This window comes from Hydrogenophaga sp. UC242_50 (assembly GCF_042697355.1).
Taxonomy (GTDB): domain Bacteria; phylum Pseudomonadota; class Gammaproteobacteria; order Burkholderiales; family Burkholderiaceae_C; genus Hydrogenophaga.
In genome coordinates this window covers 1753548-1977283 of record NZ_CP170553.1, presented here as the reverse complement: position 1 = coordinate 1977283, position 223736 = coordinate 1753548, and the positions used below count along the sequence as shown (strand labels likewise).

General features: G+C 68.7%; 183 protein-coding genes, 1 tRNA gene, 1 other RNA gene and 43 pseudogenes (2 of these 228 cut by a window edge). 77 read left to right on the top strand and 151 right to left on the bottom strand.

Translation table 11 applies throughout. The features are described 5' to 3' along the window. Nucleotides 1-605, bottom strand: the 5' portion of a protein-coding gene (locus tag ACFJGX_RS10135) for a nucleoside recognition domain-containing protein (RefSeq protein WP_382321576.1). Its footprint begins 649 nt before the window's first position; 605 of the gene's 1254 nt are visible here — the first part of the coding sequence; it begins with the start codon at nucleotides 603-605; the stop codon falls past the left edge of the window. Nucleotides 606-639: 34 nt separating this feature from the next. On the opposite strand from ACFJGX_RS10135, the gene ACFJGX_RS10130 reads away from it, so the two are divergent. Both ACFJGX_RS10130 and ACFJGX_RS10125 read left to right on the top strand, forming a co-directional pair. Next, entirely contained in the window at nucleotides 640-1170 is a 531-nt protein-coding gene (locus tag ACFJGX_RS10130) for a DsrE family protein (protein ID WP_382321579.1), read from the top strand. Nucleotides 1171-1277: 107 nt separating this feature from the next. Further along, on the top strand, nucleotides 1278-1598 hold the full coding sequence (locus ACFJGX_RS10125; protein WP_382328329.1) for a VOC family protein: 321 nt from the start codon (nucleotides 1278-1280) through the stop codon (nucleotides 1596-1598). Between the two features lie 180 nt (nucleotides 1599-1778). Here ACFJGX_RS10125 and ACFJGX_RS10120 read toward each other — a convergent pair whose 3' ends face one another. Genes ACFJGX_RS10120 through ACFJGX_RS10110 form a run of 3 tightly spaced genes read right to left on the bottom strand, consistent with a single transcriptional unit; the run spans nucleotide 1779 to nucleotide 3259 of the window. Next, the gene (locus tag ACFJGX_RS10120; protein ID WP_291121368.1) at nucleotides 1779-2255 is read right to left on the bottom strand and encodes a hypothetical protein; all 477 of its coding nucleotides are present in this window, start codon (nucleotides 2253-2255) and stop codon (nucleotides 1779-1781) included. 54 nt (nucleotides 2256-2309) lie between these two features. After that, complete coding sequence (locus tag ACFJGX_RS10115; RefSeq protein ID WP_382321585.1) at nucleotides 2310-2732, bottom strand: LysR substrate-binding domain-containing protein; 423 nt, start codon at nucleotides 2730-2732, stop codon at nucleotides 2310-2312. Continuing rightward, nucleotides 2711-3259, bottom strand: a complete 549-nt coding sequence (locus ACFJGX_RS10110) for a LysR family transcriptional regulator (RefSeq protein ID WP_382328327.1) — start codon at nucleotides 3257-3259, stop codon at nucleotides 2711-2713. Before ACFJGX_RS10110 ends, ACFJGX_RS10115 begins: the two co-directional genes overlap by 22 nt. A gap of 138 nt (nucleotides 3260-3397) precedes the next feature. On the opposite strand from ACFJGX_RS10110, the pseudogene ACFJGX_RS10105 reads away from it, so the two are divergent. Together ACFJGX_RS10105 and ACFJGX_RS10100 are read left to right on the top strand one after the other, a co-directional pair. Further along, nucleotides 3398-5384, top strand: a pseudogene (locus ACFJGX_RS10105) (acetoacetate--CoA ligase). 42 nt (nucleotides 5385-5426) lie between these two features. After that, complete coding sequence (locus tag ACFJGX_RS10100; RefSeq protein WP_382321589.1) at nucleotides 5427-6413, top strand: Bug family tripartite tricarboxylate transporter substrate binding protein; 987 nt, start codon at nucleotides 5427-5429, stop codon at nucleotides 6411-6413. A 12-nt stretch (nucleotides 6414-6425) separates the two neighbouring features. On the opposite strand, the pseudogene ACFJGX_RS10095 reads toward ACFJGX_RS10100, so the two are convergent. After that, nucleotides 6426-8034 (bottom strand): annotated as a pseudogene (locus ACFJGX_RS10095) (ABC transporter permease). Nucleotides 8035-8111: 77 nt separating this feature from the next. On the opposite strand from ACFJGX_RS10095, the gene ACFJGX_RS10090 reads away from it, so the two are divergent. From ACFJGX_RS10090 to ACFJGX_RS10070, 5 genes and pseudogenes are all read left to right on the top strand, one after another. Beyond that, entirely contained in the window at nucleotides 8112-9224 is a 1113-nt protein-coding gene (locus ACFJGX_RS10090) for an ABC transporter ATP-binding protein (protein ID WP_382321593.1), read from the top strand. 134 nt (nucleotides 9225-9358) lie between these two features. Continuing rightward, a complete protein-coding gene (locus ACFJGX_RS10085) occupies nucleotides 9359-9895 on the top strand; it encodes an extracellular solute-binding protein (RefSeq protein WP_382328325.1) in 537 nt (178 codons plus the stop codon). Continuing rightward, on the top strand, nucleotides 9873-10379 hold the full coding sequence (locus ACFJGX_RS10080) for an extracellular solute-binding protein (RefSeq protein WP_382328323.1): 507 nt from the start codon (nucleotides 9873-9875) through the stop codon (nucleotides 10377-10379). Before ACFJGX_RS10085 ends, ACFJGX_RS10080 begins: the two co-directional genes overlap by 23 nt. 206 nt (nucleotides 10380-10585) lie before the next feature. After that, nucleotides 10586-11110, top strand: a pseudogene (locus ACFJGX_RS10075) (ABC transporter permease); the annotation flags it as partial. A 535-nt stretch (nucleotides 11111-11645) separates the two neighbouring features. Continuing rightward, entirely contained in the window at nucleotides 11646-12035 is a 390-nt protein-coding gene (locus tag ACFJGX_RS10070; protein WP_382328663.1) for an ABC transporter permease subunit, read from the top strand. A 12-nt stretch (nucleotides 12036-12047) separates the two neighbouring features. On the opposite strand, the gene ACFJGX_RS10065 is transcribed toward ACFJGX_RS10070, so the two are convergent. From ACFJGX_RS10065 to ACFJGX_RS10055, 3 genes are all read right to left on the bottom strand, one after another. Beyond that, entirely contained in the window at nucleotides 12048-13472 is a 1425-nt protein-coding gene (locus tag ACFJGX_RS10065) for a PepSY-associated TM helix domain-containing protein (RefSeq protein ID WP_382328321.1), read from the bottom strand. 7 nt (nucleotides 13473-13479) lie between these two features. Continuing rightward, nucleotides 13480-13893 carry a copper chaperone PCu(A)C gene (locus ACFJGX_RS10060; protein ID WP_382328319.1) on the bottom strand — a complete coding sequence of 138 codons (414 nt, stop codon included), beginning with the start codon at nucleotides 13891-13893 and terminating at the stop codon, nucleotides 13480-13482. 199 nt (nucleotides 13894-14092) lie between these two features. Further along, nucleotides 14093-14491: a DUF2946 domain-containing protein gene (locus ACFJGX_RS10055; RefSeq protein WP_382321603.1), complete on the bottom strand. Its 399-nt coding sequence runs from the start codon at nucleotides 14489-14491 to the stop codon at nucleotides 14093-14095. Nucleotides 14492-14588: 97 nt separating this feature from the next. Between ACFJGX_RS10055 and ACFJGX_RS10050 the strand changes: the two genes are divergently transcribed. Then, nucleotides 14589-15233: a glutathione S-transferase gene (locus tag ACFJGX_RS10050; RefSeq protein ID WP_382321605.1), complete on the top strand. Its 645-nt coding sequence runs from the start codon at nucleotides 14589-14591 to the stop codon at nucleotides 15231-15233. A 568-nt stretch (nucleotides 15234-15801) separates the two neighbouring features. Here the strand turns inward: ACFJGX_RS10050 and ACFJGX_RS10045 are convergent. Both ACFJGX_RS10045 and ACFJGX_RS10040 read right to left on the bottom strand, forming a co-directional pair. Beyond that, nucleotides 15802-17817 carry a TonB-dependent receptor family protein gene (locus tag ACFJGX_RS10045; RefSeq protein WP_382328317.1) on the bottom strand — a complete coding sequence of 672 codons (2016 nt, stop codon included), beginning with the start codon at nucleotides 17815-17817 and terminating at the stop codon, nucleotides 15802-15804. Further along, nucleotides 17795-19936 (bottom strand): PQQ-dependent dehydrogenase, methanol/ethanol family, encoded by a 2142-nt coding sequence (locus ACFJGX_RS10040; protein ID WP_382321610.1) that lies wholly within the window; start codon nucleotides 19934-19936, stop codon nucleotides 17795-17797. The genes ACFJGX_RS10045 and ACFJGX_RS10040 overlap by 23 nt, the downstream gene beginning before the upstream one ends. Here ACFJGX_RS10040 and ACFJGX_RS10035 point away from each other — a divergent pair. Continuing rightward, a pseudogene (locus ACFJGX_RS10035) lies at nucleotides 19830-20777 on the top strand (GAF domain-containing protein); the annotation flags it as partial. The gene ACFJGX_RS10040 and the pseudogene ACFJGX_RS10035 sit on opposite strands and share 107 nt — an antisense overlap. Here ACFJGX_RS10035 and ACFJGX_RS10030 read toward each other — a convergent pair. After that, entirely contained in the window at nucleotides 20738-21007 is a 270-nt protein-coding gene (locus ACFJGX_RS10030) for a hypothetical protein (RefSeq protein ID WP_382321612.1), read from the bottom strand. The pseudogene ACFJGX_RS10035 and the gene ACFJGX_RS10030 overlap by 40 nt on opposite strands. Nucleotides 21008-21267: 260 nt before the next feature. Between ACFJGX_RS10030 and ACFJGX_RS10025 the strand changes: the two genes are divergently transcribed. Beyond that, complete coding sequence (locus ACFJGX_RS10025) at nucleotides 21268-21411, top strand: helix-turn-helix domain-containing protein (protein ID WP_382321614.1); 144 nt, start codon at nucleotides 21268-21270, stop codon at nucleotides 21409-21411. Here ACFJGX_RS10025 and ACFJGX_RS10020 read toward each other — a convergent pair. The 7 genes and pseudogenes from ACFJGX_RS10020 to ACFJGX_RS09990 all read right to left on the bottom strand — a co-directional run bounded on the left by ACFJGX_RS10020 (nucleotide 21408) and on the right by ACFJGX_RS09990 (nucleotide 26348). Further along, nucleotides 21408-21761 carry a VOC family protein gene (locus ACFJGX_RS10020; protein ID WP_382321616.1) on the bottom strand — a complete coding sequence of 118 codons (354 nt, stop codon included), beginning with the start codon at nucleotides 21759-21761 and terminating at the stop codon, nucleotides 21408-21410. The genes ACFJGX_RS10025 and ACFJGX_RS10020 overlap by 4 nt on opposite strands. A 14-nt stretch (nucleotides 21762-21775) precedes the next feature. After that, entirely contained in the window at nucleotides 21776-22294 is a 519-nt protein-coding gene (locus ACFJGX_RS10015) for a lysophospholipid acyltransferase family protein (RefSeq protein ID WP_382328315.1), read from the bottom strand. Nucleotides 22295-22510: 216 nt separating this feature from the next. Then, nucleotides 22511-23843, bottom strand: a pseudogene (locus tag ACFJGX_RS10010) (dihydroorotase). 4 nt (nucleotides 23844-23847) lie between these two features. Beyond that, a pseudogene (locus ACFJGX_RS10005) lies at nucleotides 23848-24808 on the bottom strand (aspartate carbamoyltransferase catalytic subunit). Nucleotides 24809-24810: 2 nt separating this feature from the next. Next, nucleotides 24811-25338 (bottom strand): bifunctional pyr operon transcriptional regulator/uracil phosphoribosyltransferase PyrR, encoded by a 528-nt coding sequence (gene pyrR, locus ACFJGX_RS10000; RefSeq protein WP_382154813.1) that lies wholly within the window; start codon nucleotides 25336-25338, stop codon nucleotides 24811-24813. Then, nucleotides 25335-25764: pseudogene (gene ruvX, locus ACFJGX_RS09995) on the bottom strand (Holliday junction resolvase RuvX). The gene pyrR and the pseudogene ruvX overlap by 4 nt, the downstream one beginning before the upstream one ends. Next, nucleotides 25761-26348, bottom strand: a complete 588-nt coding sequence (locus tag ACFJGX_RS09990; protein WP_291121624.1) for a YqgE/AlgH family protein — start codon at nucleotides 26346-26348, stop codon at nucleotides 25761-25763. The pseudogene ruvX and the gene ACFJGX_RS09990 overlap by 4 nt, the downstream one beginning before the upstream one ends. A gap of 65 nt (nucleotides 26349-26413) precedes the next feature. Here ACFJGX_RS09990 and ACFJGX_RS09985 point away from each other — a divergent pair. Then, a pseudogene (locus tag ACFJGX_RS09985) lies at nucleotides 26414-27912 on the top strand (cryptochrome/photolyase family protein). 3 nt (nucleotides 27913-27915) lie between these two features. On the opposite strand, the pseudogene ACFJGX_RS09980 reads toward ACFJGX_RS09985, so the two are convergent. The 6 genes and pseudogenes from ACFJGX_RS09980 to ACFJGX_RS09955 all read right to left on the bottom strand — a co-directional run bounded on the left by ACFJGX_RS09980 (nucleotide 27916) and on the right by ACFJGX_RS09955 (nucleotide 37877). Continuing rightward, nucleotides 27916-33922 (bottom strand): annotated as a pseudogene (locus ACFJGX_RS09980) (Hpt domain-containing protein). Between the two features lie 39 nt (nucleotides 33923-33961). Next, nucleotides 33962-36208 carry a methyl-accepting chemotaxis protein gene (locus tag ACFJGX_RS09975; protein WP_382321624.1) on the bottom strand — a complete coding sequence of 749 codons (2247 nt, stop codon included), beginning with the start codon at nucleotides 36206-36208 and terminating at the stop codon, nucleotides 33962-33964. A 64-nt stretch (nucleotides 36209-36272) separates the two neighbouring features. After that, nucleotides 36273-36812: a chemotaxis protein CheW gene (locus ACFJGX_RS09970; RefSeq protein ID WP_382154797.1), complete on the bottom strand. Its 540-nt coding sequence runs from the start codon at nucleotides 36810-36812 to the stop codon at nucleotides 36273-36275. Nucleotides 36813-36841: 29 nt separating this feature from the next. Further along, the gene (locus ACFJGX_RS09965) at nucleotides 36842-37207 is read right to left on the bottom strand and encodes a PleD family two-component system response regulator (RefSeq protein WP_291120771.1); all 366 of its coding nucleotides are present in this window, start codon (nucleotides 37205-37207) and stop codon (nucleotides 36842-36844) included. Continuing rightward, on the bottom strand, nucleotides 37207-37602 hold the full coding sequence (locus ACFJGX_RS09960) for a PleD family two-component system response regulator (RefSeq protein WP_291125525.1): 396 nt from the start codon (nucleotides 37600-37602) through the stop codon (nucleotides 37207-37209). The genes ACFJGX_RS09965 and ACFJGX_RS09960 overlap by 1 nt, the downstream gene beginning before the upstream one ends. 101 nt (nucleotides 37603-37703) lie before the next feature. Further along, complete coding sequence (locus ACFJGX_RS09955; protein ID WP_291120767.1) at nucleotides 37704-37877, bottom strand: rubredoxin; 174 nt, start codon at nucleotides 37875-37877, stop codon at nucleotides 37704-37706. A gap of 155 nt (nucleotides 37878-38032) precedes the next feature. Here ACFJGX_RS09955 and ACFJGX_RS09950 point away from each other — a divergent pair, with 155 nt between their 5' ends. Together ACFJGX_RS09950 and hemL are read left to right on the top strand one after the other, a co-directional pair. Further along, entirely contained in the window at nucleotides 38033-38974 is a 942-nt protein-coding gene (locus ACFJGX_RS09950; RefSeq protein ID WP_382321626.1) for a hydroxymethylpyrimidine/phosphomethylpyrimidine kinase, read from the top strand. 10 nt (nucleotides 38975-38984) lie between these two features. Further along, a pseudogene (gene hemL, locus ACFJGX_RS09945) lies at nucleotides 38985-40290 on the top strand (glutamate-1-semialdehyde 2,1-aminomutase). 13 nt (nucleotides 40291-40303) lie between these two features. Here hemL and ACFJGX_RS09940 read toward each other — a convergent pair. The 4 genes from ACFJGX_RS09940 to dusB all read right to left on the bottom strand — a co-directional run bounded on the left by ACFJGX_RS09940 (nucleotide 40304) and on the right by dusB (nucleotide 43822). Then, nucleotides 40304-40723, bottom strand: coding sequence for a hypothetical protein (locus tag ACFJGX_RS09940; protein ID WP_382321628.1), 420 nt, complete (start codon nucleotides 40721-40723; stop codon nucleotides 40304-40306). Nucleotides 40724-40927: 204 nt separating this feature from the next. After that, nucleotides 40928-42514 carry a bifunctional phosphoribosylaminoimidazolecarboxamide formyltransferase/IMP cyclohydrolase gene (gene purH, locus ACFJGX_RS09935; RefSeq protein WP_382328313.1) on the bottom strand — a complete coding sequence of 529 codons (1587 nt, stop codon included), beginning with the start codon at nucleotides 42512-42514 and terminating at the stop codon, nucleotides 40928-40930. 37 nt (nucleotides 42515-42551) lie between these two features. After that, nucleotides 42552-42788, bottom strand: coding sequence for a helix-turn-helix domain-containing protein (locus tag ACFJGX_RS09930; protein WP_291120759.1), 237 nt, complete (start codon nucleotides 42786-42788; stop codon nucleotides 42552-42554). After that, nucleotides 42785-43822 (bottom strand): tRNA dihydrouridine synthase DusB, encoded by a 1038-nt coding sequence (gene dusB / locus ACFJGX_RS09925; RefSeq protein ID WP_382321630.1) that lies wholly within the window; start codon nucleotides 43820-43822, stop codon nucleotides 42785-42787. Before dusB ends, ACFJGX_RS09930 begins: the two co-directional genes overlap by 4 nt. Before the next feature lie 178 nt (nucleotides 43823-44000). Here dusB and ACFJGX_RS09920 point away from each other — a divergent pair, with 178 nt between their 5' ends. After that, complete coding sequence (locus ACFJGX_RS09920; protein WP_382321632.1) at nucleotides 44001-44483, top strand: YqaA family protein; 483 nt, start codon at nucleotides 44001-44003, stop codon at nucleotides 44481-44483. Next, nucleotides 44480-45658: an MFS transporter gene (locus ACFJGX_RS09915; protein WP_382321635.1), complete on the top strand. Its 1179-nt coding sequence runs from the start codon at nucleotides 44480-44482 to the stop codon at nucleotides 45656-45658. Before ACFJGX_RS09920 ends, ACFJGX_RS09915 begins: the two co-directional genes overlap by 4 nt. Here the strand turns inward: ACFJGX_RS09915 and ACFJGX_RS09910 are convergent. After that, nucleotides 45631-46410: an RNA pseudouridine synthase gene (locus tag ACFJGX_RS09910; RefSeq protein WP_382321637.1), complete on the bottom strand. Its 780-nt coding sequence runs from the start codon at nucleotides 46408-46410 to the stop codon at nucleotides 45631-45633. The genes ACFJGX_RS09915 and ACFJGX_RS09910 overlap by 28 nt on opposite strands. Before the next feature lie 180 nt (nucleotides 46411-46590). On the opposite strand from ACFJGX_RS09910, the gene ACFJGX_RS09905 reads away from it, so the two are divergent. Further along, nucleotides 46591-46851 (top strand): hypothetical protein, encoded by a 261-nt coding sequence (locus tag ACFJGX_RS09905; RefSeq protein WP_382321640.1) that lies wholly within the window; start codon nucleotides 46591-46593, stop codon nucleotides 46849-46851. A gap of 31 nt (nucleotides 46852-46882) precedes the next feature. On the opposite strand, the gene ychF is transcribed toward ACFJGX_RS09905, so the two are convergent. Together ychF and ACFJGX_RS09895 are read right to left on the bottom strand one after the other, a co-directional pair. Beyond that, nucleotides 46883-47974: a redox-regulated ATPase YchF gene (gene ychF / locus ACFJGX_RS09900; protein WP_382154740.1), complete on the bottom strand. Its 1092-nt coding sequence runs from the start codon at nucleotides 47972-47974 to the stop codon at nucleotides 46883-46885. A 199-nt stretch (nucleotides 47975-48173) separates the two neighbouring features. Further along, nucleotides 48174-49049 (bottom strand): LysR family transcriptional regulator, encoded by an 876-nt coding sequence (locus ACFJGX_RS09895; protein ID WP_382328311.1) that lies wholly within the window; start codon nucleotides 49047-49049, stop codon nucleotides 48174-48176. A gap of 103 nt (nucleotides 49050-49152) precedes the next feature. Between ACFJGX_RS09895 and ACFJGX_RS09890 the strand changes: the two are divergent. Then, nucleotides 49153-50115, top strand: a pseudogene (locus ACFJGX_RS09890) (tripartite tricarboxylate transporter substrate binding protein BugE); the annotation flags it as partial. Between the two features lie 23 nt (nucleotides 50116-50138). Then, nucleotides 50139-51017: an N-formylglutamate amidohydrolase gene (locus ACFJGX_RS09885; protein WP_382321648.1), complete on the top strand. Its 879-nt coding sequence runs from the start codon at nucleotides 50139-50141 to the stop codon at nucleotides 51015-51017. A gap of 2 nt (nucleotides 51018-51019) precedes the next feature. Here the strand turns inward: ACFJGX_RS09885 and ACFJGX_RS09880 are convergent, their stop codons facing one another. Next, a complete protein-coding gene (locus ACFJGX_RS09880; protein ID WP_382321650.1) occupies nucleotides 51020-51895 on the bottom strand; it encodes an MOSC domain-containing protein in 876 nt (291 codons plus the stop codon). Between the two features lie 77 nt (nucleotides 51896-51972). On the opposite strand from ACFJGX_RS09880, the gene ACFJGX_RS09875 reads away from it, so the two are divergent. The 3 genes from ACFJGX_RS09875 to ACFJGX_RS09865 are packed head-to-tail and all read left to right on the top strand — an operon-like array spanning nucleotide 51973 to nucleotide 55705. Further along, nucleotides 51973-53142: an FAD-dependent monooxygenase gene (locus tag ACFJGX_RS09875; RefSeq protein WP_382321653.1), complete on the top strand. Its 1170-nt coding sequence runs from the start codon at nucleotides 51973-51975 to the stop codon at nucleotides 53140-53142. 41 nt (nucleotides 53143-53183) lie between these two features. Then, nucleotides 53184-53897 carry a DsbC family protein gene (locus ACFJGX_RS09870; protein ID WP_291120718.1) on the top strand — a complete coding sequence of 238 codons (714 nt, stop codon included), beginning with the start codon at nucleotides 53184-53186 and terminating at the stop codon, nucleotides 53895-53897. After that, nucleotides 53894-55705, top strand: a complete 1812-nt coding sequence (locus ACFJGX_RS09865) for a M61 family metallopeptidase (RefSeq protein WP_382328309.1) — start codon at nucleotides 53894-53896, stop codon at nucleotides 55703-55705. Before ACFJGX_RS09870 ends, ACFJGX_RS09865 begins: the two co-directional genes overlap by 4 nt. On the opposite strand, the gene paaK is transcribed toward ACFJGX_RS09865, so the two are convergent. The 3 genes and pseudogenes from paaK to ACFJGX_RS09850 form a co-directional block, all read right to left on the bottom strand. After that, nucleotides 55702-56997 carry a phenylacetate--CoA ligase PaaK gene (gene paaK / locus ACFJGX_RS09860; RefSeq protein ID WP_382328307.1) on the bottom strand — a complete coding sequence of 432 codons (1296 nt, stop codon included), beginning with the start codon at nucleotides 56995-56997 and terminating at the stop codon, nucleotides 55702-55704. The two genes, ACFJGX_RS09865 and paaK, sit on opposite strands and share 4 nt — an antisense overlap. Continuing rightward, nucleotides 56994-57434: a hydroxyphenylacetyl-CoA thioesterase PaaI gene (gene paaI, locus ACFJGX_RS09855; protein WP_382328305.1), complete on the bottom strand. Its 441-nt coding sequence runs from the start codon at nucleotides 57432-57434 to the stop codon at nucleotides 56994-56996. Before paaI ends, paaK begins: the two co-directional genes overlap by 4 nt. Nucleotides 57435-57436: 2 nt before the next feature. Then, nucleotides 57437-58236: pseudogene (locus tag ACFJGX_RS09850) on the bottom strand (enoyl-CoA hydratase-related protein). A 143-nt stretch (nucleotides 58237-58379) separates the two neighbouring features. Here ACFJGX_RS09850 and ACFJGX_RS09845 point away from each other — a divergent pair. The 12 genes and pseudogenes from ACFJGX_RS09845 (at nucleotide 58380) to mdoH (ending at nucleotide 69852) form a co-directional block, all read left to right on the top strand. Continuing rightward, nucleotides 58380-59168 (top strand): enoyl-CoA hydratase, encoded by a 789-nt coding sequence (locus ACFJGX_RS09845; protein ID WP_382328303.1) that lies wholly within the window; start codon nucleotides 58380-58382, stop codon nucleotides 59166-59168. Nucleotides 59169-59205: 37 nt separating this feature from the next. Further along, nucleotides 59206-59282, top strand: a tRNA-Met gene (locus ACFJGX_RS09840). 62 nt (nucleotides 59283-59344) lie between these two features. After that, nucleotides 59345-59905 carry a YaeQ family protein gene (locus tag ACFJGX_RS09835; protein ID WP_291120512.1) on the top strand — a complete coding sequence of 187 codons (561 nt, stop codon included), beginning with the start codon at nucleotides 59345-59347 and terminating at the stop codon, nucleotides 59903-59905. An 82-nt stretch (nucleotides 59906-59987) separates the two neighbouring features. After that, nucleotides 59988-60569 carry a class I SAM-dependent methyltransferase gene (locus tag ACFJGX_RS09830; protein ID WP_382328301.1) on the top strand — a complete coding sequence of 194 codons (582 nt, stop codon included), beginning with the start codon at nucleotides 59988-59990 and terminating at the stop codon, nucleotides 60567-60569. A 212-nt stretch (nucleotides 60570-60781) separates the two neighbouring features. Then, nucleotides 60782-61042, top strand: coding sequence for a hypothetical protein (locus ACFJGX_RS09825; protein WP_382321662.1), 261 nt, complete (start codon nucleotides 60782-60784; stop codon nucleotides 61040-61042). Nucleotides 61043-61133: 91 nt separating this feature from the next. Further along, nucleotides 61134-62559, top strand: a pseudogene (gene miaB / locus ACFJGX_RS09820) (tRNA (N6-isopentenyl adenosine(37)-C2)-methylthiotransferase MiaB). A gap of 10 nt (nucleotides 62560-62569) precedes the next feature. Beyond that, nucleotides 62570-63988 carry an ATP-binding protein gene (locus ACFJGX_RS09815; protein ID WP_382328299.1) on the top strand — a complete coding sequence of 473 codons (1419 nt, stop codon included), beginning with the start codon at nucleotides 62570-62572 and terminating at the stop codon, nucleotides 63986-63988. Further along, nucleotides 63978-64211, top strand: a complete 234-nt coding sequence (locus ACFJGX_RS09810) for a hypothetical protein (RefSeq protein WP_382328297.1) — start codon at nucleotides 63978-63980, stop codon at nucleotides 64209-64211. Before ACFJGX_RS09815 ends, ACFJGX_RS09810 begins: the two co-directional genes overlap by 11 nt. Continuing rightward, complete coding sequence (locus tag ACFJGX_RS09805; protein ID WP_382328295.1) at nucleotides 64195-64662, top strand: hypothetical protein; 468 nt, start codon at nucleotides 64195-64197, stop codon at nucleotides 64660-64662. Before ACFJGX_RS09810 ends, ACFJGX_RS09805 begins: the two co-directional genes overlap by 17 nt. Then, on the top strand, nucleotides 64659-66068 hold the full coding sequence (locus ACFJGX_RS09800; RefSeq protein ID WP_382154692.1) for a sigma 54-interacting transcriptional regulator: 1410 nt from the start codon (nucleotides 64659-64661) through the stop codon (nucleotides 66066-66068). The genes ACFJGX_RS09805 and ACFJGX_RS09800 overlap by 4 nt, the downstream gene beginning before the upstream one ends. Before the next feature lie 190 nt (nucleotides 66069-66258). After that, nucleotides 66259-67830 (top strand): glucan biosynthesis protein G, encoded by a 1572-nt coding sequence (locus tag ACFJGX_RS09795; RefSeq protein ID WP_382321668.1) that lies wholly within the window; start codon nucleotides 66259-66261, stop codon nucleotides 67828-67830. Nucleotides 67831-67880: 50 nt separating this feature from the next. Then, nucleotides 67881-69852, top strand: a pseudogene (gene mdoH / locus ACFJGX_RS09790) (glucans biosynthesis glucosyltransferase MdoH). A gap of 51 nt (nucleotides 69853-69903) precedes the next feature. Here the strand turns inward: mdoH and ACFJGX_RS09785 are convergent. The 7 genes and pseudogenes from ACFJGX_RS09785 to ACFJGX_RS09755 form a co-directional block, all read right to left on the bottom strand. Continuing rightward, nucleotides 69904-70862 (bottom strand): annotated as a pseudogene (locus tag ACFJGX_RS09785) (MBL fold metallo-hydrolase). Between the two features lie 439 nt (nucleotides 70863-71301). After that, nucleotides 71302-72211: pseudogene (locus ACFJGX_RS09780) on the bottom strand (EamA family transporter). Continuing rightward, the gene (locus ACFJGX_RS09775; protein ID WP_382328661.1) at nucleotides 72208-73206 is read right to left on the bottom strand and encodes an SDR family oxidoreductase; all 999 of its coding nucleotides are present in this window, start codon (nucleotides 73204-73206) and stop codon (nucleotides 72208-72210) included. Before ACFJGX_RS09775 ends, ACFJGX_RS09780 begins: the two are co-directional and overlap by 4 nt. Before the next feature lie 8 nt (nucleotides 73207-73214). Further along, nucleotides 73215-73778 carry a bile acid:sodium symporter family protein gene (locus tag ACFJGX_RS09770; RefSeq protein ID WP_382328659.1) on the bottom strand — a complete coding sequence of 188 codons (564 nt, stop codon included), beginning with the start codon at nucleotides 73776-73778 and terminating at the stop codon, nucleotides 73215-73217. Nucleotides 73779-73830: 52 nt separating this feature from the next. Further along, a pseudogene (locus ACFJGX_RS09765) lies at nucleotides 73831-74064 on the bottom strand (bile acid:sodium symporter family protein); the annotation flags it as partial. Between the two features lie 120 nt (nucleotides 74065-74184). Continuing rightward, the gene (locus tag ACFJGX_RS09760; protein ID WP_382328293.1) at nucleotides 74185-75867 is read right to left on the bottom strand and encodes an SDR family NAD(P)-dependent oxidoreductase; all 1683 of its coding nucleotides are present in this window, start codon (nucleotides 75865-75867) and stop codon (nucleotides 74185-74187) included. Nucleotides 75868-75949: 82 nt separating this feature from the next. Further along, nucleotides 75950-76321: pseudogene (locus tag ACFJGX_RS09755) on the bottom strand (SDR family NAD(P)-dependent oxidoreductase); the annotation flags it as partial. 82 nt (nucleotides 76322-76403) lie between these two features. Between ACFJGX_RS09755 and ACFJGX_RS09750 the strand changes: the two are divergent. Next, nucleotides 76404-77166 (top strand): annotated as a pseudogene (locus ACFJGX_RS09750) (IclR family transcriptional regulator). 4 nt (nucleotides 77167-77170) lie between these two features. On the opposite strand, the gene ACFJGX_RS09745 reads toward ACFJGX_RS09750, so the two are convergent. Both ACFJGX_RS09745 and ffh read right to left on the bottom strand, forming a co-directional pair. Beyond that, on the bottom strand, nucleotides 77171-77797 hold the full coding sequence (locus ACFJGX_RS09745; RefSeq protein ID WP_382321683.1) for a pyridoxamine 5'-phosphate oxidase family protein: 627 nt from the start codon (nucleotides 77795-77797) through the stop codon (nucleotides 77171-77173). 13 nt (nucleotides 77798-77810) lie between these two features. Next, the gene (gene ffh, locus ACFJGX_RS09740; protein ID WP_382321685.1) at nucleotides 77811-79181 is read right to left on the bottom strand and encodes a signal recognition particle protein; all 1371 of its coding nucleotides are present in this window, start codon (nucleotides 79179-79181) and stop codon (nucleotides 77811-77813) included. A 166-nt stretch (nucleotides 79182-79347) separates the two neighbouring features. On the opposite strand from ffh, the gene ACFJGX_RS09735 reads away from it, so the two are divergent. Further along, complete coding sequence (locus ACFJGX_RS09735; RefSeq protein WP_382154659.1) at nucleotides 79348-80148, top strand: inner membrane protein YpjD; 801 nt, start codon at nucleotides 79348-79350, stop codon at nucleotides 80146-80148. 10 nt (nucleotides 80149-80158) lie between these two features. Next, complete coding sequence (locus ACFJGX_RS09730) at nucleotides 80159-80407, top strand: PP0621 family protein (protein WP_382154656.1); 249 nt, start codon at nucleotides 80159-80161, stop codon at nucleotides 80405-80407. Between the two features lie 42 nt (nucleotides 80408-80449). Here ACFJGX_RS09730 and ACFJGX_RS09725 read toward each other — a convergent pair whose 3' ends face one another. Further along, on the bottom strand, nucleotides 80450-80884 hold the full coding sequence (locus ACFJGX_RS09725) for a hypothetical protein (RefSeq protein WP_382328291.1): 435 nt from the start codon (nucleotides 80882-80884) through the stop codon (nucleotides 80450-80452). Between the two features lie 37 nt (nucleotides 80885-80921). On the opposite strand from ACFJGX_RS09725, the gene ACFJGX_RS09720 reads away from it, so the two are divergent. The 6 genes and pseudogenes from ACFJGX_RS09720 (at nucleotide 80922) to ACFJGX_RS09695 (ending at nucleotide 89789) form a co-directional block, all read left to right on the top strand. Further along, entirely contained in the window at nucleotides 80922-82235 is a 1314-nt protein-coding gene (locus ACFJGX_RS09720) for a sensor histidine kinase (RefSeq protein WP_382328289.1), read from the top strand. Nucleotides 82236-82273: 38 nt separating this feature from the next. Next, nucleotides 82274-83755, top strand: coding sequence for a sigma-54-dependent transcriptional regulator (locus ACFJGX_RS09715; RefSeq protein WP_382328287.1), 1482 nt, complete (start codon nucleotides 82274-82276; stop codon nucleotides 83753-83755). Further along, nucleotides 83733-84359 (top strand): 1,6-anhydro-N-acetylmuramyl-L-alanine amidase AmpD, encoded by a 627-nt coding sequence (ampD, locus tag ACFJGX_RS09710; RefSeq protein WP_382321692.1) that lies wholly within the window; start codon nucleotides 83733-83735, stop codon nucleotides 84357-84359. The genes ACFJGX_RS09715 and ampD overlap by 23 nt, the downstream gene beginning before the upstream one ends. A gap of 448 nt (nucleotides 84360-84807) precedes the next feature. Beyond that, nucleotides 84808-87730: pseudogene (locus ACFJGX_RS09705) on the top strand (ribonucleoside-diphosphate reductase subunit alpha). Between the two features lie 141 nt (nucleotides 87731-87871). Continuing rightward, on the top strand, nucleotides 87872-89053 hold the full coding sequence (locus ACFJGX_RS09700; RefSeq protein ID WP_291119333.1) for a ribonucleotide-diphosphate reductase subunit beta: 1182 nt from the start codon (nucleotides 87872-87874) through the stop codon (nucleotides 89051-89053). A 226-nt stretch (nucleotides 89054-89279) separates the two neighbouring features. Further along, nucleotides 89280-89789 (top strand): histone H1-like DNA-binding protein, encoded by a 510-nt coding sequence (locus ACFJGX_RS09695; protein WP_382163865.1) that lies wholly within the window; start codon nucleotides 89280-89282, stop codon nucleotides 89787-89789. A 69-nt stretch (nucleotides 89790-89858) separates the two neighbouring features. Here the strand turns inward: ACFJGX_RS09695 and ACFJGX_RS09690 are convergent, their stop codons facing one another. The 7 genes from ACFJGX_RS09690 to ACFJGX_RS09660 form a co-directional block, all read right to left on the bottom strand. After that, the gene (locus ACFJGX_RS09690) at nucleotides 89859-90743 is read right to left on the bottom strand and encodes a carbohydrate kinase family protein (RefSeq protein ID WP_382328285.1); all 885 of its coding nucleotides are present in this window, start codon (nucleotides 90741-90743) and stop codon (nucleotides 89859-89861) included. Between the two features lie 15 nt (nucleotides 90744-90758). Continuing rightward, a complete protein-coding gene (locus ACFJGX_RS09685) occupies nucleotides 90759-91880 on the bottom strand; it encodes a DUF3426 domain-containing protein (RefSeq protein ID WP_382321697.1) in 1122 nt (373 codons plus the stop codon). 31 nt (nucleotides 91881-91911) lie between these two features. Then, complete coding sequence (gene prmA / locus ACFJGX_RS09680; protein WP_382321700.1) at nucleotides 91912-92841, bottom strand: 50S ribosomal protein L11 methyltransferase; 930 nt, start codon at nucleotides 92839-92841, stop codon at nucleotides 91912-91914. Next, nucleotides 92831-94180 (bottom strand): acetyl-CoA carboxylase biotin carboxylase subunit, encoded by a 1350-nt coding sequence (gene accC, locus ACFJGX_RS09675; protein ID WP_291119323.1) that lies wholly within the window; start codon nucleotides 94178-94180, stop codon nucleotides 92831-92833. The genes prmA and accC overlap by 11 nt, the downstream gene beginning before the upstream one ends. 19 nt (nucleotides 94181-94199) lie before the next feature. Further along, entirely contained in the window at nucleotides 94200-94664 is a 465-nt protein-coding gene (accB, locus tag ACFJGX_RS09670; RefSeq protein ID WP_382328283.1) for an acetyl-CoA carboxylase biotin carboxyl carrier protein, read from the bottom strand. A 229-nt stretch (nucleotides 94665-94893) separates the two neighbouring features. After that, the gene (locus ACFJGX_RS09665; RefSeq protein WP_382321702.1) at nucleotides 94894-95319 is read right to left on the bottom strand and encodes a TlpA family protein disulfide reductase; all 426 of its coding nucleotides are present in this window, start codon (nucleotides 95317-95319) and stop codon (nucleotides 94894-94896) included. 99 nt (nucleotides 95320-95418) lie between these two features. Beyond that, nucleotides 95419-96027: a hypothetical protein gene (locus ACFJGX_RS09660; protein WP_382321705.1), complete on the bottom strand. Its 609-nt coding sequence runs from the start codon at nucleotides 96025-96027 to the stop codon at nucleotides 95419-95421. Nucleotides 96028-96117: 90 nt separating this feature from the next. On the opposite strand from ACFJGX_RS09660, the gene mpl reads away from it, so the two are divergent. Further along, on the top strand, nucleotides 96118-97503 hold the full coding sequence (gene mpl / locus ACFJGX_RS09655; RefSeq protein WP_382321707.1) for a UDP-N-acetylmuramate:L-alanyl-gamma-D-glutamyl-meso-diaminopimelate ligase: 1386 nt from the start codon (nucleotides 96118-96120) through the stop codon (nucleotides 97501-97503). Here mpl and ACFJGX_RS09650 read toward each other — a convergent pair. From ACFJGX_RS09650 to rodA, 4 genes and pseudogenes are all read right to left on the bottom strand, one after another. Continuing rightward, nucleotides 97484-97828 (bottom strand): hypothetical protein, encoded by a 345-nt coding sequence (locus ACFJGX_RS09650; RefSeq protein WP_382328281.1) that lies wholly within the window; start codon nucleotides 97826-97828, stop codon nucleotides 97484-97486. The genes mpl and ACFJGX_RS09650 overlap by 20 nt on opposite strands. Before the next feature lie 82 nt (nucleotides 97829-97910). Then, the gene (locus tag ACFJGX_RS09645; RefSeq protein ID WP_382321710.1) at nucleotides 97911-99044 is read right to left on the bottom strand and encodes a 3-deoxy-7-phosphoheptulonate synthase; all 1134 of its coding nucleotides are present in this window, start codon (nucleotides 99042-99044) and stop codon (nucleotides 97911-97913) included. A 217-nt stretch (nucleotides 99045-99261) separates the two neighbouring features. Further along, nucleotides 99262-100722, bottom strand: coding sequence for a metalloprotease TldD (gene tldD / locus ACFJGX_RS09640; protein WP_291119303.1), 1461 nt, complete (start codon nucleotides 100720-100722; stop codon nucleotides 99262-99264). Nucleotides 100723-100782: 60 nt separating this feature from the next. Further along, nucleotides 100783-101941 (bottom strand): annotated as a pseudogene (gene rodA, locus ACFJGX_RS09635) (rod shape-determining protein RodA). A 25-nt stretch (nucleotides 101942-101966) separates the two neighbouring features. On the opposite strand from rodA, the gene ACFJGX_RS09630 reads away from it, so the two are divergent. The 9 genes and pseudogenes from ACFJGX_RS09630 (at nucleotide 101967) to ACFJGX_RS09590 (ending at nucleotide 110449) form a co-directional block, all read left to right on the top strand. Then, the gene (locus ACFJGX_RS09630) at nucleotides 101967-102578 is read left to right on the top strand and encodes a YqiA/YcfP family alpha/beta fold hydrolase (RefSeq protein ID WP_382321714.1); all 612 of its coding nucleotides are present in this window, start codon (nucleotides 101967-101969) and stop codon (nucleotides 102576-102578) included. A 24-nt stretch (nucleotides 102579-102602) separates the two neighbouring features. Further along, entirely contained in the window at nucleotides 102603-104678 is a 2076-nt protein-coding gene (locus ACFJGX_RS09625; protein ID WP_382328279.1) for a ribonuclease catalytic domain-containing protein, read from the top strand. A 34-nt stretch (nucleotides 104679-104712) separates the two neighbouring features. Further along, nucleotides 104713-105582, top strand: a complete 870-nt coding sequence (locus ACFJGX_RS09620; protein ID WP_382154605.1) for an energy transducer TonB — start codon at nucleotides 104713-104715, stop codon at nucleotides 105580-105582. Nucleotides 105583-105858: 276 nt separating this feature from the next. Next, nucleotides 105859-106614 carry a monofunctional biosynthetic peptidoglycan transglycosylase gene (gene mtgA, locus ACFJGX_RS09615; RefSeq protein ID WP_382321716.1) on the top strand — a complete coding sequence of 252 codons (756 nt, stop codon included), beginning with the start codon at nucleotides 105859-105861 and terminating at the stop codon, nucleotides 106612-106614. After that, complete coding sequence (locus tag ACFJGX_RS09610; protein WP_382321718.1) at nucleotides 106611-107228, top strand: lysophospholipid acyltransferase family protein; 618 nt, start codon at nucleotides 106611-106613, stop codon at nucleotides 107226-107228. Before mtgA ends, ACFJGX_RS09610 begins: the two co-directional genes overlap by 4 nt. A gap of 90 nt (nucleotides 107229-107318) precedes the next feature. After that, nucleotides 107319-108311: a phosphatidate cytidylyltransferase gene (locus ACFJGX_RS09605; RefSeq protein WP_382321721.1), complete on the top strand. Its 993-nt coding sequence runs from the start codon at nucleotides 107319-107321 to the stop codon at nucleotides 108309-108311. A gap of 11 nt (nucleotides 108312-108322) precedes the next feature. Then, nucleotides 108323-108871, top strand: a complete 549-nt coding sequence (gene ruvC / locus ACFJGX_RS09600; protein WP_291119282.1) for a crossover junction endodeoxyribonuclease RuvC — start codon at nucleotides 108323-108325, stop codon at nucleotides 108869-108871. Continuing rightward, nucleotides 108871-109659: pseudogene (locus tag ACFJGX_RS09595) on the top strand (cache domain-containing protein); the annotation flags it as partial. The gene ruvC and the pseudogene ACFJGX_RS09595, both read left to right, overlap by 1 nt. 277 nt (nucleotides 109660-109936) lie before the next feature. Continuing rightward, entirely contained in the window at nucleotides 109937-110449 is a 513-nt protein-coding gene (locus tag ACFJGX_RS09590) for a PAS domain-containing protein (protein ID WP_382321727.1), read from the top strand. A gap of 16 nt (nucleotides 110450-110465) precedes the next feature. Here the strand turns inward: ACFJGX_RS09590 and ACFJGX_RS09585 are convergent, their stop codons facing one another. The 26 genes and pseudogenes from ACFJGX_RS09585 to dapF form a co-directional block, all read right to left on the bottom strand. After that, nucleotides 110466-110642 (bottom strand): hypothetical protein, encoded by a 177-nt coding sequence (locus ACFJGX_RS09585; protein WP_291119276.1) that lies wholly within the window; start codon nucleotides 110640-110642, stop codon nucleotides 110466-110468. Nucleotides 110643-110663: 21 nt separating this feature from the next. After that, a complete protein-coding gene (lpxC, locus tag ACFJGX_RS09580; protein ID WP_382321729.1) occupies nucleotides 110664-111587 on the bottom strand; it encodes a UDP-3-O-acyl-N-acetylglucosamine deacetylase in 924 nt (307 codons plus the stop codon). 378 nt (nucleotides 111588-111965) lie between these two features. Continuing rightward, a pseudogene (gene ftsZ, locus ACFJGX_RS09575) lies at nucleotides 111966-113177 on the bottom strand (cell division protein FtsZ). Nucleotides 113178-113378: 201 nt separating this feature from the next. Next, nucleotides 113379-114608 carry a cell division protein FtsA gene (ftsA, locus tag ACFJGX_RS09570; RefSeq protein WP_291118114.1) on the bottom strand — a complete coding sequence of 410 codons (1230 nt, stop codon included), beginning with the start codon at nucleotides 114606-114608 and terminating at the stop codon, nucleotides 113379-113381. A 13-nt stretch (nucleotides 114609-114621) separates the two neighbouring features. Further along, nucleotides 114622-115416: a cell division protein FtsQ/DivIB gene (locus ACFJGX_RS09565; RefSeq protein ID WP_382321732.1), complete on the bottom strand. Its 795-nt coding sequence runs from the start codon at nucleotides 115414-115416 to the stop codon at nucleotides 114622-114624. Between the two features lie 16 nt (nucleotides 115417-115432). Beyond that, on the bottom strand, nucleotides 115433-116398 hold the full coding sequence (locus ACFJGX_RS09560) for a D-alanine--D-alanine ligase (RefSeq protein ID WP_382321735.1): 966 nt from the start codon (nucleotides 116396-116398) through the stop codon (nucleotides 115433-115435). Beyond that, nucleotides 116395-117804 (bottom strand): UDP-N-acetylmuramate--L-alanine ligase, encoded by a 1410-nt coding sequence (gene murC / locus ACFJGX_RS09555; protein ID WP_382154578.1) that lies wholly within the window; start codon nucleotides 117802-117804, stop codon nucleotides 116395-116397. The genes ACFJGX_RS09560 and murC overlap by 4 nt, the downstream gene beginning before the upstream one ends. Next, nucleotides 117801-118877, bottom strand: a complete 1077-nt coding sequence (murG, locus tag ACFJGX_RS09550; RefSeq protein ID WP_382321737.1) for an undecaprenyldiphospho-muramoylpentapeptide beta-N-acetylglucosaminyltransferase — start codon at nucleotides 118875-118877, stop codon at nucleotides 117801-117803. Before murG ends, murC begins: the two co-directional genes overlap by 4 nt. Then, nucleotides 118874-120139 (bottom strand): putative lipid II flippase FtsW, encoded by a 1266-nt coding sequence (gene ftsW, locus ACFJGX_RS09545; RefSeq protein ID WP_382325722.1) that lies wholly within the window; start codon nucleotides 120137-120139, stop codon nucleotides 118874-118876. The genes murG and ftsW overlap by 4 nt, the downstream gene beginning before the upstream one ends. Nucleotides 120140-120204: 65 nt before the next feature. After that, a pseudogene (murD, locus tag ACFJGX_RS09540) lies at nucleotides 120205-122006 on the bottom strand (UDP-N-acetylmuramoyl-L-alanine--D-glutamate ligase). Beyond that, nucleotides 122003-123181 (bottom strand): phospho-N-acetylmuramoyl-pentapeptide-transferase, encoded by a 1179-nt coding sequence (gene mraY / locus ACFJGX_RS09535; protein WP_382154568.1) that lies wholly within the window; start codon nucleotides 123179-123181, stop codon nucleotides 122003-122005. The pseudogene murD and the gene mraY overlap by 4 nt, the downstream one beginning before the upstream one ends. Then, on the bottom strand, nucleotides 123171-124589 hold the full coding sequence (gene murF / locus ACFJGX_RS09530) for a UDP-N-acetylmuramoyl-tripeptide--D-alanyl-D-alanine ligase (RefSeq protein ID WP_382321743.1): 1419 nt from the start codon (nucleotides 124587-124589) through the stop codon (nucleotides 123171-123173). Before murF ends, mraY begins: the two co-directional genes overlap by 11 nt. Next, a pseudogene (locus ACFJGX_RS09525) lies at nucleotides 124586-126131 on the bottom strand (UDP-N-acetylmuramoyl-L-alanyl-D-glutamate--2,6-diaminopimelate ligase). Before ACFJGX_RS09525 ends, murF begins: the two are co-directional and overlap by 4 nt. Beyond that, nucleotides 126131-127864 carry a peptidoglycan D,D-transpeptidase FtsI family protein gene (locus ACFJGX_RS09520; RefSeq protein WP_382328277.1) on the bottom strand — a complete coding sequence of 578 codons (1734 nt, stop codon included), beginning with the start codon at nucleotides 127862-127864 and terminating at the stop codon, nucleotides 126131-126133. The pseudogene ACFJGX_RS09525 and the gene ACFJGX_RS09520 overlap by 1 nt, the downstream one beginning before the upstream one ends. Before the next feature lie 2 nt (nucleotides 127865-127866). Then, complete coding sequence (gene ftsL / locus ACFJGX_RS09515) at nucleotides 127867-128172, bottom strand: cell division protein FtsL (RefSeq protein ID WP_291118087.1); 306 nt, start codon at nucleotides 128170-128172, stop codon at nucleotides 127867-127869. After that, complete coding sequence (gene rsmH / locus ACFJGX_RS09510) at nucleotides 128169-129095, bottom strand: 16S rRNA (cytosine(1402)-N(4))-methyltransferase RsmH (protein ID WP_382154556.1); 927 nt, start codon at nucleotides 129093-129095, stop codon at nucleotides 128169-128171. The genes ftsL and rsmH overlap by 4 nt, the downstream gene beginning before the upstream one ends. Before the next feature lie 5 nt (nucleotides 129096-129100). Next, nucleotides 129101-129517: a division/cell wall cluster transcriptional repressor MraZ gene (mraZ, locus tag ACFJGX_RS09505; RefSeq protein ID WP_382321746.1), complete on the bottom strand. Its 417-nt coding sequence runs from the start codon at nucleotides 129515-129517 to the stop codon at nucleotides 129101-129103. Between the two features lie 326 nt (nucleotides 129518-129843). After that, nucleotides 129844-131180: pseudogene (gene hslU / locus ACFJGX_RS09500) on the bottom strand (ATP-dependent protease ATPase subunit HslU). Beyond that, a pseudogene (hslV, locus tag ACFJGX_RS09495) lies at nucleotides 131180-131726 on the bottom strand (ATP-dependent protease subunit HslV). The pseudogenes hslU and hslV overlap by 1 nt, the downstream one beginning before the upstream one ends. A 91-nt stretch (nucleotides 131727-131817) precedes the next feature. After that, entirely contained in the window at nucleotides 131818-133704 is a 1887-nt protein-coding gene (locus ACFJGX_RS09490; RefSeq protein WP_382321752.1) for an STAS domain-containing protein, read from the bottom strand. Between the two features lie 56 nt (nucleotides 133705-133760). Further along, complete coding sequence (dksA, locus tag ACFJGX_RS09485) at nucleotides 133761-134921, bottom strand: RNA polymerase-binding protein DksA (RefSeq protein ID WP_382328275.1); 1161 nt, start codon at nucleotides 134919-134921, stop codon at nucleotides 133761-133763. Nucleotides 134922-135236: 315 nt separating this feature from the next. Next, nucleotides 135237-136328 (bottom strand): annotated as a pseudogene (locus ACFJGX_RS09480) (CobW family GTP-binding protein). A gap of 362 nt (nucleotides 136329-136690) precedes the next feature. Continuing rightward, the gene (locus tag ACFJGX_RS09475; protein ID WP_291117861.1) at nucleotides 136691-137137 is read right to left on the bottom strand and encodes a DsrE family protein; all 447 of its coding nucleotides are present in this window, start codon (nucleotides 137135-137137) and stop codon (nucleotides 136691-136693) included. A 94-nt stretch (nucleotides 137138-137231) separates the two neighbouring features. Beyond that, the gene (locus tag ACFJGX_RS09470) at nucleotides 137232-138260 is read right to left on the bottom strand and encodes a tyrosine recombinase XerC (protein ID WP_382321762.1); all 1029 of its coding nucleotides are present in this window, start codon (nucleotides 138258-138260) and stop codon (nucleotides 137232-137234) included. Between the two features lie 11 nt (nucleotides 138261-138271). After that, complete coding sequence (locus tag ACFJGX_RS09465; protein ID WP_382328274.1) at nucleotides 138272-138958, bottom strand: DUF484 family protein; 687 nt, start codon at nucleotides 138956-138958, stop codon at nucleotides 138272-138274. 24 nt (nucleotides 138959-138982) lie between these two features. Continuing rightward, nucleotides 138983-139858 (bottom strand): diaminopimelate epimerase, encoded by an 876-nt coding sequence (dapF, locus tag ACFJGX_RS09460; protein WP_382321765.1) that lies wholly within the window; start codon nucleotides 139856-139858, stop codon nucleotides 138983-138985. Nucleotides 139859-139928: 70 nt separating this feature from the next. On the opposite strand from dapF, the gene ACFJGX_RS09455 reads away from it, so the two are divergent. Together ACFJGX_RS09455 and ACFJGX_RS09450 are read left to right on the top strand one after the other, a co-directional pair. Beyond that, a complete protein-coding gene (locus ACFJGX_RS09455; protein ID WP_382328272.1) occupies nucleotides 139929-141650 on the top strand; it encodes an MBL fold metallo-hydrolase in 1722 nt (573 codons plus the stop codon). 17 nt (nucleotides 141651-141667) lie between these two features. After that, nucleotides 141668-142081 carry a low affinity iron permease family protein gene (locus ACFJGX_RS09450; RefSeq protein ID WP_382321768.1) on the top strand — a complete coding sequence of 138 codons (414 nt, stop codon included), beginning with the start codon at nucleotides 141668-141670 and terminating at the stop codon, nucleotides 142079-142081. A 12-nt stretch (nucleotides 142082-142093) separates the two neighbouring features. On the opposite strand, the gene ACFJGX_RS09445 is transcribed toward ACFJGX_RS09450, so the two are convergent. Further along, entirely contained in the window at nucleotides 142094-143230 is a 1137-nt protein-coding gene (locus ACFJGX_RS09445; RefSeq protein WP_382321771.1) for an ABC transporter substrate-binding protein, read from the bottom strand. Between the two features lie 39 nt (nucleotides 143231-143269). Then, nucleotides 143270-144322, bottom strand: coding sequence for a Rieske 2Fe-2S domain-containing protein (locus tag ACFJGX_RS09440; RefSeq protein WP_382321774.1), 1053 nt, complete (start codon nucleotides 144320-144322; stop codon nucleotides 143270-143272). A 119-nt stretch (nucleotides 144323-144441) separates the two neighbouring features. Here ACFJGX_RS09440 and ACFJGX_RS09435 point away from each other — a divergent pair, with 119 nt between their 5' ends. Beyond that, complete coding sequence (locus ACFJGX_RS09435; protein WP_382328270.1) at nucleotides 144442-145476, top strand: LysR family transcriptional regulator; 1035 nt, start codon at nucleotides 144442-144444, stop codon at nucleotides 145474-145476. On the opposite strand, the gene rnpB is transcribed toward ACFJGX_RS09435, so the two are convergent. From rnpB to ACFJGX_RS09420, 3 genes and pseudogenes are all read right to left on the bottom strand, one after another. Next, an RNA gene (gene rnpB, locus ACFJGX_RS09430) (RNase P RNA component class A) lies at nucleotides 145471-145820 on the bottom strand. The genes ACFJGX_RS09435 and rnpB overlap by 6 nt on opposite strands. Nucleotides 145821-145840: 20 nt before the next feature. Then, nucleotides 145841-147195: pseudogene (locus ACFJGX_RS09425) on the bottom strand (MATE family efflux transporter). Between the two features lie 32 nt (nucleotides 147196-147227). After that, on the bottom strand, nucleotides 147228-147818 hold the full coding sequence (locus ACFJGX_RS09420; RefSeq protein WP_382321782.1) for a DUF2239 family protein: 591 nt from the start codon (nucleotides 147816-147818) through the stop codon (nucleotides 147228-147230). 113 nt (nucleotides 147819-147931) lie between these two features. Here ACFJGX_RS09420 and ACFJGX_RS09415 point away from each other — a divergent pair. After that, nucleotides 147932-149755 (top strand): annotated as a pseudogene (locus ACFJGX_RS09415) (NAD(P)/FAD-dependent oxidoreductase); the annotation flags it as partial. A 14-nt stretch (nucleotides 149756-149769) separates the two neighbouring features. On the opposite strand, the gene ACFJGX_RS09410 reads toward ACFJGX_RS09415, so the two are convergent. Further along, complete coding sequence (locus tag ACFJGX_RS09410) at nucleotides 149770-151116, bottom strand: amidohydrolase (RefSeq protein ID WP_382328268.1); 1347 nt, start codon at nucleotides 151114-151116, stop codon at nucleotides 149770-149772. A gap of 98 nt (nucleotides 151117-151214) precedes the next feature. On the opposite strand from ACFJGX_RS09410, the gene ACFJGX_RS09405 reads away from it, so the two are divergent. Beyond that, entirely contained in the window at nucleotides 151215-152309 is a 1095-nt protein-coding gene (locus ACFJGX_RS09405) for a GlxA family transcriptional regulator (RefSeq protein ID WP_382321788.1), read from the top strand. A gap of 83 nt (nucleotides 152310-152392) precedes the next feature. Beyond that, nucleotides 152393-153076: a glycine zipper 2TM domain-containing protein gene (locus ACFJGX_RS09400; protein ID WP_291117898.1), complete on the top strand. Its 684-nt coding sequence runs from the start codon at nucleotides 152393-152395 to the stop codon at nucleotides 153074-153076. 59 nt (nucleotides 153077-153135) lie between these two features. Here the strand turns inward: ACFJGX_RS09400 and htpX are convergent, their stop codons facing one another. The 12 genes and pseudogenes from htpX to ACFJGX_RS09340 all read right to left on the bottom strand — a co-directional run bounded on the left by htpX (nucleotide 153136) and on the right by ACFJGX_RS09340 (nucleotide 164661). Further along, the gene (gene htpX / locus ACFJGX_RS09395; RefSeq protein ID WP_382321791.1) at nucleotides 153136-154014 is read right to left on the bottom strand and encodes a protease HtpX; all 879 of its coding nucleotides are present in this window, start codon (nucleotides 154012-154014) and stop codon (nucleotides 153136-153138) included. Nucleotides 154015-154112: 98 nt separating this feature from the next. After that, a complete protein-coding gene (locus tag ACFJGX_RS09390) occupies nucleotides 154113-154925 on the bottom strand; it encodes a glutamine synthetase family protein (RefSeq protein ID WP_382328657.1) in 813 nt (270 codons plus the stop codon). A gap of 14 nt (nucleotides 154926-154939) precedes the next feature. Continuing rightward, nucleotides 154940-155497, bottom strand: coding sequence for a hypothetical protein (locus ACFJGX_RS09385; RefSeq protein WP_382321794.1), 558 nt, complete (start codon nucleotides 155495-155497; stop codon nucleotides 154940-154942). Next, nucleotides 155494-156249, bottom strand: a complete 756-nt coding sequence (locus ACFJGX_RS09380; protein WP_382321796.1) for a DUF3025 domain-containing protein — start codon at nucleotides 156247-156249, stop codon at nucleotides 155494-155496. Before ACFJGX_RS09380 ends, ACFJGX_RS09385 begins: the two co-directional genes overlap by 4 nt. Nucleotides 156250-156254: 5 nt before the next feature. Beyond that, complete coding sequence (pyrC, locus tag ACFJGX_RS09375; RefSeq protein ID WP_382321799.1) at nucleotides 156255-157304, bottom strand: dihydroorotase; 1050 nt, start codon at nucleotides 157302-157304, stop codon at nucleotides 156255-156257. 30 nt (nucleotides 157305-157334) lie between these two features. Beyond that, nucleotides 157335-158207, bottom strand: coding sequence for an amino acid ABC transporter substrate-binding protein (locus ACFJGX_RS09370; protein ID WP_382328655.1), 873 nt, complete (start codon nucleotides 158205-158207; stop codon nucleotides 157335-157337). Nucleotides 158208-158342: 135 nt separating this feature from the next. Then, nucleotides 158343-159080 carry an amino acid ABC transporter ATP-binding protein gene (locus tag ACFJGX_RS09365; RefSeq protein ID WP_291117914.1) on the bottom strand — a complete coding sequence of 246 codons (738 nt, stop codon included), beginning with the start codon at nucleotides 159078-159080 and terminating at the stop codon, nucleotides 158343-158345. Nucleotides 159081-159104: 24 nt separating this feature from the next. Next, nucleotides 159105-159776 (bottom strand): amino acid ABC transporter permease, encoded by a 672-nt coding sequence (locus ACFJGX_RS09360; protein WP_382321802.1) that lies wholly within the window; start codon nucleotides 159774-159776, stop codon nucleotides 159105-159107. 1 nt (nucleotide 159777) lies between these two features. Beyond that, on the bottom strand, nucleotides 159778-160533 hold the full coding sequence (locus ACFJGX_RS09355) for an amino acid ABC transporter permease (protein WP_382328266.1): 756 nt from the start codon (nucleotides 160531-160533) through the stop codon (nucleotides 159778-159780). A 114-nt stretch (nucleotides 160534-160647) separates the two neighbouring features. After that, nucleotides 160648-161548: pseudogene (locus ACFJGX_RS09350) on the bottom strand (transporter substrate-binding domain-containing protein). A 279-nt stretch (nucleotides 161549-161827) separates the two neighbouring features. Beyond that, nucleotides 161828-162745 (bottom strand): LysR substrate-binding domain-containing protein, encoded by a 918-nt coding sequence (locus ACFJGX_RS09345; RefSeq protein ID WP_291117924.1) that lies wholly within the window; start codon nucleotides 162743-162745, stop codon nucleotides 161828-161830. Nucleotides 162746-162813: 68 nt separating this feature from the next. Next, entirely contained in the window at nucleotides 162814-164661 is a 1848-nt protein-coding gene (locus ACFJGX_RS09340) for an ABCB family ABC transporter ATP-binding protein/permease (protein WP_382328264.1), read from the bottom strand. A 37-nt stretch (nucleotides 164662-164698) separates the two neighbouring features. On the opposite strand from ACFJGX_RS09340, the gene ACFJGX_RS09335 reads away from it, so the two are divergent. Beyond that, the gene (locus ACFJGX_RS09335) at nucleotides 164699-165139 is read left to right on the top strand and encodes an acyl-CoA thioesterase (RefSeq protein WP_382154480.1); all 441 of its coding nucleotides are present in this window, start codon (nucleotides 164699-164701) and stop codon (nucleotides 165137-165139) included. A 7-nt stretch (nucleotides 165140-165146) separates the two neighbouring features. Here ACFJGX_RS09335 and ACFJGX_RS09330 read toward each other — a convergent pair whose 3' ends face one another. Together ACFJGX_RS09330 and ACFJGX_RS09325 are read right to left on the bottom strand one after the other, a co-directional pair. Beyond that, complete coding sequence (locus ACFJGX_RS09330) at nucleotides 165147-165590, bottom strand: type 1 glutamine amidotransferase (RefSeq protein WP_382321808.1); 444 nt, start codon at nucleotides 165588-165590, stop codon at nucleotides 165147-165149. Next, a complete protein-coding gene (locus tag ACFJGX_RS09325) occupies nucleotides 165484-165888 on the bottom strand; it encodes a hypothetical protein (RefSeq protein WP_382328262.1) in 405 nt (134 codons plus the stop codon). The genes ACFJGX_RS09330 and ACFJGX_RS09325 overlap by 107 nt, the downstream gene beginning before the upstream one ends. A 129-nt stretch (nucleotides 165889-166017) precedes the next feature. On the opposite strand from ACFJGX_RS09325, the gene ACFJGX_RS09320 reads away from it, so the two are divergent. Next, entirely contained in the window at nucleotides 166018-166527 is a 510-nt protein-coding gene (locus tag ACFJGX_RS09320) for a pyridoxamine 5'-phosphate oxidase family protein (protein ID WP_382321814.1), read from the top strand. A 10-nt stretch (nucleotides 166528-166537) separates the two neighbouring features. Here the strand turns inward: ACFJGX_RS09320 and ACFJGX_RS09315 are convergent, their stop codons facing one another. Genes ACFJGX_RS09315 through ACFJGX_RS09305 form a run of 3 tightly spaced genes read right to left on the bottom strand, consistent with a single transcriptional unit; the run spans nucleotide 166538 to nucleotide 169363 of the window. Further along, on the bottom strand, nucleotides 166538-167539 hold the full coding sequence (locus tag ACFJGX_RS09315; protein WP_382328260.1) for a Bug family tripartite tricarboxylate transporter substrate binding protein: 1002 nt from the start codon (nucleotides 167537-167539) through the stop codon (nucleotides 166538-166540). Nucleotides 167540-167568: 29 nt separating this feature from the next. After that, nucleotides 167569-168030: a tannase/feruloyl esterase family alpha/beta hydrolase gene (locus tag ACFJGX_RS09310; RefSeq protein WP_382328258.1), complete on the bottom strand. Its 462-nt coding sequence runs from the start codon at nucleotides 168028-168030 to the stop codon at nucleotides 167569-167571. Further along, the gene (locus ACFJGX_RS09305; RefSeq protein WP_382328256.1) at nucleotides 167969-169363 is read right to left on the bottom strand and encodes a tannase/feruloyl esterase family alpha/beta hydrolase; all 1395 of its coding nucleotides are present in this window, start codon (nucleotides 169361-169363) and stop codon (nucleotides 167969-167971) included. The genes ACFJGX_RS09310 and ACFJGX_RS09305 overlap by 62 nt, the downstream gene beginning before the upstream one ends. 220 nt (nucleotides 169364-169583) lie before the next feature. Here ACFJGX_RS09305 and ACFJGX_RS09300 point away from each other — a divergent pair, with 220 nt between their 5' ends. Beyond that, a complete protein-coding gene (locus tag ACFJGX_RS09300) occupies nucleotides 169584-170435 on the top strand; it encodes a helix-turn-helix domain-containing protein (protein WP_382321820.1) in 852 nt (283 codons plus the stop codon). Between the two features lie 29 nt (nucleotides 170436-170464). Here ACFJGX_RS09300 and ACFJGX_RS09295 read toward each other — a convergent pair whose 3' ends face one another. The 4 genes from ACFJGX_RS09295 to ACFJGX_RS09280 form a co-directional block, all read right to left on the bottom strand. Next, nucleotides 170465-171427: an alpha/beta hydrolase fold domain-containing protein gene (locus ACFJGX_RS09295; protein ID WP_382328254.1), complete on the bottom strand. Its 963-nt coding sequence runs from the start codon at nucleotides 171425-171427 to the stop codon at nucleotides 170465-170467. A gap of 71 nt (nucleotides 171428-171498) precedes the next feature. Then, nucleotides 171499-172290: a crotonase/enoyl-CoA hydratase family protein gene (locus ACFJGX_RS09290; protein WP_382328252.1), complete on the bottom strand. Its 792-nt coding sequence runs from the start codon at nucleotides 172288-172290 to the stop codon at nucleotides 171499-171501. Next, the gene (locus tag ACFJGX_RS09285) at nucleotides 172287-172661 is read right to left on the bottom strand and encodes a hypothetical protein (protein WP_382328250.1); all 375 of its coding nucleotides are present in this window, start codon (nucleotides 172659-172661) and stop codon (nucleotides 172287-172289) included. The genes ACFJGX_RS09290 and ACFJGX_RS09285 overlap by 4 nt, the downstream gene beginning before the upstream one ends. Next, complete coding sequence (locus ACFJGX_RS09280) at nucleotides 172658-174142, bottom strand: acyclic terpene utilization AtuA family protein (RefSeq protein ID WP_382321826.1); 1485 nt, start codon at nucleotides 174140-174142, stop codon at nucleotides 172658-172660. The genes ACFJGX_RS09285 and ACFJGX_RS09280 overlap by 4 nt, the downstream gene beginning before the upstream one ends. 299 nt (nucleotides 174143-174441) lie before the next feature. Here ACFJGX_RS09280 and ACFJGX_RS09275 point away from each other — a divergent pair, with 299 nt between their 5' ends. From ACFJGX_RS09275 to ACFJGX_RS09240, 8 genes and pseudogenes are all read left to right on the top strand, one after another. Continuing rightward, a complete protein-coding gene (locus ACFJGX_RS09275; RefSeq protein ID WP_291117951.1) occupies nucleotides 174442-175317 on the top strand; it encodes a branched-chain amino acid ABC transporter permease in 876 nt (291 codons plus the stop codon). Nucleotides 175318-175329: 12 nt separating this feature from the next. Beyond that, nucleotides 175330-176407 (top strand): annotated as a pseudogene (locus tag ACFJGX_RS09270) (branched-chain amino acid ABC transporter permease). Continuing rightward, entirely contained in the window at nucleotides 176404-177231 is an 828-nt protein-coding gene (locus tag ACFJGX_RS09265; RefSeq protein ID WP_382321829.1) for an ABC transporter ATP-binding protein, read from the top strand. Before ACFJGX_RS09270 ends, ACFJGX_RS09265 begins: the two are co-directional and overlap by 4 nt. Further along, on the top strand, nucleotides 177228-178016 hold the full coding sequence (locus ACFJGX_RS09260; protein ID WP_297401548.1) for an ABC transporter ATP-binding protein: 789 nt from the start codon (nucleotides 177228-177230) through the stop codon (nucleotides 178014-178016). The genes ACFJGX_RS09265 and ACFJGX_RS09260 overlap by 4 nt, the downstream gene beginning before the upstream one ends. A gap of 3 nt (nucleotides 178017-178019) precedes the next feature. Next, on the top strand, nucleotides 178020-179876 hold the full coding sequence (locus ACFJGX_RS09255; RefSeq protein ID WP_382321832.1) for an AMP-dependent synthetase/ligase: 1857 nt from the start codon (nucleotides 178020-178022) through the stop codon (nucleotides 179874-179876). A gap of 38 nt (nucleotides 179877-179914) precedes the next feature. Then, nucleotides 179915-181080 (top strand): annotated as a pseudogene (locus tag ACFJGX_RS09250) (ABC transporter substrate-binding protein). Between the two features lie 44 nt (nucleotides 181081-181124). Continuing rightward, entirely contained in the window at nucleotides 181125-182291 is a 1167-nt protein-coding gene (locus ACFJGX_RS09245) for an ABC transporter substrate-binding protein (protein ID WP_382154448.1), read from the top strand. Between the two features lie 108 nt (nucleotides 182292-182399). Next, nucleotides 182400-182813, top strand: coding sequence for a DUF2784 domain-containing protein (locus tag ACFJGX_RS09240; protein WP_382321838.1), 414 nt, complete (start codon nucleotides 182400-182402; stop codon nucleotides 182811-182813). A gap of 16 nt (nucleotides 182814-182829) precedes the next feature. Here the strand turns inward: ACFJGX_RS09240 and ACFJGX_RS09235 are convergent, their stop codons facing one another. The 8 genes and pseudogenes from ACFJGX_RS09235 to ACFJGX_RS09200 all read right to left on the bottom strand — a co-directional run bounded on the left by ACFJGX_RS09235 (nucleotide 182830) and on the right by ACFJGX_RS09200 (nucleotide 185681). After that, nucleotides 182830-183066: an EscU/YscU/HrcU family type III secretion system export apparatus switch protein gene (locus tag ACFJGX_RS09235; protein WP_382328248.1), complete on the bottom strand. Its 237-nt coding sequence runs from the start codon at nucleotides 183064-183066 to the stop codon at nucleotides 182830-182832. A 49-nt stretch (nucleotides 183067-183115) separates the two neighbouring features. Continuing rightward, nucleotides 183116-183202, bottom strand: a pseudogene (locus ACFJGX_RS09230) (hypothetical protein); the annotation flags it as partial. Nucleotides 183203-183251: 49 nt separating this feature from the next. Then, nucleotides 183252-183392 (bottom strand): annotated as a pseudogene (locus ACFJGX_RS09225) (hypothetical protein); the annotation flags it as partial. A gap of 247 nt (nucleotides 183393-183639) precedes the next feature. Continuing rightward, complete coding sequence (locus ACFJGX_RS09220; protein ID WP_382321843.1) at nucleotides 183640-183912, bottom strand: hypothetical protein; 273 nt, start codon at nucleotides 183910-183912, stop codon at nucleotides 183640-183642. Between the two features lie 33 nt (nucleotides 183913-183945). After that, nucleotides 183946-184092: a hypothetical protein gene (locus tag ACFJGX_RS09215; protein ID WP_382328653.1), complete on the bottom strand. Its 147-nt coding sequence runs from the start codon at nucleotides 184090-184092 to the stop codon at nucleotides 183946-183948. Nucleotides 184093-184174: 82 nt separating this feature from the next. Beyond that, nucleotides 184175-184936 carry a type III secretion system inner membrane ring lipoprotein SctJ gene (sctJ, locus tag ACFJGX_RS09210; RefSeq protein ID WP_382321849.1) on the bottom strand — a complete coding sequence of 254 codons (762 nt, stop codon included), beginning with the start codon at nucleotides 184934-184936 and terminating at the stop codon, nucleotides 184175-184177. A 5-nt stretch (nucleotides 184937-184941) separates the two neighbouring features. Next, the gene (locus ACFJGX_RS09205; protein ID WP_382321852.1) at nucleotides 184942-185376 is read right to left on the bottom strand and encodes a hypothetical protein; all 435 of its coding nucleotides are present in this window, start codon (nucleotides 185374-185376) and stop codon (nucleotides 184942-184944) included. After that, nucleotides 185373-185681 carry a hypothetical protein gene (locus ACFJGX_RS09200; RefSeq protein ID WP_382328246.1) on the bottom strand — a complete coding sequence of 103 codons (309 nt, stop codon included), beginning with the start codon at nucleotides 185679-185681 and terminating at the stop codon, nucleotides 185373-185375. The genes ACFJGX_RS09205 and ACFJGX_RS09200 overlap by 4 nt, the downstream gene beginning before the upstream one ends. 185 nt (nucleotides 185682-185866) lie before the next feature. Here ACFJGX_RS09200 and ACFJGX_RS09195 point away from each other — a divergent pair, with 185 nt between their 5' ends. Together ACFJGX_RS09195 and sctL are read left to right on the top strand one after the other, a co-directional pair. Continuing rightward, nucleotides 185867-186469, top strand: a complete 603-nt coding sequence (locus ACFJGX_RS09195; protein ID WP_382321857.1) for a SctK family type III secretion system sorting platform protein — start codon at nucleotides 185867-185869, stop codon at nucleotides 186467-186469. Then, complete coding sequence (sctL, locus tag ACFJGX_RS09190; protein WP_382321860.1) at nucleotides 186466-187080, top strand: type III secretion system stator protein SctL; 615 nt, start codon at nucleotides 186466-186468, stop codon at nucleotides 187078-187080. The genes ACFJGX_RS09195 and sctL overlap by 4 nt, the downstream gene beginning before the upstream one ends. 5 nt (nucleotides 187081-187085) lie before the next feature. On the opposite strand, the gene ACFJGX_RS09185 is transcribed toward sctL, so the two are convergent. The 15 genes and pseudogenes from ACFJGX_RS09185 to ACFJGX_RS09115 all read right to left on the bottom strand — a co-directional run bounded on the left by ACFJGX_RS09185 (nucleotide 187086) and on the right by ACFJGX_RS09115 (nucleotide 207670). Then, nucleotides 187086-188477: an efflux transporter outer membrane subunit gene (locus ACFJGX_RS09185; protein WP_382328651.1), complete on the bottom strand. Its 1392-nt coding sequence runs from the start codon at nucleotides 188475-188477 to the stop codon at nucleotides 187086-187088. Between the two features lie 16 nt (nucleotides 188478-188493). Next, a pseudogene (locus tag ACFJGX_RS09180) lies at nucleotides 188494-191626 on the bottom strand (efflux RND transporter permease subunit). Next, nucleotides 191623-194751, bottom strand: a complete 3129-nt coding sequence (locus tag ACFJGX_RS09175; protein WP_382321868.1) for an efflux RND transporter permease subunit — start codon at nucleotides 194749-194751, stop codon at nucleotides 191623-191625. Before ACFJGX_RS09175 ends, ACFJGX_RS09180 begins: the two are co-directional and overlap by 4 nt. Nucleotides 194752-194766: 15 nt before the next feature. Then, nucleotides 194767-196011, bottom strand: a complete 1245-nt coding sequence (locus ACFJGX_RS09170; RefSeq protein ID WP_382321870.1) for an efflux RND transporter periplasmic adaptor subunit — start codon at nucleotides 196009-196011, stop codon at nucleotides 194767-194769. A 232-nt stretch (nucleotides 196012-196243) separates the two neighbouring features. Continuing rightward, a pseudogene (locus ACFJGX_RS09165) lies at nucleotides 196244-196739 on the bottom strand (thioesterase family protein). Then, the gene (locus ACFJGX_RS09160; RefSeq protein ID WP_382321871.1) at nucleotides 196736-197902 is read right to left on the bottom strand and encodes an acyl-CoA dehydrogenase family protein; all 1167 of its coding nucleotides are present in this window, start codon (nucleotides 197900-197902) and stop codon (nucleotides 196736-196738) included. The pseudogene ACFJGX_RS09165 and the gene ACFJGX_RS09160 overlap by 4 nt, the downstream one beginning before the upstream one ends. Beyond that, nucleotides 197899-199816: pseudogene (locus tag ACFJGX_RS09155) on the bottom strand (acetyl/propionyl/methylcrotonyl-CoA carboxylase subunit alpha). Before ACFJGX_RS09155 ends, ACFJGX_RS09160 begins: the two are co-directional and overlap by 4 nt. Continuing rightward, nucleotides 199813-200613, bottom strand: a complete 801-nt coding sequence (locus ACFJGX_RS09150; protein ID WP_382154397.1) for an enoyl-CoA hydratase/isomerase family protein — start codon at nucleotides 200611-200613, stop codon at nucleotides 199813-199815. Before ACFJGX_RS09150 ends, ACFJGX_RS09155 begins: the two are co-directional and overlap by 4 nt. Continuing rightward, nucleotides 200610-201783 (bottom strand): annotated as a pseudogene (locus ACFJGX_RS09145) (acyl-CoA dehydrogenase family protein). Before ACFJGX_RS09145 ends, ACFJGX_RS09150 begins: the two are co-directional and overlap by 4 nt. 42 nt (nucleotides 201784-201825) lie before the next feature. After that, a pseudogene (locus ACFJGX_RS09140) lies at nucleotides 201826-203431 on the bottom strand (acyl-CoA carboxylase subunit beta). Then, entirely contained in the window at nucleotides 203424-204323 is a 900-nt protein-coding gene (locus ACFJGX_RS09135) for an SDR family oxidoreductase (protein WP_382321874.1), read from the bottom strand. Before ACFJGX_RS09135 ends, ACFJGX_RS09140 begins: the two are co-directional and overlap by 8 nt. After that, a complete protein-coding gene (locus tag ACFJGX_RS09130; RefSeq protein ID WP_291111238.1) occupies nucleotides 204320-205006 on the bottom strand; it encodes a TetR/AcrR family transcriptional regulator in 687 nt (228 codons plus the stop codon). Before ACFJGX_RS09130 ends, ACFJGX_RS09135 begins: the two co-directional genes overlap by 4 nt. A 66-nt stretch (nucleotides 205007-205072) precedes the next feature. Beyond that, nucleotides 205073-206233: a glycosyltransferase gene (locus ACFJGX_RS09125; protein ID WP_382321876.1), complete on the bottom strand. Its 1161-nt coding sequence runs from the start codon at nucleotides 206231-206233 to the stop codon at nucleotides 205073-205075. Between the two features lie 25 nt (nucleotides 206234-206258). Then, nucleotides 206259-206888: an esterase gene (gene ypfH / locus ACFJGX_RS09120; protein ID WP_382321877.1), complete on the bottom strand. Its 630-nt coding sequence runs from the start codon at nucleotides 206886-206888 to the stop codon at nucleotides 206259-206261. Continuing rightward, nucleotides 206885-207670 carry a dioxygenase gene (locus tag ACFJGX_RS09115; protein WP_382321878.1) on the bottom strand — a complete coding sequence of 262 codons (786 nt, stop codon included), beginning with the start codon at nucleotides 207668-207670 and terminating at the stop codon, nucleotides 206885-206887. The genes ypfH and ACFJGX_RS09115 overlap by 4 nt, the downstream gene beginning before the upstream one ends. A 99-nt stretch (nucleotides 207671-207769) precedes the next feature. Here ACFJGX_RS09115 and ACFJGX_RS09110 point away from each other — a divergent pair, with 99 nt between their 5' ends. Next, a complete protein-coding gene (locus ACFJGX_RS09110) occupies nucleotides 207770-208705 on the top strand; it encodes a LysR family transcriptional regulator (RefSeq protein WP_382321879.1) in 936 nt (311 codons plus the stop codon). Here ACFJGX_RS09110 and ACFJGX_RS09105 read toward each other — a convergent pair. After that, nucleotides 208702-209175, bottom strand: a complete 474-nt coding sequence (locus tag ACFJGX_RS09105; protein WP_382321880.1) for a MarR family winged helix-turn-helix transcriptional regulator — start codon at nucleotides 209173-209175, stop codon at nucleotides 208702-208704. The genes ACFJGX_RS09110 and ACFJGX_RS09105 overlap by 4 nt on opposite strands. Nucleotides 209176-209283: 108 nt before the next feature. On the opposite strand from ACFJGX_RS09105, the gene ACFJGX_RS09100 reads away from it, so the two are divergent. Then, nucleotides 209284-210264 (top strand): Bug family tripartite tricarboxylate transporter substrate binding protein, encoded by a 981-nt coding sequence (locus tag ACFJGX_RS09100; RefSeq protein ID WP_382321881.1) that lies wholly within the window; start codon nucleotides 209284-209286, stop codon nucleotides 210262-210264. Here the strand turns inward: ACFJGX_RS09100 and ACFJGX_RS09095 are convergent. The 9 genes and pseudogenes from ACFJGX_RS09095 to ACFJGX_RS09055 all read right to left on the bottom strand — a co-directional run bounded on the left by ACFJGX_RS09095 (nucleotide 210261) and on the right by ACFJGX_RS09055 (nucleotide 216518). Beyond that, a complete protein-coding gene (locus tag ACFJGX_RS09095) occupies nucleotides 210261-210650 on the bottom strand; it encodes a YciI family protein (protein ID WP_291111225.1) in 390 nt (129 codons plus the stop codon). The genes ACFJGX_RS09100 and ACFJGX_RS09095 overlap by 4 nt on opposite strands. Continuing rightward, nucleotides 210647-211036, bottom strand: coding sequence for a nuclear transport factor 2 family protein (locus ACFJGX_RS09090; protein WP_382154332.1), 390 nt, complete (start codon nucleotides 211034-211036; stop codon nucleotides 210647-210649). The genes ACFJGX_RS09095 and ACFJGX_RS09090 overlap by 4 nt, the downstream gene beginning before the upstream one ends. 14 nt (nucleotides 211037-211050) lie before the next feature. After that, complete coding sequence (locus tag ACFJGX_RS09085; RefSeq protein ID WP_382321882.1) at nucleotides 211051-211530, bottom strand: hypothetical protein; 480 nt, start codon at nucleotides 211528-211530, stop codon at nucleotides 211051-211053. Then, complete coding sequence (locus ACFJGX_RS09080; RefSeq protein WP_382328244.1) at nucleotides 211523-212329, bottom strand: NAD(P)-binding domain-containing protein; 807 nt, start codon at nucleotides 212327-212329, stop codon at nucleotides 211523-211525. Before ACFJGX_RS09080 ends, ACFJGX_RS09085 begins: the two co-directional genes overlap by 8 nt. 22 nt (nucleotides 212330-212351) lie before the next feature. After that, a pseudogene (locus tag ACFJGX_RS09075) lies at nucleotides 212352-212750 on the bottom strand (FAD-dependent oxidoreductase); the annotation flags it as partial. Nucleotides 212751-212852: 102 nt separating this feature from the next. Beyond that, complete coding sequence (locus tag ACFJGX_RS09070; RefSeq protein ID WP_382321884.1) at nucleotides 212853-213299, bottom strand: MaoC family dehydratase; 447 nt, start codon at nucleotides 213297-213299, stop codon at nucleotides 212853-212855. Continuing rightward, on the bottom strand, nucleotides 213292-214266 hold the full coding sequence (locus ACFJGX_RS09065) for a Bug family tripartite tricarboxylate transporter substrate binding protein (protein ID WP_382325727.1): 975 nt from the start codon (nucleotides 214264-214266) through the stop codon (nucleotides 213292-213294). The genes ACFJGX_RS09070 and ACFJGX_RS09065 overlap by 8 nt, the downstream gene beginning before the upstream one ends. Nucleotides 214267-214292: 26 nt before the next feature. Continuing rightward, nucleotides 214293-215288, bottom strand: coding sequence for an acryloyl-CoA reductase (locus ACFJGX_RS09060; protein ID WP_382328242.1), 996 nt, complete (start codon nucleotides 215286-215288; stop codon nucleotides 214293-214295). A 21-nt stretch (nucleotides 215289-215309) separates the two neighbouring features. Further along, nucleotides 215310-216518 (bottom strand): CaiB/BaiF CoA transferase family protein, encoded by a 1209-nt coding sequence (locus ACFJGX_RS09055; RefSeq protein ID WP_382321885.1) that lies wholly within the window; start codon nucleotides 216516-216518, stop codon nucleotides 215310-215312. A gap of 88 nt (nucleotides 216519-216606) precedes the next feature. Here ACFJGX_RS09055 and ACFJGX_RS09050 point away from each other — a divergent pair, with 88 nt between their 5' ends. Further along, nucleotides 216607-217527 carry a LysR substrate-binding domain-containing protein gene (locus ACFJGX_RS09050; protein ID WP_382154311.1) on the top strand — a complete coding sequence of 307 codons (921 nt, stop codon included), beginning with the start codon at nucleotides 216607-216609 and terminating at the stop codon, nucleotides 217525-217527. Here ACFJGX_RS09050 and ACFJGX_RS09045 read toward each other — a convergent pair. From ACFJGX_RS09045 to ACFJGX_RS09020, 6 genes are all read right to left on the bottom strand, one after another. Next, complete coding sequence (locus ACFJGX_RS09045) at nucleotides 217524-218798, bottom strand: RNA polymerase sigma factor (protein WP_382328240.1); 1275 nt, start codon at nucleotides 218796-218798, stop codon at nucleotides 217524-217526. The two genes, ACFJGX_RS09050 and ACFJGX_RS09045, sit on opposite strands and share 4 nt — an antisense overlap. Before the next feature lie 9 nt (nucleotides 218799-218807). Further along, nucleotides 218808-219218 carry a VOC family protein gene (locus ACFJGX_RS09040; RefSeq protein WP_382154305.1) on the bottom strand — a complete coding sequence of 137 codons (411 nt, stop codon included), beginning with the start codon at nucleotides 219216-219218 and terminating at the stop codon, nucleotides 218808-218810. 37 nt (nucleotides 219219-219255) lie between these two features. After that, entirely contained in the window at nucleotides 219256-219795 is a 540-nt protein-coding gene (locus ACFJGX_RS09035; protein ID WP_382328238.1) for an SRPBCC family protein, read from the bottom strand. A gap of 12 nt (nucleotides 219796-219807) precedes the next feature. Next, complete coding sequence (locus tag ACFJGX_RS09030) at nucleotides 219808-220239, bottom strand: YciI family protein (RefSeq protein ID WP_291111214.1); 432 nt, start codon at nucleotides 220237-220239, stop codon at nucleotides 219808-219810. Between the two features lie 22 nt (nucleotides 220240-220261). Beyond that, a complete protein-coding gene (locus ACFJGX_RS09025) occupies nucleotides 220262-220744 on the bottom strand; it encodes a VOC family protein (RefSeq protein ID WP_382154299.1) in 483 nt (160 codons plus the stop codon). A 108-nt stretch (nucleotides 220745-220852) separates the two neighbouring features. Continuing rightward, nucleotides 220853-221218 (bottom strand): YciI family protein, encoded by a 366-nt coding sequence (locus ACFJGX_RS09020; RefSeq protein WP_291111210.1) that lies wholly within the window; start codon nucleotides 221216-221218, stop codon nucleotides 220853-220855. 79 nt (nucleotides 221219-221297) lie between these two features. Here ACFJGX_RS09020 and ACFJGX_RS09015 point away from each other — a divergent pair, with 79 nt between their 5' ends. Beyond that, nucleotides 221298-221579, top strand: a complete 282-nt coding sequence (locus ACFJGX_RS09015; protein ID WP_382154296.1) for a cupin domain-containing protein — start codon at nucleotides 221298-221300, stop codon at nucleotides 221577-221579. A gap of 10 nt (nucleotides 221580-221589) precedes the next feature. Here the strand turns inward: ACFJGX_RS09015 and ACFJGX_RS09010 are convergent, their stop codons facing one another. From ACFJGX_RS09010 to ACFJGX_RS09000, 3 genes and pseudogenes are all read right to left on the bottom strand, one after another. Continuing rightward, nucleotides 221590-222558 (bottom strand): tripartite tricarboxylate transporter substrate-binding protein, encoded by a 969-nt coding sequence (locus ACFJGX_RS09010; RefSeq protein ID WP_382154293.1) that lies wholly within the window; start codon nucleotides 222556-222558, stop codon nucleotides 221590-221592. A gap of 45 nt (nucleotides 222559-222603) precedes the next feature. Then, nucleotides 222604-223324 (bottom strand): annotated as a pseudogene (locus ACFJGX_RS09005) (CaiB/BaiF CoA transferase family protein). A gap of 103 nt (nucleotides 223325-223427) precedes the next feature. Then, a pseudogene (locus tag ACFJGX_RS09000) lies at nucleotides 223428-223736 on the bottom strand (CoA transferase); its annotated part runs 129 nt beyond the window's last position; the annotation flags it as partial.

The following is a 223736-nucleotide window of genomic DNA, read 5'->3' as shown; positions in this document are numbered from 1 at the left end:
CACACGGCCACCGCCAGCACCCCCGCGAGCAGCGAGGTGAAGGTGACCAGCAGCGTGGGCAGAAAAATGTCCGCCGCGTTGAAGCCCGCGCCCAGGCCCTGCTTGAGCGCGACGCTCTGGCGGATGGCGATCACCGAAGTGGGGATCAGCGTGAGGCCCGCCGTGTTCATCACCACGAACATGATCTGCGCGTTGCTCGCCGTGCCGGGTGCTTCGGTGTTGAGCGTCTGCAGTTCGCGCATGGCTTTCAGGCCCAGCGGTGTGGCCGCGTTGTCCAGGCCCAGCAGGTTGGCCGAGATGTTCATGGTCATCGCGCCCTGCGCCGGGTGGCCTTGCGGCACGGCGGGAAAGAGGCGGCGCAGCAGCGGCCCGGCGAGGCGGGCGAGCAGCTCGATCATGCCGGCGCGCTCGCCCACGCGCATGAGCCCCAGCCACAGCGCCATCACACCGGCCAGGCCGAGCGAGATCTCGAAACCCGAGCGCGCGCCATCGAACATGGCCGTCAACAGCGCTTGTAAGATGCCCTGCTCACCCAGCAGCCAACGCGCGACGGCGGTGGCGAAAGCCACGATGAAGAAACCGACCCAGACCCAGTTCAGCGCCATGGAGAGCGATGGTAGCGCCCACGGAGACCTGTCCATGCAATCGATCAACCACCCCCGCCGTTCGTTCTTCTGCGCCCTCGGTCTGGCATGGGCCCTGTCGGCCCCCTCGGTGCAGGCCCAGGCCAGGTTCGTGCAGACGCCCTACAAGAACCCCAAGGCCCTGTTCGACATCTACCTCGACCACCCGGCCAAGCTGGGCGCCGCGCTGTACTGGCTGCGCTCGTTCGTGAACCCGCTCACCGAAGCGCCCTACAGCTTCTTCAACGAGGACATGAGCGTGATCGTGCTGCTGCACGGCACCGAACTCGTGGCGCTGGCGAAGAAGAACGAGGCGAAGTACGAAGAGGTGGTGCAGCGCATGCGCTACTACACCGAACTGGGCGTGAAGTTCAAGGTCTGCGGGCTGGCGCTGCAGGACTTCGGCTACACCGCGGCCGACATGCAGCCCTTCGTGGAGGTGACGCCCTCGGCCATCACCGAGCTGGTGCACTGGCAGAACCAGGGCTACGCGCTGGTCACACCCACGGTGGTGGACAAAAAGCTGTCGGTGGAGGAGATTCGCTGAACGGCGCACCCGCCGTTCGTCGCGCGGCGCCGGCCGATGTCGAAACGGCCGCGCCTGGCACGTCGTCAGGTGGCAAGCCCCCTTCATCCACCCTTCAGGAGATCCCCATGTCGACGCAACTCAGTGCCTACCTGTCCTACAACGGCAACTGCGCCGAGGCGATGCAGTTCTATGCCAAGCTGTTCAACGCCAAGCTCGAGGCCCTCATCACCTATGGCGAGATGCCCGGCGGCGAACCGGTGCCGCCCGAGAACGCCAAGCTCATCATGCACGCTTACCTGGTGCACCCGGACTTCGCCCTCATGGCCGGCGACGCGCCGCCCGGCGTGCCCTTCGCGGGCATCCAGGGCTGCATGATGCCATCACCTTCCCCACTGTGGCCGAGGCCGAGCGCGTCTTCAAGGCCCTGGCGGACGGCGGCAAGGTGACCATGCCGCTGTCCGAAACCTTCTGGGCCGACACCTTCGGCATGGTGACCGACCGTTTCGGCACGCCCTGGGGCATCAACGGCGGGCCGAGGGAAATGGCGAAGCCGTGACCGAGGCGGCACCCGGGCTGCAGGCCACCATCAAGTGGGGTGGCCGGTTCGCTGAACCGGCCAGAGCCGGTCAGAGCTGGCCTTCGCTCAGGGTGTCGAGCTGGAAGCGGCCACTGCGGTCCCACAGCCAGGTGTCGACGCTGCGCACGCGGCCCCAGCCCGGTGGGTTGGGGAACGGCGCGGCCTGCCGCACGAGGCGGTCGATCTCCGCCATCACCTCCGGCGCGTGGCTCGGTCCGCGCAACCAGCGCACCGCGTCCACGCCGCCGCTGCGGTCGATTTCGAGCTCCATCACCCCGATGGCGTACAGCATCGGCGGCAGCTTGCCCCGGTAGATGCGGTCCGGGTAGCGGCGGTAGATGTGGTTCGCCACCGCGAGCCGGTAGCTGGCGTCGGCCAGCGGCGGACGGCTGGAGCCCGAAGGCAGGACCGAGCAGCCCGCCGCGAGCAGGCCGGCCGCGCCGGCGGCAGCGGTGGCCAGCAGCCGGCGGCGCCCAGGCAACAAGGAAGGCGGTGAGGACAGGGTGAGGTCGGTGGTGTTCGGCATGGCGAGAGCATACGGCCCTGTGCAGGCCTGGCGCACAAGCAATCGCAACAGCTGTTACCGCCTGCCGGCCGCCGGTGGCGCCACCGGCGCGGCCACGAAGCCTTCCTGCAGCAGCAGCTGTGCGCGGATCGCGTCGATGAAAGCCGTCACGCGCGCGGGGCGGTGGCGGCCTGGCAACAAAGCCACGTGGATGCCCACGGGCGCGAGCGCCCACTGCGGCAGCACACGCACCAGCCGGCCGGCGGCGATGTCTTCACGGCACATCCAGGGGGCGGCCGATCCGATGCCCACGCCGTTGAGGATGGCCCGGTAACTCGCGGGCAGGCTCGGCGTGCGAAAGGGCGTGTTCAGCGTGACCATGCGCGCGGCGCCATCGCTGCGGCGCACGAGCTGCACCGTGCCCACCACGTGCGCGGCCAGCCCGATGAAGGGCAGCCGAGGCAGGCGCGCCAGCGTCACCGGGCCGATGCGCTCCACCAGCGCAGGCGTTGCGCCACCAGCACGCGCTCCATCGTGCCCAGCGTGCGGCAGACGATGTCCTGGTCGGGCACCTCGCCCACGAAAACGCAGCACTCCGCCCCCGTGGCCGAGAGGTCGGTGTAGCGCTCGGCCAGCGCCAGTTCCACGCGCAGCCGGGGGTGCTCCGCCATCAGGCCGGTGAGCGCGTCGGTCAGGAAACTGGCGCCGTAGCCCGCCGGACCAATCACGCGCAGGGTTCCCTCGGGCCGGCTCTGGCGGCCCTGCAGCCGGTCGGACAGACCGGCCCATCGCTCGCCCAGGTCGCGCGCCTCCAGCAGCAGCGTCTGGCCCTCGTCGGTCAGCGAGAAGGTGGAGGTGGTGCGGTTCACCAGCTTGCAGCCCAGCAGGGATTCGAGCTCCACCAGGCGCCGGCTCACCGTGGGCTGCGTGGTGCCCAGTTGCCGCGCCGCCTTGCTCAGCGAGCGCGCCTCGCTGATGTGCTGGAAGGTGTCGAGCAGTTCGAGTCGGTCGTAGGTCGTCTTCATACGTGATGTGTATAGCACTTACATCGTCCATGCGTCTAGCGATCGAAGCTCTCTTTGCGTACCGTGGCGGCTTCGAACAGGAGACAAGACGTGAGCACGCATTCCACGACGGCCCCCACCGCGGACGACGCCGCCGCCATCCACGACACACTGTGGACCCCGAGCGCGGACGACATCGGCGCCAGCCGCCTGGCGCGCTACGAGCGCTGGCTCGCCGAGCAGCACGGCCTGCGCTTCGACAGCTATGCGGCGCTGTGGCAATGGTCGGTGCAGCACCTGGACACCTTCTGGCGCAGCATCTGGGACCACTTCGAGGTGCTGGCCGACGGTTCACCCGAACCCGTGCTCGCGAGCCGCGAGATGCCCGGCGCGCGCTGGTTTCCGAACACGCGGCTGAACTACACGGAGCACGTCTTCCGGCAGGCCAGCGCCCAGCGCCCCGCGCTGGTGGTGCGCACCGAAGGCGAGGAAGCGCGCGAGGTGTCCTGGGCGGCGCTGCGCCAGATGACCGCGGCCTTCGCGGCCACCCTGCGGGATCACGGCGTGCAGCCGGGCGACCGCGTGGCGTCCTACCTGCCGAACCAGGCCGAGACCGTGGCGGCCTTCCTGGCCTGCGCCAGCCTGGGTGCCATCTGGTCGAGTTGCGCGCCCGACATGGGCCCCTCGGTGGTGTTCGACCGCCTGAGCCAGATCGAACCCAAGGTGCTGCTGGCCACCGACAGCTACCGCTACAACGGCAAGGTGCACGACCGCCACGACACCGTGGACCAGTTGCTCGAGCGCCTGCCCAGCGTGCGCACCGTGGTGCACCTGCCCGGCCCGCTGGCGAATGAACGCGCCGTGGCGTGGCGCGACCGCCTGGCATGGGACGGCGCGATGCAACAGCACGCACACGCCGAGCTGCGCTTCGAGCGCCTGCCCTTCGACCACCCGCTGTGGATCGTCTATTCCTCCGGCACCACCGGCCTGCCCAAGGCCATGGTGCACGGCCACGGCGGCGTGGTGCTCACCCACCTCAAGACGCTCGCGCTGCAGCACGACCTGCGCGAAGGCGACCGCATGCTGTTCCTCGGCGGCACCGGCTGGATCGTCTGGAACCTGCAGATCGGCGGCCTGCTCACCGGCGCCACCACCGTGCTCTACGACGGCAACCCCGCCTGGCCCGACGACGAGGCGCTCTGGCGCTTCATGGACCGGCACGGCGTCACGCTGTTCGGCTGTGGCGCGGCCTTCCTCATGAACTGCATGAAGCGCGGCCTGCGCCCACGCGACTTCGCCGCCCTGCCGGCGCTGCGCGCGATCAACTCGACCGGCTCGCCGCTGTCCATCGACGCCTACCACTGGGTCTACGGCGCGGTGAAAAGCGACCTCTGGCTGGCCTCGATCAGCGGTGGCACCGACATCGCCTCGGGCTTCGTGGCCTGCGCGCCGGGCCTGCCCGTGGTGGCGGGCGAGATCCAGTGCGCCGAGCTCGGCGTGGCGGCCCAGTCCTTCAACGAGGCGGGCCAGCCGGTGCAGGACGAGGTCGGCGAACTGGTGATCACGCAACCCATGCCCTCGATGCCGCTGTTCTTCTGGAACGACGCCGACGGCCAGCGCTACCGCGAGAGCTACTTCGACACCTTCCCCGGCGTCTGGCGCCATGGCGACTGGATCCGCTTCACGCCGCGCGGCACCGCCGTCATCTACGGCCGCTCCGACAGCACCATCAACCGCTTCGGCATCCGCATGGGCACGGCCGAGATCTACCGCGTCGTCGAGGAAATGCCGCAGGTGCGCGACAGCCTGGTGGTCGACCTCGAGTACCTGGGCCGACCGTCCTTTTTGCCGCTGTTCGTGGTGTTGCAGCGGGGCGTTGTGCTGGACGACGCGCTCAAGGCCGCCATCGCCGGGCAGATCCGCACCAAGGCCTCGGCGCGCCATGTGCCGAACGAGATCTACCTGGTGGACGAGATTCCGCGCACCCTCACCGGCAAGAAGATGGAAGTGCCGGTGCGCAAGCTGCTGCTGGGCACCCCGCTGGAGAAGGTGGCGCAGCCCCGACGCCATGGTCAACCCACGCAGCCTGGACTTCTTCGTGCGGCTCGCCCTCGAACTCAACACGCCGGGCACCGCGCCCGCCTGAGTGCCTTCGCTTTTTCCACTACCCACACAGGAGACAACCAGCATGATGCAACGCCGCCAACTCACCCGCCTGGCCCTCGCCCTGGGCGCCACTTTGAGCCTCGGCGCCGCGCCCGCGCTCGCCCAGCCGGCCTACCCGAGCAAGCCGCTCACCATCGTCGTGCCCTTCGTGCCCGGCGGCCCGGTGGACGTGATGGCGCGCACGCTCGGCGATGCCCTGGGCAAGTCGCTGAACGTGCCGGTGGTGATCGACAACCGCGCCGGCGCGGGCGGCAACATCGGCAGCCAGCACGTGGCCAAGGCCCCCGCCGACGGCTACACGCTGCTCATGGCCACGGGCAGCATCCTGAGCATCAACGAGGCGCTGTATCCCCGCCTCGGGTTCGAGCCCGGCAAGGACTTCGCCCCGGTCTCGCTGGTGGGCGACATGCCGCTGATCGTCACCGTCAACGCCTTGGTGCCGGTGAAGAACGTGGCCGAACTCGTGGCGCAGGCCAAGGCCAAACCCGACAGCCTGCTGCTGAGTTCGCCGGGCAACGGCACCACGCCGCACCTGGCCACCGAACTGCTCAAGCGCGAAGCCGGTGTGACCCTGGTCCACGTGCCCTACAAAGGCGGCGCCGAGTCGGCCACGGCCATCCTGTCCAACCAGGTCACTGGCGGCATCGAATCCCCGCCCGCCGTGCTGCCGCACATCCGCGCGGGCAAGATGCGCGCGCTCGCCATCGCCGGCCCGGAGCGCCTGGACAGCCTGCCCGACGTGCCGACCACCACCGAAGCGGGCCTGCCCGGCCTGCAGATCGTGAGCTGGTTCGGTCTGGTCGCACCGGCCGGCACGCCGGCCGCGGTGATCGACAAGCTCAACAAGGAAACACTCGCCGCGCTCAAGACCGACGAAGTGAGGGCCCGTTTCGAGCGCCTCTCGATCCGCCCGATGGGCAGCACGCCCGCCGCACTGGCCACGCTGGCGCAGCAGGACCGCGTGAAGTGGGGCCAGATCGTCAAGGCCTCGGGGGTGCGCCTCGACTGAGGCGCGCCGCTTTCACCTCGCCCGCAAGGTGCGGCTGAGCAGGATCACCGGCACCAGACCCACCAGCACCAGCGTGAGCGCCGGCAGCGCCGCCTCGCCCAGGCGTTCGTCGCGCGCGAGCTGGTAGGTCACCACCGCCAGGGTGTCGCTGTTGAAGGGCCGCAGCACCAGGGTGGCGGGCAGCTCCTTCATCACGTCCACGAACACCAGCAGCGCGGCCGCGGCGGTGGAGCGCTTGAGCAGCGGCCAGTGCACGCGCGCGGCCAGGCCCAGGCCGGTGGTGCCGAGCATGCGGGCCGAGTCGTCGAGGCTGGCCGGGATGCGGCGCGTAACCACTCTGCAGTGACTGCAGGGCCACGGCGGTGAAGCGCACGAGGTAGGCCCACACGATGCCAAGCGCGGTGGCGGTGACCCAATAGCCCACGCTGGCCTCGGGCCACAGGGACTGCACCCAGCCCACCGGCAGCAACAGGCCGACCACGATCACCGCGCCGGGCACGGCATAACCCAGGCTCACGAGCTGCACCACGCCGCGCGTGAGCTGGCCCGGCCGTGCGCGCAACGCGAACGCCAGCGCCAGCGCGATCGCGGTGGTCAGCGCGGCCGCCAGGCTGGCCAGCCACACGCTGCTGCGCGACCACTGCACGAAGGAGGTCCACGGCAGGTCGTCCCAGCCCCCGATGAGCGGGCGCAGCATGAACAGCACCGGCAGCACGAAGCCGAAGGCGATGGGCAGCACACAGACCAGCACGGCGCACACGGCGCGCCCGCCTTGCAGGCGCGTGGGCTGGGCCTCGGCGCTGCCGGCGCGCTGGCCGCGCAGCGTGGCGAAGCGCAGCCGGCGCTGGGCGCGGTGTTCGAGCCACAGGAGCAGGGCCACCAGCGCCAGCAGCATCGTGGCGAGCTGGGCGGCGGCCATGCGGTTGTCCATCGCGAGCCAGGCCTTGTAGACACCGGCCGTGAAGGTTTGGATGCCGAAGTAGCTGGCCACGCCGAAATCCGCCAGCGTTTCCATGAGCGCGAGCGCCACGCCCGCGGCCACGGCCGGGCGCGCCAGCGGCAGCGCCACTTCGCGGATGCGCCGCGCCAGCGGCGCGCCCAGCAGGCGCGCGGCTTCCATGAGCTGGGCCGCGCGCTCGGCCAGCGCGGTGCGCGCCAGCAGGTAGACGTAGGGGTAGAGCGAGAAGGTGAACACCCAGACCGCGCCCGGCGTGCTGCGCACCTCGGGCAGCAGGCGCCCGGACAGGCCGAAGGTCTCGCGCAGCCCCACCTGCAGGGGGCCGCTGAACTGCAGGAAGTCGGTGTAGGCATAGGCCACCACATAGGCCGGCATCGCCAGCGGCAGCAGCAGGGCCCATTCGAAGAAACGGCGGCCGGGGAAGTCGAACAGCGTGACCGCGCTGGCCGTGGCGATGCCCACCACCGCCACGCCGATCGCCACGCTCACGCACAACACCAGCGTGGTGAGCGCGTACTCCGGCAGCACGGTCTGCGCCATCTGCGAGAGCACGTCGCGCGCGGCGGCATCGAACTCGAACCAGGACGCCCCCAGCGACAGCACCGGCAGCGTGAGCAGCAGCGCAAGCAGGATCAACAGGGCGGGAGCCAACCAACGCAGCATGGGCAGGTTTCAGGTGAAAGGGCCATCGACCCGCGTCAACACAAATGAGAATTGTAGTTATCTAGAATAGACCGCCTATGTTCCTGAACGTCTCTCAACTCAGCGTGCGGTACGCGGGCCAGTCCCAAGCCGCGGTGGATGGTGTCTCGCTGGGGCTGCGCGCAGGCGACATCGGCGTGCTCATCGGCCCCTCGGGCTGCGGCAAGACCACCCTGCTGCGCGCGGTCGCCGGCCTGGAACGCGCCAGCGGCGGCGGCATCACGCTCGACGGCGAGACCGTGAGCGACAGCCAGCACCACATGCCGGCCGAGCAGCGCCGCATCGGCATGGTGTTCCAGGACTACGCCCTGTTCCCCCACCTCGACGTGGGCCGCAACATCGCCTTCGGCATCGACCGCCTGCCGCGCGCCGAGCGCGAGGCCCGCGTGGACGAGGTGCTGCGCCTGGTCGGCCTGGCCGGCATGCAGGCCCGCTTTCCGCACGAGCTCTCGGGCGGCCAACAGCAGCGCGTGGCCCTGGCCCGCGCACTGGCGCCGCGCCCGCGCCTGCTGCTGCTCGACGAACCCTTCTCCAACCTCGATGTGGACCTGCGCGAGCGCCTGGCCCATGAGGTGCGCGGCATCCTCAAGGCCGCCGGCGCCACCGCCCTCTTCGTCACGCACGACCAGCTGGAGGCGTTCGCCATCGGCGACGTGATCGGCGTGATGCATGAAGGCCACCTGCACCAGTGGGACGACGCCTACGCGCTCTACCACCGCCCGGCCACGCGCTTCGTGGCCGAGTTCATCGGCCACGGCGTGTTCGCCCCGGCGCAGATCCAGATGGTGGGTGACCAGGTCTCGGTGCAGACGCCGCTGGGCCCGCTGCACGACGTGGAGGAATGCCCCCTGCCCTCGGCCTACGAGGCCGGCCTGTGCGACGTGCTGCTGCGCGCCGACGACATCGTGCACGACGACGACGCGCCGGTGAAGGCGCAGATCCTGCGCAAGGCGTTTCGCGGCTCCGAATTCCTCTACACGCTGCGCCTGGCCAGCGGCGAGGTGCTGATGACGCACGTGCCCTCGCACCACAACCACGCGGTGGGCGAGTGGATCGGCATCCGCGCGGAGGTGGACCACGTGGTCACGTTCGAACGCGGCGGTGGCGCCAGCTCGCCGCCCGCACCGGGCTCGCGCCAGACCGCGGCCTGAGCGGCCCGGTTTTTTTTGCCCTTGAAACTTAAAAAAAACTTATCAAAGCAGTGAACTCTTGCGGTGCGGACACACTCCGTCACAGGTCCAAATCGGAATAAATCTTATTTGCAACCTGTCTGGAGTACTTTTTGATGAAACGCCTCGTCCTCACCGCCCTCGCTTTTGCCGGGCTGGCCGCCCCCCTCGCGCAGGCCCAGACCGCGCCGGCGGTGACGGTTTATTCCTCGCGCATCGAGCAGCTGATCAAGCCGCTGTTCGACCGCTACACCGCCGAGACGGGCGTGAAGATCAACCTGCTGACCGACCGCGGCGGCTCGATCGCCGAGCGCCTGGCCGCCGAAGGCGCGGGTTCGCCGGCCGACATCCTGCTCACGGTGGACATGGGCAACCTCTGGAGCGCGGCCGAGCGCGGCCTGCTGCGCAAGATCGATTCGCCCACGCTCAACAACAACGTGCCGCCCAACTTCCGCGACCCGGGCAACCAGTGGTGGGGCCTGTCGCGCCGCGAACGCACCATCTTCTTCAACCCCGAGAAGGTCAAGCCGGCGCAGCTCTCCACCTACGAAGACCTGGCCGACCCGAAGTGGAAGGGCAAGCTCTGCCTGCGCACCGGCAAGCAGACCTACACGCAATCGCTGGTGGCGCATGCTGATCGCCAAGCACGGTGAGGCCAGGACCGAGCAGATCGTGCGCGGCTGGGTGAGCAACCTCGCCACCGACGTGTTCACCAACGACGCCAGCCTGCTGCAGGCCATCGGCGCCGGCCAGTGCGAGGTGGGCATCGCCAACACCTACTACTACGGCCGCCTGGTCTCCAGCAACGCCGGCATCAAGGACAAGGTGCACCTGTTCTGGGCCAACCAGGGCGCCAACGAAGGCGGCGCCCACGTGAACCTCTCGGGCGGCGGCGTCACGCGCCACGCCAAGAACCCGGCCGGCGCGCAGAAGCTGCTGGAATGGCTGTCGTCCGAAGCGGCGCAGAACGGCTACACGCGCGGCACTTTCGAAAGCCCGGTGAACCCCAAGGTGGAGCCTGACGCGATCATCAAGGCCTGGGGCACCAGCTTCAAGCCCAGCCCGCTGAACGCGGCCGACATCGGCTCCAAGCAGGCCGACGCGATCCGCCTGCTGGACCGCGCAGGCTACCGTTGAGCGACACCCTCGCCGCGACACCGCTGGCGCCCCGCCAGCGGGTGGCGCGGCGCTGGCCGGGCTGGGCGCTGACCCTGCCCGTGGCCCTGCTCACGCTGATCCCGGTGCTCACCGTGCTCGGCGTGGCGCTCTCGCCGCAGCCCGAGGTGTGGGACCACCTGATCCAGTACGTGCTGCCCCGGGTCACGGCCAACACCGCGCTGCTCATGCTGCTGGTGTCCGTCGGCGTGTTGTGCGTCGGCGTGCCGCTGGCCTGGCTCACCGCGCTGTGCGCCTTCCCGGGCCAGCGCTTCTTCTCGTGGGCGCTCATGCTGCCGCTGGCGTTTCCGGCCTATGTGCTGGCCTTCGTGCAGATGGGCCTGTTCGAGTTCGCCGGCCCGGTGCAGAGCCAGCTGCGCGTGTGGTTCGGCAGCAGCGCCTGGTTCCCCGAAATCCGGGGCAGCCTGTGGGGCACGGTGATGGTGCTGACCATGGCCTTCTACCCCTATGTCTACCTGCTCGCGCGCAACGCCTTCATGACGCAGGGCCGCCGCGCGCTGGAGGCCGCGCGCACGCTCGGCCACAGCGCGCCGCGCGCGTTCTGGCGCGTCTCGGTGCCGATGGCGCGCCCCTGGATCGCGGGCGGCCTCGCGCTCGCCCTGATGGAAACCCTGGCCGACTTCGGCGCGGTCGCCGTCTTCAACTACGACACCTTCACCACCGCCCTGTACAAGGCCTGGTTCGACCTGCACAACCTCGACGCCGCGGCGCAGCTCGCCGCCCTGCTCGTGCTGGTGGTGCTGGTGCTCGCGGCGGCCGAGCAGCGCTCGCAACAGGGCCGCAGCTACCAGGTGGCCTCGCGCCACACCCCCCCGGTGGCGCTGCACGGCTGGCACCGCTGGGCCGCCTTCGCGGTCTGCGCGCTGGTGTTCACGACCTCGTTCGCCATCCCCATCGCGCAACTGGTGATGTGGTCGCTGAGCACCTGGCGCGAAGAGCTGGAGCCGCGCTACTGGGACTTCACGCTGAACACGGTGCGGCTCGCGCTGGGCACCGCGGCCATCGCCACGCTGCTGTCGCTCGCGCTGGCCTGGCTGCGGCGCCACCACCCCGACCGCGCCACCGGCTGGACGGTGCGGCTGGCGATCATCGGCTACGCGGTGCCGGGTGCCGTGCTCGCCGTGGGCGTCTTCATCCCCATCGCCTGGCTCGACAACCTGCTCATCGCCTGGCTGCAGCCCCTGGGCTTCGAAGGCTTCCAATTGCTCAAGGGCAGCGTTGCGCACCATGCTGCTCGCGCTCTCGGCGCGGTTCCTGGCCGTGGCCTACCACGCGATCGACAGCGCCATGCAGCGCATCACGCGCAGCCAGGAAGAGTCCGCGCGCACGCTGGGCCTGGGCACCTGGGCGATGCTGCGCCGGCTCTACCTGCCGCTGCTGCGCGGCGGCCTGCTCACGGCCTTCCTCATGGTGATGGTCGATGTCATGAAGGAAATGCCGATCACGCTGATGACGCGCAGCTTCGGCTGGGACACGCTGGCCGTGCGCATCTTCCAGCTCACGTCCGAATCGATGTGGGCCAACGCGGCAGTGCCGGCACTGGCGATCGTGGCCGTGGGCCTGCTGCCGGTGGTGCTGATCGTGCGGCAGACCGACCGCCGCGTCGGCGGCGGTTGATCCATCGATCGATCAGCCCAGCGCCGTCCGCAGCGCCGGCAGGCGCGAGACCACCAGCCAGTCGAGCAGCAGCACGCCGAGCAGCACCGCCCCGCTGAGCGGGAAGGCCAGCGCCAGCGCGCACATCACCAACGCCCCGCCCTTCCACAGCGACGGGTCGCGCGGCGCGGGTGGTGCCACCAGTCGCCAGCTGCCCTTGGGCCGGCGCTTCCACCACATCACGATGCCGCTCACGCACAGGAACACGATGGCCAGGCAGAACAGCACGTTGAGCAGGGCGTTCCACAGCCCCAGGTCGCCCTGGTGCAGCGCGATGCCCACCGCCATGGCCTTGGCCAGCAGCGGGTAGTCGGCATAGGCGGCCTCGGCCAGCACGCGGCCGGTGTAGCGGTCCACGTGCACCGTGCGATCCTGCGTCGGGCGGCCCAGGTCGCCGCTCATGGTGTCGGCCGACAGGGTGTACACGCCGGTGTCGCCTTGCGGCAGCTGGATGTGGTGCTGGCCCGTGAAGCCGAGCCGCTTCGCGAGCGCGGCCACGCTGTCCAGGTCCACCGGCTGGCCGGCGGGCACGCCCACCGCGCCGCCCGGCGAACCCGAGGCCGGCAGCGGCGTCTGCGCCAGGCCCCAGGGCACCTCGTGCGTGCCGCCGGCGTTGAGCGTGGCGTGCGTGGCGTCCGACAGCGGCACGGCGTCCCACTTGGCGGCGGGGAAACTGCCCCAGGGCTGCGCGAACTTCGCGCCCCACACGCCCGTCCAGGACAGCCCCGTGAGCAGGAACACCAGCAGCACCGTGCCGAGCCAGAAGCCCAGGCTGGCGTGCAGCGAACGCCACCACAGGCGCCCCTTCAGGCGCAGGTCGGGCAGCAGCACCTGGGCCCAGCGCGTGCCGCCGCGCGGCCACCAGAGGTAGAAGCCGGTGACGACCATCACGATCGCCAGGCCCGCCGCGATCTCGATCAGGCGGTCGCCCACGTCGCCCAGCAGCAGCGTGCCGTGGATCTTCTCGGCCCAGGCGAACCAGGTCTGGTCCTTGTCCACCAGCTGCAGCACCTGCGCGGTGTACGGGTCCACCGCCACCGCTTCGGTGGTGCCGTCGCGCGCGACGACGAACCAGCTCGCGCGGTCGGGCGCGGCCGGCGCGATGTACTCGCGCAGCGTGGCCTGCGAGCGCAGTTCGAGCACGGCCTTCGCCTGCGCGCTCACGGGCAGCGGCGCGTGGTCCATCGGGTTCACCGTCACCACCGGCCCGAGGCGGGTCTGGAAACCGGTGAAGAACACCATGACCAGCCCGGTGAGGGCCAGCATGAGCAGAAAGGGCACGACGTAGAGGCCGGCGTAGAAGTGCCAGCGCCAGGCCACGGCATGGAAACTGGAATGCGAGGACGGCTTCGTCCCCGCGTCCGCCAGCGCGGACGCGCGTTCAGCAACGGCTTTCATGGCCGCCTCAGTGCTTGTGCTTGCCGTGGTCTTCGGCCGCGGCGGCCGGTGCCGCACTGGTGCCACCGAGCGCGCGCGCCGTGGCCTTGACTTCCAGCGTGCTGCGCTGGCCGTCCTTGCCTTCGAGCACCAGCGTCACGGGCACCACGTCACCGGCCTTCACCTGGCCCTTGAGGTCCAGCAGCATCACGTGGTAACCACCAGGCTTGAGCTCGATGGCCTGGCCGGCGGGCAGCGCCAGGCCCTTGACCTCGCGCATGCGCATCACGTCCTTGTCCATGGCCATTTCGTGGATCTGGGCCACACCCGCGATGGGCGAGCGGGCTTCCACCACGCGGGTGTCGGCCTTGGCGGTGAGTTGCATGAAGGCGCCAGTGGATTTCTGTTGCGCGACGGTGGCGCGCACCCAGGCGTCTTTCACCTCGACGGGAGCGGTGGCGGGCGCTTGCGCCAGGCGCTGGCCGTCACGGCCAGCAGGGTGGAGATGAGCAGGGATTTCATCGTGGAGTCGTCCATCGAAAAGCATTGATCGGGTTCGCCCGGCCCGGGCCGCGGCGGGGCGGCGACAGGGGCTTGGGCGGAGAGGCGGTCCGCGCCTGGGCGCGGGCCGGTGGGGTGCGTCAGGCCGTGGGCGGGGCGCGCGACTGCGCGGCGGGCCAGGGTGGCGCGGGCAGGGCCGAGCGGAAGGGCTCGGGCGGGGGCTCGGCGCGGGGCGCGAGCACCAGGGTGGGCATGGACGATGCGGGCGGCAGGCCGACGGCGCCGTGCAAGTTGCACCAGGGGCAGTGGCGCGAGGCGTCGGCCATGGACTTGCCGACATCGGCCATGGCGGCGTTGTCGCCGTCGATGGCATCGGCCTGCACCCAGACCATGCCGCTGGCGCTGCAGACCTGCACCCAGCCGGGGCCGCCTTGCGCGGCGACCACCGCCTGCGCCACGGTGGGCGCGAGCGCGCCCAGCAGCATGGCGAGCATGGCCAGCCAGGCGGCGAATCGGTGGGTGGTGCGGGGGAAGCGCATGGCGGGGCAGTTTATCAGCCGGGCCCGTCAACTGCGGGACGCGTGGGCGGATGCCCCGGGGCTACGATGGTGCGCACAACCCCAACAGGAGACAGACATGCTCAAACTCTGCGGCTTTTCGGCCAGCAATTACTACAACAAGGTCAAGCTCGCGCTGCTCGAGAAGGGCGTGGCGTTCGAGGAGGAGCTGGCCTGGATCGGCGAGACGGACAAGGCCTGCAGTCCGCTGGGCAAGGTGCCGTACCTGAAGACGGACAAGGGGTCGCTGTCGGAGTCGACAGTGATTCTGGAGTACATCGAGGGCGCTTTTCCCGAGGTGCCGCTGTTTCCGCGCGATGCGTTCGAGGCGGCGAAGGTGCGGGAGTTGGTGCGGTATCTGGAGCTGCATCTGGAGCTGGTGGCGCGCAATCTGTATCCCGAGGCGTTCTTCGGCGGCAAGGTGAGCGATTCGGCGAAGGAGAAGATCGGCCAGCAGCTGGAGAAAAACGTGGCTGGGTTTTCGAAGCTGACGAAGTATTCGCCGTTCATCGCGGGTTCGCAGTTCACGTTGGCGGATTGCGCGGCGGCGGTGCACCTTCCGCTGGTGAGCAGCGCGACCAAGATCATCTACGGCCGCGATTTCCTGGCCGATACGCCGGCTCGGGAGTACCTGAAGCGGCTGGGTGAGCGGCCTGCTGTGCAGAAGGTGAATGCGGATCGCAAGGCGAACACCGAGTTGATGCTGGGGCGGTCCAAGGGCTGAGTCTTTTCTTCGCTCTGGCTGGGTGGGCGGGGCGGGTGGGTAAGGGGTGTTTGGGCTCCGGCCGCTCGCGGGTGGCTGCCCGGGTTCGCCTTCACCGCTTCGTCAACACCTTGGTTGGCACGCTCGCTCTGGGGCAACCGCGAATGGGGCCTGCGCCCAAACACCCCTTACCCACCCACCTACAAGCAAAGTCGGCGCGCGCCCCTTTGCATGCCAGCGTTTGTTCGCAGGACAGTGGCGGTGCCCGCAGGCGCAGGCCCCATTCACGGTTGCCCCAGAGCGTGCGTGCGAGGGTGGTGTTGACGAAGTGATCTGTGTGCGCCCGCGCAGACACCCGTGAGCGGCCGGAGGCCTGCGGGCACCGCCACTGGCCTGACGCGAGGTCCCCGCCGGAAACACCCCGAACGAAGAAGCTCAGGGAAACCGCCGCACCAACTCAAAGCCGACGTACAGGGACCGCCCACCCCCAGGCTCGAAGAACCGGTTGTTCCCCTCATTCACGATCACCGACCCCGCATAAGAACGGTCGCTCACGTTGTCGATGCGCACGAACTCCCGCCAGGTCCAGTCACCCCGGTTCTGCTCGAACCGCACCCCCAGGTTGAACACCGTGCTCGCGGACGTGAAATCCGTGTTGCGGTCGTTCACCGCCATGCGCCCCGTGTGCAACGCCTCCAGCGTGAACACACTGTTGGCCCACCCCGGCTCCCACGCCACCTGCAGATACGCCTGCTGCTTCGCCAAGCCCGGCAGGCGGTTGCCCGCCGCCACCGGCACATTCGGCACCGCGCACGGCGCTGCGCACACAGGTCAGGAAACCATCGCGGTAGGTCGCGTCCATCCACGTGTACGCCGGCGTCACGGTGAATTTCCCCCACTGCATCACCCCCGCCAACTCAAACCCCTGGCGGCGCGTGCGCCCCGCGTTCTGGAACGTGGACCGCCCCCCCGTGTTCGACAACACCACGATCTCGTCCTTCGTGCGCGTCTCGAACAGCGTGGCGCTCCAGCTGCCCCAAGCCTGGCGCCCCCGCAAACCCGTCTCGGCGCTCAGGCTGCGCGAGGCGTTCAACGAGGGGTTGAGCCCCGTCAGCCCCGAGGCGCGGTAGGCCACCTCGTTGAGCGTGGGCGTCTCGAAACCGCGCCCCACGCTCGCGAACGCCTGCAGCTGCGGCGTGATCTCCCGGCGGATGCCCAGCACCGGGCTGAAGCCGTCGTAGTCCGCCGCACCGCTGTCGTTCGGGTTGCCCGCCACGATGTAACGGTCGGCCGAGGTGAAGCGCACGCGCGAGTGCCGCAGCCCGGCCAGGAACGTGGTCGCCGGTGTGCGCCACTCGGCCTGCACATAAGGGTCGAAGGTGCTGGCGCGGTTGGTCTCGTCGCGCCGCAAGCGGCCCTGCACGCCCAGCGCGGCGCCGATGAAGTTCTCGTACCCCAGGCGGTCCTCGGTCTGCCGGTCCGAGGCGATGCCGGCGGCCACGGTGAGGCGGCCGCTGTCGTAGCTGCGGTCCAGGCGCCAGCGTGCGTTCCAGCCCCAGTAGTCGCGGTCCAGGTCGATCACGCCGCCCGCGCTGCCGGCCGGAATCTGCGCGCCGGTGGGAATGGCCTGGAACTGGCGCACGGCGCGCTGGCCGCCATAGCCCATGAGTTCGATGCGGTGGCCCTGCCCCAGCGCCTGTTCCCAGGCCAGCCCCACCTGCGTCTGCGAGACGCTCTTGCGCGTGTTGAACTGCGTGGCCGCCGCCGTGGTCTGGCCGGGGTCGGCGTCGAACTCGGCGCGCGTGAGGCCCAGCGGGTCCAGCGCCTGGCTGCTCTGGCGGTTGAGCACGAGCACCGTGCGCCCGCCGTCGTGCGCGCGGCTGAGCTTGAGGTTGCCCGTGCTGCGCGACGCGGCCGATTGCGGGCGCTCGCCGTCGGTGGCGAACTTGCCCGCGTCCAGGGTGTACGACCAGCCCGGCTGCTCGGCGCTGCCGGTCTGCCCGCTGAGCTGGGTGGAGAAGCGCCACAGCCCGTTGGAGCCGGCCGCCACGCCGGTGCGCCACTCGGTGGGGCGCTGGCCGTCCAGCGTGTAGAGCGCGATCACGCCACCGGCCGAGGCGCCGTACAGCGCCGAGAACGGACCGCGGATGACCTCGATGCGGTCGGCGCTGCCGATGGGGAAGTTCGCCGCCTGGCCCTGCCCGTCGGGCGCGCTGGCCGGAATGCCGTCCACGTACAGGCGCACGCCGCGCACACCGAAGGGCGCGCGCGCGCCGTAGCCGCGCATGGAGATCTGCAGGTCCTGCGCGTAGTTCTGCCGGTTGCGCACCACCAGGCCGGGCACGCGGCCCAGGCCTTCGGAGAGGTTGATCTGCAACTGGCCCGCGCGCAGTTCCTCGCCATCCACCACCTCGACCGAGCCCGGCGCCAGCCAGCGTTGCTGCCAGGCCGAGCCGCCGGTGATCACCACAGGCGCGAGCGCGCCGGCGGTGTCGCCGTCGCGCTCGCTGGTGGCGGTCTGGGCCCAGCCGGGCACCGCCAGCACCAGACCGGCGGCCGCCCCCAGGGCGCCAAAGGCGTGGCTAGTTCTTCGGCCGAATGGCATCGGCCGTGCCCTGGATGAACGCTTTGATTTTCTGGACATCGTCTTGACTGAGTTTTCCGGTGAAGTCCGGCATGCCGCGTGCCATGGCCGGACCGGCGAACACGAACTTGTCGAGATTCTCGATGAAGGCCGAATCCATGTAACCCAGGTTGGGGATGTTGCCGCCCCGGTCCACCCCCGGCACGCCGTGGCAGAACACGCAGTTGCTCACGTACAGCGCGGTGCCGGCCGGCACGTGGGCCGGGTCGTACTTCACGCCGGCCACGAGCTTGCCGAGCTGGTAGTTCACGAAGGCCGGCGGCTGCGCCTTGCCGCCCACGGCGAAGGTGTAGACCGTGCCCGGGCCCTGGCGGTCGGTGGCGCGCTGCGCCAGGCCATAGACCCCGCCCCAGCCCACCGCGATCGACACGTACTGCTTGCCATCCACCATGTAGGTCGAAGGCGCGGCGATCACGCCGGTGCCGGTGGGCGTTTCCCACAGCTTCTCGCCGCTGGTCGCGTTGTAGGCGATGAAGCGGCCGTCGGCCGTGCCCTGGAACACCAGGTTGCCGGCCGTGGTGAGCGTGCCGCCGTTCCAGGGCGAGATCTGCTCCTGCGTCCAGCGCGCCTTCTGCTGCACCGGGTCCCAGGCCACCAGGCGGCCAAAGGGTTTGCTCGAGGGCGGCTCCACGTTGGCGAAGGTGGCCAGGTTCCAGCCCATGTTGGCGTGCGGTTCACCGGGCCGGTCGGCGTTGAACTTCCAGTCCTTGTTGTCCATCAGCGTGAGCGGCACGCCCTGCACCGGCATGTAGACCAGGCCGGTGGCCGGGTTGTACGACATGGAGTGCCAGTTGCGCGCGCCGAACGCGCTGGGGATGATCTCGCGCGGCCGGTCGGCGGTGCGCGCGGCCGGGGTCTCGATCGGGCGGCCGTTCTTGTCGTAGCCGGTGGCCCAGTTCACGTCCACGAAGTTCTTGGCCGAGATGAACTTGCCGTTGGTGCGGTCGATCACGAAGAAGAAGCCGTTCTTGGGCGCGTGCAGGATCACCTTGCGCGGCTTGTTGTCGAGCTTGATGTCGGCCAGGATCATGGGCTGCGTGGACGTGAAGTCCCAGTTGTCGCCCGGGGTTTCCTGGTAGTGCCAGACGTACTTGCCGGTGTCGGGGTTGAGCGCGACGATGGACGCGAGGTAGAGGTTGTCGCCGCCGGCCGGGCTGCGCTTGCTGCGCGCCCAGGGCGAGCCGTTGCCGGTACCGATGTACATCAGGTTGAGCTCGGGGTCGAACGTCATGGTGTCCCAGGCCGTGCCGCCGCCACCGGCTTCCCACCACTTGCCGGCCGGGTCCCAGGTCTTGGCGGCCTTGGCCATGGACTCGTCCTCGAACGGCTTGCTCGGGTCGCCCGGCACGGTGAACCAGCGCCACTTCTGGTCACCGGTCTTGGCGTCGTAGGCGGTGATGTAGCCGCGCACGCCGTACTCCGCGCCGCCGTTGCCGATGATCACCTTGCCCTTGAAGACGCGCGGCGCGCCGGTGATGGTGTAGCTGAACTTGCGGTCGATGATGGTGTCCTTGGACCACACCTGTTCGCCAGTGGCCGCGTCGATCGCGATCAGCCGGCCGTCGTAGGCCGCCACGAAGACCTTGCCCTCGTGCAGCGCCACGCCGCGGTTGACCACGTCGCAGCAGCCCTTGTAGCCCGCCTCGCGCGAGACCTTGGGGTCGAAGGTCCACAGGCGCTTGCCGGTGCGCACGTCCACCGCGTGCACGATGCTCCAGGAGGCGGTGACGTACATGATGCCGTCGACCACCAGCGGCGTGGACTCCACCCCGCGCGAGGATTCGAGGTTGTAGGACCAGACCAGGCCCAGGTCCTTCACGTTGGCGGTGCTGATCTGGTTGAGCCTGGAGTGGCGCGTCTCGGCGTAATCCAGGCCGTAGCTGGGCCAGTCCGGCGTCTTGCTCGCGTTGGCCTTCATGAAGCTGGCGTTGACCTTGCCGACGGCGGCCCGGATGTGCTCCTGCGAGCCCTTGATGGGGGCCTGCGGCTGCGCGAGCGCGGCGCCGCAGAGCGTGGTGAGTGCGGTGAACAGGCAGGCGGCCGCGCGGCACCTGACCAAAGCAAGTGGTGACGGATTCATCGTGTCTCCTTGTGCTGCCTGCGGCGCGCAGGCCTGTTTGTGGGGCTGCCAGGGCCTGTCGTGCTCGGCCCAGCTTTGCCATCTTCTGCCTCTCCGGGAGCCGATTCATCTTCGGGATTTCCCTGAAGCCGATGTGTTCCGGCGTGGAACATCCGACGGGCGGCGGGCAGGGCTTACCCGCATGCCACCGCGCGCCGATGAACGGGATACTGATCGAGGAGACGCCCAGCAGGACAAGAACATGCCCCACCCCACGAACGGGCAGGCGAGCACGCCGCGCCAGCTCTTTTTCCAGACCACCGAACAGCGCACCGCGCTGGCGCGCCAGCGCTTCTTCGACGAAGGCACGCGCCCCTCCGGCCTGGTGGGCGAGGCGGTCATCCAGTCGTGGCTGCGCTGCGCCTCGGCGCACCAGCAGCCCACCGACCGCGTGAGCTTCGAGCAGGTCACGCGCAGCCGGGCCCACGCCAGCCTGAACCGCAACCGGCAGCTGCTGCAGGCCGGCAACCTCGAGCTCAACCACATGGAAGCCGCGCTGGCCGGCACCGACTGCCGCGTGCTGCTGACCGACGCGCAGGGCGTGATCATCCACGCCACCCAGCTGCCCGCGACCAACCAGCACCCGCTGCTCAAGACCGCCTCGCGCGTGGGCGTGAACCTCACCGAAGGCCAGGTCGGCACCAACGCGCCGGGCATCGTGGTGCGCACCGGCGAGGCCTGCACCGTCACCGGCGCCGAGCATTTCTTCCAGAGCCTGCAGAGCCTGCACTGCGCGGCCGCGCCGATCCGCGACATCCACGGTCAGCTCGCGGGCGTGCTGGACGTGTCGATCGAGGCCGGGCGCTTCCAGTTCGATGCCGCGTCGGTGGTGGGCATGTACGCCACCACGATCGAGAACCGCCTGCTGCAGTTGCAGTCGGTCGAGCACCTGGTGCTGCACTTCCAGGCCAGCCCCACGCTGCTGGGCACGCCGATGGAGGCCCTGGCCGGCATCGACGCTGGCGGGCGGGTGCTGTGGCTCAACGGCGCGGGCCGCCGGCTCACGGGCTGCCGCATGGAAGAGCGGCACACGGTGGACGAGGTGTTCGGCGTGCCGCTGGAGCGCCTGCTGGCCCTGCCGCGCCAGCACCAGGCGCAGACCCTGCGCCTGCCCAATGGCCTGGGCGTGTGGGTGACGGGCACGCTGACCGCGAGCAACGGCGCCGACTTCAAGCACGCGGTGGCCGTGTCACAGCCCGCGCCCGAAGTCACCGAAACGGCGCTCCCACCGGCTGCCATCGACACACCGGCCCTGCGCAGCACCGCCGGAAACCGACCACGCTCAGGCCACCTTGCTGGACCACAAGCAGCGCCTGATCGAGACCACGCTGGCCGCGTGCGGCGGCAACATCGCGAAAGCCGCGCGCGCGCTCGGCGTCTCGCGCGGCATGCTGTACCGGCGGCTGCAGAAGGCGCAGGCGCCGGACGCGGGTTAAGGCGTCGACCAGACGGCGAGTTCGTGCCCGTCCGGGTCGAGAAAGTGGAAACGGCGCCCACCGGGAAAGTCGAACACGGGCCTGGAGATCCGCCCGCCCGCGGCCTCGATGCGCTGCTGCGTCGCGGCCAGGTCGTCCGCGTACAGCACGATCAGGGCGCCGCCGGGGCGAACGGCTTCGCCGGTGGCGAAGCCCCCGGTCATGCGCCCGTCGTTGAACTCGCAGTAGCCCGGGCCGTAGTCCACGAAGGTCCAGCCGAACGCCGCGCCATAGAAGGCCTTGGCGCGCGCGATGTCGCCCACGTTGAACTCGATGTAGTCGATGCGCTGGTCGCGCCCTTCGGTGCCCATGGTGGGTCCTTTTTTCAGAGCGCGCGCAGGCGGTCGATGTCCGCGCGCAGGTCGTTGGCCCAGGCGCGGCGGTCGCGTCCCTGGTCGTGTTGCGGCTCGCCGTAGCGCACCACGGCCCGCAGGCCGTCGGCGTTGAGCGTGGCCCAGATCGAGCCGATCAGCGTGGTGTCGCCCACGAACACCGGCGCCGGGTGCGGCTCGCCGGTGTCGCGCTGCACGAAGCGCAAGGCAATGGGCAGCACGGGCGCGCGCGCCGCGATGGCGGCCTGCAGCAGGTTGGCGTGGAAGGGCAGCAGGGCCCGGCCGTCGCCCGTGGTGCCTTCGGGAAACACCGTGAGGATGTCACCCAGCTCCAGCCGCTCGGCCATGTGGTGCACCATGCGCATGGCCGCGCGCCGGTTGCCGCGTTCGAGGTAGAGCGTGCCCGCGCCGGTGATGAGCGAGCCCAGCAAGGGCCAGTGTTCGGCGTCGGCCTTGGAAACGAAGCGGCTCGGGCGCGCGGCGTTCATCACCAGGATGTCCAGCCACGACATGTGGTTGCGCGACCTGCAGCAGCGGACCGTGTTCGGGCGGCGTGCCCTCGACCACCAGCTCCACGCCCAGGATGAGCAGCATGCGGCGCGTCCACTCGCGCACCACGAGTTCGGTCTGCGACGGGGTCAGGCGGCCGAGCTCGGTGCGGATGGTCCACAGCGCACCCAGCACGTGCGCGGTGGCCCGCAGGCCACGCCAGAGCGCGCGAAAGGGTTTCACGCGGTGGCGGTCCGCTCGGTGTCGACCTGGTAGGCGAGCTGCCCACCCACCAGCGTGGCGTGCACGCGCACCGGCAGTTCGTGACCGCCGAAGGGCGTGTGCTTGCCCTGGCTGCGCAGCGCCTCGGGCCGCACGGTCCAGCCGCTGTCCGGGTTGAAGATGCAGAGGTCGGCCACGCCACCCACGGCGATGCGGCCCGCGCTGGCCTGCAGCGTGCCCAGGCTCGCGCCCAGCACCGCCTGCGGCCCGACGGTGAGCACGCCCAGCGCCTGCATCAGCCCCAGGCCTTCCTGCTGCGCCCAGGTGCAGGCCAGGCCCAGCAGCAACTCGACCGCCGTGGCGCCCGGCTCGGCCTCGGCGAACGGCAGGGTCTTGGCGTCGCTGTCCACCGGGTTGTGGTCGGACACCAGCGCGTCGATGGTGCCGTCGACCAGGCCCGCGCGCAGCGCGTCGCGGTCGCGCTGCTGGCGCACCGGGGGCTGCAGGCGCAGGCGGCTGTCGTAGTAACCGATGTCCACATCGGTAAGGTGCAAGTTGTGCACGCTGACGTCGCAGGTGACGGGCAGGCCCTCGGCCTTGGCCTGGCGCACCAGGGCCAGGCCGGCCGCGCTGCTGAGGCGGCACAGGTGCACGCGCGCGCCCGCGCCGCCGCCCTTGGCGCTGCGCATCAGCTCGAACAGCGTGTGCAATGCGATGGTTTCGGCGGCGGCAGGAATGCCCGCCAGGCCCAGGCGCGTGGCGCAGCGGGCCGCTGGCGGCCACGCCCTTGCCAAGCCAGAAATCCTGCGGACGCAACCAGACGGTGTAGCCGAAGGTGGCGGCGTACTGCAGCGCGCGTTGCAGCACCTGCACGTTGACGATGGGCACCTCGGCCTGGCCGAAGCCGATGCAGCCGGACTCGGTGAGCTCGGCCATTTCCGTGAGCACCTCGCCCTGCAGGCCGCGCGTGAGCGCACCCAGCGGGAACACGCGCGCCAGGTGCAGCTTCTCGGCGCGGAACTTGAGCATGTCCACCAGGCCGGGCTCGTCGAGCACCGGGTCGGTGTCGGGCGGGCAGACCAGCGAGGTCACCCCGCCGGCCACGGCGGCGGCCATCTCGCTCTCGAGCATGCCGGCGTGCTCCTGCCCGGGCTCGCGCAGGCGCACCGCGAGGTCCACCAGGCCGGGCGCGACCACGCAGCCGCTGGCGTCGAGCGTGCGGTTGGCGTGGAAGTCGGGCGCCACGTTGCCGATGGCGATGACGCGGCCGGCGGCGATCGCCACGTCGGCGATCTCGTCGCGGCCGCTGGCCGGGTCCATCACCCGGCCGTTCTGGATCAGGATCTTCATGTCGTTATGCCTCGTTCCCCGCGACGATGCCCATGACCGCCATGCGCACCGCGATACCGTAAGTGACCTGCGGCAGGATCACGCTCTGCGGTCCGTCCACCACGGCCGAATCGATCTCCACACCCCGGTTGATCGGGCCCGGGTGCATCACGATCGCGTCGTCCTTGGCCCAGCGCAGGCGCTCGGGCGTGAGGCCGAAGCTCTTGAAGTACTCCTGGCTCGAGGGCAGCAGGGCACCGCTCATGCGCTCGTTCTGCAGCCGCAGCGTGATCACCACGTCGCAGTCCTTGATGCCCTCCTCCAGCGTGTGGCACACGCGCACGCCCATCTGGGCGAGGTCGCTGGGCACCAGCGTGCGCGGGCCGACCACGCGCACGTCGGGGCAGCCCAGCGTGGTGAGCGCGTGGATGTCCGAACGCGCCACGCGCGAGTGCAGCACGTCGCCGACGACTGCCCACCGACAGCTTGGTGAAGTCCTTCTTGTAGTGGCGGATCGTGTACATGTCGAGCAGCCCCTGTGTGGGGTGCGCATGGCGCCCGTCGCCCGCGTTGACCACGTGCACGTGCGGCGCCACATGCTGCGAGATCAGGTAGGGCGCGCCCGACTCGCTGTGGCGCACGACGAAGATGTCGGCCGCCATGGCGCTGAGGTTGGCGATGGTGTCGAGCAGCGATTCGCCCTTGGCGGTGGAGCTGCGCGCGATGTCGAGGTTGATCACGTCGGCGGAGAGGCGCGTGGCCGCGATCTCGAAGGTGGTGCGCGTGCGCGTGCTGTTCTCGAAGAACAGGTTGAACACGCTCTTGCCGCGCAGCAGTGGCACCTTCTTCACCTCGCGGTTGCTCACGCTCGTGAAGTTGGCGGCGGTGTCCAGGATCTGCGTGAGGATGTCGCGCGACAGGCCCTCGGTGGAGAGCAGGTGAATCAGTTCACCGTTCTTGTTGAGCTGGGGGTTCTTGCGTTGCACGGTCAGGCTTCCTTGGTTTCCAGCACGAAGCTCAGGCGGCCGCTGTCGTCGCGCGCGAGCTCGAGCGAACGGCCCGCGGGCACGTCCAGGCGCGCGGCGCACAGGTTGGCCTCGATCGGCAGTTCGCGCCCGCCCCGGTCCACCAGCACCGCCAGGCGCACGCTGGCGGGGCGGCCGTAGTCGAAGAGTTCGTTGATCACGGCGCGCAGCGTGCGGCCGGTGTAGAGCACGTCGTCGATCAGCAGCACGTGCGCGCCGTTCACGTCGAACGGCAGTCGGGTTTGCGCGCTCGAAGCCAGGCCGCGCTGCGCGAAGTCGTCGCGGTGCATGCTCGACGAGATCACACCCGCGGGCCCGCTCAGGCCCAGGTCGGCCTGCAGGCGCTCGGCCAGCCAGGCGCCGCCGGAGGTGATGCCGGCCAGCACCACGGGCGCGGGCGACGAGGCCAGCAGCTGTTTCACCCCGCGCGCCAGCTCCGCGTAGAGCGCCTCGGCATCGGGCAGGTGGGAAGGTGACGACGACGACGTCAAGGCAGGCTCCTCAAAAACTGTTCCAGGATGATGCAGGCCGATGCGGCATCGGCGTCTTTGGCCCCGAGGCTGTGGGCCTCGGTGGTGCTGTAGCGCTCGTCCACCTCGAACACCGGCAGGCCATGGCGGCCGCGCAGCTGGCGCGCGAACTTGAGCGCGCGCGCGGTGTTCTCGTGCGCGGCGCCGTCGGGGTGGTAGGGCACGCCCACCACCAGGGCGTCGGGCTGCCACTCCTTCAGGCGCTGCGCGATCTGCGCGAAGCGCGCGTCGCCCTCGGCGGCGATGGTGGGCTGGGGGGTGGCGCTGCGCGTGAGGCGGTTGCCGGTTGCGCACGCCGGTGCGCTTGAGGCCGAAGTCGAACGCCAGGAACACCTGGCAATGCGCCGGGACTTCAATGGTCGTGGGCGCCGGTGCGTTCACGGTCATGCATGCCCCGCGTCGGGCGACAACATCCAGGGCTGCAGGCCCAGCAGGGCCATGGCACGCTCGTAGCGCTCGGCCACCGGCGCGTCGAAGATGAGGTTGGGGTCGGCCTCCACCGTGAGCCAGCTGTTCTCGGTGATTTCCGATTCGAGCTGGCCCTGCCCCCAGGAGGCGTAGCCCAGCGAGACGAACACCCGGCGCGGGCCGGCGCCCGAGGCCATGGCTTCGAGCACGTCCTTGGAGGTGGTCATCTCCAGGCCGCCGGGAATGGACAGGGTGGACGCGTAGACCGACTCGCCCTCGCCCGAGACCGCCTCGTGCAGCACGAAACCGCGCTCGGTCTGCACCGGGCCGCCCTGGAACACCGGCAGCTCGGCCAGGTCGTCACGCCCCATGGGCAGGTCGACCTTCTCGAACAGGCGGGGCAGCAGGATGTCGCTGGGCTTGTTGATCACCAGCCCCAGGGCGCCGCGCTCGCTGTGTTCGCACATGAACACCACGCTGCGGCCAAAAAGCTCGTCGCTGAGGCCGGGCATCGCAATCAGGAAATGATTGGTCAGGTTGATGGGGGCAAAATCAGCGGACATGGCGCGATTTTAAGCCGCCTACTCTGCTGGTCATTGCCCGGCAGGGGCAACCCCCGCCCTGGCCCATGAACAGCTACGACAAAGGTCTGATGTGGTTCCGCCGTGACCTGCGCGCCGAGGACAACGCGGCGCTGTACCACGCGCTCAAGGTCTGCCGCCAGGTGTGGTGCGTGTTCGTGTTCGACACCGAGATCCTGGACGACCTGATCGAACGCGGCCTGCGCGCCGACCGGCGCGTGGAGTTCATCCGCGAATCGCTGGTGGAGCTCGACGAACGGCTGCGCGCGCTGGGGCGGGCGCACCGCGTGGAAGGCGTGGGCCTGATCGTGCTGCACGCGCCGGCCCGGCAGGCGATTCCCGCGCTGGCGCAGAAGCTGGGCGTGCAGGCGGTGTTCGCCAACCACGACGACGAACCCGCCGCCCTGGCGCGCGACGCGCGCGTGTTCGGCGACCTCGCGCACGCCGGCATCCTGCTGCACAGCCACAAGGACCACGTGGTCTTCGAGCGGCGCGAGGTGCTCACGCAGGCGGGACAGGCCTTCGGCGTGTTCACGCCCTACAAGAACGCCTGGCTCAAGGCGCTCACGCCCTTTCACCTGAAGGCCTACCCGGTCGCCCGGTACGCGGGCACGCTGGCCGGCGTGCCGGCCGAGCACGCGGTGCCGGTCCCCAGCCTGTCGGACATCGGCTTCGAGCCCACCAACCTCGCGCAACTCGCCCTGCCCACGGGCACGAGCGGGGCGCAGGCGCTGTTCGAGGACTTCGTCGACCGCATCGACCGCTACACCGAGGCGCGCAATTTCCCCGCCGTGAAGGGGCCGAGCTACCTGAGCGCGCACCTGCGCTTTGGCACCATCTCGATCCGCCACCTCGCCTCGGTGGCCTACCAGATGCACCTGCAGGGCATCGCGGGCGCGAGCACCTGGCTGTCGGAACTGGTCTGGCGCGACTTCTACCACCAGGTGCTGGCGACTTTCCGCACGTGGTGGACAAGGCCTTCAAGCCCGAGTACGACGCCATCAAGTTCGAGCACGGCAAGCACGCCAAGGAGCAGTTCGCGGCCTGGTGCGAGGGCCGCACCGGCTACCCGCTGATCGACGCGGCCATGGCGCAGATCAACCAGACCGGCTACATGCACAACCGGCTGCGCATGGTGGTGGCCAGCTTCCTGGTGAAGGACTTGGGGCTGCACTGGCAATGGGGCGAACGTTACTTCGCCGACCACCTGATCGATTTCGACCTCGCGGCCAACAACGGCGGCTGGCAGTGGGCCAGCTCCAGCGGCTGCGATGCCCAGCCCTGGTTCCGCATCTTCAACCCGGTGACGCAGAGCGAGAAGTTCGACCCGCAGGGCAAGTTCATCCGGAAGTACCTGCCGCAGCTTGCCGGCCTGCCGGACGCGGCGATCCACGCGCCCTGGAAGGCCAACGAGATCGAGCTGGCGGCGGCCGGTCTGGTGCTGGGCGAGGGCTACCCGCAGCCGATCGTGGACCACGCGATGGCGCGCGAGCGCACGTTAGAGCGCTACGCCGTCGTCAAACAACCAGGCAAGACGCCCCGCTGAGCATCAGGCCTCGGCCGCCGCCTTCGCGTAGTGGCCGATCAGGGCCAGCAGCTCGTCTTCCGAGTAGGGCTTGCCGAGGTAGTGGTCCACCCCGAGTTCGCGCGCGTGCTCGCGGTGTTTCTCCGCGATGCGCGAGGTGATCATGATCACCGGCAGGTCGGACAGGCGCACGTCGCTGCGGATGTTGCGCACCAGGTCGAAGCCGTCCATGCGCGGCATCTCGATGTCGGACAGCACCACGGTCGGGCGCTCGGTCTGCAGCTTCTCCAGCGCCTGCAGGCCATCGGCCGCCAGCGTCACGCGGTAGCCCTCGCGCTGCAGCAGGCGCTGCGTCACGCGGCGCACGGTGATGGAGTCGTCCACCACCAGCACCAGCGGCACCGTGTTGACCTCCGCCGCGCTCTGCGCCAGCGCCTCGCCCAGGGACGTCGCCGCCTGCGGCGTCGTGCGCTGGTTCGCCACCCACTCGGCCACCTGGGCGCCGTACACCGTGGCCAGCGCCACCGGGTTGTAGATCAGCGCCACCGCGCCCGACGCCAGCACCGACATGCCCGCCAGACCCGGCAGCCGCGAGAGCTGCGCCCCCAGGTTCTTCACCACGACTTCCTGGTTGCCCAGCACTTCGTCCACGTGCATGGCCAGCGCGCTGCGCCGCGCTTCGGAAAATCACCACCGGTTGTGTGCGGCCATGCACCTCGGTCGAATGCGCCGAGGATTGCAGCAGCGCGCCAGCCCAGTAGAAGGGCACGTCCTCGCCCGCCACATTGAGGTGGCCGCTGGCGTAGGCCTTGGTGAGGTCGTCGTTGCCCAGGCGGCGCACCACCTCGACCAGGTTGGACGGCACGCCCACGGTGAGCCCGCCCGCGCGCAGCATCACCACCTGCGTCACCGCGGTCGTCAGCGGCAGCACCAGTTTGAAACTGGTGCCCTGCCCGGCCTGCGTGGCGGTCTCGATGCGGCCGCCCAGCGCCACCACGTCGTTGCGCACCACGTCCATGCCGATGCCACGACCGGCCAGTTCGGACACCTCGCGCGCCGTGCTGATGCCGGGCTCGAACACGAGCTGGGCGGCTTCCTCGTCGCTCAACTGGGTACCTGCCGGCACGATGCCTTGCGCCAGGCCCTTTTCGCGCAGCCGCGCGAGGTCGAGGCCGGCGCCGTCGTCGGTGAAGACCAGCGACACGTCGTTGAGCTCATGGCCCAGCACGATCTCGATCTGGCCTTCGGTCGGCTTGCCGGCCTGTTGGCGCCGCTCGGGGGCTTCGATGCCGTGGGCCACGCTGTTGCGCAGCAGGTGTTCGAAAGCGGCGGTCATGCGGTCGAGCACGCCGCGGTCCATTTCGATGTTGCCGCCGGTGATGTCCAGCCGCACCTGCTTGCCGGTTTCCTTGGAGGCCTGGCGCACCACGCGGTACAGGCGCTCGGAGATGCCTTCGAACTCCACCATGCGCGTGCGCAGCAGGTCGCGCTGCAGTTCGCGCGTCTGGCGCGCCTGGGCGACCAGGCTGTCTTCGGTGGCCTCCACCGCGCGCTGCAGGTTGCGCTGCACGGTCGCCACGTCGTTCACCGACTCGGCCATCATGCGGGTGAGTTCCTGCACACGGGTGAAGCGGTCGAACTCCAGCGGGTCGAACGACTGGTCGGCGTCGCGCGCCTGGGCCAGCCGCGACTGCATCTGGGTCTCGGCCTGCAGCTCGATGTCGCGCAGCTGGCCGCGCAGACGGTCCAGGTTGCCCGTGAGGTCCTTGAGCGAGCCGCGCAGGGTCACGAGTTCGGACTCCATGCGCGAGCGCGTGATCATCACCTCGCCGGTCTGGTTGACCAGGCGGTCCAGCAGCTCGGGGCGCACGCGCACGGCGGCACCCGCGCGGGCCTGCAGGATCGTGGGCGCCTGCGGCAGCGAGATGCCGCTCAGGCCCCCTTCCCCGCCGATGGCGGCGGTGGCGGCCACGGGCGGTGCGGCGGCCTCTGCCACCGGCTGGGCCGGCAAAGGTTCGGGCACCGGCGGCGCGATGTCGATGATCTGGGCGTCGGCGTTGCGCAACTGCTCGAAACGCGCGCTGATGGCGTCGAACGCGGTCTGCAGGGGTTCGAGGTCGGCGCCGCGCTGAAGGTCGGAGCCCAACCGCTCGGCGGTGGTTTCCATGCGGTGCGCCATCTCGCCCAGCCGCAAGGCGCCGGCCAGGCGCGCGCTGCCCTTGAGCGTGTGCAGGTTGCGCAGCACCTCGGCGCGCGCGCTGCTGTTGTCGGGACGCGCCACCCACTGGCGCAAGGCGCCGTCGAGCTGAGGAATGAGCTCCTGCGCCTCTTCCGCGAAGATCGGGAACAGGTCGACGTCCACGGTATCGGCCACGTCGATGTCGTCGTCGATGTCCTGCACCACCTCGTGCACGCGGCTCACGTCGGCGTGCGGCGCGGTGAAGGCGGTGGTGTGTTCGGCGCGGTCGGGCACCTCGAAACCGGTCAGCGCCAGCACCGGCGCGCCGTCGTCCTGGGGTGCCTGCACCTCGGCGGGCGCTGGCTCCTCGACGGCGGGCCCGGGCTCGGGCTGCGGGTCGTGCACCACGCGGTACAGCGCGTCCATCAGCTCGGCGTTGGGCTCCTTGAGGAAGCCGGCGGCGAACTGGTGCAACAGGCGGCGGATGTCGTCCGACGCCTCGACGAACAGCTGGGCCTGGCCGGCGCTGGCCGGGTGGCCCGAGCGCTGGTGCATGCCCACCGATTCGATCGCATGCTCCAGCGCGCGCGCGATGTCGGACAGGGACTGGAAGCCCACCGTGGCCGAACTGCCGGCCAGCGAATGCGCCAGCGCCTCGGCCTGCTCGGGCACCGGCTCGTGGCGCTCCAGGGCCCACTCGGTCAGCACGGTGTTGAGGCGGCGGGACCACTCGTCGGCCTCGTTGAGGTAGACGTTGTAGAGCTTGAGGCCGATGCGCAGCGAACCGATGACCTTGGTCTGTTCGTCGGGGATGGCCTCGGGCTCGGGTTCGGGCAGCGCGAAAGGTTCGACCGACTGCGCCACTTCCAGGGCCAGATGGTCGTCCGCGGGGGGTGCCTCGACGGGCTCGGGCAGCGGTGCCACCACCGCCTCGTCCACCATCTCGGGCACGCTCGCCGGCAGCGGTTCTTCCACGGGATCGACCACCTGGGCCAGTTCGGGGTCGGCCCATTCGGGCTCGGCCAGGACGGGCTCGGGTTCGACCGGCATTTCGGCCGGCTCGGCTTGCGCGGCGGAGGAGAACGCGGCGAGGCTGCCGAAATCGATGTCGGCCAGCAGCGGCTCGGCGTCCAGCGGCGGGGCCACCACCGGCGGCTCGGCGGCGGCGTCCACCGGCGGGAAATCCTGGGTGGGCGGTGCATCGGCAGGCGCCTCTGCGGTCGCCGCCGCGGCTGCGGCCGCCGCCACGGCATCGAGATCGAGGTCGAACGAGGGCTCGGCCAGGGCCTCCCCCACCGGGGCCGGTTTGGCCGCCTCCGGTGGCACGAACACGGTGGCTTCCACCAGAGGCGCCGGTGCGGACGTGGCCGCCTCCGGCGAGGCCAGCGGCAGGTACTGCCCCTGGTCGCGCAGCGCCTCGGCGCTGGCGCGGAAGGGCAGCGAGCGCCAGGGCACGGCACGGCGTGCCGAGATGTCGTCCACCCAGCGCCCGAACTCGGTCATGGCCTCGCCCGAGAGCGTGAGCAGGGGCGGGCTGGCGGGCCGCTGTTCGGCCAGCACCGTGTTGAGCAACTGCTCCATGGCCCAGGCCGCTTCGCCGAACTCGTCCAGGCCGACCATGCGCGAACTGCCCTTGAGCGTGTGGAACGCCCGGCGCAGCGTGGTCAGGTGCTCCAGATCGCTGGGCTGCACCTGCAGGTGCGACACGGCTTCCAGGCCGTTGGCCACGACTTCGCGGGCCTCTTCCAGGAAGATGTCGAGCAGGTCGTCTTCGTCGTTGTCCGCGTCGCTGGGCGCTTCGGGCTCGGGCGCCTGGGCCGCCGTGGAAGACGCCGACAGGCCCACCAGGGCCTGCGCACCGGCGGCGGCATCGTCACCGACCACCGCCTCGGCCGCTTCGCGCGCGGCCCGCGCCACACCCGACTGCTCGGCCAGCGAAGCCTGATCCGCCAGCGAGTCGAGCTGTTCGCTCAGATCGACCAGGCTCAGGCCACCCTGCACGCTGTCGACCACGCGCTGCACGCCATCGCTGATGGCCTGCGCCTCTTCCAGGGCGGGTTGGTGCGCAGCATCGGCCCCCACACTGCGGCCCATGAGGGGCAACAGCTCGCCCTTCTCTTCGTCGAACACGAAAAGCTTCTTGGCCAGCGCCGGCTGGTAGTTGAGCATGTCGACGAGGAAGCTCATCGCGCTCAGGTTGTTGCCCAGCTGCTGGAAGGTGCCGGCCTCGCGCGCCAGCGCCTCGTCCACCTCGGTGTCGAGGATCTGGTCCACCGCGTTGCGCATGCGGGCCACGGTGAGCACCGCCTGCTCCAGCCCCAGCACGGAGAGCACGCCGCGCATCTGCCCCAGTTGGGACACCGCCACGTGCAGACCGGCCTTCTCCTGCGGGTTGCGGAAGAACTGGTCGAGCGATTTTTCCGCCTCGCCCAGCGAGGCCTTGAGTTCGCCGACCACGCTGCCCATGGTCTGGCGGTCGCTCACGCGCCGGTACAGCTGCTCCATCCACACATCCAGCGGCTGCGCGGGCCGCCCGGCGAGCACGCCTTCCAGGCGTTCGGCGAGGGCTTGCGTGCGTTCGGTCAGCTCGGGTGCGCTGGGGTCGAAATCCTCGAAGGCCGCTTCCAGGTACAGCGTGGTGGTGGCGACTTCCATCGCCAGCTCGGGGCGCACGTTGCCGGCTTCCTGCACGGCCTGATCGGCCGCCTTCACCAGGGCCTGGGCCAGCACGGTGCTGGCCGGGTGCAGCTTGAGCAGCGAATCACCGATCAGGCTGAACTGGTCGGCCACCTGCCGGGCGCGGCTGTTGTCGCCGCCGGAGTACAGCGACCAGACTTCCTTGGCCGCGTGGATGCGCTTGCGCGCCTGGGCGAGCACCGCCGGGTCGTAGCGGCCCAGCGTGGCCTGGTGGTAGTCCACCGGCGGCAATTGGCCCAGGCCGAAGGCGTCGCGCACCGCCGCCAGGTGGGGCGTGGTGGTGGCGGAAACCGCCGTGGGCTGGGCACAGAAGAACAGCAGGTCGTGCAGTAGGGTCTCCGACACCTGGGCCTTGCCCTGGCTGAGGTTGACGAACTGCAGCAGGATGCGCGAGGTTGCGCGCTTGACGTAGACGTCGGGCGGCAGCAGGCGCTGCGCCACCGCCTCGAAATAACCGGCGGCCACGCGCCAGAACGTGCGCGAGCGCGCATCGGCGGCGCCGGCGGACAGGCCGGCACTGAGCTTGGCCAGTTGCTGCGCGGCGGCCACGCTCTGGGTCTTCACGACCAGCAGCACCAGGCGGTCGAACAGCGAGCGCACCGCCGCGCTGGATTCGAGCGCGGCGACGTCGACCGGCGCGCCGACCTCCTTGCCCCGGTGTTCGAAGGGCCACAGATCGGCCGGGTGCACGCGCTCGGCCGCGGCCAGCTCCTGCACCTCGCGGTACTGCGCGAACAGCGCCACCGGCTGGATCGGCTTGTTGTTGAGCACCGCTTCCAGGTACTCGATCAGCGCGAAGCTCGCGCGCTCGACCTTGCCCGCGGCCTCTTCGTTGCAGGTGTTCGGGCGCTGCACGAAACGCTGCACCGCGGCTTCCATCGCGCGCAGCACCTGGGCCGGCGAGGTCAGCCCCACCATCTCCAGTGCCCCCACGGCCTGGTGCAACTGCTGGCGCGCCAGCCGCAGCGAACCGGGGTCCACCGCCTCCAGGTCGTTGTTGCGCGACAGTTCGGTCTCGCGCACGAAGCGCCGGATGGCCTTGTTGGCGCCGTCGAGCGATTTGCGCAGTTCCTCGAAAACCCAGGCCAGGGGGCCGAGGTCGGCGACCGGCGCGTCCGCTGGCAGGCTGTCGGTGTCGATGGCGGAGTCGAGCATGTTCTTCCAGTGGGTTGACGCGGGCGCCGAGCGGGGTCGTCAGGCGATCTTGAATCGGGCCACGGATTGGCGCAGTTCCTCGGCCATGGCCGAGAGCTCGCGCACCTGGGCCGCCGTGGAGCGCGTGCCTTCGCCGGTCTGTTCGGTCACCGCGAAGATGTGCTGGATGTTGCCGGCCACCTCGTTGGCCGAATCCGCTTCGCGGGACGCGGCATCGGAAATCTGTTCAATCAGTTCGGCGAGGCGGCGCGACACACGGTCGATCTCCGACAGCGCGGTACCGGCGTTGTCCGACAGCTTGGCCCCTTCGACCACACCCTGCGTGGAACGCTCCATGGCGGCCACCGCGTCCTGCGTGTCGGTCTGAATCGCCTTCACCAGCGCCGAGATCTGGCGCGTGGCATCGGCGGAGCGTTCGGCCAGCCGCTGCACTTCTTCCGCCACCACCGAGAAGCCCCGGCCGGCTTCACCGGCCGACGCCGCCTGGATGGCGGCGTTGAGGGCCAGCACGTTCGTCTGTTCGGTAATGTCCGAGATCAGTTCGGTGATTTCACCGATCTCCTGCGACGACTCACCGAGCCGCTTGATGCGCTTGGAGGTTTCCTGGATCTGGTCGCGGATGGCGTTCATACCGCCAATGGCGTCCTGCACGGCCTGCAGGCCCGACTCGGCGGCTTGCAGCGACGCGCGGGCCACCGTGGCCGACTCCTGCGCCTGGCCCGACACCTGGTTGATGCGCTGCGCCATATCCAGCACCGACTGGCCGGTTTCGCGGATCTCGCGCAGCTGTTCGGTGGACGCGGCCAGCAGCTCGGTCGAGGTGCTTTCCACCGCCGACGTCGTCTGCGCCACGCGCGTGGCCGTGGCCTGCACGTTGCCCACCAGCGAGCGCAGTTCTTCCACCGTGTAGTTCACCGAGTCGGCGATGGCGCCGGTGATGTCTTCCGTGACGGTGGCTTCCTGCGTCAGATCGCCTTCGGCCACCGTCTGCAGTTCGTTCATCAGGCGAAGAATGGCCGCCTGGTTGGCGTCGTTGACGCGCTTGGCGTCCTGCTCCAGCGATTCGGCAGCAAGCCGCTGCGATTCCGCGACCGACTGGCGCTGGCGGCTGTCGAGCAGCTGCACATAGGCCAGGCCGCCCGCGCACAGCAGGGCAAACAGGGCCGAGAGGGCCAGGGCCGCCAACTGGCCGCCACCGAGGCCCGAGCGCGACGACAGGTCGCCCTGCAGCTTCTCCAGGCTCAGGCGCAAGGGCTCGCTGTCGGCAATGATGCCGGCCTGCGCTTCACGCGCCGAGACCAGGCCCTGCAGGTTGCCCAGAATCGCGCCGGCTTCGACGCGCGTGGCTTCGTACAGCTTGAGCAGGGCGTCCAGGCGCTCGCGCACCTGCGGGTCGCGCGCGGCGGCCAGGCGCAGTTCGTCGCTGCCGTTGAGCAGGCCTTCGGCGATTTCCTTGAAGGTGTTCAAGTCCTTGCCGAGCAGGAACACCGCTTCCGGGCTCACGCCCTCCATCGTCAGGAACTCGTTGGCCGACTTGCCGATGCGCTGGGTCAGCATCACCAGCTGGCCCGAGGCCGAAATCTCGGCGGCCGGCGCGTTCTGCTGCAGCTTCAGCGAGGACACGGTCTCGGCGATCTCCAGCAGGTCCGACGACTGCCGGTTGATGGTGCGCAAGGCGTTGCCCACCTGCGTCAGGATGTTCTGCTGCGCCAGCACCGCCGCCGCATTGCGCTCGGCCTGGTCCACCTTGGGCAGGATCTTGCCGAGGTCTTCCGAATATTCGGCGCCCAGCGCGTCGAGCGACATCTCGCTGTCGCCGCCCTGCAGGCCGCGCAGCGTGCGGGCCATCACGGTCGAGCTGTCGCGCACCTCGGGGAAGGCGGCAGGGCTTCCGATCAGGGCCTGCGACACGCTCTTGGCCAGGCGCTGCGACTGCATCAGGGCCTGGCCGCTGGCGGCCACCTGCTGACCCACCTTTTCGGTCTGGGTCAGGGCATACAGCGTCACGCCACCGAGAACGACCAGGCCGAGCGCCAGCAGGATGGCCAGCGTGCGCTGGTGCTGCTCGGCCGGTTTGCTGCCCAGCAGCGGCAGGGTCACCTGGCCGCTGGCGTCGGGGCTGTCCTCGTCCACCATCGGATTGCCGACGAGGCCTTCCGATGCAAGCGTCGGCGCCAGGCGGGCCGCCGCGAGTTCGGCGACCTCCTGGTCGGTGGCATTGGAAAGGTCGGGTTCGTCGCCGGCTTTTTTCTTGAAGAGACCCTGGAATCGATCAAGCATAGCCATGTAAAAACCTTCCAACTGAAAACAGAATGACGAATGGACCCCATGCGGTCCGCGGGTTCAACCTTCAGGCGGCGATCGCCAGAAACTCGGGCTCGGCCACCAGCATCTGCAGATCCAGCTCCTGCCAGGACTGACCCTGGGCATCGACCAGCGAGCGGGTGAAATACGAAGGCGCGCCCTCGGGATTGGCCCCGAGCGCGGTGAACATGGAGGGGTTGCGCAGACCGAGCAGGCGGTCGATCCAGATCACGGCATTGAAGCCGAGCGCGGTGTGCAGGCTGACCAGGCGCGACTCGGAGGTCACGCGTTCGCTGGTCGGGGAAGGCAGCGCCGAGGCCGCCGAGCCGACCAGGCGGGCCAGGTCGATCACGCCGTGCAGGCCGCCGCGCAGACTGGCGACCCCGGCGTACCAGGGCTTGGTGTAGGGCACGCGCTGCAGCGCGGACCAGGGGAAGATTTCACCGGACTGCACCAGAGGGAGCAGGTAACGCCGGTCGCCGGCTTCGACCGCCAACCAGGTGGCGGTGACGGCTTCGGTCTTGGCGGCCGTCAAACGCTGGGCCAATCGTTCCTGGAGTTCCTTGAGTGATTGACGTTTGGCCATGCTCGGTGCGGTTCAGGTCGGTGGTGCGGTCAACCCAGCGCGCGAATCTTCGACAGCAACTCTTCCGCGTCGACCGGTTTGGTCACGTAGTCGCGTGCGCCCTGGCGCATGCCCCAGACGCGGTCGGTCTCCAGATTTTTGCTCGTACACATGACGATGGGAATGCTCGAATACTGAGGGTCCCGCGTGATGGCACGCGTGAGTTGAAACCCATTCTGACCGGGCATCACCACGTCCATCAGGATCAGATCGGGCTTTTCCTCGCCAAGCCGACGGAAGGCCTCGTCCGCGTTCTCAGCGGTGCTCACGGTGTAGCCGTTTTTTCCCAGCAGATCGGACAGGACCATCAGCTCGGTTTTCGAGTCGTCCACCACGAGGATTTTCCGAATGGGCATCACACTGCTCCTGTCAGGTTGGCGCCGAACTGCTGCACGGCTTGCAGCAGCTGGTCTTTGGTAAAGGGTTTGGTGAGGTAGTCCTGCGAGCCGACCATGCGCCCACGCGCCTTGTCGAACACGCCGTCCTTGGACGACAGCATCACCACGGGGATGCCGGCGAAGCGGGCGTTGCGCTTGATGATGGCGCAGGTCTGGTAACCGTCGAGGCGCGGCATGAGGATGTCGCAGAACACCAGATCGGGCTGGTAGTCGTTGATCTTGGCCAGGGCGTCGAAGCCGTCGTCGGCCAGCAGGACTTCATGCCCGCCCTGCTTGAGGAAAATCTCGGCGCTGCGGCGGATGGTGTTGCTGTCGTCAACCACCAGGACTTTGAGGGCAGGCGTTGTGCTCACGTTTCACTAGCTCCAGAGGGTGGGACAGAACGAGGAAAGCGAGACCGGAGAAATACCCTACCGGGTTCGCCAGGAAACCATCAAGCGCGCAGACCCCGACCTCAGATCTGCACCATTTCAAAATCTTCTTTGCGGGCGCCGCACTCGGGACAGGTCCAGTTCATCGGCACTTCAGCCCAGGGAGTGCCGGCGGCCACGCCATGCTCGGGTGCACCTGCGGCTTCGTCGTAAATCCAGCCGCAGATCAGGCACATCCAAGTCTTGGTTTCGGTCATGGTTATAGGGGGCATTGTCTTAGAATGCAAGCATTGTATCGAGCGACATAAGCCGCTCCGCAAGCCAGTTGGACCGGCTGTCGATCACGTTTGGCGCCCTGCGCAACGCACCCACCCGGGTGACCGCGCCACAACCCTTCCCCCCCTCCGTACCCATGCCCGATACACCCGCAACTTCCGCGCCCGAAACGGTCGAGAAGCCCGGCGAGATTTCCCTGCCGTGCGTGCTGACCTTCAACGCCAGCGATCCCAGCGGCGCGGGCGGCCTGAGCGCGGACATCACCGCCATGTCGAGCGCGTCGACGCACGTGCTGCCCATCGTCACGGGCGCCTACATCCGCGACACCTCCGACATCCACGACCACTACGCCTTCGACGAAGAAGCGGTGGCCGACCAGGCGCGCTGCGCGCTGGAGGACATGCCGGTGCAGGCCTTCAAGGTCGGTTTCGTGGGCAGCCCGGAAAACCTGAGCGTGATCGCGGAGATCACGACCGACTACAGCGAGGTCCCGGTCATCACCTACATGCCCGACCTCTCCTGGTGGGACGAGATGGCGATCGACACCTACCTGGACGCCTGCGCCGAACTGCTGCTGCCGCAGACCACGGTGCTGGTGGGCAACCACAGCACCTTGTGCCGCTGGCTGCTGCCCGAATGGGAAGGCGATCGCCCGCCCACCGCCCGCGAGGTGGCCCGCGCGGCCGCCGTGCACGGCGTGCCCTACACCCTGGTGACCGGGTTCAACGCGGCCGACCAGTACCTGGAAAGCCACCTCGCCACGCCCGAGACGGTGCTGGCCACGGCGCGCTACGAGCGCTTCGAAGCCACCTTCACCGGTGCGGGCGACACCCTGTCGGCCGCGCTGTGCGCGCTCATCGCGGGCGGCAGCGACCTGCAGGCGGCCTGCGCCGAAGCCCTCACCTACCTCGACCAGTGCCTGGACGCGGGCTTCCAGCCCGGCATGGGCCACGCCGTGCCCGACCGCCTGTTCTGGGCCCACGACGACGAGGGCGAGGAAGAAGAAGCCCCCGCCGAAGGCACGCCCGACAGCACACTCGACGCCAACGATTTCCCGCTCGACACCACGAGACATTGACCTTCGCTCCATGACCACCGATCGCAACCAGCAACTGTTCGACCGCGCCAAGGCGCTGATCCCCGGCGGCGTGAACTCGCCCGTGCGCGCCTTCCGCGCGGTGGGCGGCACGCCCCGTTTCGTGCAACGCGCCCAGGGCGCCCACTTCTGGGACGCCAACGGCCAGCGCTACATCGACTACATCGGCTCCTGGGGTCCGATGATCCTGGGCCATCGCCCACCCGGCGGTGGTCGAGGCGGTGCAAAAGGCCGTGCTGGAGGGTTTCTCGTTCGGCGCGCCGACCGAGCGCGAGGTCGAGTTGGCCGAGGCCATCGTCGAACTGGTGCCCAGCATCGACATGGTGCGGCTGGTGAGCTCGGGCACCGAGGCCGGCATGAGCACCATCCGCCTGGCGCGCGGCGCGACCGGCCGCAAGAAGATCATCAAGTTCGAGGGCTGCTACCACGGCCATGCCGACGCCCTGCTGGTCAAGGCCGGCTCGGGCCTGCGCACCTTCGGCAACCCCACCAGCTCCGGCGTGCCGCCCGAGGTGGTGCAGCACACCCTCGTGCTCGAATACAACAACCTCGAACAACTCGAGGCCGCGTTCGCCGAGCACGGCCCTGAACTGGCCTGCCTCATCATCGAGCCGATCGCGGGCAACATGAACTTCGTGCGCGCCAGCGTGCCGTTCATGAAGCGCTGCCGCGAGCTGTGCACGCAGCACGGTGCCCTGCTCGCCTTCGACGAGGTCATGACCGGCTTCCGCGTGGCGCTGGGCGGCGCGCAAAGCGTGTACGCCCAACTCATCCCCGGCTTCGAGCCCGACATGACCGTGATGGGCAAGGTGATCGGCGGCGGCATGCCGCTGGCCGCCTTCGGCGCCAAGCGCGCGGTGATGGAACAGCTCGCCCCGCTGGGCGGCGTGTACCAGGCCGGCACGCTCTCGGGCAACCCGGTTGCCACGGCCTGCGGTCTGGCGACGCTCAAGGAAATTCGCCAGCCCGGTTTCTACGACAAACTCGCGGCCACCACGCGTTCGCTGGTTGATGGCCTCAAGGGCGCCGCCGCCGCCGAGGGCGTGGCACTGAGTGGCGACAGCGAGGGTGGCATGTTCGGCTTCTTCCTGTTCGACGAACTGCCGCAGAACTACGCCAAGGTGATGACCACCGACGGCCCGCGCTTCAACACCCTGTTCCACGGCCTGCTGGACCGCGGCGTCTACATCGCGCCGGCCCTGTACGAAGCCGGCTTCGTGAGCGCGGCGCACACGGCCCAGGACATCGAAGACACGGTGGCTGCGGCGCGCGAGGTGTTCAAGCAGCTGGCGCGCTGAGCGCGGGCTTCGGTCAGTACGCCCGAAAAAAACGGGCGTGCTCCCGGTGCATGTGCGAACGCAGCGTCAGCCAGTCCCGCAGCGCGGCCTGCGTCAGCGGCGACGGGTCCTGCGCGCACAGGTCGAAGGCGTCTCCGAGGCGCCTGAACTCGGCATCAAGATCGCGCTGCGGCGCCAGCGCATCCGGCATCGGGCCCATGGCGATGTCGGCATGGCCCCAGACCATGATCTCCGCAACAACGCGCCTTCGCTCCAGCATGAGGCGGCGGTGCATGGCCGAACGCCGGCGCGCACCGAAGCGGCGGAGCACGGGATTCGAGTCACCGGCTTGCACCATCGCCAGGATCACATCGAGCTGCTCGATCAGGTGAATCCAGGGCTCGGGCTGAAAACGCACGGTGGATGCTTCAGGCATCTTCTGCAGAGTGAGCATGCGGGTCTCCTGTTGTTGTTCTGGGTCGGCCGTCTGGATCGCGCCGGCCCAGAGAATAGAGAGCCGCCTTGAAAACAGCCATTTGATTGGCCGCATCCGAAGAATAGAAGTTAACTATTCAAGGTCGGGGACCCCGCAAGAAAAAGGGCCGCGGCAGGTTTCTGCGGCGGCCCGGAGGGCATTCAGGCGCGTGGCGCCGTTCGCTCAATGGCGGAAGTGGCGCACGCCGCTGTAGACCATGACGACACCGCGCTCGTCCGCCGCGTCGATCACTTCCTGATCGCGCATCGAACCACCCGGCTGGATCACGCAGCTCGCGCCCGCGTCCACCACCACGTCCAGGCCGTCGCGGAACGGGAAGAAGGCGTCGCTGCGCACCGCCGTGCCCTGCAGCGAGAGCTTGGCGTGGCCGGCCTTGATGCTGGCGATGCGCGCCGAGTCCAGGCGGCTCATCTGGCCCGCGCCCACGCCCATGGTCATGCCGTCCTTGCAGAACACGATGGCGTTGGACTTCACGAACTTCGCCACCTTCCAGGCGAACAGCAGGTCTTCGATCTGCTGTTCGGTCGGCTGCAGCTGGGTGACCACCTTGAGGTTGCTGCGTTGCAGCACGTGGTTGTCGGCGCTCTGGATCAGCAGGCCCGAGCCCACGCGCTTCACATCGCTGAGGTTCAGGCCCTTGTCCCACGCCGTGGCGCCGCCCGGGGGCAGCGCGATTTCGAGCACGCGCACATTGGCCTTGGCCTTGAAGACCTCCAGCGCCTCGGGCGTGTAGCCGGGCGCCATCAGCACCTCGACGAACTGCTTGCTGATTGCCTGCGCGCCCGCGCCATCGAGCACGCGGTTGAGCGCGATGATGCCGCCGAAGGCGCTGGTGGGGTCGGTCTGGAAAGCCTTGCCGTAGGCCTCCAGCGCGTCCTTGCCCACGGCCACGCCGCAGGGGTTGGCGTGCTTGACGATCACGCAGGCCGGCACCTCGAAGCTCTTGACACATTCCCAGGCCGCGTCGGCGTCGGCGATGTTGTTGTAGCTGAGTTCCTTGCCCTGCAGCTGCCTGGCCGTGACCAGCGAGCCCGGCGCGGGGTGCAGGTCGCGGTAGAAGGCGGCGCTCTGGTGCGGGTTCTCGCCGTAGCGCAGGTCCTGCAGCTTGACGAAGCGGCCGTTGCTCTGGGCCGGGTACTCGCTGCGGCGGGGCACGCTGGCGCCTTCCTCGAACTCGATGGACGAGAGGTAGTCGCTGATGGCCGCGTCGTAGTTGCTGATGCGGTTGAACGCGGCGACCGAGAGCGCGAAGCGCGTCTTGTCGCTGAGCTTGCCGCTGGCCTTGAGTTCGTCGATCACGGCCGGGTACTGGGCCGCGTCGGTCAGCACCGCCACGTCCTTCCAGTTCTTCGCGGCGCTGCGCACCATGGCGGGGCCGCCGATGTCGATGTTCTCGATCGCGTCTTCCAGCGTGCAACCGGCCTTGGCCACGGTGGACTCGAAGGGATAGAGGTTGACGATCAGCAGGTCGATGGTCTCGATGCCATGGGTCTTGAGCGCGGCCATGTGCTCGGGCAGGTCGCGGCGCGCCAGCAGGCCGCCGTGCACCTTGGGGTGCAGCGTCTTCACGCGGCCGTCGAGCATCTCGGGAAAGCCCGTCACCTCGGCCACCTCGGTCACCGGCAGGCCTTTCTCGGCCAGCAGCTTGGCGGTGCCGCCGGTGGAGATCAGGGCCACGCCGAGGCCGTGCAGGGCCTGGGCGAGTTCGACGATGCCGGTCTTGTCGGAGACGGAAATGAGTGCGCGCATGGAAGAGAGGGCTTGGGAGGTTGGGAAATCGGTGGGCTCAGTCGATGAGCTTGTGTTCGAGCAGCTTCTTGCGCAGCGTGTTGCGGTTCAGCCCCAGCCATTGCGCGGCGCGCGACTGGTTGTTCTGCGCCTGCTCCATCACCACTTCGAGCAAGGGTTTTTCCACCGCCTTGACCAGCATGTCGTGCAGGTTGGCGGGGTCGGTGCCGTTGAGGTCGCGGAAGAAGTCTTCCATGCTGGCACGCACACAGTCGTGCAATTTGTTCTGTTTCATGCGGCCAGTTTCCAGTTGTCGCTCGGGGTTGTTGTTGTGGTTTCGCCGGACGACCACTCGTCCAGGCTCTCGCTCACGCAGCGCAGCTGCGCCTCCACCGTAGTGACGGCGTTGACGCGCGAACGGAACAGGGCGGCCGCGCCGGGGGGCAGCGGCAGCGATTGCGCGTACCAGCCCAGGTGCTTGCGCGCGCTGCGCACACCGGTGGATTCGCCGTACAGGTCGTAGTGGTCGTGCAGGTGGTCGAGCAGCCAGACCCGCACGTCGGCCAGGTCGGGCGGCGGCAGGTGTTCGCCGGTGGCGAGGAAGTGGGCGATTTCACGGAAGATCCAGGGCCGGCCCTGGGCGGCGCGGCCGACCATGATGGCGTCGGCCCCGGTGCGGCGCAGCACCTCGCGCGCCTGCTCGGGGCTGTCGATGTCGCCGTTGCGCACCACCGGAATGCGCACGCGGCTCTTGATGTGGGCCACGGTGTCGTGCTCGGCCTGGCCCTTGTAGCCCTGCTCGCGCGTGCGGCCGTGCACGGTGAGCATCTGCACACCCGCGGCTTCGGCGGCCAGCGCGAGCGTGGGGGCGTTGCGCACGCTGGCGCACCAGCCGGTGCGCATCTTGAGGGTGACGGGCACGCCGTGCGGCTCGCAGGCGGCCACCACGGCCTGCACGATCTCAATGGCCAGCGCCTCGTCCTGCATCAGCGCCGAGCCGGCCCACTTGTTGCAGACCTTCTTGGCCGGGCAGCCCATGTTGATGTCGATGATCTGCGCGCCCCGGTCGATGTTGTAGCGCGCGGCGTCGGCCATCATCTGCGCGTCGGTGCCGGCGATCTGCACCGAGATCGGCGCGGCCTCGCCTTCGTGGTTGGCGCGGCGCGAGGTCTTGAGGCTGTCCTGCAGATCGGGGCGCGAGGTCACCATCTCGCTCACCGCATAGCCCGCGCCCAGGCGCTTGCACAGCTTGCGGAATGGCCGGTCCGTCACCCCCGCCATGGGCGCGACGAACAGGGCATTGGGCAGGGTGAAAGCCCCGAGTTGCATGGCGGTGGGAGAATCGGTGTCGAGCGGTGGAACTGCCGCGATCCCTGCTAACGCGGGGGGCGAAGGAACGCGATTGTATCTGCCTGTTTTTTCAGCAGGCGATATGTCGGCACCCTTTTTGCCCTCTCCCTCCGACTTCCCGATCGCCGGTCTCCCCCACCCCCGGATTTCGCCGCCCATGCCCGACTGGATCACCTACCTGATAGAGCAGCTGGCCCTGCCCGAATTCGGCCTGAGCACGGTCTTCGTGGTGTCCTTCATATCGGCCACCTTGCTGCCCCTGGGATCGGAGCCGGCGGTGTTCGGCCTGATCAAGATCAACCCGCATCTCTTCTGGCCCGCCATCCTGGTGCGCACCGCCGGCAACACGGCCGGCGGCGCCGTGAGCTGGCTCATGGGCCTGGGCACGCACAAGGTGGTGGACCGGGCGCGCGGCAACCACGTCGATCTGCGCGCGCTGCAATGGCTGGAGCGCTTCGGCCCCAAGGCCTGCCTCATGTCCTGGCTGCCGGTGGTGGGCGACCCGCTATGCGCCGTGGCAGGCTGGCTCAAATTTCCGTTCTGGCCCTGCCTGGCCTACATGGCCATCGGCAAGTTCGCCCGCTACCTCACCATGACGGCCGCGCTGTTGTGGTTCTTCCCTGGAACCCTGCATCCATGACCGTTGCCAGCAACCGCCTGCCACGCGCCCTCTGGGCCCTGATGGTGGGCAACTTCGTGATCGGCACCGGTGTGATGGTGGTGCCCGGCACGCTCAACGACATCAGCCACTCGCTGGGCGTGTCGATCCCGCAGGCCGGCCAGCTGATCACGGCCGCGGCCATCCTGATGGGCCTGGGCGCGCCGCTGTTCGCCAGCCTGGTCGCGGGCTGGGACCGGCGCCGCCTGCTCACGATCTCGCTGATCTGGTACGGCGTGCTGCTGCTGGCCTGCGCGCTGGCACCCAACTACGCCAGCCTGATGCCGCTGCGCGTGCTGGCCGTCATCGCGCCGGCCATCTTCACGCCGCAGGCGGCGGCCAGCGTGGGCCTCCTGGTCGGCCCGGCGATGCGCGGGCGCGCCATCACCTTCATCTTCCTGGGCTGGTCGCTGGCCTCGGTGCTGGGCATGCCGCTGTCGGCCTGGATCAGCAGCGAACTCAACTGGCGCTGGGCCTTCGGGCTGGTGGCGCTGACCTCGTTCCTCAGCGGCGCCTGGGTGTGGCGCGAGATGCCCGACGGCATCAAACCGGCCGCGCTGTCGCGCGAGGCCTGGGGCCGCACCCTGGGCTCGGCCCCGCTGATGACCGCCGTGGCCGTGACGCTGCTCTTCTCCTTCGGGCAGTTCACGCTGTTCTCCTACTTCGCCCCCTACTTCGCGCAGACCCTGGGCGCGGGCGGCGGACTGCTGTCGCTGATCTTCCTGTGGTTCGGCGTCTTCGGCCTGGCAGGCAATGTCGCGGTCACGCGCTCCATCGACCGCATCGGCGCGCCCCGGGCCGTGCTGATCACGCTGTGCGCCATCGTGCTGAGCCTGCTGCTCTGGCCGCTGGGCCGCTACGGCGTCTGGGCCCAGGCCTTCGTGCTCATCCCCTGGGCGCTGGGCTGCTTCTCGTGCAACTCGGCGCAGCAGGCGCGGCTGGTGCAGATCTCACCCGAGCTGGCCCCGGCCACCGTGGCGCTCAACACCTCGGCCCTGTATGGCGGGCAGGCCCTGGGCGCGGCGCTGGGCGGCGTGATGATCGCCCAGGGCCGCATGATGAACCTGCACCAGGTCGGCCTGGCCGTGATGCTGGTCGCGATGGCCGTGAGCCTGTGGGCCGCGTGGCTTCAGAAACGCTCGTGCGCGGCGAGGTAGCGCCACTGGCCTGAAGGCAGGCCGTCCAGGCCGATGCGGCCCAGGCGCTGGCGCCGCACCGAGGCCAGGCGCAGGCCGGCGCGCTCGGCCAGGTGCGCCACCTGCCCCGGCAGCGTGCCCTTGATCGCCAGCCGCAGGCGCCGCTCGCTCTGCCAGCTCGCGCGCGCCGTGGGCACGGCCCAGCCGTCGAAGAACAGCGCCTTGCCCAGCGACTGCAGCACCGCTTCGCGCCGCGCGTCGTCGTCGAGTTCGGCATCGTCCTGCACCTCCACGAGCCACTCGTGTTCCAGCGGCGAGGAGGCATCGGTGATCTTGCGCGCCACGCCCGGGTTCTGCGTGAACACCATCAGGCCGCTGGCAAGCACCTCCAGCGGCGAGACCGGCAGCAGCTTGTGGCCATGCGCCTTGAGCGGGCGCACGCCCGAGCGGTCGCCCTTGAAGCGCGCACCCGGGGCGAACCAGCGCGCGGCCAGCTCGTCGGGCAAAGGCGATTCGTCGGGCAGGGCCTGGCCCGAGGGCTTGTGCCAGACCAGCGTGACCGGCACCAGCGGTTCCAGCCGCGCCTTCGGATCGAGCTCCACGGCCTGCTCGTCGCGCACGCGCGCCATGGGCTCCTCGACCACGGTGCCGTCAACCCGCACCCAACCGCCAGCGATGTAGTGTTCGGCGTCGCGGCGCGAGCACGGCAGTTGGGCCGCGAGCCGTTTGGCCAGGCGCTGGGGTTCGGGACGGATCGGAGCGTGTTCGTTCATGCCGCCGACTCTACGCGCTGTTCGGGTGTGTCCAGGCGGGTGACCATTTCGGCATGCCACTTCCCCTTCATGCTTTGGCAGCACGTGCCACGCGGCCGATCGAGTGTTTCCCAGCGAACAGTCGAAGCGTGTCGTTCTGTCTTAAGGTGGGGGCTCTCTTTGTTTGACAAAGGATCTTCCATGTCCACTGAGTTCTATTCCTGGTTCACGATCGAGACCAACGGCAACCCCGCCCGGGAGGGCGTTTACGAGACCACGGCGCTGGGCATTCCCGGCGAGAGCCACAGCGTGCTCCAGCACGGTTTCCGGCACTGGGGCGACGGCAGTGGCTGGGGCGATCTGGGCGCCACGCCGGACGCCGCCCTGGCGATGAAGGACCACCGCCCGGTGTTCCCGTTCAACGTCCGCCACTGGCGGGGCAAGGCGCAGCCCGCGGACTGACGCCCGCTGGCTCAGCCAAGGCGGATCGAGTTCAGCTGCTGAACAGGAAGTTCATCACGTCGCCGTCCTTGACGACGTAGTCCTTGCCTTCGGCGCGCATCTTGCCCGCGTCCTTGGCGCCCTGCTCGCCCTTGTAGGCGATGTAGTCGTCGAAACCGATGGTCTGGGCGCGGATGTAGCCCTTCTCGAAATCGGTGTGGATCACGCCAGCGGCCTGCGGGCCGGTGTCGCCTACGTGGATGGTCCAGGCGCGCACCTCTTTCACGCCGGCCGTGAAGTAGGTCTGCAGGCCGAGCAGCTGGTAGGCCGCGCGGATCAGGCGGTTCAGGCCCGGCTCGTCCTGCCCGAGTTCCTTGAGGAATTCGAGCCGGTCGGCGTCGTCCATCTCGGAGAGTTCGGCCTCGATCTTGGCGCAGATGGCGACCACGGGCGCGTTCTGCTTCTGCGCGAATTCCTTGAGGCGGTCCAGCAGCGGGTTGTTTTCGAAGCCGTCTTCCGACACGTTGGCCACGAACATCGCGGGTTTGGCGGTGATCAGGAAAAACTGCTTGAGCTGCGCCTGCTCTTCCTTGCTGAAGTCGATGGTGCGCACCGGCTGGGTGTCGTTGAGCGCGGCCTGGCACTTCTCGAGGATGGCGACCTGCTTGATCGACTCCTTGTCGCCCGAGCGCGCGGTCTTGCTCACGCGGTGCAGGGCCTTTTCCACGGCGGCCAGATCGGCCAGGCAGAGCTCGGTCTGGATGACCTCGATGTCGGCGATCGGGTCGACCTTGTTGGCCACGTGGATGACGTTCGGGTCTTCGAAGCAGCGCACCACGTTGACGATGGCGTCGGTCTCGCGGATGTGCGCGAGGAACTTGTTGCCCAGGCCTTCACCGGTGCTCGCGCCCGCCACGAGGCCGGCGATGTCCACGAACTCCACGATGGCCGGCACGATGCGCTCGGGCTTGACGATCTCGGCGAGCTGCTGCAGGCGCGGATCGGGCACTTCCACCACACCGGTGTTGGGCTCGATGGTGCAGAAGGGGTAGTTCTCGGCCGCGATGCCGGCCTTGGTCAGCGCGTTGAAAAGGGTGGACTTGCCGACGTTGGGCAGGCCCACGATGCCGCATTGGAGGCTCATGGAAATTCCTTATGAATCAACCCCTGTGGCACTGTGTAGCGCCTGTCTGGCAGTGCTGCGAACCGAGGTGAGAGGTACCGGGTTCCGTGAGGACGTTGTCCTCGTCTTGCCAAGGGGAAACGGGTGTCGATTGTACTGATGGGTGAATCTCTCGCGCTGAAGCGTCCCGGACGCTCAGCCGCCCGCGCGCCGGGCCTGTTCACGGACCCAGAGCGAGAAAGCCTCCACCGCGCGGGAGCCGGCGGTCGCGCGCGGACGGCACAGGTAGTAGCCCCGCCCGGTGCTGGCGCTGCCGGGCACGGGGGTGACCAGGCGGCCGGTTGCGCAGTTCGGCCTGCACCATGCAGCGCTGGACCACCGCCACGCCCATGCCCGCGCGGGCCGCTTCGATCAGGTTCATGACCAGGTCGAAGCCCGTTCCCCGCCAGTGCGGCGGCAGTTGCCCGCCCACGGAATCGGCCCACAGGGCCCAGTTGTCGCGGTAGTTGCTGTGGTACAGCAGGGGCAGGTTCAGCAGCGCGTCCACGCCGTCGATGCCTTGCGCCAGCGCGGGCGCGCACACGGCCACGATCTCGCGGCCGATGAGGTACTGCGCCGCCACCTGGCGGGGCCAGTGCTTGCCGGCCCGCGCCTTGAGCGCCACCCACAGATCCACGTCCGCGCGGGTGAAGTCCTCGTCGTGGTGGTACTGGCGGAACTCGATGTCGATCTCGGGGTGGCGGTGCCGGAAATCCTCCAGGCGCGGCATCAGCCAGAGGTTGCCCAGGCTGGGCACCACGGACAGCCGCAGCCGCAGGGCTTCGGGCAGGGCCCTGACCTGGCCCGCCGCGGCCTCCAGCGCGGCCACGGGCCCTTCGACCTGGCGGCGCAAGTCGGCGCCGGCCGGGGTCAGGCGCACGCCGCTGGCCGCGCGGTCCAGCAGCTGGACCCCCAGGTGTTTCTCGAGCCGGGCCACCGCGCGGCTCACCGCCGCCTGGGTCACGCACAGCTCGTCGGCCGCGCGGTGGAAATTGCCATGGCGGGCCACGCCCAGGAAGGCGTGCAGCTCCACCAGAGAAGGGCTTCGGATGCGCATGCGGCTGATTACATCATGTCATCGCACACGGCGAAAATGTCGTTTGCCTGCCTTGGTCGGATTTCCTACCCTTCGGCTCCCATCCCCGAGGAGGAGACCTCACATGACCACCCGAACCCTGCTGCGCACCGCGCTGACCCTGACCACCGCGCTCGTTCTGGGCGCTGCCGCCCAGGCCCAGACCGCCTACCCCAACCGGCCGATCAAGCTGATCGTGCCTTTCGCCCCCGGCGGCTCGACCGACCTGGCCGCGCGCCTGGTGGCCGAATACGGCGGTCGCGAGCTCGGTCAGTCCATCGTGGTGGAGAACAAGGCGGGCGCCGGTGGCTCGACGGGCATGGAATTCGTCGCCCGCGCGCCGGCCGATGGCTACACCCTGGGCATGGCCGCCGTCAGCACGCACGGCAGCAACCCGGCGGTCTATGGCAACAAGCTGCGCTACAACCCGGTGAAGGACTTCGCGCCGATCACCAACGTGGCGACCACGCCCAGCGTCTTCGCGGTGCATCCCGCCACACCGGCCAAGGACATGAAGGAGTTCATCGCCCTGGCCCAGGCCAACCCGGGCAAGTACAGCTTCGCCTCGCCGGGCATTGGCTCCCTGGGCCACGCCAACATCGAGCACTTCATGGCCCTGTCCAAGATGAACCTGCTGCACGTGCCGTACAAGGGCGCCGGGCAGGCCATGACCGACGCCATGGCGGGCCAGGTGACCGCCATCACGGACAACCTGCCGTCGGCCCTGCCGAACATCCAGTCCGGCAAGCTGCGCGCGCTGGCGGTGCTGAGCGAGAAGCGCTCGCCCTCGCTGCCGGAGGTGCCCACCTACGGCGAACTCGGTTTCCCCCAGATGGGCGGTGGCGGCTGGTTCGGCGTGGTCGCGCCGGCGGGCACGCCGCCCGAGGTGGTGGCCAGGCTCAACGCTGCCATCCACAAAGGCATGAAGCACCCCGAGTTCATCAAGCAGATGGAAGCCTCGGGCTCCACGCTGATCCCCGGCACGCCCGAGGCGTTCGCCCAGCAGATCCAGCAGGCCATGGAGCGCTACGAGCGCGTCGCGAGATCGCCAAGATCTCGCTGGACTGAGCCATGCCGATCGACGCACCGCCGTTCACGCTGCACCGCCCTGTCGCCACGCCCGTGCCCCTGGTGTGCGACTCGCCGCACAGCGGCACCGACTACCCGGCGGACTACGACCACGCCGTGCCCCGGGCGCTGCTGCGGCGCGGCGAGGACACGCATGTGGAGGCGCTGTGGGCGGCGGTGCCCTCGGTGGGCGGCAGCCTGCTGGCGGCCCACTTTCCCCGCACCTACATGGACTGCAACCGCTCGGAGGACGACCTCGACCCGGACCTGCTCGACGGCCCGTGGCCGGCGCCGCTGAACCCGAGCGAGAAAACCCGCCTGGGTTTCGGCCTGGTGTGGCGCAACATCGATGCCAGCACGCCGATCTACCACCGTCGGCTCACCGTGGCGGAGGTGCAGGCGCGCATCGCCCGCTGCTACCGCCCGTACCACGCGGCCCTGTCGCGATGCATCGACGAGACCATGGACCGCTTCGGCGCGCTCTGGCACCTGAACCTGCATTCCATGCCCGACAACGCCTACGAGCGGCTCCAGATCCGCAGCACCCGCCCACTCGCGGACTTCGTGCTGGGCGACCGCGACGGCACCACCTGCGACCCGGCGTTTGTCGACCTGGTGGAGCGCGAGCTGCGCTCGCGCGGCTATTCGGTGGCCCGCAACGACCCGTACAAGGGCGTGCAGCTGATCGCTCGCATCGGCCAGCCCGCACAAGGGCGCCACAGCCTGCAGATCGAGATCCGCCGCCCGGTGTACATGGACGAGATCACCCGGGAGCGCAACGCCAGTTTCGCCACGGTGCAGCGCGACCTGGGCGAACTGGCGGCCACGCTGGCGCGCTACGCGAGCGAGCGGGCCAGCCCGCCACGATCAGCCCAGGGCTGAGTTCAGTCGAACTTCCAGTCGGCGCTCACGGGCTGGCCGATCCGCAGCACCTGCCCGTCGCCTTCGAGCACGATGGCATTCATGCCGAAGGTGATGGCGCCGTTGAGGCGCGGGTCCTGCCGGTAGACCTGCAGCGTGTCGTTCACCTCGGGGCTGGAGATGGCGGTGGCCGGGTCGATGTTGGGAATGGGACAGCGGCCGCAGGGCTTGACCGGCTCGATCAGCGCGGACGCGCCGTCCCCGGTGCCGATGCGCATCGCGCCCACGCGGTCTTCGTCGTGCGCTTCCACGCCGGCCAGCACGACGTTGGGCCGGAAACGCAGCATCTCCACCGGCCCGTGGCCGGCCGCGCCCAGGCGGGTGTTGAGTTCGTCCAGCGACGCGGTGCTGGTCACCAGCAGGCTGAAACCGTCGGCGAACTGCGTGACGGCCTCACGGCCCCCGGTCCACTTCAGGCTGCACACGCGCCGCACCTCGGGGTCGAAGCGCGCCAGGCGCAGGGGCTGACCGAGGAAATCGCTGAACCACTGCGCGGCCAGATCGCCCATGTCGTAGGCCTGCACCTCGTCGTCCCACACGCGCACCTGGAGCGGGCCTTCGGCCGCGTCCAGCGCCAGGTGCAGCGCGAGCATGCCGGGGGCGCGCAGCACCAGCTGGCCCATCTTGAAAGCGGTCTGGATGAGCGCCATGCGGGGCAGCTCGCGCTGGGTCACGAACTCGCCGTCCGCGTCCACCACCATCCAGGCGCGGTCGTACAGCAGGCCGGTGTCGGTCAGCTCGACCTCGGTCAGCGAAATGCCGGCGCAGGACTTGACCGGATAGACCCAGAGCTGGGCGATGGTGGCCTGCACGTCGGCGGCAATGGGTTCAGCACTCATGGTGGATGGTCAGGATGGGGGTACCGGGTATCGCCCGGGGGAAGGCCCGGATTGTGCCCTGCTCCTAGAATCCCCCCATGAACTCCCCTGCCCCCCGCACCGGCTCTACCCGGCGTTTCGACGTCGCCATCCGAGGGGCCGGCGTGGTGGGCCAGACCCTGGCCCTGCTGCTGGCCCGCGACCGCCTGCGCGTGGCTCTGGTCGGCGCGCCACGCGGCCCGCAGGACACCCCCGACGTGCGCGCCTACGCGATCAACGCGGCCTCGCGCGACGTGCTGCGCTCGGTGCGCGCCTGGCCCGAGGCCGATCCGCAGGACGACCGCGTGCCCCCCATCACCCCGGTGAGCGCCATGCAGGTGTGGGGCGACGACGGCGGCGAGCTGCAGTTCTCGGCCGACGACCAGGGCGCGGACGCGCTGACCTGGATCGTGGACGTGCCCGCGCTGGAGCAGCGCCTGTCCGACGCGATCGGCTTCCAGGGCGGCATCGAGCGCGTGAGCGAAGCGCCCAACGCCGCCCTGACGGTGGTGTGCGAGGGCAAGCGCAGCCAGACGCGCGCGGAACTGGGCCTGGAATTCGACGTGCGCCCCTACCCACACAAGGCGGTGGCCGCGCGGCTGCACTGCGACCAGCCGCACGGCGGCATCGCCCGGCAGTGGTTTTCCAACGGCGAGGTGATGGCCCTGCTGCCCCTGGGCGGCGCGTTCGGGAACTCCGTGGCGCTGGTGTGGTCTGTCCCTGCACAGCAGGCCGACGCCTGGCTGCAAGCCGACCCGACCACCTTCACCCAGGCCGTGCAGGCGCGCTGCGCCCAGGCCCTGGGCCACATGCACATGGAAAGCCCCGCCCAGGCCTGGCCCCTCGAACTCTCGCGCGCCCAACGCTGGATCGCCCGCACCGCCCAGGGCGGCGTGGCGCTGGCCGGCGACGCGGCGCACGCCATGCACCCGCTGGCGGGCCAGGGCCTGAACGTGGGTCTGGCCGACGCCGCCGAGCTGGCGCGCGTGCTGCAGCAGCGCGAATACTGGCGCGAGCTGGGCGACCTCAAGCTGCTGCGCCGCTACGAACGCGCGCGCGCCGCCGAAGTGGGCGCCATGGGCTGGGTCACCGACGGTCTGTTCGGCCTGTTCGCCCACGGCGACTCGCGCGTGCAGGCGCTGCGCAACTGGGGCCTCAACGGCTTCGACCGCAGCGGCCCGCTCAAGCGCTGGATCGCCCGCCAGGCCATGGGCCAGCCGCACTTCTGAAACCCTCTTTCGAATCCCGCACGCCCTCCAAGGCTCCCACGATGAAACTCTTCAAATCCCTCCTGATCGCGGCCTTGGCTGCCCTGTCGATGGCCGCCATCGCCCAGGAAGCCACCATCCGCAAGAACCTCGCCGAGCGCCTGCCCAACCTGCCGGCCATCGACGAGGTCAGCAAGACGCCCATGCCGGGCATCTACGAGGTGCGCGTCAACCAGAGCGAGCTGTTCTACACCGACGCCGAAGGCAACTACCTGATCCAGGGTTCGATGATCGACACCAAGGCCCGCGTGGACCTGACCGAGCAGCGCATGGACAAGCTCACCGCCATCGCCTTCAAGGACCTGCCGCTGAAAGACGCCTTCACCATCGTGCGCGGCAATGGCAAGCGCAAGCTGGCGGTGTTCGAGGACCCCAACTGCGGCTACTGCAAGCGCTTCGAGCGCGACCTGATGAAGATCGACAACGTGACGGTGCACGTGTTCCTGTACCCAATCCTGAGCGCCGACTCGGGCGAGAAGTCGCGCAACATCTGGTGCGCCAAGGACAAGGGCAAGACCTTCATCGACTGGATGGTGCGCGACGTGACCCCGCCCTCGGCGACTTGCGACGCGGCTGCCGTGGCGCGCAACTTCGAGTTCGGCAAGAAGGCCCGCATCACTGGCACCCCGACCATCATCTTCGCCAACGGCACGCGCGTGCCCGGCGCCATCGGTGCCGAGCAGATCGAGAAACAGCTCGCGGAAGCCAAGCCTTGAGCACCCGCGCCAGGGCGGCCAAGGCCGCGCGCAACGCGGGCGTGCGCTACACCGTCTCGGTGCTCAGCGCGCACGCCCACCTGTTCGCCGTGACGCTGCGCATCGAGCAGCCCGCGAAGAACCAGCGCGTGGCCCTGCCGGTGTGGATACCGGGCAGCTACCTGGTGCGCGAGTTCTCGCAGAACCTGCAACGACTGCGCGCCTGGCAGAACGGGCAACCCGTCGCCCTCAGGCAGCTCGACAAACACCGCTGGCAGGCCCAGGCCGAGGCCGGCGAGCCGCTGGAGCTGCGGTATGAGGTGTATGCCTTCGACGCCTCGGTGCGCACCGCCTTCCTCGACGCCTCGCGCGGTTTCTTCAACGCCACCAGCCTGTGCCTGCGCGTGCTCGGCCAGGAGGACACGCCGCACGCGCTCGAACTCGTGGGTGGCGAGGCCACCGCCGGCTGGCAGGTCGCCACCGGCCTGACGCCGCAGACCGTGGACGCCCAGGGCTTCGGCCACTACCTCGCCGAGGGTTACGACGAGCTCGCCGACTGCCCGGTGGAAATGGGCCGCTTCTGGAGCGCCAGCTTCACCGCCGGCGGCGTGGAGCACCGCTTCGTGGTGGCCGGCGCGGGCGAGTGGATGGATGGCGAGCGCCTGATCGAAGACACCCGCAAGATCTGCGAGACGCAGATCGCCTTCTGGCACGGCCAGCAGCCCCCGCCTTTCTCGCGCTACGTGTTCATGCTGTACGCCAGCGCCGACGGCTACGGCGGCCTGGAGCACCGCAACTCCACCGCGCTGATCTGCCAGCGCGCCGATCTGCCGCGCACGCCCGCGCCGGGCGAAAAACCCGCCGCCCTCAAGGCCACGGACGGCTACACCACGCTGCTGGGCCTGATCAGCCACGAGTACTTCCACACCTGGAACGTCAAGCGCCTGCGCCCGGCCGAGTTCGCGCGCTACGACTACGACAGCGAGAACCACACCGAGCTGCTCTGGTTCTTCGAAGGCTTCACCAGCTACTACGACGATCTCATGCTGCGCCGCGCCGGGCTGATCGACGACGCGACCTACCTGCAGCTGGTGGCCAAGACCCTCAACCAGGTGCAGCAGACGCCGGGCCGCCTGGTGCAGACCGTCGCCGAGGCCAGCTTCGACGCCTGGGTGAAGTACTACCGCATGAACGAGAACACGCCCAACGCGACGGTGAGCTACTACACCAAGGGCTCGCTGGTGGCGCTGTGCCTGGACCTCACGCTGCGCGCCGAAGGCCACGGTTCGCTCGACGCGGTGATGCGCGAACTCTGGCAGCGCTGCGAAGGCGGCCCGATGCGCGAGGCCGACGTGCTGCGCGCGCTCAAGCGCCTGGGCCAACGCAGCTACGAAGGTGAGATCGCGGCCTGGGTGCACAGCACCGACGAGCTGCCCCTGCCCTCGCTGCTGCAGGACCATGGCGTGAAGGTGGCGCACGACAAGGCGCCGCTGGCGCAGCAACTCGGCCTGCGCGTGAGCGAGACCGGGGGCAGCGTGGTGCTCAAGACCGTGCTGCGCGGCGGCGCGGCTGAGGCCGCCGGCATGGCCGCGAACGACGAGTGGCTGGGCGTGGAGTTCGCGCCCGCGCAGCGCGGCGGCGAGGCCGAGGCCTGGCGCCTCCACAAGCTCGACGAACTGCCGCCCCTGCGCGCGCGGCGCGCCAAGCTGACCGCGCTGGTCTCGCGCGACAAGCGCCTGCTGCGCCTGCCGCTGGACTGGCCCACCGAGTCCTTCACCGTGCGGCTGGCGGTGGGCGATGCGCCCAAGCTCGCCAGCTGGCTGAACTAGCGCCCTCGCTGATCCAGAACGCGCTTGGCCTTGCCCTGGCTGCGTTCGACACCGCCCTCGGGCTTCAACTGCACCATCACGCTGCTGCCCACGAACACCTTGATGTCGTGCTGCAGCAGGCGCGCGGCCCCCTGGGCCTCCTCGCTGTCCGGTGACAGGCCCGAGCGCGTCTCCACCACCACGGTGAGGTCGTCCATCGGCCCCTGGCGCGTGAGCACGCACTGGTAGTGCGCGCTGAGTTCGGCGCGCTTGAGGATGAGCTCCTCGATCTGCGTGGGAAACACGTTGACGCCGCGCACGATCATCATGTCGTCGCTGCGGCCGGTGATTTTCTCCATGCGGCGCATGGGGCGCGCCGTGCCGGGCAGCAGGCGCGTGAGGTCGCGCGTGCGGTAGCGGATGATGGGCAACGCCTCCTTGGTCAGGCTGGTGAACACCAGCTCGCCCAGCTCGCCGTCGGGCACCGGCTCGCCGGTGTCGGGGTCGATGATCTCGGGGTAGAAGTGGTCTTCCCAGATCGTCGGGCCGTCCTTGGTTTCCACGCACTCGTTCGCCACGCCGGGCCCCATCACCTCGGAGAGGCCGTAGATGTCCACCGCGTCGATGCCCATGCGCTGCTCGATCGCCAGCCGCATGTCGTTGGTCCAGGGTTCGGCGCCGAAGATGCCCAGGCGCAGGCTGCTCTCGCGCGGGTCCAAGCCCTGGCGTTCGAACTCGTCGGCGATCGCCAGCATGTAGCTCGGCGTGACCATGATGATGTCGGGCCGGAAGTCCTGGATCAGCTGCACCTGCCGCTCGGTCTGGCCGCCGCCGAAAGGCACCACCGTGAGCCCCAGCTTCTCGGCGCCGTAGTGCGCGCCCAGGCCGCCGGTGAACAGGCCGTAGCCATAGCTCACGTGCACCAGATCACCCGGGCGGGCGCCACTGGCGCGGATGCTGCGCGCCATCACCGTGGCCCAGGTGTCGATGTCCTTGAGCGTGTAGCCCACCACCGTCGGCTTGCCGGTGGTGCCGCTGCTGGCGTGGATGCGCGCGCACTGCTCGCGCGGCACCGCGAACATGCCGAAGGGGTAGCTGTCGCGCAGGTCCTTCTTGGTCGTGAAAGGGAACTTCGCCAGGTCGGCCAGGCTGCGGCAGTCGTCGGGGTGCACGCCGGCCGCATCGAACTTCGCGCGGTACACCGGCGAGTTCTGGTAGGCGTGGCGCAGCGTGGCCTGCAGGCGCTTGAGTTGCAGCGAACGCAGTTCGTCGATGCCGGCTTTTTCGATCGGTTCGAGGGGAAAGGTCTTCATGGCTGCTCGTCCTCGGGAAACACGGTGCCGGCGATCACCGCGCTCTTGCCGCGGAACATCGCAACCACTTCGCCGCGCTGGTTGCTCACCCGCATGTCGTAGATGCCGTGGCGGCCCGACAGCGTCTGTTCGATGCCTTCGCAGGTGAGCACGTCGCCCGCGTGCGCGGGCCGCAGGAACTCGATGCCGCAGCCCGCGGCCACAGCGTTCTTGTTGTGGCTGTTGCAGGCAAAGGCGAAGGTGGAATCGGCCAGCGTGAAGATGAAGCCGCCATGGCAGATCTGGTGGCCGTTGAGATGCAGCGGGCGCACGGCCATGCGCATCACGGCGCGACCGGGTTCGCAGGCCAGCAGCTCCATGCCCATGGTGTCCTTGCTCGCGGTGTCCACCGCGAACATCGTCTCGCCCACCTTGCGGGCCTTGTCTTCGGGGCTCATCCTCATTCGCCCTTGAACTGCGCCGGACGCTTTTCGCGGAACGCCATCACGCCTTCGATGTAGTCGTGCGTGCGGCCCAGGGCCGACTGGGTGTCGCGCTCCACGTCCAGCTGCTGGTCCAGCGTGCGCGTGCCGGCATCGCGCAGCAGGCCGCGCGCTGCGCACCAGGGCCTTGGTGGGCATGGTCGGCCAGGCGCGCGGCCAGGGCCAGTGCCGCGCCCACGCAGTCGTCGGACACGTCCCAGACCAGGCCCCATTCCTTGGCCTGCGTGGCCGGCAGCTTGTCGCCCGTCAGGGCCAAGGCCATGGCGCGCGCCAGGCCCAGGCGCTCGACCAGGAACCAACTGCCACCCGCGTCCGGTATCAAGCCGATCTTGCTGAAGGCCTGGATGAAGCTCGCGCCGGTGGCGGCGATGGCGATGTCGCAGGCCATCGCCAGCGAGGCGCCCGCACCCGCCGCGACGCCGTTGACGGCGGCGATGGTGGGCATGCGCAGCCCCTGCAGGCGGCGCGCCGTGGGGTTGAAGGCCTGCTCGATCACCGGGCCGGGGTCGGCGCGCTTCACCAGATCGGGGCCGGGCTCGAAATCGAATTCGGCCAGGTCGGCGCCGGCGCAGAAACCGCGCCCGGCGCCAGTGAGCACCAGCGCGCGCACCGCCGGGTTGGCCTCGGCCTGGTCCAGCGCGGCCCACAGCTCGCGGTGCATCTGGCGGGTGAAACTGTTCAGGGCTTCGGGGCGGTTGAGCGTGACCAGGGCCACGGCCCCGCGCTCTTCGTACACCACGGTGGCGTTGTTGCTCATGTCGGCGGTCTCCTGCTGTTGTCGTTGGGCGTTGGATCGCAATTTACCATTAACCAACCAATCGGTCGGCTAATGTTTTCCCGGAGGGCGGGCCCGATATAGTGGTGGGCTTTCAACCCGACGCCATTGCCCGAGGAGACACCATGACCGCCGCCACCCCACCCGAATGCATCACCGTGCGCACCGAAGGCCGCGTGGGCATCGTCACGCTCAACCGGCCCAAGCAGCTCAACGCGCTCAACAACCAGCTCATGGACGAGCTGGGCGCGGCGCTCAAGGCCTTCGACGCGGACGAGGGCATCGGCTGCATGGTCATCACCGGCAGCGAAAAGGCCTTCGCGGCCGGCGCCGACATCGGCGCCATCGCCACCTACACCTTCGCCGACGTCTACAACGGCGACTACATCACGCGCAACTGGGAAACCATCCGCGGCATCCGCAAGCCGGTGATCGCGGCCGTGAGCGGCTTCGCGCTGGGCGGCGGCTGCGAACTCGCCATGATGTGCGACTTCATCATCGCGGCCGACAACGCCAAGTTCGGCCAGCCCGAGATCAAGCTGGGCATCATCCCCGGCGCGGGTGGCACGCAGCGCCTGCCGCGCGCGGTGGGCAAGGCCAAGACCATGGACATGGTGCTCACCAGCCGCATGATGGACGCCGCCGAGGCCGAGCGCGCCGGCCTTGTCAGCCGCGTCGTGCCGCTGGACAAGCTGATGGACGAGGCCCTGGGCGCCGCGCTGGTGATCTGCGGCCTCTCGCTGCCCAGCGTGATGGCGGCCAAGGAAGCGGTGAACCGCTCGTTCGAAGGCACGCTGTCGGACGGCGTGATGTTCGAGCGCCGCCTGTTCCACGCGATGTTCGCCACCGAAGACCAGAAGGAAGGCATGGACGCCTTCGTCAACAAACGCAAGCCGGCTTTCCAGCACCGCTGAGCCGTCCAAAAAAACTGTCTATAATGCGCGCTTCGCTGGCGATATAGCTCAGTTGGTTAGAGCGCAGCATTCATAATGCTGATGTCGGTGGTTCAAGTCCACCTATCGCCACCAGCATCTCAAAAAGCGGGTTCCGGCAACGGGGCCCGCTTTTTTCATTTCCGGTCCGTCTCGTCATGGCAATCAAGTCCACCATCTTCAAGGCAAACCTGCAGATCGCCGACATCGACCACGGCTACTACGCCGACCACGCGCTCACCCTGGCCCGCCATCCCAGCGAGACCGACGAGCGCATGATGGTCCGGCTGGTGGCGATGGCGCTGCACGCGCACGAGCTGCAGGACACCTGCCGGGGCGACGGCACGCTGGCTTTCGGCGCCGGCCTCTCCGACCCGGACGACCCGGACGTCTCGTTGACCGATTTCACCGGCCGCAAGCGCCTGTGGATCGAGGTCGGCCAGCCGGAAGACAAGCCGCTGGCCAAGGCCTGCAGCAAGGCCGACGCGGTGGTCGTCTACGCATTCGGCAGCGCGGCCGACGTGTGGTGGCGCGGCATCGAGGGCAAACTCACGCGGCTCGACCGCCTGCAGGCCTGGCGCCTGCCGACCGAGGTGGCGCCCGCGCTGGCCCAGCTCGCCGAGCGCAGCATGCAGCTGCAGGCCACGGTGCAGGAAGGCGCGCTCACGCTCTCCAGCGAGCGCGGCAGCGTGCACATCGAGCCGGTGCGCTGGAAGTAGCCGGCCGGCCTTCGCGCCATGCGCTGCCCCGTTTGCGAAGGCCTTGAGGGCCGGGCGTTCCAGGTCGTCGGCGAGCGCGCCTATGGCCGTTGCGGGCGCTGCGAGGCCACCTTTCTGTTCCCCGAACACCGGCCCTCGCCCGAGGCCGAACGCGCCGAGTACGAACTGCACCGCAACACCGGCGACGACGCGGGCTACCGCGCCTTCCTGGCCCAGGTGCGCAGCACCGCTGCTGCAGCGCCTGGCGCCCGGGTGCAGCGGGCTCGACTACGGCTGCGGCCCCGGCCCGGTGCTGGCCGACCTGCTGCGCGAGGCCGGCCACACGGTGGCCCTGTACGACCCGTTCTTCCACCCCGACACGGGCGCACTGGCCACCCCCCACGACTTCATCACCTGCACCGAGGTGGCCGAGCACTTCCACGACCCCGCCGCCGAGTTCCGCCGCCTGGACGCGCTGCTGCGCCCGGGTGGCTGGCTGGCGCTGATGACGCGCTTCCAGACCGACGACGCGCGCTTCGCGCAGTGGCACTACCGCCGCGACCCGACCCACGTGGTGTTCTACCGCGAGGCCACGCTGCGCTGGCTGGCGCGCCACCATGGCTGGCACTGCGAAGTGCCTGGCGCCAACGTGGTTCTGATGCAGAAGCGCCCCGCCCCCGCGTGAGACAATCGCCCCTCCTCACAGCCTCTGGACACATACCATGAACCGCTGCCGACCCGCCCTCGTGCGCACCCTCGCCGGCCTGAGCACCGCGCTCGCCGCCACCCTCCTCCTGATTCCCGCCAGCGCCGCCCACGCGCAGGCCGTGCAACGCGAGTTCCCGGCCAAGGCGCTGCGCGGCACCATGGTGGTGGTGCAACCGCCACTGGTCGGCCATGGACGACCGCGCCACGCGCTTCGCACCGGGCGCGCGCATCCTCGACAGCACCAACAAGCTGGTGATGTCCTCCACCCTGGTCAACCAGGAACTGGTGGTGAACTACACCCTCGACCAGCGCGGTCAGGTCCACCAGGTGTGGCTGCTGACCGAGGCCGAAGCGAAGGTCAAGCGCCCGGGCTACGGCACGCAGCGCAACTTCGTCTTCGAGTCGCAACAGACCCTGCCCGCCGGCGCGCCGGCCCGCACCACGAACTGAGTCCCCCGGCGCCTGCCGCGGTCACCATGGCCGCGGCCCCGCCCATGGCGCGCGCCCGCGGCGCGACGCCCTTTCCCGAACGGAATTCCCCATGAGCAAAAAAGTCTTCATCAAAACCTTCGGCTGCCAGATGAACGAGTACGACTCGGACAAGATGGCCGACGTGCTGGGCGCCGCGCAAGGCTACGAGCCCACGCAGGACGTGGAAGAGGCCGACCTGATCCTCTTCAACACCTGCTCGGTGCGCGAGAAGGCGCAGGAGAAGGTGTTCAGCGACCTCGGCCGCGTCAAGCACCTCAAGGAAAAGGGCGTGCTGATCGGCGTGGGCGGCTGCGTGGCGCAGCCAGGAAGGCGCCGAGATCATCAAGCGCGCGCCCTATGTGGACGTGGTGTTCGGCCCGCAGACCCTGCACCGCCTGCCGGAACTGCTCAACCAGCGCGCGCGCCAGGCGCTGCCGCAGGTGGACATCAGCTTCCCCGAGATCGAGAAGTTCGACCACCTGCCGCCGGCCAAGGTCGAGGGCGCCTCGGCCTTCGTGTCCATCATGGAAGGCTGCTCCAAGTACTGCAGCTACTGTGTCGTGCCCTACACGCGCGGCGAAGAGGTCAGCCGCCCGTTCGACGACGTGCTGGTGGAGGTCGCGGGCCTGGCCGACCAGGGCGTGAAGGAAGTGACCCTGCTGGGCCAGAACGTGAACGCCTACCGCGGCGCGATGGGCGAGACCAGCGAGATCGCCGACTTCGCCCTGCTGCTGGAGTACGTGGCCGAGATCCCTGGCATCGAGCGCATCCGCTACACCACCAGCCACCCCAACGAGTTCACGCCGCGCCTGATCGAGGCCTACGGCAAGATCCCGCAGCTGGTGAACCACCTGCACCTGCCGGTGCAGCACGGCAGCGACCGCATCCTGATGGCGATGAAGCGTGGCTACACCGCCATGGAATACAAGAGCACCGTCCGCAAGCTGCGCGCGATCCGGCCCGAGTTGGCCATGAGCAGCGACTTCATCGTCGGCTTCCCCGGCGAGACCGAGGACGACTTCCAGAAGATGATGAAGCTCATCACCGACGTGGGTTTCGACACCAGCTTCAGCTTCATCTTCAGCCCGCGCCCCGGCACGCCGGCGGCCAACCTCACCGACGACACGCCGCACGAGGTCAAGCTCAAGCGGCTGCAGCACCTGCAGGCGGTCATCGAGGAGAACGTGCGCCGTATCAGCGCCAGCCGCGAAGGCACGGTGCAGCGCATCCTGGTGGAGGGCCGCTCGCGCCGCCCCGGCAAGAACGGCGAACTCGAGCTGATGGGCCGCACCGAGTGCAACCGCATCGTCAACTTCGACGGCGGCCCCCGGGCCGAGCGCCTGCTCGGCCAGATGCTCGACGTGCGCATCACCGAGGCGCGCCCGCATTCGCTGCGCGGCAGTCTGGAAATCACCCCCGCAGCGCTGCGCGCGACCCCCTCGATGAGGCAACACCTGCCGCCCGGCAAAGCCGGTTCCGCGGTGTTTCTGGATTGAGCACCCCTCGGTGAAACCGCTGCGCTTCTCCTTCCAGCAGCTGCTGCTGGTCGCCTTCCTGCTCATCGGGGCGCTGCTCGGCGTGGCGGCGGTGCGCGCGCTGTTCTCGCTCGAGACCCTGATGGCGCAGAGCCGCGAGAGCGCGGCGCAGGCAATCGCGCTGTCGACCGCCGCGCAGTCGCTCTCCGAGCGCAGCCTGACCATGGAGCGCGCGGCGCGCCAGTCGCTGGTGCTGCGCGACCGGCAGCTGCGCCAGCGCTTCGACGAAGCCGCCGGCAACGCGCGCGACATCCTGCGCCGGCTCGAGGACAACGAACTGCCGCCCGACTTCGCCACCAACTGGCGCGACCGGCTGGACGCGATCACCGTGCTGCTGGACGGCCCGCCCGAAACCGCGCTGGACCGCGAGCGCGAGGTGGCGCAGGCCTTTCGCGAGATCGACGGCCACAGCGCGTCCATCGCGCAGAAGGTGCAGTCCATCATCACCGGCCGCAACGAGGCCCTGCAGGCCCGCTTCGAGACCAGCCGACAGGAACTCACGCAGCAGGTGGTGGGCTCCATCGGCATCGCGGCCATCCTGGCGCTGGGCTTCGGCATCTGGCTCGCGCGGCCGTTCAAGCGGCTGGAGAAGGCCATCCAGGGCCTGGGCGAAAACCGGCTCGACGTGCCGATCGACATTCGCGGACCGTCCGACGTGCGCCGCGTGAGCCAGCAGCTCGAATGGCTGCGCCTGCGGCTGACCGAGCTCGATGCCGACAAGGCGCGTTTCCTGCGCCACATCTCGCACGAACTCAAGACGCCGCTGGCCTCGCTGCACGAAGGCGTGGCGGTGCTGGGCGACGGCGTGGCCGGCGCGCTCAACCCCAGCCAGGCCGAGGTGGTGAACATCCTGCAGCACAACACGCAGCTGCTGCAGCACCAGATCGAGGCGCTGCTGCGCTTCAACGCGGCGGCCTTCGAAGCCCGCCAGCTCAAGCGCGAGCGCACCGACCTGCTGGCACTGCTCGAGGACCAGGTGGACACCCAGCGCCTGCAGTGGCAGGCCCAGTCGCTGAACGTGCGCGTCGAGGGCGTGCCGACCACGATGCCACTGGACCGCGAGAAGATCGCCTCGGCGGTGGGCAACCTGCTGTCCAACGCGATCCGTTTCTCGCCGCCCGGTGCGCACATCCGCCTGGTGCTGCTGGACCTGCCGGGCCGCGCCTGCATCGACATCGTGGACCAGGGCCCGGGCGTGGCCGAGGCCGACCGCGACCGCATCTTCGAACCCTTCTACCGTGGCGAACGGCAACCGAGCGGCGCCGTGCGCGGCACCGGCATCGGCCTGTCCATCGTGCACGAGTACATTCTGGCCCACGGGGGCCGCATCACCCTGCTGCCCCAGCGCCAGGGTGCCCACTTCCGCATCGAACTGCCCCATGCCCATTAGCCCATCCCACCCCACCCACGCAGGGCGCCTCACCGGCCTGGTCGCCGCGCTGGCCCTGTCGCAGGCCGCCTGCGGCACGGCGCCGACCGCGCCCGAGACCGTCGGCAACGGCACGGTGACCATCCAGATGACCAACCCCACGGTCACCGTGGCGCACCGCGCCGCCCCTGGTGACGCCGGTGACGGCCCCACCCTCGCAACCCCCCATGGTGCTCAGCGGTGACACGACCCCGGTGCCCGACGTGGTCACGGCCCTGCTGAGCTACGCCGACCGCTTGCACGCGCTCAGCCCCGCCGACCTCGCCGCCGAGATCGTGGTGCAGGGCGACCCCGGCAACGTGGCGCTGCGCCAGATGCAGCTGGCCCTGGCGCTGACCCACCTGCGCCAGCCGGCCGACACCGCGCGCGCGCTCGGTCTGTTCCAACGCGTGATCGCCCACCCCGGCCCCGAGAGCCTGCCGCTCAAGCCGCTCGCCCGGCTGCTGGCGAACCGCCTGCTGGACCAGCGCAAGCTGGAGGAAACCACGGACCGCCAGGCCCAGCAGTTGCGCGACAGCCAGCGCCGCATCGACCAGCTCAACGAACGGCTGGAAGCCATGCGCGCCATCGAGCGCAGCCTCACCACGCGCCCACCGGCCGCCGCGCCCAACGGCGCGCGCCCCACCACGCCATGAACGCCAGCCCCGAGCGGCCTTCGGCGCCGCGCGCACGGCTGCTGGTTGTCGACGACGACGCCGACATGCTGCGCCTGCTGGCCATGCGCCTGGGCGCGGCGGGCTACCAGGTGACCTCGGTCGGCTCGGCCGAGGCCGCGCTCAGCCAGCTCGACATCGAACGGCCCCAGCTGGTGCTCTCCGACGTGCGCCTGCCCGGGCGCGACGGCCTGGCGCTGTTCGACGAGATCCGCGCGCGCCACCCCTCGCTGCCGGTGATCCTGCTGACCGCGCACGGCACCATCCCCGATGCGGTGGAGGCCACGGCGCGTGGCGTCTTCACCTACCTCACCAAGCCCTACGACGCCAAGGAACTGCTCGAGAAGATCGCGCAGGCCCTGGCCCTGGGCGCGCCCGCGCACCAGAACACCCACGTGGACGAGGCCTGGCGCAGCGAGATCGTGAGCCGCTCCAACCGCATGGCCGACCTGCTGGCCGAGGCGCGCATGGTCGCGCAGTCCGACGCCAGCGTGCTGCTGCGCGGCGACTCGGGCACCGGCAAGGAAATGCTGGCGCGCGCCATCCACAAGGCCAGCGCGCGCGCCAACCGCCCCTTCATCGCGGTGAACTGCGGCGCGATCCCCGAGGCCCTGCTCGAATCCGAGCTGTTCGGCCACATGAAAGGCGCGTTCACCGACGCCGTGGCCAACCACAAGGGCCTGTTCCAGGCGGCCGACGGCGGCACGCTGCTGCTCGACGAGATCGGGGACATGCCGCCGGCCCTGCAGGTCAAGCTGCTGCGCGTGCTGCAGGAGCGCGCGGTGCGCCCGCTGGGCTCGAGCCAGTCGCTGCCGGTGGACGTGCGCATCATCTCGGCCACCCACCGCGACCTGGAAGACGCGATGGCCGCCGGCCAGTTCCGCGAGGACCTGTACTACCGGCTCAACGTGGTCACGCTCACGCTGCCCACCCTGGCCGAGCGGCGCGAGGACATCGCCCTGCTGGCCAACCACTTCCTCGCCCGGCTCGCGGCCAAATACGGCAAGCGCAGCTCGGGTTTCGCGCCCGAGGCGCTCAAGGCGCTCACCCTGGCGGCCTGGCCCGGCAACGTGCGCCAGCTCTACAACGTGGTCGAGCAGGTCTGCGCCCTGTCGACCACGCCGCTGGTCTCGCTCGCGCTGGTGCAGCGCGCGCTGCGCACGCCGTCGATCGAGGTGCTCAGCTTCGCCGACGCCAAGCAGCGCTTCGAGCGCGAGTACCTGGTGGACCTGCTCAAGATGACCGACGGCAACGTGGCCGACGCGGCCCGCCTGGCGCAGCGCAACCGCACCGAGTTCTACCGCCTGCTGCAGAAACACGCCCTGACCCCGGGGCTGTTCAAAAGCGATGCGCCGGGCGCCGCCAGCGACGCTGTCGCCGATGAGTGACAAGGCCAAGCCCTTGTTTTTGCTGGTTTTTTTCTGAACGAAGGCCCAGCCTGTCGCCATTCGGCGACAAAAACGGGGCTTGAAACGCCCGCCAGCGCGGCGAAACGCCGAAAACACATCTGGATACGGGAAAAGTCGTTGATCTGATTGGGTTTTTTCGGGTTGGCACAGGGTTTGCCCTTATACCGGCATGCCCTTCACGATTCGCCCGTTTTTCACCACCCGCCGCCTGCGCGGCTGGGGCGTGCTCGGCGCCCTGCTGGCCTCGTTCTGCGGGGCGTCGGCCCACGCACAGCGTGTGGACTGGGACCAGATCACCCAGCTCGCCAAGGCGCGTGCCCAGCAGCCCTATCAGGCAAACAGCGACAAGCTGCCCGCCGAGCTCGCCACCATCACCTACGACCAGCTGCGCGACATCCGGTTCAAGACCGACCAGTCCGTCTGGCGCGCGCAGAACCTGCCCTTCGAAGCCCAGTTTTTTCACCTCGGCCTGTACCAGACCGAGCCGGTGCGCATCCATGAACTGACGGCCGACGGCACGGTGAACCACCTGCCCTACCGGGGCGCCGATTTCGACTACGGCAAGAACACCTTCGACACCAGCCGCTGGGGCGACCTGGGCCACGCGGGCTTTCGCCTGCACTACCCGCTCAACGGCCAGGCCTACAAGGACGAGCTGATCGTGTTCCAGGGCGCGAGCTACTTCCGCGCGCTCGGCGCGGGCCAGCAGTACGGCCTGTCGGCGCGCGGCCTGGCGATCGACACCGTGGGCGGCAGCGGCGAGGAGTTCCCGCGCTTCTCCGAGTTCTGGCTGCAGCGCCCCGCCGCGGGCGCGACCGAGGTCACCGTGTTCGCGCTGCTCGAATCGCCGCGCGCCACCGGCGCCTACCGCTTCGTGATCCGCCCCGGCCAGCAGACCACCACCACGGTGACCACGCGCGTGTTCCTGCGCGCCGGCGCCGGCCCGGTGAACACCCTGGGCATCGCCCCGCTCACCAGCATGTTCCTCTCGGGCGAGAACCAGCCCATGCCCGGCGACTTCCGCCCCGAGGTGCACGACTCCGACGGCCTGATGATGGTCAGCGGCGAAGGCGAGTGGCTGTGGCGCCCGCTGCAGCGCCCCAAGGCGGTCACGGTCAGCTCCTTCACCCTGCAGAACCCGCGCGGCTTCGGCCTGATGCAGCGCGACCGTGCCTTCGCCAATTACGAAGACGTGGAAGCGCGCTACGAGCGCCGCCCGAGCGCCTGGGTCAAGCCGGTGGGCGACTGGGGCGCGGGCCGTGTGGAGCTGGTGCAGCTGCCCACGCCCGATGAGACGCACGACAACATCGTCGCCTACTGGGTGCCCGCCCAACTGCCTGCCGCCGGCCAGCCGCTGGAACTGAGCTACGAACTGGCCTGGCAGGGCGACACCCAGCAGCGCCCCCCGTCGAGCTGGGTCACCCAGACCCGCAAGGGCTATGGCTTCACCCGCCTCTCGCCGGCCGAGCAGGCGCGCCAGCCGCAGTACGTGATCGATTTCGCCGGCCCCGCGCTGGACAGCCTGCCCGCCGGTGCGCCCGTCAAGGCGGTGGTCACGGCCAACACCAATGGCCGCGTGCTCGAAACCCTGGCCTACCCCAATCCCGCCACGCGCACCTGGCGCGTGACCGTGCGCGTCGAGCGCGTGGACCCGACCCAGCCGGTCGAGCTGCGCGCCTTTCTTCAACACCACAACGACACCGTGAGCGAAACATGGACACATCTGCTGCTTCCCGAATGAGCACGGCCCACCCCAGTTCGCACCCCGGTGCGGCGCCTGAAAGCCTTCCCATGCCCCAGCATGCCCTGACCCAGCTGCGCGAAGAGCGCCACCCCAATTCCGTCACGGCGCCTCCGATCAACCGCGGCTCCATGGTGCCTCGCCCCTGGCGCGGCTTCTGGAACAGCATCGGCACCGCGCTGCTGAGCACGGCCAGCCGCGTGCTGCCCCCGCGCACGCCCGCCGTGGCGTCCGCCGAGGTCGCCGAAGCGCCCATGGCCTGGCAGAGCGCGGCCAACCGCCGCCGACTGGTGTTCGCCCTGCTCACCGTGGTGAGCACCGCGTTCGCCACCAGCCTGTTCGCCGATGCACAGCCCGAGCACCACAACGCCTGGCTGCAGTACGGCCAGCTCGCGCTGTTCGGCCTGCTCTCGGCCTGGGTCGTCACCGGCTTCGTGACGGCGCTCATGGGCTTCTGGGTCTCGCTGTTCGGTGACCGCCACACGCTGCGCGCGGCCGACGTGAAAGACCACGCCATGAACCCCGAGGCGCGCACGGCGATCATCATGCCGATCTGCAACGAGGACGTGGCCACCGTGTTCGCCGGCCTGCGCGCCACCTGCGAATCGCTCGCCGCCACCGGCCACGCCGGCCAGTTCGACGTGTTCGTGCTCTCCGACAGCTACAACCCCGAGATCGCCCAGGCCGAACGCAAGGCCTGGGAAGACCTGCGCGCCGCGCTGGCCGCCCAGCCCGAGCTGCCGTCGATCGAGGTGTACTACCGCCTGCGCACCCGCCGCACGCACCGCAAGGCCGGCAACGTGGCCGATTTCTGCCGCCGCTGGGGCAAGGACTACCGCTACATGGTGGTGCTCGACGCCGACAGCGTCATGAGCGGCAACTGCCTGGTGTCCATGGTCAAGCTGATGGAAGCCAACCCCCGCGCCGGCATCGTCCAGACCGCCACCCAGGCCATCGGCCACGCCACCCTGCATGCGCGCGCGCAGCAATTCGGCTCGCGCGTGACCGGGCGCCTGTTCACGCTGGGCATGCAGTTCTGGCAGCTGGGTGAGTCCCACTACTGGGGCCACAACGCGATCATCCGCGTCGAGCCTTTCATGAAGCATTGCGCGCTGGCGCCCATCAAGGGCACGGGCGGCATGTCCGGCGGCATCATGTCGCACGACTTCGTCGAAGCCGCGCTGATGCGCCGTGCCGGCTACCACGTGTGGCTGGTGTCCGACCTGACCGGCAGCTACGAGCAGCAGCCGCCCGACCTGCTGAGCGAACTGCAGCGCGACCGCCGCTGGTGCCAGGGCAACCTGCAGAACTCGCGCCTGATGGCCGAACCCGGCATCCACCGCGTGCACCGCACCATGTTCGCCATCGGCGCCATGTCCTACCTCTCGGCCCCGCTGTGGCTGGCCTTCCTGTCCATCGGCACCGCGCTGTGGGCGGCCGATTCCAGCGCCATCCCGAGCTGGCAGGCCGTGCCCGAAGAACTGCGCGCGCTGTGGATGTGGACGCTGACCATGCTCTTCATGCCGCGCGTGCTGGGCCTGCTGGCGGTGTTCATGAAGGGTGAGCAGAAGTCCTTCGGTGGCACCGTGGGCCTGCTGGGCAGCTCGGCCGTAGAAACCGTGCTGGCCCTGATGCAGGCGCCGATCCGCATGCTGGCGCACTCGCTGTTCGTGCTGGTGGCGATCACCGGCCTGAAGCTGGAATGGAAGTCGCCTCCGCGCGAAGCGGCCGGCGTGACCTGGCGCGACGCCGTGGCGCGGCTGGCCCCCATGACGCTGGTGATCGGCCTGCTGGCCGTGGGTGTGGCCGCGATCAACGCCAACGCGCTGATCTGGCTGGCACCGGTGGCGATGCCGCTGCTGCTGGCGGTGCCGCTGACCGTGGCGCACCAGCCATGTGGACCTGGGTGCCTGGATGCGCTCGCGCGGTGTGCTGCTGATTCCCGAAGAATCGTGGTCACCCGCGGTGCTGCGCCGCGCCTGGCGCCATGCCAGCCGCTTCGGCCTGCCGCACGCGGCCTGACCGGCTCCCCCGTTTCCGTCCAACGCGCCGCTCTTGCGGCGCGTTGTCGTTTCAGCGCACGACGCTGTAGTTCGCCGGTACGAAGCGGTAGCCCTTGCCCTCGCGGCGCAGGTGGCCGATGCCGGGGAACGAGAGGTGGGAAGCCGCGACCCAGTAGCCGTTCTTCGCGGCGTCCGCGTAGGCCTTCTGGCGCTGCGCGGCGGCGGCCTTGCTGTCGGTGTCGAATGCGATGGTGACGGCCGGGTTGGCGAACTGCACTGCGGCGACGTGCATCAGGTCGCCCCACAGCACCAGCTTCTGGCCCTTGCTTTCCACCAGGTAGGTGCTGTGGCCCGGTGTGTGGCCGCGCGAGGCCTGGGCCTTGATGCCGGGCACGAGTTCGGTGTTGCCGTTGAAGGGTTTGAACTTGCCGGCGCTGATGTAGGGGTTGAGCGCAGCCATGGCGCCCTGGAAGAAGCCTTTGGCGTCGGCCGGTGCTTTTTCCATCTGGGCCTGGCTGAGCCAGAAGTCGGCATCGTGCTGGTCGGCGTGCACGGTGGCGTTGGGGAAGGCACGCTGGTCGCCGGCCAGGAGGCCGCCGACGTGGTCGGGGTGCATGTGGGTGACGATGACCGCATCCACCTGGTCGGGCTGGTAGCCGGCGGCCTTGAGGTTGCCGAGCAGTTTGCCGAGGGTGGGGCCAAGAGGCCGGCGGCGCCGGTGTCCACCAGCACGAGTTGGTTGCCGGTGTTGATGAGGTAGGCGTTGACGGAGGTTTCGACCGGGGCCTTGAGGAAGGACTGGTTGAGCGCGGTCGTGACCTTGCCCGGCTGGGTGTTGGTGAGCAGCTTGTCGACCGGCAGGTCCACCGTGCCGTCGGACAGCGCGGTGATCTCGAAGTCGCCCAACATCATGCGGTAGTAACCCGGCGCCGAGGTCTTGACCATGGGCGCTCCGGCTTGGGCCGTTGCCGCCCCCAGAGCCAGGGCGATGGCGAGGGAGGTTTTCTGCAGCCAGCGATGGGTGTTCATGGGGTTTTGCTCCACTTGGGTTGACGGGGTTTGTGAGGATACGGCTTACTTCATTCCAACGGGTGGGCAGGGTCGGGTGGTCCGGTCATGCGGGCGCCGGCCGCTCGCGGGCGACTGCCCGGGTCCGCCTTCACCCCTTCGTCAACGCCGCTTGAGCACGCCCACTTTTGTGGCAACCGCGAATGGGGCCGGCGCCCGCATGCCCAAACCACCCGCCCCCAAAGAGATGCTGGCGCACCACGCTTGGCGTGCCTACGTTGTTTCGCAGGACGGTGGCGATGCCCGAATGCGCAGGCCCCCATTCGCGGTTGCCACAGAAGGTGCGCACCAGCAACGCTGTTGATGAAGGGGTGCATGCGAACCAGTGCAGCCGCCCGCGAGCAGGGCCGGAGCAGTCGGGCATCGCCACCGGCCTGACGCGAGGCAGACGCCAGAAACCTCAAGAAGAGCGACGAGAAACCAACCAGCCCCCGAGCTGATTCACCACCAGCCCCATCAACACCGCCCCCGTCCCCAGCCACTGCTGAAACAAGGGAAGTTCGCCAAAGAAAACCCAGGCCGCCGAAAGCCCCACCACCGGCACCAGCAAAGAAAAACGGCGTCACCCGCCCAGCCGGATGGCGCTGGAGCAACTGCGTCCACAGCGTGTAGGCCAACAAGGTCGCCAGCCACGCCAGAAACAACACCGCCAACACCGCCGACAGACTCAAGCCCGCCACCTGCGCCCACACCACCGAAGGCCCATCCATCCACAGCGCCAACGCCATGAACGGAACAATCGGAACAACGCTGCTCCACACAATGAACGGAAACGGCTCGTAATCCGCCACCCGACTCGCCAACCGCGCCACCAGATTCGACACCGCCCACATGAACGCCGCCGACAAGGTCAGCACAAAGCCCGCCAGCGTCATCTGCCCCGGCCCCTCCCCGTGCGCCGTCGCGATCAGCACCAGCCCACCCAAGGCCACCAGCAAACCCAGCCCCTGCGACCAGCGCGCCCGCTCACCCAGCACCGGCACCGCCAGCAACAACGTGAAAAACGCCTGCGTCTGCATCACCACCGACGCCATGCCCGCCGTCATCCCCATCTGCAGCCCCAGGAACAGAAAACCGAACTGCCCCAGACCCTGCGCCAGGCCATACGCCACCACATAGCGCCACGGCAGCTTCGGAAACTTCACGAACAGCAGGAACGGCAAGGCCGCCGCCGCAAAGCGCAAGGCCCCCAGCAACATCGGGCCGATGCCCTGCAGGCCGATCTTCATCACCACGAAGTTCAAACCCCAGATCACCACCACCGCAAGCGCGCGCAGCAGATCGCCGCGCGAAAGAGGCACAGGGTTCACGCCATCACTTTCACCGGTCGCCCCTGCGCAGCGCGCGCGGCCACAAAAGCATCGAACGCCTGTGCGCTGGTCTTGCGCGGCGTGTAGCCAAAACGCTGCTTCAGCGCGGTGTTGAGCAACACCGGCCGGTAGCGCAGGAAATCGAGCTGCTCCGGGCCGTAGCGGCTCACGCCCAGCGAGCTGCCCACGCGCAGCAGCGTGCGCAACAGGCCCGCCGGCAGCACGCGCGGTTTCTTGCCCAGGCGCGCGGCGATCTCGCGGATGGTCAGCGCGCCGTCACCGGCCACGTTGTAGCAGCCGGGCACGGCCTCGCCACTCAGCGCGTGCACGATCGCACCGGTCACGTCCTCGTCCCAGACGAACACGAAGGGGCTGTCGCTGCCGGCGATCGCGATCAGGCGCGGTTTCTCGAACAAGGCCGTGATCTGGTTGTCCACCCGCTCGCCCAGGATGGTGCCGATGCGCAGCACGGTCTGGCGCAACGCCGGGTGGGCCGCGCGCGTTTCGGCGAGCATCTCTTCCACCAGGCGCTTGTGGTGCGCGTACGCGAACACCTCGTTGCCGCGCAACGCGTGGTCTTCGGTCAGCCAGGCCGGGTTGTCCGCGTGGTAACCATAGGCCGCGCCGCTGGACGAGACCACGAGGTGGGCCACGCCGTGGGCGAGGCAGGCCTGGATCACGTTGCGCGTGCCGCCCACGTCGACCGAATGTTCGAAGGCCCGGCTCGACCCCTTGCCCGGCGTGACGATGGAGGCCAGGTGCACCACGGTGTCGATGCCGTGCGCCTCCACCGTGGCGGCCAGGGCGCGGTCGCGCACGTCTTCCACCACGTAGGCCACGCGCGGTGAACGCCGCGCGACGGGCACCTCGCGCACGTCCACCGCCACCAGGTGTTCGATGTGAGGCTCGCGCGCCAAGGCGTCGATCAGCCCGCGCCCGAGGAAACCGTCGGCGCCCGTGACCAGCACGCGCCGGGCGGCCGGCGCCTTGTCCATGGCCGCGCTCATGGCTTTTCGATCCCCGGCACGCCGCCCTGCAGCGGTCTGCGCGCCCACCAGCCCGCCAGGATCAGGCCGGCGATGATGTCCCAGAAGCCCCAGACGCCGGCCACCACGGCCATGCCGCCCAGGCCACCGAAGAAGCTGAAGATGATGACCAGGCCCAGGCCCGCGTTGCGGATGCCGACCTCGATCGACACCGCGCGGCGGTCGTAGTCGGGCAGGCCGGCGGCGCGCGCGATGGCGTAGCCGGTGCCGAAGGCCAGCGCGTCGTGGATCACCACGGCCAGCAGCACCAGGCCCACGTAGTCGAGGAAGTAGCGCCAGTTGCCCGCGATGGCGCCGACGATGAAGGCGATGAGCGCGAGAAAACTGAGGATGCGCACCGGCTTCTTGAAGCGCGCGGTCCAGTTCGGAAAGCGGTGCGCGCACCAGATGCCCAGCACGAAGGGCACGCCGATGATCAGCAGGATGTGGCCGAACATCTCCAGCGGGTCCAGCGCGATGGTCTTGAGCAGGGGCGCGGCGGTGGGGTGGATGCCGCCCCAGAAAGCGAAGTTCAGCGGCATGCGCCACGATGGCGATGGCGTTGGACACCGCCGTCATCGAGACGCTGAGCGCGACGTTGCCGTTGGCGCGGTGCGTGAGGATGTTGCTCACGTTGCCCGGCGGGCAGCAGGCCACCAGGATCATGCCCAGCGCGATGCTGGGGCCTGGCTGCAGCAGCAGCGTGAGCGCATAGGTGATGGCCGGCAGCGCGATGAACTGCGCCACGATGCCCACCGTGAACGCCAGCGGCATGCGCATGACACGGCGGAAATCCTCCAGGCGCGTGTCCAGCGCGATGCCGTACATCAGGAAGGCCAGCACCGCGTTGAGCACGGCCAGCGAAGCCGGGTTGAAGTTGAGGCGGATTTCGTCCACGGGCAGCATGCGGGTCTCCTGTGTCTGTTGTCTTTGTCGTCGGGCGGGATGTCAGGCCAGGGCCTCGGCCGCCTGGCGCACGGTGTCGCGGTAGACGTTCTTGTTCACGTAGTAGGCCATGCGCTCGAGCTGCAGGTACTTGTAGCCGCCGGAGAGGTCGGGCGGCGGCCCCGCCTTGGCGATCCGGAACGCTCTGGCGCTGGCCTTGCCTTCGTCCAGCCCCTTGAAATAGCGCGCCACCAGCTCGGCCTGTTCATAGCGGCCCTGCCAGCCCAGGCCGCTGGCCTCGACCATGCCGAGCACGGCGAGGCGGTCGAAGCGCGGCGCGAAGATGTTGAGGTAGAGCCGGGGCGCCATGCCCTGCCAGTTGAGCAGCGCGGGGTCGAGGAAGGGGTAGTGCAGCCTGTAGCCGGTGGCCGCGAGCACCAGGTCGTACTCGCCTTGGCGCCCGTCCTTGAAGTGCACGGTGTGGCCGTCGAAACGCGCGATGTCGGCGCGCACGCCCACGTCGCCATGGCCGATGTGGTACAGGATGAGCGAGTTCACCACCGGGTGCGACTCGTACATCTTGTAGGTCGGCTTGGGAAAACCGAAGCGCACCGGGTCGCCGGTGAACCACTTCAGGATGGTGCTGTCGATCTTCTGCTTGAGCCAGGGCGGCAGCCGGATCTTGCCGCCGAGGGTGTCGGCGGGTTGGCCGAACACGTACTTGGGCACGAAGTAATAACCGCGCCGCACCGAGATGTCCACGCTGCGCGCCTGGTGCACGGCGTCGACGGCGATGTCGCAACCCGAGTTGCCCGCGCCCACGATGAGCACGCGCTTGTAGCGGAATTGGTCGGCGCTCTTGTAGGCCGAGGTGTGCAGCAGCTCCCCGGAGAAGTGGCCTTCGAAGCGCGGCATGTTGGGCTCGGCCAGGGTGCCGTTCGCCACCACCACGCCCTTGTAGTCGGCGGTGGTCTGAAGGCCGTCCGCGTCTTCGGTGGTGACGCGCCACAGCGTGCCGGGCGCATCACTCACCGGCACCACGCTCAGCACGCGCACACCGAAGCGGTAGTGCTCGCGCAACCGGAAGTGGTCGGCGAAGGCGCTGAAGTAGTCCAGCAGCTCACGGTGGCTCGGGTAGTCGGCCACGCGCTCGGGCATGGGGAACTCGCTGAACTCCGTCATGCGCTTGCTGGAGATCAGGTGCGCCGACTGGTACACCGTGGAGCGCGGGTTGTGGATGTTCCACAGACCGCCGACGTCGGTGTGGGCCTCGAAGCCCTGGAAGGGGATGCCGTGTTTCTGCAGGCAGCGCGCGCCGGCCAGGCCCGAGGGGCCGGCACCGATGAGCGCGATCTGTTGTTCGGTGGGTGTCGTCATTTTTTCAGGCCTGGAATGTCGGTCGCGCCGGGTTCGCCCGCGCGCCGGCTTGCGCGGCTGGCCGAGCAGGATGCGGTCGTGCAGGCGCGCGGGCAGCAAGTCCAGCGCGTGCGAAAGCCAACCGATGCGCCGGGGCAGCACGATGTGTTCGGTGCCGGCGGCCACGCCCGCGAGCAGGCGCCGCGCGGCCTCGTCGGCTTCGAGCAGGCCGGGCATGGCGAAGCGGTTGCCGGCCGTGAGCGGTGTGCGCAGGTAGCCCGGGCTGATGGTGTGCACGCGCAGCGCCGTGGGACGCAGCTCGGCGCGCAGGCTTTGCAGGTAGGCGATCAGGCCGGCCTTGCTCGCGCAGTACGCACCGTTGCCTGGCATGCCGCGCCAGCCCGCGAGGCTGCGCCACGCCCACCAGCGCGCCGCGCCGGCCGCTCTCGCGCATGGGCGCCAGAAAGGGCTGGAAGGTGGTGCGCGCGCCGAGCAGGTTGATCTCGAGCATGCGGCGCATCACGGCGAGGTCGCCGGCCTGAGCGGTGTCGAAGCCGCCGGCCACGCCCGCGTTGGCGATCACCAGGTCGGGCGCGCCGAAACGGCCCATCCAGTCGGCGGCCATGGCCTGCATCGCGGCCGCGTCCGACACGTCGGGCTGGTAGATCGCGCAACGCTCCGGCTCGAGCGCGGCCAGCGCCTGCAGCGCGGGACGCTGCAGGCCGACCAGGGCCACGCGCGCGCCACCGGCGATGAGCTCACGCGCCAGCGCCTGGCCCAGGCCACCGCAGGCGCCGGTCACCACGGCGTTGTGAAAGCTCGGCGTCGTCGTCAAACCACCCATCTCCTCGAAGTTGTGCCCGCAATGTAGGGGTCTCTAGAATTCGTCTCGGAATAATTTATGGATTCGTCTCATTTTTCGAGATATGAACACAGAAACCGACAACAGCCCGGGCCTGCGGCTGATGGAGCTGCTGGACCTGCTCACGCGCCACGCCCAACCGATGGCCCTGCCCGAGGTGGTCGCATTGACCGGCTGGCCCAAGCCCACCGTGCACCGCATGCTCGCACAATTGGAGCAAGGCGGTTGGCTGGTGCGCGAGCCCGACGGCCGGCGCTACGCGATCGCCAGCGCGCCTGCTGCGCATGGCCGAGGCCGCCTTGAGCAACAGCACGCAGCAGGGCGTGCGCCACGCGGTGCTGCGCCAGCTGGTGGCCGAGGTGGGCGAGAGCTGCAACCTCACCGCCCTGTCGGGCGCGGAGGTGGTCTACCTCGACCGCGTGGAGTCGGCATTTCCGTTGCGGCTGGAGCTGCGCCCGGGCACGCGCGTGCCGGCGCATTGTTCGGCCAGCGGCAAGCTGTTCCTGGCCTGGATGGGCGCGCGCCAGCGCCGCACCGTGCTCGACGGGCTGGTGCTCACGCGCTACACCGCCAACACGCTGACGCTGCGCGAGGCCCTCGAAGCGGAGCTGGAGGCGATCCGGCGCGACGGCCACGCGGTGGACGCCGAGGAGTTCGTCGAAGGCCTGGTGTGCGTGGCGGTGCCGGTGTTCGCGCCCGGCCAGCGCACGGTGCGCTGCGCGCTCGCCCTGCAGGCACCGGCCGCGCGCATGGCGCTGGCACAGGCCCGGTTGCAGCTGCCGCGCCTGGAGGCGGCGGCGCAGGCGCTGGCCCGCACCCTGGGCTGACGCCTCAGTACAGCGTGTCGCGCTGGCGCGCGGGCAAGGCGCGGTCGTAGGCAACGCCGTCGATGGCGTTGTGCGTCAGGGCCGCGAGCATCTCGCCGGCCGTGGGCACCGCCGCCGCGGCTTCGCGCGCGTCCCACAGGCTGGCGCGCTTCATGGCGCGGGCGCACTGGAAGAACACCGTGTCCACCGTGATGACCAGCACGCACCGCGGCGGCTTGCCGTCCATGGCCAGGCGCTGCATCAGGTCCGGCGCCACCGAGATGCGCGCGCGGCCGTTCACGCGCAGCGTCTCGCCCACGCCGGGCACCAGGAACAGCAGGGCCACGCGCGGGTCGGCCAGGATGTTCTTGAGGCTGTCGATGCGGTTGTTGCCAGCGCGCTCGGGCAGCAACAGCGTGTGTTCGTCCTGGATGCTCACGAGCCCGGGCGGATCGCCGCGCGGCGAGGCGTCCAGCCCGTCGGGGCCGAGGGTGGCGAGCACCGCGAACGGCGAGGCCTCGATCCAGCGCTGGTAGACCGGGTGCAGGCGCGAGACCTCCTTGCGCACCGACGCGTCGCCCACCGGGCCGAACAGCGCCTGCAGCGAAGCGAGATCCTGAATGGTGTGGAGGTCGTCGGTGGGCGCGGTCATGGCGGTGGCGTCCTCAACCCATGCCGGGCAGCTTGGGCATGCCCTTCATGCCACCCATGCGTTTCATCATCTTCATCATGCCGCCGCCCTTCATCTTCTTCATCATGTCCTGCATCTGCTCGAACTCCTTGAGCAGGCGGTTGACTTCCTGCACCTGCACGCCCGCGCCGGCGGCGATGCGGCGCTTGCGCGTGGCCTTGATGATCTCGGGCTTGCGGCGCTCCTTGAGCGTCATGCTGCAGATGATGCCTTCCTTGCGCTTGATGTCCTTCTCGGCGCGGCCCATGTCGACCTCGCTGGCCTTGGCGGCCATCGCGGCGGGCAGCTTGTCCATCAGGCTGGAGAGGCCGCCCATCTGCTTCATCTGGCGCAACTGGTCGAGGAAGTCGTTGAGGTCGAAGCCCTCGCCGCTCTTGACCTTGGCCGCGAGCTTCTGCGCCGCCGCCATGTCCACGCCGGCCGTGACCTGCTCGACCAGCGCCAGGATGTCGCCCATGCCGAGCACACGCTGCGCGTGGCGGTCGGCGTCGAACACCTCCAGACCGTCGATCTTCTCGGACACGCCGGCGAATTTGATCGGCGCGCCGGTGATGGCGCGCACCGAAAGCGCCGCGCCGCCGCGCGAATCGCCGTCGAGTTTGGTGAGCACGATGCCGGTGAGCGGCAGCGCGTCCTTGAACGCCTTGGCGGTGTTGATCGCGTCCTGGCCCTGCATCGCGTCCACCACGAACAGCGTCTCCACCGGCTTGAGCACGGCGTGCAGTTCCTGGATTTCGCGCATCAGCGCCTCGTCGATCGCCAGGCGGCCGGCGGTGTCGACCAGCAGCACGTCGAAGAAATGCCTGCGCGCGTAATCGATCGCGGCGCGCGCGATGTCCACCGGTTTCTGGTCGGGCGTGCTGGGGAACCATTCGGCGCCGGCCTGCGCGGTCACGGTCTTGAGCTGCTCGATGGCGGCCGGGCGGTAGACGTCGCCCGAGACGGTAAGCACCTTCTTCTTGCGCTTCTCGATCAGGTGCTTGGCCAGCTTGGCGGTGGTGGTGGTCTTGCCGGCGCCCTGCAGGCCGGCCATGAGGATCACCGCCGGCGGCTGCGCCGCGAGGTTGATGTCGGCCACGCCGTCGCCCATGGTCGCGGCGAGCTCGCGGTTGACGATGCCCACCAGCGCCTGCCCGGGCGTGAGCGAGCCCACCACCTCCTGGCCCAGCGCCTTCTCCTTCACCCGCGCGATGAAGTCGCGCACCACCGGCAGGGCGACGTCGGCCTCCAGCAGGGCCATGCGCACCTCGCGCAGCATGTCGGTGACATTGCCCTCGGTGATGCGGGCCTGCCCGCGCATTTCCTTGACGATGCGTGAAAGTCGGTCTGAAAGGGCTGAAGCCATGCTGCCTCGGGTAGAAGGGGAAAAGGGCGGAAACCCGCGTCGGGCGGGCGGTCAGGCGGGCGCCTGGGTCGGCGGACCGGCGCGTCCAGGAGGGACAAGGCCGTTAAACTGTGAGGATGATTTTAGCTGCGCCCTTCCTTTTCACGCTTGGCGCGCTGCCCCGGTGATGAGCCTGCTGCCCGCACTCGCGTCCAACCTGCCCGCTGCCGTGTTCTCCGGCGGCGCGGCGCTGGCCTACGCGATGCTCGCCATCGCCCACCCGCGCATGTCGGCGCCGCAAAGCCGCGGCCTGCTCGGCCTGGCCTGGCTGCTGCACCTGGTCGTGCTGGTGCTCGGCCTGTTCGAACAACCCGCGCGCTTCGGGTTCGCGCCCGCCCTCTCCGTCACCGGCTGGCTGGTGCTCACCGTCTACCTGATCGAAAGCCGGCTCTACCCGCAGATGCGCGCGCGCTGGACGCTGGCGATCCTGGGCATGGTGGTCGTGCTGCTCGCGCTGGTGTTCCCGGGCACGCGCTACCCGGCCCTGCATTCCGCGCTGCTGCCGCTGCACTGGGCCTTGGGCATCGCGTCCTATGGCCTCATCGCCGCGGCGGTGGTGCATGCCTGGCTGATGCAGCGCGCCGAAAAGGCCATGCGGCTGGGCAATGCCAGCGAGGCGTCCATGCCCCTGCTCACGCTGGAGCGCCTCACCTTCCGCTTCGTCGCCGCCGGCTTTGCCTTGCTGAGCGCCACGCTGCTGGCCGGCTGGTATTTTTCCGAGACCCTGAACCACCGCTGGATCTGGGACCACAAGACCACCTTCTCGCTGCTGTCCTGGATCACCATGGGGGTACTGCTCTGGGGCCGATGGCGCCTGGGCTGGCGCGGCCGTGTCGCCGTGCGCACGCTCTACGTGGCCGCCGGTTTCCTGCTGCTGGGCTACGCGGGCTCGCGCTTCGTGCTCGAAGTGATGCTGCACCGCGGCTGAGGCATTGACCATGAAATACCTGCTCGTCCTGGCCGTGGTGATGGTGGCGTTCTACATCTGGCGCAACAACCGCCTGAGCGACCGCGCCGAGGCCGCCCGCCAGGCGCCCCCGCCCAAGCCGCGCGCCAACGTCCCCACCATCATGGTGGCCTGCCTGCAATGCGGCACGCACCTGCCCGAGACCGAGGCGGTGCGGGGCCAGCAGGGCGCGTACTGCAGCACCGAGCACCGCCGGCTGCGCGAAGGCGGTTCGGCATGACCTCCCTCCGGATGGACGCCTGACATGGCCCGGGACGTCAGCTCACAGTTCGCCCCGTCCTGGTACTCCGCTTTCGAGGGCAGCCATGTGCAGAGCCGCGAACAGCGCATGCGTGCCTTCGTCCGGCTGTGGCGCGCCTTCATGCGGGCCCGGGTGTTCATCGCCACCGTGCTGCTCGCCCTGCAGGTGTTCATGCTGGTCTCTCAGACCGGCGGCCCCAACTGGCTGGTGGTGGTGTGTTCGGCCCACCTCTGCGCCGCGCTGGTCACGCTCTACCTGTGGCGCCCGGCGGAGCAGGCCGCCCCGATGCACGTCCAATGGCTGCTGACCATCGGCGTGGATGTGCTGGTGTTCGCGCTGCTGCAGTCGTTCCAGGTCGGCAGCATCAACTACACGGCGCTGTTCGCCCTGCCGGTGCTGCTGGCCTCCATCCTGGGCTCGCTCACGCTGGCCCTGCGCCACCGCCGCCAGCGTCACGCTCTACCTGCTGGGCGAAGCGGCGCTGCATGCGCCCTTGTTCAGCGAACTGTCCACCGCGCGCTTCCTGCAGGCGGCGCTCACCGGCACCGGCTTTTTCCTGGTGGGCGTGCTGGCCAACCAGCTGGCGATCCGGCTGGCCCGCGAAGAGGCCCTGACCGCCAGCAGCCAGGCCGCCGCGCGCGCGCAGGCCCAGGTGAACGAACTGGTGATCGAAAGCCTGACGGTGGGCGTGCTGGTGGTGGACCCGCACGGCGTGGTGCGCAGCGCCAACCCGGCGGCCCAGGCCATGCTGCTCGGCCAGGTCTCGCCCCAGGCGGCCAAGCTCCTGCTGTCCGCCCGCTCCAGCTGGCAGCACTTGGCCCACCTGGTCAACGAAACCTTTGCGCGCGGTGAGGCCCTGGAAACCGAAACCACCATCGACAACGAGGACCGGCCGAGCCAGCGCCTGCATGCGCGCACCCGCCTGACCGCGCAGAGCGGGCGCAGCGCGGGCCTGTGCGTGCTGTTCCTCGAAGACCTGCGCGAGGTCGAGGCGCGCGTGCGCACCGAGAAACTGGCTTCGATGGGCCGCATGTCCGCCGCGGTGGCGCACGAGATCCGCAACCCGCTCTCGGCCATCACGCAGGCCAATGCGCTGCTCGATGAAGAGGTGCAGGCACCGGCCCAGAAGCGGCTGACCCGCATGATCGAGCAGAACGCCCAGCGGCTCTCGCGCATCGTCGACGACATCCTCAACGTGGCGCGCGCGCAGCCCAGCCAGGACACAACCTCGGCCCCCTCCCTGCCACTGGACCAGACCGTTCGGCAGATCGCGCACGAGTGGGTGCGCCAGAGCAAGGCCGAGCGCATCCTGGGCGTGCATGCCCACGCGCCTGCGGCCCATGTGGGCTTCGACCCGGAGCACCTGCGCCGCCTGCTCATCAACCTGCTGGACAACGCCCTGCGCCACGCCAGCGGCAAACCCTCCTCGATCCGCCTGATCACCCAGCCCAGTGGCAGCGAGCATGTTCGCCTCTCGGTGTGGAGCGACGGCCAGGCACTCGAAGCCAGCGTGATGCGCCACCTGTTCGAGCCCTTCTTCTCCTCCGAGAGCCGCTCCAGCGGCCTGGGCCTGTACATCTGCCGCGAACTCTGCGAGCGCTACGGCGCCCAGATCGCCTACCGCCGCACGCGCCTGGACCAGCGCGAAGGCAACGAGTTCTATGCGCTGATCCCCGCCGCCAGCCCGGCGCCCACCCGCGAGCCGACACAGCAAAGCCTGTCGTACCCGATGGGCGATTCGGTGCGCACGCGCGCCGAGCACCAAGGCCACCCGCTCTCGGGTGACGCCCCCCTGGCGACCCGCTGAACACGACGCCAATCGCCACCGCCCCCTCCTCCGCCTCCGTGCTGGTCGTCGACGACGAACCCGATCTGCGCACGCTGTACGAGCTCACCCTGCTGCGCGAAGGCCACGCGGTGGTGGCCGCGCCGGACATCACCCAGGCGCGCGAATGGCTCGCCCAGCAGCGCTTCGACGTGCTGATCTCCGACATGCGCCTGCCCGACGGCCTGGGCCTGGACCTGCTGCGCGAACTCGCGGACGCCCAGCGGCCTGAAAAATGCATCGTCATCACCGCGTACGGATCGGCAGAAAACGCGGTGGAGTCGCTCAAGGCCGGCGCCTTCGACTACCTCACCAAACCGGTGGACCTCAAGCAGCTGCGCAGCGCGGTGACGGCGGCACTGCAAAGCCAGCGCGGGTCCCCGGCCGCCATGGCCAACGGCGCGACGGCGCCCGCGCCCAACGCCAGCGGTGCGGGCGACGCCCCCAGAAAACCAGCCGCCACCTCCAGCGGCGCGCAATCGCTGCGCCGCATCGTGGGCGCCTCGCCCAGCATCGCGCAGATCAAGTCGCGCATCGAAAAGGTGGCCTCCAGCATGGCACCGGTGCTCATCCTGGGCGAGTCCGGCACGGGCAAGGAACTGGTGGCGCGCGCGGTGCACGACTGCAGCCACCGCAGCGGCGGGCCGTTCGTGGCGGTCAACTGCGGCGCGATCCCGGAAAACCTGATCGAGGCCGAATTCTTCGGCGCGCGCAAGGGCGCCTACACCGGCGCCACCACCGACCGCGAAGGCTACTTCCAGGCGGCGCGGGGCGGCACCTTGTTCCTCGATGAAATCGGCGACCTGCCCCTGGCGATGCAGGCCAAGCTGCTGCGCGTGATCCAGGAGCGCTGCGTGCGCGCGCTTGGCGGCGTACAGGAAGAGGCCGTCGACGTGCGGCTGGTGAGCGCCACCCACCGCGACCTCAACGCGCTCGTGCAGTCGGGCCAGTTCCGCCAGGACCTGTTCTACCGCCTCAACGTCATCGGCCTGCGCTCGCCCGCCCTGCGGGAGCGGCGCGAAGACCTGCCTCTGCTGGTGGAGGCTCTGCTGGCGCGGCTGTGCGCCGAATCCGGGCAAAACGTGCCCAGGGTGTCGGCCCGCGCCCTGGCCTGGCTGCAGTCGCGCGAACTGCCGGGCAATGTGCGCGAGCTCGAGAACCTGTTGCAGCGCGCCCTGGCCCTGAGCAGCGGCGAGGTGCTCGAACCGGACGACTTCGGCGAGGCCGACGAGACCGAAGTGCCCACCCAGCCCGACCAGCTCGCGCCCGCCGATGGCCTCGGCGCACCCATGACCCGCCCGCCCGAAGAGATTCCCGCCGACCTGCAGACCTACCTGGACGAACAGGAGCGCCAGGTGCTGCTCAAGGCGCTGCGCGAATGCGACTTCAACCGCACCGCGGCCGCGGCCCGCCTGGGCCTGAACCTGCGCCAGATGCGCTACCGCATCCAGCGGCTGGGCATCGCCATGCCGTCGGACGATGACGACACCACCACGGCCTGATTCCGCCGAGCGCGATGATCCCTGGCAAGGCGGCTGGCTGCGCACGGCGCGCCACAGCCCTTCGCCCAACTTCGGCCCGCGTCCCGACGGTGCACAGATCGACCTGATCGTCATCCACTCCATCAGCCTGCCCCCGGGCGTGTACGGCGGCCCGGAGGTGGAGCAGCTCTTCACCAACCAGCTGGACTGGAGCGCCCACCCGTACTTCGAGCAGATCCGGGGCATGGAGGTGTCGTCGCATTTCTTCGTGCGCCGCGACGGCGAAGTGGTGCAGTTTGTCGATGCCGATGCGCGCGCATGGCACGCGGGCGCATCGTGCTGGCGCGGCCGCCACAACTGCAACGACGATTCCATCGGCATCGAACTCGAGGGGCTGGAGGGCGACCGTTTCGAGGCCGCGCAGTACACCGCCCTGGCGCGGCTGTGCACCCGACTGGTGCAACGTTATCCGGTGCGCCATGTGGCGGGCCATGAGCACATCGCGCCCGGACGCAAGCAGGACCCCGGACCGGGTTTCGACTGGTCGCGCCTGCGCGCCGACCTTCACTGGCCCGAAGCGTGTTTCCCACAAGACACACTCGGTCACAGCGTCGCTGGCGACTGAGCCAGGGCGACGCCAAAAACGCCCCGTTCTCACCGGCCGTGCAACGGCGCGGCCAGCCAAGACAAATCGCGCCAAAGCCCCCGCCGGCATTGGTGTTGCCCACCGGGATTCAAGCAAGCCGCCCAATCGCCAGCGATCATTCGCACAGGGCGCGGGGATGTGAACCAGCATTTTTTGTCTGACGAAAAATGCGCCGCGTCTAACGACCGCTTTTTCTCGTAAACACTACCCGTAGTGGCTTGAACGGGACATGCACACCAGATATAGTGTTGCCTTGTGAGTCCCGAACCCTACCCCGCCCAGTATGGCCGTCGCCTGAACAATGCCCTTCAGACGACCGCGTCCACCCCCTGCGGCCTGCGTTGATACCGGCACCCAAGCCACCAACCTGCCATCGGACACCGCGCCCCCGATGCAGTTCACCCAACAACAAATGAAAGAGGAACCCATGCTGACCGCTTCTCCCATCACCACCTCGTCCCCCGCCCCGCTGAAGCCCACCGCCGGTACCCCGGCCGCGGCTTCGCTGGCCGCGAGCAGCTCGGTTTTCGCCAACTACCAGATCATCCGCCGCAACGGCGCCGTCGTGCCGTTCGAGCCCAGCAAGATCGCCGTCGCCATGATGAAGGCCTTCCTGGCGGTGCACGGCACCCAGGGCGCCGCATCGGCCAGTGTGCGCGAGACGGTGGACGAGCTGACGCAGAACGTGGCCCGCGCCCTGATGCGCTCGCGCCCGGGTGGCGGCACCTTCCACATTGAAGACGTGCAGGACCAGGTCGAACTCGGCCTGATGCGCAGTCGCGACCACGAAGTCGCCCGCGCCTACGTGCTCTACCGCGAACGCCGCACGCAGGAGCGCGCGCACCTGGCCGAAGTGGCGCACCCGGCCGAGCCCGTGCTGCACGTGCTCGACGGCGGCGAGCGCGTGCCGCTGGACCTGCAGCGCCTGCAAGGCCTGATCGCCGCCGCCTGCAGCGGCCTGGGCAAGGACGTCAAGGCCGACCCCATCGTCGCCGAGACCAAGCGCAACCTGTACGACGGCGTGCCCATGGAAGAGGTCTACAAGGCCTCCATCCTGGCCGCGCGCACGCTGATCGAAAAAGATCCCGACTACACCTACGCCACTGCCCGCCTGCTGCTGCACACCATCGTCAAGGAAGTGATGGGCGAGGAAGTGCCCGCCGCCGAAATGGGTGCGCGCTACGCCGAGAACTTCCCGCTCTTCATCAAGAAGGGCGTGGACAACGACCTGCTCGACGAAAAACTGCTGCAGTTCGACCTGGCCCGCCTAGGCGCCGCGCTCAAGCCCGAGCGCGACCTGCAGTTCGACTACCTCGGCCTGCAGACGCTGTACGACCGCTACTTCCTGCATGTGCGCAAGACGCGCATCGAGCTGCCGCAGTCCTTCTTCATGCGCGTGGCCATGGGCCTGTCGCTCAACGAGATCGACCGCGAAGCCCGCGCCATCGAGTTCTACGAGGTGCTGTCCTCGTTCGACTTCATGTCGTCCACGCCCACGCTGTTCAACAGCGGCACGCTGCGCTCGCAGCTCTCCAGCTGCTACCTGACCACCGTGCCCGACGACCTCGACGGCATCTACGAGTCGATCAAGGAAAACGCGCTGCTCTCCAAATTCGCCGGCGGCCTGGGCAACGACTGGACGCGCGTGCGCGCCCTGGGTTCCCACATCAAGGGCACCAACGGCGAATCGCAAGGCGTCGTGCCCTTCCTCAAGGTGGTGAACGACACCGCCGTGGCCGTCAACCAGGGCGGCAAGCGCAAGGGCGCGGTCTGCACCTACCTGGAAACCTGGCACCTGGACATCGAGGAATTCCTGGAGCTGCGCAAGAACACCGGTGACGACCGCCGCCGCACGCACGACATGAACACGGCGAACTGGATTCCCGACCTGTTCATGAAGCGCGTGATGGAAAAGGGCGAATGGAGCCTGTTCTCGCCCAACAGCGTGCCCGACCTGCACGACCTGTTCGGCGCCGACTTCGAAAAAGCCTACCTGGCCTATGAAGAGAAGGCCGCGCGCGGCGAAATCAAGCCGTACCGCAAAGTGCCCGCCAGCGACCTGTGGCGCAAGATGCTCTCGATGCTGTTCGAGACCGGCCACCCCTGGATCACCTTCAAGGACGCCTGCAACGTGCGCAGCCCGCAGCAGCACGCCGGCGTGGTCCACAGCTCCAACCTGTGCACCGAGATCACGCTCAACACCAGCGACACCGAAACCGCCGTGTGCAACCTCGGTTCGGTCAACCTGCTCAACCACGTCAAGCGCGGTGACGACGGCGCCAAGGTGCTGGACCACGCCAAGCTGCAGGCGACCATCAAGACCGCCATGCGCATGCTCGACAACGTGATCGACATCAACTACTACGCGGTGAAGAAGGCGCGCGACTCCAACATGCGCCACCGCCCGGTGGGCCTGGGCGTCATGGGCTTCCAGGATGCGCTGTACGAACTGCGCATTCCCTACGCCTCCAACGAAGCGGTGGACTTCGCCGACCGCTCGATGGAAGCCGTCTGCTACTACGCCTACTGGGCCTCGACCGAACTCGCCCGCGAGCGCGGCCGCTACGCCAGCTACCGCGGTTCGCTGTGGGACAAGGGCATCCTGCCGCCCGACACCCTGGACCTGCTGGCGCGCGAGCGCGGCGGCTACGTGGACGTGGACCGCTCCAGCAGCCTGGACTGGGACGCCCTGCGCCAGAAGATCGCGGCCGACGGCATGCGCAACTCCAACTGCGTCGGCCATCGCGCCGACCGCGACCATCTCCAACATCATCGGCGTGGATGCCTCCATCGAGCCTTGCTTCGGCAACCTCTCGGTCAAGTCCAACCTGTCCGGCGAGTTCACCGTCATCAACAGCTACCTAGTGAAAGACCTCAAGCGCCTGGGCCTGTGGGACGACGTGATGGTCATGGACCTCAAGCACTTCGATGGCTCGCTGCGCCCGATCGACCGCGTGCCGCAGGACGTGAAGGCGCTGTATGCCACCGCCTTCGAAGTCGAACCGCTGTGGCTGGTGGAAGCCGCCGCCCGCCGCCAGAAGTGGATCGACCAGGCGCAGAGCCTGAACATCTACATGGCCGGCGCCTCGGGCAAGAAGCTCGACGACACCTACAAGCTCGCCTGGCTGCGCGGTCTCAAGACCACCTACTACCTGCGCACGACCTCGGCCACGCAGATCGAAAAATCCACCGGCCGCACCGGTCAGCTCAACGCCGTTTCCGTCGGCAACACCAGCGCCGCCGCGGCCTCCGCTCCGGCTGCGGCACCCGCGGATATCACCGACGTGGAGTCCGCCACCGACATCAAGTTCTGCGCCATCGACGACCCGGGTTGCGAAGCGTGCCAGTGATTTCGGCCGTCATGCGTGCACGTGTTGCGGTGTCCCTCGAATGCAATTCGATGCAACACCGCAACACAAAATGTGCGCATCTCGCCTGATCACTTTGCATTTCATGCACACACTTTCATAATCCGAACATTGGAAACCTCTATGTTGACCTGGGACGATCACACCACGCCCTCTTCGAAGCCAGCGAACAGCCCACTGCCCACCGGCACGTCGGGTCTGCAAGCCTCACTGTCCTCACCGTCCGGTGAGCGCGCGCCTCTCCCCTCCGCTTCGATCAACACCGCCGCCGCGCCGGCCGCTCCTGCGCGCCGCGTCAACGCGGCCGACAAGCGCATCATCAACGGCCAGACCGACGTCAACCAGCTGGTGCCGTTCAAATACAAATGGGCCTGGGAAAAGTACCTCGCCACCTGCGCCAACCACTGGATGCCGCAGGAAGTGAACATGAGCCGCGACATCGCGCTCTGGAAAGACCCCAACGGCCTGACCGAAGACGAGCGCCGCATCGTCAAGCGCAACCTCGGCTTCTTCGTCACCGCCGATTCGCTGGCCGCCAACAACATCGTGCTGGGCACCTACCGCCACATCACCGCGCCCGAGTGCCGCCAGTTCCTGCTGCGCCAGGCGTTCGAGGAAGCGATCCACACGCACGCCTACCAGTACATCGTGGAGTCGCTCGGCCTGGACGAGTCCGAGATCTTCAACGCCTACAACGAAGTCCAGTCGATCCGTGACAAGGACCAGTTCCTGATCCCCTTCATCGAGGCGATCATGGACCCGAACTTCCACACCGGCACGCCCGAGACCGACCAGCGCCTGCTCAAGAGCCTGATCGTGTTCGCCTGCCTGATGGAAGGCCTGTTCTTCTACGTCGGCTTCACCCAGATCCTGGCCCTGGGCCGCCAGAACAAGATGACCGGTGCCGCCGAGCAGTACCAGTACATCCTGCGCGACGAGTCCATGCACTGCAACTTCGGCATCGATCTGATCAACGCGATCAAGATGGAGAACCCGATGCTGTGGACCAGCGAGTTCAAGGAAGAGATCAAGGAGCTGTTCCTCAAGGCTGTCGAGCTCGAGTACCGCTACGCCGAGGACACCATGCCGCGCGGCGTGCTCGGCATGAACGCCTCGATGTTCAAGGGCTATCTGCGCTACATTGCCAACCGCCGCGCCACGCAGATCGGCCTGGAGCCCCTGTTCCCGAACGAAGAGAACCCGTTCCCCTGGATGAGCGAGATGATCGACCTCAAGAAGGAACGCAATTTCTTCGAAACGCGCGTGATCGAATACCAAACCGGCGGGGCATTGTCCTGGGATTGATGCCCACGCAGCCGGAGCCGCATTGCCCATACCGACCAACAACATGATTTCCGCTCAATCAAAACCCTGTCACCGTCGCGCAGACGCCGGGCGCAGGGTTTTGTCACAGGATTCAAAACCTTGGGGCCAGCCGTGGATGCATCCACACGGCTCCAGGGCGTTGAATCACTTCACCGGCAACAAGGCTGGCTGAAGTGCTCTTTGCAACTTGATCAAGGAGAAAACAATGGCAACTGCAAAAAAAGCCCCGGCCAAGAAGGCCGCACCGGCTAAGAAGGCTCCGGCCAAGAAACCCGCTGCGAAGAAGGCAGCACCGGCGAAGAAGGCTCCGGCCAAGAAGGTCGCGGCCAAGAAGCCCGCCGTGAAGAAGGTTGCGGCCAAGAAGGCAGCACCGGCGAAGAAGGTTGCTGCGAAGAAGGCAGCACCGGCGAAGAAGGCCGCGGCCAAGAAGGTCGTCGCCAAGAAGGCTCCGGCGAAGAAAGCCGCTGCCAAGAAAGCGCCGGCGAAGAAGGTTGTCGCCAAGAAAGCTGCTCCCAAAAAGGTTGCAGCCAAAAAAGCGCCGGCCAAAAAAGCCGCCGTGAAAAAGGCCCCTGCAAAGAAGGCCCCTGCGAAGAAGGCAGCCCCAGCAAAAAAAGCTGAGCCGGCCAAGAAGCCGGCGGCCCCTGCTGCTCCTGCGGCGCAGACGAAGCTCAACCCTCAGGCTGCGTGGCCGTTCCCCACGTCCAGCAAGCCCTGAGATTCTCGTTGAGATGACCTGCAAGCCCGGCGCGAAAGCGCCGGGCTTTTTCATGCCCGTTGCCCGGGCTCAGAGCGTGTAGTTCTGACCGCCCCGGCTGGCGATCTTCACCGCGCCCATGCGGTTGCCCAACTCGGCACAGCGCTGCAGCGGCCACCCCTGCTCCAGGCCATGCAGCAGGGCCGCGCGGAACGCATCGCCACACCCCGTGGGGTCCACCACCGTGGCCGCCGGGAGGCCCGCCACCCGCACCTTGGCCGCGCCACCATCCCAGACGTCACAGCCTTCCGCGCCCAGCGTCACGATGAGGCCGCGCACCTGCGCGGCGATGGCGTCGAGCGTGAGGCCGGTGCGGTCGCACAGCATCTGGGCTTCGTAGTCGTTGAGCGTGACCCAGCTGGCCAGCCCGATGAACTGCCGCAGCTCTTCGCCATTGAACATGGGCAGGCCCTGGCCGGGATCGAACACGAAGGGCACACCGGCCTCGTGCAGCTGGCGCGCGTGCGTGAGCATCGCATCGCGGCCATCGGGTGAAATGATGCGCCCCTTGAGGTCGTCGCGCCGAGGCACCGGGTTGTCGTGCGCCGTCGACATCGCGCCGGGGTGGAAGGCGGTGATCTGGTTGTTGTCGCGGTCGGTCATGATCATGGCCTGCGCGGTGTAGCTCTCGGCGGAGGACGACACGTGGCGCGTGTCCACGCCCAGTTCGCGCAGGCGATCAAGGTACTCGCCGCCGTCGTTGCCGAGCATGGCCAGCGGCACCGCATCGGCACCGAGCTGGCGCAGGCCGTAGGCGATGTTGCCGGCACAGCCACCGTATTCCCGGCGCAGACCCGGCACCAGGAAGGACACATTGAGAATGTGCAGCTGGCTCGGAAGGATCTGCTCGGCGAAGCGGCCCTCGAAGGTCATGATGGTGTCGAAGGCGAGCGAGCCGCAAACCAGAATGGACATGAAAAATCTTCCAGATCAAGGGTAAAAAATCAGGGCGCGGTAACCCGCCATGGGCGTGGCGTCGCCCAGGGCGAGTGACAGTCGAAAACTCACGTTCACCGAGCCGTTCGCCGGCAACAGCGCCGGGGCATCGGGCCATTCTTCGGGCAGGAACACGCGGCGCGAAATCACCTGGTCGCTGATGTCGGTCAGGCTCAGCTCCAGCGCGGGCACAGCCAGCGCCATGGAGGCCGTGTTCTTGAGCACGAGGTCAAAGGAATAGAAGTTGCCGAGCCGGCGCACCAGCGAAGTGCTGTCGATGACGATCGCGTCGATGCGGCGCACCGGCGCCACCACGCAGCCCACGGGTTCGCACGCCCGCTGCAGCCAGGGCTGCAGGCCGGGCCGCCAGGCGGCCAATCGATCGCGCTCCTGCAGGGCCCATTGCCCGGCGAGCACGACCACCAACACCACGGCCAGCAGCGAGAGCACGGCGCGCATGCCGCGGGATTGCCAGAAGGCCTGCCGCTGCGCCTGCCTCACGAAGCCGGGCACCAGCTCGGGCGAGTCCGGCCCCTCAGCGTCCAGGTCACCCACGTCCTGCGGTCCGGGGGCATCGGGCATGGCATCGACGTGGGGCACGACCGCCTCTTCGTCCGACTCCACCTGTTCCGTGGGATCGGCGGCAGCGCCATCGGCTTTCAAACGACCCAGACCGGCGGCGAAGCGCTCCAGTTCGGCGTGGAAGTCGGACTCCTGCTCATCGGGCCGGGCCTGAGCGGGCGGGGCATCGATGATCGGTGGCGGCAAGGTCTCGACGGCACGCTCGTCCGCGACGGCCTCGGTGCCCCACATCGCATCGGCAGATTCCTCGACCGTTTCCACGGACCGCTGAGACTCGGCCTCCAGCTCTGCTTCCAGGTCGGCGTCGAACGCCGCGTGCGCGGATGCCGGCGCCGGTTCGGGTGCAGGCGCCGCCGCCACGAAATCGTCGGGCGTGCTTTCTTCGCCCGGAGGGATCCACGGCTGCAGGTACAGCGTGGCGTCGAACACATCGGCGCAATGGCCACAGCGCACCCAGCCCTCGGAGATCTTCAGTTGGTCGGCGACAACCCTGAACATCGTTCCGCACGAGGGGCAACGGGTGGTGAAACTCATGCGCCGATTATCGCGGGCGCGACAGGCAGCCTCAGGCCTTGACGGCGGTCATGAGGATCCAGCCATCCTCTTCGTCGCTGACCTGCAACGCCACCCACGGCGCATAGGCTTCGATCAGCTCATCGGCCTGGCGCGCCAGAATGCCCGCGAGCACCAGCTGGCCGCCCGGGCGCACGTGCGAACACAGCAACGGTGCGAGCACCTTCAAGGGCGTGGCCAGGATGTTGGCCAGCACCAGATCGTGTTCACCCCGCGCCAGATCGGGCAAGCCGGCCGACAGCACCGCGTGGTTGGCCTCGGCATTGAGTCGGGTGGACTCCACCGCCGCGGGATCAATGTCCACCGCGATGATCTCGCGCGCACCGAACTTGGCCGCACCGATGGCCAGGATGCCCGAGCCACAACCGTAGTCCAGCACACGCGGCCCCACGGGGCCGTGTTGCGCGGTCCAGCGCAGGCACATGCGGGTCGTCGGGTGGGTGCCCGTGCCAAAGGCCAGACCGGGGTCGAGCCGGATGACCTGTTGCGCGGCGGCGGGTGGCTCGTGCCAGGTCGGCACGATCCAGAAGCTGGGCGTGATCTCGACCGGCTCGAATTGCGACTGCGTCAGCCGCACCCAATCCTGATCGGGCACCGGGCGCACGCCCTGCACCGCACAGCCCGCAAAAAAGTCCTGCACCGCCAGCAACTGCGCGGCGTCGCGGGCCGCGGCGTCGGTGGGGAACAGCGCCACCACGCGCGAGCGCTGCCAACCCTCCTTGGGCGGCGGCATGCCAGGCTCGCCGAACAGCGCCGATTCGGCGTCGGTCATCGCGTCGGCGTCTTCCACCGACACGCTGAGCGCGTCCAGCGCGACCAGGGCATCGCCCACGTCGTCCACCGCCGCCTCGGGCACCAGCAGCACCAGCTCAAAAAGAGACCCAGCCGGCGGCTGGGTCAGTTGGAAGGCTTCAGCGCTCACGTTGGGACAGCCACTCTTCCAGGTAGTGGATGTTGGTGCCGCCGGTCACGAAGTTCGCGTCCACCATCAGCTCGCGGTGCAGCGGGATGTTGGTGTTGATGCCTTCGATCACGGTCTCGGCCAGCGCCGTGCGCATGCGCGCCAGGGCCTGCTCCCGCGTGTCGCCGTGCACGATGATCTTGCCGATCATCGAGTCGTAGTTCGGCGGCACGAAGTAGTTGGTGTAGACGTGGGAGTCCACGCGAACACCCGGGCCACCCGGCGCGTGCCAGGTCGTGATGCGACCGGGCGACGGGGTGAACTTGTAGGCGTCTTCGGCGTTGATGCGGCACTCGATGGCATGCCCGCGCAGCTCGATCTGGCGCTGCGTGAACGGCAGCTTCTCGCCCGCGGCCACCGCGATCTGGGTGCGCACGATGTCCACGCCCGAAATCCACTCGGTCACCGGGTGCTCCACCTGCACGCGGGTGTTCATTTCGATGAAGTAGAACTCACCGTTCTCGAACAGGAACTCGAAGGTGCCGGCGCCCCGGTAACCGATCTTCTTGCAGGCCGCGGCGCAACGCTCGCCGATCTTCTCGATCAGGCGGCGCGGGATGCCGGGTGCAGGCGCTTCCTCGATCACCTTCTGGTGGCGGCGCTGCATGGAACAGTCGCGTTCGCCCAGGTACACCGCGTTGCGGTGCTGGTCGGCCAGGATCTGGATCTCGATGTGGCGCGGGTTCTGGAGAAATTTCTCCATGTAGACCTCGGGATTGCCGAAGGCCGCACCGGCTTCCGCCTTGGTGGTCTGCACCGCGTGCAGCAGGGCCGCTTCGGTGTGCACCACGCGCATGCCGCGCCCACCGCCGCCACCGGCGGCCTTGATGATCACCGGGTAGCCCACCGCCTTGGCGGTGCGCTTGATCACGACGGGGTCGTCGGGCAGCGCGCCTTCGGAACCCGGCACGCAGGGCACGCCCGCGCGGATCATGGCCTGCTTGGCCGACACCTTGTCGCCCATCGTGCGGATGGACTCCGGCGTGGGGCCGATGAAGGTGAAGCCGCTCTTCTCGACGCGCTCGGCGAAATCGGCGTTTTCCGACAGGAAACCGTAGCCGGGGTGGATGGCTTCGGCGTCGGTCACTTCAGCGGCCGAGATGATGGCCGGCATGTTGAGGTAACTCTGGGCGCTCGGCGCCGGGCCGATGCAGACCGCCTCGTCGGCCAGACGCACGTACTTGGCGTCGCGGTCGGCCTCGGAATACACCATCACCGCCTTGATGCCCATTTCCCGGCAGGCGCGCTGAATGCGCAGCGCGATCTCCCCCCGGTTGGCAATCAGGATTTTTTTGAACATGGGCTCGGGGCCTTCTTCTTTATTCGATCACGTACATGGGCTGTCCGTACTCCACCGCCTGGCCGTTCTCCACCAGGATCTGGGTCACGGTGCCGGACTTGTCGGCCTCGATCTCGTTGAGGATCTTCATCGCTTCCACGATGCAGATCGTCTCGCCTTCCTTGATGGTGTCACCGATCTCGACGAAGGGCTTCGCACCCGGGCTCGACGCACGGTAGAAGGTGCCCACCATGGGCGACTTCACGGTGTGCCCGGCCGGCGCGGCAGGGGCGGTGGCCACCGGAGCGGCGGGCGTCACGTCGACGGCCGGCACCAGGGGTGGAGACACCGGTGCGGGGGCCATGCTGTAGGTCACGGGCGCGGCGGCCACGACAGGCGCGCTCTTGACGATGCGCACCTTGCCTTCGGCCTCGGTGATTTCCAGCTCGGACACGTTCGACTCGGACACGAGGTCGATCAGTGTCTTCAGTTTTCTCAAATCCATGATTTCTCCAACGAAGTTCGGTCAAGTTGATCTAAAAGCACTCAATTTCAACGAAATGAGAGCTGACCAACCCGCCGGGGTGCCGCAGTGTACACGAATGGACCGGCTTCCCAACCTCGCCCGCTGGAGGGTTTTCAACCCGGGGCAAGGGATGACTCATTGAGTCATTTTTGTGAAAACGACGAATTTACCTCTTTTTCTCGTCGAGTTCGAGTGGGTTGACGAAAGGTCAACCCAACTCGGCCCACTGCGCCAGATCGGTCTCCGACACCTTGCCGAGCTTTCGGTGCAGCAGCGCCCCGTCGGCGCCGAACACCACGCTGAAGGGCAAGGCCCCGGTGGCGTTGCCCAGGCTGCGGCTGAGTTCCGTGCCCGCGAAGCCTGCCATGCCCACCGGGAAATTCAGCGGCAGCTTCTGCATGAAGCTGCGCACCGCGCTGGGCTGATCGACCGCCAGGCCCAGCACCTGCCAGCCCTTGGCGGCCTGCGCGGTGTGGAACTGGTTCAGCATCGGCAGCTCCTCCACGCACGGCGGGCACCAGGTGGCCCAGAAATTCACCAGCAAGGGCTTGCCACGGAAATCGCTCATGCGCACGGCTTCACCGTTCGGTCCGTCGAACGACCCGGCCCAGAACGCGGCCTCGGCCTCGCTCATCACCGGCTGGAGCTGAAGGCGCCGCGTTGGCCAGCAAGGCGCCGGCACCACCAGCGACCACCGCCACGCCGGCCATCCAGAGGGTTCTTCGTTGCAGGCTCATGCCGCCACCTCCCCGGCCAGCAGGCGGCGCAAGGCCGCCGCGTCACCGCGCGGCTTGCGCCCCTGGGCGTCGGGCTTGAGGGCGCCGCGCTGGTCGTCCAGGTCGTGCACCATCAGATGCACCAGCACCCACTGGCCCAGCGCCTCGCTTCGCACGCGCAGCGTCAACGCCTCCACGGGTTCGCCGCGCCAGCCGTTGACCGTGCCCGGGTGGTATTCGACGCGGTGATCGAGCAGCGTCCACTCAGGCGCCTTGGGGTCTTCGCAGAACAGCTGAAGATAGATATCACTGTGCCGGGTGGCCGTGCCGTGCCAGACGGCGCCGCCCAGGTGGGGGCGAAAGGCCTGCAGGCGGTCCATCCAGAGCAAGGCGAGTTCGCGCAGCGCGCGCAACTCGACGGCCTGGCTTTCCGGGCAGAACACGGCGATGTCCTCGCGCACCGCGGCATCCAGCATCGCGTTGTCGGGCAGGGGCGTGCGCGCCGGCAAGCCCAGCTGCTTGACCGCGCGGCGCTTGGCCGCGGCATATTCCAGGCCCTCCTCGACCACCAGTCGGGCGGCCACGGCGGCGATTTCGTGGGAAGTGTCGTCTCGGCTGGCATCCATGGAGGGGGATTGTGCCCGCTGGCGGCGGCGCCCACGGCGCGCACGGTCCATACCCGCAAACCCGGTGGGTGCGCCCCCTAGAATCCCGGGATGCACATTCATATTCTGGGCATCTGCGGCACCTTCATGGGCGGTCTCGCTGCCCTGGCCCGCGAAGCCGGCCACCGCGTGACCGGCTGCGACGCCGGCGTCTATCCCCCCATGAGCGACCAGCTGCGGGCGCTGGGCATCGACCTCATCGAAGGCTTTGGCGCCGACCAGCTGGCCCTCCAGCCCGACGTGTTCGTGGTCGGCAACGTGGTCAGCCGTGCCCGCACGGCGGATGGCACACCCAAGTTCCCGCTGATGGAAGCCATCATGGACAGCGGCGCGGCCTACACCAGCGGGCCCCAGTGGCTGGCCGAACACGTGCTGCAGGGCCGCCATGTGCTGGCCGTCGCCGGCACGCACGGCAAGACCACCACCACCGGCATGCTGACCTGGATCCTGGAGGCCAACGGCCTGCAGCCCGGCTTCCTGATTGGTGGCGTGCCGATGAACTTCGGTGTGTCGGCCCGCCTGGGCCAGGGCAAGACCTTCACCATCGAAGCCGACGAGTACGACACCGCCTTCTTCGACAAGCGCAGCAAGTTCGTGCACTACCGGCCCCGCACCGCGATCCTGAACAACCTCGAGTTCGACCACGCCGACATTTTTGACGACCTCGCGGCGATCGAACGCCAGTTCCACCACCTGATCCGCACCGTGCCGGGCAACGGCCGTGTGGTCGTCAACGGCCTGGAAGAAAGCCTCGAGCGCGTGCTGCACAAGGGCCTCTGGAGCGAATTGCGCAGCTTCGGTGCGGCGGTGAGTGATTTCACCGCCCAGGGCGAACCCCACGCCTTCGACGTGTTGCACCGCGGCCAACCAGTCGGCCGCGTGGAGTGGGCACTCACCGGCGTGCACAACCAGCTCAATGGCCTGGCGGCCATCGCGGCGGCCGAGCACGTGGGTGTGGCCCCGGCGGACGCCGCGCGCGCCTTGAGCAACTTCGAGAACGTGCGTCGTCGCATGGAAGTGCGGGGCATGGTGCCTCGCGCAGGCGGCGCGATCACGGTCTACGACGACTTCGCCCACCACCCCACCGCCATCCGCACCACGCTCGATGGCCTGCAACGCAAGCTGGGCCAGCCGCGCGGTCGCATCCTGGCGGTGTTCGAGCCGCGCAGCAACACCATGAAGCTGGGCACGATGAAGTCCCAACTGCCTTGGAGCCTGGAGGCGGCAGACCTGGCGTTCTGCCACTCGGGCGGGCTGGACTGGGACGCAGCCGAGGCCCTGGCACCCATGGGTGCGCGGGCGCAGATCGGCCGCAACATCGACGAACTGGTGGCCCAGGTAACGGCGGCCGCCCAGCCCGGCGACCACATCGTCTGCATGAGCAACGGCGGCTTCGGCGGTGTGCACGACCGCCTGCTCAAGGCCCTGGCCGCCTGACCCTCAGTACGTCAGCACGTGCTTCGGCACGTCGATCGACACCACCGGTTTTGGCCAGCGCCGCGCTCGCGGCGCGGGCAAAGGCCACCGCCCAGGGACGGTGCGCCGCATCCCGGAAATGGCCCTCCCCAGCGGCTTCGGCCACGCACAGGATCTTGTCGGCCGTCAGCACCTTGCCGGTCGGCCGGATCGGGTCACAGCCCAGGGTGGTGAACTGTTCGTCGAGCCAGGCGCGCGCATGGTCGTGCGGCATCGGCTGCACCTCCTCGAGATCGAACGGGTAAGAGGCGGTGCCGCCCCAGCTCACGGTGACTTGGCTGCGCATGTCGGGTTCTCCTGATCGGTGATTCGCCCCATTGTGGACCGCGCGCCGTGCGCGATCCACCCCGTGAAAGCCCGTGGCGGCATCAGCCCCGCGCGTGGCGGGCGGTCAGCACCGCCGCCGACAGGACCTCGAGCGCCTGCAGCGAATCGCCCCAGCCCAGGCAGGCGTCGGTGATGCTCTGCCCGTACTTGAGCGCGCCCACCTCGTCCTTGCCTGGAGTGAACTTCTGAGCGCCGGCTTCGATGTGGCTCTCGATCATCACGCCGAAGATGCTGCGCGAGCCGCCAACGATCTGGCCCGCGATGTCGCGCGCCACCTCGAGCTGCTTCTCGTGCTGCTTACTGCTGTTGGCGTGGCTGCAGTCGACCATCAGGCGCGGCGGCAGCTTGGCGGCCTCGAGTTCCTTCACCGAAGCGGCCACGCTGGCGGCGTCGTAGTTGGGCGCCTTGCCACCGCGCAGAATCACGTGGCAGTCCTTGTTGCCATTGGTCTGCACGATCGCCACCTGGCCGTTCTTGTGCACCGAGAGGAAATGGTGGCCGCGCGAGGCGGCCTGAATCGCGTCGGTGGCGATCTTGATGTTGCCGTCGGTGCCGTTCTTGAAGCCGATCGGGGCCGAGAGGCCCGAGGCCAGCTCGCGGTGCACCTGGCTTTCGGTGGTGCGCGCGCCGATGGCGCCCCAGGCGATCAGGTCGCCGATGTACTGCGGCGAGATCACGTCGAGGAACTCGCTGCCCGCAGGCAGGCCCAGGCGGTTGATCTCGATCAGCAGCTGGCGCGCGATGCGCAGGCCCTCGTCGATGCGGTAGCTCTCGTCCAGGTAGGGGTCGTTGATCAGGCCCTTCCAGCCCACCGTGGTGCGCGGCTTCTCGAAGTAGACCCGCATCACGATCTCCAGCGTGTCGGCGTACTTCTCGCGCAGCGGCTTGAGACGGCGCGCGTAGTCGACCGCGGCGGCCGGATCGTGGATGGAGCACGGGCCGATCACGACCAGCAGACGGTCGTCCTGCCCATGCAGGATGCGGTGAATGCGCTGGCGGGTCTGGCTGATGAGCGCTTCCACCGGCGTGCCGCCGATGGGGAAGAAGCGGATCAGGTGTTCAGGAGGGGGCAACACGGTGATGTCCTTGATGCGTTCGTCGTCGGTCTGGCTGGTTTTGTCGACAGGACGGGCATGCCAGGCGTCGCTGCTGGCGGGGGCGTTCTTGGCGGTCATCACGGGGCTCCTGAGTGGGGTTGAATCAAAAAACGGTTCGAAAGGGCGAAAAAAAACCGCCGGGCTTGGAGCTCCGGCGGTTGTATCGAGATTCGGTGATGCGCTTACAGCTTCGCCTCTCGTCCGCCGGGGACTGAGAACCAAAAATAAAAGGCAAAAAAGGCGAAGCGCGAAGACATGGGTTCGAAATGTAGCACAGGCAATTGAAAACGCCGAGTCAAGCGGTGCCGCCGACCGTCAGGCCATCGATGCGCAGCGTCGGCTGGCCCACGCCCACCGGCACGCTCTGGCCTTCCTTGCCGCAGGTGCCCACGCCGCTGTCGAGCTTCATGTCGTTGCCGATCATGCTGACGCGGGTCAGCGCGTCCGGGCCATTGCCCACCAGCGTGGCGCCCTTCACCGGGTACTGGATCTGGCCGTTCTCCACCCAGTAGGCCTGGCTGGCCGAGAACACGAACTTGCCGCTGGTGATGTCGACCTGGCCACCGCCGAAGTTGGTGGCGTACAGGCCCTTCTTGATGCTGGCCACGATTTCCTCGGGCGCCTTGTCGCCACCCAGCATGTAGGTGTTGGTCATGCGCGGCATGGGCACGTGGGCGTAGCTCTCGCGACGGCCATTGCCGGTGGGCTTTACGCCCATCAGGCGCGCGTTCATCGCGTCCTGGATGTAGCCGCGCAGAATGCCGTCCTCGATCAGCACATTGCGCTGCGAGGTGTGGCCTTCATCGTCCACGTTGAGCGAGCCCCGGCGGTCGGCGATGGTGCCATCGTCGAGCACGGTCACACCCTTGGCGGCCACGCGCTGGCCGATGCGGCCGGCGAAAGCGCTGGAGCCCTTGCGGTTGAAATCGCCTTCCAGCCCGTGGCCCACCGCCTCGTGCAGCAGGATGCCGGGCCAGCCCGAGCCCAGCACCACCACCATCTCGCCGGCCGGTGCAGGGCGTGCGTCGAGGTTGGTCAGCGCGTAGGACACGGCCTCGTCCACGTAGGACTGCACCATGGCATCGTCGAAATAGGCCAGGCCGAAACGGCCGCCGCCGCCGGACGAACCGGCTTCGCGCCGGCCCGACTGCTCGGCGATCACCGTCACCGACAGGCGGATCAGCGGGCGCACGTCGGCCGCCAAAGTGCCGTCGGCGCGCGCCACCAGCACCACGTCGTATTCGCTCGCCAGGCCGGCCATGACCTGCTTCACGCGCGGGTCCTTGGCCTTGGCCATGCGCTCCACTTTTTCCAGCAGCGCGACCTTGGCGGTGCTGTCGAGCGTGGCGATCGGGTCCAGGCCCGGGTAGAGCGAACGCGACTTGGGCACCTTCACCGCCGGCACGCGCACCTTGCGGCCCTGGCCCTGTGCCGAAATCGAGCGCACCGTGTGGGCGGCATCGATCAGCGAGTCCCAGGACAGGTCGTCGGAATAGGCGAACGCCGTCTTTTCACCGCTGACCGCACGCACGCCGACCCCCTGGTCGATGCTGAAGCTGCCGGTCTTGACGATGCCCTCTTCCAGGCTCCAGCCTTCGCTGCGCGTGGTCTGGAAATACAGGTCGGCGTCGTCCACGCCGTGCGACATGATCTCGCCGAGCGCGCGCTGCAGGTGCGTGGGGCTCAACCCGAACGGTTCGAGCAACAGGCTTTGGGCGGTGGCGAGACGGGCCAGGGTGGGTTCGCGTGAAATCATCGGCCCATTGTAAGAACCCTGGCGCCGCGCGCTGCCGTCAGGGTCTTGCCGTCAACCGCTCTAGGACTGCATCAGGCGCTTGGACTTGGCGATCGCCATCAGGATGCCCAGCCCCACGCCCAGCGTCACCATGGCCGTGCCGCCATAGCTCACGAAGGGCAACGGCACCCCCCACCACCGGCAGGATGCCGCTGACCATGCCCATGTTGACGAAGGCATAGACGAACACGTTGAGCGTGACCGCAGCCGCCACCAGCCGGGAAAACTGGGTCGGCGCCTCCACCGCGATCAGCAGACCGCGCACGATGAGGAAGATGAAGCCGGACATGAGGCCCAGCACACCCATGAGGCCGAATTCCTCGGAAAAGGCGGCGTAGATGAAGTCGGTGGTGCGCTCGGGGATGAACTCCAGGTGGGTCTGCGTGCCCTGCATAAAGCCCTTGCCCCAGATGCCGCCCGAACCGATGGCGATCATGCCCTGGATGATGTGGAAGCCCTTGCCCAGCGGGTCTTTCGAGGGGTCGAGCAGGGTGCACACGCGCTGGCGCTGATACTCGTGCAAGATCTGCCAGTCCACGCCCGGCGCGCACATCTGCGGCTCCATGGCGATCAGCGTCACCACACCGATCACGCCGATCAACACCGGTGGCAGGATCAGCTTCCAGCTCAGGCCGGCGAAGAAAATGACGGCCAGGCCGGAGGACATCACCAACAGCGAAGTCCCCAGGTCGGGCTGCTTGAGGATGAGCGCCACCGGAATGATGAGCAGGATGCCGGCCGCCACGAAATCCAGCGGCTTGAGCTGCCCTTCCCGGCGGTGGAACCACCAGGCCAGCATCAGCGGCATGGCGATCTTCATGAGTTCGCTGGGCTGGATGACGGTGACGCCGATGTCCAGCCAGCGCTGCGAACCCTTGCGCATGATGCCGAACAGCTCCACACCCAGCAGCAGCATCACGCCCAGGGTGTACAGCGGCACGGCCAGCGTCATCAGGCGGTGCGGCGGCACCTGAGACACGAGGAACATCAGCCCCACGGCCAGCAGCATGTTGCGGCTGTGGGCCGCGAAGCGGGTGCCGTGGTCAAAACCCACCGAATACATGGTGATCAGGCCGGCGCCGGCCATCAGCAGGATGGCGAACAGCAGCCAGCCGTCAAAGCCCTGGAAGATCGGGGCGATGCGCTGCAGCAGGGTGGGTTTGTCGAAGACGGCGGCCATGTTGGGCCCCGATTATCCTTCGGCCATGACATCCCCCACCACCCACCTGTTGTACCTGCATGGTTTTCGTTCGTCGCCGCAATCGATGAAGGCGCAGAAGGTCGCCGCGCGCATGCAGGCGCGGCACCCGGAGGTGGTCTGGTGGTGCCCTCAACTGCCGCCCTCCCCGCGCGAAGCCATGGACATGGTGGTGCGCGGCGTGCAGGACTGGCCGCGCGAGACCATGGGCGTGGTCGGCTCGTCGCTGGGCGGCTTCTACGCGCGCTGGCTGGCGCTGCAGACCGGTTGCCGCCGCACGGTGCTGCTCAACCCGGCCGTGTTTCCCGCGCGCGACCTGGTGAAATACATCGGCGAACAGACCGCCTGGCACGACCCGCAGGCGCGCTTCGTCGTCGACCCGGCCTTCATGGGGGAGCTTCAGCAACAGCAGGACGACATCGCCCGCCTGGCTCCTTTGCACCCGGCCTCGCCGGAGCGCCAGTTCGCCATCGTGGCCAAAGGCGACGAGGTGCTGGACTGGCGCGAAATGCAGGCCTTCTGCGCAGGGGGAACGACCCGCCTGCTGGAAGGCAGCGACCACGCCATCAGCGACTTCGACGACCACATCGACGACCTGTTCCATTTCCTGGACCTGTAACGGCCCCATGGGACAATCGCGCCCATGCACATCCTGTTTGATGAAGCCGGCAAGCTGTTGACCGGCCGCCTCCTGTCCGAGGCCGAAAGTTCCCTGCAAGTCGAGCTCGAATCCGGCAAACGCGTCAAGGTCAAGTCGGCCAATGCCCTGCTGCGCTTCGAAAAACCCGCCCCCAGCCAGCTGATGCCGGCGGCCACCGCCCTGGCGGAGACCATGGAGCTGGAGCTGGCCTACGAATTCGCGCCCGAAGACGAGTTCGGTTTCGCGGACCTCGCCCACGAGTATTTCAGCGACAAGGCGGGCATCACCGAACAGGTGGCCGCGCTCCTGTGCCTGCAAGGCGCGCCGCACTACTTCCGCCGCGCCGGCAAGGGCCGCTACAAGAAGGCGCCGGCCGACATCCTCGCGCAGGCCCTGGCCGCGATCGAGAAGAAGAAACAGGTGCAGGCACAGATCGAGGCCTGGGCGGCCGAGCTCGCCAGCGGCAGTTGCCCGGCGCCGGTGCGCCAGCAGCTCTACAAGCTGCTGTTCCGGCCGGACAAGAACGCGCCCGAGTACAAGGCCGTGGTGGAAGCCGCGCGCACCAGCCACACCGCGCCGCTCACCCTGCTGCAGAACGCGGGTGCCATCAGCAGCGCCTACCAGTTCCACTGGCAGCGCTTCCTGTTCGACCAGTTCCCCAAGGGCACGGGCTTCCCCCCGCTGCAGGCCCCGGTCATCGCCGACGAGCTGCCCCTGGCGCCGGTGCAGGCCTTCTCCATCGACGATTCGCAGACCACCGAGATCGACGACGCGCTCTCGCTGCAAGGCCTGGGCAGCGGCAGCGTCACGCTGGGCATCCACATCGCGGCGCCCGGCCTGGCCGTGGCGCCGGAAGGCCCCATCGACCAGGTGGCGCGCACGCGCCTGTCCACCGTCTACATGCCGGGCCACAAGCTCACCATGCTGCCCGACGAGGTGGTGCAGGCCTACACGCTCATGGCCGGGCGCGATTGCCCCGCCGTGTCCCTGTACGTCAGCTTCGACGAAGCCACCCTGGCCGTCACCGGCAGCCGCACCGCGCTGGAGCGCGTGCCGATCGCCCTCAACCTGCGGCACGACCAGCTCGACACGGTGATCACCGAAGCCTGGCTCGCGGGCGAGGCGCCGGCGACCGATGTCCCCGCCGAGATCGCGGCCCTGCAACCCTCGCTGGGTTTCCTGTTCCGCCTGGCCCTGCACCTCAAGGCGCAACGCGAGGTGGTGCGCGGCAAACCCGAGAACTTCACCCGCCCGGACTACACCTTCCGCCTCGAAGGCGTGAGCGGCGACGAACCGCAGGGCGACGAGCGCGTGGTCATCGGCACCCGCAAACGCGGCGCCCCGCTGGACCTGATGGTGGCCGAGGCCATGATCCTGGCCAACAGCACCTGGGGCAACTGGCTGGCCGACTGCGGCGTGCCCGGCATCTACCGCAGCCAGGCCAGCCTGCAGCCCGGCGTCAAGGTGCGCATGGGCACCAAGGCGCAGCCGCACGCGGGCATCGGCGTCAAGAGCTACGCCTGGAGCACCTCGCCCCTGCGCCGCTACGTGGACCTGGTCAACCAGTGGCAGATCATTGCCTGCGCGCGCCACGGCAAGACCGCCGCGCTGGCCGCGCCGTTCAAGCCCAAGGACGCCAACCTGTTCTCCATCATCAGCGCCTTCGACGCCGCCTACACCGCGTACAACGGCTTCCAGAACGGCATGGAGCGCTACTGGACGCTGCAGTACCTCCGGCAGGAAGGCATCACCGAGCTCACCGCCACCCTGATCAAGGACAACCTGGTGCGCGCCGACACCCTGCCCCTGGTGCTGCCGGTGCTGGGCGCCGACGGCCTGCCGCGCGGCGCGCACGTGCGCGTGAAGCTGGGTGAGATCGACGACATCACGCTCGACATCCACGGCACCGTCACCGAGCGGCTGGACCTGCCGGTGGACGACGTGGGCGAGACCGCGGGCGACGACGCCGAGGAAGAGGAGGCACTGGCCGCGCCGCTGGCCCTGGCGATCGACGTCAACGAAACCGAGGGCGAAAGCGCCGCCCAGCCCCCCCAAACGCCCGGCCCGGCAGGGGATTGAGGCCCAGGCGACACCCAGCACGGATAATGCCCGCGTGAAGCCGTCCGCCCTGTCCTTTTTCAAGAAGCTGAGCACGCTGCAACTGGCGCTGGGGGTGTCGGTGGCCGTGCACGCCGCGCTGCTCACGGTGCGCTTCGTGGACCCCGAGCGTTTCAACCGCGTGTTCCAGGACACGCCGCTGGAAGTCATCCTCGTCAACGCGCGCGGCAACGAGCGGCCCGACAAGGCCACGGCCATCGCGCAGACCTCGCTGGCCGGCGGTGGCGAGGCCGAACGCGGCCGCGCCACCTCGCCCCTGCCACCCGCCACGGTGGCCCGCATCGGCGACGCGCACGAAGAAGACGAGCGCACGATCGAGATGCTGCGCGAGCAGCAGAACCGCCTGCTGGCCCAGGTGCGCCGCGAGCTCGCCAAGATGCCGCCACCCGACCCCGAGTCGGTCAACCCCAGCCAGGCCTCGTCGGAGCGCGAGCAGAAGCGCCGCGCGCTGGTGAAGATCCTGGCCGAGATCGAAAAGCGCATCAACGAAGAAAACGCGCGGCCCAAGAAGCGCTACATCAGCCCGGCCACGCGCGAGGCGGTCTACGCCATCTACTACGACGAGCTGCGCCGCAAGATCGAGGACCGGGGCACCACCAACTTCCCCGAAGTCGGCGGCCGCAAGCTCTACGGCGAACTCACCATGACCATCACGGTCAACCACAACGGCGCCGTGCTCGACACCGAGGTGGTGCAGCCCTCGGGCATCAGCCAGCTCGACCGCCGCGCCCAGGCCATCGTGCGCAGCCTCTCGTTCGGCCGCTTCAACGAAGCCATGCGCCGCCAGGCCGACCAGATCGTGGTCGTCTCGCGCTTCCGCTTCACGCGCGACGAGACGCTGCAGACCCAGCTCTCCGGGCAATAGGGCCTGTTCACACTATTTTTCCAAGATGCGTTGCGGATCAAAAAGGCCATGCGCAAGGCGCGAAACGCAGCCGGGGCATTCCCCCGGCAAGGCTCCGCAACGCCGCGCATGGCCTTGTTGGCCGCAACCCGAAGGGAATGGGTTGAAAACAGCGCCACTCTTCGTTGCACTCCTAGGCCAGACACCCGGTCTGGCCGTCGTCGCGCGCCTCGATTGGCGCTGTTTTCAACCCATTCGCACTTGGAAAAATAGTGTGAACAGGCCCTTCCACACCGCATGAGGTCCCTCGGACGCTGGTTGCTGTGGCTGGTCCTCGCCGGGCTGGCCCTGCAGCTGTTCTTTCTGGCGCGCATCGCGCTCATGGTCGCGGTCGATCCCACCAGCACCGCCTTCATGCGCTCCGAAGCCTGGCGCATCGCGGGCGCCAGCCTGCAAAGCGACAAGGGTTGGCGCTGGTCGCACCACTGGGTGCCCGATGCCCAGATCAGCCCGCACCTCAAGCGCGCCGTGATCGCCTCCGAAGACGCCGGCTTCACCGACCACCGGGGCGTGGACTGGGGCGCGATCGAAGGCGCCTGGCAGAAGAACGAGCGCCGCCAGCAGCTGGCCGAAAAACGCGCCGCGCGCCAGCCCGCCCAGCCCGCCCAGCCCGCGCGCGAGCCCAAGGTGGTCGGCGGCTCCACCATCACGCAGCAACTCGCGAAAAACCTGCTGCTCTCCGGCGAACGCCAGCTGCTGCGCAAGGGCCAGGAACTGGTGCTCACGCTGATGCTCGAAGCCTTGCTCGACAAGCGCCGCATCCTGGAGATCTACCTCAACAGCGTGGAGTGGGGCGAAGGCATCTTCGGCGCCGAGGCCGCCTCGCAGCGCTACTTCAACAAGCCGGCCAGCAAGCTCAGCCCGCACGAGGCGGCGCGTCTGGCGGTGATGCTGCCCTCGCCCAAGTTCTTCGAGGCGCGGCAGGGATCGGCCTACCTCGCGCGGCGCACCGGCACCATCGTCGCGCGCATGGGTGGGGTCGTGCTGCCATGAACCTTCGTGCCACCTTCATGAGCGTGTTCCTGCTCGGCCTGGTGCGCCTGCTCACCGGCGCGCAGGCGCGCTGGCACGGCTGCCCGCCCAAGGCCGAGCAGCGCATCTATTTCGCCAACCACCAGAGCCACGCCGACCTCGTGCTGATCTGGGCCGCGCTGCCGCAGGAGCTGCGCAGCATCACGCGCCCGATCGCGGCCAAGGACTACTGGACCGCGTCGAACTTCAAGCGCTGGATCACCACCGAGGTGTTCAACGCCGTGTACGTGGAGCGCGAGCGCAAGGGCGACGAAGACCCACTGGCGCCGCTGGTGCAGGCGCTGGAGAGCGGCGACTCGCTGATCCTCTTTCCCGAGGGCACGCGCGGCCACGAGGAAGACCCGCAGCCCTTCAAGTCGGGCCTGTACAACCTGGCGCAGCGCTTTCCCGGCGTGGTGCTGGTGCCGGCCTGGATCCACAACGTGCAGCGCGTGATCCCCAAGGGCGAGGTGGTGCCGGTGCCGGTGCTGTGCTCGGTGACCTTCGGCGAACCGCTGGTGCTGGGCGCCGAGGAACCGCGCGCCGATTTCCTGAAACGGGCCCGCGAGGCCGTCATGGCCCTTCGGGACGTCTAAGAACATGAGCCCCCACACTCGTCATTTCATGTACTCATTGCCCCCCAAGGGGGCGCAGACCGCCCTTGGGGCGGCCCGGCGGACGGTCTGATGGGTTCCTTCCTTCGCAGCCTCACCCCCGACCAGCAGGTCAGCCTCGTCTTCGTGGTGCTGTTCGGCCTGCTGATCATCGCCAGCGGCGTGGGCGTGCTGCTGTCGCTGCGCGAGCGCCGCTCAGGCGACGACGACGCCAGCGGCGAACGCGCGCTGCGCCTGCAGGACAACCAGGCGCTGCTGCGCAGCTCCTGGATGATGATGCTGGTGTTCTGGGTCGGCTGGGTCATGGGCGAGGGCTTCGCCATCGTGCTGTTCGGCCTGGTCTCGTTCTTCATCCTGCGCGAGTTCATCAGCCTCTCGCCCACGCGCCGGGGCGACCACCGCAGCCTGGTGCTGGCCTTCTTCATCGTGCTGCCGCTGCAGTACGCGCTGGTCTGGACGGAACGCTTCAACCTGTTCACCGTGTTCATCCCGGTCTACGTGTTCCTCGCGATTCCCGTGGTGAGCGCGCTGGGCAACGACCCCCAGCGTTTCCTCGAGCGCAACGCCAAACTGCAGTGGGGCATCATGGTCTGCGTGTACGGCATGAGCCACGTGCCCGCCCTGCTGCTGCTCAGCTTCCCCGGCTTCGTCGGCAAGACCGCGTTCCTGGTGTTCTTCCTGGTGCTGGTGGTGCAAACCTGCATGCTGGTGCAGCACCTGGCCGCGCGCGGCCTGCGCCGGCCGGTGGCCCCCGCCATCAGCGGCAGCTTCCACTGGCGCAGCTGGGCCCTGGGCCTGGTCGCCGGCGGCCTGCTGGGCGCCGTGCTCTCCGGCTTCACGCCCTTCAAGCCCCTGCCCGCGCTGGCCATGGCCCTGGTGGCCTGTGTGGCCGGCAGCTTCGGCCACCTGGTCATGAAGGCCATCAAGCGCGACCGCGGCGTGACCCACTGGGGCTTGGCGGGCCGCTCGGTCACCGGTGCCAGCGGCCTGCTCGACCGCGTGGACGCCCTGTGCTTCGCCGCGCCCGTGTTCTTCCATTCGGTGCGCTGGACCTTCGACCTTTGAGACCTTCCACCATGCGCATCCTCGGCATCGACCCCGGCCTGCAATGCACCGGCTTCGGCGTGATCGACACCGAAGGCGCTGCCCTGCACTATGTGGCCAGCGGCACCATCCAGACCAGCCCGAAGGACGGCGCCCTGCTGCCCGAGCGGCTCAAGATCCTGTTCGACGGCATCACCGAGGTGGTGGCGCGCTACCAGCCCCAGATGTCGGTCTGTGAAATCGTGTTCGTCAACGTCAACCCCCAGGCCACGCTGCTGCTGGGCCAGGCACGTGGCGCCTGCCTCACGGCCCTCGTGGCCAACAAGCTGGAGGTTGCCGAGTACACCGCGCTGCAGTTGAAGAAGGCCGTGGCCGGCAACGGCCGGGCCGGCAAGCCGCAGATGCAGGAAATGGTCAAGCGCCTGCTGCGCCTGCCCGGCCTGCCCGGCAAGGACGCGGCCGACGCGCTCGGCCTGGCCATCACCCACGCCCAGGTGAGCCGCACCCTGGCGGCGATCAACAAGGTCTCCACCCAACAGGCTCGCACCCACGCCACGTACAAGGCCGGCCGGGTGTATTGATGGGCATGGAGGGTTCTTCGCCGTTGCGCCGTTTCAGCCTGGGGGCCTGGCTCGCCATCGCATTCACGGTCCTGTCGCTGTTGCTCACCTTGAGCCTGACGCTGTTCAGCGACCGCGCCGCGAGCAACCAGGTGCGCGAGGCCATCGGCGCCAACCTGACCGAGCTGGCGCAGCAGACCGCGAGCCGGCTGGACCGGTCCATGTTCGAGCGCTACCGCGAGGTGCGCCTGATCGCCCAACGCCTGAGCGGCCACACCGACTTCGGCGCGGTCCGCGGCGAGATCGAGGCCCTGCAGAAGAGCTACCCGCACTACGCCTGGATCGGCGTGACCGACACCGCGGGCGTGGTGCGCACCGCCACGCGCGGCATGCTCGAAGGCGTGGATGTGTCGGCGCGCCCCTGGTTCCGCAACGCCATGGACGGCCACCCCATGGGCGACGTGCACGATGCCGTGCTGCTCGCCCAGCTGCTGGGCACGCCGGGCAGCGAGCCGATGCGCTTCGTCGACATCGCCTTTCCGCTCACCGACGCGGCCGGCCAGACCACGGGCGTGCTGGGCGTGCACCTGTCGTGGAACTGGGCCAGCGAGATCCAGGACGCGATCTTCACCCCCGTGAGCCGCCACCGCAGCGTCGACCTGCTGATCGTCTCGACCACCGGCGCGGTGCTGCTCGGCCCCAAGGACCTGCAAGGCACGGTGCTGAAGGTGCCGAGCGTGGAAGCCGCGGGGCGCGGCGAATCGGGGCATGCGACGGAAACGTGGCCCGATGGCCAGACCTACCTCGTGGGCCACACGCGCGACAACGGCTTCGACACCTACGCCGGCCTGGGCTGGCGCGTGCTGGTGCGGCAGACGCTGGACGAGGCCTACGCCCCGGTGAACCAGCTGCACCGGCGCATGCTGCTCGGCGGCATCGCGGCGGCACTGCTGTTTTCCCTGCTGGGCTGGCTGGTGGCGCGCCTGATCACCCGGCCCCTGCTCGACCTGACCGACGTGGCGCGCGGCATCGAGGCCGGCTACGCGGTGAAGGCGCCCACCACCGCGGCCTACCGCGAGGTTGCGCATGCTGGGCAATGCCTTCAACTCCCTGGTGAAGGGCCTGCAGGCCAACGAGGCGGCGCTGCGCCAGAACCATGCCGCGCTGGAGCGGCGCGTGAGCGAGCGCACCGCCGAGTTGCGCGAGACGGTGGACGACCTGCGCGCCAACGAAGAGCGTGTGCAGACCGTGATCGACAGCGCGCAGGAAGCCTTCATCGGCATCGATTTCGACGGTTGCATCACCGACTGGAACGCCGCGGCCGAAACCCTGTTCGGCTGGAAGCGCCAGGAGGTGCGCGGCGAATCGCTGGCCGACACCATCCTGCCCGAGCGTTACCACATCGCTTTCGTGAAGGCGCTGGCGCATTTCCACACCACCGGCAAGGCCCCGTTCACGGGCCGGCTGCTTCGGCGCACGGTGGTGGACCGGCAGGGTCGCGAGATGGAAGTGGAGATGAAGATCGGCCTGATCCACACCAGCGAGCTGCAGCTCTTCAGCGCCTTCGTGCGGCCGGTGACCGAGCCGCCATCGCACTGACTGAACGGCGGTCTGGCTAGAGCAGGCGCTCCAGCACGAGCACGCCGAAGAATCCCAGGGCCGCGATGACGGTCCACTTCAGGATCACGATGCCCCAGGTGCGGTAACGTGCCTGGCCGGTGCCGATGTAGAAGGCAAAACACACGCCCGCTGCCAGCAGCAGCAACATCACGGTCCAGCGGAACAGCAGCATGAGGGGTGGTGGCGGCGGCGCCTACCAGGCCGGTGCGAGCTGGGCGAAGCCGCGCGGGGCTTCGCGCTCGTGTTCGAAGCTCACGATCTCGTAGGCGTCGGGCTGGTCCAGCAGGGCGCGCAGCAGCTGGTTGTTCATCGCGTGGCCGCTGCGGAAGGCGCTGTAGGCGGCCAGCAGCGGTTTGCCCACGATGTAGAGGTCGCCCATGGCGTCGAGGATCTTGTGCTTGACGAACTCGTCCTGGTAGCGCAGGCCGTCGGCGTTGAGCACTTTCACGTCGTCCATCACGATGGCGTTGTCCAGCCCGCCGCCCATCGCCAAGCCGTTGGAGCGCATCATTTCCACGTCGCGCGTGAAACCGAAGGTGCGGGCGCGGGCGATCTCGCGCGCGTACTGGCCGCTGCCGAAGTCGAACTCCACGCGCTGGCCGGTGGAGTTCACGGCCGGGTGGTTGAACTCGATCTCGAACGCCAGCTTGTAGCCGTGGAAGGGGTCGAGCCGCGCCCACTTGAGCGTGCGGCCGTCGCCTTCGCGCACTTCCACCGGTTTGGTGACGCGGATGAAGCGCTTGGGCGCGTTCTGCATCACGATGCCGGCGCTTTGCAGCAGGTAGACGAAGGAGGCCGAGGAACCGTCGAGGATGGGCACTTCTTCGGCCGTGATGTCGACGTAGAGGTTGTCCAGACCGAGGCCGGCGCAGGCGCTCATGAGGTGCTCGATGGTGTGCACCTTGACGCCGCCGTTGGAGATGGTGGAGGCCAGGCGGGTGTCGGACACCGCCATGGCATTGACCGGGATCTCCACCGGCGCGGACAGGTCGACCCGGCGGAACACGATGCCCGTGTCGGGCGCGGCCGGCCGCAGCGTCAGCTCCACCCGCTGACCGCTGTGCAGGCCGACACCGACGGCCTTGGTCAGGGATTTGAGGGTGCGTTGGGCAAGCATCCTTGAATTGTAGTTTTCCGGGCGCCAGAACATGGTTTAGAAAGCTGATGGCCTTGATAGGGAAGGCTTTTCTCCGTTTTTCTCCGGCTGAGACGGTCAGCGGCGACCGGGGTGGCCGGCTCCGCGGGTGTCCCCCGCCCGTGGCTGCGCCACGGGCTCCTCCTTTACCCCGCTGCGCCGGCCACCCCGATCACCGCTGACCTACGTGCAAGAGAACCGCTGGCAAACAAACGCTTCTTCAGCTCGTGGACCCCGGGCGTTCTGCGCAGCGGGGTAAAGGAGGAGGACCGGCGAAGCCGGTCCGGGGGATACCCGCGGAGCAGAGCGCCCGGGTCCACGAGCCCGCGAGGTGCAGGCAAGAAAACCCGGGGAAGAGACTCAGTCCGCCTGCTTGCGCAGGAAAGCAGGAATCTCGAAATCGTCCATGCCGCCGGAAGCCAGCGCATCCACCTTGGCCGCGGCCTGGGTGCGGTTGGTGCGCCAGACGCTGGGCACCGCCATGGAGTTGTAGTCCGGCTGCGCAGCACCCGGGGCCGCCCACAGCGGCGTTCACGGTCGGCACATTGAACGGCACGTTGTCCGTACCGGTGCGCAGCACCTGCAGCGGAGGCGCCGTGCGGCGCACACCCTGGCGCGACAGGCCCGTCGCCACCACGGTCACGCGCATCTCGTCGCCCAGGGCGTCGTCGTAAGCGGCACCGTAGATCACGTGCGCTTCCGGCGAAGCGTAGGCGCGGATCGTGTTCATCGCCAGCTTGGACTCCGACAGCTTGAGCGAACCCTTGGCCGCCGTCACCAGCACCAGCACGCCCTTGGCGCCCGACAGGTCGATGCCTTCCAGCAGCGGGCAGGCCACGGCCTGCTCGGCGGCGATGCGCGCGCGGTCCGGGCCGGCGGCCACGGCCGTGCCCATCATGGCCTTGCCGGGTTCGCCCATCACGGTGCGCACGTCCTCGAAGTCGACGTTCACGTTGCCGTACTCGTTGATGATCTCGGCAATGCCGCCCACGGCGTTCTTGAGCACGTCGTTGGCGTGCGCGAAAGCCTCGTCCTGCGTGACGTCGTCACCCAGCACTTCCAGCAGCTTCTCGTTGAGCACCACGATCAGCGAATCCACGTTGGCTTCGAGCTCGGCCAGGCCGCTGTCGGCGTTGGTCATGCGGCGGCCACCTTCCCAGTCGAACGGCTTGGTGACCACGCCGACGGTGAGAATGCCCATTTCCTTGGCGCAGCGCGGGCGATCACGGGGGCCGCGCCGGTGCCGGTGCCGCCGCCCATGCCGGCGGTGATGAACAGCATGTGCGCGCCCGCGATGGCTTCGCGGATGTCGTCCACCGCGACTTCGGCCGCGTCACGGCCCTTCTCGGGCTTGCTGCCCGCGCCCAGGCCGCTGGTGCCGAGCTGGATGGTCTTGTGCGCGGCGCTGCGCGTGAGCGATTGCGCGTCGGTGTTGGCGCAGATGAACTCCACGCCCTGCACGCTGCGCGAGATCATGTGCTCGACCGCGTTGCCGCCGCCGCCGCCCACGCCGATGACCTTGATCTGGGTGCCCTGGTTGAATTCTTCAACTTCGATCATTTCGATGCTCATTTGGAAGCTCCTTTTGTGGCCCTTGGAACGGTGTCGCCGGGCAATCTGTCAATACAAAAAATCTGCGGAATCGGGGAATGGCGAGGGTTCATCCAGGCGGCCCGGTGCATTCGGTGCACCGCCCTCGCTGGTGGCGTTCCAGGCTCATGGCGTTGGCCGGCGTGAGGGCCGGGCTCGAAGACAGCGTGTTCGCGTTGTTCATCAGAAGGTCCCCACAAACCAGTTTTTGACCCGCTCGAGTGCGCCTTGCATCGAGCCCGCTTTCTGTGCCACCTTGTGCCCGCGCACGCGCGCCAGGCGCGCTTCCTCGAGCAGGCCCATCACCGTGGCCGCGCGCGTCTGCGCGACCATGTCGGACAGAGCGCTGGTGTAGTTCGGGATGCCGCGGCGCACGGGCTTGAGGAAGATGTCCTCGCCCAGTTCGACCATGCCCGGCATCACCGCGCTGCCGCCGGTGAGCACGATGCCCGACGACAGCATCTCTTCATGGCCGGAGTCGCGCAGCACCTGCTGCACCAGCGAGAAGATTTCCTCCACGCGCGGCTCGATCACGCCGGCCAGCGCCTGGCGGCTGAGCATGCGCGGGCCGCGATCGCCCAGGCCGGGCACTTCCACCTGCGTGTCCGGATCGGCCAGCAGCTGCTTGGCGCAGCCGCTTTCCACCTTGATGTCTTCGGCGTCCTTGGTCGGCGTGCGCAGGGCCATGGCGATGTCGCTGGTGATCAGGTCGCCCGCGATCGGGATGACCGCCGTGTGGCGGATCGCGCCGCCCGAGAAGATCGCCACGTCGGTCGTGCCCGCGCCGATGTCCACCAGCGCCACGCCGAGTTCCTTCTCGTCGTCGGTCAGGATGGCCTGGCTGGACGCCAGCGGGTTGAGCATGAGCTGGTCCACTTCCAGGCCGCAGCGGCGCACGCACTTGATGATGTTTTCGGCCGCGCTCTGCGCGCCGGTGACGATGTGCACCTTGGCTTCCAGGCGGATGCCGCTCATGCCGATCGGCTCTTTCACCTCCTGGCCGTCGATCACGAACTCCTGCGGCTCCACCAGCAGCAGGCGCTGGTCGGTGGAGATGTTGATCGCCTTGGCGGTCTCGATCACGCGCGCCACGTCGGTGGCGCTGACCTCGCGGTCCTTGATGGCCACCATGCCGCTGGAGTTGATGCCGCGGATGTGGCTGCCGGTGATGCCGGTGTAGACGCGCGCGATGCGGCAGTCGGCCATCAGCTCGGCTTCTTTCAAGGCCTGCTGGATGCTCTGCACCGTGGCGTCGATGTTGACCACCACGCCGCGCTTGAGGCCGTGGCTGGCCGACACGCCCAGGCCCGCGAGCTTGAGTTCGCCGTTGGACTGGACCTCGGCGACCACCACCATGATCTTGGCGGTGCCGATGTCGAGTCCGACCACCAAATCCTTGTATTCCTTGGCCATGATTGCTTCTTGATTACCTTCGGTTTTGAGATCCGCCAGCCGGCGTGTCGGTCACGGTGGTCACGCCGCGCAGGCGCAGCGCGTAGCCATTGGGGTAGCGCAGGTCCACGGACTGAACCGCGCCCGCGTAACGTTCGGTGAGCTGCGCCAGCGTGCCGGTGAAGCGGCGCGTGCGCGCCAGCAGTTCGTCGGGCGTGCCGCGGCCCAGCTCCACCTGGGCGCCGCTGTCGAGCTTGGCGCGCCAGGTGCCGCGCTCGGTGAGTTCGAGCCGCTCCAGGCCCAGGTCGAGGCGGCCGAGTTCGGTTTGCAGCAGCTGGTAGAGCGACCACACCTGGGCCGACTTCTCGACCGGGCCGGCCAGTTCGGGCAGGCCATCGCTGTCGTCGGGGCTGGCATCGAACACCTCGCCCAGGCGATTGACCAATTGGCCCGAACCCGACTCGCCCCACCAGGCCACGGCCTGGTGCTCTTCCAGCGTCACGCGCAGGCGGTTGGGGAACTCGCGCTGCACCACGGCCTTGCGCACCCAGGGCACGGACTCGAACAGCTGGCGCACCTGCTGCAGGTCCACGGTGAGGAAGCTGCCGTTCAGGCGCGTCTTCATCTGCGACGAGAGCTGGGCGCGGAAGGTCACGGCGTTCTGGTGCGCCACGTCGCCATGCACGGCGATGGCCTTGACCGACCAGATCGGGTGGCGCACCAGCCAGGTGGTGAACAGGCCCAGGCTCAGCACGGCGAACACCGCGACCAGGACGTGCGTGACCACGGTCATGAGCTTGACGTCCAAGGGCAGTTCGGTGCTGGGCATGGTGGTGTTCCGGGGCTCAGGCCGCGTGGTCCAGCGAGGCGGTGGCCAGCAGCGCCACGCACAGGTCTTCGTACGACAGGCCGGCCGCCTTGGCCGACATCGGCACCAGCGAGTGGCCGGTCATGCCGGGCGAGGTGTTGATCTCGAGCAGCCAGGGCTTGCGGGTCTTGGCGTCGATCATCACGTCGGCGCGCGACCAGCCACGGCAGTCCAGCGTGAGGTAGGCCTTGAGCACCAGCGCCTGGATGGCGGCCTCTTCACCTTCGGGCAGGCCGCAGGGCACGAGGTACTTGGTGTCGTCGGTGAAGTACTTGTTCTGGTAGTCGTAGTTGCCTTCGGGCGCGACGATGCGGATCACCGGCAGGGCTCTTGCGTCGGCGCCCGTGCCCAGCACCGGGCAGGTGACCTCGTCGCCCGCGATGAACTGCTCGCACATCACCAGCGGATCCAGCCTGGCAGCGAGTTCGTAGGCGGCGGCGCATTGCGCCTCGCTGATCACCTTGGTCAGGCCGATGGTGGAGCCTTCGCGCACGGGCTTGACGATCATGGGCGAACCCAGCGCCTTGAACGCGGCCAGGGTCTCGTCGGCGCTGTGCACCTGGCGCCAGGCCGGCGTGGCCAGGCCTTCGGCGATCCAGATGCGCTTGGTCATGAGCTTGTCCATGGCCACGCTGGAGGCCATCACACCGGGGCCGGTGTAGGGAATGCCCATCAGCTCCAGGGCCCCCTGCACCGTGCCGTCTTCACCGAAGCGGCCGTGCAGCGCGATGAAGCAGCGCTGGAAACCTTCGCGCTTGAGTTCGCCCATCTCGCGCTCGGCCGGATCGAAGGCGTGCGCGTCGACGCCCTTCGATTGCAGCGCGGCCAGCACGCCCTTGCCCGACATGAGCGAGACCTCGCGCTCGGCCGAGCGCCCGCCCATCAGCACGGCCACCTTGCCAAGCGACCTGGCATCCACCGTCATTGCCTTCTCCTGTTTCATGCGGTTGCTCCCTGCGCCAGCTCGATCACGCGACCGGCGACCGCGCCCACCGTGCCCGCGCCCATGCAGAGCACCACATCGCCGTCGCGCGCGTTGTCGAGCACGGCCTGCGGCATGGCGGCGATGTCGTCCACGAACACGGGTTCGAGCTTGCCGGCCACGCGCAACGCGCGCGCCAGCGAGCGGCCATCGGCCGCGACGATGGGGGCTTCGCCGGCCGCGTACACCTCGGCCAGCAGCACGGCATCGGCCTGGCCGATGACTTTCACGAAGTCTTCGAAGCAGTCGCGCGTGCGGGTGTAGCGGTGCGGCTGGAAGGCCAGCACCAGCCGGCGGCCCGGGTAGGCACCGCGCGCGGCCGACAGCGTGGCGGCCATCTCCACCGGGTGGTGGCCGTAGTCGTCCACCACGGTGCAGCTGCCGCCCGAAGGCAGCGCGGCTTCGCCGTAGCGCTGGAAGCGCCGACCCACGCCCTTGAACTCGGCCAGCGCCTGCTGCACGGCCTCGTCGGGCACGTTCAGCTCCACCGCGATGCCGATGGCGGCCAGGGCGTTGAGCACGTTGTGGTTGCCGGGCAGGTTGAGCACCACGTCCAGGTCGGGCAGCTCCACGCCGTTGCGGCGCTGCACGGTGAAGTGCATCTGCGTGTCCACCGCGCGCACGTTGATCGCGCGCACCTGCGCGTCTTCCGCGAAGCCGTAGCTGGTGATGGGCCGCGCGATCTGGGGCAGGATCTCGCGGATCGCCGCGTCGTCCACGCACACCACGGCCGCGCCGTAGAACGGCATCTTGTGCAGGAAGTCCACGAAGGCGGACTTGAGCTTGCCGAAGTCGTGGCCGTAGGTGTCCATGTGGTCGGCGTCGATGTTGGTGACGACCGAGAGCACCGGCAGCAGGTTGAGGAAGGAGGCGTCGGACTCGTCGGCCTCGACCACGATGTACTCGCCCGACCCCAGCTGGGCGTTCGCGCCGGCGCTGTTGAGGCGGCCCCCGATCACGAAGGTCGGGTCCAGCTGGGCGGCGGCCAGCACGCTGGCCACCAGGCTGGTGGTGGTGGTCTTGCCGTGCGTGCCGGCGATGGCCACGCCCTTCTTCATGCGCATCAGCTCGGCCAGCATCACCGCGCGCGGCACCACCGGCACGAGTTTCGCGTGCGCGGCCACCACCTCGGGGTTGTCTTCCTTCACCGCGGTCGAGGTGACGATGGCGTCGGCGCCCTCGATGTTCGCGGCGTCGTGGCCCACGAACACCTGGGCGCCCAGCGCCACCAGCCGGCGCGTGACGGTGCTCTCGCCCAGGTCGCTGCCGGAGATGCGGTAGCCCTGGTTGAGCAACACCTCGGCGATGCCGCTCATGCCGGCACCGCCGATGCCGACGAAGTGGATGTGACGGATGGCGTGCTTCATGGATTCGGGACTTTCGCGAGTTGCTCGCAGGCGGACACCACGGCCGCCACGGCTTCGGTCTTTTGCATCTGTTTGGCCTGGGTGCGACTGGCCAGCAGTTGCTCGCGCTGCACGGTCTGCAGGGTTTGCGCGAGCCGCTGGGGGGTGAGTTCGGTCTGGGGCACCAGCCAGGCGGCGCCGGCATCCACCAGGAAGCGGGCGTTGGTGGTCTGGTGGTCGTCCACCGCCGAGGGGAACGGCACGAACAGCGCGGCCGCGCCGACGGCGGCGATCTCGGTCACGGTGCTGGCGCCGCTGCGGCAGACGATGAGATCGGCGTCGGCGAAGGCCTGCGCGGTGTCGTCGATGAAGGGCGTGAGCTCGGCGTGGATGCCGGCGGCGATGTAGTTGGCGCGCAGCGCGTCGATCTGCTTCTCGCCGCTCTGGTGCGTGACCTGCGGCTGCTGCACCTTGGGCAGCAGCGCCAGCGCCTGCGGCACCACGTCGTTGAGCGCCTTCGCGCCCAGGCTGCCGCCCACCACCAGCAGGCGCAGCGGGCCACTGCGGCCGGCGAAGCGCTCGGCCGGCGCGGCCTGGCGCAGGAAAGGCGTGCGCAGGGGGTTGCCCACCCACTCGGCCTTCTTGAACACGTTCGGGAAGGCGGTGAACACGCGGTCGGCCACACCGGCCAGCACCCGGTTGGCCATGCCGGCCACCGAGTTCTGCTCGTGCAGCACCAGCGGCTTGCCGGCGAGCACGCCCATCATGCCGCCGGGGAAGCTGATGTAGCCGCCCAGGCCCACGACCACGTCGGGCTTGACGCGGCGCACCACCTGCAGCGACTGCCAGAAGGCGCGCAGCAGGCGCAGCGGCAGCAGCGCGACCGTGACCAGCCCCTTGCCGCGCACGCCACCGAAGTCGATGGTCTCCAGCGCGAAGCCGCGCGGCGGCACGAGCCGGCTTTCCATGCTGCCGGGCGCGCCCAGCCAGTGCACGCGCCAGCCGCGCTCGCGCAAGGCTTCGGCCACGGCCAGGCCGGGGAAGATGTGGCCGCCGGTGCCACCGGCCATGATGAGGGCGCAGGGAGCCGTCACGAGCGCCCTCCCTTCATCATCTGGCGGTTCTCGTAGTCCACGCGAAGCACGAGCGCGATGGCCACCAGGTTCAGCAGAATGGCCGAACCGCCGTAACTCATCAGCGGCAGCGTCAGGCCCTTGGTGGGCAGCGCGCCCAGGTTCACGCCGATGTTGATGAAGGCCTGGAAGCCCATCCACAGGCCCACGCCCTGTGCCACCAGGCCGGCGAAGACCTGGTCGAGCGCGATGGCCTGACGGCCGATGTGCATGATGCGGCGCGTGAGCCAGAGGAACAGCGCGATCAGCACCACGACGCCGAGCAGGCCGAACTCCTCGCCGATCACGGCGAGCAGGAAGTCGGTGTGCGCCTCGGGCAGCCAGTGCAGCTTCTCCACGCTGCCGCCCAGGCCGACGCCGAAGATCTCGCCCCGGCCGAAGGCGATCAGCGAGTGCGAGAGCTGGTAGCCCTTGCCCAGGGCGTGCTCCACGCTCCAGGGGTCGAGGTAGGCGAAGACGCGCTGGCGGCGGAACTCGCTGGTCATGACCATGAGCGCGAACGCGCCCACCACCACCAGCGCCATCAGGAAGAACATGCGCGCGTTCACGCCACCCAGGAACAGGATGCCCATGGCGATCACCACGATCACCATGAAGGCGCCCATGTCGGGCTCGGCCAGCAGCAGCATGCCGACCACACCCACGGCCACCGCCATCGGGGCCACGGCGTGGAAGAAGCGTTCCTTGACCTCCATCTTGCGCACCATGTAGCTGGCGGCGTAGAGCAACACGGCCAGCTTGGCCAGTTCGGAAGGCTGAAAGTTCATGATGCCCAGCGAGATCCAGCGGCGCGCGCCGTTCACGCCCCGGCCGATGAAGGGCAGCAGCACCAGCGCGAGCAGCACCAGCGCCAGCGCGAACAGCCAGGGCGCCATCTTTTCCCACGAGCGCAGCGGGAACTGGAAGGCCACCATGGCCGCGATCACGCCGATCACCATGGAGATGCCGTGCCGCAGCACGAAGTGGGTGTGGGCGTAGTTCTGGAAGCGCGGGTTGTCGGGCAGCGCGATGGAGGCGGAATACACCATCACCAGGCCCCAGGCGAGCAGCGCCACCACCACCCACAGCAGAGGCTGGTCGAAACCGAGTTCGCGCACCGCCACGTTGCGCGTGCCGGCATAGGTGCGGTTGGACAGTCGCACCGGCAGGTTGTCGCGCGAGGAGCCTCCGGCGAGCGCGCCCGCGAGGTCGCGTCCCGGGAAGCGTGGCAGCAGGCCGGCCAGGCCGGCGCGCAGGCGCTCGCCCCAGGGGGCGCGGTTGGCCTGGGCGGCGGCGGCGGTTTTCTTCTTCACAGTCCCCCCTCCAGGCTCAGGCCCTGCTCGGCGGCCAGGGCGTGCACCGCTTCCACGAACACGCGGGCGCGGTGCATGTAGTTGTCGAACATGTCCAGGCTGGCGCAGGCCGGCGACATCAGCACCGCATCGCCCGCGCGCGCCTGCTGCGCGCAGAGCGCGACGGCGTCGGGCAGCGTGGCGGCGTCGAGCTGGGGCACCCCGGCCTCCTGCAGCGCGTTGCCCACGGCCTCGCGGATGCGGCCGGCGTCGCGGCCGATGTAGACCACGGCGCGCGCGAAGCGGGCCAGCGGCTCGGCCAGCGGCAGGAAGTCCTGCCCCTTGCCATCGCCACCCAGGATGACGACCAGCCGGCGGTCCACGCCCAGACCGCGCACGGCCGCCAGCGTGGCACCCACATTGGTGCCCTTGCTGTCGTCGAAGTACTCGACCTCGTCGAGGATGGCCACGGGTTCCACGCGGTGCGGCTCGCCGCGGTACTCGCGCAGGCCGTGCAGCATGGGACCGAGCGCGGCGCCGGTGGACGTGGCGCAGCGCGAGCGCGGCCAGGGCGTTGGCCGCGTTGTGGCGGCCACGGATGCGCAGCGCGTCCACGGGCATGAGGCGCTGGAAATAGATCTCTTCGTCTTCTTCGGCACCACGGCCGCGCTTGCGCGTTTCGTCCAGCGCCAGGGCGCGCACCAGCCAGGCCATGCCATTGACCGATTCGATGCCCCAGTCGCCCGCGCGGGTGGGCGCGTCCAGGCCGAAGCTGGCCCAGGGGCGCGCGCTCTGCTGGCGGTTGCGGTTGCCCACTTTCACGGTCACCAGGCCGGGCTGCATGCCCATGACCAGCGGGTCGTCGCGGTTGAGCAGCATCAGGGCCTGCGCGCCGAACACCGCCTTCTTGGCCAGGGCGTAAGCGGCCATGTTGCCGTGCCAGTCCAAGTGGTCTTCGGTGAGGTTGAGCACGGTGGCCGCGGTGGGCACGCCGTCCCAGTCGCCGCCGGCGGTGCCGTCGAGCTGGAAGCTGGAGAGTTCCAGCACCCAGGCCTGGGGCAGGTGCGCCGGCTGCGGGGGCTCCACGGGCGGCGGCACGAGCTGGGTCGGGCCTTCGCCTTCTGCCTCGGCATCCGCCGGGACCACGGCTTCATCGGCCTCGTCGATCTCTGCGTCGGCGTCTTCCTCGGGCGCCGCCTCGGCTTCGACGGCCACGGGGGCCTCGGTTGCGCACCTGGGCCTGCGCTTCGGCCTGCGCCTGCGCTTCTTCGGCCGCCGCGCGTTCGTCGTCGGCCGCCTGCGCCACGGCTTCGGTGTCCAGCGCGGCGGACAGCACGTCGAGCAGGGCCGGGCCGATGTTGCCGGCCACGGCCACGTTCAGGCCGGCGCGCTGCAGCAGCAGGCCGGTGAGCGAGGTGACGGTGGTCTTGCCATTGGTGCCCGTGATGCCCAGCACCTTGGGCTTGTACGGCAGGCGCGCGCGCTGCGAGAGTTCGCGCAGGGCGCGGGCGAACAGGTCGAGCTCACCGACCACGGCCACGCCGCGCTCCGTTGCCCAGCCGAACACGCCCTGCAGCATCTCGGGCGCCAGGCCCGGGCTGCGCGCGATCAGGTTCCACTCGGCGCGCGCCAGCAGCGTGTCGTCGAATGGTCCGGCCACGAAATTCGCGTCCGGGCACTCGGCGCGCAGCACCGCCAGCTGGGGCGGCGTCTCGCGCGTGTCGGCCACGGTCACGCGCGCACCCTGGCGGACGCACCAGCGCGCCATGGCCAGGCCGGAGGCGCCCAGACCGAGGATGAGAACGGACTGCTGATTCATCGCAGCTTGAGCGTGGACAGCCCCACGAGGCACAACAGCATGGTGATGATCCAGAAGCGCACGACGACCTGCGTCTCCTTCCAGCCCTTTTTCTCGAAGTGGTGGTGCAGCGGCGCCATCTGGAACAGGCGCCGGCCCGTGCCGTAGCGCCGCTTGGTGTACTTGAACCAGCTCACCTGCAGCATCACCGACAGCGCCTCGACCACGAAGATGCCGCCCATGATGGCGAGCACGATTTCCTGGCGCACGATGACGGCGATGGTGCCCAGCGCGCCGCCCAGCGCGAGCGCGCCCACGTCGCCCATGAACACCTGCGCCGGGTGGGTGTTGAACCACAGGAAAGCCAGGCCCGCGCCGGCCATGGCGGCGCAGAAGATCAGCAACTCACCCGCGCCGGGGATGTGCGGCAGCAGCAGGTAGCGCGCGAACACCGTGTTGCCGGTGACGTAGGCGAACACGCCCAGCGCCGAGCCGACCATGACCACCGGCATGATGGCCAGGCCGTCGAGGCCGTCGGTGAGGTTGACGGCGTTGCTCGAACCGACGATGACCAGGTAGGTCATGATCACGAAACCGAACACGCCCAGCGGGTAGCTGATTTCCTTGAAGAAGGGCACCAGCAGGCCGGCCTGCGGCGGCAGGTCCACGCTGAAACCCGAACGCACCCAGGCGACGAAGAGTTCGAGCACGCGCAGGTTGCTGGACTCGGACACGCTGAACACCAGGTAGAACGCGGCCACCAGGCCGATCACCGACTGCCAGAAGTACTTTTCGCGCGAGCGCATGCCTTCCGGGTCCTTGTTGACCACCTTGCGCCAGTCGTCCACCCAGCCGATGGCACCGAAACCCAGGGTCACCAGCAGCACGATCCACACGAAGCGGTTGGTGAGGTCGAACCACAGCAGCGTGGACAGCGCGATCGAGAACAGGATGAGCACACCGCCCATGGTGGGCGTGCCGCCCTTGCTCAGGTGGGTCTGCATGGCGTACTCGCGGATCGGCTGGCCGATCTTGAGCGCGGCCAGGCGCCGGATGAAGTACGGGCCCGCGACCAGGCCGACCAGCAGCGCGGTCATGGCCGCCATCACGGCGCGGAAGGTGAGGTACTGGAACACCCGCAGGGATCCGAATTCGGGCGACAGGCCTTGCAGCCAGAGGGCCAGGCTAGGCAGCATGGGCGTTGTCCTTCTTGTCTCTTGTTTGAGCGGGGTCCAGCGCCAGCAGCGCCTGCACCACGCGTTCCATGCGCATGAAGCGCGAGCCCTTGACGAGCACGCTGCGGTACACCGGCCGGTCGTCGGTCACGGCGGCGCAGACGGCGCCAGCCAGGGCTGGCACTTCGACCCAATGAATGATTTTGGGCAGGGGCGCGCTGGCCTGGCGCATCCAGTCGCCCGCGACGTGCACGGCCTCGATGCCGCGCGCCAGGGCGTGGCGCAGCACCTCGTCGTGGAACGCCAGGCCCTGTTCGCCGACCTCGCCCATGTCGCCCAGCACCAGCAGGCGCGGCGCGGGCAGCTCGGCCAGCACGTCGATGGCGGCGCGCACCGAGTCGGGGTTGGCGTTGTAGGTGTCGTCGATCAGGGTGACGTGGCGGTCGTTCACGCGCAGCGCGAGGGCGCGCGAGCGCCCGCCCACCGGTTCGAATGCGTCCAGGCCGCGCACCACGGCGTCCAGCGGCACACCGGCGGCCAGGGCGCAGGCGGTGGCCGCCAGGGCGTTGCGCACGTTGTGGCGGCCGGCGATGCGCAGGCGCACCGAGGCTTCGCCCAGCGGAGAGACGAAGCTCAGCGCCCACGCGCCTTCGGCCCACTCGGTCTTGAGCGCCTTCACATCGGCGGCCTCGTCGCGGTCGCTGAAGGTGATGATCCGCCGCGCTCCGGCGAACTCGCGCCACAGCGGGGTGTAGGTGTCGTCGGAGGGGAACACGGCCACCCCATCGGCGCCCAGCGCCTGGATGACCTGCCCGTTCTCGCGCGCCACGGCTTCCACCGTGGCCATGAATTCCAGGTGCTCGCGCTGCGCGTTGTTGACCAGCGCCACCGTGGGCAGCGCCAGCGCGGCGAGTTCGGCGATCTCGCCCGGGTGGTTCATGCCCAGCTCCACCACCGAGAGGCGGTGCGCGGCGGTGATGCGCAGCAGGGTGAGCGGCACGCCGATGTCGTTGTTGAAGTTGCCCTGCGTGGCGTGCGCGGCCTCGCCCGCGGCGGCGCGCAGGATGGACGCGATCATCTGCGTGACCGTGGTCTTGCCGTTGCTGCCGGTCACGGCGATCAGCGGCAGGTCGAACTGACCGCGCCAGCGGCGCGCCAACTCGCCGAGCGCTCGCCGGGTGTCGGGCACTTCCACGCCGGGCAGGCCGGCCTCGGCCAGGCCCTGGTGGGCGATGGCGGCCAGCGCGCCCTGCCCTCGCGCCTGCGGCAGGAAGTCGTGCGCGTCGAAGCGCTCGCCCTTCAGCGCCACGAAGAGGTCGCCCGGCTGCAGGCTGCGGGTGTCGGTGTGCACGCGGGTGAACGGCAGATCGGGCTGGCCGACCACGCGGGCGCCGTCGAGCTGCGGCAGGAGCTGGCCCAGGGTCTTCATGCGTGGGCCCCCTGTCCGTGGCGCTGCGCGAGCGCGGCGCGCGCCTGCTGCAGATCGGAAAACGGTTTCTTCACGCCCATCACGTCCTGGTAGTCCTCGTGGCCCTTGCCGGCGATCAGCACCACGTCGCGCGCCTCGGCTCGCGCCACCGCCAGGGCGATGGCCTGGGCGCGGTCGGGTTCGACCAGTGCGGCATCCGACGAGGAGAGGCCGGCCACCATCTGGCGCAGGATCGCCATCGGGTCTTCGCTGCGCGGGTTGTCGCTGGTGAGCACCGGGCGCTGCGCCTCGCGCTCGGCGGCCGCGGCCATCAGCGGGCGCTTGCCGGCATCGCGGTCGCCGCCGCAACCCACCACCACCCAGAGCGCGCCGCCGCGCTGGCGCGCCAGCGGTTGCAGGGCCTGCAGGGCTTTTTCGAGTGCGTCGGGCGTGTGCGCGTAGTCCACCAGCACCAGCGGCTGACCAGGCTGGCCGACCGCGGCCTGCTCCATGCGGCCGGGCACGGGCGTGAGCGCGGCGCAGGCCTGCACGGCGTCGGCCAGGGGCACGCCGAGGGCGCGCGCGCTGGCCAGCACGCACAGCAGGTTGGACACGTTGTAGCGGCCCACCAGCGGCAGGCTCAGCGCGTGCTGGGCCAGGGTGCGGCCGCGCGCGTCGCGCTCGCCGATCTGCAGGGCCATGCCGCTGTCGGTGAAGGCCAGGTCCTGCGCGAACAGGCGCGCGCGCCCGTGGTGGCCGGCTTCGATGGCCACGGTCCAGAGGTCCAGCCCCCGGCGGGCGAGCGTGGCGGCCAGGTCCGCGCCGCGGGCGTCGTCGATGTTGACCACCGCGCTGGCCAGGTCCGGCCAGTCGAACAGCCCGGCCTTGGCGGTCCAGTAGGCCTCCATGCTGCCGTGGAAGTCGAGGTGGTCCTGCGTGAAATTGGTGAACACGGCCACGCGCAGTTGCGTGGCGTTGAGCCGGCCTTCGACAATGCCGATGGACGACGCCTCGATGGCGCAGGCCTTCAGGCCGGTGTCGACGAAGCGGCGCAGTTCGGCCTGCAGCATGACGGGGTCGGGCGTGGTCAGGCCGGTGGCGACCAGCGGTCGTTCCGCCTGGCCGGGCTGGGGCGGGCGCCCCATGCCCAGCGTGCCGATCACCGCGCAGGGTTTGGCGCAGAAGGACAGCAGCTGCGCCGTCCACCAGGCGGTGGAGGTCTTGCCGTTGGTGCCGGTGATGGCGCACCATGTCGAGGGCGGCGCTCGGCGTGCCGTGGAACGCGCTGGCGATCGCGCCGGCCGAGGCCTTGAGGCCTGGCACCGCCAGCACGCGTTCGTCGTCGAAGCCATAGCTTGGTGCGCCCTCGTGCTCCACCAGCGCCGCGACGGCGCCCGCCTGGAGCGCGCCCGCCACGAAGCGGCGCCCGTCGGTGGCCGCACCCGGCCAGGCCACGAAGCCATCGCCCGCACCCACGCGGCGGCTGTCGCAGTGCAGGGCACGCACGCCGCGCTCGCGCAGCCAGTCGGCCACGGCCTGGGGGTCCTGGATGGTGCGCAGCATCAGAACGACTCCTCCACCACGTGGGTGACGATCTGCGGCTTCACGTTCATGTCGGGCTGCACGCCGAGGATGCGCAAGGTCTGCTGCACAGTCTCGCTGAACACCGGCGCGGCCACCAGGCCGCCGAAGTACTGCCCGTTGCTGGGCTCGTCGATCATCACCGCGACCACGATGCGCGGCGCTTCCACCGGCGCCAAGCCCACGAACCAGCTGCGGTACTTCTTCTCGGCGTAACCCTTGCCTTCCTGCTTGTGCGCGGTGCCGCTCTTGCCGCCCACCGAATAGCCCATGGTCTGGGCGCGCGAGCCGGTGCCGCCCGGGCCGGCGGCCAGGCCGAGCATCTGGCGCACGGCGATCGAGTTCTTGGCGCTGAACACACGCACGCCGGCGGTCTGGGTGTCGGACTTCTGCAGGGTCAGGGGAATCAGCTCGCCGTCGCGCGCGAAGATGGTGTAGGCCTGCGCGAGCTGGAACAGCGAGGCCGACAGGCCGTAGCCGTAGCTCATGGTGGCCTGCTCGATCGGGCGCCACGTTTTGTAGGGACGCAGGCGGCCCGTGACCGCACCGGGGAACGGCACCTGCGGCTTCTGGCCGAAGCCGGCCTGCGCGTAGGTTTCCCACATCTCGCGCGGGCTCATCTGCATGGCCATCTTGACCGTGCCCACGTTGCTGGACTTCTGGATCACCTGGGACACGGTGAGCACGTCGTTCGGGTGCGAATCGCTGATCGTCGAGCCGCCGATGGTGATGCGGCCGGGCGCGGTGTGGATGGGGGTGTTGGGCGTGACCAGGCCCTTTTCCAGCGCCAGCGCGGCGATGAAGGGCTTCATGGTCGAACCGGGTTCGAAACTGTCGGTGAGCACGCGGTTGCGCAGCTGCTCGCCCGTCAGGTTCTGGCGCCGGTTGGGGTTGTAGCTGGGGTAGTTGCGCAGGGCCAGCACCTCGCCCGAGACCGTGTCGAGCACGATCACGCTGCCGGCGTGCGCCTTGTGCGCGAGCACCGCGTCCTTGAGCTTCTGGTACGCGAAGTACTGCACCTTGCTGTCGATGGACAGCTGCAGGTCGGGGCCGTCCACCGGCGGCACCACGTCGCGCACGTCCTCGACCACACGGCCGAGCCGGTCCTTGATCACGCGGCGCGAGCCGCTCTTGCCGGCCAGCTGCTGGTTGAACGCGAGTTCCACGCCCTCCTGGCCGATGTCTTCCACGTTGGTGAAACCCACCACGTGCGCGGCGGCCTCGCCCTCGGGGTACTGGCGCTTGTACTCGCGGCGCTGGTAGATGCCCTTGATGCCGAGCGCCGCGATCTCCTTGGCCACCGGATCGTCCACCTGGCGCTTGATCCAGACAAAGGTCTTGTCGTCATCGGCCAGGCGCTTGCGCAGGTCGGCCAGCGGCATCTCGAGCAGCTTGGCGAGCTGGCGCAGCTTGGGCTCGGCGCGGTCCACGTCTTCAGGAATCGCCCAGATGCTTTGCGCGACCACGCTGGACGCGAGGATCAGGCCGTTGCGGTCGAGCACGCGGCCGCGGTTGGCCGGCAGTTCCAGCGTGCGTGCGAAACGCACTTCGCCCTGGCGCTGGAAGAAGTCGTTGCCGAACACCTGCACGTAGGCGGCGCGGCCGGCCAGGCCCGCGAAAGCCACGGCCAGCGCGGCCACGATGAACTTGCTGCGCCACACCGGGGTGCGGCTGGCCAGCAGGGGGCTCGCGGAGTAGTTGATGCTGCGCCCCATGGTCAGCGCTCCGGCGTGGGGTTCGTTGCCGCCGGCTGCGACGGCTCGAACACGGTGACGTACTGCGTGATGCCCGGCGTCACCGGGCGCATCTGCAACTGGCGCGCGGCCAGCAGCTGCACCCGCGCCGGCGTGGCCTGGGCGCGTTTCTGCACCTGCAGTTGCTCGTGCTCGGACTCCAGCTTGCGCGCCTGGGCCTGCGAGCGGTCCAGCGCGGTGTAAAGCCGGCGCGATTCGTACTGGGTGTGCACAAGGTAGAAGGCGCTCGCGATCACGGCCGCCAGCAGCACGAGGTTCAGGCGGATCATGCCGGCGCCTCCGTGCGCTCGGCCACGCGCATGACGGCGCTGCGCGAGCGCGGATTGGCCTTGACTTCCTCGTCGGAAGGCATCACGCGCTTGAGGCCGCACAGGGCCATGGGCGCGGGTTCGGCGAAAGGCACGCGGCGGTCCACCACGGCGCGCGAATGGCGCGCCATGAACTGCTTGACCATGCGGTCTTCGAGCGAATGGAAGCTGATCACCACCAGTTTTCCTCCGGGACGCAACACGTGCAGGCTGGCCTCTAGCGCTTGTTGCAACTCTTCAAGCTCGGCGTTGATGAAAATCCGAAAAGCCTGAAATGTGCGCGTTGCAGGGTCCTTGCCCGGCTCGCGGGTTTTGACCGCGCCAGCCACGACTTCGGCCAGCTCGCTGGTGGTTCGAAAAGGGCCCCGTTCCTGTCGGCGACGATCAATCGCCTTTGCAATCGATTGAGCAAACCGTTCTTCGCCATAGTCACGAATGACCTCCGACAGGGTTGAGACCTCGGCCGTCTCCAGCCACTGAGCCACGCTCTGGCCGCGCGTGGTGTCCATGCGCATGTCCAGAGGTCCGTCGTGGCGAAAAGAAAAACCCCGTTCGGGGTCGTCGATCTGCGGGGAGCTCACGCCCAGGTCCATCAGCAGGCCGTCGGCGCTCGCATCGCCCAGTTCGCCCAGGTGGCTGAACCCCTCGTGCCGGATGGAAAAACGGCCATCGCTGGCCGCCAGTTCCTTTGCCGCCTGGACCGCCTGAGGATCTTTGTCGAAGACGGTCAGCCGCCCCTTGCGGGACAACTGCTCGAGGATCAGCCGGGAGTGGCCGCCGCGCCCGAAAGTGGCGTCGACGTAGTGCCCGTCCGGGTTGATGCCGAGGGCTTGCACAGCCTCGTTCAACAGGACGGTTTGATGGTTCCATGCGCCTTGCACCATGGCCCTTAGAAAGAGAAGTCCTTGAAGACATCGGGCATCTCGGCCTGCATGGCTTCGGCTTCCTGCGCCGCGTAGACCTGCGCGTCCCACAGCTCGAAGTAGGCGCCCATGCCCAGCAGGACCACGTCCTTGCTGATGCCGGCGCCCGCGCGCAGTTCAGGCGAGACCAGCACGCGACCGGAGGTGTCCATGTCCACGTCCATCGCATTGCCCAGAAAGATGCGCTTCCACCACTGCGCCTGCATGGGCAAGGAGGCGATGCGGTCACGGAACTGTTCCCAGGCGCTGCGGGGGAATACCATGAGGCAGCCGTGGGGGTGCTTGGTGATGGTGAGTGCCGCGCCCAGGGCGTCCCGGTGCCGGGTCGGCATGGACAGCCGGCCCTTCACATCGAGACTGAGAGAAGACGCACCCTGGAACACCGCTTTTAGCCCTTAGAAGACACTTTTCACCACTTAATTGCACTTTTTTCCACTTTATCAGGAAATACCCTGCGCGCAACGGGCCAGCTACACATTTTTTCAATGAAATCAACCACTTAGGAAGCATTTAGAAGCTTTATCGCGGTCAAAAACACATTAAAAGCAAGCACTTACAACAAGCACTGCATGTGAAGCTTCAAAACCCTGTTACATGCAGGGCTGTATGAATGATCAGGTGGGAGGAAAAAGGCTGGCGCGACGCCCGCGACACGGGGTGCGGACGGGCCGAAAGGGCACTCGGCGCGAAGCCGAGGCCCTGAGAGACTTCAGAGGATGTAGCGCGAAAGGTCTTCGTTGCGGCTGAGTTCGCCCAGGCGGGCGTCCACATAGGCCGCGTCGATGGTGATGGTCTGGCCTTGCAGGCGCGTGGCGTCGAAGCTCACCTCGTCCAGCAAATGCTCCATCACGGTGGAGAGACGGCGCGCACCGATGTTCTCGGTGCGCTCGTTCACGTCGTAGGCGATCTGCGCGAGGCGGCGGATGCCGTCGGGTGCAAAGGCCAGCGTCACGCCTTCGGTGGCCAGCAGCTCCTGGTACTGCTTCACCAGCGAGGCATGGGTCTGCGTGAGGATGGCCTCGAAGTCCTCCACCGACAGCGACTGCAGCTCGACGCGGATCGGAAAACGGCCCTGCAGTTCGGGGATCAGGTCGCTCGGCCGCGCGAGGTGGAACGCACCGCTGGCGATGAAGAGGATGTGATCGGTCTTGACCACACCGTATTTGGTGGACACCGTGGTGCCCTCCACCAGCGGCAGAAGGTCGCGCTGCACGCCCTGGCGCGACACCTCGGCCCCGCCCGCGTCGCTGCGCGAAGTGACCTTGTCGATCTCGTCGATGAACACAATGCCGTTCTGCTCGGCGTTGTGCAGCGCGCGGGTCTTGATCTCTTCCTCGTTGACCAGCTTGCCCGCCTCTTCGTCGATCAGCAGCTTCATGGCCTCGGCGATCTTGAGCTTGCGCGTCTGGCGCTTGCCGGCTCCCATCTGGCTGAACATGCCGCGCAGTTGCTCGGCCATCTCTTCCATGCCGGCCGGGCCCATGATCTCCATCGACGGCCGCGCCTCGGCCAGGTCGATCTCGATGTCGCGCTCGTCGAGCTGGCCTTCGCGCAGCTTCTTGCGGAAGTTCTGGCGTGCGATGCCCTCCGGCGTTGCGCCACGGCGGACGGCTCGCCCGCCACGCCGCGCGGCGGCGGAATGAGCACATCCAGGATGCGGTCCTCGGCGGCGTCTTCGGCGCGGGTGCGCTGCTTGCGCATCTCGACCTCTCGCGTCTGCTTGATCGCGATGTCGGCCAAGTCGCGGATGATGCTGTCCACGTCCTTGCCCACATAGCCCACCTCGGTGAACTTGGTGGCCTCGACCTTGATGAAGGGCGCATCGGCCAGTCGGGCCAGGCGGCGCGCGATCTCGGTCTTGCCCACACCGGTGGGTCCGATCATCAGGATGTTCTTGGGCGTGATCTCGGGTCGCAGCTTTTCATCGACCTGCTGGCGGCGCCAGCGGTTGCGCAAGGCGATGGCCACGGCGCGCTTGGCGCCCTTCTGGCCGATGATGAAACGGTCGAGTTCGGAAACGATTTCCTGGGGCGTCATGGAGGACATTACAAAACCTCCACGGTGTGGTTCATGTTGGTGTAGATGCACAGCTCGCCCGCGATCGCGAGCGACTTGCGCACCACCTCTTCCGCGCTGAGGTCGGTGTGGTCGATCAGGGCCTTGGCCGCGGCCTGCGCGTAAGCGCCGCCCGAGCCAAATGGCCACGATGCCGTGCTCGGGTTCGAGCACGTCGCCGTTGCCGGTGATGATCAGCGAAGCGCTGTGATCGGCCACCGCGAGCATGGCCTCCAAGCGGCGCAGCACGCGGTCGGTGCGCCAGTCGCGCGTGAGTTCGATGGCCGCGCGCACCAGGTGGCCCTGGTGCTTCTCGAGCTTGGCTTCGAAGCGCTCGAACAATGTAAAGGCGTCGGCGGTGGCGCCGGCAAAACCCGCGAGCACCTGGTCGCGGTAGAGCTTGCGCACCTTGCGGGCCGTGCCCTTGACGACGATGTGGCCCAGCGTGACCTGGCCGTCACCGCCGATGGCGACCTGCACGCCCTGGGGTGTCTCGCGCCGCACGCAGACGATGGTGGTTCCGTGAAATGATTCCATGGCGCTTCAGTTGAGGACGGTCTGTGCGATTGCAACGGCGGCGCGCGCGTTTGTGCAACAGAAATGCAAGGAGGGCCGGCAGCGGCCTCGGTCAGTCGATGCGGACGACCACCTTGGCGTATTCAGTGATGCCGATCACGTGGAAGAACGCCGACACCAGTCGGTGCGCGTCCACGAACTGCACCACACGCCCTTCGGCATGGTGGTTCGACACCCAGTTGAGCAAGGTGCCCGCGGCCGAAAAGTCGACCCGGATCAGGTTGCGGCAGGAAATGATGAGCACGTCGGCGCCCTTGAGCTTGCGCTCCAGCGCTTCGAGCGTGACCTGCGGATCGCCTCGGATCTCGCCCGAGAGCTCGACCAGACCCAGTTGGCTGTAGTCACCCGCTTCGCTGTCAAGCACCGATTCGCTGTGCGGGAAGCCCGACGCCACCTGCTCCAGCACGGACTCGCCCAGCACCGATTGGCCGGCCTCGCCGGGCCTGTCCGCCGACTGCGACGAGTAGTAGCAGCGCGGCTTTTCCCAACCCGGTGGCGACACCTCGTAGGTCACGCAGAAATCGAGCGCGGTGAGTTCGAACTCGTCCGGCCGGTTCATGACGCGCAGCACCGCCATGCGCAACTCCCACCAGAGCTGTTCGACGTCGCGGCGGCCCGAGGGCGTCTGGCTCTTGAGCAAGTCCCGGAACGGCGACGACCCCTGGAAGCGCAACTCCACTTCCTGGTCGCCCCACAAGGTGAAGATGCCCAGCAGCGCGCGCGCCGCCTTGAGATCCATGCTTTCGAGCGGCGTCCAGTCGAGCACCCAGGGCTGTGCCGCGCGCAACAGCACGTTCTGCAGGGTGCCCACCGCGTGCGCGTCCAGTTCCGGCTCGCTCACCCACACCGCGCGGTTGTGGCCGGTGGAGGGCACATAGACCTTGCCGGTCATGCCGGCCACGGTCTCGGGCATGTCGTACCACTGGGGCGCGGAACGGCTGAAGCGGTTGACGAAATCCACCGCGCGGCTCTCGAAGGGGGCGAGCTGTCCCGTGGCGCGGTACAGGTCGAACAGGGCCAGCCAGTCTTCCTTTTCGTCGGCTTTGGCGCCCCCCTCACCCAAGACCTCCAGCAGGCCCTGCTCCGCCCCGGCGTCGTCGCCGTTGGCAAAACGGATCGCGGCCTCCTCCACTTCGGGGTCCTGCGCGATCTCCTGCACATCCAGGGCGTAGAAATGCGAGGCCGAGAACTCCTGGCCCGAACTGCGGTGCTCGTTCGTGGCCGTGGGCGCCACCAAGCCGGTGCGCGCAGGCGGCTGTGGAGGCGGCGGCGGGGCGGCGGACGCCACCTCGCGTTCCTGCGCCGGGCTCCAGCTCTTGCGCAGGGCAGCGGGTGCCGAGGCGGACTCCGGGATGTTCAGCACCGGGATGTCCAGCGACTGCACCGTCGCAGGCGCGGAGGCGGTCGGATTGGGCAAGGGACCGGGTTCGGTCTCGTCGTACTGCGCCTTGCGCTGCCGGACGCTGGACTCGGGCACGCTGGGCGCCAGGGGCACCTGCTTGGATTTGGCGGAGGCAAGGTTGCCAGGGCCGTGGGTGCCGGTGTTCAGGCCGGAGCCGGTGCTGACCAGGGAATCGGGCCCCTTGGTCTTCCACCACTGCATCGACATCTGGGCCTCGATCTCATCGATCTTCTTCAGGGTCTCGGCCCGGTCGTCCGGCTTGGACGGCAGGCTGCTCTGGAAGAACGAAGGACGCATGCCGGGCCCTTCGGCCCCGGTGCCCTCGCGGCTGCGGATCTTGCGCAGCATGTCGAACTCGCGCTTGCGCACGAAGTCGTTGCGCCGCTTGCGCTCGATCATTTCCTTGAGCGCGGCCTTGCTGTACTCGCTCTCGCGATCGGCCGTCCGGGTGTCCAGGTCCGACCAGCTGGTGGTCGGATGGCGCACGAACTTCACCACCTTGGACAGGAAGCCGCCGCTGGAGTCGTCCTTGGACATGGAAAGTCGGTACCGGAAATGAAACGGAAACTGAAACGAACGGCGAGGAACTGGGCTCAGTCCCCGAACATCTTCTGCTTGAGCTCCCGGCGCTGCTGGGCTTCGAGCGAAAGGCTGGCGGTGGGCCGGGCCATCAGGCGACCGACACCGATGGGCTCGCCGGTTTCTTCGCAGTAACCGTAGTCGCCGGAGTCGATGCGCGCGATCGCCTGTTCGATCTTCTTCAGCAGTTTGCGTTCCCGGTCCCGGGTGCGCAATTCGAGCGCGTGTTCTTCTTCGATCGTCGCGCGGTCGGCCGGATCGGGCACGACCACAGTGTCTTCGCGCAGGTGCTCGGTGGTTTCGCCAGCGTTGGCCAGCATGTCGGCCTTGAGCTGGGACAGCTTGCGACGGAAGTAGGCCAGCTGCAGGTCGCTCATGTACTCACTGTCGGGCATGGCTTGCACGTCCAGGTCGGTGAGTTGCTCGACCGGCAGGGTCTTCCAGTTGTTGGCCCGCTTGGGGTCTTTCTGGATGGAGGATGGCACGGGAGGGGTCATGACGGCACGTTGATTCATATGGGAGAAAGTCGCTTTGACAGCGTCTGGGGCGTGGGTGGGGACCACGGCGGCCTGCGTCATCTGCTCCATCATGACCTTTTTGGCCGCCCGCTTGCCCAGAGGGCGAGGGGTGGGCTCCACCACGACCGGTGGGGGAGCCGCCGGGCGCTTGGCGCTGGAAGGTTTGGAAGCAGGGGCTGCGGCAGGCGCGGCCTTGGGAACCGAAGGGGTCACGGAGGATACAGCCGCTTTGGCAGCGGACTGGGTCGTTGCTTTGGGGGCGGCCTTGGCCGCCGGTTTGACCGCAGGGGTGGCCGCCTTCACCGGCGCGCGCGCGGCGGTTTTGGCGGGCGTGGCCTTGGGGGCGGGTGACTTCTTGGCCACCACCGCCTTGCCCTTGGCGACCGCCTTGACCGCTGCCTTCACCACCGGCTTGGCCGGGGTCTTGGCTTTGGCGGCAGGCTTCGCGTCGGTCTTGGCGGGGGTTTTCAGAGGGGTCTTGGCAACGGTTTTGACCGCGGCCTTGGCCGACGGGTTTGGAGGGTTTGGCTGCGGGCTTGGCGGCCGTTTTCTGGGTTTTGGCCACCGTTGTGGTCTTTTCGCCGCCGACGCGCGTGCCTTGGCTCCCGACGCGGCGGGTTTGCCTGATTTCGCTGTCCTGGTTGCCGGGGCTTTCACAACGGGTCTCCTCTCAGTGACTGACGAAGCGGGATCTCGGGCGGTGCGCTGCGGCGGGCTGGGCCCGAGATGCATCACGGTGGGCCGCCGGATGCGACGTTATACCCTCATTGCCGAACGGCTCTCGGCATTGGTCGATCGGTGCCCGCAAAGGCGGCCGGCCGGCCAACTTGGGCCGCGATTGTAACGAGCCCCCGCCTGTTCCTCCCGGAATCCCGCACCGGGGCCCGGGCCCGTCGTTGGAGAAGCGAGACAAACGGCACGTTCAGCTCCGATCGGAACGGGGGGCTAAGGGGTCACGGCCCATCGCCATCATCAGACCAGGCTCTGGTCCAGGCCCTGCACCAGGATGTCCTTGGGCAGGTCGATGCCGATGAAGACCATCTTGCTGGTGCGCGGCTCGCCTTCGGCCCACACGGGCCCGAGGTCGCTGCCCATGAGCTGGTGCACACCCTGGAAGATCACCTTGCGGTCGGTGCCCTGCATGTGCAGCACGCCCTTATAGCGCAGCATGCGCGGTCCATACACCTGCACGATCGCGCCCAGGAAGTCTTCGAGCTTTTCCGGGCTGAACGGGCGCGTGGCGCGGTAGACGAAGCTTTTCACATCGTCGTCGTGGTGGTGATGGTGGCACTGCCACCGTGGTCGTGCTGGTGCGAGGGGTGGTTGCAGTGCTCATCGTGCTCGTGGTCATGGTGCTCGTGCGCATGGTCGTCGTGGCCATGGTCGTGCGCGTGATCGTGGTCATCGACCTTGAGGAAGTCGGGGTCGATGTCGAGCTTGGCGTTGAGGTTGAAGCCGCGCAGGTCGAACACTTCCTTGAGCGCCACGTCGCCGAAATGCACCGGGCGCATGGGAGCGCGCGGGTTCATGTGCTTGAGGCGGTGCGTGAGGGCGCCCAGGTCTTCCTCGCTCACGAGGTCGGACTTGCTGATGAAGATCTGGTCGGCAAAGCCGACCTGGCGGCGGGCTTCCTGGCGTTCGTTGAGTTGTTCGGCCGCGTGCTTGGCGTCGACCAGCGTGAGGATGGAGTCCAGCAGGTACTGCTCGGCAATCTCGTCGTCCATGAAGAAGGTCTGGGCCACCGGGCCCGGATCGGCCAGGCCGGTGGTTTCGATGACCACGCGCTCGAAGTCGAGTTCGCCCTTGCGCTTTTTCTGTGCGAGGTCCTGCAGGGTGGCGCGCAGGTCGTCGCGGATGGTGCAGCAGAATGCAGCCGTTGCTCATCTGGATGATGTTTTCGGTGGTGTCGGCCACCAGGATTTCGTTGTCGATGTTCTCTTCACCGAACTCGTTTTCGACCACGGCGATCTTCTGGCCGTGTGCCTCGCTGAGCACGCGCTTGAGCAGCGTGGTTTTCCCAGAGCCGAGGAAGCCGGTGAGGATGGTCGCGGGGATGAGTGACATGGCAGGCGCTGGCAGATGAGGGGGTGGCGAAATGGGCAACCGGGAAGTGTATGCCACCCTCGCGTTTTATGCCTCTTTCGGGATATGCAAAAAACAGGCCTGATGGGGTTGCTTTCCTCGGTTTCGCTCCACCCGACCCACTACAAAATTTGGCGCGCCCTCGGTGGTGTGCCTGCGCTGCTTGCGGGACGGTGGCGATGCCCGAATGCGCAGGCCCCCATTCGCGGTTGCCACAGAGGCTGCGTGCCAACCTGGTGTTGACGAGGGGGTTGCGATGGACCCGGGCAGTCACCCGCGAGCAGGGCCGGAGCAGTCGGGCATCGCCACCGGCCCGACGCGAGGTCTCAACAAGAAAGAAGAACTCAGGGCCGCAGATAAACAAAGCCTTCACGCGCCTGCAGCCGGGCCACCTCGGCCACGCCAGAAGGCACGATCTTGGCTTCCATGGCCACCTTGCCCGGATCGATGTTGCGCGACACCAAAGTGTTGTTGCAGACAAAGAAGCCGACCCCCTTGGCAGACAGGTCGCCGATCGCCCCGGAGAACGGCTGGCCGGCCGTGTTGTTGGCGCCGTCCAGCAGGAAATCGATGCCCGCACCGTGCGTCACCACCACGATCTTGGCCGTGGGGTCCGCCGCCAGGTGGTTGCGGATGTTCTGAATCGCGCGCGTGGCCTGCGGGATGCCGTCGCTCAGGTGGTAGACCACCTTGACGGCCGGCTGGGTCTGGGCCTGGGCATTTGCCTGCAGGGACGTCGCCAGCACGGCCCCTAGCATCAGGGTCTTGAGCACGGCGAGGAACTTGAACATGAAGGTCTCCGGAAGATTGAAATGGAACGGTCGCTCGGGGCGGTGCAGCATCCTACAAGCAATGCCCCGGGCCAGGGCCACCAGGGGGCATGCTTCAGCGTGAACGCGGGGTGCGCGGCACCGGCGCCACAGGCTGGCCGGTCAGCGGCTCGGGCGCCTGGCCGGCCCGGCTGCCCGCGCGCGGATGCGCCGCGTCGTACACCTGCGCGAGATGCTGGAAATCGAGCCGGGTGTACACCTGCGTGGTGCTGATGCTCGCGTGGCCCAACAGCTCCTGCACCGCCCGCAGGTCGCCGCTGGACTGCAGCACGTGGCTCGCGAACGAGTGCCGCAGCATGTGCGGGTGCACCGGCGTGGACAACCCGGCCAGCAGGGAGCGGCGCTTGAGCCGCACACGGATGTGCTGCGGCGTCAGCCGCTGGCCGCGCGAACCGATGAACAGGGCGGGGTCTTCGCCGGCCCAGGCCGCGCGCTGCGCCAGCCACGCCGCGAGCGCCGCCAGCGCCTGGCGCCCCACCGGCACGCTGCGCCGCTTGGAGCCCTTGCCCAGCACGTGGGCCTCACCGTCCTGCGCATCGATCCAGCCGCGCGCGCTGCCACTGGCGGCCACGTCCAGCCCCACCAGCTCGCCGATGCGCAGGCCGCAGCCGTACAGCAACTCGGTGATGCACGCGTCGCGTGCTTCCAGGGCCGGGTCGTCCGACGCCTCCTGGTGCGAAGCCAGCTGCACCGCATCGTCCACTCCCAAAGCCTTGGGCAGCGGCTTGCCGGCCTTGGGCGCGCGCACGTCCTGCACCGGGTTGTGATCCACGAGGCCCTGGCGGCCCAGCCACACATAAAAGCCGCGCCACCCCGAAAGGATCAGCGCGATACCGCGCGCGCTGCGCCCGGCACCATGCATCTGCGCGATCCAGCGGCGGATGTGGGCATTCTGAACGGCTTTGAGGGCCACACCGGCCTCGCGGGCATGGGCCGTCAAACGCTCCAGATCGAGCGTGTACAGGATGACGGTGCGGTCCGCCAGCCGCTTTTCCACCCGGACGTGGTTCAGGTAGGCCTGCACCAGCGCGGCATCGCCGCCCGTCCCCGTCGGGCCAGCCAGGGTGCGCTCGGGCAGGTTCATGGGCGCCAGAATCAGTACGGGGGGCGCAGGCGCGACAGGGCCGCGCTGGTCAGCTCACCGATGCGTTCGAGGAAGTCGGTGCCCATGTCGGGCGCGAAGCGCTTGGTGTCGGGTGAGGCCAGCACCAGCAGGCCAAAGGCTTGCGGCGCGATGCCCGCGCGCAGGGGAATCAGGGCCAGCGAGGCGGCCGAGGCCGAGTCGGCCAGCCACTGCGCCGCCTCCAGCCCCGGGTTGGCTCCGCAGTACGGGCGCATGAGCGACGAGGCAAACGCCTTCACGTCGTCGCTGGCACCCTGGGCGAAGGCTTCCTCCACGTACGCGGGCTCCACGTCCCAGACCTTGATCGCCACCTGTGGCACCAGGAAATGGTCGGCGATGGCCTTCGTGGTGACCTCGGGCAGCTCGCGCGCGTCGCGGGTCAGCAGCAGCTCGCGCGTCCAGCGTTGCAGCTTGTCGGCGATCACGGTGTTCTCGTTGCCGTGGCGGATCATCTCCGCGCCCTTGAGCTCCAGGCCCCGGATCTTCTCGCGCAGCATCTCGGCCTGGCGCTCCTGCAAGCTCACCGCGCGCTGGCCGTGCGGGCTGGTCAGTTGCACCGCCGCCAGCAGGCTCGCGTGGCGCTCGAAGAAGTCGGGTGTGTTCGCCAAATAGTTGGCGATGTCGTCTTCGGTGATCGGCGGGATGTGGTTGGCGTTCATGGCGTGTGCGGTTCGGTGGCGGGGTCAGGCGAGGTCGGGAATGTCGATCTCACCGTCGAAAACGGTGGTGGCGGGGCCGGTCATGAAAACCGGCTGGTCGTGGGCGGGGGTGTCCTTCCACTCGATGGTGAGCACGCCGCCCCGGGTGTGCACGTCCACCCGCTCGTCGAGCAGGCCCAGCCGGATGCCGGCCACCACGGCGGCGCAGGCGCCCGTGCCGCAGGCCAGGGTCTCGCCCGCGCCGCGCTCGTGCACGCGCAGGCGCACCTCGCTGCGGCTGACCACCTGCAGGAAACCGGCGTTGACACGGCGGGGAAAGCGTTCGTGCGTTTCGATCCAGGGTCCCCAGGACGGCACTGGGGCGGCCTGCACGTCGTCCACCAGCAGCACCGCGTGCGGGTTGCCCATGGAAAGCACGGCCACCGGCACATCGCCGGCATAGGGCAGCGCCAGCGGCCAGCGTTCGAAGCCGCCCATGGGCTCGGGCGTGAGGCCCTCGGCGTTGAAAGGCACGCGATCGAGCGCGAACACCGGGGGGCTCATGTCCACCGTCACGCGGCCATCGGTGTGCATCTTCAGTTCCAGCTCGGCGTTCATCACCTTCACGCGCAGCGGGTTCTTCGCGCTCAGGCCTTTGTCGTGCACGTAGCGCACGAAGCAGCGCGCGCCGTTGCCGCATTGCTCCACCTGGCCGCCATCGGCGTTGTGGATCACGTACTCGAAGTCCAGCCCGCGCCCGGGCGAAGCGCGCACGCTGAGGATCTGGTCGGCACCAACACCAAAGTGGCGGTCGGCCAGAAAGCGGTACTGCGCGGCGCTCAGGCCCAGGCGGCCTCGCGTCTCGTCAAGCACGACGAAATCGTTGCCGGCGCCCTGCATCTTGGTGAATCGGATGTGCATCGCCATCGATTATCCGCCCTGCGCCGCGCGGGCGTCAGCGCGCGGCGGCGCCTTGCCGCAAAATGCCCGCATGGTCCGCCCCACCCAACTCCTCCACCCGCCCCGCCCCCTTGCCACCGTGAGGCCCGCCGCCACCGTGCTGCTGCTGCGCGACAGCACCGACCCGGCCCGCCCCGGCATCGAGGTGCTGATGACCCGCCGCTCCATGACGGCGAGCTTCGCCCCCGGCGCCTACGTGTTCCCCGGCGGCGGCATCGACGCGGCCGACGCCCAGGCCCATGGCATCGCCACGCGCCGCCCCACGCAGAGCGACCTGCACCTCACGCAGGCGATCGCCGCCATCCGCGAAAGCTACGAGGAACTCGGCGTGTTGCTCGCGCACCGGGCCGACGGCTCGCCGGTGGACGACGGCGACATCGCCACGCTGGACCGCAAGGCCCCGTTCGCCGCGCAATGCCAGGCCCGGGGCCTGACGCTGGACGGCGCGGGCGTGTTCGTGCTCGCGCACTGGATCACCGACCGCGACCTGCCGCGGCGCTTCGACGTGCCCTTCCTCGTGGCCCGCATGCCTGCTGGCCAACAGCCGGTGGCCGACGAGGCCGAGCAGTTCGAGCCGTGCTGGGTGCGCCCGGCGGACGCGCTAGAGCGCCACAAGGCCGGCAGCTTCTTCATCATCTTCCCGACCATCCGCACGCTGGAGCGCCTGCAAGCCTACCCCACCGTGCAGGCCGTGCTGGACGCCTGTGCGCGCAACGACGAGCCGCTGTGGACCAGTTGCCCGCGCGCCGGCCTGGTGCGGGGCGCCGAAGAGCGTTACATGGAACACGAGTCCCCGTTCGGCGAACTCGCCATGGTGTGCCCCGACGGACAGATGGTGCACAGCCTGGACTGGCAGAACGAACAGCCGGTGTCCTTGCTGAAGAACGTGCAACGCCTCACCGCGCCCAACCCCGGTTTCATGACCGGCCCGGGCACCAACAGCTACATCGTGGGCGACCCGGCCAGCGGCCACATCGTGATCGACCCGGGCCCGGACGAGCCGGCCCACATCGAGCGCCTGTGGCGCGCGGCGGGCGGGCGCATCCAGGCCATCGTCTGCACCCATTCGCACCCCGACCACTCCCCCGGCGCGCCGCGCCTGCAGGCGCTGTGCGCGGCGGCCGGCCTAGAGAAGCCGCCCATCCTCGGCCTGCCCAGCGCCCCCACCTCGCGCGAGAACAGCCGCTTCACGCCCGAGCGCGTGCTGGCCGACGGCGAGCAGCTCGTGCTGCTGGGCCAGGCCGGCGATGCCACGGTGTCGCACACGCTGGAGGTGGTGCACACCCCGGGCCACGCGGCCAACCACCTGTGTCTGGCGCTGGTGGAAGACGGCCTGCTGTTCACCGGCGACCACATCCTCAACGGCAGCACCACCGTGATCGACCCGCCCGACGGCAACATGGGCGCTTACCTCGATTCACTGGACAAGCTGGACGCCTTGTGCGAACGGCACGGCATCGAGTTCCTGCTGCCCGCGCACGGCTACGTGCTGGGTGACCTGCGGCGCACGGCCGACAACCCCAGCGCCCCGCTGCATGGCGGCGCGCGCGCGGCCATCGCCCACCTCAAGGCCCACCGCCTCGCGCGCGAGGCCAAGGTGGCGCGGGCCATGCAGGCCGTGCCCGAGGGCAGCATGGACGACTGGGTGAAGCTGGCCTACGACGACGTGCCCGACCGCCTGTGGCCGGTGGCCAAGCGCTCGCTGATTGCGCACGTGGAGCGCATCCAGAGCCTGGGCGGTTTCAACCTCTGAAGACGCCGGAGGCCACCATGCCGAAGTCCGCCAACCGGTACTCGCGTTTCGCCAAGGCCGCCGCGCGCTTCAGCGGCCGCCCGCGCGTCTTCACCCTGGCGGTCGCGCTCATCGTGGTGTGGCTGGTCACGGGACCGCTGTTCGGCTTCAGCGACACCTGGCAGCTGGTGATCAACACCGGCACCACCATCATCACCTTCCTGATGGTGTTCCTGATCCAGAACACGCAGAACCGCGACACCGAGGCCATCCAGGTCAAACTGGACGAACTCATCCGCGCCACCCAGGGCGCGCACACCGCCCTGCTGGACCTCGAAGAGCTGGAAGAGGAAGAGCTCGACGCCTTCCGCCAGAAGTACGAGGACCTGGCCGCCCAGGCGCGGGCGCGGCTCAAGGGCGGCGGCACGGACACCGACATTCCCGAGGCCTGAGCGCGCCCGGCCTCAGTCCGCCGCGACCCACACGCCGTTGCGCGCCTTGAGCACGAAACGGGCGCGGTGGTCGTAACCGTAGTGGTCGGCGGCGCTGTACTTCAGCACCCCCTGCGGCACCACCACCTCGCCGGTGTTCTCGATGGCCTTCTTCAAGGCCTGCCGGAACTCCACGGTGCCCGGCTTCGCCTGTTTCAGCGCCACCGGGATCGCCTTGTCGAGCAGCAGCTTGGCACCCCAGATGTTGGCCGCGAACTGGTTGTAGCTGCCGGCCCCGAACTTGGCTTCGTACAGCTTCACGAAATCGAGCGCGACCGGCTTGGACGGGTGGCTGTCGGGCAGCTGGTCGGCGCCCACGGCCGGGCCCGACAGCCCCAACGTGCCCTCCACGTCCTTGCCGCCCATGCGCAGCAGGTCGGGCGCCACCGCGCTGAAGGTCTGGTAGATGCGGCCCTTGTAGTTGCGATCGACCAGCGCCTTCTGCGGCATCACCGCGCCGCTGCCCGAGGCCACCACCAGCATGGCGTCGGGGTTGGGCGAGAGCACCTTGAGCGCCTGCGCGGTCACCGAAGCGTCGGCGCGGCCGAAGCGCTCCACGCTCACCAGCTTGAGCCCGGCCTCGTTGCCGTAGCGCGTCATCTCGCGCAGCCAGGATTCGCCGTACGCGTCCGAGTAGCCCAGGAAACCGAAGGTCTTCGCGCCGCTCTTCTTCATGTGCTCGATGGTGCCCTGCGCCATCAGCGAGATGCTCTGCGGCAGGCGGTAGGTCCACTGGCCGCGCTCGTCGGGCAGGTCGATCGGGGCGGCGGCGAGTTGCACGGTCTGCGACTCGCTAGCGACCTGGGCGATGGCGATGGCCGGCGGGCTGGCGGTGGAGCCGATGATCAGGTCCACCTTTTCCTCGGTAACCAGGCGGTGCGCATTGCGCGCGGCGTTGGTCGGGTCGGTGGCGTCATCGAGCACCACGTAGCGGATCTTCTCGCCCGCGATCTCGGTCGGGAACAGCTGGATCGTGTTGCGCGGCGCGATGCCCAGCGCCGCCGCCGGCCCGGTGATGGAAAAGCTGGCGCCGATCACGATCTCGGCCTGGGCCCCGACGCCGCTCAGGGCCAGGGTGGTGAGCGCGGCCAGGCGCAGGAATGGCTTCATCTTGTTGTCTCCTTCGGGTGGTGAATCGGTGATCGGCGCTCAGGCCACGGACTGCAGTGGAATCACGGCCGGGGTGGCGGCGGCCTCTTCGTCGTGCAGGCGCTTGATCAGCCAGCGGAACTGGTTGAGCGCCGCGTCGGCCGCGATCGGCTGCATGGGGCTGGGCGGCGTGCGGCGGATCAGGCGCTGCTGCGCTTCGATGATGCGGCGGTCCTCCTCGAAGGCCGTGCACAGGCTCTGGTAGATCGACTCGGTGATGGTCGCGTCGTCGAGCCGGAACTTGTGCGCCTGCATGAAGAAGTAGTGGGTGGTGGTGTCGGTCTCCGGCGTCAGCGCCTGGCAGCTGTGGAACTGCAGGGCCCCGGTCATGTCGTCGTCGGGCGTGTCGGCGGGCTTCACGCTGGCGGCCATCAGCAGGATGCCGGGCACGAGGTAGTCGTAGCTGAAGCGCCGGTTGACCTTGCCGGTGAAGCCGCCCAGGCGGGCGTGGTACGGCGCCGGCACGGTGTTGTTCACGTCGCGCGTCACGCGCACGCCGCGCTCCAGGCGTTCGATCACGGGGCGCACCTCGGCGATGTTGGGCGAACCGCCCAGGGTCTTCTCGTGCACGTAGGACAGGTGCGAGAAGTCCAGCAGGTTGTCGGAGATCAGCTGGTAATCGGCGTCGTAGTGCAGGTAGCCCGGCTTCATGCGCCACTCGGGGTGGTTGAGCGAGTACGCATCGGGGATCAGCGCCGGGTCGGCCCGCTCGGGGTCGCCCATCCAGATCCACAGCCAGCGCCCGCGCTGCACCATGGGGTAGCTCTTCACGCACAGCTTGGGCGGGATGCGGTCCTGGCCCGGGATCTCGGTGCACTGGCCCGTGGCGTCGAACTTGAGGCCGTGGTACATGCAGCGCACGCCGTCGCCCTCGCGCCGCCCCAGGTTCAGCGGCGCGTGCCGGTGCGGGCACTTGTTGTCCAGCGCCACCGGCGTGCCGTCGGCCAAGCGGTAGATCAGGATGGACTGGTTGAGGATGCCGCGTTCGAGCAGCGTGTCGGCCAGCACCTCGTGGTCCCAGGCCGCGACGTACCAGCAATTCTTGACGAACATGTCTTTGTCTCCGTGCTTGCCGGCGGCATCGTGGGCTGCCGGTCTGGGAACGGAATCTAGGGCGGCCAGCCCGGACCATCAATACACTATGCCGATACCCACTATCTGCCGGAGCGATGATGGACTTCGACCTCAACCTGCTGCGCGTGCTGGTCAGCCTGGACGAGACGCGCAACGTCACCCGCGCCGCCCAGCAGCTGGGCATGAGCCAGTCCGGCTTCAGCACCGCCCTGAACCGGCTGCGCCTGCAGTTCGAGGACACGCTGTTCGTGCGCACCTCCAAAGGCATGGAGCCGACGCCGCGCGCCCGCGAGATGGCGGGTACGGCGCGCGCGGTGCTCGGCCAGGTTCGCACCGGCATCCTGGCCGACCCGCAGTTCGACCCGGCCACCACGCAGACCGAGTTCCGCCTGGTCATGGCCGACGTGGCCGAGATCGTGTTCCTGCCCCGCCTGATCCGCCACCTGGCGGTGCATGCGCCGCACGCCTCCGTGCGCTGCTTCCCCCTGCCCAGCTCGCAGCTGGAGGCCGCGATGGAGGCGGGCGAGGCCGACCTGGCCATGGGCTACTTCCCGGATCTGAGCAAGCAGGTGTTCTTCCACCAGCGGCTGTACATGCACACCTTCGCCTGCGTGATGCGCGCCGACCACCCGTTCGCGCAGACCCGGCTGAGCCTGAAGGACTTCGAGTCGCTGGACCACGCGCTGGTGAGCTCGCCCGCGCGCAGCACCGACCTGGTGGACCGCTTCATCGAACGCAAGGGCATCCACCGCCACGTGGTGCTGCGCACGCCGCATTACATGAGCCTGGCGGCGGTGATCGCCGAATCGGAGCTGGTGCGCACGGTGCCGCTGGCCGCCGGCATGAGCGTGGCGCGCAGCGGCGCGATCCGCCTGGTGCGCCCGCCTTTCGACCCGCCGCGCTTTGCCGTGCAGCAGCACTGGCACCGCCTGTACCGCCACGACACGCGCAACCAGTGGCTGCGCGCGCAGGTGTCGCAGCTGTTCAACGAACAGTCGGACGAGTGGCGCGCGGTGGAGCAGTCGATGTATGGCGGAGAAACGATCCGGCGCCGGGCCGCCCCAAGCCGGATCAGCCCCCCTGGGGGGCAGCGACCCGCGCAGCGGCGGAGCGTGGGGGCCAATAAAGTGTGAAGCGCACCGATAAGCCGGATTCTGTGCGGCGGGGTTGCCCCCACCGTGACCGCCATTCATCTGGGCCGGGGATCACTCCCCGGCTCGGTGCCACCTACCCGCCAGCTCCGCGGAACCACGTCAACGCTGGCCTATTTGGTGTTGCTGCGCGTAGAGATTGCCCGTTTCACCCGAACTGAATCGGCTCGTCTCTGTTGCTCTGATCCTCACCTTAGGGCCCATCGAGCGAGCTCGATGGGCTTGTCGGCGGAGAGGTGTTACCTCCTACGCTGTCCTGTGCAGTCCGGACGTTCCTCCAGCACACCCTTTCGGGATGTCGTGCCAGCGGCGGTCTGGTGCGCTTCACGCGGCGATTATCGCCTGCTCAAACGAGGCGCTCGATCTTGCGATGCCGCCACACCAGCCGGTAATACGCGGTCTGCATCACCAGCATGCCACGTACGCCACCGGGAACGCGACCCACACGCCGGGCAGGCCCATCTTCGCGTCGAGCACGTAGGCCGCCGGCAGCTGGATCGCCAGGATGCAGAAGACCGAGATGGCCATGGGCACCATCACCACGCCGCTGGCGCGCATGAGGCCACCCACCACCGCCTGGAAGCCGAACACCAGGATGCTCCACAGCATGATGTGCAGCAGGTGCTCGGCCTGCGCGCGCACCTCGGGCTGCGTGAGGAACAGACCCATCAGCTTGTGCGAGAGCGCGTAGCCCAGCAGCACCAGGGCGCCGGTGAGCACGGCGTTGAGCCACAGGCCGGTGCGCAGGATCGCGCCCAGGCGGTCGACCCGGCCCGCGCCGATGGACTGCGCCGCCAGGATGGATGCGGTGATCGCGATGGACAGCGCGGGGAACTGCACGTAGTTCACCACCTGCGTGACCGCGCCGTAGGCCGCCGTGGCCTGCGAGCCGTGGCCGTTCACCAGCGCGAGGATCACGAGTTCGGAGACCGAGATCACCACCATCTGCAGCCCGGTCGGGATGCCGATGCGCATCACCTTGGCCAGGATGTCGCGGTCCAGCCGCAGCGCGCCGATCAGCTCGCGATCGACGGCCAGCACGTGGTGCTTGCGGCCCAGGCGCCACGCCAGGAAACCCAGCGCCGCCGCGTAGGACACCAGCCCCGCGTAGGCCGCGCTCTGGATGCCCAGGCGCGGCAGCCCCAGCCAGCCCTGGATCAGTGCCGGCGTGAGCAGCAGGCCCAGCGCGGTCGACAGCAGCAGGGCGATCAGGGGCGAGACCGTGTCGCTCACGCCGCGCAGCAACTGCGTGAACAGGATGAAGACCAGCAGCAGCGGCATGATGAGCAGCATCACCCGCGCGTAGGCCACCGCGTCGTCGAGCACGTCCACCGGCGTGCCCAGGGCCTGCAGCGCCGGCCGCGCGAACACCACGCCCAGCACGGCGGCGACCAGACCGATCAGGGCGCCCAGCACCAGCGCCGTGCCCGCGATGGCCTTGACCTTGTGTGGCTCGCGCGCGCCCCAGGCCTGGCCGATGAGCACCGAGGCGCCCGCGCCGATGCCGATCACCAGCGAGATGAAGAAGAACACGATCGGGAACATGCCCGAGACCGCCGCCAGCGCGTGCGTGCCCAGCATCTGGCCGATGAAAATGCCGTTGAGCGTGCCCGACAGCCCTTGCAGGATGTTGGACAGCACCATGGGCACGAGGAAAACGAGGTAGACGCGCCAGAGCGGGCCTTGGGGAGCGTTGGGCATGGAGGGCTTCTTGTTGTCTTGTTGAAAAGGGATCAGGCGGATGGTGCCGCCGTTTCGGGCGCGAACGCGTCGCGCGCGAGCCAGGCCAGGTGCGCCTGCACGTCCGCCGGCCAGCCGGCGATGCAGCGCGCGAAGGCCTCGGCGTCGTGGGCAAACAGCGCGCGCGAGGCTTCTTCGAATCCCTCGAAGCCCCCCGCGATGGCGCTCATGAAGCGGTAGGCGCGCTCCTTGGCCTGGCGCCAGCCGTCGCGATCGGCGTGGGTGCGGCGCGCTTCCTCGACCAGGCGCCGCAGGGCCGCCGACGCGCCACCGGGCTGCTGCGCCAGCCACTCCCAGTGGCGTGGCAGCAGCGTCACCTCGCGCGCCACCACGCCCATGCGCGGTCGGCCCACCTGGGGGGCGGCGGCGGGTGCCGCGCGGCGCGCGTCATCGGCGGGCGGTGCCGGGTGGCCGGACGGCCAGGGGTGATCGACCTGCGCCGCGGTGGCGTCGTCGAACACCAGCAAGCCGCCCGCCGAGAGGTCGAGCGTGGCGAGGGCCCGTGCCACCTCGTCGTAAGTGCCGAAGGCCACCCGTTTCGAGCCGATGAAGGCGGTGCAGGTGGGAAGGGTTGTGTCGTTCATGCGCTGCATTGTACCCGGGTTTAATAATTTCACCCGGATTATTTTGATGGCGGCGCATTGACGACAATACGGGGGCTTCGTCTTCTGCTTGATCAACACAAGCCCCACGACACATGATCCGCCTCTCCGAACTCAAACTGCCGCTGGCCGCCGTGCCGGCCGAACACCGCCGCGCCGCCGACGCCCCGACCGAAACCGAGGTCGACCGGCAGCCCCCGCCGCATCCCATCGACGCCCTGACCGCCCTGGCCGCCACCGCGCTGGGCATCGAGGCCGCGCAGATCGCCCACCTGGACGTGTTCAAGCGCAGCTTCGATGCGCGCAAGGCCGACCTGCTCGCGGTCTACATCGTCGACGTGGCGCTGGCCGACCCGGGGCAGGAAGCCGCCCTGCTCGCGGCGCACGCGGGCAAGCCCCACATCCAGCCCACGCCCGACATGGCCTGGCACGCCCCAGGCCACGCACCGGCGCATTGGCCCAGCGACGAGCGCGAGCGCCCGGTGGTGGTGGGCCTGGGGCCCTGCGGCCTGTTCACGGCGCTGGCGCTGGCGCAGATGGGACTGCGGCCCATCGTGCTCGAGCGCGGCAAGCCGGTGCGCGAGCGCACCAAGGACACCTGGGGCCTGTGGCGCAAGCACGTGCTCAACCCCGAGAGCAACGTGCAGTACGGCGAGGGCGGTGCCGGCCTGTTTTCCGACGGCAAGCTCTACAGCCAGATCAAGGACCCGCGCTTCCTCGGCCGCAAGGTCATGCACGAGTTCGTGGAGGCCGGCGCGCCGCCCGAAATCCTTTACACCGCGCACCCGCACATCGGCACCTTCAAGCTGGTGCGCGTGGTGGAGGCCATGCGCGAGAAGATCGTCGCGCTGGGCGGCGAGATCCGCTTCCAACACCAGGTCTGCGGCATCGGCCTGGCCCAGGCCGGCGAAGAAGGCCAGCGCATCGACCGCCTGCAGGTGCGGCGCCTGGACAGCGGCGACACCATCGACATGCCGGTGCGGCGCGTGGTGCTCGCCCTGGGCCACAGTTCGCGCGACACCTTCGCCCTGCTGTGGGATGCGGGCGTGTTCATGGAGGCCAAACCGTTCTCCATCGGCTTTCGCATCGAGCACCCGCAAGGCGTGATCGACCGCGCGCGCTGGGGCCGCCACGCCGGCCACCCGCTGCTGGGTGCAGCCGACTACAAGCTGGTGCACCACGCGAAGAACGGCCGCGCGGTCTACAGCTTCTGCATGTGCCCGGGCGGCACCGTGGTGGCCGCCACCTCCGAACCCGGGCGCGTGGTCACCAACGGCATGAGCCAGTATTCGCGCAACGAGCGCAACGCCAACGCGGGCCTGGTGGTGGGCATCGAACCCAGCGACTTTCCGCAGGCGTTGGCGCAAGACCTGCCGCTGTGGACCGCCGCCTTCGGCGAGACCGACGGCGCGCGCTACACCGAGCAGGCCCGCGCGCTCGCAGCGCAAGGCCGCACGCACCCGCTGGCCGGCATCGTGCTGCAGCGCGAACTCGAAGCCCGCGCCTACCAATTGGGCGGGGCCAACTACGAAGCGCCCGGCCAGCTGGTGGGCGACTTCCTGAAGCAGACGCCTTCGAGCGCGCTGGGCGAGGTGGAGCCCTCGTACCGGCCCGGCGTGAAGCTCGGCGATCTGGCCCCTGCCCTGCCCGCCTACGCCATCGAGGCCATGCGTGAGGCGCTGCCGGTGTTCGGCCGCAAGATGCGCGGCTACGACATGCCCGACGCCGTGCTGACCGGTGTCGAAACCCGCACCTCGTCGCCGCTGCGCCTCGCGCGCGGCGACGACTGCCAGAGCCTGAACACGCGCGGCCTGTACCCGGCCGGCGAAGGCGCGGGTTATGCCGGCGGCATTCTCTCGGCCGGTGTGGACGGCCTGCGGGTGGCCGAGGCGCTCGCGCGAGACCTGCTCGGCGAGGCCGCCCCCGGCAGCCCTCAGGGCCGCTTGAGGAAGTCCACCGCCAGCGCGGCCAGCGAACGGGCGCCCACCGGCAGCTGGGCCTCGTCGAGGTCGAACAGCGGCGAGTGGTTGGACGGCGCCTTGGCGAAGTCCTGCCCCTTCTGCGGCGCGCCCAGGAAATAGAAGAAGCCGGGCACCACCTTCTGGAACTCCGAGAAGTCTTCCGAGCCGCTCACCTTGGGGATCAGCATGACCTTGCCACCCAGGGCTTCGCGCAGCGCCGGCAGCGAGGCTTCGGTGAGCTTGGCGGGGTTGGTGGTGACCGGGTAGGCCACCGGGCCGAAGCTCACGCGCGCCTTGGCGCCGCTGGAAGCCGCGATCGACTCGGCGGTCGCCACGATGCGCTTCTTCGCGTCCTCGCGCATCTCCTCGTCGAAGGTGCGCAGCGTGCCCATCATCTCCACGCTGTCGGGAATGATGTTGTAGCGCGTGCCACCCTGGATGGAGCCGATGGTGATGACCGCCGGCTCCTTGCTGATGTTGAGCTGGCGGCTCACGATGGTCTGCAGACCCAGCACCACCTGGCTCGACGCCACGACCGGATCGACCGCGGCCCAGGGCGACGACCCATGGCCGCCGCGCCCGTCCACGTGGATGGTCAGCGCGTCCGAACCGGCCATCAGCGGGCCGCTGCGGTAGCCCACCACACCCGAGGGCAGGTTGGACGTGATGTGCAGGCCGTAGATGGCCTGCACGTCCTTCAAGGCCCCGGCTTCGATCATGGCCTTGGCGCCGAAGCTGGGCACCTTGCCGCTGGCATCCGCCACCACGGGCGCGCCCTCCTCGGCCGGCTGGAAAATGAACTTCACCGTGCCCGGCAACTGCGCGCGCAGGCCCGCCAGCGCCTCGGCCGCGCCCATCAGCATGGCCACGTGGGCGTCGTGCCCGCAGGCGTGCATCACCGACACTTCCTTGCCGAGGTAAGTGGCCTTCTGCTTCGAGGCGAACGCCAAGCCGGTCTTCTCTTCCACCGGCAGCGCGTCCATGTCGGCGCGCAGCGCCACCACCTTGCCCGGCAGACCACCGCGCAAGGTGCCCACCACGCCGGTGCCGCCCACGCCGGTCTGCACCTCCATGCCCAGCTTGCGCAGGTGCTCGGCCACCAGCTTGGCGGTGCGCACTTCCTGGCCCGAGAGCTCGGGATGTTCATGGATGTCGCGGCGCCACGCCACCATCTTGGGCGCGAGCGCGTCCACCGCCGTCTCGATCTGCTTGAAACCGGCGGCATCGAGCGCCTGGGCCGCCACCGGCGTGGTCAGCCAAAAACCACCGCTGGCCGCGAGTGCCGCCACGAGCGAGGACGTTGAGAGGGACAAGCGCATCAGAAGTACCCCTGGGGGAAGTGAATGAGACGTCCATGCTAAGAGCGCGCTTCCCTCGGTAGGAAGCTAATATCGCCATTCAGGAAGCCGATACCGCCATGCCCGCCCAGCCCCCTTTTGTCGTCGAGATCGCCGTGTTGCCTGAAAGCGCCATGGGCCACGCCCTGGCGCTGGTGGAATTGCTGCGCACCGCCAACCTGATGGCGGGCCTGCGCCTGGGCGCCCGGGCACCGCGCCTGGCTTGGCGCTTCGTCGATGCCCTGGGCCAGCCGCTGCGCGCCGAAGAAGGGCTGCTGCAGGCGCTCGCGCTCGAAGGCCAGGGCGGCGACAGCCCTGCGGCAGCGCTGTTCATCGCGCCCCTGCACCTGGCCGACATTCCCACGCTTCGCCAGGCCGTGCAGCGCCACGCGGCGCTCGCGCGCCGGGCCGCGCTGATGGTGGACACGGGCCGCCGGGTGTGCACGCTGGGCAATGGCGCCTGGTTCGCCGCGCACAGCGGGCGGCTGGACGGGCGCCGCCTCGCGCTCGCGTGGTACTACGTCGCCGGCCTGCGCCGCGACTTTCCCACCCTGACGCCCGAGGCCGGGCAAGGTTTCTGCGAGGACGGCCCCTGGCTGAGCGCCGCCTACCCCGCCGACCTGGGCCCGCTCGCCATCGCGCTGGCGCAGCACGCCCTGGGCACCGAACCGGCCGCGGCCCTGGCGGCGGTGCTGCAACCCGATCGCGACCGCGAACTCGCCGCCGCGCAGGCCTCGCACGCCATTCCGAACACCCGCGACAGCACACTGGCACGCGCCCTCGCCTGGATGGAGCAGCGCGTGGAGCAACCCTACGACCTGGCGGCGCTGGCGACCGCCGCCGCGGTCAGCGCCCGCACCCTGCTGCGCCACTTCCAACAGGAGCTGGGCCATTCGCCGCTGGACCACCTGCACGGCCTGCGCTGCGCCCGGGCGCGCGTGCTGCTCGAGATCACGCTGGAGAGCGTGCCCACGGTGGCGCTGGCCTGCGGCTACACCGACCCGGCGGCATTCCGCCGCGTCTTCGCGCGCCACACCGGGCTCACCCCCACCGCCTACCGGCAACGGCACGCCCTGCGCGCGCCACGCCGTCGCTGGCGGGTGGACACCGGTGCCAGCGTGGACACCGCGCTCTCGGCCCTGCGATCGGCGGCAAAAAAGCCGGGAACCCCGTAGAACGACACGAATCTTTACAGCATGGGCATCCGGGCTTGACACAAGCGGTGCATGCTTCAGGCTACCCCCATAAGGAGTTCTCCATGAAAACCCCCGTTCTGATTCCCGTGATGACCGGCTTGCTCGCCCTGGCCGGCAGCGGCGTGGCGCACGCTCAGGATGAACAAGGCCGCGTGGTCAGCAGCACCCCCGTCATCCAGCAGGTGGCCGTGCCGCGCGAGGTCTGCAGCGACCAGCAGGTGACCTACCAGGGCCAGAAATCCGGCGCCGGCGCACTGATCGGCGGCATCGCCGGCGGTGCGATGGGCAATGCGATCGGCGACGGCGGTGGCCGTGCCGCTGCCACCGTGATCGGCCTGATCGGCGGCGCCATGCTGGGCAACCGCATCGAAGGCCCGAGCCAGCCCTACACCGAAACCTACCGCCAGTGCGGCACGCAGACCTTCTACGAAAACCGCACCGTGGCCTACGACGTGGTCTACGAGTACGCCGGCCGCCAGTACCGCACGCAGATGCCGCAGGACCCGGGCCGCTTCGTGCGCCTGAACGTCACACCGGCCGACGCCATGCCGCCGCCTCCGCCGCCCGTGGTCTACCCCTCCTACCAGCCCCAGACCCAGTACGTGGAGCCGTCCACCCGCATCACGATCGGCACCACCTACTACCCCGCCTACCCGGGCAACCGCTGGGGCCCGGGCCACCCGTACCCGCGCCACGACGGCTACTACAACCGCCGCGACAACGACCGCTGGGAACGCAACCGCTGAACCCGGCCCCAAAAACAAAAAGCGACCTGAGGGTCGCTTTTTTTGTTGGGCCGTACGGATCAGGCCTGCTGTTGTTGCTGGAGGGCAGCGATGCGCTCCTCGATCGGCGGGTGCGTCGAGAACAGCTTGCCCAGGCCGCCGGTGATGCCCAGCGCCTGCATGGTCTTGGGCAGTTCGCCCGGCGTCAGGCCGCCCAGGCGGGCCAGCGCGTTGATCATCGGCTGCTTGCGGCCCATCAGGCTGGCGGCACCCGCGTCGGCGCGGAACTCGCGCTGGCGGCTGAACCACGCCACGATGATGGCGGCCAGGAAACCCAGCACGATGTCCATCACGATGGTGGTGATCATGTAACCGATGCCGGGGCCGGAGTTGTTGTCGCTGCCGCGGCGCAGGAAGGCATCCACCGCGTAGCCGATCACGCGGCTGAGGAACACCACGAAGGTGTTCATCACGCCCTGGATCAGCGTCATGGTGACCATGTCGCCGTTGGCCACGTGCGCGACCTCGTGGCCGATCACGGCCTCGACTTCCTCCTTGGTCATGTTCTGCAGCAGGCCGGTGGACACCGCCACCAGGGCCGAGTTCTTGAACGCGCCGGTGGCGAAGGCGTTGGGCGCACCGTCGAAGATGCCGACCTCGGGCATGCCGATGTTGGCCTTGTCGGCAAAGCGGCGCACGGTCTCCACGATCCAGGCTTCGTCGGCGTTCTGCGGCTGGTTGATCACGCGCACGCCGGCGCTGAACTTGGCCATGGGCTTGCTGATCAGCAGCGAGATGATGGCGCCGCCGAAGCCGATCACGAGCGAGAACCCGGCCAGCGCCGTCATGTTCAGCCCGTTGGCCGTGAGGAAGCGATCCACGCCCAGGATGCGGGTGGTGATCAACAGCACCGCCATCACGGCGAAGTTGGTCAGGACAAACAGCAGGATGCGTTTCATGGGGACTCCGGGTTATAGGTATCGACGACAGCGGGATGATAAGTGGGGCCGCCCACGCGGTTCTTCAAGCGGCACCGCCCTTTCAGCGCGCGCCGGCCTCACACCTGGGGCAGCAGAAAGCGCCGTTCCCAGGCACTGATCTCGTTGAGGAAGCTCTCGTGTTCCAGCGCCTTGACCGCGAGGTAGGCGCGCACGAAGCGCTCGCCCAGCAGGCGCGGCGCGTGAGCGCTCTGGGCCATTTGTTCGTGGGCGGTGAAAAAAGTTCGCGGCAGGCCCCGGGGCAGGTCGTAGCCGTTGTCCTGCACCGGTTCGCCCGGCAGGCAGCGCGTCCGCAGGCCTTCCAGGCCGGCGGCGAGCGTGGCGGCCATGGCCAGGTAGGGGTTGGCGTCGGCGCCGGCCAGGCGGTTTTCCACCCGGCGCGCGGCCGGTGGGCTCACCGGCACGCGCAGGCCGGCGGTGCGGTTGTCGCGGCCCCATTCCACGTTGATCGGCGCCTGGCTGCCAGCGACGTAGCGGCGGTAGGAATTGACGGTGGGCGCGTAGATCAGCGTGAGATCGGGCGTGAAGGCCTGCAGGCCGCCGATGTAGTGCAGGAAGGCCTCGCTTTCGGCCCCATCGGCCTGGCTGAAGATGTTGCGGCCTTCGGCGTCCACCACGCTCTGGTGCAGGTGCATGGAGCTGCCCGCTTCGCCCGCCAGGGGCTTGGCCATGAACACCGCGTTGAGGCCGTGCTGCAGCGCGATCTCGCGCGCCGCCGTCTTGAACAGGAAGGCCTGGTCGGCCACGGCCACGGGGTCGCCGTGCAGCAGGTTGATCTCGTATTGGCAGGGGCCGACCTCGTGCAGCCAGGTGTCGGCCCGGATGCCGAGCGCGTCGATGGCGGCGTGGAACGCGTCCCAGAACGGCGCCAGTTCGTTGAGCGCGTTCAGGCTGAAGGCCGACTGCCCGACCTCGGGCCGCCCCCCCGCCCCACCGGCGGCGCCAGCGGCTGGGCCGGGTCGGTCATGGCGGCGGTCAGGTAGAACTCGATCTCCGGCGCGACCACGGGCGTGAGCCCCAGGGCCTGGTAACGCGCCACCACGTTCTTGAGCACCGAGCGCGGGGCGAACTCGCACAGGCTGCCGTCGAGTTCCACGCAGTCGTGCACCGCGAGGTAGCGCGGCACGCTGGCCCAGGGGGCGAGCTTGAGCGTGGCCAGGTCGGGCACCAGGCGCACGTCGGGATCGCTGTCGGGAAAGACCTTGTCGTAGGAATACTCGCCCGTCACGCACTGCATGGGAATGGCCTGGCAGATGCGCAGTTCACCGCCCGCGGCGAAGCTGGCCGCCGGCATGAGCTTGCCGCGCGGGTAGCCGGTGACGTCGGCGAACAGGCATTCCACGTCGCGCACGCCGGTGGCGCGGAAATGAGCGGCGAGTTCGGCGCGGTCAGCGTCTTGCGCCAGGTTCAGGTGGGACCAGGAGGTCGTGGCGGGCTGGGTCATGGGGTGTCCGTTGGGGCATCGGTGCGCCTGGGGCGGAACACCCCGGCGTCGGCATAGTAAGCGGGATCTTCGTTCGCCGCCCACCAGCCCGGCACGCCCAGCACCGGCAGCGGCGTGAACGGTTTGGCCGCCAGCACCGGCGCGCTGAGGCCCTGCGCCAGCCACTCGTCCCACGCGGCGAGGTCGTCGCCCAGTGCCACCGGCACCGGCACGCGAAAAACGTGGGCGGTGATGGATTTGTAGGGCATCACCAGTTTTTCCAACAGGGCGTGGCCGAACAGCACCAGCCTCGCCTGCGCCCAGAGCGGGCGCAGCGTCACGAACAGGCGGTGCCAGTCGCGGGCCGCCAAGGCCTCCCAGAGCGGCGCGGGAGCCTGCAGCAGGGCGGCGTTTTCGTCGAACAGGGTGAGTGCGTCGCGCACCGGGCCCCGCACGTCGCGCACGCCGTCGGCGGCGATCTGCGCGGCCTGCAGCTGGTTCAGGCACTGTTTGGTCAACGGGAAACGGCGCCAGCACAGGCCGTTGAAGAAGTCGTGCAGGTTCTCGCGCGTGGGCACGCGGCCGGTGTCGAAGATGAACTGTTCGTAAGGGGTGCCGGCGGGCAATTCGGCCTGCGGCACGAAGCGCACCGGGGCGGCGCCACCCAGCGCCTGCGGCCAGGGCTCGCCGCCCGCCAGGGACGTCGCCACGGCCCGCCCCTCATCGGCCACGGGCGCGAACCAGGGCGCGGTCCAGTCGAGCGCCAGTTCCAAGGGACTCAGGCTTGCTGGCGCCAGGGCAAGGCCTCGCCGCCACGCAGGGGCTTGAGATCGGCCTCGCCAAAGCGGAAGCTCTGGGGCGTGGTCCAGCTCTCGCGCTTCAGGGTGACGGTGCCGCTGTTGCGCGGCAGCCCGTAGAAGGCCGGGCCGTGGAAGCTGGCGAAAGCCTCGAGCTTGTCGAGCGCGCCCACCGAGTCGAAGGCCTCGGCATACATCTCGATCGCGGCGTGCGCGGTGTAGCAGCCGGCGCAGCCGGTGGCGTGCTCCTTCAGGTGGGCCGGGTGCGGCGCGCTGTCCGTGCCGAGGAAGAAACGGTCGCTGCCGCTGGTGGCGGCGGCCACCAGGGCCTGGCGGTGGGTCTCTCGCTTGAGCACCGGCAGGCAGTAGTAATGCGGGCGGATGCCGCCGGTGAAGATGGCGTTGCGGTTGTAGAGCAGGTGGTGGGCCGTGAGGGTGGCGGCGGTGAACGCGCCGGCCTCGCCCACGTACTGCGCGGCCTCTTTCGTGGTGATGTGCTCCATCACGATCTTGAGCTCGGGAAAGTCGCGCCGCAGCGGAATCAGCTGCTCATCGATGAACACGGCCTCGCGGTCGAACAGGTCGATATCGGGCGAGGTCACTTCGCCGTGCACCAACAACAGCAGGCCGGCGCGCTGCATGGCTTCCAGCGTCTTGTAGGTCTTGCGGATGTCGGTCACGCCGGCATCGCTGTTGGTGGTGGCGCCCGCGGGGTAGAGCTTCAAGGCGACCACGCCCACGTCCTTGGCGCGCGCGATTTCCTCGGGCGGCAGGTTGTCGGTGAGGTAGAGCGTCATCAGCGGCTCGAAGGCCATGCCGGCGGGCACGGCGGCGCGGATGCGATCGCGGTAGGCCATGGCCTGCGCCGCGGTGGTCACCGGCGGCTTGAGGTTGGGCATGATGATCGCCCGGCCGAACTGCGCCGCGGTGTGCGGCACCACGGTGTGCAGCGCCTCGCCATCGCGCACGTGCAGGTGCCAGTCGTCGGGTCGGGTGATCGTGAGGGTCTGTGGGGCGGTCGAGGCGTTCATGCCTCGATTGTCGCAAACCTGCAAAGGCGATCAGGGCACCTTGTCGGTCGGGTATTTCCAGAAATCCCGCAGCAGGTAGCTCACGGGCAGGTTCAGCGACACGCCCTTGGGCGGGATGGGCTGGGTGAACCAGGTCGCGTAGATCGCCTGGATCTCACCGCTGTAGATGAGCCGGCGCATCTCGTCGTCCACGATCTTCTTGAACGCCTCGTCGTTCCGCGGCAGCATGATCGCCAGCGGCTCGGTGGTGAAGAACCGGCCCACGACCCTGAGGGAGGTCGGGTCCGGCCGTGCAGCCGCCAGACCGAACAGCAGCACGTCGTCCATGGCAAAGGCGTCGGCCTCGCCCTTCTCGACCATGCCCACGGCCTGCTCGTGGTCGTCCGCCTCCACGACGCGCAGCGGGAGCCCACGCTCCCGCACCATGCGGCGCAGTGCATCCAGGGGCGTCGTGTTGCGGGTGGACACCACCACCTTGAGATCAGGGTGATCCAGCCGATCCACCGCGCTGTCGCGCCGGACCATGAGGCGTGCACCGGTGATGAAGTGGGGAATCGTGAAGGCCACCCGCTGGCGGCGCGCGGCGTTGTTGGTGGTGGAGCCGCACTCCATCTGGGCCTGGCCCTGCTCCACCGCGTCCAGGCGGTTGGAGGGCGTCACAGCGAGGTAACGCACATCGAGCTTGCTCAGGCCCAGCTTGCGTTGCACGGCCTGCGCCAGGCGGCGGCAGATGTCGAGGGCGTAACCCACCGGTTTGCCCGTGCCGTCCAGATAAGAGAACGGCACGGAGGATTCGCGGTGGGCCAGCACCAGCACGCCATCGCTTGCCACACGGTCCAGCACCGGGCCGGCCTGGGCGGTGGCAGTGCTGGCCAGACACGCCGCGATGAGGATCCTGCGCAGGCAGGTCGTAAGGATCGAGAACACAACGACACCCCCCAAAAGAGTGCCGAGAGCATAGAGAAAGGCCCACCGCGAAGCCAATGCCCATCCCGCATCCGCCCATGTCAAGGGCACATGCGGGCGTGCCGGCGAGGCTCAGTGCGCCAGGATCTTGTTGAGGAAGTCCTTGGTGCGCGGCTGACGCTCCTCCGGCTTGCCGAAGAAGTCGTCCTTGGAGCAGTCCTCCAGGATCTTGCCGCCCACGTCCATGAAGATCACGCGGTTGCTGACCTTGCGCGCGAAACCCATTTCGTGCGTCACGCACATCATGGTCATGCCTTCGTGGGCCAGGCCGATCATCACGTCCAGCACTTCGCCGACCATCTCGGGGTCGAGCGCCGAGGTGGGCTCGTCGAACAGCATGACGATGGGGTCCATCGACAGGGCTCGCGCGATCGCCACGCGCTGCTGCTGACCGCCCGAGAGCTGGCCCGGGAACTTGTCCTTGTGCGCCGACAGGCCCACACGATCGAGCATCTTGAGGCCGCGCTTCTTGGCTTCGTCGGGGTTGCGCCCCAGCACCTTGATCTGAGCGATCGTGAGGTTCTCCGTCACCGACAGGTGCGGGAACAGCTCGAAGTGCTGGAACACCATGCCGACGCGGCTGCGCAGCTTGGGCAGATCGGTCTTGGGGTCGTGCACCGCGATGCCATCGACCGTGATCTCGCCTTTCTGGAAGGGCTCGAGCGCGTTGATGGTCTTGATGAGGGTCGACTTGCCTGAGCCCGACGGGCCGCACACCACGACGACTTCGCCCTTCTGGATGTTGGTGGAGCAATCGGTCAGCACCTGGACGCTGCCATACCACTTGGAGACGTTCTTGAGTTCAATCATTGCAATTCCTGGGTTTCGATGGCATCAACGAATGATGGCAATTTTCTTGTGCAGCCGCTTGACGAGCCACGACAGCGCGTAACACATGACGAAATAGACCACGGCAGCGGCCAGGTAGGCCTCGATCGGGCGGCCGAAGTTCTTGCCCGCGACCTCAAAGCCCTTGAGCATGTCGTAGGCGCCGATGGCGTAGACAAGCGAGGTGTCCTGGAACAGGATGATGGTCTGCGTGAGCAGCACCGGCAGCATGTTGCGGAAGGCCTGGGGCAACACGACCAGCTTCATGTTCTGCCCATAGCTCATGCCCAGCGCCTGGCCGGCGAACACCTGGCGACGCGGAATCGACTGGATACCCGCGCGCATGATCTCGCTGAAATAGGCCGCCTCGAAGGCAATGAAGGTGACCACCGCCGACACCTCGGCGCCGATCGGGCGACCGATCAGCAGCGGCACCAGCAGGAAGAACCACAGGATCACCATCACCAGCGGAATGCTGCGCATGCCGTTGACGTAGATCGTGGCCGGCGTGTCCAGCCACTTCTTGCCCGACAGCCGCATGAGCGCCAGGATGGTGCCGAAGAAGATGCCGCCCACTGTGGCCACGACGGTCAGCATCACGCTGAAGTACAGGCCCTTCAGCACGAAGTTGCTGATGAGGTCCCAGTTGTAGAAGGAGAAGTCGAGGTTGAGGTTCATGTCAGTGGCCTCCCGCTCCGCCCGCCACGACAAAGCCCGGTATGCGCACGCGTTTCTCGATGAAGGCCATGATGCGGTTGATCGCGAAGGCCGAGATGATGTAGAGGCCGGTCACGGCGAGGTACACCTCCACGCCGCGGGACGTCTCTTCCTGCGCCTGCATCGCGAACATGGTCAGCTCCGAGACCGACACCGCGAACGCCACCGAGGAGTTCTTGAAGATGTTCATGGTCTCGCTGGTCAGCGGCGGGATGATGATGCGGAACGCCATGGGCAGCAGCACATAGCGGTAGTACTGGAAGGTGGTGAAACCCATGGCGATGCCGGCGTAGCGCTGGCCGCGCGGCAGGGCCTGGATGCCCGAGCGCACCTGCTCGGCGATGCGCGCCGAGGTGAAGAAGCCCAGGGCAAAGACCACCAGCACGAAGCCAGGGACGCCTCGCATGACGGGGAACATCGTGGGCACCACGTGGTACCACAGGAAAATCTGCACCAGCAGCGGGATGTTGCGGAACAGTTCCACCCAGGCATTGCCCAGGCGCACCACCATGGGTCGATCGGGCAGCGTGCGCAGCGTACCGATCAGGATGCCCAGCACCAGCGCCAGCAGCAACGCCAGCAGCGACACCGACACCGTCCAACCCCAGGCTGACAACATCCAGTCCAGATAGGTGATGTCTCCCCCCTTGCCAAAGCAGCTTTCCACCGGCTGCCGTTCAATGGTGTCCTCGCAGAACACCTGCCAATCCCAGCTCATAGGAGCCCCTTTTCTCTCTGTTGCTTGTCCGGATCACACCGCGCTTTGCGCGGTCGCCACGAAAACGCCCCTTCAAATGGGTCCACTTGAAGGGGCGTCTGGTAAGTGCGTGGCTTACTTCTTGGCGTAGTCTTCCATCGGCTTGTCGTTCGGGCTGGCCCAGGCCGCCTTGGTGGCGTCGGACATGGGCAGGCCGATCTTCACGTTGGCAGGCGGAATCGGCTGCATGAACCACTTGTCGTACAGCTTGGCCAGCGAACCATCGGCAATCTGGCGCTTGATGCTGTCGTCCACGGCCTTCTTGAAGGCCGGGTCGTCCTTGCGCAGCATGCAGGCGATCGGTTCGACCGACAGCACTTCACCCACGATCTTGTAGTCGGCGGGGTTCTTGGACTTGGAGATGTTGGCCGCCAGGATGGAGCCGTCCATCACGAACGCATCGGCGCGGCCGCCCTCGAGCGCGAGGAAGCTGTCGGCGTGGTCCTTGCCATAGACTTCCTTGAAGTCGATGCCGCCGGCGCGCTCGTTCTTGCGCAGGGTCTGCACCGAGGTGGTGCCGGTGGTGGTGGCCAGCGGTCTTGCCGTTGAGGTCCTTGATGCCGTTGATGCCGGAGTTGGCCTTGACAGCGATGCGCACTTCTTCCACGTAGGTGGTCACGGCGAAGGACACATCCTTCTGGCGCGTGGCGTTGTTCGTGGTCGAACCGCACTCCAGGTCCACGGTGCCGTTCTGCACCAGGGGGATGCGGTTCTGCGAGGTCACGGGCTGGTAGTTGACGTTGAGCTTGGCCAGGCCGAGCTGCTTCTGGATGTCGGCCAGAATGATTTCGCCCATTTCCGTGTGGAAGCCGACGTATTTGCCGTTGCCCAGTGTGTAGCCCAGTCCGGAAGACTCGCGCACGCCCAGGGACACGCTGCCAGACGCCTTGATCTTGGCCAGCGTGTCGCCAGCTTGTGCAAAGGCGCTGCCGACGGCCAGTGTGGTCACGGCCAGCGCGAGCAGGTGTTTCTTCATAGGGATCTCCTTGCTTGTAGAAAAGATGATGAACCAGCGATCAAGACCGGATGCTCAGCGCCGTTGTCGCGCGGAGGGCATCTGCATGATGCTCCCTACGCAAGCTCCGTTCCACCCGGGAATTCCCACCCTGTCACAGGCGGAACCCGCGACTGTAGCCAGCGGCATCCTTCGCATCCAATGCTGATTGCAGCGGCCATTATGCAAACCATTCATGTACGGATTTTCCCCAATGGCCTTGGCAAAGGATCACCTGTATCGCCTATGAGACAGGGTGAATCAGGGATTGCCGAGCTTTTTGCGCAGGTCGTTCCAGAACTGCTCCACCGGTCCTTTGGCCTTTCGCGTGGAAGACCGCTCGCGGTAGATGCGGATGTCCAGCGCGGTCTCCAGCGACCCGCCGGCGGACACGAGCTTGCGGGCGCGCACTTCCTTGCGCACCGCGCTGGCCGGCAGGAAGGCGATGCCATGGCCCTCCAGCGCCATGGCTTTCAGGCCTTCGGCCATGTCGGTTTCGTAGATGCGGTCCAGGTGCACCGGTGTGCTGCTCTGCTTGAGCATCTGGTCCACCGCCCTGCCGAGGTAGGCACCCGGCGCATAGGCCAAGTAAGGCAGCGGCTGCTGGGGCGACCCTGGCAGGGCGTACTGCGGCAGGCCCTGCGCGTCCGGGCGCACATAGGGTGAAAGCACCTCCGAGCCCAGGTGCAGCATTTCATAGCGGCCGGCATCGAGCTGGATCGGCTGGGCCGCGTGCTGGTAGGCGATCAGCAGGTCACAGCTGCCCTCGACCAGGCGCAGCACCGCGTCGTGCACGTTCATGGCGATCAGCCGGCTCTTGATCGGGCCGCAGGTCTCGCGCAAGCCCGAGAGCCAGGACGGAAAGAAGGTGAAGGCCAGCGTGTGCGGCACGGCGAACTCGATCACGTCCTGCGCCGCGGCGGTGTGGGCGCGCAGCGTGGCGCGCGTGCTCTGCAGCGCCTGCAGCATCTCCAGCGCCTGGTCGTACAGCGTCTGGCCCGCGGGGGTGAGGCGCGTGGGATACGAGGAGCGATCCACCAGATCGGTGCCCGCCCAGGCTTCCAGCGACTGGATGCGCCGGGAGAAAGCGGGCTGGGTGACGTGGCGCAGCTGCGCCGAACGGCTGAAGCTGCGGGTTTCGGCGAGGCTGACGAAATCCTCGAGCCATTTGGTTTCCATGGACGGCGATTATGGAACGGCCGGACGGAAGGCTCCTCGGAAAGGTACGACCTGAAGGGAAATCGGCATCAGTCGCTGCCGCTTTGCTGCAGCGCCCACATGCCCGCATAGACGCCGGTCCGGGCGACCAGTTCGGCGTGGGTGCCCCGCTCCACGATCTCGCCGTTGACCAGCACCAGGATTTCGTGCGCGTCCACCACGGTGGAGAGGCGGTGCGCGATCACCAGCGTGGTCTTGTTGCGCGCCGCGCTCTTGAGCTCGGCCTGGATCGCGCGTTCGTTGGCGGAATCCAGGGCCGAGGTGGCTTCGTCGAAGATCACGATGGGCGGGTTCTTCAACAGCGTGCGCGCGATCGCCACGCGCTGCTTCTCGCCCCCCGAGAGCTTGAGACCGCGCTCGCCCACCATGGTGGCATAGCCCAGCGGCAGGTGCTGGATGAAGGCGTGGATGTGCGCCGCCTGGGCCGCCCGCACCGCGGCCTCGTGCCCCGCATCGGGGCGGCCATAAAGAATGTTGTATTCGATGGTGTCGTTGAACAGCACCGTGTCCTGCGGCACGATGCCGATGGCCTGGCGCACGCTGGCCTGGGTGACGGCCTTGATGTCCTGCCCGTCGATGGTGATGCGCCCGCCGTCATCGGCATTGCTCACGTCGTAGAAGCGGTAGAGCAGGCGCGCCAGCGTGCTCTTGCCCGAACCCGAGGGCCCGACCACGGCCACCGTCTTGCCCGGTGGAATCTCGAAGCTGATGCCATGCAGGATTTCGCGCGCCGGCTCGTAGGAAAAGCGCACATTCTCGAATTTCACCGCCGGGGGACCGTCCAGCTGAAGCGGCTGCGCAGCTTGCACGTCCGCGATCTCGCGCTCTTTTTCCAGCAGCGCGAACATCTTTTCCAGGTCGGTCAGGCTCTGCTTGATCTCGCGGTAGAGCACGCCCAGGAAACCCAGCGGAATGTAGAGCTGGATCATGAAAGCGTTGACCATGACCAGATCGCCCAGCGTGAGCTCGCCGCTGACCACGCCCTGCGTGGCGCGCCAGAGCATGAGCACCAGCGCCACGGCGATCACCAGTTGCTGCCCCGCATTGAGCATGGACAGCGTGGTCTGGCTCTTGATGCGCGCGCGCCGCAGCTTCTCCAGCGCCTCGTCATAGCGCCGGCCTTCGAAGCTTTCATTGTTGAAGTACTTGACGGTCTCGTAGTTCAGCAGCGAGTCGATGGCGCGGCTCTGGCTGGTGGATTCGAGCTCGTTCATCTTGCGCCGGAACTGGGTGCGCCACTCGGTCACGAGCACGGTGAAGGTCACGTACAGCACCAGCGCCACCAAGGTGATCCACACGTAGCCCATGTCGAACTTGGTGCCCAGCAGCGCCAGCACCATGATCACCTCGATCAGCGTGGGGAAGATGCTGTAGAGCGAGTAGGAGATGAGCGACTGCACGCCGCGCGTGCCGCGTTCGATGTCGCGCGTCATGCCCCCGGTCTGGCGTTCCAGGTGGAAGCGCAGGCTCAGGGCGTGCAGGTGGCCGAACACCTGCAGCGCGATGCTGCGCGTGGCGCCCTCGGTGGCCTTGGCGAACACCAGCTCGCGAAGCTCGGTGAACACGCTGGTGGACAGCCGCAGCAGGCCGTAGGCGAGCAACAGGCCCAACGGCACCACCAGCATCGACTCGACGCTGCCGGGCCGGATGGTCATGGCATCGACCAGTTCCTTGAGCAGCAGCGGCACGCCCACGTTGGCCGTCTTGGCCGCCACCATGAAAGCCAGCGCCAGCACCACGCGCACCTTGTACTGCCACAGGTAGGGCAGCAGGCGCTTGAGCGTGCCCCAGTCGGAGCGTTGGGCAGGTGGGTGCGCAGCGGCGCCAGGACTGGCAGGCAGGGCGATGGAAGTTCGGGCGGGGTTGTCGGGGCGCATGCAGGAGAATGGGGGCCGTTGTCCAGAGATTGTGCCCATGTCCAGCAATTCAAGCCCGCCATCCGAAACCGCCCTGCCCACCGACCGGGAACTGGTGCTCAAGGTCATTCCCATGCCCGCGGACTGCAACGCCAACGGCGACATCTTCGGCGGCTGGGTCATGGCGCAGGTCGACCTGGCCGGAGCCGTGCTGCCCGCGCGCTACGTGCGCGGCCGCATGGCCACGGTGGCGGTGAACCAGTTCATCTTCAAGCAACCGGTGCGCGTGGGCGACATCCTGAGCTTTTTCGCGCACATCACGCGCCTGGGCCGCACCTCGGTCACGGTGCAGGTGGAGGTGTTCGCCGAACGTTTCTCGGCCCAGGGCCAGTACGTGAAGGTGACCGAGGCCAGCCTGACCTACGTGGCGATCGACCTGGAAGGCCGGCCCCGCCCCATCCCGCGCGACGGCCTGGTGCTGCCCGAGCACCTGGCCTGAGGCCGTTTCAGGGCGAAGGCCAGCGCGACCGCCAGGTGCGGTAGATGCGCGCGGCCAGCGCCTGGCTGCCCGCCAGGTGCCGTTTCGTGGCGGCGTGCATGCCCGCCGGGTCCTGCACGCTGTCGCGGTGCAGCAGCACATTCACCGCGTAGGCCTCGCCCGGGCTTTCGAGCCAGTCGTCGATCTTGTCCGGCGTGATCTCGATGTGGAACTGCATGGCCAGGTGCGGGCCGAGCGCAAAGGCCTGGTGCGCGCAGGCCGCCGACGATGCCAGCGGCTCCGCGCCCGGCGGCAGCGCCACGAAACCATCCTGGTGCCACTGGTACACGGTGGGCGTGCGCTCTTCACCGAACCAGTCGCGCGCGGCAGCGCCACCGTGGTGCTCGATGGGCCACCAGCCGATCTCGGGCTGGGGCAGCCGCTCCACCTGGCCGCCCAAGGCCCGCGCCATCAGCTGCGCCGCCCAGGCAGTGCCCGATGACGGGAATGCCCAGCGCATCGGCCTCGCGGATCAGCGCCTCGGCCTGGCGCAACGTGGGGCGCTCATCGTTCGCGCTCCACGCGCCGCCCAGCACGGCCAAGCCGCGATAGCCCCGAACGGACGCGGGGTAGAGCTCACCCGCCTCGGCACAGCGCAAGTGCCAGGGCAGCCCCTGGGCATCGAGCCATTCGCCGAGGAAACCCGGGCCGTCCTCGAACAGGTGCTGAAGGACCAGGACGTCGGCGGTGGAAGCGGTGGTGGCGGGCATAACCATCCTGAAGCAAGTCTTGCCGCAAACCGTACCACGGGACAGCCGAGCCTGCACCCCATACAAGAAAGGTCTGGGCACGCCGTTTGCCGCGCAACCAGTTCAACTCAACCATTCAAAGGAAAAACAATGAGCGACCAAGACACCTCCCTCGACAACCTGTGGGACATGATCAAGGACATTCGCTTTGCGATGTTCACCACGCGCAGCCATCAGGCGGCGCACGCCGGCCACCTGCATGCCCGGCCCATGACCACCCAGAACAACCGGCTGGAGGGCGGCAGCCTCTGGTTTTTCATGTCGCGCCACGGAGGGCCCGTGGCCGATCTGATGGCCGAACCCACCGTCAACCTGAGTTACGCCGATCCCGACAAGGACACCTATGTTTCCGTCTCCGGCACGGCGCGCGTGGTCAACGACCCCGACAAGGCCCGGGCCCTGTGGAACAAGGCCGCCGAAGCCTGGTTTCCCGGCGGTCCGGACGATCCCGATCTCGCGCTGGTGGTGGTCAACGTCACCCACGCCCACTACTGGGACGTCAAGGAAAACAAGCTGGTGCAGCTGCTGGCCATGACGAAGGCCGTGATCACAGGTGGTGTGCCCAAACTCGGCGAATCCGTCGAAGTGCAGGTTCGCTGAGTGATGCCTGCTAGTCAAGCGCGATATTGACGCGGCGAATCACCTCGCCGAGACGTTGGGACTCCGCCTGGATGAATTGCGCGAACTGTTCGCGCGTGGGCGTGAACGGTTCATAGCCGAAGCTGGCGAACTTGTCACGGACATCCGGCTCGGCCAAAGCCGCCTCGACATCGTGCTTGATCTTGGCCGTCACGGCGGGCGCCAGCCCCCGTGGTGTGGCGAGCGCGTTCCAGCCCGAGGCTTCGAATCCCGCCGGCCCGCCCGACTCGGCCACGGTCGGCACGCTGTCGTAGCCCGCCGTGCGTTTGGGTGCCGCCACCGCGAGGAACCGCAATTTCCCCGCGCGCTGGAGCGGTCCGGCGGTGGCGCTGGATCCCAGTGCAAACGCAAGATCGCCGTTGCGCACGCTGGTGTAGAGCTGGGTCGTTTCCTTAAAGACGATGTGCTCGAATTTCGTCCCCGTCATCGAGCTGAACAACTCGGATCCGAGGTGCACGGGGTTGCCGACGGACCACGACCCGAAGTTCAGTTTTCCCGGGCTGCGCCTGGCATCGGCGATGAGGTCGGCCACCGTCTTGTACGGACTGGTGGCGGCAACGGTGATGAAGAAGTAGGTGCGAAACAACGGCAGCACGGGATCGAAATCGACGGCCGGGTCATAGGGCAGCTTCTTGAACAGCGATGGATAGGCGGCCAGGTGCACGTTGTCGAGCTGGATCAGGTCGTGTCCGTCCTTCGCCCCGCGCTTCCACGCGTCGATCGCGATAAAGCCGTTGCCGCCCGGGCGGTTCTCCACCATCACAGGTTGCGCCCACTTTTTCGACAGCTTGTCAGCGACCAGCCGCGCAACGCCGTCCGGCCCGCCACCGACGGGGAATGGGGTGATGATCCGCACGGGTCTGGTCGGGAACGGGACCTCCTGGGCGAATGCACGAAGTGGATGGCCCGCCCAAGCGAGCATGGCCCCTGACACCACAGTGCGGCGCGACAAACGGATGCGGTGAGACAACATGGCGAGGCTTTCGTCTGGTTGGGAACGGATCAGGAACAGGTGTAGCTCGCGGCCGCCCGGATGTCCCCGCTGGTGTACACGGGCATCTTGGGATAGGCGCACATCGGGCCGGTGACCACGGTCGGATTCGCGGCCGTGGCGGAGCTGCGGATATCGATCCTGTCGGCCGGCGCGATGCCGTTCTCGACCCAGTTGGTGAGCGCGCGGTAGTTCGCGTCTTCCGGATACAGCGGCGGATTGGCCGCCAGGTTTTCCGTCCCGTTGGCCGGGAAGTGGCCCATGCCAGGGATCGTGTACAGCTTGTAGAAGCTCTGGATCGCCGGAATGCCGCCCATCTGCGCCGCCACGCGCGTGTAGTAGTTGAGGACGCCGGCATGCGGGATCGTGCTGTCCGACGTTCCCACGACCGTGATCAGCTTGCCGCCCCGGTCACGGAATTTGCTGAGGTCCGGGTTGTCGGTGCTGATGTGGGCGAACGACGCGGCCTCCATGGCGTAGCCCTGGGCGATGGCATCGGCGAGTTGCGCGTAGCTCAGGTTCTTCCAGCCATTGGCCCCATTGGCCTTGGCGTTGAGGAAGGTCGATCCGGCGATCGTTGGGTCCTGCAGGAACAGCGCGACCATGTCGTACTGAATCCCGCCGGTGCGCCACGGACGTGGCACCGATGCTCCCGCCGCGTGCGCAACCGAACCAGATCTGCTTGGGTGACAGGGTCGTGCGCAGGCCGTTGTCGATCGAAGGCGATGGCGTCGATCCATCGGTGGTCGGGCCATACCAGATCTTGTTGGCGGCGTGGGCCTGCGCCGATGTCAGACAGTTCGCGGTGGCGTTCGTTCCACCCGACGCGGTGCACAGAACAGCGGCGTCCGTCGTCGGATCGTAGGTGCACGTCGAGGGGTCGAGAAGGTAACCCAGGTGCATGCCGCCCACGACGTCGCACGCGCTGATGGCGGCCATCGATACGTTGTTCCACTGACCCGTTGTGAAGGGCACGCCGCCCAATTCGCGCTGAATCACGATCTGCGCCCAGAGCTGGGTGGCCGTGAACTTGGTCCAGTTGATCGCCGGCGCCGAGGCAATGATGCCGTTGAAATCGTCGGGATACAGCTGTGCCTGCTTGAGACCTTGGCGGCCACCGGTGGAGCCGCCGTGCCAATAGGTGTACCTGGCCGCGGTGCCGTAGTAGGCCTGCGCCAGCGCCTTGGCCTTGACCGTCATTTCGTGAATGCCGCGCTCGGAAAACTCGCTCCACCCCACGGTGTTGATGGTTCCGTCCGGCTTCATCAGGAAGCTGGAGTTGCCTGCCGGGTGACCTGTGTCGGTCGTGGCGGCCACCGCGCCTTCCACACCGGCCACCACCCAGGGCGCGGCGGTGGGCGCGTTCGCCACGCTGGTGAGTGTCGCTTGAGGCCCGCCGGCCATGCCCGCGCCGCCCAACACGTGCAGCCGCTTGTTCCAGTTGGCTGTTGTCGGGAGCCACAGTTCGACGCCAATGCCTGGGGTCGTGGAAGGCGCGCCCGCAGGACCGGCGTGGCCCGGCCCGATCAGGAGCTTGACCAGGCAGATGTCGTTGGCCGCCGATGGGGTCGTTGCGGTCGCGGTCCCGGAAAGGAGAATCTGATCTCCTTTCTTGAAGGCCTTCACCAGTGCGACCGTCGTTTGAGCGTCTGGCTTGAAGGCGGTCTTCATGGAATCGTCGCAGCTGAGCGGCGCCACAGCGGAATCGCTGCCTCCGCTTTCACCTCCGCCGCCGCAGGCGGGCATCAATATCGATGCGATTGCGGCCACAGCCAAGCAGGCCACGCGTTGCCACACTGTTTGCATGGGTTGTCTCCAGTCGGTCTTTGTTGTCCGCAGCGTCGCCAGATGACGCACTGCACGGCTATCGCGGCACACACGAGAAACGCTGGCCATCGCGATCGCAGGATTTGACTTGCCGCCGCTTTTCGTGTCTTTTCCGTTCGGCGCTCGATTGCACAAACGGCTCATCGGATGCGGCTTGGTGCGGCTACGATCGCCCCAAATGCCACCTCCACCCAGCCCATTGAACCTGCTCACCCCTGAGCAGCTTGCCCGCTGGCGGGGACTGCCACTGGCCTGCGTCGGCACGCCTGAAGGGGCCTGGAGTCACCGTTTCACGCCTGCAACGATGGGCCTGTCACTGGTGGACACGGGCACGATGACAACCCGCTTGAGCGTGAATGGCCGGCACGAGGAATTCGACCTGCGCGCGGGTTCGATCGGGCTCTTCAGCCCCTACATGGAAGTCAAGGTGGCCCAGGCCGGCGCCCACCAGGCTCGCCGGATCCTTCTGGAGCTCGATTGGGGAGGCCCGCTTTGCCGCAGGCTTTTCGACGACGATCTGATCAGTGCCGTGTTGCGCCCAGGCTCCCACTTTGAGGATCCGGTGCTGCCACCCGTGTTGCGCAGCATGGTGCGCGAGATATCGGCAGGATGTCCGAACGGGACGCTGTTCGCCGAATCGCTCTCGATCGGTATCGCCGCCCACCTCGGCAGGACCCGTGGCATCCGATCGGCCATCAAGGAGCGGGGCCGCCTGAGCACGGCGCAAATGGCGCGGGTGAACGACCTGATCGACTGCGATCTGGGCAGCGATCTTTCACTCCGTGCCTTGTCCGAGGCCGTGGGGCTCAGCAAACCGCATTTTGTCCGCCTGTTTCGCAACACGACAGGGACGTCGCCGCATCGGTATGTGGTCCAAAAGCGCATGGATCGGGCCGTGCAGCTGCTTGGTTTGCCGGGCGGCTCCTTGGCCGACATTGCATTGGATGTGGGCTTCGCCAGTCAGAGCCACATGACCCGGACATTTCGCGACCTCATCGGGACCACACCGGGTGAGCTGCAGAAGCAACTGACCGGCAAGAAGTCGTCGTAGGAGCGCCGGCATGGCGACTGAGACACCCCCTAACGCTGAGCCCAGATCACCGGCGCCACCGACACCTCGCGGTCCATGCCGAGCAGTTCCCGGTCGAACAGCGCGCCCAGGCGGTCGTCGGCCGAGCTGCCGAAGTCACCGTGCGCGCCACCATCGATGGTGACCAGGTAGCTCTTGGTGCCCGCCTTGTGCAGGGCGTCGTCCAGGCGTGCGGCCTGGCTGAAGGGCACGACGCGGTCCAGCGTGCCGTGCACCGTGAGCACGGGGGGCGTGGCGGTGCTGGCGTGCGCCGCCGGTGAGGCCTCGCGCGCCAGCCCCAGCCTGTCGCGGACCGCGCCCCCGAGCAGGCGGCCTTCGGGCGTGTCCGCGCCGCGCCCCAACACGGACAGGTCGGTCGGCCCGAAGAAGTTGGCCACGGCCCTGACCTGGCTGCTGTGCTGGCGGTGTTCACCCAGCGTGCCTTCCAGGCGCGGCACGTTGGCGGTGGTGCCGAGCATCAGCGCCAGGTGCGCGCCGGCGCCCCGGCCCCAGACGCCGATGCGCGCCGGGTCCAGCCCCAGGCCATCGGCGTTGCCGCGCACCCAGCGCACGGCAGCCTTCACGTCGTGCAGGGGAGCGGGCCACGGCGCTTCGCCACTGAGGCGGTAGCCCACGGACACCCCGGCGTAATAACCACCGCGCACGAAATCCATGAGGCGGGCCGCGCCGTCGGCCTTGTCGCCGTGCATCCAGCCGCCACCGTGCACATAGACGATGACGGGCAGCGGGCCCCGGTGCCGCTCTCGGGGCAGGTACAGGTCCAGCCGCTGGCGCGGGTTGGTGGTCAGGGCATAGGGCTGGTCCAGCGTCACGTGCACCGGCTCCCGCTCCAGTTCCTGGATCGACATCACGCCGCTGGGCCCCAGGTCGAACTCGTCGCGGGGCGACTGGGCGCGCACGATGGCCGGCGCCATGCACAACACGGGGGACTGGAGCAACAGACGGCGCAGCATGTCGGTTCCTGGAGGAGATCGGAAGGTCGGCCAAGCGTAGTCGGCCGCGCCGCTTCCGGCAAGCGCGGGCGCTAGAACTTGCCGTGCCGCCCCTGCCCGGCCGCGAAACGTTGCGCACCGGCCAGCGCATCGGGAATGCGCTCGCGCCCGCGCTGCCATTCCTGCAGCAGCGCCTCGCCCAGGGGCAGGTCCCACTGGCGCTGGGCGCTCTCGCGGTCGGCGCGCATCGTGGCCTGCGGGAACGCCGCGAGCTGCCGCGCCAGTTCCAGGGCGGCCCCGCGCGCCTGCCCGGGCGGCACCACACGGTTCGCCAAGCCCATGCGCAGCGCCTCTGCCGCCTCCACCTTGCGACCGGTGAGGATCAGGTCCATCGCATGGCCCATGCCGATCAGGCGCGGCAGGCGCACCGTGCCGCCATCGATCAGCGGCACGCCAAAGCGCCGGCAGTAGACGCCGAAGTAGGCGTCGTCTTCCATCACGCGCAGGTCGCACCAGAGCGCGAGCTCCATGCCACCGGCCACGGCCGCCCCGCTCACGGCGGCGATCACCGGCTTGGAGAGCTGCAGCCGCGACGGGCCCATGGGGCCGAGCGCGCGCGCATCGGCGGCGGCGAAGTCCAGGTCCAGGCCGCCGGTCTCGCCCGAGGCGGCCAGGCGGGCACCGTACTGCAAGTCCCAGCCGGCGCAGAAATGGCCGTGCGCGCCGTGGAACACCGCCACGCGGGCCTCGGCGTCGTCTTCGAATGCGAGAAAGGCCGCGTGCAGCGCCTGCGCGGTGGGGCTGTCCACCGCGTTGCGCACCTCGGGGCGGGCCAGCGTGACCACCCACACCTCGCCCAGCTTTTCGGTGGTGACGGCGCTCACTGCCACACCCCCACGCGCGGCGCGTTCAAGGCCGCGTCCAGTTCGTCCTGTGTCACGTCGATCTCCATGCGAAGCAGCGCGCCGGCCATGGCCTTGCCCAGGTTGTCCAGGCGCAGGTTGCGCGCGCCGCCACCCTGCAGCGCACCGCGCAGCACGAACTTCAGCGCGAGGATGTTGGGCAGCGGCCAGGCGTCCACCTCGCCGGGCAGCCAGGGCGCGAAATGGGCCTGCACGCGCTCGGCCGTCACCTCGCGCGCCAGCAACCGGTAGCCGGCGTCGTTCCAGGCGAACAGGCCGAAGTCCACCCAGTCGGCCTTGTCGCCGCTGCGCGCGTGGGCAATTCGCACCAGGGGTATGCGGATCGTGCTCATGCGCGGTCCGGCGCAGGGCCGCCCCAAGCCGGAACAGCCCCCTCGGGGGGCTGCGACCCGCGCAGCGGCGGAGCGTGGGGGCTCATTTCCCCCAGCAGCTCCATCCGCGCGCCCGCTTCCACCTCGGCGCGGGGAATCAGCGTGGGCCAGATGCCCAGCAATTCGCTGGTGTTGTGCAGGCCGGTGAAGCCGCAGGTGTAGGCCGGGCCGCTCAGTCCCATCCAGGGGAACAGGCGGCCGAAACCATCGGCCGCGGCCTTGTCGGGCGTGCGCAGCACCAGGCGCGTCCAGATCTCGTTGGACTGGTTGAGCGCGTCGGGCTTGGGCAGGGGCGCGAGCGCGCCGTGCGCCGAGTTCAGGCCGGGGTACTCCACATACAGCTCGTCGTGCGGGATGCGCTTGTCCTTGAGCAGTGTGCGGATGGTGGCCTGCGCGGCCTGCGCCTTGTCCCAGGCGTCCGGCCAAGAAAACCCCCAGGTGACCTCGGCTTTGTAACCATCCCGGAAACCCGCCACCACCTTGAGCGTGTCGGTGGGCGCGGTGCCGCGCACCCCGGTCAGCCGCACGCGGTCCCCGCCCTCGTCCTGGAGCCGGATGCCGCCCATGTCGAGCACCACGTCGGGCGAGAAATAGGCGTGGGGGTTGTGCACCTCGTACAACAGCTGCTGGCGCACGGTGTCGAAGTTGACCCGCCCGCCAGTGCCGGGCGCCTTGGTGATGAGCGCGCTGCCGTCCTCCCACACCTCGGCGATCGGGTAGCCGATATGCGCCAGATCGGGAATGGCCTGCCACGCGCCCTGGCTGCCGAAGTTGCCGCCGCTGCCCTGCCCCGAACACTCGAGCAGGTGGCCCACGGTGAGGCCTTGCGCGAGGCGGTCGAGGTCGTGGGCCTGGGTCGCACCGCCCAGCGTCCAGCCCAGGCCGTGCACCAGCGGCCCGAGGAACAGCGCGGCATCGGCCACGCGCCCGGTGATCACGATGTCGGCGCCCGCGTCCAGCGCGGCCACGATGGGTTGCGCCCCCAGGTAGGCGTTGCCGAACACCAGGCGCTCGCGCACCTCGGCCAGCGGCGCGCCGGTGAAGAGGTGGGCGAAGGCGCTGGCGGGCGTGGCGCCGTCGAGCAGGCGGGGCAGCACGTCGTCGCCGCTCACCACGGCCACGCGGGCCTGCCAGCCGCGGGTCTTGAAGGCCGCCAGCACCGCCTGCGCGGCGCCCTGCGGGTTCAGGCCGCCCGCGTTGCACACGAAGCGCACGCCTCGCTCTTGCATCAGCGGCCAGAGCTTCATCAGCAGGGGCACCACGTCGCGCGCGTAACCCAGCGAGGGGTCGCGCTGGCGGTCTTTCTGCAGGATCGCCAGCGTGAGTTCGGCCAGGTGGTCGCTGGCGATGAATTGCACCCCGCCGCGTTCGATGCTCGCGGCCACGGGTTCCCAGTTGTCGCCGTAGAACCCGAGGCCGGCGCCGATTCGTATGGATTTCATTTCAGTGATTTATTGCGTCATTGCACAGCACGCACCGTGTGAAGCCACCTCGATCAGAGACACCGAGGAACCGGCTTTGCCGGGCCTCTGGTGTCGCCCCCTCGAGGGGGTCGCGCAAAGCGCGGCGGGGGTGCAACCATCTTCATGGCACCTGAGCGACTCAGGATGGGGGACAACCCCTAGCGCCAGTCTCATGCAAGACAGCTATAAATTGCGCTCACCTGCTGGGCAGACTGCCACAAAGATTGCAGCGCCACCCCGCCGCCACCGCGTCGACAGAACCATACAGGAGACATCGCGTGCAATTGCTGCAACTGCTCATCAGCGGTGTGGCCCAGGGCTGCATCTATGGGCTGATCGCGCTGGGTTTCGTGCTGATCTACAAGGCCACCGAAACGGTGAGCTTTGCCCAGGGCGATCTGATGATGGTGGGCGCCTTCGGCGGCCTGGCGGCGATGACCATGCTGGGTTTCCCGTTCTGGCTGTCGGTGCCCGCCGCCATCGTGGGCATGGGCCTGTTCGGCGTGGTGCTCGAGCGCGTGGTGATCCGCCCCATTCTGGGGCAGCCGGCCTTCTCCATCGTGATGCTCACCATCGGCGTGGGCTACACGCTGCGCGGGCTCATCACCATGCTGCCCAACATCGGCACCGACACGCACACGCTGCCGGTGCCCTACGCCAACGAGGTGCTTCGCCTGGGCGCGCTGGTGGTCTCGGCCGAGCAGATCGTGGTGATCGGCTCCACCGCCGTGCTCTGCGCCGGGCTGTTCGCCATGTTCCGCTACAGCAAGCTGGGCATCGCCATGCAGGCCTCGTCGCAGAACCAGCTCGCGGCCTACTACATGGGCATTCCGGTCAAGCGGCTCAACGGCCTGGTGTGGGGCCTGGCCGCGGCCGTGGCCGCCGTCGCCGGCCTGCTGCTCGCGCCCATCACCTTCGTGCACGCCAACATGGGCTTCATCGGCCTCAAGGCCTTCCCCGCCGCCGTGGTGGGCGGCTTCGGCAGCCTGCCCGGCGCCATCGTGGGGGGCCTGATCATCGGCATCGTCGAGGCGTTCTCGGGCTTCTACCTGCCCGAAGGGTTCAAGGACGTGGCGCCCTACATCGTGGTGCTGCTCATGCTGGTGCTCAAACCCAACGGCCTCTTCGGCGAGAAGCTGCGCAAGAAAGTCTGAGGCACCACGAACATGCGATTCCTCTTCAAGACCGACTACAACCAGGACATCCGGCTCGCCAAGCACGGTGCGCACACCTTCTGGTACAGCCTGCTGGGCCTGTTCCTGGTGGTGGCGCCCTGGGCGATCCCGGAGTACTGGCTCGCGCAGCTCACCTTCGTGCTGATCTACGCCGTCGTCGGCCTCGGCCTGATGCTGCTGGCGGGTTTCACCGGGCTGTTCTCGCTGGGCCATGCGGCCTTTCTCGGCGTGGGCGCGTACACACAGGCCATCATGGTGAACGCGGGCATTCCCTTTCCGCTGGCACTGGCCTGCGCGGGCCTGCTCTCGGCGGCCGTGGGCATGGTGGTGGGTCTGCCGGCGCTGCGCGTCAAGGGCATCTACCTCGGCATGGCGACGCTGGCTTTCGGCTTCATCGTCGAGGAGGTGATCGCGCGCTGGGAGCACGTGACCGGTGGCAACGCCGGCCTGATGGTGCAGTACCCCGCCCTCTTCGGCTGGTCGCTGGATTCCACCGAGGAGTTCTACTTCCTGTGTCTGGTCGTGACCGTGCTGCGCAGCGCTGGGCATCGTCAACCTCATGCGCTCGTCCACCGGCCGCGCCTTCGTCGCCATCCGCGACTCGGAGATCTCGGCGCAGAGCATGGGCATCCAGCTCGCGCGCTACAAGACGCTGAGCTTCGCGCTCTCGGCCGCGCTCGCGGGCATCGGCGGCGCGCTGTACGCGCACAAGATCCAGTTCCTCTCGCCCGAGCAGTTCAGCATCATCCAGTCGATCGACCTGCTGCTGATGGTCGTGATCGGCGGGCTGGGCTCGATCCACGGCGCCTTCCTCGGCGCGATTTTCCTGATCGTCATGCCCCAGCTCATCGCGCTGGGCAAGGATTACCTGCCCGAGGCCATCGGCCAGGCCGCCGGCCTGCAGGGCGCGGTGTACGGCATCGTGCTGATTGCCTTCGTGCTGTTCGAGCCCATGGGCCTGTACGGCCGCTGGCTCAAGGTGCGCACCTGGTTCCAGCTCTTCCCGTTCTATCGCAAGGGCCTGTTCAAGCGGCAGAAAACGTTCCAGAAATCGGATCGCCTGAAATGAACCCAAACGTGCTTCTTTCGGCCAGGAACCTGAGCGTGCGCTTCGGCGGCGTGCTGGCGGTCAACAACGTGAGCTTCGACGTGAAGCGCGGCGAAGTCTTCACGCTCATCGGCCCCAACGGCGCGGGCAAGACCACGGTGTTCAACCTGATCAGCCGCATCTACACGCCCACCACCGGCACCATCGACTACGCCGGCCCCAATGGCGAGTTGCGCCTGACCGACCAGGCGCCGCACCAGATCGCCAAGCTGGGCATCGCGCGCACCTTCCAGAACATCGAGCTGTTCGAGCACGCCACGGTGCTGCAGAACCTGCTGATCGGGCGCCACACGCACCGCAAGACGGGGCTGTGGAGCGAGATCTTCTTCACCGGCAAGACGCGCGCGGCCGAGATCGAGGCGCGCGAGAAGGTGGAGCGCGTGATCGACCTGCTCGACCTGCAGCACCATCGCGAGTCCATGGTGGCCGGCCTGCCCTACGGCGTGCGCAAGGTGGTCGAACTCGCGCGCGCGCTGTGCACCGAACCCCAACTGCTGCTGCTCGACGAGCCGTCGTCCGGCCTGAACGTGGAGGAGACCGAGGACATGGCGTTCTGGATCACCGACATCAAGGAAGAGCTGGGCATCACCGTGCTGATGGTCGAGCACGACATGAGCCTGGTCTCCAAGGTGTCGGACCGCGTGCTGGCCATGAGCATGGGCACCGAGCTGGCCTCGGGCACACCCGCCGAGGTGCAGAGTGACCCCGGCGTGATCGAGGCCTACCTGGGTTCGATGGACGACGTCTCCAGCCTGCGCCGCGAAAACCACAAGGTGACGGCATGAGCGTTGCAACGTCTGACGCCCCCGTGCTGAAGCTGCTCAACGTCGAGAGCGCCTACGGCCCGATCAAGGCGATCCGCGGCGTGAGCCTGCAGGTGCGCCGCAGCGAGATCGCCACCGTGCTGGGTTCCAACGGCGCGGGCAAGACCACCATCCTCAAGACCATCAGCGGCATCATCGACCCCCGCAAGGGATCGATCGAATTCAAGGGCGAGAACATCACCGCGCAGGACCCGGCGCTGATCGTGCAGCAAGGCCTGTCCCACGTGCCCGAGGGGCGCGAGGTTTTCCCCCTGCTCTCGGTGCGCGACAACCTGCTGATGGGCGCCTACACCCGCAAGGACCGCGACGGCGTGGCGCGCGACATGGAGGTGGTGTTCAACTACTTCCCCATCCTGCGCGAACGCGCGTTGCAGGACGCCGGCCTGCTCTCGGGCGGCCAGCAGCAGATGCTGGCCATCAGCCGTGCGCTGATGGCCGACCCCGACCTCATCTTGCTCGACGAGCCCAGCCTGGGCCTCTCGCCCAAGCTCACCAAGGAGATCTTCGAGATCGTGGTGCGCATCAACCGCGAGCGCGGCACCACCATCCTGCTGGTCGAGCAGAACGCCAACATGGCGCTCAATGCGTCCGACTACGGCTACGTGCTGGAGAACGGCCGCATCGTGATGGAAGACACCTGCGCCCACCTGCGCGAGAAGGACGACATCAAGGAGTTCTACCTCGGCATGAAGGAAACCGGGGCGCGGGGTGAGCGGCGCTGGAAAAAGAAGAAGAACTGGAGATAAGGCATGAGTTACCTCTGGGATCTCTCACACATCCAGCCGCGAACCGAGGTGGTGCTGCCCGGCGACACCATTCCCGCCCTCTTCTGGAACGGCGTGAAGGCGCGCGGCCCGGCGATCTGGATGCGGCAGAAAGACTTCGGCATCTGGCGCAGCTGGACCTGGGACCAGACCGGCACCGCCGTGCGCGAGATCGCCCACGGCCTGATGGCGCTGGGCTTCGAGGCGCGCGAGACCGCGTCCATCCTCTCCAACACCACCGTCGAATGGGTGCTGTGCGACCTGGCCGTGCTCAGCGCGGGCGGCGTGGCGAACGGCATCTACCCGACCGACGCGGCCGAACAGGTGCAGTACCTCTGCGACGACTCGGCCACCACCGTGCTGTTCGTGGAAGACGACGAACAGCTTGACAAGGCGCTGGAGGTGCGCGCCCAGTTGCCGCGCCTGAAGAAGATCGTGGTCGCCGACATGGACGGCCTGCGCGACCTGAACGACCCGCAGGTGATCAGCCTGGCCGCGCTGCGCGACATGGGCCGCGCGCACCTGGCGCAGCACCCCGGCCTGGTCGAAGCGCGCGTGGCCGCGGTGAAGCCCGAAGACCTGGCCATCCTGGTCTACACCTCCGGCACCACCGGCCGCCCCAAGGGCGCCATGCACAGCCACCAGGGCCTGGTCTACACCGTGCGCGGCTACAACACGCTGATCGCGCGCGACGACCACGACGAGTGCATGTGCTTTCTGCCGCTGTGCCACATCGCCGAGCGCATGGGCGGCGAGTATTTTTCGCTCTACACCGGTGCCAGGCTCAATTTCGTGGAGAACCCCGAGACCGTGCCGGAGAACGTGCGCGAGATCGCCCCCACCGTGTTCACCGCCGTGCCGCGCGTCTGGGAGAAGTTCTATTCGGGCGTGATGATCACGCTCAAGGAAGCCAGCCAGCTGCAGCAGGCCGCCTACGCCTGGGCCATTGGCGTGGGGCAGAAGGTGGCCGACCGGGTGATGGCCGGGCAGCCGGTGCCCGGCGGCCTGCGGCTGCAGTTCCGCCTGGCGCGCGTGCTCGTGCTGGACAACGTGCGCAAGCTCATCGGCATCCACCGCGCGCGCTTCCTGGTCACCGGCGCGGCCCCCATCTCGCCCGATCTGGTGCGCTGGTACCTGGCCCTGGGCGTGCCCATGCTCGAGGTCTGGGGCATGACGGAAACCTGCGGCGCGTCCACCGGCATTCCGGCCGATCGCATCAAACCCGGCAGCATCGGGCCGGCCGCCACCTACAACGAGGTGAAGCTCGATCCACAGACCGGCGAGATCCTGGTGCGCGGGCCCAACGTGTTCATGGGTTACCTGAACCTGCCCGAGAAAACCGCCGAGACCATCGACGCCGACGGCTGGCTGCACACGGGCGACGTGGGGCAGGTCGATGAGGAAGGGTTTTTCCGCATCACCGACCGCATGAAAGACATCATCATCACCGCAGGCGGCAAGAACATCACCCCCAGCGAACTGGAGAACGAGCTGAAGTTCTCGCCGTATGTGACCGACGCCGTGGTGATCGGTGACAAGCGCCCCTACCTCACCGTCATCATCATGATCGACCAGGAGAACGTGGAGAAGTATGCGCAGGACAACGACGTGCCGTTTTCCAACTACGCCAGCCTCACCCGCGCGCCCGAGGTGCAATCGCTCATCCAGGCCGAGATTGACCGTGTGAACAAGAAGTTCGCCCGCGTCGAACAGATCAAGAAATTCTTCCTGCTCGACACCCAGCTCAGCGCCGAAGACGAAGAACTCACCCCCACCATGAAGCTCAAGCGCAAGCTGGTGCAACAGAAATACGCCGAGCAGATCGAAGCCATGTACCGCTGAAGCGGCCGCCCCCCTTTCAACCCCCAGGAGACAAGCCCGTGACGACCGCCCGCCCCACCCTGATCGCCCTCGCGCTGTGCCTGTCGGCTGGCGCCGCCTTCGCCCAGACGCAGGGCGTGAGCAAGGACGAGATCGTTCTCGGTTCGATCCAGGACCTCTCCGGCCCGCTGGCGGGTTTCGGCAAATCCGTGCGGCAGGGCATGGTGCTTCGTGTCGACGAGATCAACGAGCAAGGTGGCATCAACGGCCGCAAGATCAAGCTGCTCGTCGAGGACAGCAAGTACGACCCACGCAACGCCGTGCTGGCCGCGCAGAAGCTCGTCAACCAGGACAAGATCTTCGCCATGATCGCCCACCTGGGCACGGCGCAGAACATGGCGGCCATGCCGGTGCAGTTCCAGAAGAACGTGGTGAACTTCCTGCCCGTGACGGCCGCGCGCGAGATGTACGAGCCCTTCCACAAGCTCAAGTTCGCCAACATCGGCCCGTACTACGAGCAGATGCGCACCTTCCTGCCCCGCATGGTGCAGGAGAAAAAGCCCAAGGCGGTCTGCGCGATCTACCAGGACGACGAGTTCGGCCTGGAGGTGCTGCGCGGCGCGGAAGAAGGCCTCAAGGCCGTCAACATGCAGATGGTCGAGAAGACCTCGTTCAAGCGCGGCGCCACCGATTTTTCATCGCAGGTGGCTCGCATGAAGTCCGCCAATTGCGACTTCGTCGTGCTGGGCACCATCATCCGCGAGACCATCGGCACCATCGCCACCGCGCGCAAGCTCGACTTCAACCCCACCTTCTTCGGCTCGCAGGCGGCCTACACCGACCTCATCCACAAGCTCGGCGGCCCGGCCATGAACGGCCTGTACGCCACCATGACCACCCAGCACCCCTACCTGGACGAAGCCTCGCAGCCGATCCGCTTCTGGGCCAACAAGTTCAAGACCAAGTTCAACGAAGACCCCAACGTCTTCTCGGTCTACGGCTACAACGCCATCGACATCTTCGCCCGCGCCGCGGGCCGCTCCGGCGCCAACCTCACCACCGACAGCTTCGTCAAGACCATGGACAGCCTGACCGTGCCGACCGACATCTTCGGTTCGCCCGAACTGCGCTTCAGCCCGCAGCGGCGCTACGGCAGCATGCCATGCGCCTGTCGCAGATCCAGGACGGCCGCTGGAAGGTGACGTCGGACTACGTGAACCAGTGATCCCGCATCCCCGTGTCAACCACCCTTTACAGGAGACATCAGCGATGAAAACGACACTGACCGCCGCGGCCGTGCTGGCACTGGCCGCCGGGCCGGCCCTGGCCCAGACGCAGGGCGTGAGCAAGGACGAAATCGTGATCGGCTCGATCCAGGACCTTTCGGGGCCGATCGCCGGCTTCGGCAAACAGGTGCGCATGGGCATGCTGCTGCGCGTGGACGAGATCAACGAGCAGGGCGGCATCAACGGCCGCAAGATCAAGCTGCTCGTCGAGGACAGCAAGTACGACCCGCGCAACGCGGTGCTGGCCGCGCAGAAGCTCGTGAACCAGGACAAGATCTTCGCCATGGTGGGCCACATCGGCACCGCGCAGAACATGGCGGCGATGCCGGTGCAGTTCCAGAAGAACGTGCTGAACTTCTACCCCATCACGGCCGCGCGCCAGATGTACGAGCCCTTCCACAAGCTCAAGTACTCGTTCGCCGCCACCTACTACGACCAGATGAAGATCGTCACGCCCATGCTCGCCAAGGAGAAGGGTGCCAAGAAGGTCTGTGCGATGTACCAGGACGACGAGTTCGGCCTGGAAGTCAAGCGCGGCGCCGAAGACGGCCTGAAGGCCGCCGGCATGACGCTCGCGGCGGAGACCACCTACAAGCGGGGCGCCACCGACTTCGCCTCGCAGATGCAGAAGCTGCAGGCCGACCAATGCGACCTGGTGGTGATGGGCACCATCATCCGCGAGACCATCGGCGGCATCGCCACCGCGAAACGCCTGGGCTTCAACCCCACCTTCGTGGGTTCCAGTGCGGCCTACACCGACCTCATCCACAAGCTCGGTGGTCCTGCGATGAACGGCTTCTACGCCGCCATGACGGTGCAACACCCCTACCTGGACTCGGCCTCGCAGCCCCTGCGTTTCTGGGCCAACAAGTACCAGACCAAGTTCAACGAAGAACCCACGGTGTTCTCGGTGTACGGCTACGGCTCCATCGACGCCTTCATCCGCGCCGCCACCAAGGCCGGCCCCGGCCTGACCACCGACAGCTTCATCAAGGCCATGGACACGATGAAGATCCCGCCAGACATCTTCGGCAGCGCCGAGATGACCTTCAGCCCCACCAAGCGCCTGGGCAGCAGCGCCACGCGCCTGTCGCAGATCACGGACGGCCGCTGGAAAGTGCTCAGCGACTACATGTCCGCCAAGGATTGAGTACCGCGCCGCCCGCTTCGGCGGGCCATGCGCGCAGCCGCCAGAGCCTCGTGCCCTGGCGGTTTTTTTTCGCCTGCCGTGGGGCCGGCGACGTACCATGGCGCCACCATGTGGGACCCGAACCTCAGCCCCGCCACCGCCGCCCTGCTGGCCGACGCGCTGCTGGCGCTGCACACGGGCATCGTGGTCTTCGTGGTCGGCCTGCTGCCCCTGGTGCTCCTGGGCGGCGCCCTCGGTTGGCGCTGGGTGCGCCATGCGGGCCTGCGGATCGGCCACCTGGGTCTGATGGTCTTCATCGCCGCCCAGGCGTGGCTGGGCCAGCTGTGCCCGTTGACCGTGTGGGAGCAAGCCCTGCGCCGCGCCGCCGGCCAGAGCAGCTACCGTGAGAGTTTCATCGACCACTGGCTCTCAAGGCTGCTGTACTGGGACGCCCCTTGGTGGGTGTTTGTGGCGGCGTACACAGCCTTCACGATGATCGTGACCCTGGCTTGGTGGTGGGTCAGGCCAACGCCGCGCACGTAAGACCCCGCCACAGACCTCAGGATCGAGGGCGCTCTGCGGGCGCCACCTCTTTCACGGCCTTCAGCACATCGATGACCAGTTCGAACAGATGCTCGGGCACAGGCTCGTCCACCTCCACCTGCGCGACCAGCGCACGGGCCAGTGGAATGTGCTGGATGATGGGAATGCCCTCTGCGCGCGCATCCCGGACGATGGCCTGAGCGTGCAGACCCGCGCCCTTGCGCCAGCACCAGGGGCAGTGGGGTTTCACCATGCTCGTAGAGCAGTGCAACCGCAAGGTGCGTGGGGTTGGTGACCACCAGCGAGGGTTTGCGCTTGCCACCGCCACCGCCCTGGACGATTTCCCGATGCAGCTTTCGCCGTTCTCCCTTGATTTTCAGGCGCTCCATCGGACTCCTTGTGTTCGCGCTTGACCTCATCCTTGGTCATCATCTGCTGGCGGGCGAACAGCTTGCGCTGAATGAGCCAGTCGAACCCTGCGATGACAGTGAAGACGAAGGCCGTGGTCAGCAGCAAGGACTTGATCAACAAGCCCAATCCCGCCGTCACCGGCTGGATGCCGGAGCCCGCCAGCAGCATGGGCACGCAGTTCCGCCGAGTACTTGGCTGAGGCTCGGATTTCCTTCGCAAAGGGCATGGCTTCGAAAGGTTCTGCAGCATGAGAAGGTGTCTGGTTCATGGCTCACATCCTTGAAAGCAATTTGTACAAACTGAGTGGCGGTGAAGAAAGCGTTGGTTCGGCGAGATGCACCGTTAAGGGAATTTCCCTAGGCTTCGGTCGATGCGCAGCAGAGGCTGCAGGACCGTGGCCTCTGGCTTCGAACACTCAAGCAACGTTCTTGAGCACCGAACTGACCATGTCACGCAGCGACTTCATGAGCTCCGACGTCAGCTGCGTGGCTCCGGCCATTTCGCCCGTCTCGCGCTGCACCGCCAGCAGGTCCTGGCTGGACATGTCACCCTGCTGCTGCAATTGCTGGATGAGGTCGCGGAAACGCAGGTTGTTGGCCTGCAGCATCGGCGTGAGCGTGCCGTACACGGCTCCGATGTTGATGCCAGAGCCAAGGACGTCGACACCTGAGGTTTTGAACAAAGCCATGGGAATCTCCTCGCAAAGAAAATGATGCGGGCGTCAGCAACGGTGAGCGTCGCATGACGCAAGCACCTGCTGTGCCGTATCCACCGCCGTCTTCAACAGACAGAGCTCGCTGTACCACTGAGGCGATCCCCCTCGCCGCATTGCCGAAATCGCGGCTTCGCTTGCCCGTTCCAACTCCATCCGAAGCTCCTTGAGGCGAGCAGGGGTCATGCCAAGGACACCGTCCACCGCATTGAGATCCGGCATGGCATTCATGTGATCCCTACAAGGCGACGCCATCCTGGCGCAGGCGAATCAAGAACCGCACACCCCAGGCAATGCCACCCAGGATGGCCGCGCCCAGCACACCCAACAAGGTCCACAGTGCGGCAACGGATTCCTGGCCCACCCGCATGAACAGCACCTTGGAAAGGGCCGCACTCTGGCCCGAAGCCTCGGCACCGGCTGCCGGCACCAGCACCACGGCCACGCGGTCTTGCGACAACCCGGGAATGCCATTCGCCACCAATGCCCGGACGGGCACGACCACGCTCTCTACGCCATAACCCTTCTGGAACTTCAGGAAAACGGACGCCGATGAAGGGGTGGAGGCCTCCAGAGGACCAGCGCGTTCGGGCAGCACCACATGAACGCGGGCCGTCACCACCCCGTCGATGGAGGACAAGGTTTGCTCCAGCTCCTGTGACAGCGCGTACAGGTAACGCGCCCGCTCTTCCAACGGTGAGGAGATGAGGTTCTCCTTCTTGAACACATCGCCCAGTTTGGAGCGCCGCTCGCGAGGCAGCCCATTTCGGTGCAGGATGTCGATCGCTGCGGACACCGAGCCAGCTTCCACCTGGATGCCCACACCGGTCTTGCTGGTGGTCTTGGTGGCAGGGATGTCGGCACTGAGCAGCAGACCAAGCACTTCGTTCGCTTCGGCTTCCGTCAACCCACTCACCAGATTGACGGCGCCAGAACACGCCGCCAGCAGGCTGGTGACCAACAACACCCGCCACCAGCGACCTACCACCTGAAGTGCCATCAAGATCATTGCGTGCGGGAGATCTGATCGACGGTCTTGGCCGCCTGCTTGCTCAGAAGAGAAGCGAACTCCACCTCCAGCATGAAACGCTGCAGGTGCATCTGCCGATTCAGGAGGTCCGCGCTGTTGAACCCGACCGCCGGATTCAGCGGCGCGGCCACATGCTTCCAATGCTCACGCGCGCTCTGCCCCATGCGGTCCATGGTGTTGAGAATGGCGTCACCCAGAGTGAGGGGACGGCCCATGGCCGAGGTCTCCGCGGGCTTGGGCAACGGCGCTTCGGCCGCTGCAGGCGTCACACCCACGCGCTCGGCATGCAGGGCGGCGAACGATGCGGCAGACGCAGAACCTTCGGGCTTCCCCTGACCGATCGACCCAGGCCCTGGGGATGAGACAGGGGGCAGCCCCCCCTTCGCGGCAGAGATGTTCAATGAACTCACGGCATGACTCCTCTTTGCACAGCCCTGTCCCGCAATTGGGCCAGCGCCCAACTTCCAGGGACCTGGGCCAGCCCCAGGCTCGCCCAGTGCGCCGCAGCTTCCCATCGGCACTGCAGCAACTCGATCAGGGACAGACCCACATACGGGCACTCGCTCTGCAACCGAAACCCCATGAGCACCGAAAAGATCTGCTGCGCACGCGACCAATCCTTCAGATCGATCGCCAGGAAACCCACCTCCGCCAACGACTTCGCCAAGTCGGGTGAGAGCAAGTCCGGCATCGAGATCGCCGCCGCGTGTTGCACGGAAGGGGCAGGGTTGGGGGATCGCATGGCTGAGCGGACGTGGTTGAAGGGCTGAGTGCGCAAGGTCTGAAAGAAAGTTCGGGCAAGCCGCTGGCTCTTCGGGGATTTCTGACGGGTGTGAACCTTGAAGCCCCCATCCCCACTCATCCTTCCAACCGCTCTCGGACTTCGCCTGCCACCGGTCCATGCCATTCATTGACTTCCCCTCCACCATGGGTATCGACGCCGCCACGCTCAGCGAGCGGTCCCGTGCGCTGCTGATGGCGGCTGGCGGCCACGACCCCCAGGAGCCGGCAGCGCCAGCCCCCGGACAGGCGCACGTTCTGCTCTGGACCTTGCTGGTGATGCGCGTGTCGCGCCTGCGGCGATTCGCGGACCATGTGGGCATGCTGGGCGCTGGGGCCTCCCTGCGGCATGTGCTGGAAGGCCGGCGCATCGCGGCCTTCCGCGAACAGCTCGGCCACGAGCTCTACCAGTTCGGCATGCTGAGAGCGCCGTTGATCGGCACGATCTCGGTGGCCCCTCCGGCATTTGACGACCCCGGACGCGTGAGCGCGGCCGTGCGCGAAGTCGGCATGGCTGCCTTGCAGGCCTTCTGCCATGACCCCGATGTCGAAGAACATCTCCACCTTCGCGCCCGGCTGTCGGCCCGTTTGCACGAGATCGCGCCGAGCGACCCCACCCGAATCTTCGTCGCCCCACCGAGTGGCGCACTCCTTCAACGGGTGCTGCGCGAAGTGGAGCCCGTGCTCGCCAGCGCCTTCGACGGCATCGGAGCCCACCCATGAGATCGGGAAAGATCATTCGCCGTGAGGATGCCAACCACTTCCGCCAGGCCGCCCAGGTGTTGGCAGACGCGCGAGCCGAAGCGGCTTCGTTGCTGGAGACCGCGCGCCATCAAGCCGCCTCGGAGGCCGAACGCATCCGCCAGGACAGTGTGGAAGCCGCCGCCCAGGAGACCTCCCGCCTCATGCTGCAAGCCATCGCGAGCCGGGACGCCTACATGACGGAAGTCGAATCGGAGCTGGTGAGCGTGGTCATCAACGCGGTGCGATCGATCTTCTCCCAATACAACGACCACGAGCGCGCGGCCCTGGCCGTCGGCAAGGCGCTCAAGGCCCTTCGCCAGCAGACACAGGCCACGCTGCACGTGCATCCGAGCCACCACGATGCGCTGTGCGCGGCCGTCCCGGCGCTGCTGCGCGACACCCCCGGCCTGCAATCGCTGGTGGTGGAACGGGACTCGCGCCTCAAGCCTGGCACCTTCGTGCTGAGGAGCGCCATGGGCCTGGTGGAAACCGATCTCGAGTCGCAATTGCGCGCAATCGAAAACGCCCTGGTGCGCAGCGTCAAGGCTTCGGACGCGGCCCGACACATGGTGGCCGGCGTCCCGATCTGACCGACTCAGCGCGCAGTCGCCTGCCAGCCGCCGCCCAATGCGGCCACCAGCGCCATGCTGGCCGCCAGCCGTTCGGCCTGCACGTCGAGCGCCGCGCGGCGCGCCGACAGCGCCAGGTTCTGCGCGGTTGCCACCTCCAGGAAGCTGATCTCACCGGCCTCGTAGCGGTAGCCCACCACGCGCTCGTTCTCGCTGGCCAGCGTCACCAACTGCTGTTGCTGGCGGTCCTGCTCGGCCAGCGTCGCCAGTTGCACCAGCGCGTCCTCGGTTTCGCGCACAGCCGAGAGCACGCCACCGCGCCAGGCCGCGGCCTGCTCGTCGTAGGCGGCGAGGAAGGTGGCTTCATCGGCGCGGCGCGTGCCGCCATCGAACAGCGTGGCCGCGAGTTGCGGGCCGAGCGACCACACGCGCGCGGGCGCGTCCAGCAGGCGGGACCAGCTGCTGGCCTGCAGGGTGCCGCTGGCCGAGAGCGTCAGGTCGGGCAGCCAGGCGCGCTGCGCCACGCCCAGGCGCGCGTGCGCGGCGGCGAGCGCGCGCTCGGCGGCGGCCAGGTCGGGGCGGCGGCGCAGCAACTCACCGGGCAAGGCCGCGGGAATCGCGGGCACCACCGGCAGCCCTCCGTCGCGCGCGGCCATCGGGTAGTCGCTGGGCGTGGAACCCGCCAGCAGCGCCAGCGCGTTGGCTTCCAGCGCGCGCTGGCGCTGCAGGGTGAACACCTGTGTGCGCAGCGACTGCAGCTGTGTTTCGGCCTGGATCACGTCGGCACGCGCCACCAGGCCGGCTTCGTATTGCAGCTGCGTGACCTGCAGTGAACGCGCGTAGGCCACGTCCGCCTGGGCCTGCAGCGCCAGCTGCGCGTCCAGCGCGCGCAGCCGCACATAGCCTTGCGCGGCCGCCAGCTGCAGCGCCAGGCGCGCGGCGTCCACCAGCGCGGCCTGTGCCTCGGCGCTGGCCGTGGCGGCCTGCCGCGAAAGCGCGACTCGACCCCAGAGGTCGGGCGACCAGGACAGGTCCAGACCGGTCGCGTACAGCTGGCGCGTGCCGGCGTTGGCGCCAGCGGCCGCGTTGCCACCGCTGCGTGTCACGGAAGCGCCCGCGCCGATCTGCGGCAGCGCCAGCGCGCGCGCGGCATCCACCTGCGCCAGCGCCTGGCGCCAGCGCGCCTCGGCCTGGGCCAGCTCGGCGTTGGCCTCGCCCACGCGGCGCAGCAGCCGGTCGAGTTCGGCGTCGGCGTACACGGTCCACCAATCGGGCTGGATCACGGCAGCCGTCGGCTCGGTGCCGGCGTGCTGAAAGCTGGCGGGCAGCGCGATCTCGGGGGCGCGGTAGTCGGTGCTGGTGGCGCACGCCGCCAGCAGCAACGGCAGGGCGGCGAGCGCGAAGCGGGATGGAAACAAGAAAAAGGACATGGGTTCAGGCGGTCTGGGCCACCGGGCTTGGGCCTTGCACACGGCGGCGCAGGCGCTCGAGCGCGAGGTAGACCACGGGCGTGGTGTAGAGCGTGAGCAGCTGGCTCACGGCCAGGCCGCCGATGATGGCGATGCCCAGCGGGCGGCGCAATTCCGAGCCCTCGCCCAGGCCCAGCACCAGCGGCACCGCGCCCAGCAGCGCGGCCAGGTTGGTCATGAGGATGGGGCGCAGGCGGCGCAAGGCGGCTTCGTGAATGGCGGCCTGCGGCGCCAGCCCGCGCGTGCGCTGCGCGGCGAGCGCGAAGTCGATCATCAGGATGGCGTTCTTCATGACCACACCGATCAGCAGGAACAGCCCGAGCAGCGCGATCAGGCTGAACTCGGTGTCCGAGATGCGCAGCGCCAGCAGCGCGCCCACGCCGGCCGAGGGCAGCGTGGACAGGATGGTCAGCGGGTGCAGCGTGCTTTCGTACAGCATGCCCAGCACCAGGTAGACCGTGACCAGCACGGCCAGGATCAGCCAGGGCTGGCGCTTGAGCGTGGCCTGCAGGCTGTTGGGGTCGCCTGCCCGCTCGCCGGTAGAGATGCTGGTGGGCAGCAGCAGGCCGTTGACGGCGCGGTCGATCGCCTGCTGCGCCTGCTGCAGGCTCACGCCGGGCGCCAGCGCGTAGCTGATGCCGGCGGAGGCGAACTGGGCGTCGTGCTGCACGCGGTCGCGCGTGAGGCCGTAGCGCCAGGTGGCGATGGCGCTGAACGGCACGCGCTCCCCCGCGTCGTTGAGCAGCTGCACCTGGTTCAGCGCGGAAGGCTCGCTGTTGCCGCGTGGGTCGGCCTCCATCACCACGCGGTACTGGTTCAGCGGGTCGTACAGCGTTGCGCACCTGGCGTTGCGAGAACGCGTTGTTCAGGGCCGTCGTCACGGTGTCCATGCGCACGCCGAGTCGGCGCGCGGCCTCGCGGTCCACGTTCAGCACGACCTGCTGCGCGTCCTCGCCGGCGCCGAAGTCCACGTCGGTCAGCTCGGGCAGCGCGCGCAGCGCTTCGCCCACCGGCTTGGTCCAGCCGCGCAGGTCCTGCAGCGAATCGGAGCGCATGACGAACAGGTACTCGTTGTCGCCGCCGCCGCTGGAGAGGCGGATGTCCTGGTCCACGTTCACGAACAGCACGCCGCCGGCGATCTGCGGGGCATTGGCGCGCAGGCGCGCCACCACGGCCGAGGCGGGCTCGCCGCGCTCCGCCAGGGGCTTGAGGCGGATGCGGAACCAGGAGTTGCTGGTGCCGGTGCGCCCGCCGCTCACGCCCGTCACGTCGGCCACGGCGGGATCGGCCACCAGCAGGCCGCGAAAAGCCTCCACCTTGGGCTGCATGCCCTGGAACGAAAAACCGTCGTCGCCGCGCACGAAGCCGCCGAGCTGGCCGGTGTCCTGCTGCGGCAGCATGCCCTTGGGAATCGCCACGTAGAGCCACACGTTGAGGGCCACAGTGCCGGCCAGCAACAACAGGGTCAACACGCGGTGGCGCAGCGCGAATCCCAGGCTGCGCGCGTAACCCGCCTGCACGTCGGCCAGCAGGCTGGCGATGCCGCGCGCCAGCGGGCCTGGCGGCTTGGGCGGGCCGGCCGGCAGGCCGTGCGCGCACAGCGCGGGCGTGAGCGTGACCGACACCGCCAGCGAGATCAGCATGGCCGCCACCAGCGTGATCGAGAACTCGCGGAACAAGCGCTCCACCACACCGCCCATGAACAGGATGGAGATGAACACCACGATCAGCGCCAGGTTCATCGCCAGCAGCGTGAAGCCCACCTCGCCCGCGCCGGTGAAGGCCGCGCGCCAGACCGTGCGCCGCCCCACCTCGCGCTGGCCGTTCGCGGCCTGCGCCGCACGCGCCCGCTCGATGTGGCGCTGGATGTTCTCCAGCACCACGATGGCGTCGTCCACCACCAGACCGGCGGCCACGATCAGGGCCATGAGCGAGAGGTTGTTGAGCGAGAAGCCCTGCCACCACATCACCGAGAACGCGCCGATCAGCGAGACCGGCAGGGCCAGCGCCGGAATCAGCGCGGTGCGCACGCTGCCCAGGAAGGCCCAAACCACCGCCATCACCAGCACGCACGACAGCACCAGCGTGAACTGCGCCTCGCGCAGCGTGGCGCGGATGCCGGGTGAGCGGTCCATGACCACGCGCAGCTCGGTGTCGGCCGGCAGCAGCGCGCGCAGTTGCGGCATCTGGGCGTGGATGGCGTCGATGGTCTGCACGATGTTGGCGCCCGCGCGCCGGCTCACCAGCAGCACCACGGCGGGCCTGTCGTTGTGGTATCCGGCGGTGTAGCGGTTTTCCACCGAGTCCGTCACCTCGGCCACGTCGGCCAGGCGCACCAGCGCCCCGCCTTCGTTGCGCACCACCAATTGGGAGAAATCCGCCGCCGAGCGCAGCGGCTCGGGCAGCGCGATCTGCCAGCGCTGGCCGCCCTGCTCGGTCTGGCCGAGCGGGCGCCAGGCGTTGGCCTGGGCGATGGCCTGGCGCACGTCGTCCAGCGACATCCCGCGGTGCGACAGCGCCTCGGGTTTCGCCTGCACGCGCACGGCGGGCAGCGACGAGCCGTCCACCGTGACCTCACCCACGCCCACGATCTGCGCGAGCTTCTGCGCCAGCACGGTGGAGGCGTTGTCGTACAGCGCCGACGACGGCAGCCGGGGCGATGAGAGCGCCAGCGCCATGATGGGCGCCTGCGAGGGGTTGACCTTGACGTAGCTCGGGTTGCCCGTCATGCCCGAGGGCAGCTGCCCGCGCGAGGCGTTGATGGCGGCCTGCACCTCGCGCGCGGCTTCGTCGATGTCGCGGTCCAGGTTGAACTGCAGCGTGACGCTGGTGCTGCCCTGGTTGCTGCTGGACCGGATGCTCGCCACGCCCGCGATGCTGCCCAGCGCGCGCTCCAGCGGCGCGGCCACGGTGGAGGCCATGCTCTCGGGGCTGGCGCCGGGCAGGCTGGCGCGCACCTGGATCACCGGAAAATCCACGCGCGGCAGCGGCGACACCGGCAGCAGCCGCCACGCCAGCAGGCCCACCAGCACGATGCCGACGGCCAGCATCACGCTGCCGATGGGGCGGCGGATGAAGAAGCGGGCCAGCGCGTTCATGCCATCTCGGTGCGCCGGCGCGCCAGCCGGTCGAACGCCAGGTAGACCACCGGCGTGGTGAACAGCGTGAGCACCTGGCTCACGATCAGCCCGCCCACCATCACGATGCCCAGCGGCTGGCGCAGTTCGGCGCCCGAACCGTTGGCCAGCATGAGCGGGATGGCGCCGAACAGCGCGGCCAGCGTGGTCATGAGAATGGGGCGGAAGCGGAGCAGCGCGGCGCGGTGGATGGCCTCGCGCGGTGAGAGGCCCAGGCGGCGCTGCGCGTCCAGCGCGAAGTCCACCATCATGATCCCGTTCTTCTTCACCAGGCCGATCAGCAGCACGATGCCGATCACCGCGATCAGGTCCAGCGGCCGGCCCGCCAGCAGCAGCGCGGCCAGCGCGCCCACGGTGGCCGAGGGCAACGTGGACAGGATGGTGAGCGGGTGCACCGCGCTCTCGTACAACATGCCCAGCACCAGGTACATCACCACCACGGCGGCCAGGATCAGCCACAGCGTGTTCGCCTGCGAATTGCGGAAACTCTCGGCCGCGCCCTGGAAGGCCAGTTCCACGGCCACGGGCAATTCCACCTGCCGCTGCACGGCTTCGATGGCGGCCACGGCCTCGCCCAGCGAATGCCCGGACGCGAGGTTGAACGACAGCGTGACCGCCGGGAACTGGCCCTGGTGCTCGATGGCCAGCGGCGCGCGCCGCTCCACCGCGCGCGCCACGGCCGACAGCGGCACCGGCTTCGCGTCGGCTCCGCCCCCGGCGGGCTGCACGTACACCCCCTCCAGCGCCTGCAGGCCACCCTGTTTCGCGTCGTCGCTCTCCAGCACCACGCGGTACTGGCTGGCGTGCGTGAACAGCGTGCTCACCTGCCGCTGGCCGAACGCGCTCTGCAGCGCGGAGGCGATGTCGCCCATGCGCAGGCCCAGGCGGGCCGCCGCGTCGCGGTCGATTTCCAGGTAGGCCTGCAGGCCTTCGCGCTGCAGGTTGCTGGCCACGTCGATCAGCTCGGGCCGCTCTTTCAAGGCGGCCAGCAAACGCCCGGTCCACTCGCCCAGCAGCGCGCTGTCGGGCGAGCTCAGCGTGAACTGGTACTGCGTGCGGCTGATGCGGTCTTCCATGCCGAGTTCCTGCACCGGCTGGAACCAGGCCTCGATGCCGCCCACGTCGCGCGCGCGCTCACGCAGCCGCTCGATCAGTTCGCCGGCCGACACCGAGCGCTGTGCGTGCGGTGCCAGGGTGAGCAGCATGCGCCCGCTGTTGAGCGTGGCGTTGCTGCCGTCCACGCCGATGAAGGACGAGAGGCTCCGCACCGGCGCCTCGGCCAGCAGCGCCTGGGCCAGCGCCTGCTGCCGTTCGGCCATGGCGCCGAAGGACACGCTCTGTGGCGCCTCGGTCACCACCTGGATCGCGCCCGCGTCCTGCACCGGGAAGAAGCCCTTGGGCACGGCCAGGTAGAGCAGCGCCGTGAGCACCAGCGTGGCGGCCATGGCCAGCAGCGCCAGCGGCTGGCGCGCCAGCACCCAGTCCAGCCCGCGCCCGTAGCGCTCGATGGTGCCGCTGAGCCAGTCGCGCCGGCCTTGCGCGTGCGCGGGCGCCTGCTTGAGCATGCGCGCGGCCATCATGGGCGTGAGCGTGAGAGAGACCACCAGCGAGATGGCGATGGCCACCGCCAGCGTGACCGCGAACTCGTGGAACAGGCGACCCACCACGTCGGCCATGAACAGCAGCGGAATCAGCACCGCCACCAGCGAGACCGTGAGCGAGACCAGGGTGAAGCCGATCTCGCTCGCGCCCTTGAGCGCGGCTTCCATCGGGCCCGCGCCTTCCTCGCGGTGGCGCGCGATGTTCTCCAGCATCACGATGGCGTCGTCCACCACGAAGCCGGTGGCGATGGTCAGCGCCATCAGGCTCAGGTTGTTGAGGGAATAGCCCAGCAACAGCATGGCGGCGAAGGTGCCGACCAGCGAGAGCGGCACCGCCACGCTGGGAATCAGCGTGGCCGGCAGCGTGCGCAGAAAAACGAAGGTCACCATCACCACCAGCGCGATGGCGAACAGCAGCTCCTTCTGCACGTCGCGCACCGAGGCGCGGATGCTTTCGGTGCGGTCCGACACGATCTGCACCTTCACATTCGCCGGCAGCGTGGCCGTGAGCTGTGGCAGCAGCGCGCGCACCTGGTCCGCCACCGCGATCACGTTGGCGCCGGGCTGGCGCTGGATGTTCAGCAGCACCGCGGGCGCGAGGCCGCAGCCGCTGCTCTGCCCCTCGGCGCAGGCCATGCCGGCCCAGGCCGCGAGAAAACGGTCTTCCGCGCCCTCTTCCACCTGGGCCACGTCGGCCAGCCGCAGCGGCGCGCCATCGCGCCAGGCCACGATGAGCCGCTGGTACTCGGCCGCCGAGCGCAGCTGGTCGTTCGCGTCCAGCATGGTGCTGCGCAACTGGCCGTCGAAACTGCCCTTGGGCTGGTTGTTGTTGGCCGCGGCGATCGCGGTGCGCAGCTCTTCCAGCGTGAGGCCGTTGGCGGCGAGCGCGCGGCTGTTGGCCTGCACTCGGATGGCCGGGCGCTGCCCACCCGCCAGGCTCACCAGGCCCACGCCCGGCAGGCGCGACAGCTGGCCCGCCATGCGCGTGTCCACCATGTCCACCACGCGCGGCAGCGGCAGTGTGTCCGAGCCGATGGCCAGCGTGAGGATGGGCACATCCGCCGGGTTCACCTTGCGGTAGATCGGCGGCGCGGGCAGGTCCGACGGCAACAGGCTGTTGGCGCTCTGCAGCGCGGCCTGCACGTCCTGCTCGGCCACGCCCAGGTCCACCTCCAGGGCGAACTTCAGGGTGATCACCGAAGCGCCACCCGAGCTGGTGGACGACATCTGCGACAAGCCCGGGATCTGCCCGAGCCGGCGCTCCAGCGGCGCGGTGACGGTGCGCGCCGTCACGTCCGGGCTGGCACCGGGCTGGAAGGTGAACACCTGCATCACCGGGTAGTCCACCTGGGGCAGCGCCGACACCGGCAGCTGGCGCCAGGCCAGCAGGCCGGCGATGAGCACGGCCAGCATCAGCAGCGAGGTCGCCACCGGCCGCAGGATGAAGGGGCGCGAGAGCGAGAGGGGGGCGGCGGCGGAAGACATCGGCGAACGCCCCCGTCAGCGCGCCGGGGTGGCGGGCGCCACCGGCTGATCGGGTTCCGGCGCCAGCGGCGAACCGGCGGGCAGCGCCGCCGCCTGCACCACGTTCACCGCGCGGCCGTTCTCCAGGCGGTCCAGGCCTTCGAGCACCACCGGCTCGCCGCTGACCAGGCCCTTGAGCACCACGGTGCGCCCGCCGCTGGCGGGGCCGAGCGTGAGGTCGCGCACCTGGGCCTTGTTCTCGGCGATCACATACACATAACTGCCGCGCGAGCCGTGCTGCACCGCGTCGGTGGGAATCGTCACCGCGCCGGGCAGCTGGCGCAGCGCCAGGCGCACGTTCACGAACTGGTTGGGAAACAGCGCGTCGTCCGCGTTCTCGAAACGCGCCTTGAGCCGCAGCGTGCCCGTGGCCGCGTCGATCTGGTTGTCCAGCGTGTCCAGCCGGCCCAGGGCCAGGCGGGTTCGGTTGTCCCGGTCCCAGGCCTCGGCGGGAGGCGGGTTCTTGCCGTCGTGCGCGGCGCGCACCTCGGCCACCTGCGGCTCAGGCACGCTGAACACCACCGACACCGGTTGCGTCTGCGTCAGCGTGAACAGGCCGTTGGCGTCGTTGGCCGACAGCAGGTTGCCCGCGTCCACCCGGCGCAGGCCGATGCGGCCGGCGATGGGCGCCACGATGCGCGTGTAGGAGAGCTGCAGCTTCGCGTTGTCCACCTGCGCCTCGTCGGATTTCAGCGTGCCGCGCAGCTGCTGCACCAGCGCGGCCTGGCGGTCCAGCACCTGGCGGGCCACGGCGTCGCGCTTGAAAAGACCTTCATAGCGGGCCAGTTCGCTCTCGGCGTTGCGCAGCTGGGCCAGGTTCTGCTGCTGCTGGCCCTGCGCCTGCGCCAGCGCCACGCGCAAGGGCTCGGGGTCGATCTCGGCCAGCAACTGACCGCGCGCCACCTTCTGCCCTTCGCGCACCAGCACGCGAGCCAGCTGGCCGTCCACCCGGCTGCGCACCGTCACCGTGTTGTACGGCGCCACCGTGCCGACGGCGCGGGCCTGCACCGTGAAGTCTTCGGTGCGCGCCGGCTCCACCCGCACCGCCACCGGGCCGCGCCAGGCGCTGGGTGCGGCGGGGGCTTGTGGCGGCGGGCGCAGCAGGAACCACCAGGCCGCGAAGCCGACGCCCAGGAACAGGCCCAGCCACAACAGCCGGCGCGGCCAGGACAGACGGGAAGGCGAGTGCGCAGCGGCGGAAGAAGGCTCAGGTGCGGACATGAAAACGTGTGGAAAGGCGAAAGGGAGAGGCGAAAAGCGGGCCGGTGGCTGGTCGAACACCGGCCTCTCTGGCGGCGTCGACGCTGGCTGCGTGAGAGCAGGCACGAACGACAGATGATAGCCATTCGCAACTGCTTGTAACGGCGTCTGACCGCGGCCGGCGTGGAAGGTTCACTTCACATCACGCCAAGTCTGCCGACCCTGGGAGAAGGCCGAGCGCACCGCCCCTTCTTCAAGAAACGATGTAAGCCCCCGCCCCCACACACAACAGCTTGCCATCCGCCCCCTCGAACGCCATGCGCGTGTTCGCCACCCTCGAGCCCAGCCGCAGCACCTCGGCGCTCAGCTTGAAGTACTCGCCCACGCAAGGGCGCAGGTAGTCGATGCGCAGGTCGATGGTGCCGAGCTTGGCGAAGCGCTGCAGGCGCTGCATCGGCTCCTCGTTCATGTGGCGCGCGCCGTTGGCGGCAATGCAGGCCAGGCCGCCCATGGCGTCGAGCGCGGCGCTGACCACGCCGCCGTGCACGCGGCCGTGCTGGTAGTGGCCGATCAGGTCGGCCTTCATGTCGATGCGCGCGGTCACGCGCTCGGGGGCGGATGTCCTCGATCTTCAGGCCCAGCACCTTGTTGAAGACGATCTTGTTCTCGAACAGGTCCTTGAGCACGGCGATGAACTCGGGCTCGAACTCGGTCGGCGCGGAAGAAGTGGCGGCGGTGTGTTTGCTCATAGTCCCCATTGTCGTGCGGCCAGTTCCTTCATGATTTCCTCGGCGCCGCCGCCGATCATCATCACCTTCACTTCGCGGTAGACGCGCTCGCTCACGGTGCCGCGCATGTAGCCCATGCCGCCGAGGATCTGCACCGCGGCATCGGCGCAGAACTGCATGGTCTGCGTGGCGTGGTTCTTGAGCAGGCAGACGTTCGCCACCCAGTCGCCGCCGTCGTCGCCCGCGTCCACGCGCGCGCCCAGCGCCTCCAGCCAGGCTTCGGTGGAGCGGATGCGCATCTGCATGTCCATCAGCTTGTGGCGGATCACCTGGCGCTCGATGAGCGGCGCGCCGAAGGTGCTGCGCTGCCGGGCCCAGGCCAGGGCTTCGTCGTGGCAGGCCTCGGCGAAGCCGAGCGCCATGGCGGACAGGGCCAGGCGCTCGCCGTTGAAGTTGCCCATGATCATGCGAAAACCCGCGCCCTCGGCGCCCAGGCGGTGGCGCGCGGGCACGCGCACGCCGTCGAAGCGCAGGTGCGCGGTGTCCGAGCACAGCCAGCCCATCTTCTGCAGCGCGCTGCGCGAGATGCCCGGGGCATCGCAGGGCACCACGAGCATGGAGATGCCGCTCGCGCCCTTGCTCTGCGGGTCGGTGCGCACCGCGAGGGTGATCCAGTCGCAGCGCATGCCGGAGGTGATGAACACCTTTTCGCCATCGATGACGTACTCGTCGCCTTCGAGCCGCGCGGTGGTGCGCAGGGCCGCCACGTCGGAGCCGCCCCCGGGCTCGGTGATGCCCAGGGCCGCGATCTTCTCGCCGCGCAGCACAGGCGGAATCACCTCCTGCTGCAGCTCGGGCGTGCCGTGCGCGAGCACGGGCGGCAGGCCGATGTTGTGGGTGAACAGGCTGGCCATCACGCCGCCGCTGCCGCCGTACCGGGCAAGCGTGCGCGACATGGCGTTGCGCGCGCTCCAGGGCGCGGGTGTGCCACCCAGGGGCTCGGGGTAGCCCAGGCCGAGCAGGCCGATGTCGGCGGCCTCGCGGTGCAGCGAGCGCGGCAGTTCGCCCGCGTCTTCCCAGGCGGGCACGTGGGGCGCGATCGCCTGCGTGGCGAAACGCCGCACGGTGTCGACCAGCGCGGCGCGGTCTTCGGCGGTGAAGGCGGAGAGGTCGGTGGTGTTCATGCGGCGAAGGTCACCAGCAATTGCCCGGGCGCGACCTGCTGGCCCGCCACCACCGAGAGCGCTTCCACGGTCACGTCGCGCGGCGCGGCCAGGGTGTGTTCGAGCTTCATGGATTCGATGACCAGCAGCGGTTCGCCCTTGGCGATGACCGCCCCCGGTTGCGCGTGCACCGCGATCAGTTTGCCGTTGAAGGGCGCGCGCAGTTCGCGCGCGGCGGACGCACCGCCCGCGCGCTCGCGCGGCGCGAGGCTGAGATCGGTGAGCGACAGGGTGTGCGCACCGGCCTGCACCTGCCAGCGGCCCGCGCCCAGCGGCGCGGCGCTCACGGCCCAGGTGACACCGCCGATGACCACACGGCCCGGGGCCACGCGGGCGGGCACGGTGCGCTCGCCCCAGGCCACGCTCAGCGCGTCCTGCCCTTGTTCCTGCACCGCGAGGTCCAGCACCTGGTCGCCGTGCAACCAGCGCAGCGGGCGGGCGAAGGGGCATGGCAACGCGGTGGCGGGCGCCTGCGCACCGAACACCGCCGCGAGCACACCGGCCAGCACGGCGTCGGGTGGGTGCAGCAGCATGGCGCGCACGGTGTCGCCCTCTTCGGCCAGGAAGGGGATGAGCGCGCCGCCTTCGTGGAACACGGGGTGGCGCAGGCAGGCCGCGAGAAAGGCGCGGTTGGTGGGCAGGCCCAGCACCAGGGTCTGGTCCAGCGCGTGGGCCAGGCGGTCGATTGCCTCCCTTCGGGTGGGCGCGTGGGCAATCAGCTTGCCGAGCATGGCGTCGTAGTGCGGCGTGATCTCGCTGCTGGTTTCCAGCGCGTGGTCGAAGCGCAGGCCGCTCGGCAGGGGCGGCTCGGCGAAGTGCCGCACGTGGCCGGTGTGCGGCGTGTAGTACTCGTCTTCGGCGCACAGGCGCACCTCGATGGCGTGGCCGTGGAAGGTGATGGCGTCCTGCGCCAGCGGCAGCGGCTCGCCACGCGCGACGCGCAGCTGCCATTCCACAAGATCCAAGCCAGTGAGCGCTTCGGTCACGGGGTGTTCCACCTGCAGTCGGGTGTTCATCTCCATCAGGAAGAACTCGTTCCCCTCCACCAGGAATTCCACCGTGCCCGCACCCACATAGCCAGCGGCCTGGGCCAGCGCCACGGCGCAGCGGCCCAGCTGTTCGCGCAGCTCGGGCGAGACGGCCGGGCTCGGCGCTTCTTCGATGATCTTCTGGTGCCGGCGCTGCACCGAGCAGTCCCGCTCGCCCAGGTGCACGCAGTGGCCGTGGGCGTCGGCGAACACCTGCACCTCCACGTGCCTCGGGCGCAGCAGGGCGCGTTCGATCAGCAGGTCGCCGTTGGCAAAACCCGCCAGCGCCTCCGAGCGCGCGCCCTTGAGCGCGGGCAGCAGCTGCGCGGCCTCGTGCACCAGGCGCATGCCGCGCCCCCCACCGCCGGCCACGGCCTTGACCATCAGCGGGAAACCGACGCGCTGCGCCTCGGCCACGAAGGTGTCTTCGCGCTGCTCGTCGCCGAAGTAACCGGGCAGGCAGGGCACACCGTGTTGCACAGCCAGCGCCTTGGCGGCGGACTTGCTGCCCAGCGCGCGGATGGCCGCCGGCGGCGGGCCGACCCAGGTGAGGCGGGCGTCGATCACGGCCTGCGCGAAGTCGGCGTTCTCGCTCAGGAAACCGTAGCCCGGGTGCACGGCGTCGGCCCCGGTTGCGCACGGCGGCGTCGAGCAGGCGGTCCACACGCAGGTAGGAATCGGCCGAGGCCGCGCCGCCGAGCGCGTAGGCGCTGGTGGCTTCGCGCACGTGCAGGGCGCCCGCGTCGGGTTCGGAGAACACGGCCACGGTCTCGATGCCCATGGCGTGTGCGGTGCGGATGATGCGGCGGGCGATCTCGCCGCGGTTGGCGATGAGCAGGCGCTTCATGGCTTCGGGGCCCAGGGCGCGGGCTGTTTCTTCGCGAAAGCGGCCAGACCACCGGCCGCCTCCGGGCCGCGCAGCGCGCTGGCAAAGGCGATGGCGGCTTCGTCGCGCAAGTCCGGTGTGTCGCCGCGCAGGCGCTGCAGCAGGCGCTTGGTGCTGGCCACGGCGCCGGGCGCGGCGCGCTTCATCGCCTGCACTCGTTCGGGCAGCGCGGCGGCCAGCGCGCCATCGGGCACCACCTCGTCCACCAGGCCGAGCGCCTGCGCGTCGGCCGCGCGGTATGCGCGGCCTTGCAGCAGGCACTGGCGCGCGGCCGCGTCGCCCAGGCGCTGCCAGACGAAGGGCGCGATCTGCGCGGGCGGCAGGCCCAGCGTCACCTCGGGCGTGGCGAAGCTGGAGCCTTCGGTGGCGATCACGTGGTCCGCGCAGCACACCAGGCCAAAGCCGCCGCCCATGGCCGCGCCGTCCACCGCGCACACCAGCAGCTGCGGCAGCGCGCAGAGCGCGTGCAGCACATCGCCGAAACCCCGGTTCAGCGCGATCAGCGGGTCGTCCTCGCCGGGCTGCAATGGCTGGCCGATGGCGCTGGCGAAGTTGCCCAGGCTGCCACCGGCGCTGAACGCGCCCGGCGCGCCGGTGAGGATGACAACCCGCAACGTCGAGTCCTGCTGCGCGCGCAGGCAGGCCTCGTACAGGCCCACCACCATGGCGTCGCTCAGGGCGTTGCGTGTGGCGGGGTCGTTGAGCGTCCAGCGCTCCACGTCGCCCGCGCGCTCGACCAGGAAAGCCGCGCCGCTCACTTCTGCGGCCTCTTGGCGATGCCCATGATCTTGCTCAGGATGCCCATCATCACCTCGTCGGCGCCGCCGCCGATGGAGGCCAGGCGCCCGTCGCGGTACATGCGCGAGACCTTGTTCTCCCAGGTGAAGCCCATGCCGCCCCAGAACTGCAGGCAGGTGTCGGGCACGATGCGGTTGAGCCGGCCGGCCTTGAGCTTGGCCATGGTGGCCCACTCGGTCACGTCCTCGCCGGCCACGTAGTGCTCCACCGCCAGGTAGGTGAGCGCGCGCAGGCTCTCCACCTCGGTCTTGAGCTCGGCCAGCTTGAACTGCACCCACTGCTGGTCGGCCAGGCTGGCGCCGAAGAGCTTGCGGTCCTGCGCCCACTCCACCGTCCAGCCGATGCAGTTGGAGAGGCTCTGCAGCGTGCTGGCCGCGCACCAGAGTCGCTCTTCCTGGAACTGCTGCATCTGGTAGATGAAGCCCGAGCCTTCGGTGCCGATCAGGTTTTTCTGCGGCACGCGCACCTCGTCGAAATAGATCAAACCGGTGTCGCTGCTGTTCATGCCGATCTTCCGGATCTTCTGCGCCACCTCGATGCCCTTGACCAGCTTGCCGTTCTCGCGCATGCGCACCATCACCAGGCTCTTGTTCTTGTGCGCCGGGCCGTCGCTGGTGTTGACCAGCATGCACATCCAGTCGGCCTGCAGGCTGTTGGTGATCCACATCTTCTGGCCGCTGATGAGGTAGTCGTCGCCGTCCTTGCGCGCCACGCTCTTGATGGCCGAGACATCGCTGCCCGCGCCGGGCTCGCTCACGCCGATGCAGCCCACCATGTCGCCCGCGATCGCCGGCGCGAGGAATTCGCGCTTGAGTGCCTCGCTGCCGAAACGCGCGAGGGCGGGCGTGGCGCATGTCGGTCTGCACGCCGATGGCCATGGGCACGCCGCCGCAGTGGATGTGGCCCAGGGTCTCGGCCATGGCCATGCTGTAGCTGTAGTCCAGCCCCGCGCCACCATATTCCTCGGGCTTGGTCAGGCCCAGCAGGCCCAGGTTGCCCAGGCCCTTGAAGATCTCGTGCGCCGGCATCATCTCGGCCGCTTCCCATTCGTCCACATGCGGGTTGATGTGCTCGTCGATGTAGCGCTTGAGGGTCTTCTGCACTTCGCGGTGTTCGTGGCTGAGCTGCATGGTCTTGTCTCCGTGGTGTTTTGAATGGATGGGCGGGGGTGGCTACATGCGGGCCACGCCGAACTGCATGCGCCGGGGTTCGCGCGCGGCGGCCTCGGCGCAGGTGTCCAGGCAGAAGGCGAGCACGGCGCGGGTGTCGCGCGGGTCGATCACGCCGTCGTCGAGCACCAGGCCACTGGTGTGGAAGGCGTCGGCCTGGCTTTCGAACACGTTCACGATCTGGTCGAACTGGGCCTGCATCTGCGCCGGGTCGGGCGTGATGCCTTTGCGGGCCATGCCGGCCTCGGCCACGATCTGCATGGTGCGCGCGGCCTGCTCGCCGCCCATCACGGCGGTTTTCGCCTGCGGCCAGCTGAACAGGAAACGCGGCGAATAGCCGCGCCCGCACATGCCGTAGTTGCCCGCGCCGAAGGAGGCGCCGCACTGGATGGTGATCTGCGGCACGGTGGCGTTGGTCACGGCCTGGATCATCTTGCTGCCGTGTTTGATCATGCCGCCCTGCTCGCTGTCCTTGCCCACCATGTAGCCGGTGGTGTTCTGCAGGTAGATGAGGGGGTGGCCGAGCTGGCACATCCACTGGATGAAGTGCGTGGCCTTGTTCGCGCCCGCCACGTCGATCGGGCCGTTGTTGCTGATGAGGCCGACCGCATGGCCGCCGATGCGCGCCTGCGCGCACAGCGTGGCGGCACCGTAGAGCGGCTTGAATTCGAGCAGCTCGGAGCCGTCGACGATGCGCGCCATGACCTCGCGCATGTCCACCGGCTCGCGGTGGTGGGCGGGCATGAGGCCCAGCAACTCGTCGCGGTGGAACACCGGCTCGGCGGCCTGGGGCCTCGAAACGCCCTGCCAGCCGATGCGCTGCAGCAGGTCCCTCGCGATGCCCAGGGCCTGCCGGTCGTCCTCGGCCAGGTACTCGCCCAAGCCCGACACGCCGGTGTGCATCTCGGCGCCACCGAGCTCCTCTTCCGTCGCCACCTCGCCCGTGGCCGCCATCAGCAGGGGCGGCCCAGCGAGAAAGGCGCGCGAACGGCCACGCACCATGATCACGATGTCAGAGAGCCCCGGCATGTAGGCGCCGCCCGCCGTGCCCGAGCCGTGCTGCACGGTGATGACGGGAATGCCCGCCGCCGAGAGGCGCGCGAGGTTGCGGAACAGCGAGCCGCCGTGCACGAAACCCTCCACCTTGTACTTGGTGAGGTTGGCGCCCGCGCTCTCCACCAGGTGCACGAAGGGCAGCCTGTTCTCCAGCGCGATCTCCTGCACGCGCAGGATCTTCTCCAGCCCGCGCGCCTGGATCGCGCCCGCGTCGATGCCCGAATCGCTGCGCCACCACCATGCAGCGCACGCCGCCGATGAAACCCATGCCGGCCACCATGCCGCCGCCGGGCACGGACTTTTCGGGGTCCTTCGTGTCCTGCAGGTAACCGGCCAGCGCGCACAGCGGCACGTAGGGCGCGCCCGGGTCCAGCAGCAGGGCCACGCGCTCGCGCGGCAGCAGCTGGCCGCGCTTGTCGAACACGGGCTTGGACCTGGCCGAGGTCAGCGCGGCGCGGTCTTCGAGCGCGCGCAACTGGGCGATGCGCGCCAGCATGGCTTCGCGCCTTTGCTGCGCCACCGGGCTCTGGGGGTTGAACGACGACTCAAACATCCTGGAACACCTTGGGCGTCACGTAACGATGGAAACCATCGAAGGGCTTGACGGCGTCGCGGCCCTGCGCCTCGGCCGGCGCGGCCACCTGGCCCCAGCCCATGCGCACCTGCGGCCGCGCGCCGTCCACGCGCAGCACCGTGCCGCTGATGAAGCTGGCCGCCGGGCTGAGCAGGAACACGATGGCGGCCGAGGTTTCGGCCTCGTTGCCGAAGCGCCCGGCCGGCACCGTCTCGCGCATCTCGCGCAACATGGGGCCGGCCTCGGGCGGGTAGTGGTCCATGCCGTGCGAGGCGATGTAGCCCGGCGCCACGGCGTTCACGCGCACGCCGCTGCGCGCCCATTCCAGCGCGGCGGTTTCGGTGAAGTTCACCATGCCCGCGCGCGCCGCGCCGCTGTGGCCCATGCCGGGCATGGAGCCCCACATGTCGGCCACGATGTTGACGATGGCGCCGCCGTGCGCCTGCATGCTCTGCACGTAACACTCGCGCGCGAACAGGAAACCGCCCGTGAGGTTGGTGTCGATCACCGCCTGCCAGCCCTTGGCGCTGATGTTCTCCAGTGGCGTGATGTACTGGCCGCCCGCGTTGTTCACCAGGCCGTCGATGCGGCCGTGCGCGCCCACGATGGCCGTGACCACGGTGCGCACCATGTCTTCCTGGCGGATGTCGCAGGCGTGGAAGCTGGCGCGCCCGCCGTCGCTCACGATCTCGCCGGCGGTGTCCTGCAGCTTGGCGAGGTTGCGCCCGATCAGCACCACGTGCGCGCCCAGGCTGGCGAGCTCGTGCGCGGTGCAGCGGCCGATGCCCGAGCCGCCGCCGGTGACCACGACCACGCGGCCGTGCAGCAGGCCCGGCGCGAAGGCCGAGCGGTAATGGGAGGTAGTGCTCATGCCGGCTCCTTCAGGAAAAGTTTCAAGGCCGATTCGGTGAGTTCGTCGAGCGAGACGCGCGAGCGCGCCTTGGCGCTGCGGCCCGAGGGCGGCACGTACCACTGGGCCGACCAGTTGAGCGCGCCGAAGATCATGAGCCGCGCGAGCACCGGGTCGGCACCGAGCTGGCCCTGCGCGTGCAGGGCTTCCAGCTCGGGCACCCAGTCGCCCTCGTAGCGGTCCTTCAACTGGTTGACCTCGCCGCGCTGCGCGGTGTTGAGCGAGCGCCATTCGTACAGCATCACGGGAATGAAATCGCTGTCGGGCCCGAGCAGCACCTCGAAGTGGTTGCGCATCAACACGCGCAGGCGCTCGCGCGGCGGTGCACCGGGCGGCAGCAAGGCCAGCGCGGCCTGCTGGCGCTGCAGCGCGCCCTGCATGCCTTCGAGCATCACCGCGCCGAGCAGGGCATCCTTGCTTTCGAAGTGGTAGAAGGGCGAGCCCGAGCGCATGCCCACGGCGGCCGCGATGTCGCGCGTGCTGGTGGCGGCGAACCCTTGCTGGCGGAACAGGCGGGCCGCGCCCGCGATCAGCTCGCGGCGGCGGTTGCCGTCGTCGCGCTCATCGGCGGTCTTGCGCGGGCGGCCGCGCGGGCGGCGCGGCGCTTCGTCGGCGGGGGGGGCATCGGTGTCGGCCAGGCTCATGCGCGGCACGATAGCAGCCGGCTTGATTTTCAGCAAGCAGGCGCTTTGTAAAAATAAGAAGCCCTGTCACGCGCCGGACACGCGAACCGGCGGCCCTCTCACGGCCTGCGCCTCGTCCAGCACGCGTTCGAGGATCTGCGGGATCTCGAACAGCGCGCGGTTGTCCATGCGGCGCACGCAGGCGCGGTGGCCCTCCAGGCCGGCCAGCAGCCGCGCCACCGCCGCGTCGATGCCGCGAAAGCTGCGCAGCACCAGGCCCAGGCCGTTCTCGCGCACCCAGTCCGCGTTGTAGCGTTCCTGCGGCATGGTCCAGGCGTTGTCCACCACGATCACGGGCAACCCCTGCTGCACCGCCTCGCTCAGGCTGCCCGGCCCGGGTTTGCCAATGAAGAAATCGGCCAGGCGCATGTAGCGCGGCACCTCGGTGCTGAAGCCCACCACGCAGCGCGGCGCACCACGCGGCAGCGCCTGCAGCCGCGCGGCCAGGGCCTTGTTGTGGCCGCAGATCAGGATCAGTTGCGTGCTCGCGCTCAGGCGCTCGGCGATGCCCAGCATGGCCTTAGAGCCGTGGCCGCCGAACATCACGATGCCAGTGGGCCGCGAAGGATCGAGCCCGAGCTGGCTCAGCTCCTGCTCGCGGTCCAGCCGCATGGGCTGGTAGAACTCGGGCCGGATGATCATGCCGGAGGTGGCGTGCACCTGCTCGGGCGCGTGGCCCAGGGCGAGCGCCTGCGCCACCGCGCGCGGTGTGCCGCAGACCACGTGCTGGCGCGGGTCGCGCTCGATCCAGAAATTCGGCGGCACATCGGCCAGGTCGGTCAGCACGGTGGCGTAGGGCACGCCCGGCAAGGACGCGCCCAGGCTTTCGAGCATCACGCGGTTGAAGTTCGGCACCAGCGAGACCACGAGGTCGGGCTCGGTGCGCAGCCAATGCTGCTGCAGCTGGCGCAGCAGCATGGGGTGCGCCAGGCGGATCAGGCCTTGCAGCAGCTTGAGCTCCTGCGCCATGCCGATGGTCCAGCCACGCGCCAGGCGCCGGTTGTACCAGTCCTCCGGCGCGCTGCCGGTCATCTGCTGGAACTTGGCTTTCGGGTCCAGCACCTCGAACAGGTTGACCAGCCGCACGCTCCAGGGCGTGGGCTGTTCGCGCAGCACGGCCTCCAGGGCCAGGGCGGAAGCGCGGTGGCCGCCACCGGCATTGAAATAGATCAGGTCGACGGTTCGCATGGGCCGATTGGATCGGCCCCGTGTGTCAGTGATGTGGCAACGCGAGGCGCTGGTCGATGGCGGCCAGCACGCGGGCATCCACCCCGTGTCCGAGCCCAGGAAACACGTCCAGCGTCACCTCGGCCTGGCACCGGGTCAGCGTGTCGGCGGCATCGCGCGCCAGCCGCACCGGCATCACCGCGTCGGCGTCGCCGTGCATCAGGTGGATGCGCGTGCCCTCCGGGGCAGTCCTCGGGGGCTGCGTGAAGCGGCCGGCGATGGACACCACCGCACCCGCCAGCCCGGGGGCCTGCTGCGTGGACTCCAGCGCCATGATGGCGCCCTGCGAGAAGCCGATCAGCGTGGTGCGCGCGGCCCCCACACCGCTGCGGCGCTGCCAATGCCGCACCGTGTCGGCGAAGCGCGGCATGGCCTCGGCCACGCGCGCGGGCCGGTTGTCTTCGGTGACGCCTACCACCGAGAACCATTGCCAGCCCCGGCCCAGGTCGGCCGGGTCCGGCGAGCGCACGCTGACCACCCAGGCCGCGGGTTGCCGCTTGGCCAGCGCCTGACCCAGGGGCACCAGGTCGCCTGGCTGCGCCCCCACGCCATGGAACAGCAGGATGAGCGCACCTGAAGACACGGCGGGCTGCTGGATGAGGATGACGTCGCTCATGACGCGGTCCCGAAGACGAAGCTGTCCATCGACAACACGCCGTGCGTGATGCCGCCATCGATCACGTCGGCGCGGACGCCCTCGCCCGCCGCCCCAGCCGCCACCAGCAGCGGCAGGAAGTGCTCGGTGGTCGGGTGGGCGCGCTGCGCGTGCGGAGCGTCGTCCAGCGTGCGGCGCACGCGCGGGCTGTCGCCTTGTTGCACGGCCTCGCGCACCCAGGCCACAAACTCGGTGGCGTAGGCCGCGTCGTCACCGTGCCCGCTGCGGAACTCGTAGAGGTTGTGGGTCAGGCTGCCGGAGCCGATCACCAGCACGCCCTCGTCGCGCAAGGGGGCCAGCGCCTGCCCGAAAGCCCAGGCACCGGCCGCGTCCAGCCCGTGCGGCAGCGACACCTGGAACACGGGCACGTCGGCCTCCGGGTACAGGTAGCGCAGCGGCACCCAGGCGCCGTGGTCCAGGCCGCGGTGCTCTTCACCCTGGGCGGTCCAGCCTGCGCGCTTCAACGCGTCCAGCGTGCGGCGGGCCAGCTCGGCGTGTCCAGTGGCCGGGTAGCCGATCTCGTACAGCGGCTGCGGAAAACCACCGAAGTCGTGGATGGTGGCGGGCTGCTCGCTCAGGCCCACGCGCGCGCCGCGCGTCATCCAGTGCGGCGAGACGATGAGCACCGCCTTCGGCGTGGGCAGGGTGCGCCCGAGCGCGCTCAGTTTCGGGCCAGCGAGGCCGGGCTCCAGCGCGAACGTGGGGGCGCCGTGGGATACGAACAGGGTGGGCAGGCGGTTCATGAAGTGCTCCTTCAACAGGTCGATGGAGGGACTTTAAAAGTTCCACATCCAGAGATAAACATGCTTCAATGAGACAAACTGTTCCTTATTCAGAGACAAATGGACCGATTGGAAGCGATGAGGGTGTTTGCCGCGGTGGTCGATGCCGGCAGCTTTGTCGCGGCGTCCGACGCCCTGCCCATGTCCAAGGCGGCGGTGTCGCGGCACGTGGCGGAGCTGGAGTCGCACCTGGGCGTGCGCCTGCTCAACCGCACGACGCGGCGGCTCTCGCTCACGCCGGAAGGCGAGGTGTTCCACACGCGCTGCAAGGAGGTGCTGGCCTCGGTGGACGAGGCCGAGGCCGAGATCACCTCGCGCAGCGGCGAGGCCACCGGGCTGCTGCGCGTGAACGCGCCCTTCACCTTCGGCCTGCTGCACCTGGCGCCGCTGTGGGTGGCCTTCATGGCCAGCCATCCCAAGCTCACGCTGGACGTGACACTGTCGGACCGCGTGGTCGATCTGGTGGAGGAAGGTTTCGACATGGCGGTGCGCATCGCGCGCCTGCCCGACTCCAGCCTGGTGAGCCGCCAGATCGCGAGCACACGCCTGGTGCTGTGCGCCTCGCCCGGCTACCTGCGCCAGCACGGCACGCCCCGCCACCCCGCCGAGCTGGCGCAGCACCAGGTCGCCGCCTACAGCCTGTTCTCCATGGGCGACCACTGGAGCTTCACCGGGCCGCAGGGGCCGGTCTCGGTGAAGGTCTCGCCCCGGCTGCGCTGCAACAACGGCGACACCTGCCGCCTCGCGGCCCTGCGCCACCAGGGCATCGTGCTGCAGCCTTCCTTCCTCGTGGGCCCGGACCTGCAGGCCGGCACCCTGGTCGAGCTGATGCCCGAGTTCCGCTCCATCGAGCTGGGCGTGTACGTGGTCTACCCCTCGCGCAAGTTCGTCTCGCCCAAGGTGCGCCTGCTGATCGACTTTCTGGTCGAGGCCTTCCGCATGCAGGCCTGGCCGACGCAGAAACGCGCCAAAGGGCGCAGCCGCGGCGAGCGCTAGCGCCGCACGGGGCGCGAGCGCCGCTGCTTGGGCAGGTCCAGCGCCGCGAGGTTGGCCTTGGCGCGCTCGGCCAGGCGGTCCATCAGCCCGTCGAGTTGCGCGACCTCCTCCGGTTCCAGCGCCAGCAGCAGCTGCCGGTTGAGCTCCACCACCACGGGCAGAAACTCCTCGTGCAGCGCGCGGCCCTTGTCCGTCAGGGACACCTTCGCCTGCCGGCGGTCGCTGGGAATGACCTCGCGAGCGGCGAGTTCGAGGTCGACCAGGGTCGTGACGATGCGCGAGGTGCGCGCGCGGTCCAGTTGCGCCAAGTCCGCCAGCTCCGACGACAGCACCGGGCCGTGCCGGGCCAGCACCACGATCAGCCGCCACTCGCGGCGCGACACGCCATAGCGGGCCTGGCACAGCCGCCCCACGGGCGCGACGGCCGCCGCCTGAAGGCGGGTCAGGCGGTAGAGAAAGAGTTCACCCATCACACATCGACTCCACCAGTGAATACCCTGAGCATAGTTGTATTGATCAACCAATCCAGGAGGGCATAGATTCGAAAAAGGCACCCGAACATCATCCAGGAGACTCCCATGCCATCCCCCCATTCCCCTGTGCGCGTCCTCTTGCTCGCCCTCGCGGCCGGCCTGGCCGCGCCCCAGGCCCTCGCGCAGACCTGGCCGAGCAAACCGGTGACCCTGGTGGTGGGCACACCGGCCGGCGGCGCGGTGGACGTGTACGGCCGCGCGCTGGCCGATCAGTTGGCGAAACAGACCGGCGGCACCTTCGTGGTGGAGAACAAGGGCGGGGCCAACGGCAACCTCAGCGCCGAGCAGGTCCGCAACGCGGCCGCCGACGGGCACACGCTGTGGATCAGCACCCAGGCCATGTTCACCATCAACCCCTCGGTCTACCCGGCCCTGCGCTGGAAGCAGTCGGACTTCAAGCCCATCGCCAAAGGCGTGGAGAACCCGCTGGTGCTGGTGACCCACCCGTCCGTGCCGGCCAGGACGCTGCCCGATCTGGTGAAGTGGGTGGCGGCCAACCCGGGCCAGGTCACCTACGCCTCGTTCAGCCCCGGCACGCCGTCGCACTTCCTGGGCTTCCAGCTCAACGAACGCTTCAAGCTGGACATGGTGCACGTGCCCTACAAGGGCAGCGCACCGCAGATCACCGACCTGCTCGGCGGCCAGGTGCGGCTGGGTTTCGCTCAGTTGCAGGCCGCGCTGCCGCACGTGCAAAGCGGCAAGCTCCACGCCATCGCGGTCACCTCGCGCGAGCGCACCCGCTTCCTGCCCCAGGTGCCCAGCCTGGCCGAACTGGGTTACCCGGACCTGGGCGCCACGGTGTGGTTCGGCCTCATGGCCCCGTCGGCCACGCCCAAGGCGGTGGTGGACCAGATCCAGGCCGCCACGGTGAAGGCGCAGGCCGACGCGGACTACAAGGCCAGGCTGGAAGCGCAGGGCTTTGACGTGCCGCGGGAGAATGGCGAGGCCTTCGCGGCCACCATCGCAAGCGAGACGGCGCGCTGGGCCCAGGTGGTCAAGGCCACGGGTTTCAAGGCCAACGACTAACGCGTCGGTGTTTCGCTCGTCAGCGCGAACGCGCTGGCGCGCACCGGCTCGAACGGCCGGATCTCGTACTGCAGGCCGCAGGCCAGGCAGGGGTTGTCGGCCGAGAGGCGCGCGGCTTCTTCCAGGCTGGTGGCGCGCACGAACCAGAAGCCGCCCACCACCTCCTTGGCCTCGGCGAACGGGCCATCGACGATGCGCTCGCGCGTGACCAGTTTGCCGTCGCGCGCCAGCCGCTGGCCCGAGCGCATCACCCCCCGGGCCACCAGCTCGCCGTGCCACACGTAGAAGCGGTCGATCGCGGCCTGGATCTCCTCGGGCGACTTGTCGGCGTCCCACTGGCCGCGCGAGATCACCAGGAATTCCCTGGGTTCGAGGTCCGAGCTCATATCGCCACCCCGGCCGGTGGTTGCGGCGTGCGTTGCGCCGGGTCGTAGAAGAACTGCTCGGACACGATGCGTTCGCCCTCCCAGCGCTGCCAGGCCAGTTCCTCCATCTCGGTGACCGACTCGTCCCGCCAGACGAAGCGGAACCGCCAGCGGATCACCACGTGGTCGCCGTGGACGAGCACCGGGCGCACACAGCGCGACTTGATGGACGCCGCGCGCGCCATCACCTGGCGCTCGCCGGCCACCAGCTGGTCGCGGCCCACGCGCGGCGGCGCCTGGTTTTCCTGCATGGTGGCGTGCGGCGCGTAGAAGTCTTCGATGGCCTGGTCGTGCGCGTTCTGCTCCACCAGGGCGATGAAACGTTCGAGGGTGTCGGGGTTGGGCATGGCGGTGGGTGGGTTCAGTCGTTGGGGGCCCGCAGCATCAGCGATGCGAAGCCGAGGTGGTGCATGGTCTCGCGCAGGATGAGCACGTAGGCCGCGAATTCGGGCTGCGGCGGCAGGCCCGAGGAGGTGGCGGGCCGGCCGAGCGAGACCGCCGCGATCTGGTTGAACACCTGCTCGATGTCGTCGATCAGGAGCAGCGCGCCACCGGCCTCGCGCTCGTGCACCAGGCGGCGCAGCTCGTGCGCGGCGGCGTCCGACGTCACCAGCTGGGAGCCGCGCGGCAGCTGCCGCAGCAGCGGCATGACGGCATTTTCCACGTGTTCGATCGCGGTCTCGATCTCCAGCGCCGTGGGCGGCGTGTGCTTGAACGGGCCGTTGCCCAGCGCGCGGGTGCCGATGTCCAGCATCCACTCCAGGCTGCCCCCTTCGACGGGCTCGGTCGCGATGAAGGTCTCCTGCTTGCCGATCTCGATGTGGGTGCGCGCCTCACGCATGCCGGCCTCCGTTCGCCTGCCGCGCCGAGATGCGCTGCGCCACCCGCGGCGCCTGCAGGGCGATGGTGCGCAGCAGGCCGCCGGGCTGGCGCACGTCGAAGCCCACGAAGTGCAGGCCTTCGAGCGCGCCCTCGCCGCTCAGTTGCAAGGGGATGCCGCGTTCGTCCAGCGGCAAGGCGGTGCGGGGAAAGAGTTCACCCAGCGCCGCGTCGTAGCCGGTGGCCAGCAGCACGGTGTCGAACGGGTGTTCGCTGCCGTCGGTGAACCGCACCCCGCCCGACGTGAGGCGCTGGATGCCGGGGTAGACCAGGATGTCGCCGGTCTTGATGCGCTGCACCGTGCCCACGTCGATCACCGGCGTCTTGCCCTCCTCGCGCAACTGGCGCAACGGCGAGACGCTCGCGCTGGGCAGGCCGTGGCGGCGCAGGTCGCCCACGGTGAGGTTGCGCAGCAGCACGGCCAGCGCATCGCCCAGCACCGGCGGCAGTTGGCTGAGCATGAGGCTGGAGAGCTGCGCGGGCCGGCCGAGCACGTCGCGCCGCACGATGTTGACCGGCGAGCGCACCGAGAGCGCGGTGCGCACGCCGTGTTCCACCAGGTCCAGCGCGATCTCGGCACCGGTGTTGCCCATGCCGACCACCAGCACGCGCTGGCCCTTGAAGGGCGCGGCGTTGCGGTAGCCGCGGCTGTGCAGCAGGCGGCCCTGGAACACGTCTTCGCCCGGCAGGCGGGGGGCGCGCGGCTGGCGGTTGGCGCCGGTGCGCCACCACCACGTGGTTGGCCGACAGCTGGCGCCCATTCGCCAGCGCCACCTGCCAGGGCGCGCCCGGGCCCTGCCGGGGTTCGATCGCCGTCACGTTCTGTCCCAGCGTGGGCTCGATGCCATGCTGGCGCGCGTAGGCGACCAGGTAGTCCACCACCCCCTGGCGCGGCACGTAACGCGGCGCGTCGTCGGGGAATGGCCGGCCGGGCAAGGCCGAATGGGTCTTGACGGTGTGCAGGTGCAGGCGCTCGTAATGGTGGCGCCAGGACGAGGCGATGTCCTGCGCGCGGTCGATCACCAGCGGGCTGTGCCCGCGCTGCACCAGGCAGGCCGCCACCGCCAGACCGGCCGGGCCGGCACCGACGATGATCACGTCGGCTTCCGTCTCGGGGTCGAGGGGGGCGTGGTTGGAACCGCGAAATGGCTCGGTGTGGAAATCGGGCGGGTCGTATTCCATGGCGGTGCCGTTATTTTCAGCCAGTTTGGCCGGCACCCTTTGCGCACGCCATGGGGCTTTCACCCACACGCAGGCGCCAAACCTGTCGCACAATGCCTCGCTTCAAGCCTCCGCCAACGGGCCTTGCCACAGCACCTGGGCATGGGCCTCCAGCACCACGGCCCCCTGCTGGTTGACCGTCTCACCCGCCAGCTCCACCACCCACTGCCCCGCCTGCCGGCTTTCGCGCAGGCGCTGCACCGTCCAGGTCGCGCGCAGCGTGTCGCCGGGATAGACCGGCAGCCGGTAGCGGTTGTGCTGCTCCAGCAGGGCGATGCGGCTGCGGGCGAAGCGCGCGCCGATGGCGCTGGCCATGATCGCGGCGGTGACCGCGCCGTGGAAGATGCGGCCGCGCAGGCCCGCATGGGTCGCCGCGCCGTCGCTCACGTGCACCGGGTGCGTGCCCTGGGTCAGGCGCACCGCCTGTTCCAGGTCGTCGCCGGAGAGCTCGCGCGCCAGGCCGAACCGCTCGCCCAGCGCCACCCCGGGGCCGCTGGCCGGCTCAGTCAACGCGGGCTCCGGATTCGCGCACGATGCGGCCCCACTTCGCGTGGTCCTCCTGCAGCAGGCGGGCGAACTCCTCGGGGCTGTTGGGCCGCGCCACGGCACCGATGGTCAACATGGATTTCTGCATGCCCGGGTCGTCGAGCGCCTTGCGGATCTCCGCGTTCATGGCCATCACGATCTCCGCCGGCGTGCCCTTGGGGAACAGCACCCCCAGCCAGGGGCTCGCGACGAAGCCCGGCATGCCGGCCTCGATCAGGGTGGGTGCATCGGGCAGTTGCGGCACGCGCTTGCCGGAGGCCACGGCGATCAGCTTGAGCCGCCTGGATTCGATGTGCGGCACCGTGACCGTGAGGGTGTCGAAGCTGAGCATCACGTTGCCGGCCACGAGGTCCGCGATCGAGCGCACGCTGCCCTGGTAGGGGATGTGCATCATGGTGATGCCGGCCTCGCGCTTGAGGCGCTCCATCGCCAGGTGCGACAGCGTGCCGTTGCCCACCGACGAGTAGTTCAGCTTGCCGGGGTTGGCCTTGGCATAGGCCACCAGTTCGGCCAGGGTGTTGAACGGCGCCGACGGGTGGGCCACCAGCGCGAGCGGGATTTCCATCGCCACGCCGCTGGGCGCGAAGTCGGTGAGCGGGTCGTAGCCGACCGACTTGTACAGGTGCGGGTTGGTCACCAGCGAGGCCGTGGCCGCCAGCACCATGGTGTAGCCGTCCGGCGGCGACTTGGCCAGGTGGGCCAGGCCCAGGCTGCCGCCCTGCCCTGGCCGGTTCTCGACCACGAAGGGCTGCCCCATGAACTGCGACAGCCGGTCCGCCAGCAGGCGGGCCACGATGTCGGTGGCCTGCCCGGCGGGAAAGCCCACCACCAGTTTCACGGGACGGTCCGGGTAACGGCCGCCCTGCGCGCCGGACAGGCCGGCGAACAGGGTCAGCGTCAGCAGCAAAACAAGCCAGCGCGCGGTTTTCATGTTGTCTCCTCGTCGGTTGTCGGGGTCTACAGCTCGGGGGCCACGGCGATCACGGTGCGGCCGGTGTTGCGGCCCTCCACCACGTCCTTGATCACCTGGGGCAAGTCGTCGAAGGGCTTGACCTGCGCGATGCGGCCCAGGTGGCGCGGGCGCAGGTCGCTGGCCAGGCGGCGCCACACGTGTTCGCGCAGCGCGGGCTCGTTGTCGGAGTTGACGCCGATGAGCCGCACCCCGCGCAGGATGAAGGGCATGACGGTGGTCACCAGTTCCTGGCCCGCCGCGTTGCCGATGCTGGCGATCACGCCGTCCTTGTTCGTGGTGCGGGTGAGCGCGGCCAGGGGTTCGCCGCCGAGCGAATCCACCGCGCCGGCCCACAGCGCCTTCTCCAGCGGGCGGGTGGCGGCCGCCAGGTCGCTGGCCGCGACCACCTCGCTGGCGCCGAGTGCCTTCAGGTAAGGCGCCTGCGCGGGTTTGCCGGTGACGGCCACCACCTCGTAACCCCGCTGGGCCAGGATGTCGATGGCGATGCTGGCCACACCGCCGGTGGCGCCGTTGACGAGCACCCGGCCCCGCCCGGGCGCCAGGCCATTGAGCTCCATCAGGTCCACCGCCAGGGCCGCCGTGTAGCCCGCCACGCCGATGGTGATCGCGTCCAGCGCGCTGAGCCCGGGCGGGATCGGGTTCACCCAGTCGGCCGGCACGCGGGTGCGGGTGGCGTAGCCGCCGTGCTGCGACACCCCGAAGCCGTGGCTGTGCACGATGACGGCGTCGCCCGGCTGGAAGCGCGGGCTCTGCGACCACTCCACCGTGCCCACGGCATCGATGCCGCCCACGCAGGGAAAGCGGCGGATGATGCGCCCGCGCCCGGTGGCCGCCAGCGCGTCCTTGTAGTTGACGCTGGCGTGGTGGATGCGCACGACCACGTCGCCCGGGTCGAGCTGCGACGGCGTCAAGGTGGTGAAGCGGGCCTGCACCGCGTCCGCGCTGCCTTCGATCAGATACGCCCGGATGGGGTCGTCCATGGTCACTCCTTTTGCTGGGGTTCAGATCACGCCGGCGGCCCGCAGGCCGTCCAGCTGGGCGTCGGTCAGGCCGAGTTCGCGGAACACGGCCTGGTTGTGCTGGCCCAGCGAAGGGCCGGCGTGGCGCACCGCGCCCGGCGTCTCGGAGAACGCGGGCACCACGCTCTGCATGCGCACCGTGCCGAGTTCGTCGTCGGGCACGCTGACGATGGCCTGGCGCGCGGCGAAGTGGGCGTCTTCGAAGATGTCGGCGATGTCGCAGATCGGGCTGAACCCGACCTCGTTGGCCTCCAGCATGCGCCCCAGCTCGTCGATGCGGTGCTTCGCGATCTCCGCCGCGAGCGCCTGGTCGAGCTCGGCCCGGTGGGCCACGCGGTCGCGGTTGGTGGCGTACCTCGGATCGCTCACCAGATCGGGCCGGCCCAGGGCCGCGCACAGGCGTTCGTAGATGCGCTGCGTCGAGGCGGCGATCGAGGCCCAGCGCCCGTCGGCGGTCTGGTACACATTGCCCGGCGCCGCGTACTGGCTGGTGTTGCCCGAACGGCCGCGCACCACGCCCAGCTGGTCGTACTCGATCGGCAGGAAGTCGAGCACGCGGAACATCGACTCCATCATCGAGCAGTCGATCTCCTGGCCGGGCCGGTCCTCACCGCCCTCGCGCTGGTGGTGCAACGCCGCGAGGATGCCGATGGCGCCGAACAGGCCCCCCACCGCATCGGCGATCGGAAAGCCCAGGTGCAAGGGCGGGCGGTCGGCCTCGCCGCAGAGGTTGGTGAAACCCGTCATGGCCTCGAACACGCGCGCGAAGCCCGGCCGGTTGCGGTACGGGCCGGTCTGGCCGAAACCGGTCAGGCGCAGGATGACCAGCCGTGGGTGGATGCCGTGCAACCAGTCCTTGGTGATGCCCCACTTGTCCAGCGTGCCGGGGCGGAAGTTCTCGACGAGCACGTCGTGCTCGGGCAGCAGGCGGCCCAGCAGCTCGCGCCCCTCGTCGCGCCGCAGGTCCAGCGTGATGCCGCGCTTGTTGCGGTTGGCCGCCTTCCACCACAGCGGCACACCGTCCTTGTAGGGCGGCAGGGCGCGCAGCGGGTCGCCCACGCCGGGCATCTCGACCTTGAGCACATCGGCGCCCAGGTCGGCCAGCAAGGTCGAGGCCCAGGGGCCGGCAATCACGGTGGAGAGGTCCAGGATTCGCAGCCCCTGCAGGGGCCCGGCGGCGGCGGTGCTCATGTCTCGAAATCCTTGTGATGGGTCGGTTTCGATGCCAGTTTAGGGAGCGGATGCAAAATACAGAATTCGCATAGGAGGCATTTCAGACATGCTGATTCCGGATCGCAAAGGTTTGCAGATCGAAGACCTGCGCCACTTCGTCCAGGCCGCCGAACACGGCAGCCTCACGGCCGCGGCCACGGCCGCCGGCGTGGCGCAGTCGGCCTTCAGCCGCCAGCTCTCGCGCCTGGAAGCCACGCTGGGTGGGCGCCTGCTGCACCGCACCGGCCGGGGCGTGGTGCTCACCGAACTGGGTCGCCATGTGCTGCCGCGCGCGCACGCGCTGCTGGCCGACGCCTCGGCCCTGGTGGAGGAAGCCGGAGGCAACTGGCAGCGGCCCACCGGGGTGGTGAACGTGGGCCTGCTGCCGTCGATGTCGCGCCCCATGACCGGCCGCCTCTACGCCCGCGTGAGCGAGGCGTTCCCCGACATCCAGCTGCGCGTGGTCGAGGCCTACAGCGGGCAGATCGAGGTGATGCTGGCCGAGGGTCACATCGACGTGGGCACCTTCAACCGCTACCGCCCCCTGCAGCGCGAAAACCAGGACGCGGTGCTGTCCTCGCCCCTGTGCCTGATCGCCGCGCCCGGGGGCCCGCACAGCGGCAAGGCCTCGGTGCGCTTCTCGGCCCTGGCCGGCCTGCCGCTGGTGATGCCGATGCGGCCCAACAGCCTGCGCGCCCTGTTCGAGGAAGTGGCGGGCCGGCGGCGCCTGTCCATGCACGTGGCCCTGGAAGTGAGTTCGGCCACCGCGATGAAGGACGCCGTGATGAGCTGCGGCCTGCATGCCACGCTGCCCGCGCACGCGGTGCAGGACGAACTGGCCAGGGGCCTGCTGGAGTGCATGCCCATCACCCACCCGGCGATCCGGCAGACCACCTTCATCGATGTGACCCGGCGCCGCCCCGCGTCCTCGGCGGTGCGCGAGGTCGCGCGGCTGCTGTCGGGGCTGGTGCGGCAGCTCGGCGCCTAGGCGCCCGGCAGCGCGGCCGCGCGCGCGCGCAGGAATTCCTTCTCGCGCTCGTTGCCCGCGAGGTCGGCCGCGCGCTCGAACTCGGCGCGCGCCTCGCCGTCGCGCCCCAGCTTGGCCAGCAGGTCGCCGCGCACGCTGGGCAGCCAGTGGTACTGGCGCAGCGCCTTGTTCTTCAGCAGCGCGTCCACCAGCACCAGGCCGGCGGCCGGCCCGGCGTGCATGGAGATGCGCACCGCGCGGTTGAGCTCGACCACCGGCGAAGGCGCCACGCGCGCGAGCTCGCCGTACAGCGCGGCGATGCGGGCCCAGTCGGTGTCGGCGGAACGCACGGCGCGCGCGTGGCAGGCGGCGATGGCCGCCTGCAGGTGGTAAGGGCCCGGCTCGGCGCCGATCAGGTCGGCGCGGTCCAGCGCGGCCAGGCCGCGGCGGATCAGCAGGTGGTCCCAGCGGCTGCGGTCCTGGTCGGCCAGCAGCACCGGGCGGCCCTTGGCGTCGGTGCGCGCGGCGGTGCGCGAGGCCTGGATCTCCATCAGCGCCAGCAGGCCCTGCACCTCGGGCTGTTGCGGCGCGATGCCGGCCAGCATGCGGCCCAGGCGCAGCGCCTCGTCGCACAGCGCGGGGCGCATCCAGTCGCCGCCGCTGGTGGCCGTGTAGCCCTCGTTGAACACCAGGTACACCACCTCGAGCACCGAGGCCAGGCGCTCGCCCAGCGCGTCGCCGCGCGGCACCTCGAACGGCACGCCGGCCTCGCTGATGGTGCGCTTGGCGCGCACGATGCGCTGCGCGATGGTGGCCTCGGGCACCAGGAAGGCGCGCGCGATCTCGTGCGTGCTGAGCCCGCCCAGCAGCTTGAGCGTGAGGGCCACGCGCGCGTCGGTGGAGAGCACCGGGTGGCAGGCCGTGAAGACCAGGCGCAGCAGGTCGTCGCCGATGTCGTCCTGCCGCGCCTCGTCCAGCGCGTCCACGAAATCGGGCACGTGCGTGGCGCCCAGGGCTTCGAGGTCGGCGGCGATGCCGTCGTGCTTCTCGTCGGCCATCTGGCGGTGGCGCAGGTGGTCGAGCGCGCGGCGCTTGGCGGTGGTCATGAGCCAGGCGGCGGGGTTGTCGGGCACGCCGTCCCTGGGCCAGTGCTCCAGCGCGGCCACCAGCGCGTCCTGCGCGAGCTCCTCGGCCACGCCGATGTCGCGCACCACCCGCGCCACGCTGGCCGTGATGCGCGCGGACTCGAGGCGCCAGACGGTGGCGATGGCCTGGTGGACACTGGAATGCATGGGCCGAATTTACATCTGCGCGGGGGCGGCGCTCATGTCCATCCAGAACACCTCCCATTGGTGGCCGTCGAGGTCGGCGAAACCGTGCTGGTACATGAAGCCGTGGTCCATCGGCGCGTTCGGCGTGGTGGCGCCGGCGGCCACCGCCTTGGCCACCACCTCGTCCACCTGGGCGCGGTGGTCGACCGAGAGCGCCACCAGCACCTCGGTGGCCTTCTTCGCGTCCGAGATCGGCAGTTTGGTGAAGCCCTGGAAGAAGGGCTCGACCAGCAGCATGGCGAAGATGTTCTCGCCCACCTCGAGGCAGGCGCCCTGCTCGTTGGTGAACTGCGGGTTGAAGTTCAGGCCCAGCGACTTGAAGAAGGCCTGCGAGCGGGCCATGTCCTTGATGGGCAGGTTGACGAAGATCTGGCGAAACATGGTGTTTCCTTTCGAAGGGTGAGGGGGTGAAGAAGGTTCAGGACGCCGCCGGCTTCTCGGCCAGGGACTTGAGGTAAGACAGGCCGGCCTCGAAATCGCGGCCGATCATCTGGTCCATGTTCATGAAGACGCCGATGAGCCGCGCGATGAAGGGGCTGGGGCCATCCATGGCCCAGGTCACGCGGGTGGCCTCGCCTTCGGGCACCAGGCTGAAGGTGACGACGTTGTGGCCCTCGAAAGGCTCGAACATGTCGAGCTGCATGGTCACGCTGGAGGGCGCGCTGGACGCGGTGATGCCGATGCGGCCCTTGCCCACGTCCTTGTTGCCCTGGAACTCGTACACCGCGCCGGTGCCGGCGGTGGGCCCGCTGTACTGGCCCTGCATGGCCGGGTCCTTGCGGGCGTAGGGGTTCCAGGTGTTGAAGCGCTGCAGGTCGTTGATGAGCGGGTGCAGCCGCTCGGCGCTCGCCTGGATGGTGGTGGAGCGCTCGACGTGGAAGCGGTCGGGCCGGCTCGCGGCGTACAGCAGCAGGGCGGCGATGCGCACGCCGATCAGCAAAGCAAGGATCTTGAGCATGGTGGCGGCTCCTCAGCGCTGGGGGTTGTGCATGGCGTCGAGCTTCTTGAAGTCTTCCAATGGCTCGCTGGGCGGGAAATCCTCCATCTCGTAGAGCTGGCGCAGTTCGATCACGGCCTCCTTGCCGGCGCCCGCCGGGTTGGGGAAGCGGCGGCTCCACTCCATCGCCTCTTCGCGCGAACGCACCTGGATCAGGGTGTAGCCGGCGATGAGTTCCTTGGACTCGGCGAACGGGCCGTCGACGACGCGCTTCTTGCCGTCGGCGCTGTACTGGATGCGCCAGCCCTTGCGGCTGGGGTGCAGGCCCGAGCCGTCGAGCAGCACGCCGGCCTGGGCCAGTTCCTCGTGGTAGCGGACCATCTCGGCCATCAGCGCCTCGTCGGGCGCGGGCGAGGTCTCGGCTTCGAATTCGTCGCAGGACTTGACGATGATCATGAATCGCATGGTGGGTCTCCTGGAGAGGGGTTCAGGGGTGGTCGAAGGCGTGCTGCAGGGCCGCGATGTCGAGCTTGCCCATGGCGAGCATCGCCAGCGTGACGCTCTGGCGCCGCGCCGCGTCGGGGTGCTGCAGCTGGGCCATGAGCTGCTCGGGCACGACCTGCCAGGACAGGCCGTAGCGGTCCTGCAGCCAGCCGCAGCGCTCCTGCTCGGGCACGGCCGAGAGGTGTTGCCAGTAGTGGTCCACCTCCTGCTGCGAAGTGCAGCGCACCAGGAGGGAGATCGCGGGCGAGAACCGGAAATGCGGCCCGCCGTTGAGCGCGGTGTGCGGCTGCCCGTCGAGTTCGAAATCGATCGTGAGCACCGTGCCCTCGGGCAGCTGGGCGCCAGGACCGTAGCGGGTGATCGCGCCGATGCGCGAGTTCGGGAACACCGACACGTAGAACCGTGCGGCCTCCTCGGCCTGTGTGTCAAACCACAGGCAAGGCTGGATGCGGGCGGGTGCGTTCATCAAGAACTCCTGTTGAAATGGGGATCTTCAACAGGCACGACGAACCAGCCCCGCGGTTTTCGACAAGCGCCGACAGAAACACCCCAGGAAAAACCCTGAGGCCGGGATTCAGCCCCGGCTGTCGTCGTAACACGGCCCCAGGGCGCGCACCTCGACGGTGGCCCATTCGGCGGCCGGGCACTCCTGGGCGATGGCCACGGCCTCGTCCATGCTGGCGCAGTCCAGCAGGAAAAAGCCGCCGATCATTTCCTTGGCTTCGGCGAACGGCCCGTCCACCACCTGGGCCTTGCCGCCGCCGGTGTGCACCCGCACCCCCTGGGACTGGGAGGCCAGCGATTCCGCCGCCAGCAGCTTGCCGCGCGAGCGCAGCGACTCGCCGAAACGCTGCATGCTGGCGTACGCCTCGCGGCCCTGGGCCTCGGTGCGCGTGCCGCGCTGGCCGGCCGGTTCAAGGATCAGGAGCATGTGGGACATGGAGCGCCTCGTTTCACTGTGCACAAGCCCTCCATGCTAACGCCTCACCCCGCCACCCGATGGCCCACAATGCCTTTCCATGAACCCTGCCAACTTCGAGGCCTTTCGCCTTCAGGCCCTGATCGAAGGCTACGACGAGGTGATCGAGCGCGAGTGGGCGCCCTTCACGGTGCTGGACATGCACACCCACCCCTTTGCCGCCAAGGCGGTGGTCACGCGCGGCGAGATGTGGCTGACGGTGGGCGACCTCACGCGCCAGCTGCGCGCGGGCGACACCTTCCAGATCGACGGCGAGGTGCCGCACGCCGAGCGCTATGGCGCCGAGGGCGCCACCTATTGGGTGGCGCGGCGCAAGGACTGACCGAAAACGCTCAGTCCAAATAGGCCTCGGCCTGCCGGATCACGGGCGACCAGCGCGCGATCTCCTGGCGCAGGTGCTTGCCCAACCCTTCGGGCGTGGCCTTGTCCTTGCTCACGGGCAGGGCGCCCAGCTTCTGCAGGCTGTCGCGGAACGCCGGGTCGGCCAGGCCGTCCTGCAGCGCCTTCACCAGCTTTTCGGTGACGGGCCTGGGCAGGTTCTTCGGCGCGTACACGCCGTGCCAGACCGTGACCTCCAGCCCGTCGATCCCCTGCTCGCTCAGCGTCGGCAGCTCGGGCAGCGAGGGCAGGCGCTCGCGCGTGGTGCTGCCGTAGGGCTTGACGCGCGCGGCCTGGATCGGGCCCAGCGTGGTGGTGATCTGGTCGCACAGCAGCTCCACCTGGCCCCCCTGCAGGTCGGCCATGGCGGGCGCGGCGCCCTTGTAGGGCACGGTGGTCATGGCCAGGTTCAGCCGGCTCATCAGCATCAGGCCGCACAGGTGCGAGGCCGTGCCGATGCCGGCGTTGGCGAGGTTGATCTTCTTCTGGTTGAGCGTGATGTACTGGTGCAGCGCCTTGAAACCGGTCGGTTCGAGGTCGCGCTTGCCCACCAGCGTCATGGGCACGTCCGCCACCTGGCCGATGAAGTCCAGGTCGGTGGCCGGGTTGAAGCGCAGCGAGCGCGAGAGCGCGGGCAGCGTGGACATGCCGATGTTGTGGATCAGCAGCGTGTAGCCATTGGCTTCGGCGCGCACCACGGCCTCGGTGCCGACGATGCCGCCCGAGCTGGCGCGGTTCTCCACCACCACCGGCTGGCCCAGCGACTTGCCCATGGCCTGGGCCAGGTGGCGCGCGACCACGTCGGTCGGCCCGCCGGCCGAGAACGGCACGATGAGCGTCACTGGGCGCTGGGGGAACTCCTGGGCCAGCGCGGCGCTGCCCAGGCCCAGCGCGATGGCCAGGGTGAATATCCGTTTCTTCATCTTTGTCTCCTTCGTTGTGGTTCGGTCGATGGGGTCGCGGCGGTCTCAGGCCTCCGTCTTCTCGGTCCATTCGCGGTCCGCGTTCAGCAGGGGGTCGCGCACCAGCACGCCGTCGCGGTACAGCTGCCCGATCTCGTCGTCGTCCAGCCCGGCGAGCGACTTGAGGATCTCCTCGTTGTGCTCGCCCAGCAGGTCGGCGCGCAGGCCTCCCGGCACGCGCCACGCGGAGAAGCGCGCGGGCGGGCCCGGGATGTCGAAGCGGCCGATGTAGGGGTCGTGCACCTCGCGCACCACGCCGCGTTCGCGCAGGTGCGGGTGCGCCATGGCCTCGCGCAGGGTGAGCACAGGCGCGCAGGGAATGCGGTGGCGTTCCAGCGCGGCGATGGCCTCGTCGCGCGTGGTGAAGCCGGCCAGCCAGGTTTCGAGGAGGTGCTTGAGCGCCTCGTTGTGGTCGCGCCGCAGCGCGGCGGTGGCGAAGCGCTCGTCCTTCAGCAGCTCCGGCTGGCCCAGCGCCTCGACGAAGGCCGCCCACTGGTGCGGCAGCGTGCGCCAGCGTGAGGTAGCTGCCGTCGCCGCAGCGGAAGATGCCGGTCGGCCCGCCGTCGGGGTGCTGCGAGCCGGTGCGCACCGGGGTGTGGTTTTTGCGCAGGCTCACGCGCGGCACCGCCACCTCGTGCATGTTGAAGTAGGTGTCGAGCAGCGAGGTCTCGATGTACTGGCCCTCGCCGGTGCGCTCGCGGTGCAGCAGCGCGAAGCCCACCGCCATGGCCGCCGCCACGCCGGTGGAGGCGTCGCCGATGGCCGATGGTGATCAGCGCGGGCTCGCCGTCGCGCTCGCCGATCAGGTCGGTGATGCCGGCATAGGCCTGGGCCACGTAGTCGTAGCCCGGCTTCTGCGCCAGCTCGCCGGCCTGGCCGGCCAGCGAGATGGAGCACATCACCAGCCTCGGGTTGATGGCCTTCAGCTCGTCGTAGCTCAGACCCGCGCGCGCCATCACGCCGGGCGAGAAGTTCTCCACCAGCACGTCGAACTTCGGCACCATGGCCTTGATGAGTTCGCGAGCGCGCTCGCTCTTGAAGTCCAGCGCCAGGCTTTTCTTGGAGTGGTTGTGCTGGATGAAGTAGGTGCTCTGCGAGCAGCGCTTGTGCTCGGGCTGGTTGGAGCGCAGGCCGCCCAC

What these genes read in the sequence shown, in the direction of transcription:
- ACFJGX_RS10130 (WP_382321579.1), top strand. Translation starts at nt 640, where the DNA reads ATGCAATCGATCAACCACCCCCGCCGTTCGTTCTTCTGCGCCCTCGGT.
- ACFJGX_RS10125 (WP_382328329.1), top strand. Translation starts at nt 1,278, where the DNA reads ATGTCGACGCAACTCAGTGCCTACCTGTCCTACAACGGCAACTGCGCC.
- ACFJGX_RS10120 (WP_291121368.1), bottom strand. Translation starts at nt 2,255, where the DNA reads ATGCCGAACACCACCGACCTCACCCTGTCCTCACCGCCTTCCTTGTTG.
- ACFJGX_RS10110 (WP_382328327.1), bottom strand. Translation starts at nt 3,259, where the DNA reads ATGAAGACGACCTACGACCGACTCGAACTGCTCGACACCTTCCAGCAC.
- ACFJGX_RS10100 (WP_382321589.1), top strand. Translation starts at nt 5,427, where the DNA reads ATGATGCAACGCCGCCAACTCACCCGCCTGGCCCTCGCCCTGGGCGCC.
- ACFJGX_RS10090 (WP_382321593.1), top strand. Translation starts at nt 8,112, where the DNA reads ATGTTCCTGAACGTCTCTCAACTCAGCGTGCGGTACGCGGGCCAGTCC.
- ACFJGX_RS10085 (WP_382328325.1), top strand. Translation starts at nt 9,359, where the DNA reads ATGAAACGCCTCGTCCTCACCGCCCTCGCTTTTGCCGGGCTGGCCGCC.
- ACFJGX_RS10080 (WP_382328323.1), top strand. Translation starts at nt 9,873, where the DNA reads ATGCTGATCGCCAAGCACGGTGAGGCCAGGACCGAGCAGATCGTGCGC.
- ACFJGX_RS10070 (WP_382328663.1), top strand. Translation starts at nt 11,646, where the DNA reads ATGCTGCTCGCGCTCTCGGCGCGGTTCCTGGCCGTGGCCTACCACGCG.
- ACFJGX_RS10065 (WP_382328321.1), bottom strand. Translation starts at nt 13,472, where the DNA reads ATGAAAGCCGTTGCTGAACGCGCGTCCGCGCTGGCGGACGCGGGGACG.
- ACFJGX_RS10055 (WP_382321603.1), bottom strand. Translation starts at nt 14,491, where the DNA reads ATGCGCTTCCCCCGCACCACCCACCGATTCGCCGCCTGGCTGGCCATG.
- ACFJGX_RS10050 (WP_382321605.1), top strand. Translation starts at nt 14,589, where the DNA reads ATGCTCAAACTCTGCGGCTTTTCGGCCAGCAATTACTACAACAAGGTC.
- ACFJGX_RS10045 (WP_382328317.1), bottom strand. Translation starts at nt 17,817, where the DNA reads ATGCCATTCGGCCGAAGAACTAGCCACGCCTTTGGCGCCCTGGGGGCG.
- ACFJGX_RS10040 (WP_382321610.1), bottom strand. Translation starts at nt 19,936, where the DNA reads ATGAATCCGTCACCACTTGCTTTGGTCAGGTGCCGCGCGGCCGCCTGC.
- ACFJGX_RS10020 (WP_382321616.1), bottom strand. Translation starts at nt 21,761, where the DNA reads ATGGGCACCGAAGGGCGCGACCAGCGCATCGACTACATCGAGTTCAAC.
- ACFJGX_RS10015 (WP_382328315.1), bottom strand. Translation starts at nt 22,294, where the DNA reads ATGTCGTGGCTGGACATCCTGGTGATGAACGCCGCGCGCCCGAGCCGC.
- ACFJGX_RS09990 (WP_291121624.1), bottom strand. Translation starts at nt 26,348, where the DNA reads ATGTCCGCTGATTTTGCCCCCATCAACCTGACCAATCATTTCCTGATT.
- ACFJGX_RS09975 (WP_382321624.1), bottom strand. Translation starts at nt 36,208, where the DNA reads ATGGCTATGCTTGATCGATTCCAGGGTCTCTTCAAGAAAAAAGCCGGC.
- ACFJGX_RS09970 (WP_382154797.1), bottom strand. Translation starts at nt 36,812, where the DNA reads ATGGCCAAACGTCAATCACTCAAGGAACTCCAGGAACGATTGGCCCAG.
- ACFJGX_RS09965 (WP_291120771.1), bottom strand. Translation starts at nt 37,207, where the DNA reads ATGCCCATTCGGAAAATCCTCGTGGTGGACGACTCGAAAACCGAGCTG.
- ACFJGX_RS09955 (WP_291120767.1), bottom strand. Translation starts at nt 37,877, where the DNA reads ATGACCGAAACCAAGACTTGGATGTGCCTGATCTGCGGCTGGATTTAC.
- ACFJGX_RS09950 (WP_382321626.1), top strand. Translation starts at nt 38,033, where the DNA reads ATGCCCGATACACCCGCAACTTCCGCGCCCGAAACGGTCGAGAAGCCC.
- ACFJGX_RS09940 (WP_382321628.1), bottom strand. Translation starts at nt 40,723, where the DNA reads ATGCTCACTCTGCAGAAGATGCCTGAAGCATCCACCGTGCGTTTTCAG.
- purH (WP_382328313.1), bottom strand. Translation starts at nt 42,514, where the DNA reads ATGCGCGCACTCATTTCCGTCTCCGACAAGACCGGCATCGTCGAACTC.
- ACFJGX_RS09930 (WP_291120759.1), bottom strand. Translation starts at nt 42,788, where the DNA reads ATGAAACAGAACAAATTGCACGACTGTGTGCGTGCCAGCATGGAAGAC.
- dusB (WP_382321630.1), bottom strand. Translation starts at nt 43,822, where the DNA reads ATGCAACTCGGGGCTTTCACCCTGCCCAATGCCCTGTTCGTCGCGCCC.
- ACFJGX_RS09920 (WP_382321632.1), top strand. Translation starts at nt 44,001, where the DNA reads ATGCCCGACTGGATCACCTACCTGATAGAGCAGCTGGCCCTGCCCGAA.
- ACFJGX_RS09915 (WP_382321635.1), top strand. Translation starts at nt 44,480, where the DNA reads ATGACCGTTGCCAGCAACCGCCTGCCACGCGCCCTCTGGGCCCTGATG.
- ACFJGX_RS09910 (WP_382321637.1), bottom strand. Translation starts at nt 46,410, where the DNA reads ATGAACGAACACGCTCCGATCCGTCCCGAACCCCAGCGCCTGGCCAAA.
- ACFJGX_RS09905 (WP_382321640.1), top strand. Translation starts at nt 46,591, where the DNA reads ATGTCCACTGAGTTCTATTCCTGGTTCACGATCGAGACCAACGGCAAC.
- ychF (WP_382154740.1), bottom strand. Translation starts at nt 47,974, where the DNA reads ATGAGCCTCCAATGCGGCATCGTGGGCCTGCCCAACGTCGGCAAGTCC.
- ACFJGX_RS09895 (WP_382328311.1), bottom strand. Translation starts at nt 49,049, where the DNA reads ATGCGCATCCGAAGCCCTTCTCTGGTGGAGCTGCACGCCTTCCTGGGC.
- ACFJGX_RS09885 (WP_382321648.1), top strand. Translation starts at nt 50,139, where the DNA reads ATGCCGATCGACGCACCGCCGTTCACGCTGCACCGCCCTGTCGCCACG.
- ACFJGX_RS09880 (WP_382321650.1), bottom strand. Translation starts at nt 51,895, where the DNA reads ATGAGTGCTGAACCCATTGCCGCCGACGTGCAGGCCACCATCGCCCAG.
- ACFJGX_RS09875 (WP_382321653.1), top strand. Translation starts at nt 51,973, where the DNA reads ATGAACTCCCCTGCCCCCCGCACCGGCTCTACCCGGCGTTTCGACGTC.
- ACFJGX_RS09870 (WP_291120718.1), top strand. Translation starts at nt 53,184, where the DNA reads ATGAAACTCTTCAAATCCCTCCTGATCGCGGCCTTGGCTGCCCTGTCG.
- paaK (WP_382328307.1), bottom strand. Translation starts at nt 56,997, where the DNA reads ATGAAGACCTTTCCCCTCGAACCGATCGAAAAAGCCGGCATCGACGAA.
- paaI (WP_382328305.1), bottom strand. Translation starts at nt 57,434, where the DNA reads ATGAGCCCCGAAGACAAGGCCCGCAAGGTGGGCGAGACGATGTTCGCG.
- ACFJGX_RS09845 (WP_382328303.1), top strand. Translation starts at nt 58,380, where the DNA reads ATGACCGCCGCCACCCCACCCGAATGCATCACCGTGCGCACCGAAGGC.
- ACFJGX_RS09835 (WP_291120512.1), top strand. Translation starts at nt 59,345, where the DNA reads ATGGCAATCAAGTCCACCATCTTCAAGGCAAACCTGCAGATCGCCGAC.
- ACFJGX_RS09830 (WP_382328301.1), top strand. Translation starts at nt 59,988, where the DNA reads ATGGCCGTTGCGGGCGCTGCGAGGCCACCTTTCTGTTCCCCGAACACC.
- ACFJGX_RS09825 (WP_382321662.1), top strand. Translation starts at nt 60,782, where the DNA reads ATGGACGACCGCGCCACGCGCTTCGCACCGGGCGCGCGCATCCTCGAC.
- ACFJGX_RS09810 (WP_382328297.1), top strand. Translation starts at nt 63,978, where the DNA reads ATGCCCATTAGCCCATCCCACCCCACCCACGCAGGGCGCCTCACCGGC.
- ACFJGX_RS09805 (WP_382328295.1), top strand. Translation starts at nt 64,195, where the DNA reads ATGGTGCTCAGCGGTGACACGACCCCGGTGCCCGACGTGGTCACGGCC.
- ACFJGX_RS09800 (WP_382154692.1), top strand. Translation starts at nt 64,659, where the DNA reads ATGAACGCCAGCCCCGAGCGGCCTTCGGCGCCGCGCGCACGGCTGCTG.
- ACFJGX_RS09795 (WP_382321668.1), top strand. Translation starts at nt 66,259, where the DNA reads ATGCCCTTCACGATTCGCCCGTTTTTCACCACCCGCCGCCTGCGCGGC.
- ACFJGX_RS09775 (WP_382328661.1), bottom strand. Translation starts at nt 73,206, where the DNA reads ATGGACAAGGCGCCGGCCGCCCGGCGCGTGCTGGTCACGGGCGCCGAC.
- ACFJGX_RS09770 (WP_382328659.1), bottom strand. Translation starts at nt 73,778, where the DNA reads ATGCCGCTGAACTTCGCTTTCTGGGGCGGCATCCACCCCACCGCCGCG.
- ACFJGX_RS09760 (WP_382328293.1), bottom strand. Translation starts at nt 75,867, where the DNA reads ATGCCAGGCAACGGTGCGTACTGCGCGAGCAAGGCCGGCCTGATCGCC.
- ACFJGX_RS09745 (WP_382321683.1), bottom strand. Translation starts at nt 77,797, where the DNA reads ATGACCGCGCCCACCGACGACCTCCACACCATTCAGGATCTCGCTTCG.
- ffh (WP_382321685.1), bottom strand. Translation starts at nt 79,181, where the DNA reads ATGGCTTCAGCCCTTTCAGACCGACTTTCACGCATCGTCAAGGAAATG.
- ACFJGX_RS09735 (WP_382154659.1), top strand. Translation starts at nt 79,348, where the DNA reads ATGAGCCTGCTGCCCGCACTCGCGTCCAACCTGCCCGCTGCCGTGTTC.
- ACFJGX_RS09730 (WP_382154656.1), top strand. Translation starts at nt 80,159, where the DNA reads ATGAAATACCTGCTCGTCCTGGCCGTGGTGATGGTGGCGTTCTACATC.
- ampD (WP_382321692.1), top strand. Translation starts at nt 83,733, where the DNA reads ATGACGACACCACCACGGCCTGATTCCGCCGAGCGCGATGATCCCTGG.
- ACFJGX_RS09700 (WP_291119333.1), top strand. Translation starts at nt 87,872, where the DNA reads ATGTTGACCTGGGACGATCACACCACGCCCTCTTCGAAGCCAGCGAAC.
- ACFJGX_RS09695 (WP_382163865.1), top strand. Translation starts at nt 89,280, where the DNA reads ATGGCAACTGCAAAAAAAGCCCCGGCCAAGAAGGCCGCACCGGCTAAG.
- ACFJGX_RS09690 (WP_382328285.1), bottom strand. Translation starts at nt 90,743, where the DNA reads ATGTCCATTCTGGTTTGCGGCTCGCTCGCCTTCGACACCATCATGACC.
- ACFJGX_RS09685 (WP_382321697.1), bottom strand. Translation starts at nt 91,880, where the DNA reads ATGAGTTTCACCACCCGTTGCCCCTCGTGCGGAACGATGTTCAGGGTT.
- accC (WP_291119323.1), bottom strand. Translation starts at nt 94,180, where the DNA reads ATGTTCAAAAAAATCCTGATTGCCAACCGGGGGGAGATCGCGCTGCGC.
- accB (WP_382328283.1), bottom strand. Translation starts at nt 94,664, where the DNA reads ATGGATTTGAGAAAACTGAAGACACTGATCGACCTCGTGTCCGAGTCG.
- ACFJGX_RS09665 (WP_382321702.1), bottom strand. Translation starts at nt 95,319, where the DNA reads ATGAGCGAGGCCGAGGCCGCGTTCTGGGCCGGGTCGTTCGACGGACCG.
- ACFJGX_RS09660 (WP_382321705.1), bottom strand. Translation starts at nt 96,027, where the DNA reads ATGGATGCCAGCCGAGACGACACTTCCCACGAAATCGCCGCCGTGGCC.
- mpl (WP_382321707.1), top strand. Translation starts at nt 96,118, where the DNA reads ATGCACATTCATATTCTGGGCATCTGCGGCACCTTCATGGGCGGTCTC.
- ACFJGX_RS09650 (WP_382328281.1), bottom strand. Translation starts at nt 97,828, where the DNA reads ATGCGCAGCCAAGTCACCGTGAGCTGGGGCGGCACCGCCTCTTACCCG.
- ACFJGX_RS09645 (WP_382321710.1), bottom strand. Translation starts at nt 99,044, where the DNA reads ATGACCGCCAAGAACGCCCCCGCCAGCAGCGACGCCTGGCATGCCCGT.
- tldD (WP_291119303.1), bottom strand. Translation starts at nt 100,722, where the DNA reads ATGATTTCACGCGAACCCACCCTGGCCCGTCTCGCCACCGCCCAAAGC.
- ACFJGX_RS09630 (WP_382321714.1), top strand. Translation starts at nt 101,967, where the DNA reads ATGACATCCCCCACCACCCACCTGTTGTACCTGCATGGTTTTCGTTCG.
- ACFJGX_RS09625 (WP_382328279.1), top strand. Translation starts at nt 102,603, where the DNA reads ATGCACATCCTGTTTGATGAAGCCGGCAAGCTGTTGACCGGCCGCCTC.
- mtgA (WP_382321716.1), top strand. Translation starts at nt 105,859, where the DNA reads ATGAGGTCCCTCGGACGCTGGTTGCTGTGGCTGGTCCTCGCCGGGCTG.
- ACFJGX_RS09610 (WP_382321718.1), top strand. Translation starts at nt 106,611, where the DNA reads ATGAACCTTCGTGCCACCTTCATGAGCGTGTTCCTGCTCGGCCTGGTG.
- ACFJGX_RS09605 (WP_382321721.1), top strand. Translation starts at nt 107,319, where the DNA reads ATGGGTTCCTTCCTTCGCAGCCTCACCCCCGACCAGCAGGTCAGCCTC.
- ruvC (WP_291119282.1), top strand. Translation starts at nt 108,323, where the DNA reads ATGCGCATCCTCGGCATCGACCCCGGCCTGCAATGCACCGGCTTCGGC.
- ACFJGX_RS09590 (WP_382321727.1), top strand. Translation starts at nt 109,937, where the DNA reads ATGCTGGGCAATGCCTTCAACTCCCTGGTGAAGGGCCTGCAGGCCAAC.
- ACFJGX_RS09585 (WP_291119276.1), bottom strand. Translation starts at nt 110,642, where the DNA reads ATGCTGCTGTTCCGCTGGACCGTGATGTTGCTGCTGCTGGCAGCGGGC.
- lpxC (WP_382321729.1), bottom strand. Translation starts at nt 111,587, where the DNA reads ATGCTTGCCCAACGCACCCTCAAATCCCTGACCAAGGCCGTCGGTGTC.
- ftsA (WP_291118114.1), bottom strand. Translation starts at nt 114,608, where the DNA reads ATGGCCAAGGAATACAAGGATTTGGTGGTCGGACTCGACATCGGCACC.
- ACFJGX_RS09565 (WP_382321732.1), bottom strand. Translation starts at nt 115,416, where the DNA reads ATGCCCAGCACCGAACTGCCCTTGGACGTCAAGCTCATGACCGTGGTC.
- ACFJGX_RS09560 (WP_382321735.1), bottom strand. Translation starts at nt 116,398, where the DNA reads ATGAAACAGGAGAAGGCAATGACGGTGGATGCCAGGTCGCTTGGCAAG.
- murC (WP_382154578.1), bottom strand. Translation starts at nt 117,804, where the DNA reads ATGAAGCACGCCATCCGTCACATCCACTTCGTCGGCATCGGCGGTGCC.
- mraY (WP_382154568.1), bottom strand. Translation starts at nt 123,181, where the DNA reads ATGCTGCCTAGCCTGGCCCTCTGGCTGCAAGGCCTGTCGCCCGAATTC.
- murF (WP_382321743.1), bottom strand. Translation starts at nt 124,589, where the DNA reads ATGAAGACCCTGGGCCAGCTCCTGCCGCAGCTCGACGGCGCCCGCGTG.
- ACFJGX_RS09520 (WP_382328277.1), bottom strand. Translation starts at nt 127,864, where the DNA reads ATGGGGCGCAGCATCAACTACTCCGCGAGCCCCCTGCTGGCCAGCCGC.
- ftsL (WP_291118087.1), bottom strand. Translation starts at nt 128,172, where the DNA reads ATGATCCGCCTGAACCTCGTGCTGCTGGCGGCCGTGATCGCGAGCGCC.
- rsmH (WP_382154556.1), bottom strand. Translation starts at nt 129,095, where the DNA reads ATGGTGCAAGGCGCATGGAACCATCAAACCGTCCTGTTGAACGAGGCT.
- ACFJGX_RS09490 (WP_382321752.1), bottom strand. Translation starts at nt 133,704, where the DNA reads ATGTCCAAGGACGACTCCAGCGGCGGCTTCCTGTCCAAGGTGGTGAAG.
- ACFJGX_RS09475 (WP_291117861.1), bottom strand. Translation starts at nt 137,137, where the DNA reads ATGTTCAAGTTCCTCGCCGTGCTCAAGACCCTGATGCTAGGGGCCGTG.
- ACFJGX_RS09470 (WP_382321762.1), bottom strand. Translation starts at nt 138,260, where the DNA reads ATGAACCTGCCCGAGCGCACCCTGGCTGGCCCGACGGGGACGGGCGGC.
- ACFJGX_RS09465 (WP_382328274.1), bottom strand. Translation starts at nt 138,958, where the DNA reads ATGAACGCCAACCACATCCCGCCGATCACCGAAGACGACATCGCCAAC.
- dapF (WP_382321765.1), bottom strand. Translation starts at nt 139,858, where the DNA reads ATGCACATCCGATTCACCAAGATGCAGGGCGCCGGCAACGATTTCGTC.
- ACFJGX_RS09455 (WP_382328272.1), top strand. Translation starts at nt 139,929, where the DNA reads ATGGTCCGCCCCACCCAACTCCTCCACCCGCCCCGCCCCCTTGCCACC.
- ACFJGX_RS09450 (WP_382321768.1), top strand. Translation starts at nt 141,668, where the DNA reads ATGCCGAAGTCCGCCAACCGGTACTCGCGTTTCGCCAAGGCCGCCGCG.
- ACFJGX_RS09445 (WP_382321771.1), bottom strand. Translation starts at nt 143,230, where the DNA reads ATGAAGCCATTCCTGCGCCTGGCCGCGCTCACCACCCTGGCCCTGAGC.
- ACFJGX_RS09440 (WP_382321774.1), bottom strand. Translation starts at nt 144,322, where the DNA reads ATGTTCGTCAAGAATTGCTGGTACGTCGCGGCCTGGGACCACGAGGTG.
- ACFJGX_RS09435 (WP_382328270.1), top strand. Translation starts at nt 144,442, where the DNA reads ATGGACTTCGACCTCAACCTGCTGCGCGTGCTGGTCAGCCTGGACGAG.
- ACFJGX_RS09420 (WP_382321782.1), bottom strand. Translation starts at nt 147,818, where the DNA reads ATGAACGACACAACCCTTCCCACCTGCACCGCCTTCATCGGCTCGAAA.
- ACFJGX_RS09410 (WP_382328268.1), bottom strand. Translation starts at nt 151,116, where the DNA reads ATGCGCTTGTCCCTCTCAACGTCCTCGCTCGTGGCGGCACTCGCGGCC.
- ACFJGX_RS09405 (WP_382321788.1), top strand. Translation starts at nt 151,215, where the DNA reads ATGCCCGCCCAGCCCCCTTTTGTCGTCGAGATCGCCGTGTTGCCTGAA.
- ACFJGX_RS09400 (WP_291117898.1), top strand. Translation starts at nt 152,393, where the DNA reads ATGAAAACCCCCGTTCTGATTCCCGTGATGACCGGCTTGCTCGCCCTG.
- htpX (WP_382321791.1), bottom strand. Translation starts at nt 154,014, where the DNA reads ATGAAACGCATCCTGCTGTTTGTCCTGACCAACTTCGCCGTGATGGCG.
- ACFJGX_RS09385 (WP_382321794.1), bottom strand. Translation starts at nt 155,497, where the DNA reads ATGACCCAGCCCGCCACGACCTCCTGGTCCCACCTGAACCTGGCGCAA.
- pyrC (WP_382321799.1), bottom strand. Translation starts at nt 157,304, where the DNA reads ATGAACGCCTCGACCGCCCCACAGACCCTCACGATCACCCGACCCGAC.
- ACFJGX_RS09365 (WP_291117914.1), bottom strand. Translation starts at nt 159,080, where the DNA reads ATGATTGAACTCAAGAACGTCTCCAAGTGGTATGGCAGCGTCCAGGTG.
- ACFJGX_RS09360 (WP_382321802.1), bottom strand. Translation starts at nt 159,776, where the DNA reads ATGAACCTCAACCTCGACTTCTCCTTCTACAACTGGGACCTCATCAGC.
- ACFJGX_RS09355 (WP_382328266.1), bottom strand. Translation starts at nt 160,533, where the DNA reads ATGAGCTGGGATTGGCAGGTGTTCTGCGAGGACACCATTGAACGGCAG.
- ACFJGX_RS09345 (WP_291117924.1), bottom strand. Translation starts at nt 162,745, where the DNA reads ATGGAAACCAAATGGCTCGAGGATTTCGTCAGCCTCGCCGAAACCCGC.
- ACFJGX_RS09340 (WP_382328264.1), bottom strand. Translation starts at nt 164,661, where the DNA reads ATGCGCCCCGACAACCCCGCCCGAACTTCCATCGCCCTGCCTGCCAGT.
- ACFJGX_RS09335 (WP_382154480.1), top strand. Translation starts at nt 164,699, where the DNA reads ATGTCCAGCAATTCAAGCCCGCCATCCGAAACCGCCCTGCCCACCGAC.
- ACFJGX_RS09330 (WP_382321808.1), bottom strand. Translation starts at nt 165,590, where the DNA reads ATGGCGCGGGCCTTGGGCGGCCAGGTGGAGCGGCTGCCCCAGCCCGAG.
- ACFJGX_RS09325 (WP_382328262.1), bottom strand. Translation starts at nt 165,888, where the DNA reads ATGCCCGCCACCACCGCTTCCACCGCCGACGTCCTGGTCCTTCAGCAC.
- ACFJGX_RS09320 (WP_382321814.1), top strand. Translation starts at nt 166,018, where the DNA reads ATGAGCGACCAAGACACCTCCCTCGACAACCTGTGGGACATGATCAAG.
- ACFJGX_RS09315 (WP_382328260.1), bottom strand. Translation starts at nt 167,539, where the DNA reads ATGTTGTCTCACCGCATCCGTTTGTCGCGCCGCACTGTGGTGTCAGGG.
- ACFJGX_RS09310 (WP_382328258.1), bottom strand. Translation starts at nt 168,030, where the DNA reads ATGGAGGCCGCGTCGTTCGCCCACATCAGCACCGACAACCCGGACCTC.
- ACFJGX_RS09305 (WP_382328256.1), bottom strand. Translation starts at nt 169,363, where the DNA reads ATGCAAACAGTGTGGCAACGCGTGGCCTGCTTGGCTGTGGCCGCAATC.
- ACFJGX_RS09295 (WP_382328254.1), bottom strand. Translation starts at nt 171,427, where the DNA reads ATGCTGCGCCGTCTGTTGCTCCAGTCCCCCGTGTTGTGCATGGCGCCG.
- ACFJGX_RS09285 (WP_382328250.1), bottom strand. Translation starts at nt 172,661, where the DNA reads ATGAGCACGATCCGCATACCCCTGGTGCGAATTGCCCACGCGCGCAGC.
- ACFJGX_RS09280 (WP_382321826.1), bottom strand. Translation starts at nt 174,142, where the DNA reads ATGAAATCCATACGAATCGGCGCCGGCCTCGGGTTCTACGGCGACAAC.
- ACFJGX_RS09265 (WP_382321829.1), top strand. Translation starts at nt 176,404, where the DNA reads ATGAACCCAAACGTGCTTCTTTCGGCCAGGAACCTGAGCGTGCGCTTC.
- ACFJGX_RS09260 (WP_297401548.1), top strand. Translation starts at nt 177,228, where the DNA reads ATGAGCGTTGCAACGTCTGACGCCCCCGTGCTGAAGCTGCTCAACGTC.
- ACFJGX_RS09255 (WP_382321832.1), top strand. Translation starts at nt 178,020, where the DNA reads ATGAGTTACCTCTGGGATCTCTCACACATCCAGCCGCGAACCGAGGTG.
- ACFJGX_RS09245 (WP_382154448.1), top strand. Translation starts at nt 181,125, where the DNA reads ATGAAAACGACACTGACCGCCGCGGCCGTGCTGGCACTGGCCGCCGGG.
- ACFJGX_RS09240 (WP_382321838.1), top strand. Translation starts at nt 182,400, where the DNA reads ATGTGGGACCCGAACCTCAGCCCCGCCACCGCCGCCCTGCTGGCCGAC.
- ACFJGX_RS09235 (WP_382328248.1), bottom strand. Translation starts at nt 183,066, where the DNA reads ATGGTGAAACCCCACTGCCCCTGGTGCTGGCGCAAGGGCGCGGGTCTG.
- ACFJGX_RS09220 (WP_382321843.1), bottom strand. Translation starts at nt 183,912, where the DNA reads ATGGCTTTGTTCAAAACCTCAGGTGTCGACGTCCTTGGCTCTGGCATC.
- ACFJGX_RS09215 (WP_382328653.1), bottom strand. Translation starts at nt 184,092, where the DNA reads ATGGAGTTGGAACGGGCAAGCGAAGCCGCGATTTCGGCAATGCGGCGA.
- sctJ (WP_382321849.1), bottom strand. Translation starts at nt 184,936, where the DNA reads ATGGCACTTCAGGTGGTAGGTCGCTGGTGGCGGGTGTTGTTGGTCACC.
- ACFJGX_RS09195 (WP_382321857.1), top strand. Translation starts at nt 185,867, where the DNA reads ATGCCATTCATTGACTTCCCCTCCACCATGGGTATCGACGCCGCCACG.
- sctL (WP_382321860.1), top strand. Translation starts at nt 186,466, where the DNA reads ATGAGATCGGGAAAGATCATTCGCCGTGAGGATGCCAACCACTTCCGC.
- ACFJGX_RS09175 (WP_382321868.1), bottom strand. Translation starts at nt 194,751, where the DNA reads ATGTCTTCCGCCGCCGCCCCCCTCTCGCTCTCGCGCCCCTTCATCCTG.
- ACFJGX_RS09170 (WP_382321870.1), bottom strand. Translation starts at nt 196,011, where the DNA reads ATGTCCGCACCTGAGCCTTCTTCCGCCGCTGCGCACTCGCCTTCCCGT.
- ACFJGX_RS09160 (WP_382321871.1), bottom strand. Translation starts at nt 197,902, where the DNA reads ATGAACACCACCGACCTCTCCGCCTTCACCGCCGAAGACCGCGCCGCG.
- ACFJGX_RS09135 (WP_382321874.1), bottom strand. Translation starts at nt 204,323, where the DNA reads ATGAGCACTACCTCCCATTACCGCTCGGCCTTCGCGCCGGGCCTGCTG.
- ACFJGX_RS09130 (WP_291111238.1), bottom strand. Translation starts at nt 205,006, where the DNA reads ATGAGCCTGGCCGACACCGATGCCCCCCCCGCCGACGAAGCGCCGCGC.
- ACFJGX_RS09125 (WP_382321876.1), bottom strand. Translation starts at nt 206,233, where the DNA reads ATGCGAACCGTCGACCTGATCTATTTCAATGCCGGTGGCGGCCACCGC.
- ypfH (WP_382321877.1), bottom strand. Translation starts at nt 206,888, where the DNA reads ATGAGCGACGTCATCCTCATCCAGCAGCCCGCCGTGTCTTCAGGTGCG.
- ACFJGX_RS09115 (WP_382321878.1), bottom strand. Translation starts at nt 207,670, where the DNA reads ATGAACCGCCTGCCCACCCTGTTCGTATCCCACGGCGCCCCCACGTTC.
- ACFJGX_RS09110 (WP_382321879.1), top strand. Translation starts at nt 207,770, where the DNA reads ATGGACCGATTGGAAGCGATGAGGGTGTTTGCCGCGGTGGTCGATGCC.
- ACFJGX_RS09105 (WP_382321880.1), bottom strand. Translation starts at nt 209,175, where the DNA reads ATGGGTGAACTCTTTCTCTACCGCCTGACCCGCCTTCAGGCGGCGGCC.
- ACFJGX_RS09100 (WP_382321881.1), top strand. Translation starts at nt 209,284, where the DNA reads ATGCCATCCCCCCATTCCCCTGTGCGCGTCCTCTTGCTCGCCCTCGCG.
- ACFJGX_RS09095 (WP_291111225.1), bottom strand. Translation starts at nt 210,650, where the DNA reads ATGAGCTCGGACCTCGAACCCAGGGAATTCCTGGTGATCTCGCGCGGC.
- ACFJGX_RS09090 (WP_382154332.1), bottom strand. Translation starts at nt 211,036, where the DNA reads ATGCCCAACCCCGACACCCTCGAACGTTTCATCGCCCTGGTGGAGCAG.
- ACFJGX_RS09085 (WP_382321882.1), bottom strand. Translation starts at nt 211,530, where the DNA reads ATGCGTGAGGCGCGCACCCACATCGAGATCGGCAAGCAGGAGACCTTC.
- ACFJGX_RS09080 (WP_382328244.1), bottom strand. Translation starts at nt 212,329, where the DNA reads ATGGGCGCCAGCTGTCGGCCAACCACGTGGTGGTGGCGCACCGGCGCC.
- ACFJGX_RS09065 (WP_382325727.1), bottom strand. Translation starts at nt 214,266, where the DNA reads ATGAAAACCGCGCGCTGGCTTGTTTTGCTGCTGACGCTGACCCTGTTC.
- ACFJGX_RS09060 (WP_382328242.1), bottom strand. Translation starts at nt 215,288, where the DNA reads ATGGACGACCCCATCCGGGCGTATCTGATCGAAGGCAGCGCGGACGCG.
- ACFJGX_RS09055 (WP_382321885.1), bottom strand. Translation starts at nt 216,518, where the DNA reads ATGAGCACCGCCGCCGCCGGGCCCCTGCAGGGGCTGCGAATCCTGGAC.
- ACFJGX_RS09050 (WP_382154311.1), top strand. Translation starts at nt 216,607, where the DNA reads ATGCTGATTCCGGATCGCAAAGGTTTGCAGATCGAAGACCTGCGCCAC.
- ACFJGX_RS09045 (WP_382328240.1), bottom strand. Translation starts at nt 218,798, where the DNA reads ATGCATTCCAGTGTCCACCAGGCCATCGCCACCGTCTGGCGCCTCGAG.
- ACFJGX_RS09040 (WP_382154305.1), bottom strand. Translation starts at nt 219,218, where the DNA reads ATGTTTCGCCAGATCTTCGTCAACCTGCCCATCAAGGACATGGCCCGC.
- ACFJGX_RS09035 (WP_382328238.1), bottom strand. Translation starts at nt 219,795, where the DNA reads ATGCTCAAGATCCTTGCTTTGCTGATCGGCGTGCGCATCGCCGCCCTG.
- ACFJGX_RS09030 (WP_291111214.1), bottom strand. Translation starts at nt 220,239, where the DNA reads ATGCGATTCATGATCATCGTCAAGTCCTGCGACGAATTCGAAGCCGAG.
- ACFJGX_RS09025 (WP_382154299.1), bottom strand. Translation starts at nt 220,744, where the DNA reads ATGAACGCACCCGCCCGCATCCAGCCTTGCCTGTGGTTTGACACACAG.
- ACFJGX_RS09020 (WP_291111210.1), bottom strand. Translation starts at nt 221,218, where the DNA reads ATGTCCCACATGCTCCTGATCCTTGAACCGGCCGGCCAGCGCGGCACG.
- ACFJGX_RS09015 (WP_382154296.1), top strand. Translation starts at nt 221,298, where the DNA reads ATGAACCCTGCCAACTTCGAGGCCTTTCGCCTTCAGGCCCTGATCGAA.
- ACFJGX_RS09010 (WP_382154293.1), bottom strand. Translation starts at nt 222,558, where the DNA reads ATGAAGAAACGGATATTCACCCTGGCCATCGCGCTGGGCCTGGGCAGC.